The sequence below is a fragment of the Williamsia sp. Y712 genome (genome assembly GCF_059445525.1).
Genome location: NZ_JCAIUN010000004.1, coordinates 287,244 through 514,915, shown reverse-complemented (window position 1 = coordinate 514,915; position 227,672 = coordinate 287,244). Strand labels below are relative to the sequence as shown.

At 63.8% G+C, this 227,672-nt stretch carries 215 protein-coding genes, 2 tRNA genes and 4 pseudogenes (2 of these 221 cut by a window edge); 118 read left to right on the top strand and 103 right to left on the bottom strand.

The window, feature by feature from the left end; genetic code table 11:
- Both AC1D75_RS25580 and AC1D75_RS25575 read left to right on the top strand, forming a co-directional pair.
- Nucleotides 1-447: the 3' portion of an ABC transporter ATP-binding protein gene (locus AC1D75_RS25580; protein ID WP_495518125.1), read on the top strand. The gene continues 339 nt to the left of window position 1, outside the view; the window shows 447 of its 786 coding nt (coding positions 340-786); its start codon lies off the left edge, out of view; the stop codon is at nt 445-447.
- A gap of 188 nt (nt 448-635) precedes the next feature.
- Nucleotides 636-899, top strand: a complete 264-nt coding sequence (locus AC1D75_RS25575; RefSeq protein ID WP_495518124.1) for an Atu4866 domain-containing protein — start codon at nt 636-638, stop codon at nt 897-899.
- A gap of 61 nt (nt 900-960) precedes the next feature.
- Here the strand turns inward: AC1D75_RS25575 and AC1D75_RS25570 are convergent, their stop codons facing one another.
- From AC1D75_RS25570 to AC1D75_RS25560, 3 genes are all read right to left on the bottom strand, one after another.
- Entirely contained in the window at nt 961-1,239 is a 279-nt protein-coding gene (locus tag AC1D75_RS25570) for a DUF1918 domain-containing protein (protein ID WP_495518123.1), read from the bottom strand.
- Between the two features lie 412 nt (nt 1,240-1,651).
- Nucleotides 1,652-2,332: an IF2 family translation initiation factor gene (locus tag AC1D75_RS25565; RefSeq protein ID WP_495518122.1), complete on the bottom strand. Its 681-nt coding sequence runs from the start codon at nt 2,330-2,332 to the stop codon at nt 1,652-1,654.
- Nucleotides 2,333-2,364: 32 nt separating this feature from the next.
- Nucleotides 2,365-2,922: a CsbD family protein gene (locus AC1D75_RS25560; protein WP_495518121.1), complete on the bottom strand. Its 558-nt coding sequence runs from the start codon at nt 2,920-2,922 to the stop codon at nt 2,365-2,367.
- A gap of 332 nt (nt 2,923-3,254) precedes the next feature.
- On the opposite strand from AC1D75_RS25560, the gene scpC reads away from it, so the two are divergent.
- From scpC to AC1D75_RS25545, 3 genes are all read left to right on the top strand, one after another.
- Nucleotides 3,255-4,796 (top strand): succinyl-CoA:acetate CoA-transferase ScpC, encoded by a 1,542-nt coding sequence (scpC, locus tag AC1D75_RS25555; protein WP_495518120.1) that lies wholly within the window; start codon nt 3,255-3,257, stop codon nt 4,794-4,796.
- Between the two features lie 180 nt (nt 4,797-4,976).
- The gene (locus tag AC1D75_RS25550) at nt 4,977-5,618 is read left to right on the top strand and encodes a GntR family transcriptional regulator (protein WP_495518119.1); all 642 of its coding nucleotides are present in this window, start codon (nt 4,977-4,979) and stop codon (nt 5,616-5,618) included.
- On the top strand, nt 5,615-6,895 hold the full coding sequence (locus AC1D75_RS25545; RefSeq protein ID WP_495518118.1) for an MFS transporter: 1,281 nt from the start codon (nt 5,615-5,617) through the stop codon (nt 6,893-6,895). Before AC1D75_RS25550 ends, AC1D75_RS25545 begins: the two co-directional genes overlap by 4 nt.
- An 11-nt stretch (nt 6,896-6,906) precedes the next feature.
- Here the strand turns inward: AC1D75_RS25545 and AC1D75_RS25540 are convergent, their stop codons facing one another.
- Nucleotides 6,907-7,524, bottom strand: a complete 618-nt coding sequence (locus tag AC1D75_RS25540) for a TetR/AcrR family transcriptional regulator (RefSeq protein ID WP_495518117.1) — start codon at nt 7,522-7,524, stop codon at nt 6,907-6,909.
- 150 nt (nt 7,525-7,674) lie between these two features.
- On the opposite strand from AC1D75_RS25540, the gene AC1D75_RS25535 reads away from it, so the two are divergent.
- From AC1D75_RS25535 to AC1D75_RS25495, 9 genes are all read left to right on the top strand, one after another.
- Entirely contained in the window at nt 7,675-8,463 is a 789-nt protein-coding gene (locus AC1D75_RS25535; protein WP_495518116.1) for a 3'(2'),5'-bisphosphate nucleotidase CysQ, read from the top strand.
- Nucleotides 8,460-9,377 (top strand): sulfate adenylyltransferase subunit CysD, encoded by a 918-nt coding sequence (gene cysD, locus AC1D75_RS25530; RefSeq protein ID WP_495518115.1) that lies wholly within the window; start codon nt 8,460-8,462, stop codon nt 9,375-9,377. The genes AC1D75_RS25535 and cysD overlap by 4 nt, the downstream gene beginning before the upstream one ends.
- Nucleotides 9,377-11,278 (top strand): sulfate adenylyltransferase subunit CysN, encoded by a 1,902-nt coding sequence (cysN, locus tag AC1D75_RS25525; RefSeq protein WP_495518114.1) that lies wholly within the window; start codon nt 9,377-9,379, stop codon nt 11,276-11,278. The genes cysD and cysN overlap by 1 nt, the downstream gene beginning before the upstream one ends.
- Before the next feature lie 44 nt (nt 11,279-11,322).
- Entirely contained in the window at nt 11,323-11,700 is a 378-nt protein-coding gene (locus tag AC1D75_RS25520) for a nuclear transport factor 2 family protein (RefSeq protein ID WP_495518113.1), read from the top strand.
- Nucleotides 11,697-12,506 carry an SDR family oxidoreductase gene (locus AC1D75_RS25515; RefSeq protein WP_495518112.1) on the top strand — a complete coding sequence of 270 codons (810 nt, stop codon included), beginning with the start codon at nt 11,697-11,699 and terminating at the stop codon, nt 12,504-12,506. The genes AC1D75_RS25520 and AC1D75_RS25515 overlap by 4 nt, the downstream gene beginning before the upstream one ends.
- 23 nt (nt 12,507-12,529) lie before the next feature.
- Entirely contained in the window at nt 12,530-13,678 is a 1,149-nt protein-coding gene (locus tag AC1D75_RS25510; protein WP_495518111.1) for a sulfotransferase family protein, read from the top strand.
- 39 nt (nt 13,679-13,717) lie between these two features.
- The gene (locus AC1D75_RS25505; RefSeq protein ID WP_482144506.1) at nt 13,718-14,779 is read left to right on the top strand and encodes a DUF1214 domain-containing protein; all 1,062 of its coding nucleotides are present in this window, start codon (nt 13,718-13,720) and stop codon (nt 14,777-14,779) included.
- 10 nt (nt 14,780-14,789) lie between these two features.
- Nucleotides 14,790-15,683: a TIGR03619 family F420-dependent LLM class oxidoreductase gene (locus AC1D75_RS25500; protein ID WP_495518110.1), complete on the top strand. Its 894-nt coding sequence runs from the start codon at nt 14,790-14,792 to the stop codon at nt 15,681-15,683.
- A gap of 146 nt (nt 15,684-15,829) precedes the next feature.
- Nucleotides 15,830-17,305, top strand: a complete 1,476-nt coding sequence (locus tag AC1D75_RS25495; protein ID WP_495518109.1) for an FAD-dependent oxidoreductase — start codon at nt 15,830-15,832, stop codon at nt 17,303-17,305.
- A 55-nt stretch (nt 17,306-17,360) separates the two neighbouring features.
- Here AC1D75_RS25495 and AC1D75_RS25490 read toward each other — a convergent pair whose 3' ends face one another.
- From AC1D75_RS25490 to AC1D75_RS25480, 3 genes are all read right to left on the bottom strand, one after another.
- A complete protein-coding gene (locus AC1D75_RS25490; RefSeq protein ID WP_495518108.1) occupies nt 17,361-18,503 on the bottom strand; it encodes an NADH:flavin oxidoreductase in 1,143 nt (380 codons plus the stop codon).
- Between the two features lie 4 nt (nt 18,504-18,507).
- Nucleotides 18,508-19,035: a nuclear transport factor 2 family protein gene (locus tag AC1D75_RS25485; protein WP_495518107.1), complete on the bottom strand. Its 528-nt coding sequence runs from the start codon at nt 19,033-19,035 to the stop codon at nt 18,508-18,510.
- A gap of 96 nt (nt 19,036-19,131) precedes the next feature.
- Complete coding sequence (locus AC1D75_RS25480; protein WP_495518106.1) at nt 19,132-20,064, bottom strand: 3-oxoacyl-ACP reductase; 933 nt, start codon at nt 20,062-20,064, stop codon at nt 19,132-19,134.
- Between the two features lie 357 nt (nt 20,065-20,421).
- On the opposite strand from AC1D75_RS25480, the gene AC1D75_RS25475 reads away from it, so the two are divergent.
- Both AC1D75_RS25475 and AC1D75_RS25470 read left to right on the top strand, forming a co-directional pair.
- Nucleotides 20,422-21,891 (top strand): MFS transporter, encoded by a 1,470-nt coding sequence (locus tag AC1D75_RS25475; RefSeq protein ID WP_495518105.1) that lies wholly within the window; start codon nt 20,422-20,424, stop codon nt 21,889-21,891.
- A gap of 233 nt (nt 21,892-22,124) precedes the next feature.
- The gene (locus AC1D75_RS25470) at nt 22,125-23,015 is read left to right on the top strand and encodes an IclR family transcriptional regulator (protein WP_495518104.1); all 891 of its coding nucleotides are present in this window, start codon (nt 22,125-22,127) and stop codon (nt 23,013-23,015) included.
- A gap of 61 nt (nt 23,016-23,076) precedes the next feature.
- Here the strand turns inward: AC1D75_RS25470 and AC1D75_RS25465 are convergent, their stop codons facing one another.
- Nucleotides 23,077-23,580, bottom strand: coding sequence for a flavin reductase family protein (locus AC1D75_RS25465; RefSeq protein ID WP_495518103.1), 504 nt, complete (start codon nt 23,578-23,580; stop codon nt 23,077-23,079).
- 201 nt (nt 23,581-23,781) lie between these two features.
- On the opposite strand from AC1D75_RS25465, the gene AC1D75_RS25460 reads away from it, so the two are divergent.
- From AC1D75_RS25460 to bphC, 4 genes are all read left to right on the top strand, one after another.
- Nucleotides 23,782-24,657, top strand: a complete 876-nt coding sequence (locus tag AC1D75_RS25460) for an alpha/beta fold hydrolase (RefSeq protein WP_495518102.1) — start codon at nt 23,782-23,784, stop codon at nt 24,655-24,657.
- Entirely contained in the window at nt 24,654-26,369 is a 1,716-nt protein-coding gene (locus AC1D75_RS25455) for an FAD-binding protein (RefSeq protein ID WP_495518101.1), read from the top strand. The genes AC1D75_RS25460 and AC1D75_RS25455 overlap by 4 nt, the downstream gene beginning before the upstream one ends.
- A 91-nt stretch (nt 26,370-26,460) precedes the next feature.
- Entirely contained in the window at nt 26,461-27,639 is a 1,179-nt protein-coding gene (locus AC1D75_RS25450) for an acyl-CoA dehydrogenase family protein (RefSeq protein ID WP_495518100.1), read from the top strand.
- Nucleotides 27,640-27,664: 25 nt separating this feature from the next.
- Complete coding sequence (gene bphC, locus AC1D75_RS25445; RefSeq protein WP_495518099.1) at nt 27,665-28,591, top strand: biphenyl-2,3-diol 1,2-dioxygenase; 927 nt, start codon at nt 27,665-27,667, stop codon at nt 28,589-28,591.
- Between the two features lie 109 nt (nt 28,592-28,700).
- On the opposite strand, the gene AC1D75_RS25440 is transcribed toward bphC, so the two are convergent.
- The 4 genes from AC1D75_RS25440 to AC1D75_RS25425 form a co-directional block, all read right to left on the bottom strand.
- Nucleotides 28,701-29,204, bottom strand: a complete 504-nt coding sequence (locus AC1D75_RS25440; protein WP_495518098.1) for a ClbS/DfsB family four-helix bundle protein — start codon at nt 29,202-29,204, stop codon at nt 28,701-28,703.
- Between the two features lie 85 nt (nt 29,205-29,289).
- On the bottom strand, nt 29,290-30,078 hold the full coding sequence (locus AC1D75_RS25435; protein ID WP_495518097.1) for an SDR family NAD(P)-dependent oxidoreductase: 789 nt from the start codon (nt 30,076-30,078) through the stop codon (nt 29,290-29,292).
- Nucleotides 30,079-30,135: 57 nt separating this feature from the next.
- A complete protein-coding gene (locus tag AC1D75_RS25430) occupies nt 30,136-30,399 on the bottom strand; it encodes a hypothetical protein (RefSeq protein WP_495518096.1) in 264 nt (87 codons plus the stop codon).
- A complete protein-coding gene (locus AC1D75_RS25425) occupies nt 30,377-31,540 on the bottom strand; it encodes a 3-ketosteroid-9-alpha-monooxygenase, oxygenase component (RefSeq protein WP_495518095.1) in 1,164 nt (387 codons plus the stop codon). The genes AC1D75_RS25430 and AC1D75_RS25425 overlap by 23 nt, the downstream gene beginning before the upstream one ends.
- Before the next feature lie 184 nt (nt 31,541-31,724).
- Here AC1D75_RS25425 and hsaA point away from each other — a divergent pair, with 184 nt between their 5' ends.
- Nucleotides 31,725-32,891, top strand: coding sequence for a 3-hydroxy-9,10-secoandrosta-1,3,5(10)-triene-9,17-dione monooxygenase oxygenase subunit (hsaA, locus tag AC1D75_RS25420; protein ID WP_495518094.1), 1,167 nt, complete (start codon nt 31,725-31,727; stop codon nt 32,889-32,891).
- A gap of 11 nt (nt 32,892-32,902) precedes the next feature.
- Here hsaA and AC1D75_RS25415 read toward each other — a convergent pair whose 3' ends face one another.
- Nucleotides 32,903-34,441 (bottom strand): FAD-dependent oxidoreductase, encoded by a 1,539-nt coding sequence (locus AC1D75_RS25415; RefSeq protein WP_495518093.1) that lies wholly within the window; start codon nt 34,439-34,441, stop codon nt 32,903-32,905.
- 162 nt (nt 34,442-34,603) lie between these two features.
- Between AC1D75_RS25415 and AC1D75_RS25410 the strand changes: the two genes are divergently transcribed.
- The 6 genes from AC1D75_RS25410 (at nt 34,604) to AC1D75_RS25385 (ending at nt 41,295) form a co-directional block, all read left to right on the top strand.
- A complete protein-coding gene (locus AC1D75_RS25410) occupies nt 34,604-35,245 on the top strand; it encodes a TetR/AcrR family transcriptional regulator (RefSeq protein WP_495518092.1) in 642 nt (213 codons plus the stop codon).
- A 252-nt stretch (nt 35,246-35,497) separates the two neighbouring features.
- Nucleotides 35,498-36,661, top strand: coding sequence for a steroid 3-ketoacyl-CoA thiolase (locus AC1D75_RS25405; RefSeq protein ID WP_495518091.1), 1,164 nt, complete (start codon nt 35,498-35,500; stop codon nt 36,659-36,661).
- A gap of 73 nt (nt 36,662-36,734) precedes the next feature.
- The gene (locus AC1D75_RS25400; RefSeq protein WP_495518090.1) at nt 36,735-38,936 is read left to right on the top strand and encodes an acyl-CoA dehydrogenase family protein; all 2,202 of its coding nucleotides are present in this window, start codon (nt 36,735-36,737) and stop codon (nt 38,934-38,936) included.
- 22 nt (nt 38,937-38,958) lie between these two features.
- A complete protein-coding gene (locus AC1D75_RS25395) occupies nt 38,959-39,828 on the top strand; it encodes a MaoC/PaaZ C-terminal domain-containing protein (RefSeq protein ID WP_495518089.1) in 870 nt (289 codons plus the stop codon).
- The gene (locus AC1D75_RS25390) at nt 39,825-40,481 is read left to right on the top strand and encodes a PaaI family thioesterase (protein WP_495518088.1); all 657 of its coding nucleotides are present in this window, start codon (nt 39,825-39,827) and stop codon (nt 40,479-40,481) included. Before AC1D75_RS25395 ends, AC1D75_RS25390 begins: the two co-directional genes overlap by 4 nt.
- 25 nt (nt 40,482-40,506) lie before the next feature.
- The gene (locus tag AC1D75_RS25385) at nt 40,507-41,295 is read left to right on the top strand and encodes an SDR family NAD(P)-dependent oxidoreductase (RefSeq protein ID WP_495518087.1); all 789 of its coding nucleotides are present in this window, start codon (nt 40,507-40,509) and stop codon (nt 41,293-41,295) included.
- Here AC1D75_RS25385 and AC1D75_RS25380 read toward each other — a convergent pair.
- From AC1D75_RS25380 to AC1D75_RS25365, 4 genes and pseudogenes are all read right to left on the bottom strand, one after another.
- Nucleotides 41,292-42,278, bottom strand: a pseudogene (locus AC1D75_RS25380) (IS481 family transposase). The gene AC1D75_RS25385 and the pseudogene AC1D75_RS25380 sit on opposite strands and share 4 nt — an antisense overlap.
- Nucleotides 42,278-43,453 (bottom strand): chloramphenicol efflux MFS transporter Cmx, encoded by a 1,176-nt coding sequence (gene cmx / locus AC1D75_RS25375; protein WP_495518086.1) that lies wholly within the window; start codon nt 43,451-43,453, stop codon nt 42,278-42,280. Before cmx ends, AC1D75_RS25380 begins: the two are co-directional and overlap by 1 nt.
- Nucleotides 43,454-43,474: 21 nt before the next feature.
- Nucleotides 43,475-43,528 (bottom strand): chloramphenicol resistance leader peptide, encoded by a 54-nt coding sequence (locus AC1D75_RS25370; protein WP_011113070.1) that lies wholly within the window; start codon nt 43,526-43,528, stop codon nt 43,475-43,477.
- A 239-nt stretch (nt 43,529-43,767) separates the two neighbouring features.
- Nucleotides 43,768-44,145: an SdpI family protein gene (locus AC1D75_RS25365; RefSeq protein WP_495518085.1), complete on the bottom strand. Its 378-nt coding sequence runs from the start codon at nt 44,143-44,145 to the stop codon at nt 43,768-43,770.
- Between the two features lie 347 nt (nt 44,146-44,492).
- On the opposite strand from AC1D75_RS25365, the gene AC1D75_RS25360 reads away from it, so the two are divergent.
- Nucleotides 44,493-45,704, top strand: a complete 1,212-nt coding sequence (locus tag AC1D75_RS25360; RefSeq protein ID WP_495518084.1) for an HNH endonuclease — start codon at nt 44,493-44,495, stop codon at nt 45,702-45,704.
- Nucleotides 45,705-45,845: 141 nt separating this feature from the next.
- On the opposite strand, the gene casG is transcribed toward AC1D75_RS25360, so the two are convergent.
- Nucleotides 45,846-47,507: a steroid-24-oyl-CoA synthetase gene (gene casG / locus AC1D75_RS25355; RefSeq protein WP_495518083.1), complete on the bottom strand. Its 1,662-nt coding sequence runs from the start codon at nt 47,505-47,507 to the stop codon at nt 45,846-45,848.
- Between the two features lie 349 nt (nt 47,508-47,856).
- Here casG and casI point away from each other — a divergent pair, with 349 nt between their 5' ends.
- Complete coding sequence (casI, locus tag AC1D75_RS25350) at nt 47,857-49,509, top strand: steroid-22-oyl-CoA synthetase (protein WP_495518420.1); 1,653 nt, start codon at nt 47,857-47,859, stop codon at nt 49,507-49,509.
- Between the two features lie 130 nt (nt 49,510-49,639).
- On the opposite strand, the gene AC1D75_RS25345 is transcribed toward casI, so the two are convergent.
- Together AC1D75_RS25345 and AC1D75_RS25340 are read right to left on the bottom strand one after the other, a co-directional pair.
- Entirely contained in the window at nt 49,640-50,404 is a 765-nt protein-coding gene (locus tag AC1D75_RS25345; protein WP_495518082.1) for a TetR/AcrR family transcriptional regulator, read from the bottom strand.
- A 133-nt stretch (nt 50,405-50,537) separates the two neighbouring features.
- Nucleotides 50,538-51,362, bottom strand: coding sequence for an SDR family NAD(P)-dependent oxidoreductase (locus AC1D75_RS25340; protein WP_495518081.1), 825 nt, complete (start codon nt 51,360-51,362; stop codon nt 50,538-50,540).
- A 336-nt stretch (nt 51,363-51,698) separates the two neighbouring features.
- Here AC1D75_RS25340 and AC1D75_RS25335 point away from each other — a divergent pair, with 336 nt between their 5' ends.
- The 8 genes from AC1D75_RS25335 to AC1D75_RS25300 all read left to right on the top strand — a co-directional run bounded on the left by AC1D75_RS25335 (nt 51,699) and on the right by AC1D75_RS25300 (nt 59,626).
- On the top strand, nt 51,699-52,616 hold the full coding sequence (locus AC1D75_RS25335; RefSeq protein ID WP_495518080.1) for an NAD-dependent epimerase/dehydratase family protein: 918 nt from the start codon (nt 51,699-51,701) through the stop codon (nt 52,614-52,616).
- A 121-nt stretch (nt 52,617-52,737) separates the two neighbouring features.
- Complete coding sequence (locus AC1D75_RS25330; RefSeq protein ID WP_495518079.1) at nt 52,738-54,267, top strand: ABC transporter substrate-binding protein; 1,530 nt, start codon at nt 52,738-52,740, stop codon at nt 54,265-54,267.
- 24 nt (nt 54,268-54,291) lie between these two features.
- Nucleotides 54,292-55,233 carry an ABC transporter permease gene (locus tag AC1D75_RS25325; RefSeq protein ID WP_495518078.1) on the top strand — a complete coding sequence of 314 codons (942 nt, stop codon included), beginning with the start codon at nt 54,292-54,294 and terminating at the stop codon, nt 55,231-55,233.
- A complete protein-coding gene (locus tag AC1D75_RS25320) occupies nt 55,230-56,123 on the top strand; it encodes an ABC transporter permease (RefSeq protein ID WP_495518077.1) in 894 nt (297 codons plus the stop codon). Before AC1D75_RS25325 ends, AC1D75_RS25320 begins: the two co-directional genes overlap by 4 nt.
- Complete coding sequence (locus AC1D75_RS25315; protein WP_495518076.1) at nt 56,113-57,162, top strand: ABC transporter ATP-binding protein; 1,050 nt, start codon at nt 56,113-56,115, stop codon at nt 57,160-57,162. Before AC1D75_RS25320 ends, AC1D75_RS25315 begins: the two co-directional genes overlap by 11 nt.
- On the top strand, nt 57,159-57,965 hold the full coding sequence (locus tag AC1D75_RS25310; RefSeq protein WP_495518075.1) for an ATP-binding cassette domain-containing protein: 807 nt from the start codon (nt 57,159-57,161) through the stop codon (nt 57,963-57,965). Before AC1D75_RS25315 ends, AC1D75_RS25310 begins: the two co-directional genes overlap by 4 nt.
- 38 nt (nt 57,966-58,003) lie before the next feature.
- Nucleotides 58,004-58,705 carry an IclR family transcriptional regulator gene (locus AC1D75_RS25305; RefSeq protein WP_495518419.1) on the top strand — a complete coding sequence of 234 codons (702 nt, stop codon included), beginning with the start codon at nt 58,004-58,006 and terminating at the stop codon, nt 58,703-58,705.
- 48 nt (nt 58,706-58,753) lie between these two features.
- Nucleotides 58,754-59,626 carry an SDR family NAD(P)-dependent oxidoreductase gene (locus tag AC1D75_RS25300; RefSeq protein WP_495518074.1) on the top strand — a complete coding sequence of 291 codons (873 nt, stop codon included), beginning with the start codon at nt 58,754-58,756 and terminating at the stop codon, nt 59,624-59,626.
- 46 nt (nt 59,627-59,672) lie between these two features.
- Here the strand turns inward: AC1D75_RS25300 and AC1D75_RS25295 are convergent, their stop codons facing one another.
- From AC1D75_RS25295 to AC1D75_RS25280, 4 genes are read right to left on the bottom strand one after another with little or no spacing between them, the layout of a single operon-like run.
- Entirely contained in the window at nt 59,673-60,455 is a 783-nt protein-coding gene (locus AC1D75_RS25295; RefSeq protein WP_495518418.1) for an SDR family NAD(P)-dependent oxidoreductase, read from the bottom strand.
- A 43-nt stretch (nt 60,456-60,498) separates the two neighbouring features.
- The gene (locus AC1D75_RS25290; RefSeq protein WP_495518073.1) at nt 60,499-61,008 is read right to left on the bottom strand and encodes a nuclear transport factor 2 family protein; all 510 of its coding nucleotides are present in this window, start codon (nt 61,006-61,008) and stop codon (nt 60,499-60,501) included.
- Nucleotides 61,009-61,024: 16 nt separating this feature from the next.
- On the bottom strand, nt 61,025-61,924 hold the full coding sequence (locus tag AC1D75_RS25285) for a TIGR03619 family F420-dependent LLM class oxidoreductase (RefSeq protein ID WP_495518072.1): 900 nt from the start codon (nt 61,922-61,924) through the stop codon (nt 61,025-61,027).
- A gap of 7 nt (nt 61,925-61,931) precedes the next feature.
- Nucleotides 61,932-62,387 carry a nuclear transport factor 2 family protein gene (locus AC1D75_RS25280; protein ID WP_495518071.1) on the bottom strand — a complete coding sequence of 152 codons (456 nt, stop codon included), beginning with the start codon at nt 62,385-62,387 and terminating at the stop codon, nt 61,932-61,934.
- 136 nt (nt 62,388-62,523) lie between these two features.
- On the opposite strand from AC1D75_RS25280, the gene AC1D75_RS25275 reads away from it, so the two are divergent.
- The 9 genes from AC1D75_RS25275 (at nt 62,524) to AC1D75_RS25235 (ending at nt 71,066) form a co-directional block, all read left to right on the top strand.
- Nucleotides 62,524-63,690 carry an acyl-CoA dehydrogenase family protein gene (locus AC1D75_RS25275; protein WP_495518070.1) on the top strand — a complete coding sequence of 389 codons (1,167 nt, stop codon included), beginning with the start codon at nt 62,524-62,526 and terminating at the stop codon, nt 63,688-63,690.
- Nucleotides 63,687-64,625 carry a bifunctional MaoC family dehydratase N-terminal/OB-fold nucleic acid binding domain-containing protein gene (locus AC1D75_RS25270; protein WP_495518069.1) on the top strand — a complete coding sequence of 313 codons (939 nt, stop codon included), beginning with the start codon at nt 63,687-63,689 and terminating at the stop codon, nt 64,623-64,625. The genes AC1D75_RS25275 and AC1D75_RS25270 overlap by 4 nt, the downstream gene beginning before the upstream one ends.
- Nucleotides 64,625-65,728, top strand: a complete 1,104-nt coding sequence (locus AC1D75_RS25265) for an acyl-CoA dehydrogenase family protein (RefSeq protein WP_495518068.1) — start codon at nt 64,625-64,627, stop codon at nt 65,726-65,728. Before AC1D75_RS25270 ends, AC1D75_RS25265 begins: the two co-directional genes overlap by 1 nt.
- On the top strand, nt 65,725-66,144 hold the full coding sequence (locus tag AC1D75_RS25260) for a MaoC family dehydratase (protein ID WP_495518067.1): 420 nt from the start codon (nt 65,725-65,727) through the stop codon (nt 66,142-66,144). The genes AC1D75_RS25265 and AC1D75_RS25260 overlap by 4 nt, the downstream gene beginning before the upstream one ends.
- Nucleotides 66,145-67,323 (top strand): lipid-transfer protein, encoded by a 1,179-nt coding sequence (locus AC1D75_RS25255; protein WP_495518066.1) that lies wholly within the window; start codon nt 66,145-66,147, stop codon nt 67,321-67,323.
- Between the two features lie 16 nt (nt 67,324-67,339).
- Nucleotides 67,340-68,170: a MaoC/PaaZ C-terminal domain-containing protein gene (locus AC1D75_RS25250; RefSeq protein ID WP_495518065.1), complete on the top strand. Its 831-nt coding sequence runs from the start codon at nt 67,340-67,342 to the stop codon at nt 68,168-68,170.
- A gap of 109 nt (nt 68,171-68,279) precedes the next feature.
- Nucleotides 68,280-69,335 (top strand): 2Fe-2S iron-sulfur cluster-binding protein, encoded by a 1,056-nt coding sequence (locus tag AC1D75_RS25245; RefSeq protein ID WP_495518064.1) that lies wholly within the window; start codon nt 68,280-68,282, stop codon nt 69,333-69,335.
- Nucleotides 69,336-69,401: 66 nt separating this feature from the next.
- Nucleotides 69,402-70,217, top strand: coding sequence for a mycofactocin-coupled SDR family oxidoreductase (locus tag AC1D75_RS25240; RefSeq protein ID WP_495518063.1), 816 nt, complete (start codon nt 69,402-69,404; stop codon nt 70,215-70,217).
- Nucleotides 70,218-70,304: 87 nt separating this feature from the next.
- Complete coding sequence (locus AC1D75_RS25235) at nt 70,305-71,066, top strand: SDR family NAD(P)-dependent oxidoreductase (protein ID WP_495518062.1); 762 nt, start codon at nt 70,305-70,307, stop codon at nt 71,064-71,066.
- 94 nt (nt 71,067-71,160) lie between these two features.
- On the opposite strand, the gene AC1D75_RS25230 is transcribed toward AC1D75_RS25235, so the two are convergent.
- From AC1D75_RS25230 to AC1D75_RS25220, 3 genes are all read right to left on the bottom strand, one after another.
- The gene (locus tag AC1D75_RS25230; RefSeq protein WP_495518061.1) at nt 71,161-72,612 is read right to left on the bottom strand and encodes an MFS transporter; all 1,452 of its coding nucleotides are present in this window, start codon (nt 72,610-72,612) and stop codon (nt 71,161-71,163) included.
- A 349-nt stretch (nt 72,613-72,961) separates the two neighbouring features.
- A complete protein-coding gene (locus AC1D75_RS25225; RefSeq protein WP_495518060.1) occupies nt 72,962-73,801 on the bottom strand; it encodes a mycofactocin-coupled SDR family oxidoreductase in 840 nt (279 codons plus the stop codon).
- A gap of 26 nt (nt 73,802-73,827) precedes the next feature.
- Nucleotides 73,828-74,571: an SDR family NAD(P)-dependent oxidoreductase gene (locus AC1D75_RS25220; RefSeq protein WP_495518059.1), complete on the bottom strand. Its 744-nt coding sequence runs from the start codon at nt 74,569-74,571 to the stop codon at nt 73,828-73,830.
- A 296-nt stretch (nt 74,572-74,867) separates the two neighbouring features.
- Between AC1D75_RS25220 and AC1D75_RS25215 the strand changes: the two genes are divergently transcribed.
- Together AC1D75_RS25215 and AC1D75_RS25210 are read left to right on the top strand one after the other, a co-directional pair.
- Complete coding sequence (locus AC1D75_RS25215) at nt 74,868-76,298, top strand: aldehyde dehydrogenase family protein (protein WP_495518058.1); 1,431 nt, start codon at nt 74,868-74,870, stop codon at nt 76,296-76,298.
- 73 nt (nt 76,299-76,371) lie between these two features.
- Nucleotides 76,372-77,490 (top strand): NDMA-dependent alcohol dehydrogenase, encoded by a 1,119-nt coding sequence (locus AC1D75_RS25210; protein WP_495518057.1) that lies wholly within the window; start codon nt 76,372-76,374, stop codon nt 77,488-77,490.
- A gap of 45 nt (nt 77,491-77,535) precedes the next feature.
- Here the strand turns inward: AC1D75_RS25210 and AC1D75_RS25205 are convergent, their stop codons facing one another.
- The 6 genes from AC1D75_RS25205 to AC1D75_RS25180 form a co-directional block, all read right to left on the bottom strand.
- Nucleotides 77,536-78,408 carry an LLM class F420-dependent oxidoreductase gene (locus tag AC1D75_RS25205; RefSeq protein WP_495518056.1) on the bottom strand — a complete coding sequence of 291 codons (873 nt, stop codon included), beginning with the start codon at nt 78,406-78,408 and terminating at the stop codon, nt 77,536-77,538.
- 38 nt (nt 78,409-78,446) lie between these two features.
- Nucleotides 78,447-79,664 carry an acetyl-CoA C-acetyltransferase gene (locus tag AC1D75_RS25200; RefSeq protein ID WP_495518055.1) on the bottom strand — a complete coding sequence of 406 codons (1,218 nt, stop codon included), beginning with the start codon at nt 79,662-79,664 and terminating at the stop codon, nt 78,447-78,449.
- Between the two features lie 166 nt (nt 79,665-79,830).
- On the bottom strand, nt 79,831-80,196 hold the full coding sequence (locus AC1D75_RS25195; protein ID WP_495518417.1) for a nuclear transport factor 2 family protein: 366 nt from the start codon (nt 80,194-80,196) through the stop codon (nt 79,831-79,833).
- A 94-nt stretch (nt 80,197-80,290) separates the two neighbouring features.
- Nucleotides 80,291-81,262: a TIGR00341 family protein gene (locus AC1D75_RS25190; RefSeq protein WP_495518054.1), complete on the bottom strand. Its 972-nt coding sequence runs from the start codon at nt 81,260-81,262 to the stop codon at nt 80,291-80,293.
- A gap of 99 nt (nt 81,263-81,361) precedes the next feature.
- The gene (locus tag AC1D75_RS25185) at nt 81,362-82,057 is read right to left on the bottom strand and encodes a type 1 glutamine amidotransferase domain-containing protein (RefSeq protein ID WP_495518053.1); all 696 of its coding nucleotides are present in this window, start codon (nt 82,055-82,057) and stop codon (nt 81,362-81,364) included.
- Between the two features lie 38 nt (nt 82,058-82,095).
- A complete protein-coding gene (locus AC1D75_RS25180; RefSeq protein WP_495518052.1) occupies nt 82,096-83,106 on the bottom strand; it encodes an EamA family transporter in 1,011 nt (336 codons plus the stop codon).
- Between the two features lie 151 nt (nt 83,107-83,257).
- On the opposite strand from AC1D75_RS25180, the gene AC1D75_RS25175 reads away from it, so the two are divergent.
- The 5 genes from AC1D75_RS25175 to AC1D75_RS25155 all read left to right on the top strand — a co-directional run bounded on the left by AC1D75_RS25175 (nt 83,258) and on the right by AC1D75_RS25155 (nt 87,950).
- On the top strand, nt 83,258-84,445 hold the full coding sequence (locus AC1D75_RS25175) for an alpha/beta fold hydrolase (RefSeq protein WP_495518051.1): 1,188 nt from the start codon (nt 83,258-83,260) through the stop codon (nt 84,443-84,445).
- Nucleotides 84,446-84,456: 11 nt separating this feature from the next.
- Nucleotides 84,457-84,807: a DMT family transporter gene (locus tag AC1D75_RS25170; protein WP_495518050.1), complete on the top strand. Its 351-nt coding sequence runs from the start codon at nt 84,457-84,459 to the stop codon at nt 84,805-84,807.
- 5 nt (nt 84,808-84,812) lie between these two features.
- Entirely contained in the window at nt 84,813-85,136 is a 324-nt protein-coding gene (locus tag AC1D75_RS25165; RefSeq protein WP_495518049.1) for a DMT family transporter, read from the top strand.
- Between the two features lie 221 nt (nt 85,137-85,357).
- A complete protein-coding gene (locus tag AC1D75_RS25160) occupies nt 85,358-86,587 on the top strand; it encodes an MFS transporter (RefSeq protein ID WP_495518048.1) in 1,230 nt (409 codons plus the stop codon).
- 130 nt (nt 86,588-86,717) lie between these two features.
- The gene (locus tag AC1D75_RS25155; protein ID WP_495518047.1) at nt 86,718-87,950 is read left to right on the top strand and encodes an MFS transporter; all 1,233 of its coding nucleotides are present in this window, start codon (nt 86,718-86,720) and stop codon (nt 87,948-87,950) included.
- Here AC1D75_RS25155 and AC1D75_RS25150 read toward each other — a convergent pair.
- Nucleotides 87,943-89,145, bottom strand: a complete 1,203-nt coding sequence (locus AC1D75_RS25150; protein ID WP_495518046.1) for a trans-sulfuration enzyme family protein — start codon at nt 89,143-89,145, stop codon at nt 87,943-87,945. The genes AC1D75_RS25155 and AC1D75_RS25150 overlap by 8 nt on opposite strands.
- 165 nt (nt 89,146-89,310) lie before the next feature.
- Here AC1D75_RS25150 and AC1D75_RS25145 point away from each other — a divergent pair, with 165 nt between their 5' ends.
- Nucleotides 89,311-90,240 carry an NAD-dependent epimerase/dehydratase family protein gene (locus tag AC1D75_RS25145; protein WP_495518045.1) on the top strand — a complete coding sequence of 310 codons (930 nt, stop codon included), beginning with the start codon at nt 89,311-89,313 and terminating at the stop codon, nt 90,238-90,240.
- Between the two features lie 72 nt (nt 90,241-90,312).
- On the opposite strand, the gene AC1D75_RS25140 is transcribed toward AC1D75_RS25145, so the two are convergent.
- On the bottom strand, nt 90,313-91,176 hold the full coding sequence (locus AC1D75_RS25140; RefSeq protein WP_495518044.1) for a helix-turn-helix transcriptional regulator: 864 nt from the start codon (nt 91,174-91,176) through the stop codon (nt 90,313-90,315).
- A gap of 121 nt (nt 91,177-91,297) precedes the next feature.
- On the opposite strand from AC1D75_RS25140, the gene AC1D75_RS25135 reads away from it, so the two are divergent.
- Nucleotides 91,298-92,929 (top strand): AMP-binding protein, encoded by a 1,632-nt coding sequence (locus AC1D75_RS25135; RefSeq protein ID WP_495518043.1) that lies wholly within the window; start codon nt 91,298-91,300, stop codon nt 92,927-92,929.
- A gap of 121 nt (nt 92,930-93,050) precedes the next feature.
- Here AC1D75_RS25135 and AC1D75_RS25130 read toward each other — a convergent pair whose 3' ends face one another.
- On the bottom strand, nt 93,051-93,206 hold the full coding sequence (locus AC1D75_RS25130) for a hypothetical protein (protein ID WP_495518042.1): 156 nt from the start codon (nt 93,204-93,206) through the stop codon (nt 93,051-93,053).
- Nucleotides 93,207-93,618: 412 nt separating this feature from the next.
- Here AC1D75_RS25130 and AC1D75_RS25125 point away from each other — a divergent pair, with 412 nt between their 5' ends.
- Nucleotides 93,619-94,491 (top strand): universal stress protein, encoded by an 873-nt coding sequence (locus AC1D75_RS25125; RefSeq protein ID WP_495518041.1) that lies wholly within the window; start codon nt 93,619-93,621, stop codon nt 94,489-94,491.
- Between the two features lie 8 nt (nt 94,492-94,499).
- On the opposite strand, the gene AC1D75_RS25120 is transcribed toward AC1D75_RS25125, so the two are convergent.
- Both AC1D75_RS25120 and AC1D75_RS25115 read right to left on the bottom strand, forming a co-directional pair.
- Nucleotides 94,500-96,032, bottom strand: coding sequence for a DHA2 family efflux MFS transporter permease subunit (locus tag AC1D75_RS25120; RefSeq protein ID WP_495518040.1), 1,533 nt, complete (start codon nt 96,030-96,032; stop codon nt 94,500-94,502).
- 2 nt (nt 96,033-96,034) lie between these two features.
- Nucleotides 96,035-96,583: an NADPH-dependent FMN reductase gene (locus tag AC1D75_RS25115; RefSeq protein WP_495518416.1), complete on the bottom strand. Its 549-nt coding sequence runs from the start codon at nt 96,581-96,583 to the stop codon at nt 96,035-96,037.
- Between the two features lie 36 nt (nt 96,584-96,619).
- Here AC1D75_RS25115 and soxR point away from each other — a divergent pair.
- Nucleotides 96,620-97,063, top strand: a pseudogene (soxR, locus tag AC1D75_RS25110) (redox-sensitive transcriptional activator SoxR); the annotation flags it as partial.
- Between the two features lie 123 nt (nt 97,064-97,186).
- Here the strand turns inward: soxR and AC1D75_RS25105 are convergent.
- Nucleotides 97,187-97,669: a VOC family protein gene (locus tag AC1D75_RS25105; RefSeq protein ID WP_495518039.1), complete on the bottom strand. Its 483-nt coding sequence runs from the start codon at nt 97,667-97,669 to the stop codon at nt 97,187-97,189.
- A 233-nt stretch (nt 97,670-97,902) separates the two neighbouring features.
- Between AC1D75_RS25105 and AC1D75_RS25100 the strand changes: the two genes are divergently transcribed.
- A complete protein-coding gene (locus AC1D75_RS25100; RefSeq protein ID WP_495518038.1) occupies nt 97,903-98,904 on the top strand; it encodes a TauD/TfdA family dioxygenase in 1,002 nt (333 codons plus the stop codon).
- Nucleotides 98,905-98,922: 18 nt separating this feature from the next.
- Here AC1D75_RS25100 and AC1D75_RS25095 read toward each other — a convergent pair whose 3' ends face one another.
- Nucleotides 98,923-101,073, bottom strand: coding sequence for a molybdopterin-dependent oxidoreductase (locus tag AC1D75_RS25095; protein WP_495518037.1), 2,151 nt, complete (start codon nt 101,071-101,073; stop codon nt 98,923-98,925).
- 29 nt (nt 101,074-101,102) lie between these two features.
- Nucleotides 101,103-101,936, bottom strand: coding sequence for an oxygenase MpaB family protein (locus tag AC1D75_RS25090; RefSeq protein WP_495518036.1), 834 nt, complete (start codon nt 101,934-101,936; stop codon nt 101,103-101,105).
- A 153-nt stretch (nt 101,937-102,089) separates the two neighbouring features.
- Between AC1D75_RS25090 and AC1D75_RS25085 the strand changes: the two genes are divergently transcribed.
- The 4 genes from AC1D75_RS25085 (at nt 102,090) to AC1D75_RS25070 (ending at nt 106,717) form a co-directional block, all read left to right on the top strand.
- Nucleotides 102,090-103,298 (top strand): MFS transporter, encoded by a 1,209-nt coding sequence (locus AC1D75_RS25085; protein WP_495518035.1) that lies wholly within the window; start codon nt 102,090-102,092, stop codon nt 103,296-103,298.
- A gap of 28 nt (nt 103,299-103,326) precedes the next feature.
- The gene (gene arcA / locus AC1D75_RS25080) at nt 103,327-104,547 is read left to right on the top strand and encodes an arginine deiminase (RefSeq protein WP_495518415.1); all 1,221 of its coding nucleotides are present in this window, start codon (nt 103,327-103,329) and stop codon (nt 104,545-104,547) included.
- Nucleotides 104,548-104,549: 2 nt separating this feature from the next.
- The gene (locus AC1D75_RS25075) at nt 104,550-104,924 is read left to right on the top strand and encodes a GntR family transcriptional regulator (RefSeq protein WP_495518034.1); all 375 of its coding nucleotides are present in this window, start codon (nt 104,550-104,552) and stop codon (nt 104,922-104,924) included.
- A 110-nt stretch (nt 104,925-105,034) separates the two neighbouring features.
- Nucleotides 105,035-106,717 (top strand): BCCT family transporter, encoded by a 1,683-nt coding sequence (locus tag AC1D75_RS25070; RefSeq protein ID WP_495518033.1) that lies wholly within the window; start codon nt 105,035-105,037, stop codon nt 106,715-106,717.
- A gap of 29 nt (nt 106,718-106,746) precedes the next feature.
- Here the strand turns inward: AC1D75_RS25070 and AC1D75_RS25065 are convergent, their stop codons facing one another.
- Nucleotides 106,747-108,297, bottom strand: a complete 1,551-nt coding sequence (locus tag AC1D75_RS25065) for a dolichyl-phosphate-mannose--protein mannosyltransferase (protein WP_495518414.1) — start codon at nt 108,295-108,297, stop codon at nt 106,747-106,749.
- Nucleotides 108,298-108,394: 97 nt separating this feature from the next.
- On the opposite strand from AC1D75_RS25065, the gene rsmI reads away from it, so the two are divergent.
- Nucleotides 108,395-109,246 carry a 16S rRNA (cytidine(1402)-2'-O)-methyltransferase gene (gene rsmI, locus AC1D75_RS25060; protein ID WP_495518032.1) on the top strand — a complete coding sequence of 284 codons (852 nt, stop codon included), beginning with the start codon at nt 108,395-108,397 and terminating at the stop codon, nt 109,244-109,246.
- 43 nt (nt 109,247-109,289) lie between these two features.
- On the opposite strand, the gene AC1D75_RS25055 is transcribed toward rsmI, so the two are convergent.
- The 3 genes from AC1D75_RS25055 to metG are packed head-to-tail and all read right to left on the bottom strand — an operon-like array spanning nt 109,290 to nt 112,615.
- Nucleotides 109,290-110,489, bottom strand: coding sequence for an aminodeoxychorismate synthase component I (locus AC1D75_RS25055; protein WP_495518031.1), 1,200 nt, complete (start codon nt 110,487-110,489; stop codon nt 109,290-109,292).
- Nucleotides 110,476-111,048 (bottom strand): class I SAM-dependent methyltransferase, encoded by a 573-nt coding sequence (locus AC1D75_RS25050; protein WP_495518030.1) that lies wholly within the window; start codon nt 111,046-111,048, stop codon nt 110,476-110,478. The genes AC1D75_RS25055 and AC1D75_RS25050 overlap by 14 nt, the downstream gene beginning before the upstream one ends.
- A gap of 13 nt (nt 111,049-111,061) precedes the next feature.
- Nucleotides 111,062-112,615 (bottom strand): methionine--tRNA ligase, encoded by a 1,554-nt coding sequence (gene metG / locus AC1D75_RS25045; protein WP_495518029.1) that lies wholly within the window; start codon nt 112,613-112,615, stop codon nt 111,062-111,064.
- Nucleotides 112,616-112,676: 61 nt separating this feature from the next.
- Here metG and AC1D75_RS25040 point away from each other — a divergent pair, with 61 nt between their 5' ends.
- Nucleotides 112,677-113,108 carry a TIGR03668 family PPOX class F420-dependent oxidoreductase gene (locus AC1D75_RS25040; protein WP_495518028.1) on the top strand — a complete coding sequence of 144 codons (432 nt, stop codon included), beginning with the start codon at nt 112,677-112,679 and terminating at the stop codon, nt 113,106-113,108.
- 35 nt (nt 113,109-113,143) lie between these two features.
- Here AC1D75_RS25040 and AC1D75_RS25035 read toward each other — a convergent pair whose 3' ends face one another.
- On the bottom strand, nt 113,144-113,992 hold the full coding sequence (locus AC1D75_RS25035) for an alpha/beta fold hydrolase (protein WP_495518413.1): 849 nt from the start codon (nt 113,990-113,992) through the stop codon (nt 113,144-113,146).
- 148 nt (nt 113,993-114,140) lie between these two features.
- Between AC1D75_RS25035 and AC1D75_RS25030 the strand changes: the two genes are divergently transcribed.
- The 12 genes from AC1D75_RS25030 (at nt 114,141) to AC1D75_RS24975 (ending at nt 128,670) form a co-directional block, all read left to right on the top strand.
- The gene (locus tag AC1D75_RS25030) at nt 114,141-114,986 is read left to right on the top strand and encodes a PhzF family phenazine biosynthesis protein (protein WP_495518027.1); all 846 of its coding nucleotides are present in this window, start codon (nt 114,141-114,143) and stop codon (nt 114,984-114,986) included.
- Between the two features lies 1 nt (nt 114,987).
- Nucleotides 114,988-115,887, top strand: a complete 900-nt coding sequence (locus AC1D75_RS25025) for a TatD family hydrolase (protein WP_495518026.1) — start codon at nt 114,988-114,990, stop codon at nt 115,885-115,887.
- Nucleotides 115,888-115,933: 46 nt separating this feature from the next.
- Nucleotides 115,934-117,055 (top strand): resuscitation-promoting factor, encoded by a 1,122-nt coding sequence (locus tag AC1D75_RS25020; protein WP_495518025.1) that lies wholly within the window; start codon nt 115,934-115,936, stop codon nt 117,053-117,055.
- Nucleotides 117,056-117,103: 48 nt separating this feature from the next.
- Entirely contained in the window at nt 117,104-117,958 is an 855-nt protein-coding gene (rsmA, locus tag AC1D75_RS25015; RefSeq protein ID WP_495518024.1) for a 16S rRNA (adenine(1518)-N(6)/adenine(1519)-N(6))-dimethyltransferase RsmA, read from the top strand.
- A gap of 24 nt (nt 117,959-117,982) precedes the next feature.
- Nucleotides 117,983-118,921 (top strand): 4-(cytidine 5'-diphospho)-2-C-methyl-D-erythritol kinase, encoded by a 939-nt coding sequence (locus tag AC1D75_RS25010; RefSeq protein ID WP_495518023.1) that lies wholly within the window; start codon nt 117,983-117,985, stop codon nt 118,919-118,921.
- Entirely contained in the window at nt 118,918-120,735 is a 1,818-nt protein-coding gene (locus AC1D75_RS25005) for an ABC-F family ATP-binding cassette domain-containing protein (RefSeq protein WP_495518022.1), read from the top strand. Before AC1D75_RS25010 ends, AC1D75_RS25005 begins: the two co-directional genes overlap by 4 nt.
- A gap of 15 nt (nt 120,736-120,750) precedes the next feature.
- Nucleotides 120,751-121,752: an enoyl-CoA hydratase/isomerase family protein gene (locus AC1D75_RS25000; protein ID WP_495518021.1), complete on the top strand. Its 1,002-nt coding sequence runs from the start codon at nt 120,751-120,753 to the stop codon at nt 121,750-121,752.
- Nucleotides 121,753-122,516: 764 nt separating this feature from the next.
- Nucleotides 122,517-123,161, top strand: coding sequence for a transglycosylase SLT domain-containing protein (locus AC1D75_RS24995; protein ID WP_495518020.1), 645 nt, complete (start codon nt 122,517-122,519; stop codon nt 123,159-123,161).
- A 210-nt stretch (nt 123,162-123,371) separates the two neighbouring features.
- On the top strand, nt 123,372-124,010 hold the full coding sequence (locus AC1D75_RS24990; RefSeq protein ID WP_495518412.1) for a TetR/AcrR family transcriptional regulator: 639 nt from the start codon (nt 123,372-123,374) through the stop codon (nt 124,008-124,010).
- A 44-nt stretch (nt 124,011-124,054) separates the two neighbouring features.
- Nucleotides 124,055-125,299 carry an alanine racemase gene (locus AC1D75_RS24985; RefSeq protein ID WP_495518411.1) on the top strand — a complete coding sequence of 415 codons (1,245 nt, stop codon included), beginning with the start codon at nt 124,055-124,057 and terminating at the stop codon, nt 125,297-125,299.
- Complete coding sequence (locus AC1D75_RS24980) at nt 125,296-126,603, top strand: D-arabinono-1,4-lactone oxidase (protein WP_495518019.1); 1,308 nt, start codon at nt 125,296-125,298, stop codon at nt 126,601-126,603. Before AC1D75_RS24985 ends, AC1D75_RS24980 begins: the two co-directional genes overlap by 4 nt.
- Nucleotides 126,604-126,627: 24 nt before the next feature.
- Nucleotides 126,628-128,670 (top strand): neutral/alkaline ceramidase, encoded by a 2,043-nt coding sequence (locus tag AC1D75_RS24975; protein ID WP_495518018.1) that lies wholly within the window; start codon nt 126,628-126,630, stop codon nt 128,668-128,670.
- 29 nt (nt 128,671-128,699) lie between these two features.
- On the opposite strand, the gene AC1D75_RS24970 is transcribed toward AC1D75_RS24975, so the two are convergent.
- The 5 genes from AC1D75_RS24970 to AC1D75_RS24950 form a co-directional block, all read right to left on the bottom strand.
- On the bottom strand, nt 128,700-129,341 hold the full coding sequence (locus AC1D75_RS24970; RefSeq protein WP_495518017.1) for a hypothetical protein: 642 nt from the start codon (nt 129,339-129,341) through the stop codon (nt 128,700-128,702).
- Entirely contained in the window at nt 129,341-130,990 is a 1,650-nt protein-coding gene (locus AC1D75_RS24965; protein WP_495518016.1) for a peptide chain release factor 3, read from the bottom strand. The genes AC1D75_RS24970 and AC1D75_RS24965 overlap by 1 nt, the downstream gene beginning before the upstream one ends.
- Nucleotides 130,991-131,094: 104 nt before the next feature.
- Nucleotides 131,095-132,111, bottom strand: a complete 1,017-nt coding sequence (locus AC1D75_RS24960) for a beta-ketoacyl-ACP synthase III (protein WP_495518015.1) — start codon at nt 132,109-132,111, stop codon at nt 131,095-131,097.
- Between the two features lie 99 nt (nt 132,112-132,210).
- Nucleotides 132,211-132,786, bottom strand: coding sequence for an aminoacyl-tRNA hydrolase (gene pth, locus AC1D75_RS24955; protein WP_495518014.1), 576 nt, complete (start codon nt 132,784-132,786; stop codon nt 132,211-132,213).
- Nucleotides 132,783-133,388: a TetR/AcrR family transcriptional regulator gene (locus AC1D75_RS24950; RefSeq protein ID WP_495518013.1), complete on the bottom strand. Its 606-nt coding sequence runs from the start codon at nt 133,386-133,388 to the stop codon at nt 132,783-132,785. Before AC1D75_RS24950 ends, pth begins: the two co-directional genes overlap by 4 nt.
- Before the next feature lie 82 nt (nt 133,389-133,470).
- On the opposite strand from AC1D75_RS24950, the gene AC1D75_RS24945 reads away from it, so the two are divergent.
- Nucleotides 133,471-134,505, top strand: coding sequence for a DMT family transporter (locus AC1D75_RS24945; RefSeq protein ID WP_495518012.1), 1,035 nt, complete (start codon nt 133,471-133,473; stop codon nt 134,503-134,505).
- A 3-nt stretch (nt 134,506-134,508) separates the two neighbouring features.
- Here AC1D75_RS24945 and AC1D75_RS24940 read toward each other — a convergent pair whose 3' ends face one another.
- On the bottom strand, nt 134,509-135,132 hold the full coding sequence (locus AC1D75_RS24940) for a 50S ribosomal protein L25/general stress protein Ctc (protein ID WP_495518011.1): 624 nt from the start codon (nt 135,130-135,132) through the stop codon (nt 134,509-134,511).
- 228 nt (nt 135,133-135,360) lie between these two features.
- Here AC1D75_RS24940 and AC1D75_RS24935 point away from each other — a divergent pair, with 228 nt between their 5' ends.
- Nucleotides 135,361-135,843 carry a limonene-1,2-epoxide hydrolase family protein gene (locus AC1D75_RS24935; RefSeq protein WP_495518010.1) on the top strand — a complete coding sequence of 161 codons (483 nt, stop codon included), beginning with the start codon at nt 135,361-135,363 and terminating at the stop codon, nt 135,841-135,843.
- Nucleotides 135,844-135,928: 85 nt separating this feature from the next.
- On the opposite strand, the gene arsC is transcribed toward AC1D75_RS24935, so the two are convergent.
- The 3 genes from arsC to glmU are packed head-to-tail and all read right to left on the bottom strand — an operon-like array spanning nt 135,929 to nt 138,763.
- A complete protein-coding gene (gene arsC / locus AC1D75_RS24930; protein ID WP_495518009.1) occupies nt 135,929-136,270 on the bottom strand; it encodes an arsenate reductase (glutaredoxin) in 342 nt (113 codons plus the stop codon).
- 13 nt (nt 136,271-136,283) lie between these two features.
- Nucleotides 136,284-137,264 (bottom strand): ribose-phosphate diphosphokinase, encoded by a 981-nt coding sequence (locus AC1D75_RS24925; RefSeq protein ID WP_495518008.1) that lies wholly within the window; start codon nt 137,262-137,264, stop codon nt 136,284-136,286.
- A complete protein-coding gene (gene glmU / locus AC1D75_RS24920; RefSeq protein ID WP_495518007.1) occupies nt 137,261-138,763 on the bottom strand; it encodes a bifunctional UDP-N-acetylglucosamine diphosphorylase/glucosamine-1-phosphate N-acetyltransferase GlmU in 1,503 nt (500 codons plus the stop codon). The genes AC1D75_RS24925 and glmU overlap by 4 nt, the downstream gene beginning before the upstream one ends.
- Before the next feature lie 157 nt (nt 138,764-138,920).
- On the opposite strand from glmU, the gene fabG reads away from it, so the two are divergent.
- Both fabG and AC1D75_RS24910 read left to right on the top strand, forming a co-directional pair.
- Nucleotides 138,921-139,676 carry a 3-oxoacyl-ACP reductase FabG gene (gene fabG, locus AC1D75_RS24915; RefSeq protein ID WP_495518006.1) on the top strand — a complete coding sequence of 252 codons (756 nt, stop codon included), beginning with the start codon at nt 138,921-138,923 and terminating at the stop codon, nt 139,674-139,676.
- Nucleotides 139,677-139,823: 147 nt separating this feature from the next.
- Nucleotides 139,824-139,895: transfer RNA gene (locus AC1D75_RS24910), tRNA-Gln, on the top strand.
- Between the two features lie 19 nt (nt 139,896-139,914).
- On the opposite strand, the gene AC1D75_RS24905 is transcribed toward AC1D75_RS24910, so the two are convergent.
- Entirely contained in the window at nt 139,915-140,139 is a 225-nt protein-coding gene (locus AC1D75_RS24905) for a hypothetical protein (protein ID WP_495518005.1), read from the bottom strand.
- Nucleotides 140,140-140,258: 119 nt separating this feature from the next.
- Here AC1D75_RS24905 and AC1D75_RS24900 point away from each other — a divergent pair, with 119 nt between their 5' ends.
- Complete coding sequence (locus tag AC1D75_RS24900) at nt 140,259-140,930, top strand: TetR/AcrR family transcriptional regulator (protein ID WP_495518004.1); 672 nt, start codon at nt 140,259-140,261, stop codon at nt 140,928-140,930.
- Between the two features lie 11 nt (nt 140,931-140,941).
- Here the strand turns inward: AC1D75_RS24900 and AC1D75_RS24895 are convergent, their stop codons facing one another.
- The 4 genes from AC1D75_RS24895 to AC1D75_RS24880 form a co-directional block, all read right to left on the bottom strand.
- Entirely contained in the window at nt 140,942-141,709 is a 768-nt protein-coding gene (locus AC1D75_RS24895) for a dioxygenase family protein (protein WP_495518410.1), read from the bottom strand.
- A gap of 69 nt (nt 141,710-141,778) precedes the next feature.
- A complete protein-coding gene (locus AC1D75_RS24890; RefSeq protein ID WP_495518003.1) occupies nt 141,779-142,303 on the bottom strand; it encodes a GNAT family N-acetyltransferase in 525 nt (174 codons plus the stop codon).
- Nucleotides 142,300-143,193: an oxidoreductase gene (locus tag AC1D75_RS24885; RefSeq protein WP_495518002.1), complete on the bottom strand. Its 894-nt coding sequence runs from the start codon at nt 143,191-143,193 to the stop codon at nt 142,300-142,302. Before AC1D75_RS24885 ends, AC1D75_RS24890 begins: the two co-directional genes overlap by 4 nt.
- 57 nt (nt 143,194-143,250) lie before the next feature.
- Nucleotides 143,251-144,789, bottom strand: coding sequence for a phospholipase C (locus AC1D75_RS24880; RefSeq protein ID WP_495518001.1), 1,539 nt, complete (start codon nt 144,787-144,789; stop codon nt 143,251-143,253).
- Nucleotides 144,790-144,909: 120 nt separating this feature from the next.
- On the opposite strand from AC1D75_RS24880, the gene mfd reads away from it, so the two are divergent.
- Both mfd and AC1D75_RS24870 read left to right on the top strand, forming a co-directional pair.
- Nucleotides 144,910-148,530: a transcription-repair coupling factor gene (gene mfd / locus AC1D75_RS24875; RefSeq protein ID WP_495518000.1), complete on the top strand. Its 3,621-nt coding sequence runs from the start codon at nt 144,910-144,912 to the stop codon at nt 148,528-148,530.
- Nucleotides 148,531-148,564: 34 nt separating this feature from the next.
- Nucleotides 148,565-149,197: pseudogene (locus AC1D75_RS24870) on the top strand (nucleoside triphosphate pyrophosphohydrolase); the annotation flags it as partial.
- Nucleotides 149,198-149,275: 78 nt separating this feature from the next.
- Here AC1D75_RS24870 and efeB read toward each other — a convergent pair.
- From efeB to efeU, 3 genes are read right to left on the bottom strand one after another with little or no spacing between them, the layout of a single operon-like run.
- Nucleotides 149,276-150,601: an iron uptake transporter deferrochelatase/peroxidase subunit gene (gene efeB, locus AC1D75_RS24865; RefSeq protein WP_495517999.1), complete on the bottom strand. Its 1,326-nt coding sequence runs from the start codon at nt 150,599-150,601 to the stop codon at nt 149,276-149,278.
- Nucleotides 150,601-151,818: an iron uptake system protein EfeO gene (efeO, locus tag AC1D75_RS24860; protein WP_495517998.1), complete on the bottom strand. Its 1,218-nt coding sequence runs from the start codon at nt 151,816-151,818 to the stop codon at nt 150,601-150,603. Before efeO ends, efeB begins: the two co-directional genes overlap by 1 nt.
- Nucleotides 151,819-151,850: 32 nt before the next feature.
- Complete coding sequence (gene efeU, locus AC1D75_RS24855; protein ID WP_495517997.1) at nt 151,851-152,732, bottom strand: iron uptake transporter permease EfeU; 882 nt, start codon at nt 152,730-152,732, stop codon at nt 151,851-151,853.
- A gap of 371 nt (nt 152,733-153,103) precedes the next feature.
- Here efeU and AC1D75_RS24850 point away from each other — a divergent pair, with 371 nt between their 5' ends.
- The 5 genes from AC1D75_RS24850 to AC1D75_RS24830 all read left to right on the top strand — a co-directional run bounded on the left by AC1D75_RS24850 (nt 153,104) and on the right by AC1D75_RS24830 (nt 157,327).
- Nucleotides 153,104-153,793, top strand: a complete 690-nt coding sequence (locus AC1D75_RS24850) for a lytic transglycosylase domain-containing protein (RefSeq protein WP_495518409.1) — start codon at nt 153,104-153,106, stop codon at nt 153,791-153,793.
- A gap of 145 nt (nt 153,794-153,938) precedes the next feature.
- Nucleotides 153,939-155,225, top strand: coding sequence for a phosphopyruvate hydratase (gene eno, locus AC1D75_RS24845; protein ID WP_495517996.1), 1,287 nt, complete (start codon nt 153,939-153,941; stop codon nt 155,223-155,225).
- Nucleotides 155,226-155,256: 31 nt separating this feature from the next.
- Complete coding sequence (locus AC1D75_RS24840; protein WP_495517995.1) at nt 155,257-155,841, top strand: FtsB family cell division protein; 585 nt, start codon at nt 155,257-155,259, stop codon at nt 155,839-155,841.
- On the top strand, nt 155,838-156,377 hold the full coding sequence (locus tag AC1D75_RS24835) for a DUF501 domain-containing protein (protein ID WP_495517994.1): 540 nt from the start codon (nt 155,838-155,840) through the stop codon (nt 156,375-156,377). The genes AC1D75_RS24840 and AC1D75_RS24835 overlap by 4 nt, the downstream gene beginning before the upstream one ends.
- The gene (locus tag AC1D75_RS24830; RefSeq protein ID WP_495517993.1) at nt 156,374-157,327 is read left to right on the top strand and encodes a Ppx/GppA phosphatase family protein; all 954 of its coding nucleotides are present in this window, start codon (nt 156,374-156,376) and stop codon (nt 157,325-157,327) included. Before AC1D75_RS24835 ends, AC1D75_RS24830 begins: the two co-directional genes overlap by 4 nt.
- 73 nt (nt 157,328-157,400) lie before the next feature.
- Here the strand turns inward: AC1D75_RS24830 and AC1D75_RS24825 are convergent, their stop codons facing one another.
- Entirely contained in the window at nt 157,401-157,997 is a 597-nt protein-coding gene (locus tag AC1D75_RS24825) for a TIGR03086 family metal-binding protein (protein WP_495517992.1), read from the bottom strand.
- A 61-nt stretch (nt 157,998-158,058) separates the two neighbouring features.
- Here AC1D75_RS24825 and AC1D75_RS24820 point away from each other — a divergent pair, with 61 nt between their 5' ends.
- A complete protein-coding gene (locus AC1D75_RS24820; protein WP_495517991.1) occupies nt 158,059-158,508 on the top strand; it encodes a MarR family winged helix-turn-helix transcriptional regulator in 450 nt (149 codons plus the stop codon).
- 5 nt (nt 158,509-158,513) lie between these two features.
- Here AC1D75_RS24820 and AC1D75_RS24815 read toward each other — a convergent pair whose 3' ends face one another.
- The 5 genes from AC1D75_RS24815 to AC1D75_RS24795 all read right to left on the bottom strand — a co-directional run bounded on the left by AC1D75_RS24815 (nt 158,514) and on the right by AC1D75_RS24795 (nt 163,125).
- Complete coding sequence (locus AC1D75_RS24815; RefSeq protein ID WP_495517990.1) at nt 158,514-158,996, bottom strand: DUF4395 domain-containing protein; 483 nt, start codon at nt 158,994-158,996, stop codon at nt 158,514-158,516.
- Between the two features lie 120 nt (nt 158,997-159,116).
- Nucleotides 159,117-160,586, bottom strand: a complete 1,470-nt coding sequence (locus AC1D75_RS24810; protein ID WP_495517989.1) for a DHA2 family efflux MFS transporter permease subunit — start codon at nt 160,584-160,586, stop codon at nt 159,117-159,119.
- Complete coding sequence (locus AC1D75_RS24805; RefSeq protein ID WP_495517988.1) at nt 160,587-160,802, bottom strand: hypothetical protein; 216 nt, start codon at nt 160,800-160,802, stop codon at nt 160,587-160,589.
- Nucleotides 160,803-160,856: 54 nt separating this feature from the next.
- Entirely contained in the window at nt 160,857-161,972 is a 1,116-nt protein-coding gene (locus AC1D75_RS24800; RefSeq protein ID WP_495517987.1) for a fatty acid desaturase family protein, read from the bottom strand.
- A 70-nt stretch (nt 161,973-162,042) separates the two neighbouring features.
- Complete coding sequence (locus tag AC1D75_RS24795; protein ID WP_495517986.1) at nt 162,043-163,125, bottom strand: ferredoxin reductase; 1,083 nt, start codon at nt 163,123-163,125, stop codon at nt 162,043-162,045.
- Between the two features lie 149 nt (nt 163,126-163,274).
- Here AC1D75_RS24795 and AC1D75_RS24790 point away from each other — a divergent pair, with 149 nt between their 5' ends.
- A complete protein-coding gene (locus tag AC1D75_RS24790) occupies nt 163,275-163,991 on the top strand; it encodes a TetR family transcriptional regulator (protein WP_495517985.1) in 717 nt (238 codons plus the stop codon).
- A gap of 182 nt (nt 163,992-164,173) precedes the next feature.
- Nucleotides 164,174-164,875: an SIMPL domain-containing protein gene (locus AC1D75_RS24785; protein WP_495517984.1), complete on the top strand. Its 702-nt coding sequence runs from the start codon at nt 164,174-164,176 to the stop codon at nt 164,873-164,875.
- Nucleotides 164,876-164,900: 25 nt separating this feature from the next.
- On the opposite strand, the gene AC1D75_RS24780 is transcribed toward AC1D75_RS24785, so the two are convergent.
- Genes AC1D75_RS24780 through AC1D75_RS24760 form a run of 5 tightly spaced genes read right to left on the bottom strand, consistent with a single transcriptional unit; the run spans nt 164,901 to nt 169,207 of the window.
- Entirely contained in the window at nt 164,901-166,865 is a 1,965-nt protein-coding gene (locus AC1D75_RS24780) for a signal peptidase I (RefSeq protein WP_495517983.1), read from the bottom strand.
- Nucleotides 166,862-167,476, bottom strand: coding sequence for a SipW-dependent-type signal peptide-containing protein (locus AC1D75_RS24775; RefSeq protein WP_495518408.1), 615 nt, complete (start codon nt 167,474-167,476; stop codon nt 166,862-166,864). The genes AC1D75_RS24780 and AC1D75_RS24775 overlap by 4 nt, the downstream gene beginning before the upstream one ends.
- 19 nt (nt 167,477-167,495) lie before the next feature.
- Entirely contained in the window at nt 167,496-168,092 is a 597-nt protein-coding gene (locus AC1D75_RS24770; protein WP_495517982.1) for a signal peptidase I, read from the bottom strand.
- On the bottom strand, nt 168,089-168,631 hold the full coding sequence (locus AC1D75_RS24765; protein WP_495517981.1) for a hypothetical protein: 543 nt from the start codon (nt 168,629-168,631) through the stop codon (nt 168,089-168,091). Before AC1D75_RS24765 ends, AC1D75_RS24770 begins: the two co-directional genes overlap by 4 nt.
- Nucleotides 168,632-168,634: 3 nt before the next feature.
- Complete coding sequence (locus AC1D75_RS24760) at nt 168,635-169,207, bottom strand: alternate-type signal peptide domain-containing protein (RefSeq protein ID WP_495517980.1); 573 nt, start codon at nt 169,205-169,207, stop codon at nt 168,635-168,637.
- 800 nt (nt 169,208-170,007) lie between these two features.
- Here AC1D75_RS24760 and AC1D75_RS24755 point away from each other — a divergent pair.
- On the top strand, nt 170,008-171,690 hold the full coding sequence (locus AC1D75_RS24755) for a DUF7800 domain-containing protein (RefSeq protein ID WP_495517979.1): 1,683 nt from the start codon (nt 170,008-170,010) through the stop codon (nt 171,688-171,690).
- A 164-nt stretch (nt 171,691-171,854) separates the two neighbouring features.
- Here the strand turns inward: AC1D75_RS24755 and AC1D75_RS24750 are convergent, their stop codons facing one another.
- From AC1D75_RS24750 to AC1D75_RS24720, 7 genes are all read right to left on the bottom strand, one after another.
- Nucleotides 171,855-172,058 carry a cold-shock protein gene (locus AC1D75_RS24750; protein WP_020108824.1) on the bottom strand — a complete coding sequence of 68 codons (204 nt, stop codon included), beginning with the start codon at nt 172,056-172,058 and terminating at the stop codon, nt 171,855-171,857.
- Between the two features lie 385 nt (nt 172,059-172,443).
- Nucleotides 172,444-174,045 carry a GMC oxidoreductase gene (locus tag AC1D75_RS24745; RefSeq protein ID WP_495518407.1) on the bottom strand — a complete coding sequence of 534 codons (1,602 nt, stop codon included), beginning with the start codon at nt 174,043-174,045 and terminating at the stop codon, nt 172,444-172,446.
- Nucleotides 174,046-174,140: 95 nt separating this feature from the next.
- Nucleotides 174,141-174,710: a TetR/AcrR family transcriptional regulator gene (locus tag AC1D75_RS24740; RefSeq protein WP_495517978.1), complete on the bottom strand. Its 570-nt coding sequence runs from the start codon at nt 174,708-174,710 to the stop codon at nt 174,141-174,143.
- A 137-nt stretch (nt 174,711-174,847) separates the two neighbouring features.
- A complete protein-coding gene (locus tag AC1D75_RS24735) occupies nt 174,848-175,270 on the bottom strand; it encodes an organic hydroperoxide resistance protein (RefSeq protein ID WP_495517977.1) in 423 nt (140 codons plus the stop codon).
- A 26-nt stretch (nt 175,271-175,296) separates the two neighbouring features.
- Complete coding sequence (locus AC1D75_RS24730) at nt 175,297-175,743, bottom strand: MarR family winged helix-turn-helix transcriptional regulator (RefSeq protein ID WP_495517976.1); 447 nt, start codon at nt 175,741-175,743, stop codon at nt 175,297-175,299.
- Between the two features lie 78 nt (nt 175,744-175,821).
- Nucleotides 175,822-176,334, bottom strand: a complete 513-nt coding sequence (locus tag AC1D75_RS24725; RefSeq protein ID WP_495517975.1) for a mycothiol transferase — start codon at nt 176,332-176,334, stop codon at nt 175,822-175,824.
- A 47-nt stretch (nt 176,335-176,381) separates the two neighbouring features.
- Nucleotides 176,382-176,507: a hypothetical protein gene (locus AC1D75_RS24720; protein WP_495517974.1), complete on the bottom strand. Its 126-nt coding sequence runs from the start codon at nt 176,505-176,507 to the stop codon at nt 176,382-176,384.
- Between the two features lie 113 nt (nt 176,508-176,620).
- Between AC1D75_RS24720 and AC1D75_RS24715 the strand changes: the two genes are divergently transcribed.
- Nucleotides 176,621-177,094: a hypothetical protein gene (locus tag AC1D75_RS24715; protein WP_495517973.1), complete on the top strand. Its 474-nt coding sequence runs from the start codon at nt 176,621-176,623 to the stop codon at nt 177,092-177,094.
- Between the two features lie 23 nt (nt 177,095-177,117).
- On the opposite strand, the gene AC1D75_RS24710 is transcribed toward AC1D75_RS24715, so the two are convergent.
- Nucleotides 177,118-178,215 carry an esterase/lipase family protein gene (locus AC1D75_RS24710; protein WP_495517972.1) on the bottom strand — a complete coding sequence of 366 codons (1,098 nt, stop codon included), beginning with the start codon at nt 178,213-178,215 and terminating at the stop codon, nt 177,118-177,120.
- Nucleotides 178,216-178,353: 138 nt separating this feature from the next.
- A tRNA-Leu gene (locus AC1D75_RS24705) sits at nt 178,354-178,427 on the bottom strand.
- Nucleotides 178,428-178,580: 153 nt separating this feature from the next.
- On the opposite strand from AC1D75_RS24705, the gene AC1D75_RS24700 reads away from it, so the two are divergent.
- The 7 genes from AC1D75_RS24700 to AC1D75_RS24670 all read left to right on the top strand — a co-directional run bounded on the left by AC1D75_RS24700 (nt 178,581) and on the right by AC1D75_RS24670 (nt 186,674).
- Nucleotides 178,581-179,237, top strand: coding sequence for a TetR/AcrR family transcriptional regulator (locus tag AC1D75_RS24700; RefSeq protein WP_495517971.1), 657 nt, complete (start codon nt 178,581-178,583; stop codon nt 179,235-179,237).
- 33 nt (nt 179,238-179,270) lie between these two features.
- On the top strand, nt 179,271-180,449 hold the full coding sequence (locus AC1D75_RS24695; RefSeq protein WP_495517970.1) for an oxygenase MpaB family protein: 1,179 nt from the start codon (nt 179,271-179,273) through the stop codon (nt 180,447-180,449).
- A 159-nt stretch (nt 180,450-180,608) separates the two neighbouring features.
- Entirely contained in the window at nt 180,609-182,933 is a 2,325-nt protein-coding gene (locus AC1D75_RS24690) for an MMPL family transporter (RefSeq protein WP_495517969.1), read from the top strand.
- A complete protein-coding gene (locus tag AC1D75_RS24685) occupies nt 182,902-183,543 on the top strand; it encodes a TetR/AcrR family transcriptional regulator (protein ID WP_495517968.1) in 642 nt (213 codons plus the stop codon). The genes AC1D75_RS24690 and AC1D75_RS24685 overlap by 32 nt, the downstream gene beginning before the upstream one ends.
- Before the next feature lie 70 nt (nt 183,544-183,613).
- Entirely contained in the window at nt 183,614-184,843 is a 1,230-nt protein-coding gene (locus AC1D75_RS24680; protein WP_495517967.1) for an MFS transporter, read from the top strand.
- Nucleotides 184,844-184,889: 46 nt separating this feature from the next.
- Nucleotides 184,890-185,651: an SDR family NAD(P)-dependent oxidoreductase gene (locus AC1D75_RS24675; RefSeq protein ID WP_495517966.1), complete on the top strand. Its 762-nt coding sequence runs from the start codon at nt 184,890-184,892 to the stop codon at nt 185,649-185,651.
- 150 nt (nt 185,652-185,801) lie between these two features.
- Entirely contained in the window at nt 185,802-186,674 is an 873-nt protein-coding gene (locus AC1D75_RS24670) for a Bax inhibitor-1/YccA family protein (RefSeq protein WP_495517965.1), read from the top strand.
- An 83-nt stretch (nt 186,675-186,757) separates the two neighbouring features.
- Here AC1D75_RS24670 and AC1D75_RS24665 read toward each other — a convergent pair whose 3' ends face one another.
- Together AC1D75_RS24665 and AC1D75_RS24660 are read right to left on the bottom strand one after the other, a co-directional pair.
- On the bottom strand, nt 186,758-187,978 hold the full coding sequence (locus AC1D75_RS24665) for an acetyl-CoA C-acetyltransferase (protein ID WP_495517964.1): 1,221 nt from the start codon (nt 187,976-187,978) through the stop codon (nt 186,758-186,760).
- Between the two features lie 71 nt (nt 187,979-188,049).
- Entirely contained in the window at nt 188,050-188,988 is a 939-nt protein-coding gene (locus AC1D75_RS24660; RefSeq protein ID WP_495517963.1) for an SGNH/GDSL hydrolase family protein, read from the bottom strand.
- A gap of 39 nt (nt 188,989-189,027) precedes the next feature.
- Between AC1D75_RS24660 and AC1D75_RS24655 the strand changes: the two genes are divergently transcribed.
- The 6 genes from AC1D75_RS24655 (at nt 189,028) to AC1D75_RS24630 (ending at nt 196,443) form a co-directional block, all read left to right on the top strand.
- On the top strand, nt 189,028-190,431 hold the full coding sequence (locus AC1D75_RS24655) for a cystathionine beta-synthase (protein ID WP_495517962.1): 1,404 nt from the start codon (nt 189,028-189,030) through the stop codon (nt 190,429-190,431).
- A 78-nt stretch (nt 190,432-190,509) separates the two neighbouring features.
- Nucleotides 190,510-191,682 (top strand): cystathionine gamma-synthase, encoded by a 1,173-nt coding sequence (locus AC1D75_RS24650; RefSeq protein WP_495517961.1) that lies wholly within the window; start codon nt 190,510-190,512, stop codon nt 191,680-191,682.
- Between the two features lie 165 nt (nt 191,683-191,847).
- Nucleotides 191,848-192,996 carry a threonine ammonia-lyase gene (gene ilvA, locus AC1D75_RS24645; RefSeq protein ID WP_495518406.1) on the top strand — a complete coding sequence of 383 codons (1,149 nt, stop codon included), beginning with the start codon at nt 191,848-191,850 and terminating at the stop codon, nt 192,994-192,996.
- 51 nt (nt 192,997-193,047) lie between these two features.
- Complete coding sequence (locus AC1D75_RS24640; protein ID WP_495517960.1) at nt 193,048-193,749, top strand: Tellurium resistance; 702 nt, start codon at nt 193,048-193,050, stop codon at nt 193,747-193,749.
- Nucleotides 193,750-193,886: 137 nt separating this feature from the next.
- Complete coding sequence (locus AC1D75_RS24635) at nt 193,887-194,888, top strand: AurF N-oxygenase family protein (RefSeq protein WP_495517959.1); 1,002 nt, start codon at nt 193,887-193,889, stop codon at nt 194,886-194,888.
- 4 nt (nt 194,889-194,892) lie between these two features.
- Nucleotides 194,893-196,443 (top strand): FAD-dependent oxidoreductase, encoded by a 1,551-nt coding sequence (locus AC1D75_RS24630; protein ID WP_495517958.1) that lies wholly within the window; start codon nt 194,893-194,895, stop codon nt 196,441-196,443.
- 66 nt (nt 196,444-196,509) lie between these two features.
- Here the strand turns inward: AC1D75_RS24630 and greA are convergent, their stop codons facing one another.
- From greA to AC1D75_RS24610, 4 genes are all read right to left on the bottom strand, one after another.
- Entirely contained in the window at nt 196,510-197,004 is a 495-nt protein-coding gene (greA, locus tag AC1D75_RS24625; protein WP_495517957.1) for a transcription elongation factor GreA, read from the bottom strand.
- A 105-nt stretch (nt 197,005-197,109) separates the two neighbouring features.
- Nucleotides 197,110-197,874, bottom strand: coding sequence for a queuosine precursor transporter (locus AC1D75_RS24620; protein WP_495517956.1), 765 nt, complete (start codon nt 197,872-197,874; stop codon nt 197,110-197,112).
- Between the two features lie 19 nt (nt 197,875-197,893).
- Nucleotides 197,894-198,586 (bottom strand): LppP/LprE family lipoprotein, encoded by a 693-nt coding sequence (locus tag AC1D75_RS24615; protein ID WP_495517955.1) that lies wholly within the window; start codon nt 198,584-198,586, stop codon nt 197,894-197,896.
- 170 nt (nt 198,587-198,756) lie between these two features.
- The gene (locus AC1D75_RS24610) at nt 198,757-199,185 is read right to left on the bottom strand and encodes a DUF4307 domain-containing protein (protein WP_495517954.1); all 429 of its coding nucleotides are present in this window, start codon (nt 199,183-199,185) and stop codon (nt 198,757-198,759) included.
- A 129-nt stretch (nt 199,186-199,314) separates the two neighbouring features.
- Here AC1D75_RS24610 and mca point away from each other — a divergent pair, with 129 nt between their 5' ends.
- From mca to AC1D75_RS24595, 3 genes and pseudogenes are all read left to right on the top strand, one after another.
- Nucleotides 199,315-200,181 carry a mycothiol conjugate amidase Mca gene (mca, locus tag AC1D75_RS24605; protein ID WP_495518405.1) on the top strand — a complete coding sequence of 289 codons (867 nt, stop codon included), beginning with the start codon at nt 199,315-199,317 and terminating at the stop codon, nt 200,179-200,181.
- Nucleotides 200,178-200,399, top strand: a pseudogene (locus tag AC1D75_RS24600) (hypothetical protein); the annotation flags it as partial. The gene mca and the pseudogene AC1D75_RS24600, both read left to right, overlap by 4 nt.
- Nucleotides 200,386-202,425 (top strand): thioredoxin domain-containing protein, encoded by a 2,040-nt coding sequence (locus AC1D75_RS24595; protein ID WP_495517953.1) that lies wholly within the window; start codon nt 200,386-200,388, stop codon nt 202,423-202,425. The pseudogene AC1D75_RS24600 and the gene AC1D75_RS24595, both read left to right, overlap by 14 nt.
- Before the next feature lie 20 nt (nt 202,426-202,445).
- Here the strand turns inward: AC1D75_RS24595 and rocD are convergent, their stop codons facing one another.
- Both rocD and ddaH read right to left on the bottom strand, forming a co-directional pair.
- On the bottom strand, nt 202,446-203,681 hold the full coding sequence (gene rocD / locus AC1D75_RS24590; protein WP_495517952.1) for an ornithine--oxo-acid transaminase: 1,236 nt from the start codon (nt 203,679-203,681) through the stop codon (nt 202,446-202,448).
- Complete coding sequence (ddaH, locus tag AC1D75_RS24585; RefSeq protein WP_495517951.1) at nt 203,678-204,535, bottom strand: dimethylargininase; 858 nt, start codon at nt 204,533-204,535, stop codon at nt 203,678-203,680. The genes rocD and ddaH overlap by 4 nt, the downstream gene beginning before the upstream one ends.
- A 124-nt stretch (nt 204,536-204,659) precedes the next feature.
- Between ddaH and AC1D75_RS24580 the strand changes: the two genes are divergently transcribed.
- A complete protein-coding gene (locus AC1D75_RS24580; protein WP_482138247.1) occupies nt 204,660-205,106 on the top strand; it encodes an Lrp/AsnC family transcriptional regulator in 447 nt (148 codons plus the stop codon).
- A 273-nt stretch (nt 205,107-205,379) separates the two neighbouring features.
- Nucleotides 205,380-206,480, top strand: a complete 1,101-nt coding sequence (locus AC1D75_RS24575; protein WP_495517950.1) for a 3-deoxy-7-phosphoheptulonate synthase — start codon at nt 205,380-205,382, stop codon at nt 206,478-206,480.
- On the opposite strand, the gene trhA is transcribed toward AC1D75_RS24575, so the two are convergent.
- Complete coding sequence (gene trhA / locus AC1D75_RS24570; protein ID WP_495518404.1) at nt 206,473-207,099, bottom strand: PAQR family membrane homeostasis protein TrhA; 627 nt, start codon at nt 207,097-207,099, stop codon at nt 206,473-206,475. The genes AC1D75_RS24575 and trhA overlap by 8 nt on opposite strands.
- Before the next feature lie 103 nt (nt 207,100-207,202).
- Between trhA and AC1D75_RS24565 the strand changes: the two genes are divergently transcribed.
- Complete coding sequence (locus AC1D75_RS24565; protein WP_482138251.1) at nt 207,203-207,985, top strand: isoprenyl transferase; 783 nt, start codon at nt 207,203-207,205, stop codon at nt 207,983-207,985.
- Nucleotides 207,986-208,016: 31 nt separating this feature from the next.
- On the opposite strand, the gene coaA is transcribed toward AC1D75_RS24565, so the two are convergent.
- On the bottom strand, nt 208,017-208,949 hold the full coding sequence (gene coaA / locus AC1D75_RS24560) for a type I pantothenate kinase (protein WP_482138252.1): 933 nt from the start codon (nt 208,947-208,949) through the stop codon (nt 208,017-208,019).
- 97 nt (nt 208,950-209,046) lie between these two features.
- Between coaA and AC1D75_RS24555 the strand changes: the two genes are divergently transcribed.
- From AC1D75_RS24555 to phoH2, 4 genes are all read left to right on the top strand, one after another.
- Entirely contained in the window at nt 209,047-210,255 is a 1,209-nt protein-coding gene (locus AC1D75_RS24555; protein WP_495517949.1) for a DUF885 domain-containing protein, read from the top strand.
- A gap of 122 nt (nt 210,256-210,377) precedes the next feature.
- On the top strand, nt 210,378-211,676 hold the full coding sequence (gene glyA, locus AC1D75_RS24550; protein WP_495517948.1) for a serine hydroxymethyltransferase: 1,299 nt from the start codon (nt 210,378-210,380) through the stop codon (nt 211,674-211,676).
- Between the two features lie 130 nt (nt 211,677-211,806).
- Nucleotides 211,807-212,670: an acyl-ACP desaturase gene (locus tag AC1D75_RS24545; RefSeq protein WP_495517947.1), complete on the top strand. Its 864-nt coding sequence runs from the start codon at nt 211,807-211,809 to the stop codon at nt 212,668-212,670.
- A gap of 382 nt (nt 212,671-213,052) precedes the next feature.
- Nucleotides 213,053-214,360 (top strand): RNA 5'-3' helicase PhoH2, encoded by a 1,308-nt coding sequence (phoH2, locus tag AC1D75_RS24540; protein WP_495517946.1) that lies wholly within the window; start codon nt 213,053-213,055, stop codon nt 214,358-214,360.
- A 178-nt stretch (nt 214,361-214,538) separates the two neighbouring features.
- Here the strand turns inward: phoH2 and AC1D75_RS24535 are convergent, their stop codons facing one another.
- Nucleotides 214,539-216,122, bottom strand: coding sequence for a serine/threonine-protein kinase (locus AC1D75_RS24535; protein ID WP_495517945.1), 1,584 nt, complete (start codon nt 216,120-216,122; stop codon nt 214,539-214,541).
- Between the two features lie 206 nt (nt 216,123-216,328).
- Here AC1D75_RS24535 and AC1D75_RS24530 point away from each other — a divergent pair, with 206 nt between their 5' ends.
- Nucleotides 216,329-216,937, top strand: a complete 609-nt coding sequence (locus tag AC1D75_RS24530) for a L,D-transpeptidase family protein (protein ID WP_495518403.1) — start codon at nt 216,329-216,331, stop codon at nt 216,935-216,937.
- 64 nt (nt 216,938-217,001) lie between these two features.
- Here the strand turns inward: AC1D75_RS24530 and AC1D75_RS24525 are convergent, their stop codons facing one another.
- From AC1D75_RS24525 to AC1D75_RS24485, 9 genes are all read right to left on the bottom strand, one after another.
- Entirely contained in the window at nt 217,002-217,682 is a 681-nt protein-coding gene (locus AC1D75_RS24525) for a PIG-L deacetylase family protein (protein ID WP_495517944.1), read from the bottom strand.
- An 84-nt stretch (nt 217,683-217,766) separates the two neighbouring features.
- A complete protein-coding gene (locus tag AC1D75_RS24520; RefSeq protein ID WP_495517943.1) occupies nt 217,767-219,167 on the bottom strand; it encodes a class II fumarate hydratase in 1,401 nt (466 codons plus the stop codon).
- Between the two features lie 2 nt (nt 219,168-219,169).
- Entirely contained in the window at nt 219,170-220,879 is a 1,710-nt protein-coding gene (locus AC1D75_RS24515) for a fumarate hydratase (RefSeq protein ID WP_495518402.1), read from the bottom strand.
- 132 nt (nt 220,880-221,011) lie between these two features.
- Nucleotides 221,012-221,971 (bottom strand): class II fructose-bisphosphatase, encoded by a 960-nt coding sequence (gene glpX / locus AC1D75_RS24510; protein WP_495517942.1) that lies wholly within the window; start codon nt 221,969-221,971, stop codon nt 221,012-221,014.
- Nucleotides 221,972-222,261: 290 nt separating this feature from the next.
- The gene (locus AC1D75_RS24505; RefSeq protein ID WP_495517941.1) at nt 222,262-224,514 is read right to left on the bottom strand and encodes an MMPL family transporter; all 2,253 of its coding nucleotides are present in this window, start codon (nt 224,512-224,514) and stop codon (nt 222,262-222,264) included.
- Nucleotides 224,515-224,605: 91 nt separating this feature from the next.
- On the bottom strand, nt 224,606-225,208 hold the full coding sequence (locus AC1D75_RS24500; protein WP_495517940.1) for a DUF4245 domain-containing protein: 603 nt from the start codon (nt 225,206-225,208) through the stop codon (nt 224,606-224,608).
- A gap of 81 nt (nt 225,209-225,289) precedes the next feature.
- Entirely contained in the window at nt 225,290-225,568 is a 279-nt protein-coding gene (locus tag AC1D75_RS24495; protein ID WP_495517939.1) for an exodeoxyribonuclease VII small subunit, read from the bottom strand.
- Nucleotides 225,569-225,685: 117 nt separating this feature from the next.
- On the bottom strand, nt 225,686-226,936 hold the full coding sequence (gene xseA / locus AC1D75_RS24490; protein WP_495517938.1) for an exodeoxyribonuclease VII large subunit: 1,251 nt from the start codon (nt 226,934-226,936) through the stop codon (nt 225,686-225,688).
- Between the two features lie 9 nt (nt 226,937-226,945).
- Nucleotides 226,946-227,578 (bottom strand): lipid droplet-associated protein, encoded by a 633-nt coding sequence (locus tag AC1D75_RS24485; protein WP_495517937.1) that lies wholly within the window; start codon nt 227,576-227,578, stop codon nt 226,946-226,948.
- A gap of 69 nt (nt 227,579-227,647) precedes the next feature.
- On the opposite strand from AC1D75_RS24485, the gene AC1D75_RS24480 reads away from it, so the two are divergent.
- On the top strand, nt 227,648-227,672 hold the beginning of the coding sequence (locus tag AC1D75_RS24480; protein ID WP_495517936.1) for a 4-hydroxy-3-methylbut-2-enyl diphosphate reductase. The gene runs 944 nt beyond the window's last position; 25 of the gene's 969 nt are visible here — the first part of the coding sequence; the start codon lies at nt 227,648-227,650; the stop codon falls past the right edge of the window.

Sequence of the window (227,672 nt, the reverse complement as noted above, 5' to 3'; positions counted from 1 at the left end):
GCGGACGAGCGGGCTGTCGCGTTGGCGCTCGAGCGCACCGCAATGACGTCGAAGTCGAAACGTCTGTGGCACAGCCTTTCCGGCGGTGAACGGCAGCGTGCTCAGATTGCGCGGGCCCTCGCGCAGGAGCCGGACGAATTGTTGCTGGACGAGCCCACCAATCATCTCGACATCCGGCATCAGCTCGACATCCTGGCCCTGGTCGCCGAACTCCCGCTCACCAGTTACATCGCGTTGCACGATCTCAATCTGGCGGCGATGTTCTGCGATCGGGTGATCGTCCTCGACCGCGGGAGAGTCGTCGCGGTCGGTACTCCGACCGAGGTGATCACCGCTGAGCTGGTGGAGCAGGTGTACCAGGTCCGGGCGAATGTCACCGTGGACCCCGTCATCGGATACCCCGCGGTCACGTATCGACCGCAATCTACGGGCGTTCCCGCGGGCTGATCGCATCGTGTGGTGATGTCTGAGGTCTGAGCAAGGGTGCGATGCACCCATGTTCAATTGCCCGATTCGCCATATCCTCGAACCATGTCAACTGGACGATGCAAGTTGAGGAGGAATCGGAAGGAGCTATGGGCTTGAAGAATACTCAGAACGTCTCCGTCGCAGGTGGATTCACGGATGGGAATGGCATGAACAACGCTTCGGCGGCAGACCTTGACGTCGTCGGAATGTGGGTTACGGCAGACGGATACATACGTCAGGAATTGTTACCGAACGGGCGCTACGACGAGGCGCGAGGCAACACTTCCAGCGCTTACACCGGTACGTATACCGTGTCCGGCGCGCACCTGGACTATCGCGACGACACCGGGTTCACCGCGACCGGGGATATTCGCGATGGGGTGTTGTACCACGAGCACTTGGTGCTCTACCGCGAGGAACAGGCTTCATGAATCTGTCCGGTCATGTCCGGGGCGATCGCTCCGGCCTGTCTCTGGTCCCCTGGTCGAGTCCTCAGGGCCGGTGGTCGCCTGATGCTCGGTCGGAAATGGTCCGTTGGACGGCATCGATGTGGTCTTCCCGGCGCTGAACTTCGTGCTCGTGCTCCTCGGGTGTCAGCACTCGCGCGTCCGGCCCCGGTACGACCAACGCTTCGACATCGTTGTGTGTCCAGCGGACAACGTAGGGCGGTTCACCCGTCGATGAATGCACTTCCGTGATCAGTCCGAACAGATCGGGGTCGTCGAGTACGGTGCCCTTGACCACCAACCAGTCACCCGTTTTTGCGTGCATGTCACTGTCCTTTCCCCGGGCGAGGAGCCTTACAGCGGCCACGTCGCCGCCAGTGGACGATCGTTTGCCGTCCAATAACGTTATCCCACCGTTCGGTGCGGCTCGGTAGGGCAAGTGGTCACAACCCTGTTGACACGGACGCGTTTCCAGGGACGGCGAGCACGGTGACAGCGACCGGGCACCGTGCGGACGGCCGTGGTCGGGGCCACACCGGTCCATCAGGAACTGCGCGTGGACGCGACGATAGACAGAATCGAAGGCCGGAAAACGTTCGTCACCGGAACCCTCTCCCACGGCGCCGTGGTGTGTGCGGTGGCTGACGCGCTCTTCGTCCAGCCGCTGCCCGTTCGGTCGTAGACGAGGTCAGCGCGACAGCGCGCTGGGTGTAGCTGAACCGAAAACCGCTGTGCCGTCAGCTTTTGTTGTCCGCCCGATCTTTCCGACGCTTGTCTTTCTCGGCGTCGGCGAGTTTCTCGATGTGATCGGCCTGGTCGCGCTTGGTCGCCGCGGCGTCCCGCTTGGCTGCTGCTTCCTTTGCTTTTGCTGCAGCGGCAGCGGTCGCTTTCAGTTCAGCCGCATTGATCTTGGCCTGCTCATCCCGCTTGGCGGCTTCGGCCTCTTGTTTGCGCTTGGCAGCGAGTTCGTCGGCCTGTCGCTCGGCCTCAGCGGTCCGTTGCCGAGCTTTCTCGGCGGCGGCTCGTTTGTCTTCCTCCGCCTGCCGTGCCGCCTCATTGATCTCTGCCTGCTTGGTTTCGCGTGCCACCTTCCGGTCTTCGACGGCGTGGTCGGCCTTGGCCTTCAATGTCGCGGCGGCCTGTTGACGCTTGCGCTCGGCTTCGGCCTCCAATTGCGCTGCGCGACCGAGGGCTTCGCTCCGTTTGGTGAGCGCCGATCCACGTTTTTCGATCAATGGGTCCCCCAGGAGACTCCCAACCGTTGAGTCGAGAACACCCAACGAACGTTCGAACAGGAGCCGAGCGGCCGCCTCCGAATCCAGTCGGGAGACGACTCTATCCTCGATGAGCTGCAACGGGATTCGGGCGATCCGATATTGCGTTCGTAGTACAACCAACGGTAGTTCGGTAATGTTCATGTGCACTCTCCTCAACTTTGGGTGTGGTCGCTTTACGGAAGGTCGGCTTGATCGGTGAGGCCGTCCGCCTGGCGTCGCAACTGCTCGGCCTGCGCTCGGGCGCGGTTCGCCTCAGCCACCGATTCCTGATGTTCGTCGACTGCGTCGACAACATCGTTCGTGGTCTCGGCGACCTCGACCTGCTCCTCGGCTCGCGCTTGCTGTTGTTTGGCCTTGGCGTCGAGTTCGGCCTGTGTCTGTTCGACCGCGAGCTTGTGCTCGGCCTGCTGCGCAGCCGCCGCCTTCTGGGTCTGCTTCACAGTCTCGACCACCCGCTCAGTGGTCGCAGTCTCGGCTGCCACCTCAGTCCGTTCCTGCGCGCCCTCAACTCGGGCTTCGGCGGCCTCGCGCTGAGCCTTCTCGGCTTCCGCTTTGGCAACAGCCTCCTCGGCGTTTGCTTCTTTGCGCTTTTGGGCCTGGGTTTGCTCGAGTTGCCCCTCGGCTGTCAGCGAATCGTTGCCGGTCACAGCGCCGGCCACTTCCTTTGCTTTGCCTTTGACCGAGTCGAAAAGGCCCTTGCGGGCTTGCTCAGCTCTGCTGTCGTCAGTCATGCTCACTCCCTCCATGGCATCGATAGGATGCTCACACGTTGAACCCCGGGTCAGGTGTCCATTGATTGGTGGGGTTCCCCAAGCTGCGGGGTTCGAACCGGAAACTCATCCAGTGTGTGACCACGGGCACATTCGGCGGAGGTGTATGGGGTGCCCCCGCGTCCAAAATCCGCTCCACTTCTTCGCGTTCGCTGTGGTTGCAACCGGCGCGAACGCAGGCAGGTGGAGCAGATTTTCAATCGCGGATAGCCGGTTACCTATATCACGCCGCATTGGTCCTGCAGCAGGAATCTCGGCAGATCGTCGTGAAGTGTGGTGCCTATCCTGTTGCCGTGACCACATCAGGTGAGCCCACGACCTCCGGTCGTATACGAAGCGCTGCGTTCGCTCCGAAAGTGATGTCCGCAGCTGACGCCGTGAAGTTCATTCACCCGGGTGACACCGTCGCCATCAGTGGTTTTGGCAGTGCCGGCACGCCCAAGGTCACCATCCCTGCCCTGGCGGAGCGCATCGAGCACACCCGCGGGCAGGGATCGACATTCACGATCAACCTCCTGACCGGCGCCTCTGTGTCCTCCGAGGCCGAGAAGATTCTCTGCGAAATCGACGGAATCGCGCTGCGCATGCCCTACCAGGCGGAGCCGACTGCCCGGGGCCGGATCAACGATGGCCGCATGGACTACGTCGACATCCACCTCTCGCACGTCGCGCAGCAGGTGTGGGAGGGCTACTACGGCAACGTTGATGTGGCCATCGTCGAGATCGCAGGCATCACCGAGTCGGGTGAATTGATCCCCGCCGCCTCGATCGGCAACAACAAGACCTGGCTTGACGTCGCAGACAAGATCATCCTCGAGGTCAACTCCTGGGTGCCTGAGGCGATGGAAGGCATGCACGACGTGTACTACGGCACCGCGCTGCCGCCGAATCGCAAGCCTCTCGAGATCACCCATGTCGAGCACCGCATTGGCCAGACAACATTTCGGGTCGATCCGGCCAAGGTTGTTGCGGTCGTCGAAACCAACTGCCGCGACAGCGCCAGTCCGGTGAGCGCGCCCGACGCCGTGAGTGAGGCCATCGCCGGCCACGTCCTGGATTTTCTCGATTACGAGGTGCGTGCAGGCCGCTTGCCTGCCGACACCCTCCTCCCGCTGCAGGCCGGTATCGGAAACGTTGCCAACGCAGTGCTCGGTGGCTTGGACCGCGGGCCGTACAAAGGTCTGAATTGTTACTCCGAGGTCCTTCAGGACGGCATGCTTCGCCTGATCAAGGACGGAACCGTCGCCCATGCGTCATCGACGGCCCTGGTCCTGAGTGAAGCCGGCATGGAAGAGCTGACCGCGAACGTCGACTTCTATCGCACTCGCATCACGTTGCGTTCGCAGGAGATCAGCAACCATCCTGAGGTGATCCGTCGTCTCGGCATCATCGCGATGAACGGCATGCTCGAAGCCGACATCTACGGCAACGTGAACTCGACGCACATCATGGGCACGAAGATCATGAACGGCATCGGCGGCTCGGGCGACTTCACCCGCAACGGCTACGTCTCCATGTTCCTGAGCCCGTCGACGGCTCGCGGCGGTGCCATCTCCGCAATCGTCCCGATGGTCCCGCACGTCGACCACACCGAACACGACACGCAGGTGGTTGTCACCGAGCAGGGTTTGGCAGATCTGCGCGGCCTCTCGCCGCGACGTCGGGCACGCCTGATCATCGACAACTGTGCGCACCCCGACTTCCGCCCGTTGCTGCACGACTATCTGTCCCGCGCCGAGGCGATGCCCGATGCGGGGCAAACGCCACACCTACTCGGCGAGGCCTTCGCGTTCCATCAGCGCTACCTCGACACCGGTTCGATGCGGCGGTCGTGAGGTAGCGATGCGTCAGCCGTGCGATAGGCGGCACCGCGACGTGCGCTCGATTGGTCGGCACCGAACAGACTTGGTGCACAGTCCGCCTGCGTAGCGCCCTGGTCCAGACGTTGCTCGACTGGTCCCAGCCGAACTCACTCCTTGCATGCAAGCATGCATGCAAGGAGTAGGATCGCTCGTATGGCGTCATTACAGCCCCCGATCGCAGCAGAGCTCGCCTATACGCACACCAAAGAACGGATACTTCGCGGCGAACTCGCGGGCGGGCAACTCATCAGCGAAGGAGCGATCGGAGCCGAGCTCGGAATCAGCCGGACGCCGGTGCACGAGGCATTTCTGCGCTTGAGCACAGAACAGCTGCTCGACCTCGTGTCTCGTAAAGGTGCGATCGTGCGGCCGATGACTCCCACTGAGGCTGCAGACGTCCTGGCCATGCGAAGAGGTATCGAGAATGCTTCTGCGGGACAGGTATTTTCGGCAGGTGGGCCCAGTGTTCGGATCGTTGCGTTGCTTGGCGAGAACCTGGGGCAACAGGCGGCGCTGGTCGAGTCGGGGGATGTGTCGGGCTTTGTTGCCTGTGATGACGACTTTCATGCGCTGATGGTCGAGGCGTCGGGCAACCCGGTGGCATGCCACTTCTATGATCACCTGCGCAGTCGCCAACAACGATTGCGAAACCTATTGTTGCGCGTCGACCCCGCCAACCTCGCGTCCTCGTTTGCGGACCATCGGGTCCTGGCGGCCTGTTTCATCGGAGGTGACGAGGCCGGTTTCGGAACCGCGTTGACTGCCCATCTCGATCGCTATCAGGGTGCGTTGTGAGTTTACAGACCGAGCGGAGAGACTCGGCCGTCGCTGACGTAGGCCACCGGCGCGCATGGCCTTTTGTGTTCGGAGCGTTGTTCGTTTGCGCGTGGTCGGGAAACCAGTTCAGCCCAATGCTGTTGTTGTACAAGAACGTCGAGCACTACTCGTCGGCAACGGTGACGTTCTTCCTGGGAATCTACGTCCTGGGATTGGTGCCGGCTCTGTTGATCGCGGGAGCGTTGTCTGACAAATTCGGTCAACGGCCGTTGATGTTCGCCGGCGTGTGGTTCGGGCTGATTGCCAGTCTTCTCCTTGGCGCCGGTGAACTCGGTGCATCCGCAATATATGTCGGTCGTTTTCTGGCCGGAATGTCGGTGGGGACGGCGATGGCTGTCGGAACCAGCTGGCTCAAGGAGCTGTCGCAAGCTCCGTACGACCCGGCGGCGGACCGGGGTTCGGGGGCGCGGCGTGCGTCACTTGCCTTCACTCTGGGTTCTGGTCTGGGTGCGTTGATCGCAGGAAGCCTCGCGCAATGGGGGCCGTTGCCCGAGGTCCTTCCGTACCTGGTCCATATCGCGGTGATCGCTCCGTTCGTGTGGTTGATCAGGAAGGCGCCGGAGACGATCGAACGCACCGATGGGCATCGCAGTCTGCGGACCAGGTTCGGGGTGCCCTCGGCCCGGCACCGGCGCTTCATCCGGGTGGTGGCGATCTGCGGGCCGTGGCTGTTCATCGCCTGTGGTCTGTCGTACGGCTATCTCCCTGTTCTACTCGAAGGTGCCACCGGGGGAATGGGTTTGGCATACGCAACCGCGATGAGCGTGGTCGCTCTGGGATCGGGTGCACTGATCCAGCCGATCGCGAAGCGGATCGATTCAGCATCCAGCGCGCGTGGCATGGTTGTTTCTCTGACCACGATGATTGTCGGCCTGGTGGTGATGATCGTTGCGGTCGAGATGAATTCCCCTGTTGTGGGGATTCTCGTGAGCGTGATATTCGGCGTGGGCTTCGGGATCGGGCTCGTCTCGGGTCTGCTGGAAGTGCAGCGGATCGCGCCACCGGAAGATCTGGCGAAGTTGACAGGCGTCTTTTATGCATTGTCGTACACCGGTTTTCTGATGCCAACGATCCTTGCCGCTCTGACACCTCCCTTCACGACCGTTGTGTTGCTGATGGTTCTGACGGTTCTCGCCGTGGCGTCGACGCTGATCGTGATCGTCGGATATCGAAAGCATCTGCCGTCTGACAGTGGAGCGGATATCGGGGTCGTTCGATCCAGATCAGCTCCGTGAACGGTCGATCATCAGTCCGATGATGTGATGGCTTGGGCCATCGACGTCGCGGCGAAGTGGGCGAACTCGGTCGGATCGAGATCGGGGGCCCAACTGTTGACGATGGTGTCTGCCACGCCCCGCAGGCCGGAGAGTACAAACGGCAGCAGTGCCGGATCGTCTTTCAGGCGTAGGCCCTCGACTGATGCCGCCTCCCGGAGTGCGCTGTAGAGCGCGTCGTTGTACTGCTGCGCCGTCTTGCGCACCTCACGGATCGACTCGCGTTCGGCGTGATTGTCACCTTCGATGTCTCGCCAAGTCCCGGCGAAGCGGCCCACCCTGGCCCACTGCCGCGCGGCTTCGGGAATGATGCTCTCAAGCATTGCCGCGACTCCCTGGTCGCGGGGGAGGGCGGTCACAAATATGCGCGATTCGACTTGGCTCTCGCTCAGCAGCGCGACGAAGATGTCTGGCTTGTCCACGAAATACTGATAGATCAGGCCGGTGCTGGTACCTGACAGCTTTGCCACAGACCGAATGGTCAGTGCCGTGTATCCGCCCTCGTCCAACAAGGCTGCTGCCGCATCCAGCGTCCGGCGTCGCCTGGCTTCGGCGTCGCCGTAGATCGACTTTTTTTCCGTTTCACCCACCGGCCAACCGTAGTCGTTTCCACGCACTTTTCAATTGAATGCCGTTGAGGCAGACCCTGATGCGTACTTCCGCAGGCGTTTCGAAGCAGAGAATGAACAATGTTCGAAGTAGGATTGAACAGTGTTCATTCTCGTGTTACGGTTCGATCTATGACCCACGCCACAACGAGTGAGCCGAACCCACCATCGGCGATAACCCAGGGCGAAGACCAGCTTGCAGCAGTCGAGTTCGCCACTGCGGCAGGCCAACTACTCGTCGAGATTCGACGAGATCTCGATACCGCGACTCGCGAATTAAGCGAGATTCGGGACGAAGGGGATCGGCGTAGCCACGAGTTCCTTGTCGATGCGATCGCCCGCAGATTCCCTGGCGACTCGGTCCTGTCCGAGGAAGGCGCCGATGACAAGCGTCGCCTGACTGCCGAGCGGGTGTGGATTGTCGACCCCCTCGACGGAACCCGCGAGTTCGGAGAATTAGGGCGGGCCGACTGGGCCGTCCACGTCGCGCTCGTCGAGCATGGTCAGTTGATTGTCGGCGCAGTGGCGATGCCGGCGCTGGGGACAACGTATTCGACACGCGATGTGGCGGTCACGACACAGACGATTCCCCGCCGCCCTCGGGTCGTTGTCAGCCGCACCCGGCGGCCTGAGCCGGTCATGGCGATGGCCGCGGGTCTCGACGCCGAGCTCATCGAGATGGGGTCGGCCGGAGCGAAGGCGATGTCGGTGGTTCGTGGCGAAGCGGATGTCTACGCCCACGCCGGCGGACAGTACGAGTGGGATTCGGCTGCGCCCGTTGCGGTCGCCCGTGCCGCGGGCCTTCACGTCTCGCGAATCGATGGTTCTGCACTGCGATACAACCAGGTCAACCCCTGGCTGCCCGATCTGCTGATCTGTCGGCCCGAGCTGGCCGCCGATGCATTGGAGCTATTGAAATGACCCAAACATTCACTCGCACACTCACTCACCTCGAACGACTCGAGGCCGAGAGCATCCACATCATGCGCGAAGCCGTTGCCGAGAGCGAAAACCCGGTGATGCTGTACTCGGTCGGCAAGGACAGCGCGGTGATGCTCCATCTGGCTCGCAAGGCGTTTTACCCGTCGCGGCTGCCGTTCCCGCTGCTTCACGTGGACACCACGTGGAAGTTCCGCGAGATGTACAAGCTTCGCGACGAGTCAGCTGCCACAGGTGATTTCGATCTGATCGTCCACAAGAATCCGGAGTGCGTCGAGAAGGGGATCAACCCATTCACGCACGGCTCTGCGACCCACACCGACATGTGGAAGACCGAAGGGCTCAAGCAGGCGCTCGATCTTCACAAGTTCGACGCCGCTTTCGGTGGAGCCCGGCGCGACGAGGAGAAGTCCCGCGCCAAGGAGAGGATCTTTTCGATCCGATCGGCCGAGCACCGGTGGGATCCCAAGCAGCAGCGGCCCGAGCTGTGGCACATGTACAACGTCCGCAAATCCCCTGGCGAGAGCCTGCGCGTGTTCCCGCTGTCGAACTGGACCGAACTCGATGTCTGGGAGTACATCCGGCAGGAGAACATTCCCATCGTGCCGCTCTACTTCGCCGACAAGCGTCCCGTCGTCGAACGCGACGGCACGTTGATCATGGTCGACGACGACCGGATGCCGTTGCGGCCCGGTGAAGTTCCCGAACTCAAGAGCGTGCGTTTCCGGACCCTCGGTTGCTACCCGCTCACCGGTGCGGTCGAGTCGAACGCCACATCGCTGACAGACATCATCCAGGAGATGCTGCTGACCACCACCTCCGAGCGCCAGGGCCGCGTGATCGATCACGACAGCAGCGCGTCGATGGAGAAGAAGAAGCAGGAAGGTTACTTCTGATGACCCACCCATCTGCACTGATCGCCGACGACATCGAGCAGTATCTCGAGCGTCATGCCAACAAGTCCATGCTTCGCTTCATCACCTGCGGCAGTGTCGACGACGGCAAGAGCACGCTGATCGGCCGGTTGCTCTACGAATCTAAACTGGTCTTTGAGGACCAGCTTTCGGCACTTGAAGCCGATTCCAAAAAGGTCGGCACCCAGGGTGAGGGACTCGACTTCGCGCTCCTGGTCGACGGCTTGGCCGCCGAACGCGAGCAAGGCATCACGATCGACGTCGCCTACCGGTATTTCAACACCGAGCGCCGCAAGTTCGTCGTCGCCGACACCCCCGGCCACGAGCAGTACACCCGAAACATGGTCACCGGTGCCTCGACCGCAGATCTCGCGGTGATTCTCATCGATGCCCGCAAAGGCGTGCTCACCCAGACACGTCGGCACTCTTATCTGGTGTCGTTGCTCGGCATCCGCCACGTGGTGCTCGCTGTCAACAAGCTTGATCTCGTGGACTATTCGCAGGACGTCTTCGACAAGATCACCAAAGACTACCGGGCGTTCGCCGCGGAAATCGGGCTCGAGGGCATCGTCGCGATCCCGCTGTCCGCTTACCACGGCGACAATCTCACTGAACGCAGCGCCAACACGCCGTGGTATCAGGGGCCCACACTGATCGAACATCTCGAGACCGTGGAGATCTCCAACGAGCTCCACCAGAGCCCCTTTCGCATGCCCGTCCAGTGGGTCAATCGACCCGACTTGGACTTTCGGGGATTTTCGGGGCAGATCGTCGGGGGTATGGTGCGGCCGGGTGATCGGCTGAGAGTTCTTCCGAGCGGCAAGGAATCGGCCGTGGCACGCATCGTCACGATGGGAGCTGACCTCGACGAGGCGATAGCTGGGCAGTCTGTGACCATCACTCTCGACGATGAGATCGATATCAGCCGGGGCGATGTGTTGGCGGCGGTGGACGCGCTGCCGGGTCTGGCAGACCAGTTCGAGACGCACGTGGTGTGGATGGGCGAAGACGCGATGTTGCCCGAACGTCCGTACCTGTGCCAGATCGGGACGATGACGGTGCAGGCGCGCATCACCAAGCCGAAATACAAGGTGAATGTCAACACGCTCGAACAGACGGCGACAAACACCTTGGCGCTCAACGAGATCGGCGTGTGCAACATCAGCTTCGACCGGCCGGTGCCGTTCGATGTCTATACCGCGAACCGGGACACCGGCGGTTTCATCCTGATCGACCGGTTGACCAACACCACCGTTGGCGCCGGAATGATCACGCACTCGCTGCGCCGATCGGACAACATTCACTGGCAAGCCGTGGATGTCAACGAACAGGCACGATCAAAGCTCAAAAACCATGAGCCCCACGTGGTGTGGTTTACCGGGCTCTCCGGTTCGGGTAAGTCGACCATCGCCAACGAACTCGAAAGGCAGCTGTACGGACTGGGCTGCCACACCTACCTGCTCGATGGCGACAACGTACGGCACGGCCTGGGTCGTGACCTCGGGTTCACCGAAGCCGACAGGGTGGAGAACATCCGGCGGGTGACCGAGGTCGCCAGGCTGATGGTGGACGCCGGCCTGATCGTATTGGCTTCGTTCATCTCACCGTTCGGAGCCGAGCGGCAAGCTGCCCGCGAGGTGATCGGGTCCGAGAAATTCTGCGAAGTCTTCATCGACACCCCGATGGAACTTGCCGAGAGTCGAGACCCGAAGGGCCTCTACAAGAAGGCGCGTCGAGGAGAGCTGGCCAACTTCACCGGCATCGACTCTCCGTACGAGGCGCCCGAGAATCCAGATCTTCACATCGACACCACCACAACGTCTTCGAAAGAATCCGTCAGGCAGATCATCGATCACCTGCGCAGCCGTGGTGCGATCGCCTGAAGACGCTTCCCGAGTTCACCCACCCATCACAGAAGGAGTGTCTCTTGCCCACAAGAAACGAAATCTGTTCGGCACTCGAGTCGTACGTAAAGTATCTGGGTAACCATGACGTGGATCAACTGGTGTCGCTCTTCGCGGACGACGCGGTGCAGCATGAGCCGCTCGGTGTGCAGACCTACCGCGGCGTAGAGGAGATCCGGGGATTCGGCACCGAGAATGCGAAGGTCGACTTCACGGTCAGCCGCTACTCGCCGATCACCGTCACCGGCCGCTACGCGGCCATGCAGATCTGCGTGCAGCGTACGGGCATGCCCGACTTCTTGGCCACTGATCTATTCGAGTTCGACGAGCACGGCAAGATCGCCTCGCTCAGCGTCGTTCTGGACCCGCAGGCGCACGTCACTGCGCCCGGACAACCATGACTGTGTCGCCACCGCTGCCTGGCTCGACGCAACTGCTCGAGGACAAGGTCGTGGTGATCTCGGGTGTGGGGCCTGGTCTGGGCCGTGCGATCGCACTCCGCAGTGCCGAAGCAGGCGCTGCTGTGGTGCTCGCCGCACGGACCGCTGGACGGATCGAGGAGATCGCCGAGGAGATTCGCAGCGCCGGTGGTGACGCTGAAGCGGTACCGACCGACCTGACCGACTCCGCGTCGATCATCGAGCTGGCCGCGCGCGCCCAGTCGAGGTACGGCCGAGTTGATGTGCTGATTCACAACGGGTTTGTGATGCCTGCGCACGGGCGACTGCTTGATGCGGAGGTCGGCGCGTTACGCGCAGGTATGGACATCAACCTGCTTGCGGCGCTCGATCTCGCCCAAGCCTTCGCGCCCGGGCTGATCGCGTCGAGAGGTTCGGTGGTGATGATCAACTCGATGGTGCTCCGAAACCAATTGCCCGATCTGGGGGCATACCGGGTCATGAAGACCGGACTACTGGCTCTGGCCCGCAGTCTGTCCGTCGAGTTGGGGCCGCAGGGTGTCCGCGTCAATTCTGTTGCACCGGGATATATCTGGGCGGACTCGGTCCAGGCCATGTTCGAGGATCAGGCGCAGAAGCGGGGCGTCACGCCGCAGCAGATCTACGACGAAACGGCCTCGGGTACCGATCTGCGTCGCCTGCCTGAGCCCGGCGACATCGCGAACGCAGTGGTGTTCCTGGCCTCTGACTCTGCGCGAGCCATCACGGGCCAGTGCCTGGACGTCAACTGCGGACAAACCCACCACTGATCAACTCAGACAAGGAAGTACTGATGACAAACGATTACGACGGTATTGGTTCGATCGAGAACCTGCATCAGAGCGCAATCGATGCCACCGGCTACGACGACTTCGGTGGCGGCGAGTACCGCGCCGGTCTGGAGGTTCTTCTCGGTTCATTCGCGACCGAGGCCGATCTCACCCCGCACGGCCGGTTGATTGCACGCAAGATGATCATCAGTGCGCTTTCGGGCCGACTGATCAGTGAGGCGGGATTCGCCCGTCACCCCGAGCACGCCGATGTTGCAGTTGAACGACCCATCTTTGTTTCCGGCATCACGCGAACCGGTAGCACAGCGCTTCATCGCCTGCTCAGCGCCGACCCATCACATCAAGGCGTCGAGATGTGGTTGGCCGAGTCTCCGCAGCCCAGACCCGCCCGTGGCCGGTGGGCACAGAACAAGGACTTCCTGCGATCGGATGCCCTCTATCGCTCACGCCAGGCAAAGGAAACCGACCTGATGAAGGTGCACTTCATGGGAGCCGAAGAAGTCGAAGAATGCTGGCGACTGCTGCAACAGACGATGTTGTCGATCTCTTTTGAATGTGTCGCGTACGTGCCGTCCTACTCGCGGTGGCTGGCCGAACAGGACTGGACCGCGACCTATGAACGGCACAAGAAGAATCTGCAGCTGATCGGTGTGAACGACACCGATCGGCGGTGGGTGCTCAAGAGTCCGAGTCACGTCTTCGCGATCGATGAGATCATGAACGTCTATCCGGATGCGTTGATAGTGCGAACTTTCCGTGATCCGACGACGTCGATGGCGTCGACGTTCAGTCTCGCGGAGCAGGGTAAGCACGACATGTCGGATGCGTTCGACCGGGCGACAATCGGCCGTACCCAGCTCGACCTGTGGGCCCGCGGCAATGCAGACTTCAACCGGGCTCGAGCTCGTTACAACCCGGAACAATTCATAGACGTGGACTTCAAGGACTTCGTGGCCGACCCGATTGGCACGATCGAGACCATTTACACGCAATTTTCGTTGCCGTTCACAGATGAAGCGCGCACCGCCGTCGCCGCCTCGCATCAAGCCAGCCTCGCCGAACATCGGCGCCCGGCGCATCAGTATTCCCTCGAAGACTTCGGTGTCACCGTCGCCGACGTCGAGGCCAAGTTTGCGGTCACCACCGTGTGACGCTCCTGCCGTGACCATTTCGACAACAAGAGGACTTTCATGAATGACGTTTGGGAAAAGTACTGCGCAGACCTGCTCGATCTCGGCAAAATGTTCGACGACGAGATCGTCCCGCAGGATTCGCTCACGCAGGCCGAGGGCGCACGCTACCTGACCCGGCTGCTGCGCTACGCGACAATCAATTGTGTCGAGTACACGGATCCGCGGTGGCCTCAGTTCACATCTGCGCCCAACCCGAACATGATGACCAAGATCGGCGCCGACAACCCCGACAACATCTATATGCGGGCCAACATATCCGGGAAGTACCGCTACCGGATCACGGGCACCCGCGGCACGGTTCCGCTGGTGACGTTCGGATCGCGCGTCAACCGCTACCATATCGACGGCACCATGATGCAAACCGGTGATCTACATGTGCACGACCTGGAAGTCGATGAGAGCGGTCGGTTCTCGTTCATTGCCAGCGTCGACAAGCCTGCCGAGGGCGCATGGCTGCCGATGGCACCGGACAGCAACCTCATCTCGGTCCGGCAGACTTATCGGGATCGTCGCAGCGAGTTCCCCGCGGAGCTGGCCATCGAATGCCTGGACCCCGACGGCGTTTTCGAGCCGCTGAGCACCGAAGAAATGGGGCAGCGCCTCGACAAGGCGGTCGCCATGGTCCGGGGCACGGCGGGTACCTTCCTCGAATGGGCCCGTACGTTCCAGCCGGAGCCCAACGAGATTTTCGACCGAGGGCAGGAGACCTTTCAGAACGCCGGTGGCGATCCGACGATCTTCTACTTGCACGGCTACTGGAAGCTCGCCGAGGACGAAGCGTGGGTCATCGAGACCGAGGTTCCGAACTGCGAGTACTTCAACTTTGTGCTGCAGAACTTCTGGGTCGAATCCCTCGACTACAACCGGACGAACATCTACATCAACAACCACACCGCGAAACTGAACGACGACGGCACACTGACCATCGTGGTGGCGGCGAAGGATCCCGGCTATGGCAACTGGATCAACACCGATTCTCATGCGGAGGGGACGTGGGCCATGCGTTGGATCAAGGCCGATTCGCATCCGATCCCGACATCGAAGGTAGTGAAGCTGTGAGGTCACACTTGTGAGATGGGCACTACCTGCGGCGATGATGGCGGCCGAAGATCTTCCGGCGTTGGCACGCGTCGCCGACGAATGTGGCTATGACGCGATCGCGATGCCGGACTCGGTGTTCTACCCGGAGACGATCTCGGCGGGCTATCCGTATTCCGCCGACGGCAAACGCATGTGGACCGGCCAGACCCCGATGCCTGATCCCTTGATCGCGATGACGGCGATGGCGGCGATCACGCAGCGGTTGCGCTTCTACACCAACGTGCTGAAGTTGCCGTTGCGGGAACCGCTGGTGCTGGCGAAACAGATCGCGACCATGGCGGTGATGTCGAACAACAGGATCGGTGTCGGTGTTGGTCTGTCGTGGATTCCTGAGGAGTTCCGGTTTACCGGCACCGAGATGCGAACCCGCGGAGCCCGTACCGATGAGGCACTCGAGATCCTGAAGGCCGTCTGTGGCGGCGGCGGTCCCGAGTGGGTCGAGTACCATGGTAAGCACTACGATTTCGATCGTTTGATGATGAGTCCAGCTCCGGACCAACCGGTTCCAATCTATGTCGGTGGGCACAGTGAGCCGGCTTTGCGTCGCGCCGCACGGCTTGCAGATGGATGGATCTCAGTCAACACCGACGTGGCAAAACTGCGGGTCGCCATCGATCGATTGACAGAATTGCGTACCGAATATGGTCGTGAAGAAGTGACTTTCGAAATCGATGCCTCACCGACTGATGTCCACGACATCGATGGATACCGGGCTCTCGCCGACATCGGCGTCACCCGGTGTCGGGTGATGCCATGGCGGCTTTATGATGCCGACCCGACCGACCGCCAGGCAAAACTTGACGCAGTTCGCCGATTTGCCGACGACTGTATGGACAAGTCCACATCTGCAGACCGCCCGTGAAATCGGTGACCGGACGGTCGCGGTCACATCGGACGGGTGGGACGGTCCGATGGTCGTCGCTCCCGTTGGCCGGGATCGCCCGTGTCTGAAACTCGGAAAGTGCGTAATACATAGGTGTTACAGCGTTTTTCGTGAGGAGACAACATATGGCCGACAGTTCATCCATCATGCCCATCCCGTCGGGGGAGATCACCGAGTGGGCTTTTGAGGCCGACGTGGTCATCGCCGGTTTCGGAGTTGCCGGCGCAGCGGCTGCGGTGGGCGCGGCGCAGGCCGGTGCCGAGGTTCTGGTGCTCGAACGCACCGGGGGATGGGGCGGGGCCGCGGCCATGGCAGGCGGCTTCATCTACATGGGTGGCGGCACTCCGCTACAGAAGGCCTGCGGGTTCGACGACACCGTCGAGGCCATGAAGGCCTTCATGAAAGCCGCGTTGGGACCCGGTGTCGATGAAGCGAAGATCGACATCTACTGCGAGGGCAGTGTGGATCATTACCACTGGCTCGTCGACGAGTGTGGCGTTCCGTTCAAGGAGAGCTTCTGGGGCGAACCCGGTTGGGAACCACCGGGAGACGACGGCCTGCAATACACCGGCGGTGAGAATGCAGCACCGTTCAATGCGACGATCCCGCCGGCGCCCCGCGGCCATGTGCCGCAGATGAAAGACAAACACGTCAGCGCCGAGAAGGGTGGCGGCTACATGTTGATGAAGCCGCTCACGGACAAAGCCACCGACCTGGGTGTGAAAGCCGAATACGACATGCGCGTACAGGCTTTGATCGTCGACGAAACGGGACGTGTGGTCGGTGTGCAGGCCAAGCAGTACGGCCACAGCGTCGCGGTGCGGGCGCGCAAAGGCGTGGTACTCGCCACCGGCAGCTTTGCCTACAACACCACGATGGTCGAGTCCTTCGCGCCTCGACTGATCAATCGACCGGCCGCCTCGATCGAGGAGCACGACGGCCGGGCGATCCGCATGTCGCAGTCGATCGGTGCCGACCTGGCGCACATGGATGCCACCGAGGTCGCCTTCTTCTGCGACCCGCAACTGTTCATCCGGGGCATCCTGGTCAACGGGCGTGGTCAGAGATTCATCAACGAGGACACCTACCCCGGACGCGTCGGGCAGGCTGTGCTCATCGAGAACCAGAACCAGGCATATCTGGTCCTCGACGAGGCAGCGTATGAGGAAGCGCTGACGCGGCCGACGTCGAGCCCGCAGCTGCGTCGTCAACCGACGTGGGTTGCCGAGACGGTCGAAGAGCTCGAGTCCGAGATGGGTTTGCCCGCAGGGGCTTTGCAGTCGACTGTCGAGCTCTACAACCGACATGCGGTGGTCGGCGAGGATCCGCTGTTCGGCAAGAAAGCCGAGTGGGTCAAGCCGATCGGATCGCCGATTGCGGCCATCGATCTGCGCGGCATGACAGGTGGATTCACGTTGGGCGGTCTGCGCACGAGCCTCGACTCCGAGGTGTTGCACGTATCCGGTGATCCGATCCCGGGCCTGTACGCAGCGGGTCGATCGACTGCGGGCGTGTGTGCCGGCGGGTACGCCAGCGGAGCCTCACTCGGCGACGGTAGCTACTTCGGTCGGCGTGCGGGTATCGCGGCTGCCGCGAACTGATCGATTGGAATTGCCGCCGATCCCGGGAACGACACGGGATCGGCGGCAAAGCTTTTCAGCGCAGGCTGCCTTCGTGGACTGCCCGGTCGAACGCGGTCAACGGTGCGCCCGAGCGCAGGGTGCTCGCCAAAGCCGGGTCGGCCAGATGTAGACGTCCGATGGCGATCAGGTCGAACTCACCGGAACTGATCCGCTGCTCTACGTCACCGATGTTGTCGACCACCGGGGCGGCACCCTCAATACGACTGTCCCGCAGTGACTTACCGAGTCCTACGCTGCCGACGGCCATCGAGTGGGCACCGGTGAGTTTTTTGGCCCACCCGGCAAGAGACACACCACTTCCGGCGAAAACCGGTGCATCGAAGCGGCGGTTGCTGGCGTCGAACACATCGACTCCGGCATCGGAGAGTGCGCCGAGAACGACGCCGAGTTCGTCAGGGGTCTCGGCGATGCGTGCGGTGTAGTCCTGCTGTTTGTGCTGGGAGAACCGGTAGAAGATCGGAAGATCGTCGCCGATGGCCACCCGGATTGCTGCGACGACCTCGACCGGGAAGCGGGTGCGGGCCAACAGATCTCCGCCCCATGCGTCGTCGCGGGTGTTGGTCCCATGCCACACGAATGAGTCGAGCAGGTAGCCGTGGCCGCCGTGCAAGGCGATGCCGTCGAAACCGGCTGCGACGGCGTTGCGTGCCGCTTGAACATAGGCCGCGATGACGTCAGCGATGTCTTCTTCGGTCATCGGTTCGGTCGGCTGCGCTGCGCTCGCGACGTATTCGTCCGAGTAGGACGTCGTGCCGACGGGACCCCACAGGCCGGACGGACGCATGGGCTTGATCGCCGGGTCGACCTTGCTCATGGCGCCCCAGAGCGGTCCGACGTGCCAGAGCTGCGGAATGATCTTGCCCCCGGCGGCGTGTACACCGTCGACCACCGCGCGCCATCCGGCCAGGGCGTCGTCGCCGTACATGTGTGGCACGTTGGCATTGTCGACGGCGGAAGGATGCTCGATGGCAACGCCCTCGGTCACGATCAACCCGGTGCCGCCCTCGGCGCGACGCGTGTAGTACTGCGCCACATCGGGTCCGGGAACACCTGCGGGCGAGGATGATCGGGTCATCGGCGACATCGCGATGCGGTTGGCGAGTTCGAGCGAGCGAATCTTCAGCGGCTCGAAGAGTACGGAGTCATTGTTGTTCATACGTTCACAGCGCTTTCATGAAGCGGAAGAATCCGGGTGACGAGTCGACGCGCAAGCGGGTGAGGGTTCGGTAGCTGATCAGCCACCGTCCGTCTACTTTTCGGTATTCCTCGTGGTAGTGGCCGTAACCGTGAAGGTGGAGCTCTTCGTCACCGTCGTGCCACCACAGCATGTCTTCCATCGCCCAGATTCCCCGCGCGGTGGTGTCGGAGGTCAGTTCGATTTCGGGAGTGTGTCCGTGATGGGCGGTCGTGACGCTGACGGGTCCGTCGAGCAGGTTGCGGATCGCCTCGGCCAACTTCTCCTTGCCGACAATGCGGTTCGCAGTGTCGCCGGTGCGGGGTTGTTTGTCTTCCGGCAGCCCGCCCCACGTCTCGCTCACGACATCATCGGTGTGTAGCGGCGCGTACTCGTGCCACTGTTTGGTGTCCATGCACCGGAGTCGGGCCGCGAAGAGCTGCTTGATCTCCTCTATGGCGAGAACAGCTTCGGCAGCCGACAACGAGTGCGATGGGGGAGAAGCCTGCGACATGAACTAGAGCTTGCGGCCGGTGGCGGGCGAGGGTCAATCGCCGTCCCGCTCAGTGGCAACGCCGCATACCGGCCGCAAGTACTACGGTTCGTCGGCTCAGACGCTTGCCGGCTCGGTCGCCAGCGCGACCTCCTCGAGTGCGGCGACGCTGTAGGCGGCGTACGTCTCGTACGGTCCGCGTCCCGAGAAGTACGGGGTGAGCTGATCGTTGAGTTCTTCCACGGAGAACGCCGAGCCTGCGGCGTCGAAACGGTTCTCCACCTTGGGTGCTTCCATCAACGCGACCATCTTGCCGTAGACCACGAATACCTGTCCGTTGATCTCATCGGACGCAGGAGAGGCGAGGTAGCAGACCAGCGTTGCCACGCGTTCGGGTGCGAGCGGATCGAGTTCGGCGGTACCGGTGTTCTCGCCGAAGGCCTGGGCGGTCATCGCGGTGCGCGCCCGCGGGCAGATGGCGTTCGCACGGATTCCGTAGCGGGACAGGCCCTGCGCCGTTGAGAGTGTCAGCGCGGTGATCCCGGCCTTGGCTGCCGAGTAGTTGGGCTGACCGGCCGCTCCGAACAGGAATGCCTCCGAGGAGGTGTTGATGACCCGACCGAAAACCGGAGCGCCCGCGGCCTTGCTGGCAGCGCGCCAGTGGACGGCCGCCGCACGGGAGGTGGCGGCGTGGCCTTTGAGGTGGACGCGGATCACGTCGTCCCAGTCGGACTCGGACAGGTTGAAGATCATCTTGTCGCGGACGATCCCGGCATTGTTGACCAGGATGTCGAACGATCCGAATGTGGAAACTGCCGTGTCGACGAGACGCTCACCGAGCGACCAGTCGGAGACGTCGCCGGTCAGAGCCACTGCCTGCCCGCCGGCGGCGATGATCTCCTCGGCAACGGTGTGCGCGTTCTCGCCCATGTCGTTGACGACAACAGCAGCACCCGCCGCGGCGAGGGCGAGCGCCTCTGCACGCCCGAGGCCGGCCCCCGCGCCGGTGACGACGGCTGTGCGGCCGGACAGATCGAGTGTTTCCACCATGTTGAGCTCCTCATAGATTGCGTGTCGCGCCAAAACTAGTATTCATTCTAGTTTCTACCAAGTGGGACATAGGGTTCCGCGGTCTCGCTCACTGGGACGAGGGCGAATTGGCAACTCCGACCTGCATTCCCCTTCGGTCACCGGGACCAGCGGTGCGAAGGCGTGTTCACCTGGTCTTTTGGCCGTGGCTGCCGCAGTTTTACCGATGGTGAAGTGCGGTTTGGGGTGGTACGGGGGGAGCGATCAGGGCGCGGGGCGACCGGTATCCCGGTCAACGGGAATGTGTGGCCGACATCACGTGATCGCTGTCACCTTTTGGATTGCTTGTCTGTCCTTCTAACTCGGAGTCGAACACATATGAACCTGCTGCCCCTCTCGTCTGGAGAGGCCGAGCGCGCGCCCCTCACGCGCCAGAAATCGCTGGGACTTCTGGCGATCATCATCCTGCTGGTCGAGGTCATCCCGCTCGCCTACAACTTCGTCACCCCGGCATTGCCGGAAATCGGCCAACACTTCGCCACGACGGAGGTGGGCTGGGTCATCACGATCGTGACCCTGCTCTTGGGCGCTGCCACACCGATTGTCGGCAAGCTCGGCGACATCTACGGCAAGAAGCGGGTGATGCTCGTTTGTTCCGTCATCTTCGGTGCCGGCGCGCTGGTGGCCGCTGTCGCGCCGAACTTCGCGCTGTTCCTCGTCGGTCGCGGCATGCAGGGTGTCGGCATGGCGATCCTGGTACTTGCGTACGGATTGATCCGGGACATCATGCCCCGCAGCATGATTCCGGTCGCAGTGGGTTTTGTTGCCACCGGAATGGGCGCCAGCACGATTCTCGGCCCGATCATCGGTGGCTATCTGATCGACCACTTCGGTTACACCGGAGTGTTCTGGGCGCAGCTGATCCACGTTGCCGTGGCCGGCATCGCGTTTGCGATCCTGGTGCCCGAATCCACGCTGCGCACGAAGTCGCGACTGGACGTGATCGGTGCTGCCATTCTCGCCGTCGGCGCGTTCGTGGTGCTGTTCGGCCTGGGCAAGATGAACGCCTGGGGATACACCTCCCCGAAGACCTTGCTGTGCATCGGTGTCGGCGCCGTGATCCTCGCGGGCTGGTTGTACTACGAGCGCAAGCCGCAGGAGCCACTGATCGATCTGGATCTGCTGTTGCACGCGCCAGTTGCGAAGGCGTTGGCCGGCAGTGCATTTGTACAGTTCGTCCTGATCAGCCACTCGATGCTCATCCCGATGATGGTGATGACCAAGGCCGACCTCGGGCTCGGCTACGGGTTCGGTGCGACCGCTCTGGGTGTGGCGTTCTACACCGTGCCGACCGGTGTCGCCTCGATGATCGCCGGCCCCGTCAGCGGGCACCTCAGTAAGCGTTTCGGACCGGCGCCGATGCTCGCGTTCGGCGGGTTCTTCCTCGCGGTGGGTTCGATACTCATTGCGGTGATGCATGATACGACGCCGCAGTTGCTCGTCGGCCAGTTCGTGATGGGCCTGGGCCTCGGTTCTGCGTCGGCATCGCTGCCCAACCTGATCATGCGCACGGTGCCCGCCGAGGACCAGGGGATCGGCGGCGGCATGCTCAACCTCGCCGGTTCGATGGGCAGCGCGGTCGGCAGTCAGGTGATGCTCAGCATCCTGGCGATCCCCGGCCTGATCCTCATGGGTTCGTACGGGCTGTACCCGGAAAAGGGCTTCGTCTATGCCTTCTTGGCACTGGCGGTGGCCGGAGCTCTCGCCGGCGTCATGGGTGTGTTGCTCCTCCGCAACGCCGGTGCCAAGTTGCAGCCGCCGGTGAAGGCTTCGGGCGCACTCGCCTGACCCTGGTAGTCACTGTGAAGGAAGGGCCCGCTCCCGAGAGGAGCGGGCCCTTCGTGCGTCGCGCAGTGTTCGCGCAATGTTCGCGCAGCGACCGTAAGATGCATTCTTTAGGATCGCGAAGTACCCCGGAGCGGCGATTACCTCCCGGTCACCGGGACTGCTGCTACGATAATGAGAATTCATTTCAGTTTTGGCGCTAGGCCTAGAACTGGCCAGGTTTGTTTGGAGGCCCGATGACAGTTGACACGGCTACAACCGCTTCTGCAGGAACCCCACGGCGCGATCTGCCGCCGTCGATGGTCGAGCGCATGACACTCATCCTCGACGCGTTCGACGGTCCGACAACTCGACTGACACTCGAGGAAGTCGCCTGCCGTACGCAGCTGCCGCGCTCCACGGTGCATCGGATCCTGGATCAGCTGGTCCGTTTGAACTGGGTGGAACATGCCTCGTTCGGCTACAGCCTGGGACGCCGGGCCATCGGACTCGGTGGTGGCGACGGTGGACATGCCCAACTTCGTGAAGCGGCGGCACCGTTGCTGCACGACCTGCACATGCAGACCGGAATGGTGGTGCACCTGTCTGTGCTCGACGGCAGCGAGAGTGTCTACCTGGACAAGGTCGGCGGACGATTTGCGTCCATGCTGCCTTCCCGGGTCGGGGGCCGTGCTCCGGCGTACTCCACTGCAGGCGGTAAAGCGATGCTGGCCTGGATGGACCCGGAGAGAATCGACGCGCTGTACCCGCATCTGCTGAAGCGGTGCACCGAACGGACCATCACCGATCTCCCGACACTGCATCAGGAACTCAACCGCATTCGGCAAAGCAGCGGTCTGGCGTTCGAACGCGGGGAGTCGGTGCGCGACGTGGCGTGTGTCGGTGTGGCGATCCGCAGCTACGACGGTCCGGTCGCCGCGATCTCGCTCTGTGGTGATGCGCGCACGTCACAGCTCAAAAGGGTTGCACCGCTGGTTGTGCACGCCGCCCGAGAGGTGTCGAAAATCCTGTACCCGGAAGCAGACAGTCCGCGACGCACCCGCAAAACCGTGGCCGCGCCTGAAAAGACTTGGTCGTCTGAGGCGCTCGACCGCCTTCTGACGGTCGAGTCGGGGCAATGGCTCTAGTGCAGCAGCGGCTCTGGCGTACCAATGGCTCTGGTGCAGCAACGGGTTCAGCGCGGGCAGACTAGGCGCGTAGCAGCGTCGGGGGTGCCTCGATCCCGAACTTGCCCCGGAAGAAGATCAGGGGACGTTCCTCGGTCACCGACTCGAACTCGAGGACGCGGCCGATGACCACGTCATGATCGCCTGCGGTGTGGACGTCATGAATCTCGGCGTGCACCCGCATCAGCACGTTCGGCAGGGATGGGGTTGTCCACTTTGACATCTCCCACTCGAGCTCTTCGTATTTGCGGCCGGCGCTACCGCCGAACCGCGCACAGAGGTCGGTCTGTTCCTCGTGCAGCACGTTGATGCTGAACCGTCCGGAGTTGCGGATCCGGGGCCAGGACCGTCCGCGGTGGTCGGCGCAGAAGAGGATCAGCGGCGGGTCGAGCGACACCGACGCGAACGACTGGCACGCGAACCCGATCGGGCCCTCGTCGTCCATACCCGTCACGACGGTCACGCCACTTGCGAACTGGCCCAGTGCGCTTCGCATCTCAGCCTGTGACATCGTTTCGATCGACATCTGATCCACCTCCGATTCCGTTGTGTGGTCGAGGATTCGACTCCAGTTGACATTGCGAGCGTATGACCGGCCTCTGGGCGGGCCGTAGCTTCGTCTCGCTGAGTGGAAGAAGGCAAAGATGGTCAGTTCGCCGCCGATGACCGATCTCGCTCAACGGGACGATTTCTGTGAGCGGCGTTACGTCCTGGCAACGTCTCCTTCATGACCACAGACGTGAGTTACGAGGGCACCCGGAGGGAGCTCCAGTCCAGTCTCGGGGTGCTGCGGTATCACGAGGCCGGCGACGGTCCTTCGCTGTTGCTGCTCCATGGATCCGGCCCCGGTGTCACGGGGTGGCGCAACTATCGTGGTGTGCTCGCCGATCTGGCCGAGCACTTCCGTTGCCTGGTACTGGAATTCCCTGGCTTCGGCGTGAGTGACCCGGGCGACGGCCATCCGATGGTGATGGCGCAGTCAGCGGTCGGCCAGTTTCTCGATGGCCTCGGACTCGGTGCGGTCGACATGATCGGCAACTCGATGGGCGGCATCATCGCGACCAAGGTCGCGATCGACGAGCCGCAACGGGTCAACAAACTCGTCACGATCGGCGGCATGGGGAAGAACGTCTTCTCGTCGGGTCCCAGTGAAGGCATCAAGCTGCTGATGGAGTTCACCGACAACCCCACTCGCGACGGTCTCGTCCGCTGGTTGCTGTCGATGGTCCATGACCCGGCTCTGGTGACTCCCGAACTGATCGACGAACGGTGGGCCCTCGCGACCGAACCGACCACCCTCGAGATCGCGCGACGGATGTACAGCAGCAAGGCATTCGGTGCGAGCATGGCCGCTGCCGCCGCCTCTGATGCGACGCCGTACTGGGCACGGTTGGCCAAGATCACCGCGCCGACGCTGCTCACCTGGGGTCGCGACGACCGGGTCAGCCCCGTCGACATGGCCATGCTGCCGATGCGCGACATCCCCAATGCCGAGCTCCACGTATTCCCCAAGTGTGGGCACTGGACGATGATCGAGGCCCGCGAGGCCTGGCTCAACGCAGTGCTGGCATTTCTCACCCGTACAGACAGGACACCACGATGACGGACAACCGGATGACGGACAACCACAACACAGCCGGGGATTTCGACCATTTCGTGGATTTCCTCATCGTCGGCAGCGGCGGCGGTGGCATGGCCGCAGGCATCACCGCAGCCCACCGCGGCCTGGACACCCTGATCATCGACAAGGGCTCCAAGTACGGCGGCTCGACCGCGATCTCCGGTGGCGGGATCTGGATCCCCAATGCCCCGACACTGCGCGCCAAAGGTGCGGTGGACAGCCGTAGTTCGATCCGTCGCTATCTCGATGTGATCACCGAGGGCAAGGTTCCCGCGGACCGGCTCGACGCCTACGTCGACAACGGCCCGGAGCTGATGGACCTGCTCGAGGCGAGCCCGCACATGAAGATGTACTGGGTCAAGGGCTACTCCGATTACCATCCCGAGCTCGAAGGCGGAAGTGCGCTGGGACGCACCATCGAATGCAAGCCGTTCGACACCCGGGCACTGAAAGAGGACGAGAAGTATCAGCGTCCCAACAGCATGAAGGGCCCGATGGGTCTGTGGGTGACCTCGAAGGACTACCACGACCTGGCCATGGTCAAGCGGACATGGGCCGGACGTAGGGCGTCTCTGGTCGCTGCCTGGCGGGTGTCGTCCAACGTGATCCGGCGCCGGCACATGGCAACCGGTGGCCGCGCTCTGGTCGCCCGGATGCGCATGGTGCTCAAGGACGCCGGGGTTCCGTTGTGGCTCAAGACCTCCATGACCGACCTGATCACCGACGATCGCGGCACCGTCATCGGCGTGGTCGCCGAGCGTGATGGCAAGACCATCCGCATCGGGGCACGCAAGGGTGTGCTGCTGGCCACCGGTGGGTTCGACCACAACAAAGAGATGCGTGCGAAATACCTTCCGGAGCAGGGTGCCCCGGACATCAGCGCAGGTGCCAGGGAAAACGTGGGCGACGGCATCGTCGCCGGCCAGCGACTCGGTGCCGCCGTCGACCTGATGGACGACGCCTGGTGGATGCCGTCGGTGTTCCACCCGATGGGCGCGGTGATCCCGCTGGTGTCGGAGCGCTGCATCCCGGCCTCGGTCATCGTCGACAGCACCGGACGCCGGTTCACCAACGAATCGGGACCGTACGTGAACTTCGTCCACGATCAGCTCGACGGCGGCCACGTTCCGGCCTGGTTCATCATGGACACCAAGGCCAAGAATCGGTACCCGTTCGCACAGGTGCTCCCGAATGTGCCTTTCCCGCAGGGTTTCTATGACTCCGGTGTCATCCACAAGGCAGATACGCTGGCGGAACTTGCGCAGGCAGTCGGGATTCCGGCTGAGGAGCTGACAAAGACCATCGAGCGGTTCAATGGATTTGCCCGCACCGGTAAGGACGAGGACTTCGGCCGCGGCGACAGCGCCTACGACCGCTACTACGGTGACCCGACCATGAAGAACCCGAACCTCGACGAGATCGTCAAGGGACCGTTCTACGCAATCCGTTGCGAAGCCGGAGATCTGGGTACGAAGGGCGGACTGGTCTGCGACGCCGACAGCCGAGTGCTTCGTGAAGACGGCAGCGTCATCGACGGCCTGTACGCCACCGGCAACACCACCGCCTCGGTGATGGGCAACGAGTACGCAGGCGCCGGAGCGACCATCGGCCCGTCGATGGTGTTCGGATACATCGCGGCCCTGCGTGTGGCCGAGGCAGAGCGCAACAGCGCCGTAGACGTGGCGGCCGGCTGATACGCGATTTCCGCGTATCGACGAAAACCCCACTGACACAACCTTTACCCAGGCGTCTGTCCGGGTACTGAACAAGAAAGCCGAGAAGATCATGGGCCAGGTCCTGGACAACATTCAGCAGTTCGCCGAGGAGATCCGCGCCGAGGGCGCCGAGGGCGACAGGCTGATGCAGCTGTCGGATACCGCGGCGAAGCGCTTGCGCGACTCCGGTGTGATCCGCATGCTGCAGCCGAAGGAATATGGCGGCTTCGAGTCGCATCCCCGTGAGTTCGCCGAGACCGCAATGGGTATCGGTGCCATGGACGGCGCAACCGGCTGGGTGAGCGGCATCGTCGGCGTACATCCCTGGGAGCTGGCCTTTTTCGATCGCAAGGCCCAGGACGAGGTCTGGGGCGAGGATCCCGACATGTGGATGGCCTCGCCGTACGCCCCGATGGGTGTGGCGAAGCCGGTCGACGGTGGCTACATCCTCAATGGTCGCTGGTCGTTCTCCTCGGGAACCGATCACTGCGGCTGGGTCATGATCGGTGCGACAGTCGGGGATCAGGACGGCAAGCCGTTGATGCCACCGCAGCACCTGCACGTCCTGCTGCCGCGGGCTGACTACGACATCGATCAGGACAGCTGGAATGTGGTCGGGTTGCGTGGCACCGGCAGCAAGGACCTGATCGTCAAGGATGCGTACATCCCCACGTACCGCACCCTTTCGGCCAAGAAGGTCTTCGACGGTTCGGCGCCCAAGGAGTTCGGACGCACCCAGTCGCTGTACAACTTCCCGTTCTCGTGCATCTTCCCGCTCGGCATCACCTCGTCGCTGATCGGTATCGCCGAAGGTGCGCTGGCCTGCCACATCAACGCTCAGCGTGAGCGGGTCACGGTGTCGGGCACCGCGATCAAGGAAGACCCCTACGTGCTCTTCGCCATCGGTGAGGCAGCGGCGGAGATCGCGGCATCGCGGGCAGCGATTCTCGACACGGTCGACCGGTTCTGGGACATGACCGAAAAGGGTCAGGAGATCTCATTCGAATTGCGTGCCATCGGCCGTCGGAGCCAGGTCAGTGCGGCCTGGCGTGCGGTGCGAGCCGTCGACGAGATCTTCGCGCGCTCCGGCGGCGGAGCGTTGCAGCTCGGGACCCCGATGCAGCGGTTCTGGCGCGATGCCCATGCCGGTCTGGCGCACGCCATCCACGTGCCGGGCTCGATCTACCACGCCTCGGCGTTGACCCAGATGGGCGGCGAACCCCAGGGCGCCCAACGTTCGATGATCTAGTGCCGCACCACCGAAAGGTTCTTCCATGACTGACATCCGTGCACTCGGATACCTCCGGGTCCAGACCTGCGACATCGACCGCTGGCGCGAACTCACCGTCGATGGTCTGGGCATGTCGATCGGTTCGGGTCCCGAACCAGACGGCCTCTATCTGCGGCTCGATGAACGGCGCGCCCGCATCATCGTGTTGCCGGGCGAGAGCGACAAAGCTCTGGCCATCGGCTGGGAGGTACGTGACCAGTTCGCACTGCAGCGTGTGCGCGAAGCGGTCGAGAAGTCCGGAATCGCGGTCGAGACCCTCTCAGAGGAGGAGTCGCGGTACCGCGATGCCGAGCAGGTCATCGCATTCGACGACCCGAGCGGAACGCGGACGGAGATCTTCTTCGGCGCCGTGCTCGACCACAGCCCGGTCGTCACGCCACACGGCGGCCGATTCGTGACGGGTACAGAGGGTCTCGGACATGCGGTGCTTCCCACACCGGCGTTTGACGAGACCTATGCTTTCTACACCGAGGTTCTCGGATTTCTGCCGCGGGGCGCCATCCGGCTCGGTGGCCCCGACGCACCCGGCCCGGCCCGTCGCGTGCGGTTCCTCGGCGTCAACCAGCGTCACCACAGCCTCGCGCTGTGCCCGGCGCCGGCGAGCCAGGATCCCGGCATGGTGCACCTGATGGTCGAGGTCGACACCCTCGATGCGGTCGGTCAGGCCCTCGATCGGATCAACAAGCTCGGCTTCAGCCTGTCCTCGACGCTCGGCCGCCACACGAACGACAAGATGGTCTCGTTCTACGTGCGCGCACCCGGCGGCTGGGACATCGAGTTCGGCACCGAGGGCATGCTCGTCGACGAAAGTTATTACACGGCAGAAGAAATCACTGCCGACAGCTACTGGGGCCACGACTGGTCCGGATCCGAACCGCTGGCAGCATTCATGCCACCGGCGAAGGGCTGATCGGCGCACGGACAGACACAGGTGGCCGGAGATCGCGGGTGAACAACCTTGCGATCTCCGGCCACTTTTGCGTATCAAGGGAACTCAGCTTCTGAGGTCTGTTGGTACCTCAGACCGGACCGGCCACCTTCCGTGCCCTACGGATCATCGCCGAAAGCGTGCGGTATTGCGTGATGCTGTTGACCGAGATCCAGCGCGAAATCGGCCACGTTCGTGTCCATGAGAACTGGCCAGGTTCGACGAGTGCAGGCTCGCCCAGATCATCGATCGTCGAATGCAGGCCGTCGACGGCCGTGTTCAGTCGAGCGACGAGCACGTTGGGGGCGGTACTTCGCTCTGCCTCGACTGTCTGGGCGTTCAGCGCGGGTGTTTGATTCCACGTGAACCCTGGCGCCGGTGTCGTCGGATGTTCGTGTGCGACGCCGGCCCTGATCCACTCCAAGACTGATTCGGTCCACCAGGTACGGACGGCCAGAACGTCTTTCACAGTCCACTGGTCGATCGCCACCATCGACCACAACGGATCGTCGTCGGCGGCCGTGAGCTCGGCCAGCAACTCGCCGTGCGCCTGGTTCAGACCGGAGACGAGTTCCTCGCGTGTTGGTGTCCGCATGCATCCATCATGCTCCAGAAACAGGTCTGCCCGACTCGTCGTCAGACGAGCCGGGCAGGACCACGTGATGTACGGGCCGAAAGTGTCAGCGACCGAGCAGCTTACGCATACTCTCAGCGGCGCCCTTGACAAGCTTGGCGCGAGGGAAGCCGTTGCGTTTCTGAGCGGCCTCGTAGTTGCCGCCTGCAACCCACAGGGGACCGTCGGTGAGGTGTTCGAGTCCTTCACGCGCAACATCTTCAGGCTCGGCGACGTTCATGCCGGGGATGTCGAAGTTGAGTCCGGCCCGAACCATGGCAGGGGTCCGGGTGACACCCAGGACGAGTTCGACCACGTGCACGCCGAACGGTTCGAGTTCGAGCCACAGACTCTCGGCGAAGATGCGGCCGAAGGCCTTCGAGGCAGCGTAGATGCTCTGATGTTCGGCACCCATGTAGCCCGACAGCGAACCCAGCAGCATGATGCCGCCGCGCCCACGGTCTTTCATCTTGGCGCCGAAATGATGCGACAGGGTCAGCTGCGAGGTGACGTTCAGGTCGATCACGCCCTGGAAGCCGGCCAGATCACCGGTGACGAACTCGTGGCCGTAGCTGTTGGCTCCGGCGTTGAAGATCAACAGCCCGACCTCGACGTCATCGGTTGCCGCACGGATCTGATCGAAGGCGTCGGGGGCCAGGAGATCGAGGGCCAGGGTACGGACCTCGACCCCATTGGAACGCGCGTGCTGAGCGGTTTCCTCGAGGGGACCGGGCTTCCGGGCGATCAGCACCAGATTGATACCCGCCTTGCTCAGTTCGTCGGCGAACGATGCGCCGACACCTTCGGAACCGCCGGCGATCACCGCCCACGGACCGTAATAGCTCTTGTCGATCAAGACATGCTCCTTCAAAATCTGCGTTGCCGGGCAAACTCTCGCGTCCCGGCGAATTGTTCAGTGCAACGAACCGAGTGGCCGAACCGGTGTGGTGTCGAGAATCGAAACCGAACCTGCGCGCGCGCCGGCTTCGATCGCCTCGGTCAGGAAGCGGCACCGTTCGCGCGGAGCGCCGGACCGGCGGGCTGCGCCGGTCTGTTCACCGGAGAAATCCCGGCATGCACTGCGGGCGGCGGGGTTCCACTGCACCGAGGTGTGTTCCCAACTGTTCTTCTCGACCAGGACCTCGGCTGCGCACTCAGTGCACTGCAACGGCTGCATCGGTGCCTGCTGCGTTTCGTTCGAGGTTTGCTGCCACTTCCTTCTTCCACGACTCGACCGCACGGGTCGTGTCGAGTTCGAACTCGAAGCGTTCGGTCATCTCGGGTGTCACGTCGGCGATATCGACGTAGAACTGGTCGTACCACCGGCGGAGCTGGTAGACGGGTCCGTCTTCTTCACAGAGCAACGGGTTCTCGATGCGCGTCTTGTTCTTCCAGATCTCGATGTCCTGCTCGAAACCCTTGGCGATGAAGACGCCGAAGTTCTTGGCCATCTCGTCGGCGGCGTCGCCCTCGAGGTGGCTCGACTTCTTGACGATCATGCCGTACTGCAACACGAACTTGTCGGCGCTGACCGGGTAGTGGCAGTTGATCAGGACCGACTCGACGTCGTGATCCTCGTACTGGTACACCAGGTCATCGACCATGAAGGAGGGTCCGAAGTATGTTGCCTCCGAGCGGCTTCCCAGCATGCGGGGCTGACCGGTGGCGTGCGGGCGCATGTCCTCACGGGCCTGGCCGCGCATGAACTGGCTGGCGACGTGACCCTCGAAGACGTTCTTGAAGAACGTCGGGAACGAGTAGTGCACGTAGAAGAAGTGCGCCATGTCGACGATGTTGTCGACGACCTCGCGGCAGTTGGTGTCGACCTCGATCCGGTACCAGACCCAGTCCGACCACTCGTCGCTGAGCGCACCCTCGATGCGGGGGATGGTGACATCAGCGGGCGGGGGATTGCCCTCGGGATCGTGCCAGACGAACAGCATGCCGTCCTGGTCGAGCACCTTCCACGACCGTGTCTTCGCCACGGGAGGGACCCGGCGCGCGTACGGGATGTTCTTGCAGCGGCCGTTGGCGCCCCAACGCCAATCGTGGAACGGGCAGGCCACCTCGTCACCCTTGATGGTGCCCTGGCTCAGGTCACCGCCCATGTGGCGGCAGAACGCGTCGAGGATCGCCAGCTCTCCGTCGCTGTTGGCGAACACCACCAACTTGGTGTCGAAGGCGTGGACCGGATGCGGCTTGCCGTCCCGGAAAGAATCGGAGAGGCCGAGGCAGTGCCAGCCTCGGGCGAAACGTGCGGGCGGGGTCCCGGTCTCGATTTCGCGGATCTCGACTGATTCGGACTGCGGTGTGGTCACGATGCGTCCGTCCTTTCCATGGAGAGTGTGGCTGCAGAGCTGCTGTCCAGAACGCTAGGTGATCGCGCACACATCCAAAGGTCATGTCCCACTAACCGAGACCTACCGCGCCGACCATTCGGTGGACGACACCGGCCTACCATCACCAGAACGGCCCGCAACGCACTGATGGAGTTTTTTGACGATGACCAACGAGGTTCTGCATACAGTTCGTAACTTGCTGCCCACGATCGCCGATCGGGCGCGTGAGGTCGACGAATCGCGACATGTGCCGGCCGAGGTGATCGCCGACCTGCAGCAGGCCGGAGTGTTGAAGATGTTGCAACCCAAACGCTATGGCGGGGCAGAAGGTGATCCCGTCGAGTTCTACGAGGTCGTCCGAGCCATCGCGGGGGCCTGCGGATCCACCGGATGGGTGGCGTCGGTGCTGGGGGTTCATCCGTGGCACCTGGCGCTGTTCGATCAGCGGGCCCAGGACGACGTGTGGGGCGAGAACCAATCGGAGCTGCTGTCGTCGGCCTATGCGCCGGTGGGCAAACTCGCGCCGGTCGACGGTGGATTCGAACTCACCGGGAATTGGAGGTTCTCCTCTGGCTGTGAACACGCATCGTGGGCGCTGCTCGGTGCGCTGGTGTTCGGAGCCGACGGCAGGCCGGTCGATTTCATGACCGTGCTGGTGCCGCGGAGCGACTACAGCATCCAGGACGTGTGGGACGTGGTCGGGATGCGCGGTACGGCCAGCAACGAAATCACCGTCACGAAGGCGTTTGTGCCCGAACACCGCACCATCAGGAACTATGAGACCGCTCAGCTTCGCGGTCGCGGGCAGAAGATCAACACCGGGCCGCTGTACCGACTGCCTTTTGCGACGATCTTCACCTCCGCCGTCGCAGCACCGATCGTGGGTGTGGTGGCCGGATGTCATGAGTCATATCTGACGACGATGCGTGAGCGGGTGCGGCTCAGCCTCGGTGGTGGCCGGTTCGCTGAGGATCAGTCCGCACAGGTGGCCGTGGCCCGGGCGGCGTCGGAGATCGATGCCGCGATCCTGCAGATGGATCGCAACGTCCGGGATATGTGGAATCTGGCCCGGGCCGGCGAAGATCTGCCGATGTGGATGCGGTTGCGGGCCCGCCGGGATCAGGTCCGGGCCGCGGAACGGTCAGTCGAAGCCATCGACCTGTTGTTCAAGACGGCCGGCGGCAACTCTCTGACCCGGGGAAATCCGATCGAACGGGCGTGGCGTGATGCCCACGCGGGCAGTGTTCACGTCGCGAACGAACCCGAACGCGCCCTGGCCTTGTACGGCCGGGGAGCGTTCGGGTTGACGGTCGAGGACAACCTCGTCTGACCCCTGGGGAGTCAGCCCATCATGTGCTGGACGGCGCGGTAGGAGAACGCCATCGCGGTCCCGAGCGGCACCCCGGGACCCGGGTAGAACTTGCCGCTGAGCGACGCGCTCGTGTTGCCTGCCGCGTAGAGACCATCGATCACGGTGTCGTCTTTGCGCAGCACCCGGGCGTCGACGTCGGTGCGGACACCGCCCTTGGTGCCCAGATCGCTGAGGATGATGCGGGCCGCGTAGTACGGACCGGTGGTTACCGGTCGCAGTGCGGCGTTCGGCCGGTCGTCGCTCGGGCGGCAGAAGAATGCGTCGTAAGGGTCTTCGCCGCGGTGGAAATCGTCGTCGATTCCGCGCTTGGCTGCGTCGTTGAATCCGTCAACGGTGTGTCGCAGCGCCTCGGCGGGCACGCCGATCTTCTCGGCGAGTTCCTCGATGGAGTCCGCACGCACCCACGTTCCGGCGTCGAGATGTTCTTGCGCCGAGACCTCGGGGATCACGATCGCGGGCAGGACCGGGCCGCCTTCGACCGAGTCGAAGACCAGGTACGACGGAATGGCGGAGTCGGCACCGCGAGCGATCATCGCCCGGCCGAACTGGTCGTAGGGCAGCGACTCGTTGAGGTACCGGTTGCCGGACGAGTCGACCAGGAGGCCGCCGCGGACACCAACCATGAACGCGCCGGAACCATCGGGCAACTCGACACCCGGGCACCACCAGGCCTCGTCGAGCAGCGCGGTGTCCGCGCCGATCTCGACTGCTGCGCGGATCAGGTCGCCGGTGTTGGCACCCTTCGGGCCCATGCTCCAGTCCGCGCGGCCGGGAGTGTGGTTCACCGAGCGCAGTTCGGTGCTGCCCTCGATACCGCCCGCAGCCAGCAGAACACCACGCTTGGCGTGGATGCGCAGGATCTCGCCGTCGGCTGTCACGGCCTCGACACCCACGACCCGGTCACCCTCGGTCAGGATCCACCGAGCGGACGTATTGGTGCGCAGATCCGCGTGGCCGGTGCCCTGCAACGCCAGCAGCAGGCGGCCGATGAGGGCGCGTCCGGCGATGAGGGTCGTGTCCGGATGCTTCTGTCCGGCGCGGTCGATGTGCGGTTCGGGCCGGACCAGTTCGCGAAGGTCGCCGATCTCGTCGCTGGGCAGGGCGACGGGATTGATCGAGCGGCCCGTATCCATCCGTCCCGGTGCCTTGTAGTAGTCGGGAAATGCCTGGTAAACGAACTCGATGTGCGGATCACGTTCGAGGAACTCGACCACCGCCGGGGCGGTCGTCACGTATGCCTCTTGGCGGTCGATTTCGTTGTCACCGACAACGGCCCGCAGATAGGTTCGCGCCTTTTCCGTCGAATCATCGAGGCCGGCGCGTTCCTGCGCGGCGGTCCCTGGCAACCAGATCGACGCACCCGAATACGACGACGTACCGCCGAACAGACCGGTCTTTTCCAACACGATGGTGTCCAAGCCATTGGCTGCCGCTGTATACGCGCCGGTCAGGGCGCCACCGCCAGATCCCACAACTAGCACGTCGCATTGAATGGTCCAGTCCTGCATCGTCATTCCTCCATCTGGTCGAGTCGGAGTCCCACGCAAGCGCATTCCGGCTTTGGACACGCCGGATATCCCACTGAGTGGGCAGAATACGATCGTTTCCTAGGCTGGTGAGACAGTCAGATATCCAGATCGCAGGACAGCGCATGAACAGGAGGTTGGACGGTGCCCAGAATCGCCGAGGCGCGAGACGCTGCGGAACCCAGTTCCGACCATCAGCGGGCCCGCCATGTCCGGATACTCGAGGCCGCAGCGGAGTTGGCGAACGAGAAAGAGTTCGCGCGGGTCCAGATGCAGGAAGTGGCCAGACGCGCGGGCGTGGCGATCGGTACGTTGTACCGGTATTTCCCCTCGAAAACGCACCTTTTCGTGGCCGTCATGGTCGAGCAGATCGAGCAGATCAACGAGAATCTGGAGCAGCGGCCCCCGGCGGCGAACGGCGGCAAGGACGCCATCTACGAGGTACTCGTCCGGGCGACGCGGGGTCTTCTTCGCAGGCCGGCGCTGTCGACGGCGATCATCCAATCGAGCAGCACCGCCAACGCGGCGACAGTGCCCGACGCGGGCAAAGTCGACCGTCTGTTCCACGAGATCGTGATGTCGGCGGCCGGGATCGAGGATCCCACCGAGGACGACCACACCGCCGTCCGGCTGTTGATGCAGCTGTGGCTGGGAGTGATCCAGTCGTGCCTGAACGGACGCATCTCCATCCCCGACGCGGAATCAGATATCCGCTCCGCGTGTGACCTCCTGTTGGCGCGGATGTCACCCAGCGATCAGGCGCGGATGTCGCACAATCATTTCTGACTGAAATACGTTCTCTTCGCTGGCCCTGCGATTTCTGTCGAGCGTGCCGAAACGGCCGTCGACTGGACCCAGAAAAGCCCCTGAGCGTGTCCAAATTGCGGTTATGCGTGTGGAAGTCGTCGACCGTACGGTCTGATTCTTTCTGATACACCGAAACCCGCTGCGGAACATTGCTCGGCGTCAATAAATAGAATACATTCTAAAAATACCCCCTGGGCGCCTGAACTTCTCGCGCCATTCGAAGGAGCGAACATGAACAATGTCGTCATCGTGGAAGCAGCGCGCACACCGATCGGTCGTCGCCGCGGAGCATTGTCCGGCCTGCACCCGGCCGTCTTGCTGGGTGCTGCCCAGCAGGCCGTGCTCGACCGCACGGGTCTGCCGGCATCCGACGTCGGACAGCTGGTCGGTGGCTGTGTCACCCAGGCAGGCGAGCAGTCCAACAACGTCACGCGGCAGGCCTGGCTGCATGCCGGACTGCCCTACACCACGGCCGCGACCACGATCGACTGCGCATGTAGCTCCTCGCAGCAGGCCGTGCACATGGTTGCCGGCCTGATCGCGTCCGGCCAGATCGACGCCGGCATCGGTTGTGGCGTCGAGGTGATGAGCCGGGTGTTCCTCGGTCAGGCCAACGCCCCCGGTACCGGGAATCCGTATCCGGATGACTGGACCATCGACATGCGTGATCAGTTCACCTCGGCCGAACGCATCGCAGAGCGTCGCGGCATCAAGCGTGGCGACGTCGACGCGCTTGGTCTGCAATCGCAGCTCCGCGCGGCTGCGGCCTGGGCCGAGGGTCGTTTCGACCGCGAGATCGTGCCCGTGCAGGCACCCGTTGTCGACAAGGAAGGCACGCCCAGTGGCGAGATCGCCACGGTGACGCGCGACGGCGGCCTGCGCGACACCACGGCCGAAGGGTTGGCCGCGCTGAAGCCGGTCATCGAGGACGGCATGCACACCGCAGGCAACTCATCGCAGGTCAGCGACGGCGCAGCCGCGGTGTTGCTGATGAGCGAGGAGAAGGCGGCTCAGGCAGGCCTGCGTCCCCGCGCGCGCATCGTCTCATCGGCAATGGTCGGCTCCGACCCGTACTACCACCTCGACGGACCGGTCGACTCGACCCGGATGGTGCTCGAGCGCAGCGGAATGTCGTTGGGCGACATCGACATCGTCGAGATCAATGAGGCATTCGCCTCTGTTGTCCTTTCGTGGGCGCAGGTCTACGAGGCCGACATGTCGAAGGTCAACGTCAACGGTGGAGCCATCGCGCTCGGCCACCCGGTCGGTTCGACCGGATCGCGACTGATCACCACCGCGCTGCACGAACTCGAACGCAGCGACAAGTCGACCGCGCTGATCACGATGTGCGCCGGCGGTGCGTTGTCGACCGCGACCATCATCGAACGCATCTGACACCCCGTCCGAAACCACGAGTCCGACAGCGGCCTGAACAACAGCGGCCTGAACAACATGGGAATTGAACGACATGGGAATTGAACTCACTGACGACGACCGCGAACTGCGCGATTCCGTGCGGGGATGGGCCGCGCGCCACGCGACCCCGACCGTGATCCGGGATGCGGTGGAAGCCAAAACCGAACTGCGCCCGAGCTATTGGTCGTCGTTGGCCGAACTCGGCATGCTCGGACTTCACCTGCCTGAGGAATTCGGTGGTGCCGGTGTCGGACTGGTCGAGCTCGCCATCGTCACCGAGGAACTCGGGCGCTCGATGGTGCCCGGACCGTTCCTGCCGACCGCTGTCGTCTCGACGGTTCTGCACGAGGCCGGCCGGACCGCCGAACTCGCCGGGCTCGCCGACGGCTCGCTGTTCGGAGCGGTTGCGCTGCAACCCGGTTCGCTGCGGTTGACACGTGACAACGGCACGGTGACGTTGTCCGGGACTTCCAGTCACATCCTCGGGGGCCAGGTGGGTGACCTGTTCCTGCTGGCCGTCGAGGACAACGGTGCCCTCGCCTATGTCGTGGTATCCCGCGAGCGTCTCGACCTCACCGACCTGCCGGGCCACGATCTCGTTCGGCGCAACGCCGAGGCCACGGTCGACGGCCTCGAGTTGTCCGACGCGGATGTCCTCGGACTGAATTCGCAGCGGGTCCTCGACATCGCGGCCACGCTGTTCTCCGCCGAAGCCGCTGGTCTGGCCGACTGGGCCACCACCACCGCGGCCGAATATGCCCGTGTCCGGCAGCAATTCGGCCGGGTCATCGGCCAGTTCCAGGGTGTCAAGCACAAGGCCGCGCGCATGCTCGGGCTGACCGAACAGGCGCGGGTGACGGCCTGGGACGCCGCGCGCGCGATGGGACCGGACACCGATCTTGTCGAGGCTTCCCTGGCCGCGGCTGTCGCCGGCTCGGTTGCGCCTGAGGCCGCGTTCACCGTCACCAAGGACTGCATCCAGATTCTCGGTGGTATCGGCTACACGTGGGAACACGACGCACATCTGTATCTGCGTCGCGCGCAGACGCTTCGAATCATGCTGGGTTCGACTGCCACCTGGCGTCGTCGGGTCGCCGCCCTCACCATCGATGGTGCGCGTCGTGTCCTTGGCATCGACCTCCCGCCGGAGGCCGAACAGATTCGCGCCGAGATCCGGGCCGAACTCGCCGGTGCGGTAGCGCTCGACGATGCCGAACGCAAGGCGTTCTTGGCGGACAACGGTTATACGGCACCACATCTGGCCGCCCCGTGGGGCAAGGGTGCCGATGCCATCACCCAGTTGGTCATCGCCGACGAACTGCGGGCCGCCGAGCTCGAGCCGCACGACATGATCATCGGCAACTGGGTGGTTCCCACCTTGATCGCCCACGGCAGTGACGAGCAACTGCAGCGGTTCCTTCCGCCGTCACTCCGCGGCGACATCGTCTGGTGCCAGCTGTTCTCCGAACCCGGTGCGGGGTCGGATCTGGCCGGACTGAGCACCAAGGCCACCAAGGTCGACGGTGGCTGGAAGCTGCAGGGCCAGAAGGTGTGGACCTCGATGGCTCGCGATGCGCACTGGGGCATCTGCCTGGCACGCACCGACGGTGACGTCGCCAAACACAAAGGCCTGTCGTACTTCCTGATCGACATCAGGAACAGTGAAGGCCTCGATATCCGGCCGCTGCGGGAGATCACCGGCGAATCACTGTTCAACGAGGTCTTTTTCGACGACGTGTTCGTGCCCGATGAGTTCCTGGTCGGGCAGCCCGGTGACGGGTGGAAGCTGGCCCGCACCACCCTGGCCAACGAACGTGTCTCCCTGTCCAACGACTCGTCACTGGGCTCCGGTGGCGAAGCGCTGCTCGATCTGGCGGCAACGGTGCCCGGTGGCCTCGACGCCGAGCAGATGACCGTCCTGGGAAAGGTGTTGTGCGACGCGCAGACCGGTGGGTTGATGGGCTTGCGGACCACGCTGCGGTCGCTCACCGGCGGTCAACCGGGCGCCGAGTCGTCGATCGCAAAGCTGCTCGGTGTCGAGCACATCCAGCAGGTGTGGGAGGTCGCGATGGAGTGGTCCGGCCCGTCCTCGCTCCTGGGTGAGCAGGATCGGTGGTCACACACCCAACAGTTCCTCAACTCCCAGTGCCTCTCGATCGCCGGCGGTACCACCAATGTCCAGCTGAACATCATCGGTGAGCGGATCCTGGGCCTGCCCCGCGACCCGGAACCGGTGAAGTCGGCGCGGGCATGACCACTACGAAGGAGTCCTAGCCGTGGGTATCGACCTGAACGTGGCATTGTCCGCCGAGCCGACCGTCCGCGACGTGTCCTGGACCGAGCGAGACGTCCTGCTTTATCACCTGGGCCTCGGTGCGGGTGTGAACAATCTGGATCCGGCCGAGTTGGCCTGGGCGTACGAAAAGAAGCTGCGGGTGGTCCCGACCTTCGCAATGGTTGCCGGACAGGGTATTTCGGCCGGTGCGATCGCAGCGCCGGGGATGAACCTGCCGGGCATCGACATCGACCTGCGCAAGATCCTGCACGGCGGACAGTCGCTGCAACTGCATGCACCCATCCCGGTGTCCGGTACCGCGCAGATCGCATCGCGCGTTTCCGATGTGTGGGACAAGGGCAAGGCGGCGGTGATCGTCCTCGAACAGGCGGCCACCGATGTCGACGGGAATCCGCTGTGGACCAGTTCGATGCAGATCTGGGCCCGCGGCGAAGGCGGATTCGGGGGACCGGCCGGTCCTGATGCGGTGACAGTGATCCCGGATCGGGAGCCGGACAAGGTCCTCGTTTCCCCGACCACCGCGCAGCAGGCGTTGGTGTACCGGCTCAGTGGCGACATGAATCCGTTGCATGCCGATCCGGCGTTTGCGAAGATGGCCGGTTTCGAACAACCGATCCTGCACGGACTGGCGTCGTACGGCGTCGTCTGCAAGGCCGTGATCGATGGTGTCCTCGACGGTGATCCCGCAGTGGTGCAGTCCTATTCGGTGCGATTCGCCGGATCGCTGTGCCCGGGGGAGACCATCGAGACCTCCGTCTGGCGCGAAGACAACCAGTTGATCTTGCAGGCCGTCTGCGTTGAACGCGATCAGCAGCCGATCCTCACCCACGCCACGATGGAGATTCGATGACCCTGGATTCAAACGAGCATCCGACTGTCGGGAACGCGCCGGATGGCATCGTCCTCACATCCATGCCGGGCGAGGAGCCTGTGGATCGGGCCACCGCTGCGGCGCGGCGCGTGGTGGACGCGCTGCTGCGTACCGATCGGACAAACGCCAACCTCGACCGCGTCACCGAGGAATTGAACAGCATCGCCGAGCACCTCGAAGAACACGCACCCGAGGTCGCCGTCCGGCTGATCGACATGTGGCGTGGAGAGGGTGTCACCGGCCACGACCCGGTCACCGGCCCCAAGAACGCCATCGCACCACCGCTGACGTTGGTCGGCCGAGATGAAGGCCATGTCGAGGGTGTCGTGAGTTTGACGTTCCCCTACCAGGGCCCACCCGGCCATGTCCACGGTGGCGTGTCGGCGATGTTGCTCGATCACACACTCGGTGTGGCCAACGCCTGGGCCGGTCGCAGTGGTGCCACCGCACAACTCAATGTGCGGTATCACGCGCCGACACCGTTGTTCGAGCCGCTGACCATACGCGGACAGTTGATGACGGAAGACGGCAAGAAGATCACCACCGTTGGCGACATCCGCACCGCGGACGGAACGGTCTGTGTCTCGGTTGAGGCATTGTTCATCGACAAGACGGTGCCCCGCCCGCGCTAGGCGGGAACCGGGCGAAGGAGACTTCATGGCCAAGTTGGACGGCAGGGTGGCTGTGGTCACCGGAGCCGGTATGGGTATCGGTCGAGGCATGGCCGGGGCGTTTGCCCGCGAGGGCGCCTCGGTTGTCGTCGCCGAGATCGACACTGCTGCAGGCGAACAGACCGCCGCATGGTTGCGCGACGACTGGGGTGTTGCCGCGGAGTTCGTCCGCACCGACGTCACCGACAAGGCTCAGGTCCTGGCCATGGTGGACGTGGCGGTGGAGCGTTTCGGCAGGCTCGACATCTTGGTCAACAACGCCTGGCGCGGCTCCGGCTATGCGCGCCTGGAGAACATGACCGATGAGCAGCTGCGTGGCGGTTTCGACATGGCGGTGATGGCGGCGTTCTGGGCGATGCAAAGGGCCCTGCCGGAATTGCAGAAGAACGGCACCGGACGCGTCATCAACCTGTGCTCGCTCAACGGTGTCAACGCGCACATGTACTCGGTGCAGTACAACGCTGCCAAAGAGGCCCTGCGCAGCCTGACCCGGACCGCGGCCCGGGAGTGGGCGCCACATCAGGTGTGCTGCAACGTGATCTGTCCCGGCGCACAGAGCGAGGCCTACAAGCGGGTGGTCGAGGCCAACCCCCAGATGGCCGCAGGCATGGCTGCGGAGAATCCGATGGGCCGGATCGGTGATCCGCTCGACGACATCGGTCCCGTTGCTGTCTTCCTGGCGAGCGACGACAGCCGGTATCTGACCGGCAACACCCTCTTCGTCGACGGTGGTGCCCACATCAACGGCGTCCAATGGGCGCCTGCTGTCGACTAGGTGTGATGTCCAGGGACGTTGTTGAGTCGGTCGAAGGGTGCGCCGCCAACCGCAGAGTGGTGTCGGTGGTGGTTGTAGACGTGGAGCCAGCCGGGCAGTGCCAGGCGTCGTTCGGCTTCTGAACCGTAAAACCTGGGATAGGCCCATCCGTCCCCGAGCGTGCGGTGGAATCGCTCGATCTTCCCGTTCGTCTGCGGCCGGTAGGGCGTGTCCGCTTGTGTCGGATGCCGAGCCGAGCGCAGAAGTCCCTCCATACGTGGGATCTGTAGGCCGACCCGTTGTCGGATAGGACTCGCTCGACGGTCACGCCTCGTTCGGCGAACCAGGCCACGGCGCGTTCGAGAACTCCCACCGCGGTGCTCGCCTGCTCGTCCGACCAGATTTCTGCGTATGCGACGCGGGAGTGGTCGTCGATGACTGTGTGAACGAACGCCGTTCCGGTGCGCGGCTTGTGGTCTTTTCCTCGTGGTAATCCCGGAGTCGCGAGCTTGTTCCGTGCGCCTTGCTGCCGACCTACGTAACGATGTCCACCGCCGTCGGGGATGTTGTCGAACTTCGTGACATCGACATGAATCAACGATCCCGGATAAGGATGCTCATATCGCCGCAAGGGCTCGCCAGTGACACGATCGATATGCGAGAGGCGGTTCACGCGGCAACGGACGAGGACCGCGTGAACAGTGGACGTCGAGAGACCAAGTCGCGCAGCGATCTGGGCCGGCCCCTGTCGAAGCCGCCAGCGCAGGTGATGATCTTCTTCTTGACATGCTCGGGCGTCCTGCTTGGGATCCGGTGCGGCTTGCTGGAGCGATCCTGCATCCCAAATTCGCCTTCTTCCCTGTAGCGACCGGCCCATTTCCGGGCAGTGATCGGGGAGACCATGAACATCTTGCGGCGATCGTGGCCGGATAGCCGTCTTCGACAATCAGACGAGCTAACCGGAGACGGGTACGAGGAGTGAGAAGCGCGTTCGGATGAGTCATCAATTGGTCTCCGCCGCGGTCTTCGTGAGCGCGCGCCCTGTGAGAAGCATGATGACGAGAGCGATCGCTGTCAGCACCGAGGCGACCCAAACCGGCGCGAGCAACCCCAGCCCGGTCGCGAGTCCGAAGGCACCAAGCACCGGCCCCGCGGCAGCTCCGATGTTCAGCGCCGCAGTGGCGTACGAACCGCCCATCGTTGGCGCACCCGACGCTGCATACAGCACCCGCGTGATCAGAGTGCTGCCGACGCCGAACGACAGGAAGCCCTGAATGAGGACGAGGACGATAAACGCAACGGGATGGGATGCGACCACTGCCAACACGATCCAGCCTGTCAGCAATAGCGGTCCGCCGACTGCGAGCACGAGGCCAGGTCGTTGATCTGATAGGCGTCCTGCGATTGTGACGCCAAGGAATGATCCGATGCCGAACATCACCAGCGCGACGGACACCCACCCATCAGTCAAGCCCGCGGTCTTGGTCACGACGGGTGCCAGGAAGGTGAATGCCGCAAAGGTCCCTCCGTTGATCAGCGCTCCGAGTGCCATGGCCAAGATGAGCCGCGGTGTCGCCAACTGGCTGAGCTCGGCACGGAGCCTTGGTGAGGTCGCGCTAGTCGCGCTCCGACCAACGTTGTTCGTGACTCCACGAATGACTCCAACGGCCGCGGGAATACAGAGGATGGCGATCGCCCAGAACGTCGTCCGCCAGCCCAGCGCTGTGCCGAGCAGTGCCCCGGAGGGGACGCCCACTACGGTTGCGATCGTCGTGCCGGAGAGCAGGATCGACAGTGCACGTCCCTTCTGGTTCGCTGGCACGAGGGTAGTGGCCGTGCTCAGTGCTACGGCGAGGAATCCTGCGTTTGCGAGAGCGCTGAGCACCCGGGTGACGAGCAGGAGAGAGAACACGGGTGTCATCGCTCCGATGACGTGGCTTCCCGCGAACACGAGAAAGCAGACGATCAATGTGGGCCGCGGTGGCCAACGGCGAGCGAATGCCGCCATAACTGGCGCGCCGATGACCATACCGACCGCGAATGCGGAGGTCAGCAGGCCCGCAGTGCCGACCGAGACGTCAAGTTCGGTCGCGATCGCGGGGAGCAATCCCGCGAGCATGAATTCTGAAGTGCCCATGACGAAGACCGCCAGGGCAAGCGTGTAGAGAGCAAAAGGCATCGAGTACTCCGAGGTGTGAGATCAAGAAATTGTTCTTCTTGTCACCACGGCCAGCGCCCCGGGTACGCCAGAGATACGCCCACACAGATCGTGGGCGTCGTAACTAGTGGTTCAAGGGGCTGGCGGTGTGACCAACAACCCCTGACCTGTCTGATTCGGGACTCGACATGCCCCAAAATCTACACGCCTTCAATGGTGAGCGGTCTGGACAGATACGTCTTGAATCGGCACGGTGTCATTTCGCGCGGGGGCAGAACAACGTCCATGGACATCACTACTAGGGCACGTCTGGCAATTGTCCTTTCACGCGGTTGCTACATGCACGAACGCAGCGATTTCGCCGCGTTGTTGCCCTTCAACGCTGCGTACAGCAGGACGACGAGCACTACCAGAAACACGGCGAGTGCAGCGACAGCTGACACCACGGACCCGAAACCTGTCACGACACCGATCGCGACCTGCATGCATAATCCTGCAACGGCTGTCCACACAGTCCGGCGCAGAAGCGGCCGCGCTATCTGATGGGCCAACTGCCACGCTTCGGGGCTCGCCATGGTGGCCTTCGTGCGTATGCCCATAACGGGATTCGGTTCATTGCCGACGAGCCGCGGCATGAGTCCGGCAACGAACGCGACGATAAGCGTCGACGACGTCAGCGATGCCGTCAGACCCAGCAAGTCAGATGAAGCCACCGCCCAGACCCCTTCGTCAGATTGTTGACACCAACGCAGTGTCCCGGGTGGGTTCCCGATGGGACACGCGTGACTGTATGCGAATCGATGCCTATGGCGGCCGTCCGGGGTGGTTCCTGCACCCCTCGACAGTTCGGCCCTTCATCGGGGAAGACACGAGATATTTTGCCTGGCTATCGAAATATATTGTGCCAGAACGGTATTGATTCACGAATCCATTGCGAACATCTGTTCGAGCAGGTAGTCTGGAGTCAGTCGCCCACAAGCATCACGTATCTGACGCCTTCCCCGCAGAGACACTCCGGTCGACGCCCCCGGTTTGCTCTCTCCTTGGAAGGTGCTGTGCTATGCGACTTCTCGAGATGGTCGACGATCTGGTCGACCTGGTCATACCCGATGATCCAACTGCCACGTTGGGCATGGCGAAGGATCTGATCACCCTACGCAACGCCACCGAGCATCAGCTCGCGGTGTGCGCCGCGGTGATCGACGAGTCGGGTATCGCCCGTAAGGAGGGGTCTACCACGTCAAAGTTGTTGCAGGCCAATGGTTCGGCACCAGCATCGGCGTATCGGTGGTTGCGCATCGGACCGGGCCTCGCAGGCCTGGATCGTACCGCCGGCTATTCACGGGACGGGTTCCTGTCCTCCGAACACGTCGACGCGGTGGTCAAGGGCGTCGCGCATGTCGTCGGGCGGTCCGAGGATCCGATCACCGCTGAGCAACAGATCAAGTTCGAACGGAAATTGTTGAACCACGCCATCTCCGGAGCGCCACCCGCAGAGATCAGCGCGTCAGCCCGAGCGCTGGGGAACGAGGTGGCGAAAGACACGGGTGGTCCGCCGCCGGCGGAGGACCGGTCGCTGAACAGTCTCGAATACAAAGTTCACGAGGGCCGCTGTGTCGGCACATTCGATCTTGATGCGGTGATCGGGGAAAAGCTGTTCTCCGCGTTGGACTTCTGGTCAAGGGCGCGTCCTGAACCCGATGGCTCCGATGATCCGCGTTCTCCGACCCAGCGCCGCGCTGATGCGTTACATCAACTGTTGGATTGCGGCGGCGGCGGTCAAACACTGGTGTCGGCGCCGCGAACCGAGGTAATGGTGACCGTTCCCGCCGATCATCCCGAGGCTGCCACGCTGCCGTGGATGGGTCCGGTCACCGAAACGACCGCTGCGATGTTGGCCTGTGATTCGTCGATCACCTCGATCACCCTCGACGGGCAGGACGTACCGATCGATCTGAGACCGCCGAAACGATTGTTCACCGGCCTGGTCCGTAAGGCGATCATCATCCGCGATTCCTGCTGTGTGAAGTGCGGGGGGCATGCCAGCTGGTCGGACTGCCACCACATCGTGCACTTCGTCGACGGCGGCCCGACCACGTTGGAGAACGGTTGTCTGTTGTGCCGCACCTGCCATATGGCGGTTCACAACACTGATTGGGACGTGATGATGGGCTCCGACGGACATCCGTGGCTGATCCCACCGGCCGACGTCGACCCGCAGCGAAAACCTTTACCGGCCTACAACCGGCGAACCCTCACCCTCGCCGCCTGATTGAACCAACTCGCCACCACAGCGCACCCGAGATCAAGTCGGGACCGCGCACGCACCTTTGACAACTTCACAGTGTGATCGACCGTGGGTCGGCGCCCGGACATGCCAGGCGCCGACGCCACGGTGGCCGGTCTTGGTTCGTCAGACCGTGATCGAGCGGCGCATCATCTTGCCGGTCGCGTTGCGGGGCAACGGGTGCTCGGTGATCCGCCACTGCGTCGGGACCTTGTAGTACGAGAGTCGCTCGGTCGCGAAGGCGCGGAGTTCGTCTTCGGTCACTGATGATCCGGGCCGGGTGACGATGACGGCAGCAACTTCCTGACCGAGGTCGGGGTGCGGCACGCCGACCACGGCACATTCGGCCACATCCGGATGCTCGTCGAGGCACTGCTCGATCTCGGTGGGGTAGACATTCTCGCCACCGCGCAGGATCAGATCGGAGCGTCGTCCGGTGAGCTGCAACCGTCCGCCGTCCACGCGGCCGAAGTCGCCGGTTCGCAACCATCGTCCGGGCGCGATCGCGGCTGCGGTGGCGGCCTCGTCCTCCCAGTAACCGATCATCACGAACGGGCTGCGCACGCAGATCTCACCCTCGGTGCCTTCGGGGAGCGGTTCACCGAACGGATCGCGGATCTCCAGGCTGACGGTGACGACGGGACGGCCCAGTGTGCCGGGGAACTGCTCGATGTCCGCAGGGGTCGCCAGGGCGATGGCCGTGCTGCATTCGGTGAGACCGTAGCTGTCGACCAGAGCGTTACGCGCGAACGCGAACTTGGCCTGCAGTTTCTCTTTGAACGCAACGGAGGAGGGTGCAGAGGCGAGCGCGAAGGACTTCAGGGACGACAAGTCGTACTTCTCGACGTTGTCGTGCTCGAGGAGCCGGGTGGCCATGGTCGGCACCGCGCCCCAGTTGGTGACCCGTTCCCGCTCTATGAGACCCAGGATGGTGTCGGCGTCGAACGCGCCCTGGTTCATGATCACCGCGCCGCCGGTTGCCAGACGCGGCACCACCAGATTGTGCAGGCTCGCGATATGGAACAGCGGCGAGGTCAGCAGATGGCGTGCCGGGCTTGGCGCGGTGGGATCGTAAGTCTGGCCGCTGAGTTCGGCCATGAATGCGTCACCGTAACGCTGGTAGTCGACCACCGCCAGTAGATTGCGCTGTGAGTGCAATGCACCCTTGGGGCGACCACTGGTGCCGCTTGTGTAGAGGATGACTGACGGGTCGTCTTCATCGACATCCGGGAGTGGCAGATCGGCGCCGTCGTATTCGGCGATGAGTGCGGGAAGGTCTTCTTCCATGGTCAACACGGTGACCGTGCTGGGGACCTCGGGGAGTGAGGCGGCGCGCTTCGCGTCGACCACGAGGACTGTGGGCCGACTGTGCTCGAGGCCGTAGGTGACCTCACGCGGCACCCACCAGCCGTTGAGGCCGACGGTGATCGCACCCAGAGCCTGGGTGGCCCAGAACGTCATGACCCATTCGGGGGTGTTGGCGGCGAGGATGCCCACACGATCGCCCTTGCCGACCCCGTATTTGTCGCGCAGAGCCGTGGCAAGCGCAGCGACGGACCGAGCATGCTCGGCGTACGAGATGCGGCGGTCAGTGGTGACGAGATAGTCGGCATCGCCCCAGTTCAGGGAGTTCGGAAGGTGCTCGGCCACAGCGCGCAGGCGATTCTTCATCACCTGCATGGATGCACCGAGTACATCCTCTTCGACCAGCTCGAACGGTCCGCCGGGGCCGGTCAGGCGGGTCATCACCGCAGCGATGTGTAACTGCGGATCGGTGGAGGCAGACATCAAAAGCCTTTCGTTACGTACTGCGATGTACACCACAAAATCTCACGGCCCGCGGTATCCATGGTGACGGTTACCACTCAGCGAGACTGGGCTCTTGTGCACACGTTGGCGACGATACCGTTCGGCCAAGAATTGCAGTGGGAGGAAATTTCAAGATGACGCCAGATCTCGGCAGGCCGCGACTTTCACCGTCGGCCGGTTCGTGGAATCACGGCGACGAATGTACGTGCGCCATATACGGAGGCACCCAATGCCTGCTTGACCGAACGCCCCCGAACCCACCGGTGCCGGCGTCGTGACCAGATGTGATTTCGATACGAGGACAGGAGTTGAGTTGGAACGCGCAACCATGGCGGAGGCATTGCTCGATCGCCTAGGAGACACACACTTGGGTGTGCGCACCCGTGAACGGGATTGGACATGGGATGAGACGGTGCGCGAGAGCGCGGCCCGCGGGTCTCTGGCCGCCTCGCTGCGGGTCGACGGTCCGTACCATATCGGCGTATTGCTCGAGAACACCCCAGAGTTCCTGTTCTGGCTCGGCGGCGCGGCATTGGACGGCGCAACGATCGTAGGAATCAATCCGACGCGTCGCGGCTCCGAACTCGAAGCAGAGATCCGTTATGTCGACTGCCAGATGATCGTCACCGACGCTGCAGGCATGGACAAATTGCGTGACCTCGACCTCGGGTTGGATGAAGATCGTTTCATCCTTGTCGACGCACCGTCCTATCCCGATCGGGTGGAAGCGCACCGGGTTGAACATCCTGTCGCAGCGCCTTCGGTGGACGAATCGACTCTGTTCTTGCTGTTGTTCACATCGGGTACCACCGGTATGTCGAAGGCAGTGCGCTGCAGCCAGGGTCGACTCGTCAGGCTCGCCTACACGAACTCGAAAAAGTACGGTCACGTTCGCGAGGATGTGGACTACTGCTGCATGCCACTGTTCCACGGCAATGCACTGATGGCGTTGTGGGCGCCGGCCCTGGTCAACGGGGCCACCGTCTGCTTGCCCCGCAAGTTCTCGGCCTCCGGGTTCATGCCGGACGTGAGGTTCTTCGGAGCAACCTTCTTCACGTATGTCGGTAAGGCGCTGAGCTACCTGATGGCGACCCCGGAGCAACCGGACGACATCGACAACACACTTGTCCGCGGGTTCGGCACAGAGGCCTCGCCGGAGGACAGGACGGAGTTCGTCCGCCGATTCGGAGCCGAGCTACTCGAAGGCTACGGTTCGTCCGAGGGCGCCGGGTCGGTGGCGATCGATCCGAACGCACCCGAGGGTGCACTGGGACGGCCCGCGCACAACGAGATCGCTGTCGTCAATCCGGAGACGAAAGATGTTTGCCTTCCGGCGAAACTCGACCGGCACGGCCGGGTTCTCAACCCGGACGAGGCGATCGGTGAGATGGTCGACATGGGTGGCGCGAAGCGTTTCGAGGGCTACTACAAAAACGAGTCGGCAGTGGCCGAGAAGATCCGAGATGGCTGGTATTGGACCGGCGATCTGGGATACATCGACGAGGACGGCTTCATCTATTTCGCCGGCCGCAAGGGTGATTGGATTCGAGTAGACGGGGAGAACACGTCGGCTCTGATGATCGAGCGGATCGTGCGCCGGCACCCGAAGGTCATCGCCACCGGCGTGTACGCGGTCCCCGATCCGCGCTCGGGCGATCAGGTGATGGCTGCAATCGAGGTGGCGGCCCTGACCGACTTCGATCCGATCGAGTTCGCAGGATTTCTCGGTGAGCAGGATGATCTCGGTACCAAGTCGGCGCCGCGGTTTGTGCGCGTCTCGACCAATTTGCCGGTCACCGGATCGAACAAGGTACTCAAACGGGATCTGCAGGCGCAGCTGTGGCGTTGCGATGACCCGGTGTATCACTGGGTTGGTCGAGGGGCGCCGAACTACGAATTGCTGACCGAAGCAGGCAAGGAAGCGCTGGAACAAGACTTCCATGCTCATGGTCGCGCGAGGTTTCTTCCAGAATTCGTGTGAGCGTTGTGGCTTTCGTATTCGACGCGATGGCCATCTGACTGACGATCACCTACGAACGGCCTCGGGGTTTTCGGCCCCGGGGCCGTTTTGCATCAGGGGCGCGGGCGCCCATTGAGTCTGTCCGCAGCGATCAGTCGCGCGGCGAACGGAGTTCGCGGACCATCTCTTTGAGTTCTCGCACATCGCGCTGCAGGTCGGTGAGCACTGCATGGTTCACCGTGCGAAGGTCTGCAGGTGCAGCCTGGGCCGGGTCGGCTTGTGGTGGCTGGGCCGGGTCGGCTTCCGATGGCCGGGCCGGGCCGGCTTGCGGCGGCTGGGCCGGGCGGAGCGTGAAACCATCAAGGAATATCGCGATCAGGTTCTGTTGGTACTCTGCGGACTTCTCCACGAGGGTTGCGCGATGGAAACGCACTGTGAACCACACGGATTCACGCAGCAGCTGGTGGAAGTGGAACGGATCCACGTCGGTTCGGAACTCACCGGCCTCGATGCCCCGGGCGATCGCGTCCGCCCAGTAACTGTTCGCCACGCGCACCGTGGTGGCGATACGACTATCTGCCGGCGCCGACGACAGGGCACGCTCGTTGTGGTAGATCTCTGTCGCGAACGGATGATCCTTCGCGGCTTCGAAAGAGACGGCGACCATTCGGTCGAGTCGTTCGCGACTCGTCTCGCCCGGGACGACCGCGTTTTTGTATCTCTCGTTCAAGTCGTCGACGAATGCGACGACGATCTCGCAAACGATCGCTTCCTTGGACTCGAAGTAATGGTAGAGGCTGCCGGGGAGGATCCCGACTTCTTCGGCGATGTCCCGGACAGTTGTGCGCGCTACACCGCGTTTGCTGAACAACCGGGCCGCATGAAACAGGATGCTCGCTCGCCGAGTCGATGACATCTGACGTCGCCCCCCGAGGTACCGCGTTTGTCCTGGGTGATCAAGCGCTGCTCGAAAACGGATGCTACACGACCCGACGATGTATCGACCTCGACGACCGGCAGCACAATACGCCGCTGCCGGCCGGTGGGGGTCAAGCGTTGGCAGGCCGGTTGGTCCACGAACCGTCGGCGCGGGCGAACCACCCGCCGGCCGCGTGCGAGCCCCCGTCGACGTGAATTGTCGTCCCGGTCACGTAGCGCGACATCTCCGAAGCGAGAAACAGTGCGGGGCCGGCAATGTCGTCGGCGCGCCCGGGACCTCCCAGTGGTGCCCACTGCGGCCAACGATGGCGGTCGGCGTCGGGTACGAGGCGGTCGTAGGGCACCTGGGGCGTCTCGATGAGGTCGGGGGCAACCGCGTTCACCCGAATACTGTGGCGCCCCACTTCGAGCGCGAGGCTGCGGGTGAAATGGCGTAAAGCGGCCTTGTACGTCGAATATGCGACGTGCCCGGGTATTCCGCGGTGTGCTTCGACAGTGGTCAGATTGATGATCGATCCGCCGCGGCCGCGCTCGATCATTCCCGGCAATACCGCGTGGGTGACCAGCATGGCGTGATGGAGGTTGATGTCGGCCATTGCAGCCCATTCACTGGTGTCCGCGTCGACGAATGATGTGGGCGGGCGGATGAAGTCGCCAACGTTGTTCACCAGGACATCCGGACAGAACTCAGACAATTGCTGGGCCACAACAGGATCGGTGACATCGGCCATCACGGATCTGACCCCGGTCAGTTCGTCTGCCAGGCGGATGCAGGCTTCGCCGTCGATGTCGACCGCGACAACGTCGGCACCGTGCGTTGCGAACAGTCGGGTGATGGCGGCACCGATACCTTTTGCCGCGCCGGTCACCACGGCGGTTTTGCCGGTGAGTAATGGGCCCGGCACGGATGGACTTGGATGCGTTTGCGCGGACATGAATGTCCTTTCGATGAATGTGGAGTGAATCCGGATGTCAATGACCATCTGGACTGAAGTGACGAGCAAAGTGTTTTGCCTTCAAGGTGGCTATTTCGGTGTCGGCACGAGTGGACTTTCTCCATCAAAGGGTCCGACCCAACCAGCGTTAGATTGCTGTTCGGCTCCGGGACTGCGCCATTGTGGCATGTCAGGCGCTTGGTTGACAGCTCGGTTGTGATCCATCTAACGTACCAAGCAAGCAGTTGCTTGCGTAGACCAAACGGCGTTTGGTTCGTTGCGAATGCGGCATCTCGACGGTGCCCTGTATCTGGCATTTCCCATAAGAGGAGAAGAATGAAGACGCTAATTGTTGGTGGAACCGGCATGATCGGCACGCACATCGCAAACCATTTGCGCGAGCAGGGCAGCGAAGTTTCTCTCGCGGCACGTACGGCGCCGGCTGCGGGTACTTTCGCAAGCGAGTTCCCGACCATTCTTCGCGACTACAGCAACGATGAGTTCTCCGCTGCCGACCTGGCCCCTTTCGAAGCCATCGTCTTCTCGGCCGGCAACGACATCCGCCACGTTCCCAAGGGCGCCGACATGGCCGAGTTCTGGGACAAGAACCAGAGTGGCGGAGTGCCCGGGTTCGTCGCCCGCGCAAAAGAGGCCGGTGTCGCCCGTGTGGTGCAGATCGGCAGTTACTACCACCAGTTGATGCCCGATCTGATCGAGACAAACGAGTACGTTCGCGCCCGCCACCTTGCGGACGAAGGTGCGCGTGCGCTGGCCGATGCCGATTTCAACGTCTCAACCTTGAACCCTCCGTCGATCGTGGGGGTCAAGTTGGGTGCGCCCGCGCGGACTTTCACGAAACTGCTTGCCTGGGCCGACGGCGACATGCCGAAGATCCCGAACTTCGCACCGGCCGGTGGCACCAACTACATGTCCGTCCAGTCGCTGTCCGAGGCGGTCTGGGGAGCATTGCAGAATGCGGAATCAGGCAAGGCGTACTTGGTCGGAGACGCCAATCTCACTTATCGCCAGTACTTTCAGACGATCTTCGACGCTGCCGGAAGTTCGATCCAGCTCGAAGAGCGCGACGAAGAGCACCCGTTTCTTCCGGACCCGTTCATCGTGCAGGGGCGCGGAAACGTCATCTCCTATGAACCCGATGCCGCGGAGACTGCAGCACTCGGATACGCCCGTGGTGTCGCCGAGGAGGCGATCCGCGACGTGGTGGCGCTGACCAGAGAGCACGCCTCTGCCTGAGTTCGACCCCGTAGCTGATCGACCTCGGGCTGATCGACGGCCAGGCCCGATGGTTTTTGCACGCGCGAAAGGAAATATGTTGAAGCGCACTGGTTTTCGTGTTCCGAAAATATTTGTGGTGATGGCTGCAGCGGCTCTGGGTATGACGGGCTGTGGCGGGGGATCCATGGGTGGTGGATTCGGTGGCGCGGGCGGTGACCTGGACCGCGACGCGGTGCTTCGGGTCACCACGAGCTCGCCGACCAGAAATCTGGATCCATACCTGCAGACGAGCTACGGGGGCTGGGGCTACCTGACCACCGTGTTCGATCGCCTCACCACCGTCGACACCGAGGGGAATCTCGTTCCGGCACTGGCGACATCGTGGGAGTTCGCGCCCGACGGTTCTTACCTGGAATTGGAGCTGCGCGACGACGTCGCATTCCACGACGGTACGAGGTTCGACGCCGCCACAGTGGTTGCGAACATCGGTAGAGGTCAGACATTGGAGGGCAGCACGGTCAAGGCCGCCCTGCAGAACGTGGCGGCAGTCGACGTGATCGACGACTTCACCGTTCGCCTGCAGTTGGTTCCTGGTACCGGCGTGGACCTTCCCGGCGTGTTCAGTACCAACGCCGGAATGATGATCAGTCCGAAGACCATTGCGGCAGGTACGGACATTCGCAATCAACCGGGCGCGAGCGGCTCGGGAGCTTACGAGGTCAGTGCATACGTGCCGCAGGAACGCCTGTCGCTCGTGCGGTCGGACGCTGTCAACTGGGATCCGGACGCCGGCCGGTTGGCTGGGATCGAATTCGAGGCGATTCCGGACGCCAGTACCCGACTGAACGGCTTGAAGACGGGTATGACCGACCTGAGTTGGGTGAGTTCGGCAAACGAGGTGATGGAGGCGCAGTCACTCGCGCAGAAACGTGCCCTGGGTGTCGACGAAGTGGTCTTCCGCAATGTTCTGGGCCTTTACATGCGGCCCGAAGGAGACCTCACGAAGCCGGAGGTTCGCCAGGCAGTGGCCTCGGCGATCGATCCCGAGGCTGTCAGTGCGCTGTTTTCCGGAACATGCACCCCGAGCCGGTCGATCTACCCAGCCGGAAGCTGGGCTGTGGACGAAACATACGAGTACCCATATCCATACGATGTGGACAAGGCTCGGAGCCTCGTGCAATCGGCCGGCGGCGCGAAGATCACCTTGACCTTCGGGGCGGGTACCAACACCGAAAAGACCGCGAACGTCATCCAGTCGACGCTCTCGGATGCCGGAATCGATGCCGAACTCAATCCGGTGCCGAATACGCAGAACGAACCCCGTTATACCGCAGGCGATTTCCAGTCGATGGTGGCCAACAGCTTCAGCCCGAAGGTTGATCCCGCGGAGACGGTGAATACGTTTCTACTCGGTTCATACGATCTCGCGAACGGTGATCAGCAGATCAAGGACCTCGCGAAGGTCGCCGCTGATCCGACGCTGCCGCAGGAGGAGCGGGCCGAGCTGTACCAGCAGATCTGGAAACTCACCCTCGAGGAAGCCATGTTCGTCCCGATCTGCAACCAGACCAACGCTGCAGTGTTCACCGACAAGGTCGTCGGCGCGGACGAGGTCCCCTGGACCGATCTCGGAATCTTCGACCTTCGACACATCGGTATGACCAAGTAGCTCGCTCGAAGGAGAGGCACTCTTATGCTGCGTTACGGTGGTCAGCGGTTGTTGGCAGCGATTCCGTTGCTGTTGCTCGTTCCGTTGATGATATTTCTGTTGATGGATTTGGCTCCGGGTGATCCTGCAGTCGTTCTCGCGGGGGAGAACTCGACCCCCGAGCGTCTGAGCGAACTACGCACGAGCTTGAACCTGGACCAGAATGTCTTCCTGCGATACCTCGACTGGGTGAGCTCGGCCGTGCGCGGAGATCTCGGCATGTCGTTGCTGTCCGATCAATCCGTGGCAGAACTTCTGCTACGGCGGATGGCGACGACCCTGTCCCTGGTGGCGTTCGCGATGGTGTTGGCAGTCGTGGTCGGTGTTGTCCTCGGTGTGCTGGGTTCACTGCGACCGGGTGGCGTGATCGACCGGGGCATCAACGTTCTGGCGTCGGTGGCGATCGCCATACCGGCCTTCTGGTTCGGGTTGGTACTGGTGTCGCTCTTTGCCGTGTCGAACCAGATCTTTCCGGCGTTCGGTTACGTGCCGATGTCTGAAGGGCTTGTTCCGTGGTTCCAGCACCTGGTTTTGCCCGGTGTGGCCTTGGCGTTGCTGCCCGCGGCCGAGGTGACATTGCAACTGCGGACTTCACTCGGAAACGTCATGGACAGTGATTACATACTCAACGCCAATGCGCGTGGGTTGTCTCCGGCCCGGGTGATCTTGAAACACGGTCTCAAGAACGCATGCATCCCGGTGGTGACAGTGCTCGGGTTCCGGGTCTCTGAGGTTCTCGGTGGCGCCGTCACCATCGAGATCATCTACAACATGCCGGGATTGGGGAGTTTGGCAGTCGACAGCGTCCAAAACCATGATGTGCCGGTACTTCTCGGATTCGTTCTGTTCACCACGGTGGTTGTTGTCCTCGTCAATCTCCTCGTCGACGTCTCGTACGGTTACTTCAACCCGAAGGTGCGCTCATGATCTCGACCAAGAATGCCGGCACGAGGGAGGTCGGCGATCACATCGGTGTGGGCCGCAAGGTGCTGGGGTTCATACGCCGCAGGCCCGTCACCGCGATCGCCGGACTGTTCGTTGTCCTACTCGTGCTGATGGCGGTGTTCGCCTCCTGGATCGCACCCTACGATCCGTACACTCAGGACCTTTTGAACCGACTGCGGCCACCGAGTACTCAGCACTTGCTGGGAACCGACGACTACGGACGGGATGTGCTCAGTCGCTTGATATTCGGCTCACGCATATCGTTGACAGCGTCGCTGCAGGCGGTGGCGCTGGCCCTGGCACTCGGCCTGCCGCTGGGTGTGATCGCCGGTTACCGCGGCGGCTGGACCGGTACTTTGCTCACTCGAATCATGGACGCACTGATGAGTGCACCGTCGCTGGTGCTGGCGATCACGATCGTCGCTGTACTCGGTTCCGGTATCACCAATGCAATGTTGGCTGTGGGACTGGTGATGGCACCGCGGTTCTTCAGGGTGGCGCGCGCCTCGACCATGGATGTCCGAGGCGACACGTATATCGAGGCGTCGGTCGCGTTGGGCTGTAAGACGTCTCGGACGATCGTCCGGCACATCCTGCCGAACGTGATGCCCCCGATCATCCTGGTGATCTCGGTGTCGCTGGGTACGGCCGTCGCGGCGGAGGCGAGTCTGAGTTTCTTGGGACTCGGCGCAAAGGCCCCCACGGCGAGCTGGGGCTCGATGCTCAGCACGGCCGCCTCGAACATGGAACTCGCGCCGCATCTCGTCTGGCCACCCGGTGTGATGATCTTCCTGACCGTGCTCGCCTTCACCTACCTCGGCGACGGTGTTCGCCGAGCTCTGACCAGGAGTCGCAATGGTAGTGACAACTGAACCACTGCGGTCGCAGGCGACCGCAGATGCCGATGCCTCGCAGCTGTTGCGGGTGCGGGATCTCACTGTCCAGTTTCGTGCAGGCCGACGTGATTGGGTGACCGTCGTCGACGGCGCCTCGTTCGATGTGGGCGCAGGCGAATCCGTTGCCTTGGTTGGCGAATCCGGTTCGGGGAAGACTGTGTCCTCACTCGCGGTGATGGGTCTGACCGGGAATACCGGCGGGCGGATCTCCGGTGGTTCGGTCGAGTTCGAGGGCCGTGACCTGACGTCGCTGCATCCGCGAGAATGGCGGAAACTCCGCGGGACTGGGATGGGCATGATCTTCCAGCAGCCCATTCGTAGCCTGAACCCGGCGTTCACGGTCGGGGACCAGATCGCCGAGACGGTCCGCAAACACCTCGGACTCGATCGGCGCGCGGCGATGGCGCGCGCGATCGAGATGCTCGAGTTGGTCCAGGTACCCCGCGCTGCCGAACGGGTCCGAGAGTATCCACATGCCTTCAGCGGAGGAATGTGCCAGCGAGTGATGATCGCGATGGTCATGGCCTGCAATCCCAGGTTGTTGATCGCAGACGAACCGACCACCGCGCTGGACGTCACGGTGCAGGAGACAATTCTTCAACTGCTGCGGGATCTGCAGGAGCAAACCGGAATCGGACTTCTGTTCATCACCCACGACCTCGCCGTCGTTGCGGAGTTGTGTCAACGCGTGGTGGTCATGTACGCGGGCGAGGTCATCGAACAGGGGAGCGCGGAGAAGCTGTTCTACACACCGGAACATCCCTATACGGCAGGGCTTCTCGCGTCGATACCTCAGCCGGGTCGCAGCGAGAACCGGCGCCTGAGCGCGATCGAGGGCCGAGTGCCTGCGGCAGGCGAGTGGCCGGCCGGGTGCCGGTTCCGGGAGCGGTGCCCGCACGCTCGCGAAGGGTTGTGCGACGCCACTCATCCGGCGATGATCTCGACCGGGGAAGGCGGCAGTGCCCGGTGTCTGCGTACTGCCGAGCTCGAACTACAGGGAGTGAGCGGCCGATGAGTCTGCTGGAGGTGTCGAACATTTCGAAGTCTTTCTCGACAAGGCGGAGCCTCATCGGCAGGCGTTCGGGGTGGACGCATGCCGTGCACGATGTCTCGTTCACGCTCGAGGCCGGCGAATGTCTTGCCGTGGTGGGTGAATCCGGGGCAGGAAAATCTACGGTGGGCCGAATCGTGTTGCGGTTGATTGAACCCGACTCCGGTGACATCGTGTTCGACGGCCAGGACGTCCGGGCCGCCAAACCTGCCCGGTTGCGCGCGATGCGCCGAGGGATGCAGATGATCTTCCAAGACCCACACAGCTCCTTGGATCCACGGATGAACATCCTCGACGCGGTCACCGAACCGTTGATCGTGCATACGGATCTGGATCGCAAGGCGCGTGATGAACGGGTTCGCACGTTGCTCGACAAGGTTGGTATCGGTCCGCGTCACCTATCCCGATATCCAGGCGAATTGTCCGGAGGTCAGTTGCAGCGGGTGGCAATCGCACGAGCGCTCACCTTGGAACCGAAGATGATCGTCTGCGACGAACCCGTTGCAGCCCTAGATGTGTCGGTGCGTTCGCAGGTCCTCAACCTGCTCCGTGACCTGCAGGAAGAATTGGGTCTGGCCTATCTCTTCGTTTGTCACGACCTCGCTTTGATCGAGGTGATCGCCGACCGGGTGATGGTCATGGCGGGTGGAAAGGTCGTCGAGACGGGGACGGTGGAGTCGATCTACCGGGACCCACAGCAGGACTACACCCGAAAGTTGTTGGATTCCATACCTGTTCCCATCCCACGCGGTACGCGGATTCGGTGACGGTGGGTAGCACAACAACCACGGGCCTGATAGAACGAATGTCCCTGATTCTCGACGCATTCGATGGTGGAACCTCACGCTTGACCCTCGAGGAGTTGGCCGCTCGTACGCAGTTGCCGCGCTCGACGGTTCATCGAATTTTGAACCAGCTGCTCGGGTTGAACTGGGTGGACCACAACTCGTCCGGATACGGTGTTGGGCAACGCGCTCTGGCATTGGGCGGCTTCGGCGGAGATCACAGCGAGATCCGTTTTGCTGCAGCACCCTTTCTGCAGGAGTTGCATGTGCGAACCGGGATGGTCGTTCATCTGGCGGTCCTTGACGTGGGCGAAACCATCTACCTCGACAAGGTGGGTGGGCGATATGCGTCGGCACTGCCATCTCGGGTCGGTGGACGTGGGCCGGCCTATTCGACGGCATGTGGCAAATCCATACTCGCCTGGCTCGATCCGGAGAGGGTGGACAGTCTGTATGAGCAACGGCTGCGCCGGTGCACCGACCGCACGATCGGTGATGTCTCGCTGTTGCACAGGGAACTGAACACCATCCGCCAGCGCCGCGGGCTCGCCTTCGAAAGCGGTGAATCCTTTCGCGGCGTCGGATGTGTCGGAGCGGCCATCCGGGGCAAGGGCGGACCGGTCGCCGGCATCTCGGTGTGTGCAGATGCAAGTACCGCCCAACTCGAACGGGCCGCACCGCTGGTGGCCTCTGCGGCCAGGCAAGTCGCGATGGCTCTGTAGTGAACGCACCGCCTGCGCGCGGAGCCTCGCGAATGAAAGATGAGGGAGATGGCAACCATGGAGTACTCACCGCTGGCCGGTTTCGGTGCGTTGATCACAGGTGGCGGAGGTGGCTTCGGCGCAGCTGCGGCGCAAAGGCTCGCTCAGGACGGAGCGTCGGTCACGCTGATGGGGCGTACGGAATCTTCCCTGATCGCGGCGGCCGAGTCAGTCGCTCGGGCGGTGCCGAAAGCCCCTGCGGTGAACTGGATCGTGGGCGATTCCATTGACGAGGACGATGTCGCCCGCGCAGTTGAAACGGCCGACCGGACACCCCTGCGGATCTGCGTGTGCACCGTCGGTGGGGGCACGATGGCCCCCACAATGGCATTGGGCCGCGACGTTGTCACCGGTGACTTCGAGCGCAATGTGGTCAGTGCGCTGCTCGCGATCCGGCACAGTGCCGCCGCCATGGTCACCCACGGCGGAGGTTCCATCGTCTGTACGTCGTCCACTGCCGGCGGATTCTCCTTTCCCTACATGGGTTCTTACTCCATTGCCAAGGCAGCGCTCGAGGCGTTGGTCCGGGTGGCGGCCGATGAACTCGGCGCACTCGACGTTCGGGTGAACGCGATACGGCCGGGTCTCGTCCCGACCAAGGCGGAGAAGCCTGGGATCCTTGCCACCGACAAGACGCAGCGGGAGCAGGTACTTCGCGAAAAGCCGCTGGCCCGAATGGGCACGGTCGACGATATTGCGGAGGCCGTGCGATACCTTGCCGGCCCGGAATCCTCGTGGGTCACGGGCACCGTGCTACCGGTCGAGGGTGGCAATCATCTGCGCCGGGCGGCCGACCTCGAGATCCTGGCGAGGTCGGTGTGCGGCGACGACACCATCGATCGTGCTTTGCGGGGACAACTCCCGAGCAGTGAGGTCCGATGAGTATCAATCGGATCAGATCGTGGCACACGATATCCGAATCCCGCAGTCAGATACCGTACCCACCGTCGACGTCGAGTTTCTGACCGCTGATATACCCGGCCCGGGGGGAGGCGAGGAAGAGCACCGCCTCCGCGATGTCGGCCGCTGTTCCGAAGCGTCCCAAGGGAATGTTTGCGCGGGTGATGTCGAGTGCGGCCTGGTCGAGCTGTCCGTCCGCGATCAGACGTGTCGCCATTCCGTCACTGAGCATGCCGGGTCCTACGCAGTTCAGGCGCACTCCGAAGCGCCCCTCCTCGCCGGCGAGTGCCCTGACCAGGGACTCCACGGCGGCCTTCGGCCCAGAGGAGAGCCCGTCGCGTTTCGGGAATCTCGTGGTGGCGGCTGTTGTGACCGCCACGACCGATCCCTGAGACCGTCGGAGGTGAGGTAACGCCGGATGAACGAGATTGAAGAACCCGGTGACCTCTTGGTCGACCTGTTCGGCCATCATCGCCGGCGTCACATTCGACAGGTACGTCATGGGGACGTGCGGGCCCGCGGCATGGACCACGGTGTGAATCGAACCATAGGTATCGACGACGCGTTCCACGAACTCGGCGGTTGCGGCGGCATCGACGAGGTCGAGACGGGTTGCCGTACAGGGTTGTTGGACTGCGGGTTGATGGTTCGCGGGTTGATGGTGCTCGGAGAGTTCGCCGCTGAGCTGTTCGGCCGCGGCGGAGTTCGACCGGTAGGTGAACGCGACCGGTGAACCCGCCTGAGCCAGTGCGAGACAAACCGCTCGACCTATTCCTCCGGTTCCGCCGGTGACTATCGTGGCCCCGGACATGGCTGAAAAGTCAGACACCCCAATCCTTTCCTGGGAGAGTGACTCAGACGATCCGAGACCGCAACTGGACCAGCGGGTCGGAGGCATCGCGCTGACCGCGTGGGCCCGCCCCCATGGGATCGATCAGCCGACCGGCTTCGGAACGCGTCCACTCTCGCACCGCCCAACGCTCGGTGATGGCCCACCGTCCTTCGCGGAGCTCCATGAGATCGATGTAGCGGGTGCCACTGGTGAAGTTGATCATCCCGGCCGACTCTGGTCCGCCCCAATGCATTGCCATCAAATAGGATTCGCTGATCGCCTGATGACCGTACAGCTCCACGAGGTGGTTGCCGACGTGATGCTGGGTGCCTCCGATGAGGGATAGCTTCGGGCGGACCCAATCAATGAACTCGTCGACGGTGCCATCGAATCCGGTGTGGTGATCGATTCCGTCGCTGTGGTAAGACCTGCGCACCAGGTCGAAGTCGAGCCGGTCGATGCCACGGCAATACCGCATCACCACTTCGTAGATGGCCTGTTTGTGTAGAATTTCCTGCATTGCTTCATCCATTTTCGCGTTCCATTCTCTACGTTCGGTCTGCAAGATCGGTCATCCAATCGAGCAGCCCGGGAAGCTGTGTCGCGTCGATGCCGAATGCCGCGGGACGGAAGACGACCACGGTTGCACCCTGTCGGTACCATCGCTGCGCCGACCGGGCGGTGGCATCGAGATCGACGTTACCGTCGACGCCCATCTCCGGTGAGACGGAAACCTGGATGCGGACAGAGTGGGGATCACGACCGTGCGCGGCAAATGTCTTGCGGAGAAGAGCGACGCTGTCTGCGAACAACGACAGGTCGGTCGGATTGACGGTCCAGCCATCTGCGACGCGGGCGATCCGGTCGAAGTTGCGTTGACTCGGGCCGAATCCGAGCAGGATCGGGACACGATCCTGAACCGGAAACGGAAGGCTGTGGAAGTCCGTGAAGGAGAAGTCCCGTCCGGTGAAACTGGCCGGAGCATTCGTCCATAGCTCTCGACAGGCCTGCACAGCCTCTTCCATCCGTCCGAAGCGGGCGTCGAACGGCATGCCGGTCGCGGTGTACTCCGCCTCTTGCCATCCCACACCGAATCCCATCACGACGCGTCCCTGCGACAGGGCATCGAGAGTCGCAAGCTGTTTGGCCAGCAGAGCCGCCGGCCGAATATTGGCGATCAGTACCGATACCCCCAGTTGCACGCGAGTGGTGACGGCCGCAATACCCGAAAGCAGCGAGATCGGCTCGTACCAGGGGTGTTCAAGGGGAAACAGAAAGTTGTGATCCCGCACTCGCTGTCCGTGGGCATCTCCGGTGAAGCCGAGATGATCACCGGTCGAGATCAGATCGACACCGGCACGGTCCGCCCGAGCCGCAAGGTCGAGGACCATACGTACGTCGCCGTCGAAAAGGGCTTCGGCTCCGAGTAGGTTGATTCCGACTTTCATGCGCTGATCAGGCTGTTGTTGCACGTCTCACCTCGACGTCCTCGGTGAAGTCGACAACGAGTTCGCGACGTGCGAACAACCAGTGGCCTTCGGCGCGCGCAAACGTGTCCTGGTACCGGATGGCGAACCGATTGTCCCGGTATCCCTTTGCGCGCGAATAGATATGGTGCGCGGTGCAATAGGTTTCACCGTGGACGATGTCGGACGAGCCGGTCTCGAGGACCTGTTGGTCGACGACGTGCCGGGTGGCAACCAGGTGTGATAGCGAATCGATCACCGACTGGGCCACCGCCTGCCTGCCCTTCACTTCGCTGGGCGCGTCAGTTCCGTTCATCTGGGCCGGCAGCACAAGTGTCATCTGGGGAGTGAACAGCGAGGCCAGTACCTGCATGTTTCGGCGGTCGACAGCTTGCGCATATCGCGCCGCCAGACCGGCCACCGCAAGGCGATCAGAAGGTTCCATGATCGCATTCCAGCGTGGTCGAGACCTCGACATCGCGGGCCTCCCGCTGGGTGGGACTTCGGTACCGCGCTCGGTGGCGCGCAGTTAGCGTCCAGAACATTGCAGCGATAGCCATAAACGTCATAGGAGAACCACGATGGATTTGACTGAATCGCCCGAGCAGCAGGAGCTCAGGAGGGAACTGCGCGCGTATTTCTCCACGCTGCTGCCCGAGGACGAGCGCCGCGCCGCCGGCGAGCAGGGAGTAGGTGGTCCCCGCTTCCGCGAGATCGTCAAGATGCTCGGCAAGGACGGTTGGCTGGGCATCGGTTGGCCGGTCGAGTTCGGTGGGCAGGGACGCTCGATCGAGGATCAATTCGTTTTCTTCGACGAGGTTCAGCGTGCTGGTCTGCCATTCCCGTTCGTCACGGTGAACACCGTCGGGCCGACGCTGCAGAAGTACGGCACCGAGGAGCAGAAGGCCCGGTTCCTACCCGGAATCCTCTCCGGTGACATCGTTTTCGCGATCGGATACACCGAACCCGATGCCGGTACCGATCTGGCATCGCTCAAGACCCGGGCGGTACGCGACGGTGACGAGTGGGTGGTCGACGGCAACAAGATCTTCACTTCGGGTGCCAACACCGCCGACTACGTCTGGCTGGCCTGCCGCACCGATCCGGAAGCGCCCAAGCACAAGGGCATTTCAATCCTGATCGTCCCCACCGACGATCCCGGCTTCTCGTGGTCGCCGATCCCCACCGTGGGCGGACTGATGGTCACCTCCACCTACTACACCGACATCCGGGTCGGGCCAGAAGCCCTGGTCGGTGAGGCCAACGGCGGCTGGCGCCTGATCACCGCGCAGCTCAATCACGAGCGCATCGGGCTGGCCGCACTCGGTGGCCGCACCGAGGGCCTGTGGAATCAGGTGCTGGAGTGGGCCAAAGAGACCGGGGCCATCGACATCCCTTGGGTCCAACAGGATTTCGCTCGTACGCACGCGAAGCTGGTCGCCATGCGACTGATGAACTGGAAGATGACCGCCGCGGTCGCCGCCGACACGCTCTCGGGTGCAGATGCCGGTGCCACCAAGGTGTTCGGCACCGAGACCCACGTCGACGTCTACCGGACCTTGCTCGGAATCCTCGGCGCCGCAGGACGCATCCGTCCCGACAACCCGGGTGCGATCCTGGCCGGTCAGATCGAGCAGATCTCCCGGCAGGGCGTGGTCAACACCTTCGGTGGTGGCGTCAATGAGGTGCTGCGGGACATGGTCGCGACCATCGGCCTGGGCACCGCCCGCATGGGACGCACAAAATGAGCGGGATAGACGCGGCGCTCGCCGATCTGGTCGGCCAGGAGCTGGTGCCCACCACATGGGCGCAGGATCCGGTGAACACACCGATGATCCGGCACTGGGTGGAGGCAATGGCCGACGAGAACCCCATCTACCTCGACGACGATGCGGCCCGCAGTGCCGGACGCGAGGGTGCGATTGCCCCTCCGACGATGGTGCAGGCTTGGACCATGCGGGGCTACGCGGCAACCGCCGCGGGCAGCAAGGGTTCCGACGTGGCGACCGAACTCTTCGGACTGCTGGCCGATGCCGGCTTCACGTCGGTGGTTGCCACCGACTCAGAACAGGAATACTTCACCGAGCTGCGTGCCGGTGACCTGATCAACGTCACCGAGGTCATCGAATCGATCTCTCCCGAGAAGAAGACCGGCCTGGGTACCGGGCATTTTGTGACGACACTCAAGACGTACCGCAATGCCGACGGTGACGTCGTCGCCACTCAGCGCTGGCGCACACTGCGTTTCCGTCCCGCAGAGAAGTCTGCGCCCCGGGCCCTGCGTCCCCGGCCGGCACTCAACCAGGACAACGCCTTCTGGTTCGACGCTGCCAAGGAACACCGCCTGGTCATCCAACGGTGCACCGCGTGCGGAACGCTGCGGCATCCGACAGGACCGATGTGCGGACACTGCCGGTCACTGGACTGGGACACCGTGGACGCTTCGGGCAAGGGGTTCGTCTACAGCTTTGTCGTCAACCACCATCCCAAAATCGACGCGTTCGACTACCCGCTGATCGTCGCCGTCATCGAACTCGAAGAGGGCACCCGACTGATCGCCAACATGGTCGGTGTCGAACCGGATCAGGTGAAGGTCGACATGCCGGTGGTACTGGACTGGATCGACGCCGACCCGGATCTGACGCTTCCCGCGTTCCGGCCGGCCGCACCCGAGGAGAACTGATGGATTTCACCTTCAACGAAGAGCAGACCGCGATCGGTGACCTGGCCGCGGATATCTTCGCCGGTAAGTCGGGCATCGACCGCGTCAAGGTCGTCGAGTCCACCGATGAACGTATCGACCGGGAGCTGTGGCGTGAGCTCGCCCAGGCCGGACTCGTCGGGATCGCACTGCCCGAGGAGTTCGACGGCGGCGCAATGGGTTTGACCGAGCTGTGTGTGCTGCTCGAACAGCAGGGCCGCAATGTCGCCCCGGTGCCACTGTGGGAGACCGCGCTGGCCGCGATGGCGATCGCGGAGTTCGGTTCGCCGGAACAGAAGCAGGCCTACGTGCCTCCCGTCGCTGCCGGCGAGATGTTCCTGACCGTCGGTCTCGAAGAGTTCGGCCCCGCCGACCCCACCGCACCGACAACGGCTGCGCACGCCGGAGCCGACGGAACCTGGACGCTCACCGGTGCCAAGGCCGTTGTCCCGGCCGCACACATTGCCACGCGCGTCGTGGTCTCGGCCGCGACACCGTCGGGTACCGGCCTTTTCCTGGTCGACCCGGCAGGTACCGGCGTGGCCTCGGAGAACAACGAGACGACAACCCGCGCCATCGCATCGAACCTGACGTTCGACGCGGCACCGGCCGAGTTGCTCGCCGAAGGACAGTCGGTGCAGTGGCTCGTCGACCGCGTCGAGGTTGCCATGGCCGCCTTGCAGGTCGGCGTCGGCACCGGTGCGGTCTCGCAGGCCGTGACCTACCTCAACGGTCGCCAGCAATTCGGGCGCCCGCTGTCGACGTTCCAGGCGGTCAGCCACCAGTTGGCCGACTGCTACATCGATCTCGAGGCCATGCGGGTCACCCTGTGGCAGGCAGCCTGGCTGCTCGCGAACGATCATGATCCGAAAACCGCAGTGCTGGTGGCCAAGTGGTGGGCCACCGACGGCGGTCAGCGTGTGGTGCACCGCACCCAGCACGTACACGGCGGTATCGGCGTGGACACCGACTACCCGGTGCACCGGCACCTGTTGTGGGGCAAGCAGATCGCGGCGACCCTCGGCGGTTCGAGTGCCGACCTCACCCGCCTCGGCGCGCAGCTCGCCTCCGGGGTCGCGTCATGACCGTCGAAAATGCCGTGGATCACGTCGCGGTGGGGCAGGTCCTGCCCGAGCTCGCCATCCCGTTGACCCGCACGATGATCGTGGCCACGGCCATCGCGAGCCGTGACTACCAGGACGTGCACCACGATCCTGATCTCGCGGAGCAGCGCGGATCCAAAGACGTGTTCATGAACATCCTCACCACCAACGGGCTCGTCGGCCGTTTTGTCACCGATTGGGCCGGTCCACGCGCATCGCTGCGCAAGGTCGCGATCCGGCTCGGGGCGCCCAACTATCCCGGGGACACCATGACGCTGACCGGCACCGTGACAGGTGTCGAGGATGGACTTGTGTCCGTACAGATTCGAGGCAGCAACAGCCTCGGTGACCACGTCAAGGGCACCGTCACGTTCACATACCTGGAAGGAAGTCTGTAGATGGCGATCAGCCCACTGTCCGGCGCCGCCGCCATCGTCGGCATCGGTGCCACCGAGTTCTCCAAGAACTCCGGACGCACCGAACTCCAGTTGGCGTGTGAAGCGATCATCGCCGCGCTGGCCGATGCCGGTATCGATCCGTCCGAGGTCGATGGACTCTCGACCTACACCGCCGAGACGAACGGCGAAGTGCTGGTGGCTCGCAACTGCGGGCTCGGCGAGCTGAAGTTCTTCTCCCGCATCGGATATGGCGGCGGTGCCGCCTGCGGGACCGTGCAGCAGGCTGCGATGGCGGTGGCCACCGGCGTCGCGGATGTTGTGGTCTGTTACCGCGCCTTCAACGAGCGTTCGGGCGTGCGTTACGGCCTCGGTCAGCACGACCGGCCGATGGACAGCACCGCCGACCGGGCCGCATACGCCTGGATGACGCCGCAGGGTCTGTCGACACCCGCACAGTGGGTGGCGATGTTCGCCCGGCGGTACATGCACCAATATGGCGCCACGAGTGAGGATTTCGGCCGAGTGGCCGTGGTGGCCCGCAAGCATGCCGCGAACAATCCCGCCGCCTGGTTCTACGAGCGGCCGATCACGCTGGAAGACCACCAGAACTCGCGGTGGATCGCAGAGCCGCTGCATCTGCTCGATTGCTGCCAGGAGACCGACGGCGGTCAGGCGCTCGTGATCGTCTCGGCCGAACGTGCCAAGACCCTCACCGGCACCGCGGCTTTGATCAAGGGCGCCGCGCAGGGCAGTGGCAAAGACCAGCACATGATGACCAGCTACTACCGGCCCGACATCGCGGGCATCCCGGAGATGGGATTGGTCGGCCGTCAGCTCTACGGTCAGAGTGGTCTGTCGCCTGCCGACATCAACGCCGCGATCCTCTACGACCACTTCACCCCACTTGTGTTGCCGCAGCTCGAAGAACTCGGCTTCTGCGGCACGGGTGAGGCCAAAGACTTCATCCGCGACGGCAACCTGGAGATCGGTGGACGGCTTCCGTCGAACACCCATGGTGGTCAGATCGGTGAGGCGTACCTGCACGGCGTGAACGGCATTGCCGAAGCAGTCCGCCTGCTGCGGGGTACCTCGACGAATCAGCTCGATGGTGTGGAGAATGTGCTCGTCACTGCAGGGACCGCGGTGCCCACCAGTGGCCTCATCCTCGGCGCCGCGTGAGACAAGGAACTTCTCTGTGACCTCTGACCGCATTGCCGGAACAACCACCAAGACCGCGGGGCAGTGGCGCGGTGAGGATCTTGGCACCCGCACCGTCTCCTATGACGAGCGCGACGCCATCCTCTACGCATTGGCCGTAGGCGCCGAGGCAACCGAACTCGACCTCGTGTTCGAGGACCGGTTGCGGGTGCTGCCGACGTTTGCGCTGACGTTGGCACAGTGGGCGCCAGACGAACTGGGTGCACGTGGCGCATTCGACATGACCACGGCGTTGCACGGTTCGCAGCAGCTGACCGTCCTGGCGCCGCTGCCGCGTAGTGGCGAGGTGACCTTGTCGGCCTCGGTCGGCGAGGTCTGGGACAAGGGCGCCGCCGCAGTGTTCGAGGTGGTGGTCCGCAGTGAATACTTCGTGGCCACGTGGTCGATTTTCGCCCCGGGCGCAGGCGGCTTCGGGGGAGATCGCGGCCCGGCACGCCCCGCCGGACCGCAGGGCGATCCGGCTCTCGAAGGCGTGGTGCACACCACAGAGAATCAGGCAGCGCTGTACCGCCTCACCGGCGATCGCCATCACATCCACATCGATCCCGAGGCTGCGGCCAAGATCAACCAGCCGCGTCCGATCATGCACGGACTGTGCACGCTGGGTGTCGCAGCGGTGGAGCTGGCACGCCTGACCGGTGCGCATCCGGCCGACCTGACAACGCTCGAGGGACGTTTCGCAGCGGCGATCCACCCGGGTGAGACGGCAGGTCTACGCGTGTGGGGCGACACGTCGGATCTGGCATTCGAGCTCGTCAAGGATGGCAGTCCGACGATCTCCGGGGGCCGTGCCGGCTACGCGCGATGACCATCGCGCGACCTGCCAATCCCGTTCAGCGAGAAGTCAGTGTGCCCGGACACAGTCGGTGCCCTAGTGTCGTCGAGTCCGGTACACGTATGGAGAGGCAGCGCCCGCGATGACAACTGCTGAAATGTCGAACAGCTCGCGTTCTGCAAAGGTGACCGTCGCGGCGGTCGTCGAAGAGACCAGCGATGCAAAGTCACTGGTCTTCGAGGTACCCGGCGACCGGGTGGACGAGTTCACCTACAAGCCCGGACAGTTTCTGACCCTGCGTGTGCCGAGTGATCAGACCGGTTCGGTCGCCCGGTGCTACTCGCTGGCCAGTTCGCCGTTCACCGACGATCTGCCGAAGGTGACCATCAAGCGGACTGCGGACGGCTATGCCTCCAACTGGCTGTGCGACAACGTCGTGGTCGGCGACGTGATCGAGGTGTTGCCACCCGCAGGTGTTTTTACCCCCGCGCACTTCGACGACGACCTGCTGCTGTTCGCCGCCGGTAGTGGTGTCACCCCGGTGATCTCGATTCTGAAGTCGGCGCTGAGCCAGGGCACCCGCAAGGTAGTTCTCGTGTACGCCAATCGCGACGAGAAGTCGGTGATCTTCGCGCGCGAGTTGTTGGAGATCACCGCATTGCACGGTGACCGGTTGTCGGTGATCCACTGGCTCGAGAGCGTCCAGGGTCTGCCGTCTGCGGATCAACTCGCCGGCCTCGCCTCCGCGTTCAACGGCCACCGGGTGTTCATGTGTGGGCCGAAGCCGTTCATGGACACAGTGCATGATGCAGCGGCACGTGCGGGCATCCCACGCAACCGCGTGCATGCAGAAGTGTTCACCTCGCTCTCCGGTGATCCGTTCGCCGACGTGGTCCTGCCTGACATCTCCGAGGAAGAAGCCGGAGACGCGGCAACAGTGTCGGTCACACTCGACGGAGAAGCGCACGAGTACAGCTGGCCGCGCTCGGCCACGCTGGTCGATGTATTGCTTTCCAAGGGCATCGACGTACCGTTCTCCTGTCGCGAAGGCGAATGTGGTTCGTGCGCATGCACATTGGTCGATGGAAAAGTTGACATGGGCAACGCCTCGATCCTCGACGACGACGACATCGCGGACGGCTACATCCTGGCCTGCCAGGCACGTCCGCTCAGTGACCACCTGAACGTGGAGTTCTGAAGGCTCGAATCTCGTTGAACGGGAACAACTGTGTGATCTCGATGACACTTGGGTACCGTGCGGGAGATGACAGATCTGCTGGCAGGGAAAGTTGTTCTGATCACGGGTGCGGCGCGGGGTCAGGGCCGTAACCACGCGCTGCGTCTGGCGCGTGAAGGCGCAGACGTGATCGCAATCGATGTGTGTGCACCGATTTCTGACGATGTCGGGTACGCGGCCGCCACTGTGGAAGACCTCGACGAAACCGCTCGGCTGGTCCGGGCCGAAGGGCGCGACATCGTCACCGTGGTGGCCGACGTCCGCGATCTTGACGCTCTCCGCGCCGCCGTCGCAGCCGGTGTCGAGAAGTTCGGGCGACTCGATGTCGTGATTGCCAACGCCGGGATCGCGACCTGGAACCGCTTCTGGGAGATGTCGGAAGAACAGTGGACGACACTGGTGGACATCAACCTCAACGGTGTGTGGCGCACCCTGGCCGCGGCGGTTCCGGCCATGCTCGACGGTGGTCGCGGGGGTTCGATCGTGCTCGTCAGCAGTGCTGCCGGTGTCGCCGCCGCCCCCGGTTGCGCACACTATTCGGCTGCCAAGCACGGACTGGTCGGTTTGGCCCGGACCGCGGCAACCGAGTTGGGCGCCCACAACATTCGCGTCAACAGCATTCATCCGGGCGCTGTGGACACGGAAATGGGCAATGACCCCAATGTTGCGCGCATACTCTCGAAGTACCCGGCCTACATGGATTCTTACCGGTGGCCGCTGACCGGGGTGAAGCGCACCAGCGTCGACGACATCTCGGACGCCGTGGTGTACCTCGCGTCCGATCTGTCGCGCGCGGTGACCGGGTCGAAGATCGTCATCGACATGGGCCAGACGATGGCGTGAAATGCCCGTGCATGGGCCCGGTCCTCACCGGCCAGATGCACTGCGGCGCACTGATGTTGGAAATTCCCCCAATGAGAGGACGCAATCATGGGAACAGTTGATGGCAAGGTGGCCCTGGTGACCGGCGCGGGTCAAGGAATCGGTCGCGGTATATCGGTGGCGCTGGCGAAGGAGGGTGCGGCGATCGCGGTCGCGGGACGAACCGAGTCCAAGCTGCTCGACACCTGCGCGATTCTGTCGGACCTGGGTGCGGTCGCCGAGCCCGTCGTGTGCGATGTCAGTGATCGCGCCAATGTCGCAGCCGCCGTGGAGAAGACGGTGTCGGTGCTGGGCTCGGTGGACATCCTGGTCAACAACGCGAATGACTGCAAGCCCGGACCGATCCTGTCGATCGACGACGACGAGTACATGAAGTCGTTCGCCACCGGCCCGTTGGCAACGTTGCGCTTGATGCAGCTCTGCCATCCACACATGAAAGCCCGTGGTGGCGGGGTGATCATCAATCTGGTGACTTCGGCCGCGGTGCGTTGGGACGCGAGCAACTATGGCGCCTACGGGTCGATCAAAGAAGGTATGCGATCGCTGACGCGAGCGGCCGCGTGTGAGTGGGGCGCAGACAAGATCCGCGTGCTGTCGGTTGCGCCGCATGCCGCGACGCCGGCCCTCGAAGGCTGGATGGAGCGGAACCCGGAGGAGTCGGCCGCATTCGTTGCCGGTATCCCACTTGGCCGAGTCGGCGATCCCGAGACCGACATCGGTCGTGCGGTTGTCTTCCTGGTCGGCGACGACGCCGGGTATCTCACCGGTGCGACGATTCCCCTCGATGGTGGGCAGTCGCGCTGGGGGTGAGGTTCCACAGCGTTCCGTGACAACAAACAATCGAGGTTGCATCGCCGCAGCGATGCAACCTCGATTTGTTTTGCGTTACAGAGTTTTCCGAAGGTCAGTGCGCGTATACGCTGCCACGACGGAGCATCAGCGCCAGTCCGACGGTGAGTACGGCGCCGGCAAGGATGATGCCGGCGATGGCGTTGAGTCCCGACACGGTGGGAGCAACACTGCCTGCCACGGCCGAAGCGGCCAGCACGGTCGTGGCGACCGAGGTGCCGATACCCTGTCCTGCCGTGCGCAGAACCGTCTGCAATCCGGTTGCCTCGCTGGTGTTGTGGACGGGGACGGCCTCCACGATGAGGTTCGGAAGGGCGGTGTACGCGAATGCGGTCGCAATTGATGCCGTGGTGATCATGGCGAACATCCCACCCTTGGAATCATGCGCCGTGACCAGCAGGATCGCCACCCCGACGTAGAGCAGACCACCGACGATCAACGATGCTCGTGAACCCACGGTGCGCGTCAGGCGGCCGCTGAGCGGCGTGAATGCGAAACCGATCAACGCGCCGATCAGGGCCATCAAGCCGGCATCGGTTGGCGACATTCCGAGGCCATACGGCGCGGAGGTGGGGGACTGAAGCACCAAGGGCGTGACCATGTTACCGACTCCGAAGGGGCCGATAGCTGCGGCCAGAGTCGCGAGCATCGTCAGCGCCACCTTGCGGTTGGTGAACAGCCGCACGTTGGCGATCGGGTCGGTCACCCGAAGTTCCCAGACCACCCACAGCCCCAGGGCCACCACGCCGGCAACGATCAGGCCGCTGGTCTTCGGGTCAGACCAACCCCAGGTGCTGGATTTGTTGATACCCAGCAAGATTGCTGCGATCGCGGGCGCAAATACGATGGTGCCGATGTAGTCGACCTTCTGGGTGGTACCGACCGGCGGGCGCCACGGAAGTACGAACAGCACCAGCAACAGTGCGAACGCTGCGTAGACGGCCGCGACGATGAAGATCATGTGCCAGCTGTAGTTGTCGATCATCAGGCCCGCGATGTACGCAGACGCAGCGCCTGCGGCCACTGCCGAGCCCGAGATGATCGCGATCGCAACGGGAACCTTCTCTTTGGCGAGGTGTTCACGGGCGAGGCCGAGGCACAACGGGAGAATCGCGCCCGCCACGCCCTGGATCGCGCGTCCGACGATGATCGCAGTGATGCTGTCTCCGAGCGCGCTGACCAGCGAACCGATCGTGGCCATGGCGAGGATGACCACCAGGACCCGTTCACGTCCGAACATGTCACCGAGGCGGCCACAGACCGCAGCCGAGGCGGCGGCGACCAGAAGGAATGCCGTCACTGCCCATCCGACTGTGGCTGCGTCGCTGCCGAAGTCGGCGATGATGGTCGGGATCGCGGCGAACACCATCGAGGTCTCGAATGCGCTGATGATCTCGACCAGCACCAGGATGGTGATGATGATCCCGGCTGAGCGACGCCGGTTGTAGCGCCCGCTCGTGGGTAGCGGAGGCCTGGGGGGAGCAACCGGATCGGGAATGGTGGTCATCGAATTCCTCCAAGAAGGTGCCCTGCGATGGGCGTGGTCGTCGCGCTGCAACACCGTGGGAGCAGAAGCCCTTGGGCCATTGCTGTGCCGTTCAGCATTGTGTGTCCTTACCTGTATCGGAAGCGGAAAGTGACCGCCGAGTGAATAAACAAATACAGTGACGCACAGCACATACGGGGTTCAGTCCCGGTGAGTGGAAACTAGGTGCGAGCCCCAGACCGTTTGTCGCGGTACGCAGTTAGTGCGCAACATCTTGATGGAGGCATCATGGCGCTGGGACAACGAACCCGCTGTGGCCAACGGTGATCGGATCACCAGGGGCCACAGCGGGATGAAGGGGATGAGGGTGTCAGCCGGTGACGCGTGCGGCGTTGCCCGCGTCGACGGGGATGACCGTTCCGCTGATGTGTGCGCTGGCCTTGTCGGCGAGGAACAGCACCACCCTGGTGATCTCCTCGGCGTCGAGCCACGGCACCGGCTGGGCGTGCAGCGAAGTGAAGATGGGTGCCACATCATCGATCGTCGGCGATTCGAGGTCGGGCCGCATCATCGCGTAGAGCTGGGCGTTGTGGATCATCGGGGTCGAGATGTTGCCCGGCGCAATCGCATTGACGGTGATGCCATGGCCGGCAAGGTCGAGTGCTGCGCTCTTGGTCAGTCCGATGACACCCCACTTGGCCGCCGCATAACCGACCATGTTGGTGTTGCCTGCCCGGCCGAGCATGGACGAGATGGTGACGATGCGACCGAATCCGCGCTCGATCATGCCTGGGGAAACTGCGCCGACGGTGTTGAAGACCCCGGTCAGATTCGATGCGATGACCTCGGACCACTGCGCCTGCGTCATCGCCTGGACCGGTGCGGCGACGGATACGCCGGCATTGGCAACGGCGATGTCAATCCGGCCGAATTCGGATTCTGCTTGTGCCACAAGTGCATCCATCGCAGCCCGATCGGCGGTGTTGGCCTTGACGGCAATACACCTGCGACCGGTTTCCGTGACCAGTCGAACGGTCTCGGCGAGATCGGCTTCTGTCGCTAGTGGATAGCCAACCGCCGGGCTGTCTTCGCATCTGTCGCAGATGACCACATCGGCGCCACGCTTGGCGAATGCGAGGGCGTGGCTGCGACCCTGTCCGCGGGCAGCCCCGGTGATCAGTGCGACCTGTCCGTCAAAACCGTCTGTCATGGTCTACTCCTGGATTCTGTTCGGATCTAGCGAAGTTTGATGATGCCGCCGTCGGCCATCACGGTCTGACCGGTCATGTACTTGGAGTCCTCGGACGCGAGGAAGACCACGACGGGCGCGATATCGGTCTCCGGATCTCCGATCCGCTGCAGCGGAACCTTCGCCACGGACTCGGCCGCACGCTCGGGAAAGGCCTTCTGCCATGCGAGAACACCCTCGGTGGCAGCGAACGGGCATATGATGTTCACCCGGATACCATCAGCGGCCCATTCGTTGGCGGCCACTCGGCTCATTCCCCGGATGGCTTCTTTGGCAGCTGCATAGGAGGTCTGGGTCGGCATACCCTCGAGACCTGAACCGGAAGCGAAGTTGATCACCGAACCCGACGATGCCTTCAGCTGTTCGTAACAGGCCTGCATGAGATGCACGGTCGGATAGAAGCCGGTGTTGAAGGACAATTCGAACATTTCGGCCGTGTGATCGACGAGTAGGGCTTGGCGAGATGCGTGGGCGTTGTTGACCAGGATGTCCACTGATCCGAATGCCGCAACCGCGGCGTCACGTATCTTCTCTGCCGCACCGGATTCCGAGATGTTGATGTTGAGAAACTTTGATGCGCTGCCGAGTTCGCTCTCCAGCGCGACTCCGCGTTCGTCGTCGATGTCGACGAACAGGACGTTGGCTCCCTGCGCGACGAAGACGCGGGTGATCGCCCCGCCGATTCCACCGGCTCCGCCGGTGATGATTGCTGTCTTACCTTGCAGTCTCATTGCACTCCTCGTGCTCGATGCCTCCGCGCTGAGCCCGTCGGATCGGTGAAACCTCGGTGACCGCGTCGGAGACGTGTGGCTACCTGGTCTCCAGAATAGAATCAATTCTATTCGTATGCGGCACAACGCCAATTTTGCAATCAATCCCGGTCAGCGGGACTTCGCCGGTGTGGAGCCGAGCCGCTGGAAGCGGCGAATTATGCGCCGGTGGGCGCGGGCCGGCCGGTCTGATCAGCGTGGTCCCGCTCACCGAGACTGTGGGGTCCGGCCATTGGGAGTGATCTTAGTCTCGTGCGATGACCGCGAACAGCACAGCCACGATCACTTTTGACGAAGCCCTTCACCTGCAGCAACGGGCGCATCGCGCAAGTGGACCCGCCACGGCTGCCGAGCGCCGGGACAACCTTCAGGCCGTCATCGACCTCGTGGTTCGGCACCACGAAGAGTTCGCGGAGGCGATGGATGCCGACTTCGGTGGTCGCCATCCCGGGTTCTCTCTCATGAACGACGTTGTCGGTTCACTCGGAGTGCTCAAACACGCCCGTGATCACCTAGAGCAGTGGATGCAGCCCGAGGAGCGTCCGGCGTTCGCGCCATACGACGCGCTCGGAGCCCGCGCCGAGGTGCAGTTCCAGGCCAAGGGATCGATTCTGATCATCGGCACGTGGAACGCGCCCCTGTTCACGCTGTTGAGTCCGTTGGCCGGTGTGCTCGCCGCAGGCAACCGTGCGGTCCTCAAGCCGTCGGAGATCACCGGGCGCACCGCCGAGGCGTTCGCGCTGGCGGTCGAAGCAGAGCTGGACCCCGCAGTGGTCACCGCGTTCACCGGGGGAGTCGAGGTTGCCGAGGCGCTGACGTCGCTGCCCTTCGATCACATCGTGGTCACCGGTAGCGGAGCTGTCGGCCGGGCTGTGATGGCCAACGCGGCGCGCAATCTGGTTCCGGTCACACTCGAACTCGGTGGAAAATCGCCGGTCGTCGTGGGCCGGTCGGCGGATCTGAAGGACGCGGCGACGAAGATCGCAATTGCCAAGGCCACCAACGGCGGGCAGATCTGCGTCAGCCCAGACACCGTCTATGTCCCGCGTGAGAATGTGGACGTGTTCATCGATGCTGCGGCAGGCGCTTTCGCGGAACTACACCCGACAATTTCCGGCAATGCGGACGTTGTGGCCGCGGTGAACGAACGCCACCTCGAACGGGTCGACGGATACGTGCAGGAGGCCGCCGAACTAGGGGCCCGCGTCGTCACCGCACCCGACGAGGAATTGTCCGGGGCGGACCGTCGCCGGCCGCTTCGCATTGTGGTCGACCCGCCGGTGAACTCGCGTATCCGCACCGAGGAGATCTTCGGGTCGGCGATGGTGGTGTTGCCCTACGACGATGTCGACGACGTCGTCGAAGGGATCAATGACGGACCGAAACCGTTGGCGCTCTACTACTTCGGCGCAGATGACGACGAGCGTCGGACAGTCCTCGATCGCACCAGCTCCGGTGGGGTCACCGTCGACAACGTCATGATGCACCCGGCAATGATGGACGCCCCGTTCGGCGGGGTAGGTGCCTCGGGTATCGGCCACTACAACGGCCGCGAGGGTTTTCTCGAATTCAGCCACACCCGAACGGTATTCATCGCACCGGCCGCCGATCCCCGCGGCGAGTGGGGGATGTTGCCGCCCTACGGCGACCATTTTGTCGCCGCGATGACCGCTCAGATCACGCCCTGAACATTCACACCACCTGACCTCCCGCGGCGTCGTTTCGAACGTCGCCGCAGCACCCCCGAAGGGAAACAACCGAATGAAGACACGCGGCGCGATCATCCGCCAGGCGCCCGGCACTTACGAGATCGCCGAACTCGATCTCGACGAACCACGGCGGGGTGAGATCACCGTCCGGATGGTCGCCTCGGGTTTATGCCACTCCGACGACCACATCGCCTGCGGTGACCATGCGGTGGCCTCCTATCCGATCTGCGGTGGCCACGAGGGTGCCGGTGTCGTGGTGGCTGTGGGTCCGGAGACCCACGGCTGGGCCGAAGGCGACCACGTCGTGTTCTCTTTCGTCGCCGCCTGTGGCCGATGCCGTTGGTGTGCAAAGGGTTTGCAAAATCTCTGCGACCGTGGCGCGGCGATCATGGCAGGCACTCGGCCGGACGATCCGACCAGCTTCCGGCTCAGCCTCGACGGTGCGCCGGTGGCGCAGACCTGCGGGCTCTCCACCTTCAGTGAATACACCACCGTCAGTACGGACTCGGCTGTCAAGATCGTCGACAAGGACCTGCCGTTGGAAGTGCTGTGCCTGCTCGGTTGCGGTGTGGTGACCGGTTGGGGTGCCGCGGTCAATTCTGCTCAGGTCTACCCCGGGCAGACGGTCATCATCGAGGGCATCGGCGGTATCGGGATCAACGCCGTCCAAGGTGCCGCCCATGCCGGCGCCGCGCACATCATCGCGGTGGATCCTGTCGAGTTCAAACGACAGAGTGCGTTGGAGTTCGGTGCCACCCACGCTGTTTCGGGTATGGAAGAGGCCACCGAGATCGCCAGGTCGTTCACCAATGGACAGGGCGCTGACGCGGCGATCGTCACCGTCGGCGTCACCACCGGTGAACACATCGCGGCCGCGTTCTCGGCGATCCGTAAGGCCGGAACCTGTGTGGTCACCGGACTCGGAAAGATGACGGACGTCGGTATTCCGATCAGCCCGATGGAACTGACCCTGTACCAAAAGCGTTTGCAGGGTTCGTTGTTCGGTTCCTGCGCGCCCACAGCCGATATTCCGTGGATGATCGATCTCTACACCTCGGGCAAACTCGAACTCGACAAGCTGGTGACCAACACCTACAAGCTCGACGACATCGCCCAGGGTTTCGCGGATATGCACGCAGGCAAGAACCTGCGCGGAGTTGTCCACTTCTGACACCCGCGACAATTCAGGCTCGACGAGGGTGTCGAGTTCATCAGATCAGATGGTGAACTCGACACCCTCGGCGGCCGCGAGTCGATGAAGCTCTTCGACCTGTTCGCAGTAGTGTTCGGCGGCTCGTGCCGCGAGTGAGGTACTGGCGATTGTCGCCCCTGCATCGCGCAGGCGCGCCAGTGTCCGGACGGTCTTGTCAGGATCACCCAGCGGATCGAGTGGAAAGCCTGCCGACAGGACGACGTCGAAGGGCGTTGGGCAGGTGGCCGTTTCGAGCATCGACTTCAGCTCGGACATACTGAGCCCGAACGGAACCCATCCATCGCCGTGCTCACACGCCCGGCGCAGCGACCGCTTGGTGCGGCCGCCGATCCAGATCGGGACCCGCTGCGCCGCGGCGTGTGGCTCGACCACAAAACCTTCGTAGTCGTAGAACTGGCCGTGGTACTCCGGTTGCGATGTCGACAGAGACGTCCGAATTGCGGCAAGCGCGTCATCGGCGCGAGCCCCGCGGTCATCGAACGGCGCGCCGATCAGCTCGAACTCCTCTTTGAGGGTTCCCACACCCAGGCCAAGGATCAGGCGGCCGCCACTGATGCGGTCGAGCGTGCCGTACCGCTTCGCGATTTCGAGCGGATGATGGTAACCGAGCACCAAAACCTGTGTGGCCAACCGTATTTGCCGGGTGCGCGCCGCCAGGTAGCCGAACGTCGCCAGTGGATCCCAGTACGTCCCACCACGCTCGGTCGCCACATCGATCGGCACCGCCACATGTTCACTGCAGGTGAGATGGTGGAATCCCAGACGATCAGCGCATTGCGCAATTTCCGCAACGTCGTCGATGGTTGCGGTGGCTTCCCACTCCGAACGGGTGCTCGGGTGCTGGACAAGGACCGGTGTTGAAATGCCAAGGCGCATATCTCTGCAGCTTCCCTGTGGTGGTGGCGACCGATGGCTCAGCTGAGGCGTTCGAGGACCATCGCCATGCCCTGTCCGCCGCCGACGCACATGGTTTCGACGCCGAAGGTCTTGTCGTAGGTCTTGAGGTTGTTGATCAGGGTGGTGGTGATCCGGGCACCGGTCATGCCGAACGGGTGACCCAGTGCGATCGCGCCACCGGAGACGTTGAGCTTGTCGTGGTCGATGCCGAGTTCGTTGGCCGATCCGAGGACCTGTGCGGCGAAGGCTTCGTTGATCTCGAACAGGTCGATGTCGTCGATGCCCATACCGGCAAAGCGCAGGGCTTTGCGGACCGCTTCGATGGGGCCCAGGCCCATGATCTCGGGGGAGAGGCCGGTTGCTGCGGTGGCGACGATCCGGGCCAACGGGGTCAGGCCGAGGGCCTTGGCCTTGGTGTCGCTCATGATGACCAGGGCGGCGGCGCCGTCGTTGAGGGGGCAGGCGTTGCCGGCGGTGACGGTGCCGTCGGGACGGAACACCGGCTTGAGCTGGCTGAGTTTTTCGTAGGTGGTGCCGGCGCGGGGGCCGTCGTCGGTGGTGACGAGGGAGCCGTCGGCCAGGGTGATCGGGTCGATCTCACGGGCGAAGAACCCGGAGTTGATGGCTTCTTCGGCGCGGTTCTGGCTGAGAACTGCCCAGTGGTCCTGGTCTTCGCGGGAGACCTTCGAGAAGGAGGCGACGTTCTCGGCGGTCTCACCCATGGGGATGTAGATGTCGGGCAGCAGTCCCTGCTCGCGGGGATCGCTCCAGGTGGTGCCACCCTCTGCGGCCTTGGCGGTGCGCTCCATGGCCACGGCGAACTCGGGGTTCTTGGTGTCGGGCCACCGGTCGGCACTACCGAAAGCAAAGTTGGAGACGCTTTCGACGCCGCCGGAGATGAAGACATCGCCTTCGCCTGCGCGGATCGCGTGCAGCGCCATGCGGGTGGTCTGCAAGGACGAGGAGCAGTAGCGGTTGACCGTGACGCCGGGGACCTGATCGAGTCCGGCGAGGACGGCCACGACGCGGGCCATGTTGAATCCGGCCTTGCCCGCGGGCTGTCCGGATCCCAGGTGCAGGTCGTCGATGTCGGCGCGGTCGAGTTCGGGGACCTTGTTCAGCACGGTCTCGACCATCTGGCGGGCCAGTTCGTCGGGGCGGACGTCTTTGAGTGAACCTTTGACGGCCCGGCCGATCGGTGAACGGGCGGTGGCGACGATAACTGCTTCTGGCATGGGGAGTCCCTTCGGAAACTTAAGCGCGTAGAGCATCGTGGGCGTGCCGGTGGTCACTTGCTGACATGGCCGCCAGACTTCTGCTCAGACCAACCTAGCAAGTGCTTGGTTGGGTACTGAAGTGAGCCTGGTCAGCGAAGAGCGATCGGGCCGGATCCGGCGGTGGTCACAGTGGAACCGTGTGGACGTCGTTCGGTGACCAGAAGGCACGCATGCTGGTGATGAGTCCCTCGTCGTCGAATGTCATGACGTCGATCGGTTCGATGGTGATCACCGCATCTGCCGTTGTGGTGGCGACGCGAAAGTGAAACGCCGCCGAGTTGCCTGCGACCCGCACGGTGATCAGCTCTGCCGTACTGCTCGTGCTGTCCATCCTCGAGTAGAACGCCCGGATGTTGTCGACGCCGCGGCGAGGCTCGGAACCCACCGGGTCTTCGAGCGTTGCGTCCGGTGCGTACAGACCTGCGATCGCGTCCGATGTTCCGGTTCCCAGGAGTGAAACATACTGGGAGACAGTGTGAAGGATCTTCATTCGCAGGTCAGCGGGACCGCTGTTCGTTGTCGTCACCGGGAGAGATCACCAGATTCTGTCGAGTTCTGCTACCAGGTTCCCACTGGGCGGGAGATCACCCGCCGGCGCTGACCGTGGAACCGACATCGTGGACCACCTTCACGGTGGGATTCCAGGGCACCAGATCAGACACCGACTGCTGCAATTCGGATACCGGCGGCAGCGGTGGTGGCGCCAATACCGTGATGGTGGCGGTCTTTCCGTGCCAGGTCACGCTCGACACCTGCGCCCCGGGGTTCCCTTCGAGCCAGTCTTCGGTGGCGGTGAAGATCTGGCGGGCCCACAACGCGGAGAGCGAGTTGACGACCATGGGCACCGCCACGACGATCAACGCCGCCGTCAGGAGGACGTAGACGCGTCTGTGCCTGCGCCGACGTTCGTCGACGACCGTGTTGTATCCGGCAACGACGAAGACGACAGAGGCCGTGATGATCATCGCGATGACGTTGGAGGCGAAGAGGATGAATGCTCCGCCGGCAAGTGCGGGCGCGTGTGAGCCCAGACAGACACCGGTGACCGCGAGCGGGGGTACCAGCGAGATGGCGATTGCGACACCCGGCAGCACATCGCCCACGTCGCGACGGGTGATCGCGATTGCGCCGACCAATCCGGTGGCGAGGGCGGCGAGCAGGTCCATCAATGTCGGTGACGTGCGGCCGAGGACCTGGGAGTTGCTCAGTACGTTTGTCGGATTGGGCAGTAGTTGGGCGACGAAGAAGCCTATTGCGACCACCAGGCATATTCCGGCGAGTATGTAGAGCAGACTGCGGGTCACCAGACCGCCTCTGCCGGTGACGATTCCCAGCCCGACACCCAGGATCGGGGTGGACAGCGGAGCGACGATCATCGCGCCGATGACGGTCGCGGTCGAGTCCGAGGCGACACCTGCGGTCGCGATCACGCCCGACAGCACGAGCATCGCCCAGAACGCTGATTGCTTGGCGCGGCTGTCACCGACGGAAAGGTCCAGGCGTTCGTCGAGTTCGTCGGTTCTGCGTCGTTGGTTGTCCGGAATCAGCATCGACATCGGTGTCGTCCTCTCGCCGACCTCGCAAACCAGCCGGGAAATGCGAAGACGAGCCACATGCTAGTGGCTCGTCTTCGTATGGGTGGCTCGTTTGCGCAGTCAGGGGAGGGCGGAGAGGATCTCCTTCGCCAGCGGTCCGGAGGAGGCCGGGTTCTGGCCGGTGTAGAGATTTCGGTCGACGACCACCTTCGGCGCCCAGGGTGGCCCCTCCTGGTAATCGATACCCAGTTCGATGAGGCGGTCCTGCAGTAGCCATTTGGCCTTGGACGCCAGACCGACCTGCTCTTCTTCGGTGTTGGAGAATCCGGTGGCCCGGTAGCCGGCGAAGGTGGCGGTGCCGTCCGGCCGACGTGCGGCCAGGAATGCGGCCGGAGCGTGGCAGACAACACCGAGTGGACGGCCTGAATCGATTGCCTCTGTGAGGAGTTGGCCTGACACCTTGTCTACCGCGAGGTCTTCCATCGGTCCGTGTCCACCTGGGTAGAACACGGCCGCGTAGTCGTCCAGCTTCACTGTGTCGAGTGGGATCGGTTGTTGCAGCGCGGGATTCGATCGCACCTTGGCTGTGACGGCGTCGGCGCCATCTTGGCCACCGTTCATATCAGGGCTCAGGCTGGCTTCGTCGACGACCGGAACCACACCGCCGGGCGTGGCGACAACCACATGGTGGCCGGCGTTGGTGAACTCCTCATAGGGCGCAACGAACTCTTCGGCCCAGAAGCCGGTTGGATGCTTGGTCCCGTCGGCGAGTGTCCAATATTTGGCTCCGGTCAGGACGAACAGTATGTCTGCCACGGTGTGCTCCTTCGCGCGTAGATTGCGGCGTCGGTGTTTCACCCCGGTGTCTGCAGGGCACTTCCTGGTTCAAGGTCTATAGGGCCGCTTGGTATTCCTCGACGACCGCCGGCGTTGACAGCCACCAGCCCGGTCAACAATACGCCCGCCCCGATGAGCTGGGCGAACGCCATGGTCTGGCCGAGCAGCCACCACGAGAACAGGGCCGAGGCGACGACCTCGACCAAGGCGATGAACGACGCCGGGGTGGCGCCGAGCAGGCGAACCGCCTGCACACCCGTGACGTACGCCAGACTTGTCGAGATGCCTGCCACCGCCAGCGCCACCAGCCACCAGGGAATCTCTGTGTGGGCCAGGATCGGGGAGTTGGTGGCCGCGGACATCGGAAGCACACCGATCGCGCCGGAGATCGCGATCACCACGGTTCCCACCATCAGACCGCCTGCCGCCAAGGCCAGCGGGTCGACGCTGTTGCCGGACTTCGTGAAGTCGTCGGTCGCCAGGATGAAGTAGGCGGCGAGTCCAACCGCCGCACCGATCGCCCACAGCAGACCGACGGGGTCGACGTCTCCGATGCCTTCGCCGCCGAGGATGACCAGGAACAGGCCGCCGAGCGCGACCACGCAGCCGAGCCCGGTGAGCAGGCTCTGGCGCCGCCTGCGGATGAGCCAGTCGTAGACGACGACCAGGATGATGCCCGAGTATTCACAGAGCAGGGCGATCGGGACGTCGAGATACCGGACGGCATTGAAGAAGCTCAGCTGCACGACGGCCACACCAAGAATCCCGTAGGCGACCACGAGCACCGGGGCACGGCGCAGATTCGCGAACAGTCGGCGGCGCAACACAATCAGTGGAATGGCCAGTAGCAACGAGCCGAGTCCGAGGCGTACGACCGTGACTGCGGCCGACGACCAACCACTGTCGATGAGCGACTTGGCCAGTGGACCCGACGTCCCGAAGCAGATCGCCGACGTCAGCGCGACCATTACGCCATACGCCGGACGGGTTCTGCTATCCGCGGGTATCGCTTTTCCTCGACCGGTCATGTCAGTAGTAAAGCCCACACGGCGACTCTGGTACGGGTGGATCCGGCGGTGTGCAGGGCCAGAATCGGTCTGCGGCAGGTGTATCGGTGAACATTCGCCGGTCGGAGCCAACCTGGCTGTCACCGGTGGCGATCGCTGGTAAATTGCGGCAGTGGGATTTCCGAGGCGAGGTGTGGCTGCCATCTGCGCCGTATTTGTTCTGGCCGGCTGTGGCGATGCGGTTTCGGCATCGATGGCCGACCAGGCACAACCGGTGCCACAGACCCATTCCAAGGTGAAGCTTCCCATGCCCGGTGAGGTGGTCCAGACCGAGGACTGGACCTCGTCGGCCAACGCCGCTTGGCAGATCTCGGGCAGCAAGATCCTCTACCGCTCAACCGATGTCGACGATCAGGCCGTGATCGTCTCGGGGACGGTGTTCAAACCGGAGGGCGTCGCTCCGGCGGGCGGGTGGCCTGTCCTGGCGGTCGGACACGGTTCAACGGGGATCAACGCCAACTGCGCACCGTCACTGACCGACAATCTGTACGGTCTTTCCGGACTGGTGAGGCGCTACCTGGATGCCGGATTCGCGGTGACCTTTCCAGACTTCTCGGGGCTGGGCACCAACAGTGGCCCGCATCCCTATCTCGACTCGTACGCGGCAGCGCGAACGATGATCGATTCGGTGCGTGCCATCGGCGATGTCTATCCCGACGTATCGGAAACCTGGGTGTCGTACGGGGTTTCGCAGGGCGGTGGCGTGACATGGGCTGCCGACGAGATCGCCGGGCAATACGCACCGGAGCTCGACCTGGTCGGCGCGGTTGCCCACGTGCCGTCGACAACCAAGGTTCCGCTGGTCGACCTTGCGGTCGCCGGCGCCCTGACCGTCGAGCAGCAGGGAATTCTCCAGTGGTTGGAGGAGTCGCTGGCGCGCCGTCATCCCGCCCTGAACCTGAACGAGCTGCGCAGCCCGGCACTGGCGGCGCAATGGAATGCGCTGAGCGACTGCGGGCGGTCGCCGGGACGTGGCCAGGCGCTCAGTCGCGTCTCGGCCCAGGACTTCCGGCCGACAACTCCGGCGGCCACCGACACATTGCGTTCTCTGCTGCAGGAGATGGCTTTGCCCAGAGCAGGTCTGAGCGCCCCGCTCTACGTTCTCTACGGCGGCAGGGATCGATTCAACGATCCGAGGTGGACCGGCGATGCAATCGGCCGGGCCTGCGAGCTCGGTGGACCGATCACCGTCAACTTTCAACCCGCTGCCGGTCATGTCGACGTGAACACCAGCGATGTCGAGGAATATCTCAAGGATCGGATCGCCGGGCTCCCGGTGAGAAATGACTGCCGAAGGTGACCAGATCACCGATGAAGCAGTGGGCGCTGTTGGCCGGTGCCATCGTTGCCGAGGTCAGTGCGACGCTGGCGCTGCGGGCGGCAGTGGATCACGCGGCCTGGGTGACGCTGGTCGTGGCCGGATACGTCGTGGCATTCGCGTGCCTGGCACAGGTTCTGCGTGAGGGCATGCCCATTGGCGTGGCATACGGCGTTTGGGCTGCCTGCGGTGTGGCCTTGACTGCGGTCTTGGCCGCCGTGCTGTTCGACGAGCCGTTCACCTGGGTGATCGGCCTGGGCATCGTGATTGTGATCGCGGGTGTTCTGCTGGTGGAGCTCGGTTCCCATCCTGCCGAGCAGTCGCCCCGATCCGGTTCGGAGTAGCGCGGATGCAATGGGTTTATCTGGCCATCGCGATCGGAGCCGAACTGATCGGGACGATGTCGCTGCGCGCGTCGGACGGCTTTCGGAAGATGCTCTGGCTCATCCCGACCGTGCTCGGATACCTCACCGCATTCGGTGCGCTGGCGTTGGCACTTGCCGAGGGCATGCCCGTGGGAATCGCGTACGGGATCTGGGCAGCGGTCGGGGTGGCACTGACCGCGGTGGTGGCCTGGATCCTGTTCAACGACCCACTCACGTGGCTGATGGGTGCCGGCATCGCCTTGATAGCCGGGGGAGTACTGATCATCGAAATCGGTGCCGCACACTGACGCCGAGCCCGAAGTTGGTGGGTTCTGGCGAGCAAACCCGCTGGTCGGCCTCACCCGAACCCACCACTTCCGGGTCGGGTCCAGGTGAGAAAGCAGGCAGCACACCGGGAGTCGAACGGACCTCGCGGGCACACGGAAGTTGTGACGGTGCCGCGGTGTTGACTGATTGACGCAGCGGCCGCTGCGTCGAGGTGAACCCGGATCGAGGATTTGTGACTGCCGTGAACCGCGCTCAATTGCGCGCCGATGCCATAGAGGTCGACGAGGAGCGGCGCCGTCCGCTACAGGTGATCGCATTTCCCGCGGTGGTGTTCGCCTTCACGGTTGTGATGATGGGGACCACCCTGCCCACCCCGCTGTACCCCGAATACTCGCGGGAACTGGGGTTCGGCAATGCGATGACCACGGTCATCTTCGCGACGTACGCGCTGGGTGTGATGGCGGCACTGGTTGGCGTCGGCCGGTTCTCGGACACCATCGGTCGTCGTCCGATGCTCTATGCCGGACTCGCATTGTCGTTGCTCAGCGCGGTCTTGTTCATCATCGGTGGCAGTCTGGCGATCCTCTTTGTCGGCAGGGTCATCTCGGGATTCTCGGCGGGCATCTTCACCAGTACCGCCACAGCTGCGGTCATAGAATCAGCGCCCAAAGGTCGCCGGACAATGGCAACGGCGGTCGCCACCGCGGCCAACATCGGTGGTCTCGGACTCGGAACGCTGCTGGCGGGTCTTGTCGCAGAGTTCGCACCTGATCCGACACGCACGGTGTTCGTGGTCCATGCGGTGCTCCTGGTGATCGCCGGACTCGGACTTCTCACCGTTCCGGAAACGGTGAAGGTGCTCGCCGGCGCGCGGCCAAGGCTGCAACGTGTCAGCGTCCCAGCGTCGGTCCGCGGTGTTTTTGCCCTGGCTGCAGTCGGGGCCATGGCCGGCTTTGCGGTGTCGGGTCTGTTCAGCGCCGTCGGACCCAACTTCCTGGCCCACGTCCTCGACGAATCATCGCCGGCGATCGCCGGACTCGTTGTGTTCGTGACCTTCGGATCCTCGGCCGTGGCCCAGATCGTCTTCATGAAGGCGTCCGTGCGTCCGGCACTGCTGTGCGGCTACCTCGCGTTGGCGGTCAGCATGGTGATTCTGATCGTGAGCCTGGTTACCGAGTCGCTGCCGGGGTTGCTTGTCGCCTCGGCCATCTCAGGTGCCAGTCAGGGTGTGTTGTTCGCCAAGGGCATTGCGGCTATCGCCGCCAAGGTGGAGCCCGACCGTAAGGCCGAAGCGACATCTGCCTACTTCGTCGTTGCCTACCTGGCGATCTCGGTTCCGATCATCGCGGTGGGCATTGCTTCCCAGGCGTGGGGTCTGACCACCGCCAGCGTGGTCTTCTCCGGTGTGATCGCGGTGATCGCGGTCGGGACGTTGATCGGCTTGCTCCTGCGGCCGCGTAGCGCCATCTGATCAGGCAAATGGTGCGCCGCCGAGCATCATTGCCGAACGCACGAATGCGGGTTCTCGTTAGAGCTATCGTGACTCATTGGATGCTGATCGACCTTAGCCACCGTTTCTCTACCGGGACCGGATCGAGGATGTGACTTCCGTGGACCCCTCCGAATCACCGGAGGAAGCAACCGCCCCAGCGCGGAACCGAACGCAGATGATCGCGTTCGCGGCGGTGGTCTATGCGTTCACGGTGGTGATGATGGGGACCACACTGCCGACGCCGCTGTACCCCGAGTTCGCCAAGGAGTTCGGGTTCGGCACCTTGATGACCACGGTGATCTTCGCCGTCTACGCACTTGGCGTGCTCGCTGCGCTGCTCGGCGTCGGTAGGTTCTCCGACACCATCGGGCGCCGGCCGATGCTCTATGCCGGCGTCGCGCTGTCGTTGCTGAGCGCCGTGTTCTTCATCATCGGCGGCAGCTTGGAGATGCTCTTCATAGGCCGGGTGATCTCGGGGTTCTCGGCTGGAATCTTCACAAGCACGGCCACGGTCGCGGTGATCGAAGCGGCGCCGAAGAGTCGCCGGGGGATGGCGCAGTCGGTCGCCACGGGTGCCAACATCGGTGGCCTCGGCCTCGGAACTCTGCTGGCCGGTGTTGTCGCCGATCTGGCCTCCGACCCGACCCACACGGTGTTTGTGGTTCAAGCGGTGCTGGTGGCGATTGCGGGCTTGGGTCTGCTCACGGTTCCGGAAACGGTCGACGTACGCAAGGGCGCTCGCCCGAAATTGCAGCGGGTCAGTGTTCCGCCTTCTGTGCGTGGCGTTTTCACACAGGCTGCTGTGGGTGCGATTGCCGGATTTGCGGTCTTTGGTCTCTTCAGTGCGGTGGCGCCGGACTTCCTTGCTGATGTTCTGAACGAGAAGTCGCCGATAGTTTCCGGTGTGGTGGTGTTCGTGCTGTTCGCTTCGTCGGCGATCACCCAGATCGTGTTGTCCAAAGCGCCCATTCGGCCGTCCTTGCTGTACGGATATGTGGCTTTGACGGTGAGCATGGGTGTGCTGATCGTCAGCCTGCTCATGGAATCGCTGATCGCGTTGATCGTCGCGGCAGTGATCTCGGGTGCGAGCCAGGGTGTTTTGTTCGCCAAGGGCATCGCGGCGATTGCCGCACGCATCGAACCCGACCGTAAGGCGGACGCGACGTCGGCATACTTTGTGGTCGCCTATGTGGCGATTTCGGTGCCGATCATCGCCACCGGGTTTGCCGAACAGGCCTGGGGCCTGAGGACCGCGAGTGTGGTGTTCTCCATCGTGATCATAGTTCTGGCGGTAGGTGCGTTTATCAGTTTGCTGCTGCGGCCCCGCGAGTCGATCAGCTGAACGTGGCGTCCAGCGCCGCTGCGAGATCGGCGATGATGTCGGAGGGGTCTTCGAGTCCGATGGAGAACCGGAGATGTCCCCAGGTACGGAACTCTTCCGGATAGTGCTGCACCCGTGGCCCATTCGTGCCGACGTGGACGATCAGTGTCTCGTCGTGACCGAGCGATACGGCCGAGGTGATCATCCGCAGATTCGAGACGAACCGGTTCTGGGTGTCGGGATCACCTCTGACCGCAAACGCCATCATCGCACCGTAGCCGCGTCCACCGAATTGGGTCGTCGCCAGTGCGTGCTGAGGATGTGACTGCAGGCCCGGGTAGGCGACATAGGCCACGCGCGCATCGCTTTCGAGGAACTCGGCGACCTGCGCGGCGGACTCGAGGTGGCGCGCCATTCGCAGCGGCAGAGTGACGGACCCCCGACTGATGAGCCAGGCATTGAACGGCGAGATCACGCCGCCGACATCAACCATGGCGTCGGTCTTGATGGGGTCGATCAGTGCCTTGGCGCCGAGGACCACGCCGCCCATGGCGTCGCCGTGGCCGTTGTAGTACTTCGTCAGAGAGTGCACCACCAGATCTGCACCGTCGGCGAGTGGTCGGTACAGCGGTGGTGGGGTGAAGGTCGAGTCGACCACCACCAGCGCGCCTGCCGCGTGCGCGATCTCGGCGACGGCACCGATATCGGTGACCTTGGTGGTCGGGTTGGCGATCGCTTCGATGTGAACCAGGCGGGTGTTGGGCCGCAGTGCGGCCCGGATGGAATCGAGGTCCGATGCATCGACGAACGTTGCCTCGATACCGTATTTGCGCGGCAGGAGTTCGGTGAACAACCGAAACGTCGCCTCGTAGGTGACGTCGGCGATCAGCACATGGTCCCCGGATTCGAGATGGGTGAAGAACACCGCATGCAGCGCTGCGACCCCCGAAGCCAATACGACTGCGTCCTCGGCACCTTCGAGTGAGGCCAATTTGTGCTGCAACGCAATCTGATTGGCCCCGGAGTTGCGGGTGTAGAGCGGAATCTCCGTGCCCGACCAGCTGACCTGCGACGGATCATCGGGTAGCGCATACGAATTGGCCATCACGATCGGTGTTCGGATCGCTCCGGATCCCTTGTCGATGCTGTTGCCTGCATGAACCGCGCGGCTGTCGAAGGCGAGGGTGGCTGGATCGTGATTGTCGGGGCGGGACATGTCATCAGGGTAGGAGGACTGCAACCGCACTCGCAGTCGCGACGCGCCAACGCCGCCCGCCGAATTAACCCGGAACAGATGACGACCGAAGACATGTTGTAGCCGAAAATCGGGTGGGAGAATGTTTGTGAACTGTCACGAACGCAAACGGGGCGGAGATGTCATATGAATATCGCGGTGCTCGGTGCCAATGGCGAGGTCGGGACGAGGGTCGTCCGCAAATTGCACGACGACGGCCACCACGTGGTCCGGGTCGGTCGCAGAGCAGAGGCAAGCGACGTGGTCGTCGACCTTGCGGCGTCCGGTGGGGAAGCGTATCGCGCGGCGGTTGATGGCATGGATGTGGTCGTCAACGCCTCCGGCATCGAGGATCCCGCCCTCGCGAAAGAAGCCGGGGCAGCGAGATTCGTCGACATCAGCGCCACCCCCAGGTATCTCGAGGCGATCATGGCCGCCCCGGCCGCAGGTGGGGTGCTCACCTGCGTGGGGTTGGCGCCCGGCCTGACGACCATCATGGCCACCGCGCTTGCCGCCGATTCATCCGACGGCGTCGACATCGGGTTGATGCTCGGGGCGGGTGAGCGTCATGGCAAGGCCGCTGTCGAATGGACGGTCGATCTTCTCGGTACATCGTTCACCGACTATGTCTCGGGGGAGGCGATTCGGAACATGGTCCGGTCACGGATTCTCGAAGGCCCCCACGACACCCGAAAGCGGTATGTGCGAGCAGACTTTCCCGACTATCTGGCGATCGGGTCGGATGGACCTCACGTGGCGAACTACCTGACCCTGAGTTCGGTCACGGCGACGCTGGCGTTGCGGGCTGCGGCGCTGATGCCGGTTCTGGGCCGGCCCATGCTGAGGAAGATCCACATGCCCGGAAGCGAAGAGTGGTCGGTGCTGGTCCGTAACCGGAACACCGGTCGATGGCTGTACACCGAGGGCCGCAACCAGTCCGAGATCACGGCCACCATGACCGTTGCTGCCATCGAAGCCGCGCAAGGACGCATCGATCCGGTGTTGCTCAGCTGCGATGTCCTCGACACCAACGCTCTACATGCTCACTGGGACATCATGATTCGAGCTGGTCGCTAGATCCTTCCGATGGTGTGCCCCTTTGGCGACTAAAAGCCCAGGTGGGTACCGCCAGAAGGCCACATCATCGGGCTAGGGGAGCAGGTTCATTCGCCGAGCCGTGACCACGGCTTCGTGCCGGTTGTGGACGCCCAGCTTGTGCATCGCGCTGCGCAGATAACTCTTCACGGTCTCTGGCTTCACCGAGAGTGTCTTGGCGACTTCGGAATTGGAGCAACCGAGCGCCACCACGGCGAGGACGTCGATTTCCCGCCGGGACAGATCCACCTCGGGTGCCGGTTCGGCAGGCTCGCCGCCGACGACGCGGGCGAGCCGGTCGGACAGTTCACGGGCCCGACGACCGTGCGCCGGGTCGATCCGTCCGGCAAGGTCCCGGAGCCCGGCGTGAATGCTGCGCAACTCCTCGAGCGTCGCCGAGTCGGGGCGCTCTGCGGTGTCCCCGGACGTGGAGGCAAGCATTCGGGTTCGCCGGTCCACCTCATCGCGTATCGCGATCTCCGTTGCCAACCGCCGGCACGCCGCGATCACCGACTCGGAGGTACGACTGCCGATCGGGGCCGCGTCACGGCGGGCCGCGTAGATCACTGCCCGGGTGCTCGAGTCGACCACGACGGGTACCGCCAGGACCGACCGCAGGCCCTCGCCCAGGACCGGCCCGTCGTAGTCGTGGGTGATCGCGGACGCGGTGCGGTAGTCGGACACCGACGCCGGTTGCCGGCGCTGCACCACGCGGCCACCGAGACCGGCCGCGGGATTCACATTCAGTCCACGCAGGCCGTTGGTGCGCACGCCGACGAATTCGGTGAGCAGCAAGGTGCCTGCATGAACCTCGCCGCCGAACACGACAGGGGTCTGTGACGCCATCGCCAGTGCCCGCATCTCGTCTCGGAGAGCGTCAGTATCGCGCGGTCGCAGCAGTGGATGCCGGCCTGTCATCGGTCAGTCAGCCCTTTTCGGGGGTAGCGGGTGGGTTACTGTGACGTGGATCCTACTCCCGAGTAGACGTGGATCCTACTCCCGAGTAGAAGTGTCCTGATCAGTGAGGATTCAAGCGAATATGTTTGCCACAACCGAGCGGGTCAGTGAGATGCTGGCTCAGTACGATCGTCCCGATGCGTGTGCCGCTGACCTGCTGTGTGATCGACACCCAGCCGATGCAGTGGCGTTCACGGTGATCGAGACCGACGACACCGGGGAACTGGTTTCCGTCGATCTGACCTACGGGGAGCTACGGGAGAAATCGTCGAAGTTCGCGGCTGCCCTTGCCGCGCTCGGCGTCGAGCCGGGCGACCGTGTCGCGAGCCTGATGAGCAAATCGGCCGAACTGGTGGTCGCGGCGTTGGGCGTCTGGCGGCGCGGAGCCGTGTACGTTCCACTCTTCACGGCGTTCGCGCCCCCGGCCATCGCGTTCCGCCTGACCAACAGCGGCGCCAAATTCGTGATCTCCGACCTCGATCAGCTGCACAAGCTGGCCCCCGGCGAGGACATCCCGGCCGATGCGACGTGGCAGGTCATCGCGGCCGGTGAGTCTGCGGATCACGAACTGCAACTGGCTGATTTGATCGAGGCCCACGACGCCGACGAACCGGGCGGCCAACCTGTTGCGGTCGGAGGCGACGGGTTGCTCGTCGAGCTGTTCACCAGCGGAACGACGGGCAGACCCAAGGGTGTCCCGGTTCCGGTTCGGGCGCTGGCATCGTTCCACGCGTACCAGGAGTTCGGGCTCGACGTGCGCCCCGAGGACGTGTTCTGGAATGCGGCCGATCCCGGCTGGGCCTACGGCCTCTACTATTCGCTGCTCGGCCCGCTGGCGACCGGCACGCGGAGCCTGCTGCTGCACGCCGGATTCTCGCCCGCGTTGACGTGGAAGGTGCTCGAGCAGTTCGGCGTCACCAACTTCGCTGCGGCACCGACCGTGTACCGCGCACTGCGGGCCGACGACGGACCGGTTCCGGAGTCGATCAATCTGCGCCGCGCGTCGTCCGCGGGTGAACCGCTGACGCCCGACGTCGTCGGCTGGTCGAAGGATGTCCTCGGGGTGTCTGTGCGCGACCAGTACGGCCAGACCGAGCACGGCATGTTCATCGTCAACGCCTGGCACGACGATCTGCGCGCCGACGTGCCCGCGGGCTCGATGGGACGGCCGTTGCCGGGCTGGTCCTGCGCGGTGCTCGAAGAGGAGTCCGACTCGGTGGCCCCGGTCGGCACCGTCGGCAGGGTTGCGATCGACACCACCGCCAGCGACCTGCTCTGGTTCACCGGATACGTGAACGCGCCGGAGAAGACCGCAGGCCGGTACACCGAAGACGGCCGCTGGTACGTCACCGGAGACTCCGGATCGGTGGACGAGAACGGCTTCTTCACCTTCTCGTCCCGCGATGACGATGTGATCATCATGGCCGGCTACCGCATCGGCCCTTTCGACGTCGAAAGCGTGCTGGTCATGCACGAGGCCGTGGTCGAGGCCGCGGTGGTGGGCAAGGCCGATGAGCTGCGTGGTGAGGTGCTCGAAGCGTATGTGGTGCTCCGGGATCCGTCGGACGCGTCGCCAGAACTCGAAACCGAACTCCAGCAGCTGGTCAAGATGAAGTTCGCGGCTCACGCCTACCCCCGCAAGGTTCACTTCATCGACTCGCTACCGAAGACGCCCAGCGGCAAGGTTCAACGCTTCCTGCTCCGTAAGCGCTGATCGACCCGGGGTAACCGTCAACGACGCACGCGACTGTGACCGATCACACACAACAATGGCCCGCCGATCATCGGCGGGCCATTGTCGTATCCGGAGATTTACCTGCGGCGAGCTGGGTCGCTCAGCGCGGTGCGCGTTGTTGTGCGCGTTGTACCGCGGGATCGACCACCTGGTCGGAGAAGACCGGCTGCGGGATCCGCGGCGCGTCCTTGGAGCTCTGTGCGGTGGGTTCTGAACGGATCGACTCGCGGTGCGAGAACAGTTCGGTTTCGGGCATGTGTGGCTACTTTCTTCGATGTGGTGCGGCTCTTGTGTTGTCGTGCACTGCACGGGATCTGCGCAAGAGCTGCCGGGTGTCGCCGACGACCGCGGTCTGGAAAGGACTCACTCGAGAACCTCTTCAAGGTTTCCCACGGTGCCAGGAAAATTGGTGATCAAACGTCAACCGGCTATCGGCGATTCGCAAGGTTCCGGGATATCGGATTCGAGGAAGTTCGACGAAGGTTGCCGGTGGTGGATGTATCCGACAAGACCTAGTGTACGGGCAATTCGGTGGAACCGGTTGCATTGGGCACAAGTGCCCTACGTCGGCGCGGTGAATTGTGGTGCAGTAGACCGGGCCCTGCGCGTTGACTGCGCAGGCCCGGCGCGATTGTATTGAACACGACGAATAGCAAGGAGGTTCACACATGAGCACCACGATTGTTGTTGGAGTCGACGGTTCGGACTCATCCCTGGAAGCTGTGGAGTGGGCGGCGAAAGCCGCTGAGCGGCAAGGCAAATCTTTGTCGATACTGGGTGCGTACGAAACCCAGGGGGCGCTGTACGCGCCGGCGCTGGTCATTCCGCAGGATGTCATCGACATCATCCGGCAAGAAGCGCATGCCAACGTCGACAAGGCCGCCGCACGGGTCCGGGACATCACTCCCGGGGTCGAGGTGAAATCCAAAGTCGCCGAAGGGCGCGCCGGGACGCTGCTGATCGAAGAATCGCACCACGCGTCGCTGGTCGTGGTCGGCAGCCGCGGACTCGGTGGTGTCAAGGGGATGTTCCTCGGCTCGGTGGGCGTGGACGTCGCCGCACATGCCTCCTGCCCGGTGCTTGTCTACGCGGGTCCGGGCGGAACAGGACCGGTTGTTGTCGGCCTCGACGGTTCAGCGTTGAGCGAGGGCGCGGTTGCTGCTGCATTCGAACAGGCGTCACTGCTGAAAACCGGGTTGCTCGTGGTCCACACCTGGACCGACCTGGCCGCCGATGCGCTTCACGGTTACGGCCTCGAGCCCGATCAGCTTCAGCAACTGTCCGATGACGCCCATGAGGTCGTCGCCGAGCGGATAGCCGGTTTCGGTGCCGACTATCCCGATGTCGAGGTCAAGCGTGTGATCGTTCCCGACGGTCCGGCGCATCAGCTTCTCGAACATGCCAAGGATGCCCAACTTCTGGTCGTCGGCAGCCGTGGTCGTGGTGGATTCCGGGGTCTGCTGCTCGGCTCCACCAGCCAGGCGGTCCTGCACAGGGCGCGGTGCCCGGTCCTGGTGGTGAAGCCGTCAGCCGAGAGCTGACACGACTTTCAGCTGGGCTCAGCTGAAAGTTCCTGTTCCTGCACTACTTTTTCGTCCACACTGCGCGCCGGTGTCCGCTCAGCGGGCGCCGGCGTTGTTGATTCTGGTGGCGGCGACGACTTCGGCAGGAATGCGGCGATCACCAGGGCGGCGATCAGTAGACCGAGTGTCAACAGGTAGGTGTCTGCCACGGCGCTCGCCAGATCCGGTGCCGCCACGGACTGTTCGTCGGCGCTGAGCCGAAGGGCCCCGGCCATGCCGGTGTCGCCGAGCAACTCGGCGCGGTTGTTGAACAGGGTGGTCAGGACAGTGGCACTGAGCGCGGCGCCGACAGCAGCCGCAAATTGGTTGCCGGTGGTGAGAATGGTTGTACCCGAAGAGATCGCCGGCCCCTGTATTCCGCGCAGTGACGCCGCCATCAGCGGCATCAGCGTGGCGCCGATGCCCATACCCATGACCACTCCGATGCCTACGAGCGTTGGGTACGAGGTGTTCTCGTCGAGTGTCGTGGTCATCAGGATCATCGCGACCACGGTGGCACTGATGCCGAACCAGACCACCCGGCGAGGATCGACACGGTCGGTGAGACGGCTGGCGATCTGGACCACCAGGCCGGTGGTCACGGCCTGCCCGATCACGATCAGTCCGGCGGTGGTGGCGCTGTCACCCCGGACTGCCTGGATGTAGATGGGCCCGAGCATCATCGACCCGAAATAGGCCCCCGCGACCAGGAACAGGCTGCCTGATCCGACGGCCAGCGACCGTTGTTTGAGCAGTCGTAGATCGAGCAGGGGGTGCGGCGACCGAAGGGTGCGGGCGATGAACAGGGCCAGTAGTGTGAGGCCGCAGCCCGCCGGAATCAGAACTCGGGCCGACATCGGCTCACCGCTATCGCCGGCCTGCGCCAATCCGAAGACGAGCAATGCGCCGCCGGGAGCCAGTGTGGCCAGGGCGATCCAGTCGAGTCGACCGCGATCGGTGCCCGCCTGTTGCGGAAAGATCCTGGTGGCCAACGTGATGGCCGCGATCCCGATCGGGACGTTGATCAGGAACAGCGCCCGCCATCCGATGCCATCGACCAGCAGTCCGCCGGTAACCGGCCCGAGAACGGGCCCGATCAACAGGGGAAGTCCGAGCCAGCCCATCAGTTTGCCGCGATGACGTTCGTCGACCATCTGCAACGCGATGGTCATCCCGACAGGCTGCAGGTACCCGCCGCCGAGGCCTTGGACGGCTCGAAACGCGATGAGACTCTCGATGTTCCAGGCCAGACCGGCCAGTGCCGAGCCGCCGACGAACAGGACGAGGGCGGTGAGGTAGACTCGCTTGGCGCCGAACCGGCGTATTGCCCATGCCGCGGTGGGCATCACCGCGACCAATGCGAGGGCGTAGGCGGTGGTCACCCACTGGACCGTGGCGAGGTTGGTGTCGAATGATTCGGCCAGTCGCGGGATCGCGACCACGGTGACGGTGACGTCGAGCATCACCATCAGCGTGCCCAGCGCCAGTACGGCCGCGACTTTCTTCGTACGCAGGTCCATGGTCAGGCTGCGCCTCGATCTCGGTGCTTGCGTTCGGGTTTGAGCAGTTCGGCCCACCAGACCAATTCGTCCATGGCGCTGCGGGCCGAGATGATCGCGGTCTCGTCGAGTGTGAGTCGGTCGTCGGTGAGGTGCTCCCAGGGCGCGTGGAGGACCACCCCGTTTCGGGTGCCGACCGAATACAGCTCGGCAAACACCGCGCGCAGATGTTCCACCGCGCGTAGTCCTCCCGACATGCCGCCATAGGACACAAACGTCACCGGCTTGTGTTTCCACTCGGACCGGTGGGCATCGATGAGGATCTTCAGCTCCCCCGGGTAGGAGTGGTTGTATTCCGGTGTGACAACGATGAATCCGTCGGCTGCCGCCAGCAGATCTGTGGTGTCAGGTCCAAAGGGCTCGGCGAGGTCGATGACCGCGATGTCGAGCCCATACGGATTGACTTGGTCGACAAACCAATCGGCCACACTGGGGCCGATGCGACCGGGGCGCACGCTGGCGATGATCAGGGCGAACTCGAGGTGTGTTGGTTGCATGGTCCCAGTCTTCAAGTTCAAGCGCGCTTGAAGTCAAGGTACGATGCGAAAATGGCAGTCAAAAAGTTGGAATTGACGGTAGGGGAGTTGGCCATCCGGGCCGGCGTGGCGCCGTCGGCCGTGCGGTATTACGAAGATCGCGGACTGATCTTCAGCCGCCGTACCTCCGGCAATCAGCGGCGCTATCACCGGGCGATGTTGCGGCGGGTCGCGTTCATCAGAGCCTCGCAGGCCGTCGGGATCCCACTGGCGACCATCGGGTCGGTCCTGGCGGTCCTCGGCGAACACGAGTCGCCTACCAAGGCGATGTGGCACAAGGCATCGGTGCAGTGGATGGAGGATCTGGATGAACGGATCGCGCTGCTGCAGCGGATGAGAGACCTGATGGACGGCTGCGTCGGCTGCGGCTGTTTGTCGATGAAGGCCTGTCTGCTCCTCAATCCCGGTGACGTGTTCGCACAGCAGGGCGTCGGAACCAACCGGTTGCTCACGCAGGAGTGCGAGGAGAAGCTCGAAGGTCACGAGTCCGCGGGGTGCGCCAAACCCACACGGAGTCCGGCCGGTCGAGGCGGTCCGGCCGGACCCGGCGGCTCGATCGACTCAGTCGGCTCGATCGATTCAGCCGGCTGAGTCGGCGCCCGCCTCCAGGTCGGCGATCACCAGCTTGCCGTGGGTTTTCATCATCGCCTCGGTGGCACCCCGGGCACGGGCCCGATCCGGATCGGTCAATAGTTCATACAATCGGGTCGGCACGATCTGCCAGCTGAGACCGAACGGATCCTTCAGCCAGCCACATTCCGATTCGGTGCCACCGTTGGCCGTCAGTGCATTCCAGTAATAGTCGATCTCCTCCTGTGACTCGCAGCGGACCACAAACGACACCGCTTCGCTGAAATGGAATTCCGGGCCGGCATTGATACCTTCGAACGTGTTGCCGGACAGGGTGAATGTGGCGGCAAGGATGCTTCCTTCCGGTCCCGGCCCGTCTTCGCCGACGTACAAGATCTGGTCGACGGTCGAGTCGGGAAAAGTCGCGGTGTAGAGCTTCATGGCTTCTTCGATGTTCTGGTTGAACCAGAGCGAGGGGACGATGGCGGGCATGTGGAAGTCCTTTCGGTTTCGACAGGCGAGCAGACGTGACTGCCTACACAGATATCGACTGCACGGCGACCGGAAACTCACCGCACATGCCGCCGCTGGTGCGAGCCGGGCCGCGATGAGGTCCGAATCGTGATCGCGTTGCCATCGTTTCGCGGCACTTCTCGCACTGTGAGATCCGGTGGCGCGGATTACCCTGTTGATACCGCCTCGGCATGGATCGGAGGGTGAGCAAAATGAGTGCACAATCGCTTCCCGGGCCGCATGGGTCGCTCTGGCCGACAGTTCAGACGGCAGACATCAGCGAGTATGCGCAGGTCATCAGCATGCTCGCTCAAAACGTGTCAGCAGATTCGTTGACGGATCCGCAAGATTTCAGCAGGCAGGCCCGACTTGCTGCTGCGCTGCTGCCCGCGCCGATTCGGGAACTGCTGCTCGATTTCCTCGTCGAGGGTGACGGCGGATTGCTGCTGCGAGGGCTCGACGTCGGTGAGATCGGTGAAACCCCGCCCGCCGCGGTCGGTGCACCCACTCGCCACACCAGCATCGCCGGGCAATCTGCGTTGCTGCTCTCGAGCATCGTGCACCTGGTCGGCTACCGCCCGGAATGCCGCGGCGAACTCGTTCAGACATTGGTGCCGATCCGCAGCCATCAGCGGCGGCAGATGTCGACAGGCAGTGCGGTGAACCTCGAAAGCCATACCGAGCAGTGCCACAATCTGCGGACGCGCCCCGATTTCATCGCTCTCGGATGTCTGCGAGGGGACCCGACGGCGGCGACCTACCTGCTCTCGGCCCGGAAGTTGCAGAATCTGCTTCCCGCCGAGACCGCCGTCCTGCTTCGTGATCCGGTGTTCCACACGCGGGTGGACGGATCATTTGTCGACGGTGGAGTTCCCGACGAGACCCGTGGGCCCATCCCGGTGCTCAGCGGTTCGTGGGATGACCCGGTGATCACCTACGACGAAGACCTGATGTCCGCGGATGACGACGAACACGCCGCCGCCCTGGCCGCGGTGAAGTCGGTGTGGCAGGCGCACCATGACGAAATCGTCCTGCGCCCAGGCGATTTGTTCATCATCGACAACAGTCGGGCCATCCACGGTCGTAGTTCATTCGCGCCGCGGTGGGACGGAGCCGACCGATGGTTGTGTCGGCTGCAGGGGTTGTGCAATCTGGCGGTGTCGCGGTTTGCCCGCGAAGACCGGTCGCCGATCATCGAGATCGAGGGCTGCTGAGGGCTCGATGTACGGGGGTCAGCCGGGCACGGCCGCACTCACCGTCACCGGCACTCCGTTCAGCACCGCATTCCCGGAGATCTCGTCGAGGCGAAGGGGATCGGTGACGTCGTTGACACTCGGGGCATCGATGAGCGCGGCCACCGACAGCTGAACGCCATCCTGATTCTGGCCGAAACCATGGGGCAAACTCACCACACCGGGCATGACGCTGTCGCTTTCGGCAACGGTCACCTCCACGCTGCCTGCCGCTGACCGCACCAACGCCCGGTCTCCGGAACACAGCCCGCCGGAGGCCAGATCTTCTGGATGCATCAACAGGTGATGGCGCGGGTGACCTTTGGACAAGCGGGGTGAATTGTTCATCCAGGAGTTGTTCGACCGCAGGTGTCGTCGGCCGATCAGCAACAGCTCATTCTCGGCGGTCGCCACCAGGTCTGTGTGCATCCGGTCCAGGTCCGCGGTGATCAGCGGCGGTGCCAGGTCGACCACACCCGATGCGGCCACGAGTTTGCGTTTCAGCCCGGGACGCAGTACCCCGAGATCGTGACCGGATGGGGTGGCGAGGAGTTTGCGCACCGTCAGAGAACCCGGACCGGTGTGCAGTAGCAGATTCAGCAACAGTCGTGGACTGGCCAGCGAGCGTACGGTCGGAACCAGTTGTTTCGGCAACCGCCGGAGGCGATCGAGCGCTCCCCGGTCTGCGGAGCGGGTACGTGTCAGACCCCGGGTGAGCTCTCCGAAGATCTCCCAGTCATGTTTGGCATCGGGTGATTTGGCGACGATGGCCGGTGAGAATCGGGCGGTGTTGCGAACCGCGAGTTGGTGGAAGACGAGATCGTAGTGATCGCGTTCGAAGATCATCGTCGGCGGCAGGATCACATCGGCGTGGCGGGTGGTCTCGTTGACGTAGAAGTCGACCGACACCATGAAGTCGAGTCCGTCGAGGGCCGGCCCCAGATGACCACCTCCGGGCGCCGAGGAGACCGGATTGCCTGCGACCGTGATCAAGGTCCGGATCTGGCCGGTGCCCGCGGTGACGATCTCGTCGATGAGCGTGGCGACGGGCAGTTCCCCCGCGAATTCCGGCAGCTCCCGGACCCGGCTGCGCCACTTGTCGAAATGGCCTCGACCACTGAGTTTCCGGCCCACCAGATCGATCTCGGGGTCTGGCAAGATCGCGCCCCCGACCCGGTCGAGGTTGCCGGTCACCGCATTGATCACCTGGATCGCCCACTGGCACAACGTCCCGAAACGTTGGGTCGACACACCCGTGCGCCCATAGATCACCGCGCGCGGGGCCGCGCCGAAATAGGTTGCGATCGAACGGATGTCGGTGATGTCCATTCCGGTGATCGGCGCGGCCCATTCCGGGGTCGTCGTCGTGGACACGGCCCGGACCTCATCGAGGCCGGACAGCGGGAGGTGCCCGATGCGTTCGGGCGAGATCCCACGCTCGTGAACGAGCACGTGCAGCACGGCCATCAGTAGTGCCGCATCGGTGCCGGGCCGGATGAAATGGTGTTTGTCCGCGATTGCGGCGGTCTCGGTGCGGCGGGGGTCGATCACCACGAGTTGTCCACCGCGACGGCGTAGTTCGCGCATCCGGTTGCGAAAGTCCGGGGAGGTCATCATCGATCCGTTGGACACCACGGGGTTGGCGCCGATGATCACCAGATGGTCGGTGTGGTCGAGATCGGGGACCGGGATCTGTAGCTGGTGCCCGTACATCAGGTGCGCCGCGAGTTGTATCGGAAGTTGATCCGCGGAGGTTGCCGAGAAGACATTGCGGGTACCGATCGCCTTCACAAACGGCAGACCATGTGTGAAAAATCCGAGACTGTGCGCATTGGGATTGCCCAGATAGAGTCCAACTGCGTTGCGGCCGTGTCGTTGTTGCGTCTCCACGATCTTGGCGGTGACCAATTCGATCGCCGCCTGCCAGCTGATGGACTCCCATCCGCCTCCGGGTGTCTTGCGCAGCGGCGTCCGCAACCGGTCCGGATCGGCGTGCAGGTCGGCAAGGGCCGTGCCCTTGGGGCAGATGTGGCCACGGGACAGGGGATCGTTGCGGTCACCGCGGATGTCGACGACGCGGTTGTCCTCGAGGGTCACCTGCAGACCGCAGATGGCCTCACATAGGTTGCAGACGCTATGGCTGGACGGCATACGTGGTGAGTGTAGGCCTGGTCGCGGTGTCAGAAAACAGCAATTCCGAACCTCCGACGGATTCTCAGGTCGGCGAGCATGACGTCGTTGAGGCCCTTGATCAGGCGTGCCACCGCCCAGTCGGTCTGGCGGTATGCCGTGAGCACCCGGTGGTACCGCCGGTCGTCCGCGGCAGTCCAGGACCAGCCCATCGCCTCACGGAACGGCTCGGGCAGCGCACCTTTGGTCATGAACAGCTGTGATTCGCCGAATGCCTTGTGCAGGACTTTTCCGCCGACCCCCAGCGGCTCGGTGAGGAAGCTGAGATCGGCCAGTGAGGTCAGCATCTCCCGGACCGGTGGATCGATGTGGATGTCTGCGACCTGTTTGTCCCAGTAGATCTCGAACGCGGCGCGATCGACCGGCCACATCGTCGGGCGCACGTTCAGGGTGGTACCCAGCCGGGCGGCGTCGGCGTAGATGGCGTCGGCGGTATCGGAGTCGAGTGGACCATAGAGGAACTCGTACTGGTCGAGGTAGAAGCGGTACAGGCAGGCAGCCACCCACAGCTGCAGATCGGGACTGTTGGCGCTGTAGGCGACTTCGGCACCAGGTCTCGACGTGACCTGACTGTGGACCTGTCGTAGCTGCTCTCGGACGTAGGCGACGTCGTCGTCGGTGCCACTGATCGCCACGGCCAGATATTGGCCGGTGGTGCGCGCTCGCTTGATCGGGTGTTTGAACGTATTGCCGCGTTCGACGGGGCTCTCGAGGACACCATGGCCGACACCGGGCGCGGCGAGCTGCATGATCACGTTGGCTGCAGCCATCGTGCTGCCCAACGAGGTGATGAGATCCAGGGTTCTACGGGGTTTTCTCGGCATCACGCACTCCTGGGCCGGGTGCACCGCAATGTGCACACATCGGTTTCCAGATGATAACTCCATTCAGCGTCGGCCGGTGGACTCCGTCGATCGCACCGACTGATCCGTGGGTCCGATGTGACCGGTCTGCGGGCGCGACGGTAGTTTTATCCCGTGAAGCAGATACCCCGCGAGATATGGGTTCTGCTCATAGCCAATGTCGTGATCGCGCTCGGTTTCGGCCTGATCGCCCCGGCGCTGCCGATGTTCGCGCGCAGTTTCAACGTGGGCATCACCGCGGCATCCGTGGTCATCTCGGCCTTCTCGGTGATGCGGCTGCTGTTCGCCCCCGTCGGCGGACGGCTCGTGCGATTGCTTGGCGAACGCCGGATCTACCTGACCGGTTTGCTGATCGTGGCGGCCTCGACCCTGGCATGCGCTTTTGCGCAGAACTATTGGCAGCTGTTGATCTTCCGCGGACTCGGTGGCATCGGGTCGACGATGTTCTCGATCTCGGCGACAGCGTTGATGATCCGCTTGGCCCCGCCCGATCTCCGCGGACGGGTTTCGGGCTTCTTCAGCGCCGGATTCCTCGTCGGCAACATCACCGGCCCATTGCTCGGCAGTGCGCTGATCGGATTCGGGCTGCGGATGCCGTTCGTGGTGTATTCCATCGCTCTCATCGTGGCCTCCATAGTTGTTGCCACGCAGCTTCGATCGGTGGGCGGGCGCCCGTTGCCCGGCGGCGGCGACGACGACCACGTCTCGATGCCCATGAAGGACGCCCTACGCGACAGCGCATACCGCGCAATCCTGGCATCGAGTTTCACGCAGGGCTGGGCGTCGATGGGCGTCCGCGTCGCACTGGTCCCGCTGTTCATCGTGGAGGATCTCGATCAGTCGGACGCCATGACCGGCGTGGTGCTGGCGGTGTACGCCGCGGGCAACGTGCTCGCGATCATCGTCGCGGGCCGGCTTTCGGACACTCTCGGGCGACGCCCGATCATGCTCCCCGGGCTGTTGCTGATGGGGACGTCGACCGCATTTCTCGGGTACAGCGGCAACATCTGGATCGCGGCCGCACTGACCTTTGTGGCGGGTATCGGTTCGGGACTTTTCGCCCCGACGCATCAAGCTGCACTTGCCGACGTCCTCGCCGGTCGGGGGCAGGGCGGCCCGGCTCTGGCGACCTATCAGATGACCGCGGACGTCGGAGCCATCAGCGGGCCGATCGTTGCCGGTTTCATCGCACAGCAATGGGGTTTCGGTCCGGCATTCCTGGTCACGGCCGCGGTGGCGTTTATCGCGACGATCTTCTGGATCGCGGCGCGGGAGACCTTGCCCAAGCGCATCGCCGACAACCTACAGGCGAACGAGGCCTGACCGCATTACCGTTGACTGCATGTCACACATGGCAAGTGCTGAGCAACCGGTTCTGGGTTCGGACTCCGAGGTCGGCCGATTGCGCACGGTGATGCTGCATCGGCCGGGTGACGAACTGCGCAGGCTCACGCCACGGAACAGTGACCAGTTGTTGTTCGACGGCCTGCCCTGGGTGGACCGGGCGCAGGAGGAGCACGACGCGTTTGCGGACGTGCTGCGTGACCGTGGGGTCGAGGTGCTGTTGCTCGGCGATCTGCTGACCGAAACCGTTCAGACCAGCGGTGCGGCGCGGATGCAGGGGATCGCGGCCGCGGTCAGTCCACGTCGGCTCGGGCACCATCTGGCCCAAGATCTGTCCGCCGAACTGCGGCGTCTGCCTGCCGGTGACCTGGCACGGGTCCTGATGGCCGGTATGACATTCGACGAATTGCCCGAATCGGCGGCGACAGTGCGGTCCTCGCTGGTGTGGCGGATGCACCATGGTTCCGAGTTCGCGATCGAGCCGTTACCGAACCTGTTGTTCACCCGTGACAGTTCGTTCTGGATCGGTGACAGGTTCGCGATCACGTCCCTGGCATTGCCTGCCCGGGTCCGCGAGACGTCCCTCACAGATCTCATCTACGCGCACCATCCGCGGTTCCTTGGGGTCCGCCGGGCATACGAATCGCACACGGCCCCGGTCGAGGGCGGCGACGTGCTGCTGCTCGCTCCGGGCGTGGTGGCGGTCGGGGTGGGGGAGCGCACCACACCGGCAGGCGCGGAAGCTCTGGCGCGCAGCCTGTTCGATGACGATCTCGCGCATACGGTCCTGGCGGTGCCGATCGAGCAACGTCGAGCCTCGATGCACCTCGATACCGTCTGCACCATGGTCGACACCGATGCGGTGGTGATGTACGCGGCCATCCAGGATTCGCTGTCCGCGTTCACTATTCGCAGCGGCGAGACCGTGTCGATCACCGGGCCGGAACCGTTCGTCGATGCGGCTGCCACGGCGATGGGCATCGACAAGCTCCGGGTGATCGACACCGGACTCGATGCGGTCACCGCCGAACGCGAGCAATGGGACGACGGGAACAACACCCTGGCCCTGTCGCCCGGAGTCGTGGTCGCGTACGACCGTAACGTCGAAACCAATCGGCGGCTTGAGGATTCGGGCATCGAAGTGCTCAGGATCGCCGGGAGCGAGCTGGGGTCGGGCCGCGGTGGACCTCGCTGTATGTCGTGCCCGGTCTCACGGGATCGGTTGTAGTCATGTCTTTCGACATCAGCTTGGGCATCGTGATCGACCCGGATTCCGACGTGGCGCCGTATGAACAGGTGCGCCGTGGCGTCATCGAACTGGTCAACTCCGGTGAGCTGCTGGCCGGTAGCCGGATCCCCACCGTCCGGGCACTGGCATCGGAACTCGATCTCGCACCGAACACAGTTGCCCGTTCGTATCGCGAGCTCGAGACCGAAGACATCATCGAAACCCGCGGCCGCAAGGGCTCTTTTGTGAAGGCGCATGCAGATTCCACACTGCAGCGCGCGGGAGAACTGACCGTGGAGCATGTTTCGGCTCTGCGTCAGCTCGGCATCGACGATGACCGTATCAAACTGCTGCTGGACAAGGCTTTGCGCAGGTGAATCGCGTGAGTCGACGCGTCCAGTTCGATGTCAGCTGCATGCTTACCCGTAGATAGCAAATTGGTCGCGTAAGTTGATCAATCAGGGTTGATGCTGCTTTGGTGGACTACATGGTACTGACGACTGAACGTTCTGACGCAGTTCCGCCACCTGACTCCGGAAACGGAAAGCCTCGACTCGATCTGGTGGTTTTCGGTGTGACCGCGGCGGCTGTGATCGCGTTCGTGGTGTGGGGTCTGGTCGACGGATCGCAACTGCGGTCGATCACCGACGACATGCTCGCCTGGATAACCGACAACCTGGGTTGGATTTACCTCCTGTCCGCCACCTTCTTTGTGCTTTTTGCGCTGTATCTTGCGATCAGCAAGTACGGCAAGATCCCGCTCGGGCGCGACGGTGAGAAGCCGGAGTATCGGACGATCAGCTGGATCGCGATGATGTTCAGCGCAGGTATGGGTATCGGCCTGATGTTCTTCGGCGCCGCGGAACCGTTGGCCCACTACGTCGATGCCCCGCCCGGGACCGACAGTGAAGATCTCGGCGTTGCGATGGCAACAACTATGTTCCACTGGGGATTTCACCCGTGGGCGATGTATGCCGTTGTGGGACTTGCGATTGCGTACAGTACCTATCGCTGCGGCCGCGGTCAGTTGGTCAGCGCGGTATTCGCTCCGATCCTCGGGCACCGCGCCAACGGCTGGGGCGGAAAGCTCATCGACATCCTCGCCATCTTCGCCACACTGTTCGGCACCGTCGCCTCACTCGGGCTCGGTGCGGCACAGATCGGCTCGGGCATGGTCGAGATCGGATGGCTCAACGAGCCGTCAAAGCTGTTGCTGGTGGCGATCATCGCAGTGTTGACCGCCGCGTTTGTCGCCTCGGCGGTTTCAGGCGTGGCCAAGGGGATCCAATGGCTGTCGAACACGAACATGGTGCTTGCCCTGATCCTCGCGGTGTTCGTGTTTGTTGTGGGTCCGACCGTGTTCATCCTCAACGTGCTGCCGACAACTATCGGCACATATCTCAACGACCTCACCGCGTTCTCGGCGCGATCGGGTGCCACGGTGGACAGTGCCGGTGAAGAATGGCTCGCCGGCTGGACGATCTTCTACTGGGCATGGTGGGTCTCGTGGACACCGTTTGTCGGCATGTTCCTGGCCAAGATCAGCCGCGGCAGGACAATTCGGGAGTTCGTCATCGGTGTGATGCTGGTACCCACGATCGTGTCGCTGGTGTGGTTCGCGATCTTCGGCGGTACCGCGATCCGGCAGCAGATGCAGGGCAAGAACCTCGACGAGGCCGGTTCGGAGGAGAGCCTGCTCTTCGACATGCTCGGGAACCTGCCATTGACCGGTATCGCGTCGGTGCTGGTGATGGTCCTGGTGGCGATCTTCTTCGTGTCGGGAGCCGATGCCGCGTCGCTGGTGATGGGGACGCTGTCGGAGAAGGGCGCGCAGAACCCGAGCAAAGCCGTCACGATCTTCTGGGGAACACTGACCGGTGCGGTCGCTGCGCTGCTGTTGTGGCTCAGTGGCGACGATGCACTCGAAGGCATCAAGACGATGGCCATCATCGCAGCACTGCCGTTCGTGATCGTGATGCTCGGGATGTGTGTGTCGCTCTATCTGGACCTGCGACGAGACCCGTTGATCGTGGCGCAGCGCACCTACAAGGGCGAAATCGATCGGAAACTGCGCGTCAAGGCGAACATCATTGCCGCCGAGGACGATTCCAGCGATGTCATGCCGTCCGACAAGTTTCCCGCAATCACTCCGGACAAATTCGACGACTGACCACCGCCCGCCCGACCGGGTGGCGGGGGTCAGGCCCAGCTCGGTAGCCAGATCTGTAGGTTCCACAGCTCACGGCTGATCGGGGATCCGGTGAGGATCGGCCACATCCACATGAAGTTGAGGACCACGAGCCCGATGTAGACGCTGACCCCGACCGCACCGACGAGCCGCCACTCGTAGGCGTTCTTACGTTTTCTTCGGCTGGCCGACAGGATGTCGCCGACACAGAGGGCCAACCCCATGATCAGGAACGGCGCCATCGCGGTTCCGTAGAAGAAGTACATCTGCCGGTCGAGGTTGGCGAACCAGGGCAGGTATGCCGCGCCGTAGCCGACCAGGACCACCGCGTACCGCCAGTCGCGCCGGATGAACATCCGCCACAGGGCCCACGCGAGCATGGGCAGTGCCAGCCACCACAGGATCGGCGTTCCGATGAACATCATGGCGCGCACGCATTCGGACTCGCCACACTTATCGGGCCCGTATTCGATGTAGTAGAGCATCGGGCGCAGGCTCATCGGCCACGTCCAGGGTTTGGATTCCCAGGGATGGTGGTTGCCTGCGGAGTTGGTCAGGGTCGAGTGGAAATCGAGCACACCGGACTCGTAGTACCAGAGCGAGCGCAGGGCGTCGGGCACCCAGGCGAACGGCCCATCGGTGCCGATCTGCTTGCCGACCTCGTATCGGTACACCGCCGTCTCAGATGCGAACCACGGCGCAAAAGTCGCGAGGTACACCAGGATCGGTGTGACGCCCAGTGAGAATCCGGTGGGGATCAGATCGCGAACCAGGACTCCGCGCCACGGCCGCCGCACCTTGTATGCGCGCCGGGTGGCGACGTCGAAACCGAGCGACAGCACCACGAAGAAGGCGACGAAGTAGATACCGGACCACTTGGTGCCGCAGGCCAGGCCCAGGAGGATGGCCGCGCCGAATCGCCACCACCGGAAGCCGAGGCGGGGGCCGTAGACGGAATCGGCCATCCGCCCTTCGAGGTGGACCCTGTGCATGCGGGCGCGCATCTGATCGCGGTCGCAGACGATGCAGGAGAGCGCGGCGACCACGAAGAAGATCTGGAAGATGTCGAGCAGTCCGGTGCGGGAGGCGACAAAACTCACCCCGTCGCAGATCAGCAACACCCCGGCGATCGCGCCGACCAGAGTTGACCGGGTCAACCGCCGGACCAGCCGGATGACTATGAGGATCATCAGGGTCCCGCAGACCGCGGACATGAAACGCCAGCCCCACGCGTCGTAGCCGAAGATCCACTCGCCGATGGCGATCATCCATTTGCCGACCGGGGGATGCACCACGAGGCCGTAGGCGGGGTTGTCCTCGAGCCAGTTGTCACCGGTGAGGACCTGCCAGGCCTGGGGGACGTAGTGCTTCTCGTCGAAGACCGGGGTGCCCTTGTCGGTGGGTGAGCCGAGGTTGATGAAGCGGGTCGCCGCCCCGATGGCGGTCAGGATCAGAGTGACGATCCAACCGCGCCTGCGGTCGGTGGCACCGAAGATCGGTGCGGGTACATCGCGGGCATCATTCGGGGTGTTGCCGAGGTCTTCGGCATGTGTGCCGGGCAGTTCTCCCGGGAGCCTGCGGGTGTTGATCGAGTCCTCCGGCGTGGAGATCTCGAGCGGCGGGGAGAACGTCACGGGGCCAATCGTAGGCTGTGCAGTGATGAACTCTCCGGAACCGCACGGCCAACTCGTACTCGCAGCGACCCCGATGGGTCACCTCGACGACGCTTCACCCCGACTGCGGCAGGCGATGGCCAGCGCCGATGTGGTCGCGGCCGAAGACACCCGCCGCGCGCGGGCCCTGGCCGCGGGGCTCGGTGTGACCATCACCGGGCGGGTCGTGAGCTACTACGACCAGGTGGAGGCGCAGCGGACGCCGGCTCTGGTCGAGGAGGTACGGTCCGGCGCGACTGTGTTGCTGATCACCGACGCAGGGATGCCGTCGGTGTCCGACCCCGGTTACCGACTCGTGGTGGCCTGCGTGGAGGCTGCGCTGCCCATCACCTGCCTGCCGGGTCCGTCCGCGGTCACCACCGCGCTCGCGGTCTCGGGGCTACCGGTCGAGCGGTTCTGCTTCGACGGATTCGCTCCGCGTAAGCCGGGACAGCGCAAGAAGTGGTTGTCGGCCTATGTGGCGGAGCCGCGTACCGCCGTGTTCTTCGAGGCGCCACATCGTCTTGCCGAATGCCTGCGCGATGCGGTGGAGGTGCTCGGACCCGACCGCCGCGCAGCGGTGTGCCGGGAACTGACGAAGACGTACGAGGAGGTGCGCCGCGGGACGCTGTCGGAGTTGTCGCTGTGGGCCGCCGACGGTGTGCGCGGTGAGATCACGGTGGTGCTCGAGGGTGCCGTCGCCGGGGAACCCGACATCGACGATCTGGTGGCGCAGGCCGAAGAGCTCGTGGCGTCGGGTATCCGTCTGAAAGAAGCCTGCGCGCAGTTGGCGACGTCGTCGGGTGCGTCGAAACGTGAGCTCTACGAAGCGGTACTGGCTGCCCGCGCAGAGGAGTAGTGACCCGGGCCGGAGTTCGGCCCCGGTCAGTCGCCTGCGTTGGTCAGCTGCTGCGTCGGTCTTGATGGGGTCCGTGTCTCAGGCCGATGATCGCGGCAGCCTTGGCGAGGCACTCCTGCCACTCGCTTGCCGGGTCGGAGTCGATGGTGATGCCACCGCCGACACCGAGGTGGGCCGACCCGTCGGGTGAGACCTCGACCGTCCGGATCGCGACGTTGAGGTCGAGATCGCCACCGGGGGAGGCCACCCCGATGGCGCCGCAGTAGAGCCCGCGGGGATGCTGCTCCCAGTTCGTGAGTAGTTCGCGCGCACGGATTTTGGGGGTTCCGGTGACCGAAGCCGGTGGGAATGTTGCGTCGATGAGGTCGCCGTTGGTGACCGTCTGGCCGAGCGTGGCCTGCACCGTCGACACCAGATGCCAGACGCCGGGGGCGGGATGGACCTGCAGCAACTCGGTGACCGTGACCGTACCCGGGACGGCGACGCGGCCCAGGTCGTTGCGGACCAGGTCGACGATCATGATGTTCTCGGCGACGTCCTTGGCGGAGTCGAGCAGTTGTTGCGGGTCGAGGTCGATCGGGAGTGTTCCCTTGATGGGACTCGAACAGACCACCGAACCGTGGCGCCGCAGATAGGTTTCGGGGGAGAACGACACCACCGAACCCCAATCGCCTTGCAGGAATGCTGATTTCCTGGGGCGGGTGAGCGCGACTCCATCGGAGAAGTAGTTTGCCACCGACCCGTCGACCTGTCCGGTGAACTGCGTGCAGATGCAGGCCTGGTACACCTCGCCGGCTGCGATGGCGTCGAGGCAGTGCTCGATTGCCGTCACATGCGGCTGCTTCGGGGGCAGAGACCACTGCACGGACCAGTTGTCCCGGTGCTGCTCGGTGAGGGCGGTGAGAACCCAATCGGGACATGGCTGATCGGTGACCGACGTCCACCACCAGGTGCCCAGGCGGTCCTGAGTCAAGATCGCGTCCGTCGACCCACCCGCCGTTGCCGGCAGCGGGCCGTCGTCGGCGCGATCCGGAAAACCCAGATACCCGAACCAGAATCGATCCGGGTGGTCCGGAACCGTGGTGCCCTCGGTCAGCGTGATCGACGGCGCGATGACGGCATCGAACCCCAGCCAATCCCCGATCAGTGCCGCCGGACCTGGTAGGCCCAGCCGTCGGGTGTGAAAATCGAGTGCCCGCACCACATCCGGGGCGCCGGCGCTGCCCAGTTCAACGCTGCGCAATGAATCGCATGCCTTGCCCGAGGATTGCCGGCGAGACGGTCACCTGGCTCAGACCGGCATCGGTGAATCCGTCTCGGAGTTCGTCAACGGTGATCAATCGGTGGGGCGATCCGTCGTAGCGGTGGATGAACGACGTCACCGGTGCGCGTACCAGGTCGTAGCCGAGGAGGCTGCCGCCGGGACGCAATACGCGTGCGATTTCGCTCAGGGCCGCAGGCCATTCGATGACATGATGCAGCATCAGGAAACTGAGCACGGTGTCGAAACTGTTGTCGTCGAAGGGTAATGCTGTGACGTCGGCGATCTGCGTGTGGGCGCGTTCGCCGAACTCGGAGAGCCGGGTTCGGGCGTCGTCGACCATGATCGGATCGATGTCGGTCGCCGTCACCGTGATGTCCGGATGTTCGGTCAGTAGCCGGGCGGCCATTTCGCCGCTGCCCGAGCCGATTTCCAAAACGTTGTCACCCAGGGGCTGATCAGAACTGCTCCAGCCCACCAGTGCCGTTGCCACCGGTCGCCATATCGCGCTCTGGCAGAAGATCCGCTCGATTCGCGACATGACCGGCATGAGGTCAGTTCTTCGGTGCTTCGTAACGGGGGAAGATCGGTGTGGGCTTCGGGAGGGAGGTCCCGGCGGTGAGCCGCTGCGCGATGGCATCGAAGTCGCGTGAATCAGGCTTGACCACAAGTTGATCCAGCAGGCGCGCCGACGAATCCGGCATGGCCGGCTGGGTGAGCAATGCCGCGATCCGGACCACCTCGGCACAGATGTAGAGCACGGTGCCGGTGCGTTCGAGATCGGTCTTCGCGAGCTTCCACGGCTCCGCGACCGTGATGTACTTGTTCGTGTCGCCGAGAACTTCCCAGATCGCCTCGAGTGCGGTATGGATTGCCTGCTGGTCGAATTCGATGCGAACGCGGTCCAATAGTCCGTCGGCCTTGGCCAGCAGCGCATTGTCGGCGTCGGTGAGATTCACCGGGGCCGGGAGCACACCGTCGAAGTATTTGCCGACCATCGACAGCGTCCGCTGGGCGAGGTTGCCGAGTTCGTTGGACAGGTCGGCATTGACCCGGGCGACGATCGCCTCGTGGCTGTACGAGCCGTCCTGACCGAACGGCACCTCGCGCAGACAGAAGAACCGGATCGGATCGAGACCGAACTCGCCGATCAGCGTGGCGGGGTCGACAACATTGCCGACCGACTTGCTCATCTTCTCGCCGCTGTTGAGCAGGAAACCGTGTGCGAACACCCGTTTCGGCAGCTCGATCCCGGCGCTCATGAGGAACGCGGGCCAGTACACACAGTGGAACCGGATGATGTCTTTGCCGATGATGTGCAGATCGGCGGGCCAGAACTTCTTCCAGGACTCCGACTCGGTGTCGGGGAAGCCCGCGGCGGTGATGTAGTTCGTCAGTGCGTCGACCCACACGTACATGACGTGGTCGTCGTCGCCCGGCACCTTCACACCCCAGTCGAAGGTGGTGCGGGAGATCGACAGGTCCCGGAGGCCGCCGCGGACGAAGCTGGCCACCTCGTTGCGGCGCGTGGTGGGTCCGACGAACTCGGGATGCTCGTCGTAGAGCGCGAGCAGCTTGTCCTGATATGCCGAGAGCCGGAAGAAGTACGAGGCCTCTTCGGTCCACTCGACAGGGGTTCCCGACTCGGTGGCGATGCGGCTGCCGTCCTCGAGCACGGTCAGTTCGGAATCGCTATAGAAGGCTTCGTCGCGGACGGAGTACCAGCCGGAGAACTTGTCCAGGTAGATGTCGCCGTTGGCGTTCATCCGCTCCCAGATGGCGCGCGATGCGACATGGTGGTCGGCGTCGGTGGTGCGGATGAACCGGTCGAAGCTGCTACCCAGCATCTCCTGGAGCTCACGGAACGCGGCCGAGTTGCGATCGGCCAGCGCACGGGTCTGCACGCCCTCGTTCTCGGCGGTCTGCTGCATCTTCTGGCCGTGCTCGTCGGTGCCGGTGACGAACAGCACCTCGTGGCCGTCGAGCCGCTTGAATCGTGCCAGCGTGTCGGCGGCGATGTACTCGTAGGCGTGCCCGATATGCGGTGCCCCGTTGGGGTATGCGATGGCCGTTGTCAGGTAGAACGGCGGTTTTGTTGCAGAAGCCATGGTGACGACAGCTTATCGGCAGGCCGAGCCTGCGCGGATTCGGCCACTACAGTTACGCGGTATGGGTGACCCCACCGGCACGCGAGTGCATGTCGAGCGATTTGCCGCCGCCCGGTCGGCGCGGCTGGCGACCGTCTCGGCCACCGGTGGTCCGCACCTGGTCCCGGTCGTCTTCGCCGTCGCCGAGCAGACGATCCACATGGCCGTCGACGGCAAACCGAAATCGACCCAGCGACTGCGGCGGCTGGCGAACATCGAGCGCAATCCCCAGGTCTGCCTCCTGGTCGACGAGTACTCCGAGACCTGGGAACAGTTGTGGTGGGTGCGGGCCGACGGTCACGCCTCGATCCACACCGAAGGCCCCGAGGTGGACCGGGCGTATGCGCTCTTGCGTGCCAAATATCCCCAGTACGCGACCGTGCCACTCGACGGCCCGGTCATCGCAGTGGACGTGACCCGGTGGTCGGGGTGGAGCGCATCGGACCGGGCCTGACCAGGCAGCGCCAGACCAGGAACCCGGGCGCGAGACTAGGCGGCGCGAGCGAAGTTCTGGGTCAGTTCCAGGATGATCCGCGGCCACAGGGGTTCGGGGATGTCGTGGGCCATGTCCTTGAGCAGCACGAACTTCGACCCCTTGACCGCCTTGGCGATCGCCTTGCCGCCCGACGGGCGCATCAGACCATCCGCGGTGCCGTGGATGACGACGGTCGGTGCGGAGATCGCGCGGGTGTAGGGGAGCAGACTGCCGCTGCCCATCACCGCGGCGGACTGTCGCACGATGCCCGCGGGGTCGTGGGCGCGGTCATAGGCGAGGGTCGCACGGCGCAGGGACTCCTCCCACGGCAGTGCATATTTCGCACTGCCGATGGTGCGGGTGGCCGCAGCGGCGTTCTCGATGTACTGCTCGCGGGTGGCATTCTTACCCGGCCCCACCAGCAAAGCCTTGAGTTTGCGGGGATCCGGCGGCGGCAGGAACGCCTGGTTGGTGCTGGAGAACATGATGCCAACCGACAACACGCGGTCGGCGTATTTGCCCGCAACGATCTGCGCGATCATGCCGCCCATCGAGCCGCCGACGACGTGCGCCTGCCGAATCTCGAGGGCGTCGAGGAGACCGATCGCGTCCGCGGCCATATCGACCAGGGTGTACGGAACCTCGCTGGACTTGCCGAGTTCGTAGTTGGCGAGCCGTTTGAGCAGTGAACCGCCGACCCTCACGCCGTCGAGGTGGGTCGAAAGACCGATGTCGCGGTTGTCGAAGCGGATGACGCGGTAGCCCTGATCGGCGATCTTCATGCAGAACTCGGTCTGCCAGAACGTCAGCTGGGCGCTCAGGCCCATGATCAGCAGCACGGCCGGGTCGTTGGGATTGCCCATGTCTTCGTAGGCGATCGTGATGTCGCCGACCTGCTTGGTGCCCACCCGGTGGTTGATGTCGGTCACATCGCGCACTTTAGTGCACCTGCCGACGACACTCGGCGAATTCCATTCGCCAACCGCAGGGACGGACAGGCACAATCCACACATGTCATTGCGCCGCTTCCAGCAAGTCGACGTGTTCGTGTCCGGACCTCTGACCGGCAACCCCGTAGCCGTGGTGTTCGACGCCGACGACCTCACCGACGACCAGATGCGCAGGTTTGCGCAGTGGACGAATCTGTCAGAGACGACGTTCCTGTGCACGCCGCGGGATCCGGCGGCGGACTACCTTCTACGGATCTTCACGCCGGCTGGGGAATTGCCTTTCGCCGGCCACCCGACACTCGGTTCAGCACATGCCTGGCTGCAGGCAGGTGGTGAACCCAAGGGCGAGAAGATCATTCAGGAGTGCGGTGTCGGACTGGTCAAGATCCGGACCGTCGGCGATGCGCTCGCTTTTGCGGCCCCGCCGCTGATTCGATCCGGCACTGTCGACGCCGCCGACCTCGATGTGATCCGGCAAGCTCTTGGCCTGCGCCCCTCGGATGTCGTCGCCGCGAACTGGGTGGACAACGGACCGGGGTGGATCGGCCTGTTGCTGATCTCGGCCCAACAGGTACTCGAGGTCGAGCCGGATTTTGCCGCGCTCGGGTCATTCGACGTCGGCCTCATCGGCCCCTACCTCGGCGATACGGGACCACAGGATCGCCCGGATTACGAGGTTCGCGCCTTTGCTCCCGGAAGCGGCGTGCCGGAGGACCCGGTGACCGGCAGTCTCAACGCCGGTCTCGCGTGCTGGTTGCGCGGGCTGGAGATCGCGCCCGCGTCCTATGTCGCGGCGCAGGGGGCGGCGCTGGGCCGGTCCGGACGTGTCGTGATCAACGACGACGACACCGACATCTGGGTCGGTGGCCGCAGTGTGACGGTCATCGCCGGCGAGGTCGATCTCTGACATGACCGATCAGGTGACCCAGGGGCCCCTGGGCCAGGAGAAGAGCAACAAGGAGCTCAAGAAGGAGCGTCGGCGGACTCCGCCACCGGATCCGCAGCCGTTGACACCACTGATCGACTCCCACACCCATCTGGCCGCCTGTGGTGGGCGTGATGCCGAGTCGGTGCGGCAGATCCTCGACCATGCCGAGTCGGTGGGCGTCCTGGCAGTGGTGACCGTCGCCGACGACATCGTCGACGCGCGCTGGGCCGTGGATGCGGCGCGGTGGGATTCTCGGGCGTATGCCGCCGTGGCGCTGCACCCAACGCACGCGCATCAACTCGACGACGCCACAAAGGCCGAACTCGAAGAGATGCTGACCGATCCGCGGGTGGTGTCGGTCGGGGAGACCGGCCTGGACTACTACTGGCCCGGCAAGTCGGACGACTGCGCGACCGTCCCGCAGCAGCATGAGGCGTTTGCCTGGCATATCGATCTCGCCAAGCGGGTCGGTAAACCGTTGATGATCCACAACCGTGAGGCCGACCGCGACCTCCTCGACGTCCTCGAACGGGAAGGTGCGCCACAGACGGTGATCATGCACTGCTTCTCCGGCGACGAACGCGTCGCCGCGGAGTGTGTCGAGCGCGGGTATCTGCTCAGTTTTGCCGGGACGGTGAGCTTCAAGAACTCCACCACCTTGCAGGCCGCGGCCGCCCTGGTGCCCGACGATCAGCTCTTGATCGAGACGGATGCGCCCTTCCTGACACCGCACCCGTATCGCGGCCAGCCGAACCAGTCGTACGTCCTGCCGTACACGGCCCGGGCGCTTGCCGAGGTGCGGGGGCAGGATCCGGCGCGCCTCGCCCAAGCTGTTACCGAAAACGCGATCCGCGCTTACGGCTTGGACCTGCACGTTTAGCGATAGCTTTGCACAATCCACACCATGTCGTTACTTTGTTGTGATCATGTCTGTGCTTGCTCGTATCAACGAATCGACCTCCCGTACCCCACGCATCGCAATTGCGTTACTGCTCGCAGTACTCGTCGCCGGTGGTGTGATGGGGATCGTCGCCCACAAAAACGTCACGATCGACGTCGATGGCGAGGTGGTCAACGTCGCCACCATGCGTAGCTCGGTCGACGCCATCCTCGAGGAACAGGGTTACGACCCGGCCGACGGCGACCTGGTGTCACCGTCACCCGATGATCGGGTCGGCGAGGGCGAGACCATCACGCTGCATCGGCTCAAGACCCTGACGGTCAACGTCGACGGAGAACCCCGTGAGGTCAAGACCACCGCGACCACCGTCCAGCAGGCGCTGGCGCAGATCGATCTCGACTCGGCGGCCAACGACATCGAGGGTCCCACCACCGAGGCGCTGCCGGTTTCCGGCGGCACCGTGAACGTGGTGCTCCCGAAGAAGGTCAAACTCACCGACGGTCCACACACGTCCACGCCGCAGATCGCCGCGAAGACGGTCGCCGAACTGCTCGACGAGACAGGTAACCCGCTGGCGCCGACCGATCAGGTCACCCCTGCCGCCGACGCCAAGGTGACCAACGACATGGACATCACCGTCACCCGGATCCGTACCGAGACCGTGACGTTGACCGAACCGGTCGCACCACCGGAGAACAGGGTCGACGACCCGGCACTGACCACCGGTCGCACCGAGGTCAAGAACCCCGGGCAGCCGGGCTCCGCCGAGGTCACCTATGAGGTGACAACCGTCAACGGCGAGGAAACCGAGAAGAAGAAACTCGATTCCGTGGTGAAGGTCGAACCGAAACCGGCGACCGTTTCGGTCGGTACCAAGCCGGGTGCACCGTATGTGGCGCCGGGCTCGGTCTGGGACCAGCTCGCGCAGTGTGAGGCAACCGGCAACTGGGCCATCAACAACGGCAACGGTTTCTACGGTGGCGTGCAGTTCGATCAGAACACCTGGAATCGCTGGGGTGGCCAGGAATACGCGCCTCGCGCCGACCTCGCGACCCGCGAGGAACAGATCGCAATTGCAACCAAGACCCAGGCCGCGCAAGGATGGGGCGCATGGCCTTCTTGCTCGTCCAAACTCGGACTTCGTTGATCGACCGCAGCACGCCTGCACTCGTGGGCGGATGCTGCGCTGAGTAACGTGCCTGCACTCCTCGGTCCGGCGGAGATCCGTGAGCTCGCCGCCGAACTCGACATCCGTCCCACCAAGACCCTCGGCCAGAACTTCGTGCACGACGCCAACACGGTGCGGCGCATCGTCACGGCCTCCGGTATCGGTCCGGACGATGTGGTGGTCGAGGTCGGGCCCGGACTCGGCTCACTGACCCTGGGACTGCTCGCGGTTGCCAAAGAGGTGATCGCCGTCGAGATCGATCCCCGACTTGCCGGACGGCTGCCCACGACCGTCGCGGAGCGTGCTCCCGACCAGGCCGATGCACTGACCGTGGTCACCAAGGACGCGTTGCGCGTCACCGTGGAAGATCTGCCTGCCGCGCCGACGGCACTGGTGGCAAATCTGCCGTACAACGTCGCGGTGCCGGTGTTGCTGCACCTGATGTCGCAGTTCCCCACCATTCGCACGGCGTTGGTGATGGTGCAGCTGGAGGTCGCCCAGAGGCTCGCGGCCGGACCCGGCGGACGCATCTACGGGGTTCCCAGCGTCAAGGCGCGGTTCTTCGGCGAGGTTTCCCAGGCAGGCTCGGTGGGGCGTCATGTGTTCTGGCCCGAACCCAAGGTCGAATCCGGGCTCGTCCGGATCAATCGGTACCCACAGCCACGCTGGCCGATCGACGAAACCCATCGTCGCCGAGTCTTCTCGGTGATCGATGCGGCTTTTGCCCAGCGCCGCAAGACGTTACGAGCGGCTCTGTCCGGCCTGGCCGGTTCGGCTCCGGCGGCCGAAGAACTGCTCACCGCCGCAGGCATCGACCCCAAACTCCGGGGTGAGCGCCTGGCCATCGAGGACTACGTGGCGCTGGCCGCGCAGCTCGATTAGTCGGTCCGCATAGAATTGGCGATCGTGCTGTCTGTTGTCCCACGTCCCGTCACGGTTCGGGTACCCGCCAAGGTGAACTTGCACCTGGGCGTCGGTCTGCCCCGCCGTGACGGCTATCACGAATTGACGACCGTGTTCCAGGCGCTTTCATTGTCCGACACCGTCTCGGTGGCCCCGGCCGACAACCTGTCGATCGTCGTCACCGGCGACAACGCAGGCGAGGTCCCGCTCGACTCCACCAACCTGGCGTGGCGGGCAGCCGAAGTGATATCGCGGGCGGCGGGCCGCCCGCCCGAGGTGGCGATCACCATCAACAAGGGCATCCCGGTCGCAGGCGGTATGGCAGGCGGTTCGGCCGATGCCGCCGGTACCCTGCTGGCGCTGTCACGACTGTGGCGCCTCGAGATCGACCGCGCCACCATGCTCGCCCTCGCCGCCGAATTGGGAAGCGACGTACCGTTTTCGCTGCGCGGAGGCACCGCGCTCGGCACCGGTCGCGGTGAGAAGCTCAACACAGTCCTGTCCCGCGGCGAGTACCACTGGGTGCTGGCCGTTGCCAAAGAAGGTCTCAGTACCGCGCAGGTGTATCGCGAACTGGACCGGTTGCGCGAGACGAACGCGTCCGCGGACGACACCGGCACCTACACCGAATCTCCCGACGAGCTCCTGCAGGCGCTTGCATCGGGTGACCCACAGAGAGTTGCAACATTGCTACACAACGACATGCAACCGGCAGCGCTGTCCATGCGCCCGGCCCTGCGCCGAACACTGCGCGCCGGAGTCGACGCCGGCGCCCTGTCCGGAATCATTTCCGGGTCGGGACCGACGTGCGCATTCCTATGCGCCGATGAGGCCGCCGCGGTGGCTACCGCTGCCGAGTTGTCGGGCGCGGGTGTGTGCCGCGCCGTCCGGACCGCTTCCGGTCCGGTGGGCGGCGCACGCGTGATCGAGGCAGCGCTGTGACCGCACCGGGAAAGCGTCAGGGCAACAACCTCATCTCCGTCGAGAAGATCAGCAAGTCGTTCGGCATCAAGCCGCTGCTCGAATCGGTCAGTCTCGGTGTCCAAGAGGGCGACCGCATCGGAGTCGTCGGGCTCAACGGCGGCGGCAAGACGACGATGCTCGAGATCCTGGCCGGGATCGAGCCACCCGACGAAGGCCGTGTGGCCCGCGCCACCGGGATGCGGATGGCAGTGGTGACCCAGCGTGGCCACCTGCCTCCCGAGCAGACCATCGGTCAGATCGTCCTGGGACCGCTCGGTGTGGCCGAACACGAATGGGCGGGCGACGCCCGGATCCGGTCGGTGCTGGCCGGTATCGGTATCGGGGAGCTCGGTCTGGACACCCCGGTCACGTCGTTGTCCGGTGGACAGAGGCGCCGGGTGGCACTGGCTGCGGCGCTCGTGCAGGACCTGGATCTGTTGATCCTCGACGAGCCGACCAACCATCTTGACCTCGAAGGCATCGCCTGGCTCGGCAATCATCTGGTCAACCGGCGCAGCGCCCTGGTCGTGGTCACACACGATCGCTGGTTCCTCGACACGGTCGCGACCACCACCTGGGAAGTGCAGAACGGCAAGGTCGAGACCTACGAGGGCGGCTACAACGACTGGGTTTACGCTCGCGCGGAGCGGACCCGGTTGTCCGACGCCGCCGAGGAACGCCGACAGAACCTGGCACGTAAAGAACTCGCCTGGCTGCGGCGTGGCCCGCCGGCACGGACCTCGAAGCCGAAGTATCGGATTCAGGCTGCGGAAAAGCTCATCGCCGACGTGCCGCCGCCGCGAGATTCGGTGGCACTGGCCAGTTTTGCCAAGCGTCGCCTCGGCAAGGTGGTCATCGAACTCGAAGACGCCAAGCTCACCACCCCCGATGGCCGCGTGCTGATCGACGATCTGACCTGGCGTCTGGCCCCCGGTGAGCGCATCGGCCTCGTCGGTGTCAACGGCTCGGGCAAGTCGACGTTGTTGCGGACGCTGGCCGGCGAATTGCCGCCCGCGGCGGGCCGGCGCATCGAAGGCAAGACGGTCTCCATCGGCTGGCTGCGTCAGGAACTCGACGACCTGCCGGTCGACATGCGGGTGATCGAGGCCGTCGAAGACGTTGCCGGACATATCGAACTGGGTGGCAAGGACGTGTCGGCCGGACAGCTGGCCGAGCGTCTCGGATTCAGCCCGGCCCGGCAGCGCACACCGGTCGGTGATCTCTCCGGTGGTGAGCGTCGCCGGCTGCAGCTGACGCGTGTACTGATGGCGCAACCGAACGTGCTGTTGCTCGACGAGCCAACCAACGACCTCGACATCGACACGCTCCAACAGCTCGAGGATCTCCTCGACAACTGGGCCGGCACCCTGGTGGTGATCAGTCACGACAGGTTCTTGATCGAGCGGATCTGTGAGAGCACCTGGGCGCTGTTCGGCGACGGCAAGCTCACCAATCTGCCCGGTGGCATCGAGCAGTATCTGACGAAGCTGGCCAACGGACCCGCCGCGGCGTCGGCCGTCCAGTCGTCGGGTCCGGCGAAGGCTGCCGGTGCGGCAGGTGGCGGACCCGCCAAAGGCTCTGGCGCCGAGCGTGACATGGAAAAGGCCCTGAAGAAGGTCGAACGTCAGGTGCAGCGTCTGGTCAAACAGGAGACCGAGTTGCACAGCAAGCTCGCTGACGCGGCCACCACACCGGATCAGCTCATTGCTCTGGGTACCGAACTTAAATCGGTTGTGGCGCAACGTGAAGCGGCTGAAGAGTCGTGGATGGAACTCGCCGAAGCGATCGGCTGACGAGGGGAATATTCGGTGTCGTTCATCCGTACACAGGTCGGCAACGGTGTCGGCGAGATCATCTTGGATCGCGGGCGGGCCCTCAATGCGCTCGACCAGACCATGGTCGACGACATGTTCGTGGCCCTTTCGGACTGGGCTGACAATCCCGAGGTCGAGACGGTGCTGGTCACCTCGTCGAGTGATCGCGCGTTCTGTGCAGGCGGTGACATTCGGGCCATCCGTGATGCGGTGCTGGCAGGCGACTTCGCCGGCGTGACAAGATATTTCAGCGCAGAGTACGAACTCGATCAGCTGGTTGCGGACTTTCCGAAGCCGTACGTGGCACTGATCGACGGGCCTGCGCTCGGCGGCGGTCTGGGCATCAGCGTGCACGGCGAGGTCCGGGTGGTCAGCGAGAAAGCGATGATCGCGATGCCGGAAACGGCAATCGGATTCATGCCGGATGTCGGCTCGACATATTTTCTGCCGAGGTTGCCGTCAGGTGTCGGCCTGTGGATGGGCTTGACCGGCGCCCGCGTACATGGTGCGGATGCGGTGGCCGTCGGTCTCGCGACCCACTACGTGCCCAGCGCCAAGTTCGGCGAGCTCGCCGATGATATCCGGTCGGGAATGCCACTGGCACAGGCGTTGTCGGGACGGACCGAGAAGGTTTCTTCGACGGACCTGCCGCTGGCGAAGATCGCCGAATACTTCAGTGACGATCCGGTGGCGGCCATCGTCGGCGGCCTGCGGGGTGCGGTCGGTGACGACTGGGCGGCCGAGACGGTCGCTGCGCTCGATGCGGCATCACCGACGAGCCTGGTGGTGACCGCTGCACTGCTCGAACTCGGTGCGCGTTCGACACTCGACGAGTGCCTCGAGCGCGAGCTGCACGCGGCCGAGCAGATCACGCGGACCCCCGACTTCGCCGAAGGCGTTCGGGCGGTGTTGGTGGACAAGGACCGCAATCCCACGTTCAGTCCGGCCGCATTGGCCGATGTGGATCTGGAGCTCATCACCCGCATCATCGGGTGATGTGGCGCCGACCGGCTCGATAACCCCGAACCGGGCCGCGATGGACTCCGATCGGACCGAATCGCCTGGCAGTATCGTGATATTTGCCATATCTACACGTGGTATTGACGGTGGCAAGGACTTCGGTCCCCGTTCCAGCGGCGCCATTCTCGCTGTGGTATGAACCAACGCCCTGTGGTGTGAACCAACGCCCGGCGCGGCGATCATCGTCCGAAACGATGCTCTCGACTGACGCCGGCTTCGTACCCAAGTACCCACTTCGTAACATTTTGGCGTCTTCGGGCGCGTTTTTGTCAACGAACCTTGTGAAACCGGTCACGGTAGCGTAGGGGAGCAAATCTGCAGCGCATAGCACGTTTTGGATAGTTGGACAGCCGCAAAAAGTGCTTTGCTAGCCTCACTAGGCCCGGTTTCTGCTGGACATTCTCAGGTTTGTATATCAATCTGTTATCAACCAGTAACGCAGATGCAACGTCTGCAGCACGAGAAGGTTGGTAGTTCATGCGGATTCTTCCCGCATGCGCAATCCGTGGTCTCGCTGCGGTTACCGGGGGCTGATACCGCCACCTGGGGCCGCCTGAGCGGATCTCGCCTGGACCCTGAGCCAAACGGGTCGGTTGCGGCATGCGCCGGGGCGGCAACGTCCCTTGTTTCACAAATCCATCGACAGCGATGACCCCACATCGCCAGGAGTGCCACGGCACCTGGCGAGGTTGTCTGCTGCCTGCCGTCAGTCGGCCGAATCACATCTAGGAATCAGTTACATGTCCGTTTTCTCGAAGTTGCTCCAGGACGCCCGGAGCGGCGCATCACACACGCACGCCCGCTACGTCGGGGGTGCCGCCACACTGGCGATCGCCGCGACGCTGACCGCCGGGGCGTTCATCACGAATGAGCCCGCCGGTGCCGATACGGCCGCGGTCACAAAGTCTGCAACCCACTCGGCTGTTGTCGAGTCGTCGCCCGAGACCGAAGCTCCGGCCCCGGCTCCCGAGACGCCGGTGGAGGTCGAAGCAGCACCCGCACCCGTGGTCGAGGAAGTCGCGCCCGAGCCGGTCGTGGCCCCGCCGCCGCCTGCCCCGGTCTACGAAAACAACCTCGACGGCTGGATTCGTCAGTCACTCGACATCCTGGCCGCGAACAACATCCCGGCGAGCTATGACGGGATCATGCGCAACATCATGCGGGAGTCGACCGGCAATCCGCAGGCCATCAACCTGTACGACTCGAATGCCGCAGCCGGCATCCCGTCCAAGGGCCTGCTCCAGGTGATCGACCCGACCTACGCGGCCTACCACGTCGAAGGCACCTCTTACGACATCTGGGATCCGGTCTCCAACATCGTCGCCGCCTGCAACTATGCCGCGCACAAGTACGGCTCGATGGACAACGTCAACTCCGCTTACTGAGAACCACCGGCGGTCGGCTGACCGTCTGAGCAGTGGACGACCACAAACGCTCCGCCTGTACGAATACGCTCCGCATGCACGTGGAGCAACTTCGAACAGGCGGAGCGTTTGTGGTTCCGCAGTAGCGGGTTCGGTCGTATTCGCCTACCCTCGCACGAAACAGTGGGTCGTTTGACCCACATGAGGCAGGCGGGGGACTGCGTGGCACGGATGTCTGTGGAGGTGCGGCGGGACCTGCTGGTGCGCGCTGCGTTCCGGGTCATCGCCGATCATGGTGTGGAGGCGGCGACCACCCGCCGGATCAGTGCCGAGGCGGGTATGTCGCTGGCCAGCTTCCACTACGCCTTCGATTCCAGGGACGAACTGCTGGCCGAGCTGGTCGCCAGGGGTACATCCGACGAACTGGCATCGATCACCGCACCCCTGGCGCCACCGGAAACGTCCGCGGCCGTCGACTCCGGTGAATGGAAACTCCCGGACGATATCGGCGCGTTGATCAAGGCCGGTCTGATGTCGTATCTGGAGAGTGTGGTCTCCGACCCGGGTCGGGAGGCGGCAATGATCACGCTCGCCCAGTACGCACGCCGCACCGAAGGCCTCGAGCACTTCGCCACCCGCCTGTACACCCGGTACTACGAAATCGCTCAGGTCTCGCTGGAGGCGGCGGCTGCCGCGATGGGTGCCACCTGGACCACCGATCCGGAGTATCTGGCACCGCTGGTGGTGGCGGCGACCGACGGCTTGACGTTGGCCTATCTCAACACCGGCGACCGTGAGGTCGCCGAGCGCATCATCGACGCCACCGTGGCCTCACTACTGGGGCACCTGGCAGATTCGCCTGCGTCATGAGTATCGATCTGGGCGTGCCTGATCTCGATCTGGCCTCGTCGACCATGCGCCCCGATTGGCCATGGGCGGCCGACCCCGAATCATATTGGGGTGCAATCGATACGGCGGTCCGAGACTACGGCGACCCGGATGGCCCGGTCGCGGTGCTGGAGCTGACGGCGCTGCGGCACAACCTGGCTGATCTGCGGTCGCGGGCCGGCGGTGTGCCGATTCGGGTGGCCTCCAAATCACTGCGGATCAGGTCGGTCATCGAGCAGGTCCTGGCGGCGGACGGATTTTCCGGTGTGCTGGCCTACGATGTGGCAGAAGCGCATCGGCTGGCAACGGCCGGTGACGTCGGTGATGTTCTCGTCGGATATCCCAGTAGCAGTCGGCATGCGATCTCGCGCCTGGCGGCCGATCCGGTCGCCGCGGAGCGGGTCACGCTGCTGGTCGATTCGGTGGCGCAGCTCGACCTCATCGAAGCGGCCAGAACCCGATCGGGTCTGCCCGGGGCCGCCGGCCCACTGCGGATCGCCATCGACCTCGACGCCTCGTACAAAGCACCCTTGATCGGGCACGTCGGCGTTCGCAGGTCTCCGGTCCGGACCGTCACCGAGGCGGTCGACCTGGCCACCGAAGTCGTCAACCGCGCCGGGATGAGGCTTGTCGGCCTGATGTCCTATGAGGCGCAGGTGGCAGGCATCGGCGATGAGATCGCCGGAAAGCGACTGCGTAACAACCTCATCAGCGATCTTCAGCGTCGTTCGATGGAAGAGCTGATCGGCCGCCGATGCCAGGTGGTCGCAGCGGTCAGGCAGATCGCCGACCTCGAGTTCGTGAACGCCGGGGGCACAGGCTCGATCGAAGCCACCGCTGCCGATCCCTCGGTGACGGATATCGCTGCCGGTAGCGGCTTCTTCGGTGGGCATCTCTTCGACACCTATTCGCATTTCAAACCGGCACCGGCGATGGCGTTCGGTCTGGCGGTGGTCCGGATGCCCACCCGCGGCATGGTGACCTGCCTCGGCGGCGGATGGATCGCCTCGGGACCGCCGGGAAGCGATCGGCTTCCGCTGCCCACGTGGCCACCGGGACTGAGCTACCTCGGCCAGGAGGCGGCCGGTGAGGTGCAGACACCGTTACGCGGAAAAGCTGCGCATTCCTTGTCGGTAGGAGATCGGGTGTGGTTGCGGCACACGAAGTCCGGTGAACTCTGTGAACATGTGAACACCATTCTGGTGGTCGACCACGGGGTGGTCGTCGGCGAACTGCCGAGCTATCGCGGCGAAGGGAAAGCGTTTCTGTGAGCGGCCCCCGGGTCTGGCGCAATTGGGGCGGTACGGAATCGGTGATTCCCGAACAGGTTGTCCGGCCTCGCGGCCCGGAGGAGATCGCCGCGGTGATCGCGAAGGCGCGCGCGAGCGGATCGACGGTCAAACCGGTCGGGTCGGGTCACAGCTTCAGCGCGGTCGCGGTGGCACCGGGCATTCAGCTGGACATGTCGGCGATGAGTGGCCTGGTCGACGTGGACACCGATGCGATGCAGGTGTCGCTGCGGGCCGGGACAACACTGCAGCAGATCCCGGCTCTGCTTGCGCCGCATGGGTTGGCAATGCCGAATCTCGGGGATGTCGATGCCCAGACGATCTCTGGGGCCACCTCCACCGGAACGCACGGAACCGGACTGGGATTCGGCGGGATCAGCACCCAGATCGTCGGGCTGACGCTGGTGACCGGCACCGGCGACGTGCGCACGGTGGGCTCCGATGATCCCCGACTTCTTCAGGCGGCAGCACTGGGCCTCGGTGCGCTGGGGGTGATCACCGAGATCACACTGCAGTGCGTTCCAGCGTTTGCATTGCGGGCGACCGAACGGCCCGAGTCGGTGGACAAGGTCATCGACTCGTTCCTCGACAACGTCGAAACATATGACCACCACGAGTTCTTCTGGTTTCCGCACACCGGATTCGCGCTGACCAAGACCAACACCAGGGTACCGATCGACACCCCGCGGTCAGGTCCGGGAAAGCTGCGGCGTCACATCGACGACGACCTGGTCAGCAATCAACTGTTCCGGGGCATGTGTGCGCTCGGCGCCAGGTACCCGGCGGTGGTGCCGAAACTCAACTCACTGGCGGGCAACGTCCTGTCGTCCCGTACATACACCGACATCTCGACAAAGGTGTTCGTCTCCGCGCGTACTGTTCGGTTCCGGGAGATGGAGTATGCGATACCGCTCGAGCGGGTTCCGCAGTCACTGTGCGAGATTCGCCGGCTGATCGACGCCCGCCGCTATCGGGTCAGCTTCCCGCTCGAGGTCCGCGCGGCAGCCGCAGACGATCTGATGCTGTCCACCGCGTCCGGGCGAAAGAGCGGCTACATTGCCGTCCACCGCTATCACGGTGACCCGCAGGACGAATACTTCGACGACGTCGAACAGATCATGGTCGCCCATGGCGGTCGGCCGCATTGGGGAAAGATGCACACGCAGAGCAGTGCATATCTCCGCTCGGTGTATCCGAGATTTGGTGAGTTCCGGTCGGTACGAAGAGAACTCGACCCAGATGGAGTCTTTGTGAATCCGTATCTGGAGTCGGTACTCGACGGGTGATCAACAGCGAATAGGGGTGGATGTATGAACGGTGTTGGACCACGACTGTCGAGGCGTCAGATGCTCGGCACCATGGCCGCGGGCACGGTGGTCGCGGGGGCGAGCGGTTCGTTCGGCGCAAGTATGGCCGGAGCCGATCCGGCAGGCGGATATCTGGTCGGGGCCGGTCGCGCCGACATGACCGGTGCCGTTGCCGGGCAAGGGATGATGGGCTATTCGCAACCGGCGCAGGTCGCCGAAGGCCTGCACATGCGGTACTGGGCGCGGGCCTACATCATCGTCGACAACGCGACGGGTAACCGGATCGTTTTTGTCACCGCGGATTCGGCGTGCCTGTTCGAATCGATCCACTTCGGTGTATTGGCGAAGCTGAAGTCGCGGTTCGGTTCGCTCTACACCGAGACGAACGTCAACCTCAATGCCACACACAACCACAACTCGTGTGGCGGCACGGCGTGGGACTATGCCTACTCTCTCGCGGCTTTCGGATTCAAGAAGAACTCGTACCAGGCCGAGGTCGACGGTATCTACGATTCGATCTGCCGAGCCCACGATTCGTTGGCACCGGGGACGATCCGGCTCGGTCGCGGTGAACTCCACAACGCCAGCGCGCAGCGGTCCAGACCTGCCTTCGACCTGAACCCCGACCCCGACAAACGGGTGTTCCCGGAGGGGATCGATCCGGCGGTCACCGTGCTGCGTCTGGCCCAGGGCGGCAACGATATCGGTGTCATCACGTGGTTCTCCACCCATGGCACATCGATGGCCGATCACAACAAGTTGATCACCGTCGACAACAAGGGTTACGCCAGCCATCGGTGGGAGTCGGACGATCCTGGTGTGGTGGCAGCATTTCCCCAGACCAACGCCGGGGACATGACGCCCAACCTGAATCTGGTGCCGTTTTCGCCGTCGGGACCGACCAAGGACAATCGGGCCAACTGCGCGATCATCGGCGAACGTCAGTATCAAGCCGGACGGCAGGCCCACGCGGGCGCCTCCGGAATGACCAGGACCGGTGTTGATTCGGTGATCCAGTACGTCGACTTCTCCGATGTCGCCATCGACGGTTCGTACACACCGGACGGCAGGTCCGCCCGGACCTCGCCTGCGATGATGGGTGCCGGAGCGGTGGCCACCAGCACCGAGGACAACTACGAGCAACCGCTGCCGTTCTTCTTCGAGGGGCAGGTCAATCCGCTGGTCGCGGCAGTCGGTGGCCTCGATGCCCCGATCTCGCCGTGGATTCGGGATGTTCAGGCGCCCAAGCTGATCGCTGCACCCCTGGGGTTACTCCCGCCCGCGCCGTGGATTCCGCAGGTGATGCCGATCCAGATCATGCGCATCGGTGATCTGGTGCTGGCCGCAGCGCCCGCCGAGTTCACGATCGTCTCGGGGCTGCGAGTCCGGCAGATCGTTGCCGGTGCGCTGCGGGTCTCGATCGACAATGTTCTGCTGCAGGGCTATGCCAATGGATACAGCCAATACGTGACAACACCCGAAGAGTATGTGGCGCAACAGTATGAGGGTGGTGAAACGCAGTTCGGCCGGTGGACGTTGCCGGCATACATGCAGAGTTTCGACAAGCTGGCCGGTGCGCTTGCCGCCGGCAGGCGACCGCCGGGTGGTCCGGCGCCGCTGAACAAGTCGGGATTCCAGCCGGACCTGGTACCGACGCCCCCACCGGATGTACCAATCGCAGGCCGCAGATACGGGGACGTGCTCACAGCGCCGAAGTCGGGATACCGTGCGGGTGAGACGGTCTCGGTCGAGTTTGTCGGGGCGCACCCGAACAACAACCTGCGCCGCACCGACACCTATCTGGCGGTGGAAGAGTGGGTCGACGGGCAGTGGCAACGAACACTCGACGACAACGCGTGGTCGACGGAATTACATTGGTCGCGGCCACCGGGAAGTCTGGATGCCTCGGTGATCACCATCTTGTGGAACACCGATGGGGGAACGTCGGGTCGGTACCGGATCCGGTACTACGGCGATCATCGCACCGGCGCCGGAAAGATCCACGGCTTCACGGGTACATCCACCGCGTTCGACGTAGGTGTCTGAGTCGCAACGTCTTTTCCGGGTCGGCAACTCTATGGTTCGACGGTGAACCATCCCGAGACCGCGGCGGTGGGCAGGGGGGCCGACGTCGACGGTTCGGGTTCGGGGTCATCGAGTGGGGCAAGGGGATTGCCGAACACCGCGGTGACTGTGGGACAGGAGAACGAGCCGGCGACCCCGGCACTCGTCAGCGCGGTGAGGTCCATGGAGCAGTTGTCACCCTGGTAGGTGGTGCCGTCGATCGCCACCGCCACCTTGGCGACGACCTTGGTCCGCTGGGTGAGGTCACCGACGAGCATGTCGATGGTCACGCCGTCCGAACCGGGACCTTTGAAGAGGAACAGCAGACTGTCGATGGGGACAGCCGGATCGGCGTTGCCCCATCGGGGATAGCTGTAGCAACGGGCGCTTTGCCCCGGCACGGTCAGTGACACCGTGGCCGAGCCCGAATCGAAGGCAAAGCCCTCCAGCGTGTGATCGACAGGTCCGCTTGGCGACGTCTCCTGACACCGAGCAGGCGCCACTTCGGCGTCAGCATGTGACGACGCGATCATCGAAGTGGTCGATGACGACGTCGCGGTGGCGTCGGAGGGTTTGGACCCGTCACTGCAGCCGGTCAGGATCGCCGCGCCGGTGACAACCCAGGCGGCCAGGACAGAAGCCGACCGTCGCATCAGTCTGCCGCCGCCACCAACGGTTCCAGGGTGAGGTCGGCGTGCTCTTTCTCGATGTACTGCAGACGCCACTTGTCGCTGACCAGAGCGAGTAGGGCGCCGTCGCTACGGGTGAAGACCTCGAGGCCGCGCTGGCGGTTCAGTTCGTCGACGCTGGCCTCGTCGGTGCGGCGGGCCAGCGTATACGGCAGTGGCTCGAAGCGTGCCTCGATACCGAACTCGGTCTTCATCCGGGCAGCGACGACCTCGAACTGCATGGGTCCGACGGCCGCGAGTACCGGAGCCGCGTCGCCGCGAATCTCGTTGCGCAGCACCTGGACCACACCTTCGGAATCGAGCTGGTCGATCGCCTTGCGGAACTGCTTGTACTTGCCTGCCGACTCGGCCCGGCAGATCGAGAAGTGTTCCGGAGCAAACGACGGGATCGGCGGGTACTGCACCTTCGCGTCGGTGTACAGGGTGTCGCCGGGTGCCAGCGCCATGGCGTTGACCAATCCGACCACATCGCCCGGGTATGCGGTGTCGACCGTCGAGCGGTCGCGGCCGAACACGGCCTGGGCGTACTTGGTGGCAAAGGGTTTACCGGTCTGCGCGTGGGTGACAACCATCCCGCGTTCGAACACGCCGGACACGATTCGCATGTAGGCCAGGCGATCTCGGTGCGACGAGTCCATGCCGGCCTGCACCTTGAAGACAACGGCGCTGAACGGATCGGTGACCTCGCGGACGGTGCCGTCGATCGCGGCCCGGCCCTCGGGTGGGGGAGCGAGCTCGACCAAGGTCTGAAGTAGCTGCCGCACACCGAAGTTGAGCATCGCGGAGGAAAAGATCATCGGTGAGGTCTGTCCGGCCAGGAACAGTTCCTGGTCGTGGTCCTGACCCATCGCGGTGAGCAGTTCGCTCTCCTCGACGGCGGCGGTCCAATCGTCGCCCTCTTTGGCCAACGCGGCGTCGGCGTCCAGATGCTCCTCGGGGGCGATGGTGGCGCCGCCTGCGGTCCGGGTGAAACGGATGTACTCGCCGGTGCGCCGGTCGAGCAGGCCACGGAAATCTCCGGCGATACCCACCGGGAAATACAGCGGTGTGGGAGTCAGGCCGATGCGCTCGGTGATCTCGTCGATGAGTTCGAGTGGCGTCTGGCCCGGACGGTCCCACTTGTTGATGATCGTGATGATGGGGATGCCACGGTGGCGACAGACCTGGAACAGTTTGAGGGTCTGCGGCTCGAGGCCCTTGGCGGCGTCGATCAACATGACCGCGGCGTCGACGGCGGTCAGTACGCGGTAGGTGTCCTCGGAGAAGTCGGCGTGACCGGGGGTGTCGACCAGGTTGATGACGTTGACCTCGTCGACGTCGGCACCTTCGAGGCGATAGTTGAACTGCAATGCAGTCGAACTGACCGAGATGCCGCGCTGTTTTTCCATCTCCATCCAGTCGGAGACCGTGGAACGGCGGCCGGCCTTGCCGTGGACAGCACCGGCCTCGCTGATCATCCGGGCATGCAGCGCCAACGCCTCGGTCATCGTCGACTTACCGGCGTCGGGGTGGGAGATGATGGCGAAAGTGCGGCGACGCGCCACCTCGCGGGCCACTGCGGCCCGACTGGGTGCAGAACCGGTACCGGACGACGTGCTGACTTCAGAACTCACGAGGAAAGGCTACAGACCTCGCCCTATGCAGGACCAATCGCCACATCCGGCAAACCCCTCGTCGACCGTGCTGAAACGCGCCGCGGTCGACGAGGCGTTCGCGGTTATTCGAAGGGGACGGGCGGGAGTTTGACCACCTGGGCGGCGTAGCTCAGGCCGGCGCCGTAACCGAGGAGCAGTGCGGTGTCGCCGGGCTTGGCCTTGCCGGTGGACAGCAGATCTTCCATCGCCAGCGGGATCGAGGCTGCCGAGGTGTTGCCGGTGTGCTCGATGTCGTTGGCGACCACAGCGCCCTCGCGCAGCTTGAGGCCGCGGGCGAGCAGGTCGTTGATCCGGGAGTTGGCCTGGTGCGGGACGAACACGTCGAGATCCTGCGCGTCGATCTTGGCGGCCTCGAGGGCGCGCTGGGCGACCTTGCCCATTTCGAACGCGGCCCAGCGGAAGACGCTGGTGCCCTCCATGCGCAGGTACGGACGCTGCACGCGGTCGCCTTCGAGGAAGGTCAGCCAGTCGATGTCCTGACGGATGGCGTCGTACTGCGAACCGTCGCTACCCCAGATCACCGGGCCGACGCCCTGTTCCTTGGTGGCACCGAGGACAACGGCACCGGCGCCATCGCCGAAGATGAAGCAGTTGCCGCGGTCGGTCATGTCGAGAGCGACCGAGAGTTGCTCCGAGCCGATGACGAGAACGCTCGTGGCACTACCGGCACGGATCATGTCGGCGCCGATGCCCATGGCGTACCCGAAGCCGGCACAGCCGACGGTCACGTCGAAGGCCGGGACGCCGTTGGCGCCCAGAGCGGTGGCGACGGCAGTGGCCGCGCCCGGGGTCAGCAGCAGGTGGGTGTTGGTCGCAACGATCACGGCGTCGATGTCGGACCCGCTGAGCAGTGCGTTGGCGATGGCCTTGCGACCGGAGTCGATGGCCATCGTGGTCGCGGATTCGCCGGGAGCGCAGAAACGTCGGGTTTTGATGCCGGTGCGGGTGTAGATCCACTCATCGCTGGAATCGATGTGTTCGCAGATCTCCTCGTTGGTGACCACACGATCAGGTCGATAGGCGCCGATACCGAGAATCCCGACGTTGTTGATTCCGGTCTGGTCAGCGATGACTGGCATACGTTTCCTTCTTTTCGTTGCGGGCCCGATCTGTGTCTCGGCCGGCGCATGCTGCTTGTAACAGGCTAGATCAGGTTCATGTCGATGATCGAGGCCGCCTCACCACGCGTGGACGCGGTTCTGTGCGTCTTCCAGGCTGTACTCAATCAGCAACTCGATCGCGTCGGCGGCATTTTCCAGCAGGAGGGGCACTTCGGCGCGTTCTGTGGTGGAGAACGGTTTGAGAACAAAGTCGGCGGGATCCTGCCGGCCCGGTGGACGACCGACACCCAGACGTACCCGCAGGTAATCTTTGGTTCCCAGGACCTGCGAGATCGATCGCAAGCCGTTGTGGCCACCCTCGCCACCGCCACGTTTGAGGCGGACCGCACCGAAGTCGATGTCGAGTTCGTCGTGCACCACGATCAGTGATTGTGGTGGGGCCGAATAGAAGGCTGCCAGCGGTCCGACCTGACGCCCGGATTCGTTCATGAAGCAGGTGGGTTTGGCCAGCACCACTTGTTGCCCGGCCAGCCGGCCCACAGCCACGGCGGCACCGGACTTCTTGTGGACCTTGAACTTCTCGCCGAGCTTGCCTGCCAGATGGTCGATGGCCATCGCGCCCACATTGTGCCGCGTCTTCTCATAGCGGCTGCCGGGATTGCCCAGACCGACAATCACGATGGGATCTGTCACCGGCTCATTCTGTCATCCGGTGTCAGAAGGACCTCGGCGGTCCGGCGTGCGAGCTCGCAGGCATCACTCTGGGCCCCGGCGGTGCGAGAGACGATGCTGCCCTCATGGAGCAGTGTCAGTTGGCCGGCGAGGACGGCTGGCTCGGCGTATCCGCCTGCAGTGCAGGTGTATTCGAACAGATCGCGCACCCACGTCTTCTCCTCGACGATCACCGCGACGCCGGGATGTTCGGTGCCGCCGAGTTCCGCGTAGGCGTTGATGAAACCGCAGCCGCGGACCCAGGTGCCCATCCACTGGTCGGTGGCGTCGAACACCGCGAGCGCCTGGTCGCGACCGGGAGACTGTTCGGCGATGACATCGAGCACCAGGGACCGCCAGTGCAGGCTCCGGCGACGCAGGTACGCGACGATCAGCCCGTCCTTGGACCCGAACCGGTCGTAGATCGTCTTCTTGGTGGTGCCGGCGGCCTCCGCGATCGATTCGACCCCCACCGCGTGGATTCCGCGGCTGTAGAACAGGGTCCCGGCGGCGGTCAGGATCCGGTCGGCGGCCGGTGTCATCGGCGCCTCGGTCGGCAGTTGCAGTGCGGCGAGGGTGGTCATCGGGTTCCTCCGAACCGAGCGGGACGAGATGTGGCTCACATATCCACTGCAAGTATACCGACCGGTGTGTTTACCTGCCTGCATGGTCAAAGCATCCATCCTGCTCGTGCTCATGTGGAGTTCTGGATATCTCGGCGCTGAACTCGGTGCCAGGTACTCGTCGTGGCATATGTTGCTCGCCTGCCGTTTCGTACTCGCCGCGGTGCTGCTGATCGGGTTCTGCGTCGTTCGGGACTTACGGAGACGAAGCGGAGCGGAGCTCGACCCGTTGCGGAGACGAAGCGCAGCGGAGCTCGACCCGTGGCGGGTGACTCGAAGGGGAGTGGCCCGGCAGGTGGCGCTGGGTGTGGTCATGCAGGGGATGTATCTCAGCGCGATCGGTGCTGCCGTCCAGGCCGGGCTCAGCGCCGGGATCACCGCCCTGATCTGTTCGCTGCAACCTCTGGTGGTCGCGGCCTGTGCCTTCCCGGTTCTCGGGGTGCGGATCGGGCGGCGGGATTGGTTCGGCCTTGTGGTCGGCATCGTCGGCGTCGGTCTGGTTGTCGGCGGAAAGCTGAACACCGGCGGAGCGCCGTGGTGGGCATTCCTGCTCTGTGTTCTCGGGATGTTGGCGCTGACCGGTGGCACGCTGGTGCAACGAGTGTTGAACGCGCCTGAGCCGATGGCGGTGGCACTGGCCGTTCAGTGCACGGTTGGCGCGGTTTTGTTCTGGTCGGTGAATGTGGTTGTGGGCGACGTGATTCCGCCGGTCACCATAGAGTTCGCCGGGTCGGTGGTCTGGGTTGTCGCATTGTCGACGTTCGGCGGTTGGGGCGCCTACCTGTGGGTCACCCGCGAGGCCGGCCCGGTGCTCTCGAGCACCCTGCTGTTGCTGGTTCCGCCCGCGACGATGTTGATCGCCTGGCCGATGTTCGGTGATGCGCTCGGGCAATGGGAGATCGTCGGAGTGGTGGTCAGCGTGGTCGGGGTGGCGATCAAACTGCTCGGTACATCGGGCAAGAAGGCATCAGGCCAGAAGCGGGCAGGAGAAAAAACTCCGGCCCGCAACACCGAAGTGTGCGGGCCGGAGAAGTTGCAGAGCGCGCCGGAGCTGTCGCAGACCGGGCGGCGGGAGTGATCCCTACTCGGCGGCGGGAGCTACCTCGGCGGCTGCTTCAGCGGCATCCTCGGCGTCCGTCGTGGTGTCGGCGGTCTGTGCCTCGTTGACGGCAACGATCAGCGTCTCGGGATCGGAGACCAGGGTGACACCCTCGGGCAGCTCGATGTCGGCGGCGGTGATGGTGCTGCCGGCGCCCAGGCCCTCGACCGAGATGACGAGGTGCTCGGGGATCGACAGTGCGTCGGCCTCGATCTCGATGCTGCTGGCGTCGTTGGTGACGAGGCTGCCGGGGATGGCGTCGCCCTCGACGAGGATCGCGACCTCGACGGTGACCTTCTCGCCCTTGCGGATGACGACGAAGTCGGTGTGCTCGATGTAGTTACGGATCGGGTGAACGTCGACCTGCTTGGGCAGAGCCAGCTGCAGCTCGCCCTCGATGTCGAGTTCGATGATGGCGTTGAGGCCGTTGTTACGCAGGATGGCTGCGAAGTCGCGGGCCGGGACGGTCAGGTGCTTGGGGTCGGTGCCGTGGCCGTACAGGACGGCGGGGACGTTACCGGCGCGACGTGCGCGGCGAGCGGCGCCCTTGCCCTTTTCGGTGCGAAGGGTGACGGCGAGCTTGCTGGCGGTATTGGCGGTTGCCATGAGATGACTCCTCGATCGGGTGCTGGATTCGGGCCCGACAAGAAATCGATGACAGCCACAGTGCACCCTGGAGGGAGAACCACGCCGCGCCGATTACGGTGACCATGGATCACCCTCGCCGAGACAACGGCGCAAACTATACCGGTAGCTCCCCCCAAATCCCACTTCGCCTCATCTACCTGCGGTTTCCCCGGCGCTCTCACGGCTGTTGGCGTAGTCTCGGGCGGCATGACGGGGAACACAGAATCAGAGATCACGCAGGCGGGGAGCGTTCCGGTGGCAACCACACCGTCGGACACGGCCCGGAGGTTTCTCGACGCGCTTGCGCTGGGCGACCACGTGTCGACGTTGGCGCTGGTCGATCCGGAGATCGAATACGCGAATGTCGGCTACAGCTTCATGCGCGGCAAGAAGCGACTGGCCAGACTTTTTCAGGTGATGCACAAAACGCGCATGGGATTCAGCGTCAAGTGGGTCAACATCACGGCCAACGGATCGGTTGTGATCACCGAGCGGGTCGACGAAATCGCGTTCGGCAGACTCCGGATGCAGTTCTGGGTCTGTGGCCGATTCGAGGTCGAGAACGGCCTGATCACGGTGTGGCGTGACTACTTCGACCTGGTCGACTTCATCAAGGGGTCGGTGCGCGGACTGGTGGCGATCGCGTTTCCGCGGATCCAGAAGCCGCTGCCGAAGCCGACGGAAACCTAGGCTGCACAGACAAAAGCACACCGTCCGGTCAAAGGCACACGTTGCAACGTGTGCCTTTGACCGGACGGTGTGCTTTTTGTTGTGACTAGAGGATCTCGTCGACGGATTCGACCGGACGGGTCAGCCGGGTGCCCTTGTCGGTCACCACGAACGGCCGCTCGATCAGGATCGGATTGGCGGCCATCGCATCGAGAAGCTGATCGTCGGTGGCCCCGGCGAGGTCGAGTTCCTTGTACAGCGACTCGCGCTTGCGCACCGCTGCGGAAACCTCGATACCGGCGTCGGAGATCATCTTCTCGAGTTCGGACCGCGTCGGCGGCTCCTCGAGGTACTTCACGATGGTTGGTTCAACCCCGGCATCACGCAAGTGCTGCAACGTCTTTCGTGACGTCGAACATTTGGGATTGTGATAGATCGTAGCCGCCATCGCGTCTGTACTCCTATGCGCTTCCGTTGAAAAGACTTGTCACCGATCCGTTTTCGAAGACCTCGCGGATTGTACGGCCAAGTAGCGGTGCGATGGAGAGCACGGTGAGGTTGTCGAACCGCTTCTCCGGTCCGATCGGGAGGGTATCGGTGGCGATGACCTCGCGGGCGCCACAGTTGGCCAGCCGCTCGGCTGCCGGATCTGAGAAGACGCCATGGGTGGTGGCGATGACAACGTCGCCCGCACCGGCATCCCGCAGGACCTGCACCGCGCCTGCGATGGTGCCGCCGGTGTCGATCATGTCGTCGATCAGCACGCAGGTGCGGCCGGCGACGTCACCGACAACCCGGTTCGACTTCACCTGGTTCGGCACCAGCGGATCGCGGGTCTTGTGGATGAACGCCAACGGTGCGCCGTCAAATGAGTCGGCCCACTTCTCTGCAACACGCACGCGGCCGGAGTCCGGCGAGACGATGGTGATGTTGGCGGTGCCGTACTTGCCCTTGACGTACTCGGACAGCTGGCCCTGGGCGTGCATATGGTCGACGGGTCCGTCGAAGAAGCCCTGGATCTGATCGGTGTGCAGGTCGACGGTGATGATGCGGTCGGCGCCTGCGGTCTTGAGGAGGTCGGCCACCAGGCGGGCGGAGATGGGCTCGCGTCCGCGGTGCTTCTTGTCCTGGCGGGCGTAGGGGTAGAACGGCAGGACAGCCGTGATGCGCTTGGCCGATCCGCGCTTGAGCGCGTCGATCATGATCAGCTGTTCCATCAGGTGCTGGTTGAGCGGGAACGGGCAGCTCTGCAGCACGAAAGCGTCCGAGCCGCGGACCGACTCCTCGAAGCGTACGAAGATCTCCCCGTTGGCGAAGTCGCGGGCGGTTTGGGGGGTCACCTCGATGTCGAGCTCTTTTGCGACCGCTTCGGCCAGCTCGGGATGTGCACGACCAGAGAACAGCATGAGGTTCTTCTGATTGTGGGTGGTGGTCCAGGTCACAGCGGGTCACTTTCTTGTTGCACGTTCTCGGTGTCGGAGAGTGCATCGGCAGCAGCTTGTGCCGATGGCGTTCCAGGCCGCTTGGCCTGCACCCAACCGTCGATATTTCTCTGTTTCCCACCAGAGACCGCGAGGGCTCCGGGGGGCACATCCTGCGTCAAGACGGTACCTGCTCCGGTGTAGACGCCATCACCGACATTGAGGGGTGCAACAAACATGGTGTCCGAACCGGTTCGGCAATGTGCCCCAATTGTGGTACGGCTCTTGTTCACGCCGTCGTAGTTCACGAAAACGCTCGAGGCGCCGATGTTGGTGCCCTCGCCGATGGTGGCGTCGCCGACGTACGTCAGATGAGGCACCTTGGCGCCCTTGCCGATGTTCGCGTTCTTCGTTTCGACGAACGTCCCGATCTTGCCCGCCTCACCGAGAACTGAGCCCGGACGCAAGTACGCGAAAGGTCCGACCTGCGTGTTTGCGCCGATGATCGATTCCGATCCGTGGGTCCGGATGATCGATGCGCCTGCGCCGACGGTGACGTCGGACAGGGTGGTGTCGGGGCCGATCTCGGCGCCGGTGGCAACACTGGTCCGCCCCAACAGCTGGGTCCCGGGCGCGATGGTGACGTCGGGGCCGATCGTGACGTCGACATCAACCCAGGTGGTGGCCGGATCGATGATCGTGACACCGCCGAGCATGTGGCCCGCCAGGATTCGCCGGTTCAGCTCGGCTCCAAGGGTGGCCAACTGCAGTCGGTCGTTGCACCCGGCAACGAGGGCGGCATCGTCGATGTGCTTGGCGCGCACCACTTCTGAATGCCGGTTGGCGATCTCTATGACGTCGGTCAGGTACAGCTCGTGCTGCGCATTGTCGGGGGACAGTTCTGCCAGTGCACTCCGCAATGTGGTGGCGTCGAAGGCGTAGACGCCGGAGTTGACCTCGGTGATGCGGCGCTGCTCCGGCGTCGCGTCCTTCTGCTCGACGATCGCCGTGACGGCTCCGTCCTGGGTACGCAAAACGCGCCCATATCCCGTCGGATCGGGCGCGGTTGACGTGAGAACTGTCACTGATGCGGCGGGGGCGCTGGTGTGGTCTGCGATGAGATCACTCAGCGTCGGGCCGTCGAGAAGTGGGACGTCGGCGGCGGTGACGAGAACGGTGCCGTCGAAGTCGTCGGGCAGTGCCGCCAGCCCGGCCCGGACGGCGTCGCCGGTGCCGTTCTGCTGCTCCTGAACCGCGGTGTGGACGTCGCGGCCGAGGGTGGCGGCGATGTCATCGCAGGCGCTGCTGACCTTCTCGCGATCGTGACCGACCACGACAACCAGGTGATCAGGCGCGATGCCGGCTGCGGCGTGCAGAGCATGGGACAGCAGCGAGCGCCCACCGATCGCGTGTAGGACCTTCGGGGTGGCCGACTTCATGCGGGTGCCTGCGCCCGCGGCGAGGATCAGGACGGCGGTTGGCCCGGGGGCCGAGCGCGCGGATTCAGGTGCCACGGACATAGGACTCCCTTGGCGGTTGGAGGCGGGGAACGGCCCGATCCTACGCACCTTTCGGGGGCACTTGATACAACTGGTGGACCATCGGCAGGCCGCTCGGACCGTTGTTGACCGGTCACCTGGCGATCGTCATCCGTAGTTCTTCGACAAGGGAGTTGTTGTGAGCGAGCAGAGAACAGCGATCGTCACCGGCGCGGCACGTGGGATCGGGGCAGCGGTTGCGAAACGCCTGTCGGCCGATGGATATGCCGTGGCGGTCCTGGATCTCGACGAGACGAGTTGCGGCGACACCGTCAAAGCGATCACCGACGCAGGCGGCAAAGCGATCGCCGTCGGCGCCAACGTCGCCGACGAGGCTGCCGTCGCCGCGGCCGTCGAGAAAGTCGCCGCCGAGCTGGGCGCGCCGACCATCCTCGTCAACAACGCCGGTATCACCCGCGACAACATGTTGTTCAAAATGTCGGTCGACGACTGGGATTCGGTCATGAACGTCCACCTGCGTGGTGCGTTCCTGATGTCGCGGGCTGTGCAGCAGCACATGGTCGCGGCCAAGTTCGGCCGGGTCGTCAACCTGTCGAGTGTGTCGGCGCTCGGTAACCGTGGTCAGGCGAACTACTCCGCGGCCAAGGCCGGGATGCAGGGATTCACCAAGACCCTTTCGATCGAGCTCGGCAAGTTCGGCGTGACGGCCAATGCCATCGGACCGGGTTTCATCGAGACCGAGATGACCGCCGCGACCGCCGAACGCGTCGGTGTTCCATTCGAGGATTACAAGGCCGCAGCGGCATCCCAGATCCCGGTTGCCCGGGTCGGCCAACCCGAGGACATCGCACACACCGTGTCATTCCTGGCCAGCGAGGGTGCCGGATTTGTCACCGGCCAGGTCATCTACGTCGCAGGCGGTCCCCGCGACTGATCGACCGCCAGACGCTCCACCTCTACGAAGACGCTCCACAAATATGTGGAGCGTCTTCGTAAACCCGGAGCGTCTGCGAGGTGGTTGTCGGGCACCGCGAGCCGGTTGTGGGTTCCGGTGAGTCTCATGGCACAATCGTGAGCGCAATCCGCCATGGTGTAATCGGCAACACTCCTGATTTTGGTTCAGGTATTCCAGGTTCGAGTCCTGGTGGCGGAGCAACGTATTGACCGGGTGACTACCGCGCGCGGAACAGTGGGTAGGCCTCGATCGAGGCGATCGTTCCGGTTGGTCCCACCGCCCAGTGTTCGAGTTTCCAGCCCTCGGACTCGATTGCTGTGATCAGCTCGGCCCACTTCTTCGCGTTCCCGCCGAGTTCTGGCGTGAAGATCACTTCGTTGTTGTGCCGTGCTTCGCGTGCAGCGGTACGAATCTTGTCGTTCTTGTTCTGCCCAAATGCCATCGCACGAATCTATCCGTCCGGTCGGCGAGGCAGGCCCGACCGCGCCGGGATCTAACTGATTTGAAACGTGGCCGCATATAGTTGGACTCGATGTCCATTTTTGTGAGGGGAAGGCGACGATGACAGTCGATCGCCCGACCACCAAGGCAGATCAGGTCCAACGGGTACCGCGAGCGCGGATGACCGGTCCACAGCGGCGTCATCAGCTGATCGAGGTCGCCAGGGGACTGTTCGCCGAACGGGGCTTCGAGGCAACCGCTGTCGAGGAGATCGCACAGCGCGCAGGTGTCTCCAAACCTGTTGTGTATGAACACTTCGGTGGCAAAGAGGGTCTGTATGCGGTGATCGTCGACCGCGAGATGGAAACCCTGCTCGAGATGATCACGTCGTCGCTCAGCAAAAACCGGTCACGGTACCGCGTGCAACAGGTGGCGCTGGCGTTGCTGACCTATATGGAAGACCGCACCGACGGCTTTCAGATCTTGATGCGCGGTTCGTCGACGGCAGGCGACTCCGGCAAGTATTCGAGTCTGCTGAACGACGCCATCAGCCAGGTCGAGCACATTCTCGGTGAGGATTTCGAACGAGGTGGCCGTGATCCGGCGCTGGCGCCCCTGTATGCGCAGGCGCTGGTCGGGATGGTCACGTCCACTGCTCAGTGGTGGCTCGGTGTGCGGGAGCCCTCCAAGGAGGTCGTTGCCGCGCATCTGGTCAATCTGTGCTGGAACGGCCTGGTCAATCTGGAGGCCGAGCCACACCTGGTCACACCGAACGACCCGCCCTCGACGTGACCGTTGTCGCCTCAGGCCAGCTGTAGGCTCCGCTTGCTCAGGCCCATCCAGAAACCGTCGACCACCTGATCGCCTTTCTGTTCCGGGTTGTCACTGGCACCGAGCGCAACAAACAGCGGTGACCAGTGCTCGACCGTCGGATGCGCATACGGCATACCGGGTGCCAGCTCGCGGAATCGAACCAGTGACTCCACATCGCCGGCGGCAAAACGTTCGCCGGCCCAGGCGTCGAACTCTTTGGACCACGTCGGCGCGATGGCCTCGGGTCGCATGTCGCGCAGGAACGGCAGACCGTGGGTGGTGAAACCGGAACCGATGATCAGCACGCCCTCATCGCGCAGCGGCTTGAGCCGCCGTCCGAGGTCGAGGAGCTGTTGCGGATCGAGGGTCGGCAGGGAGATCTGTAAGACCGGGATCTGTGCTTCCGGGTACATCACGGTCAGCGGGACATAGGCACCGTGATCGAGGCGACGACCCCGATCGTGGCGTACGGCCTGCTTGTCGGGCATCAACGCCTCGATTCGGGCGGCGAGGTCGACGGCACCCGGGGCGTCGTAGCGCACGCGGTAGTAATGCTCGGGGAAGCCCCCGAAGTCGTAGGTCAGCGGCACCGTGGAATCGGTGGCGCCGATGGTCAGTGGCGCCGACTCCCAGTGGGCGGACACCATCAAGATCGCGGTGGGCGTGGGCAGGTCCGCCGACCACTGCTCGAGCTCCCCGACCCAGCGGGCATCGTCCACCAGTGGGGGAGCGCCATGGCTCAGAAACAGGGAAGGCATGCGGGTCACGGACATGATACTACCAAACGGACCTCGGTCCGTTTTGTTCCTGGGCGGACTCGTCGCAGCTCAGGCGGGTGGCTGGTCCGAATCTACGACGTCGTATTGCATCACGATGCAGTCCACCCACGAGCCGTGTTTGAAGCCGATCCGCATCAGGCGTCCGACTTCGTAGAACCCGGCTTTGGCGTGCAGTGGTACCGAACCCGAACCGGGGATGTCCGCGATCACCGACACGATCCGATGGGCCGGTGAGTCTTTCACCGCGTCGAGGAGTCCGGTCAGCAATGTTGCCCCGTAGCCCTGGCCGGTATATGCCGGGCTCAGGTAGATGGTGTTCTCGACGGTCCACGCGTATGCCTGCTTGGGCCGGTAGTGGGCCACGTAGGCGAACCCGACCACCACGCTGTTCTCGTCCTCGGCCACCAGAAAGGGAAAGCGCTCGGAGATCAGGTTGGCGCGCTTGATCTTCCACTCGGCAGCGGTCGGTGCGACGTAGTCGAAGGTGACGACCGTGTGGTCGACGTAGTGCTTGTAGATGGCGGCGACATCTACGCAGTCGGGCGCGGTGGCCGGCCGCAGGGTGATGGTCACAGCGGGTACCTCGTGTCGGTTGCGAACTCCGCGAGTTCCCACAGCAATCCCGCCGTGCGGGTGTCGCAGGCCGCCGTGGATCGACCGACCAGCACCGGGGCGCCGCGCAATCCGAACGGTCCATCCGGCCCGACGTATGACCCTGACGGGATGTCCGGGGTCAGCGCCCGCAGCGTGATCGCGGCGCCTTCGGCCGGTGTGTTGGCCAGGAGCCTGCCCGCGCCGGCGATCACACTGTCGATCGCCCGCAAACCGGTGACACCGAGGATCCCGGTGGTGGCCCATCCCGGGTGCGAGATCGCGGTGCTCGTCAGCGACCCCGACTTGCGCAGACGGCGGTCGAGCTCGAGTCCCCAGAGCATGTCCGCGAGTTTGGACTGCGCATACGCCGCCGGACGACTCCAGGCGCGCCGCTCGAAATGCGGATCGTCGAGATGGATCTGCCCGGTTTTGTGTGAACTCGAGCCGACGATCACCACCCGGTCGCGGATCTGCGGCAGGAGCAGGTTGGTCAACGCGAACGGGCCGAGAAAGTTTGTGCCGAAGGATGTTTCGAATCCATCGACCGTGAAGCCGTGTTCCCGGGCCATGACGCCTGCGTTGTTGACGAGGATCTCGATGTCACCGAGGCTGTCTGCGCAACGCCGAACCGACGACAGGTCGGCCACATCGAGTTCGATGACCTCGGCATGTGCACCGGCGGTGTCGGCAGCGATCTCGGCGGCACGTTCTTTACCGCGATCGATGTCCCGAACGGCAAGGACCACGTGGGCGCCGACACGCGCCAGACCCCGTGCGGTCTCCCAGCCCAGACCGTTTGTCGCACCGGTGACCACGATTCGCTTGCCGTCCAAGTGCGGTAGTTTGGCTGCCGACCAGCGTGACTTCATGCAGTCACAATAATGGGCCGACGGGGCGCCGGTTCACACGTTCCGATGATCAACAGGTCACACCAACCCGCTCGGGGCCGGGCGCGAACCCGGTTCCTGCGTGGGCATGCGATTGGGCGGCACCGGGTAAGGGGTGCCCAGATTGACGAATCCGGCGGCCACGTTGGGCCCGCACTGTGCCGCCGCCAATTGGACCCGCGGTATCGGGTCCATCAGTTGGGGCTTGGTCGGATCGGGCCTGGCACCGAAGTTGAAGGCCGAGGTCATGTCGCCGGTGACGCTGCGGCGCCACGGCGTCAGGTTGGGAACTTCGACACCGAACCGGGTCTCGAGCAGGCGTAGCTGGGAGGTGTGGTCAAAGGTCTCCGACGCCACCAGGCCACCACGGCTGTACGGCGAGATGACAAGCGCCGGAACGCGATACCCGAGCCCGATCGGGCCGCGGATGCCTTGCGACGAGGAGACCGCATTGATGTCGGGGACGGTGACGTACTCGCCGGGAGTGCCCGGGGGAGCGGTCGGCGGTGTGACGTGGTCGAAGAAGCCGCCGTTCTCGTCGTAGCTGATGATGAGGGCGGTCTTTTCCCAGACCGCGGGGTTGGACGTCAGGATGTCGAGTACCTGCACGATGCCCACTGCACCGAGCGCGGCGGGTAGCGCGGGATGTTCGCACTCGAGCAGGTTGGGGACCACCCACGACACGGCGGGCAGCCTGTTGGCCGCGACGTCGGCGGCGAAGTCTGCGGGGTAGGCCGGCTGGATCCCGCGACGGTTGAGCTCGGAATCGACATCGGCCGCCTGGGTGAAACACCCCATCATGCCGTCGAGCAACACCGACGAGATGGGACCGAAGTCTTTGCTGTTGTAGATCTTCCAGCTGACACCGGCATCGCCGAGGTTCTCCGGCATCGTCCGCCACGAATAGACGAACTTCGGGAGCAGTGTGGGTGTCTCCAGGAGCGGGCCGCCGTGGGTACCGTCCGGATCGATCGACGCGCTCATCCAATAGAGCCTGTTCGGGTCGGTCGGGCCGATCACCGAGGCGTGATAGTTGTCGCAGATGGTGAAGGCGTCTGCCATCTGAAAATGGACCGGGATGTCTTCGCGCAAATAGTGACCCATCAACGCGGGTGCATTTCCCGGGCCCACCGAATTGATGGACATGGGCAGCCAGCCGTCGTTGCGTCCACCGTTCCAGGCCGCGTGCAGGCCCGCCCAGGAATGGTCCGGGTCGTTGATGCACTCGCCGTCCAGGCTCGCGCCGCTGTTGGTGTCGAGTCGGAACGGCATCGTGTAGCCGGTATTTGTCGGTCCGACGCCCGGGGCCCAGCCGCGCTGTTTCCAGGCATCCGACGGGTCGTCGAAGCCGCGGACACCCTGGAGTGTTCCGAAGTAGTGGTCGAACGAACGGTTCTCCTGCATGAAGAAGACAAAGTGTTCGATGTCGCCAAGCGATCCGCTCCCGCCGGGATCGGCCGCGTACGCGCGATCGATGATCGGGTTGGCCCATGATGCGAGGAAGGTGGCGCCGCCGACCGCGGCGACTCGGGCGAAGAACTCGCGCCGGTTCATGCCGGCGAACGGGCTGGTCGACATCGGAATCTCCTTGTGGGGGCCCGCTCACTCTAGGTCTGATCGACCGGTCGCACCCGATGTTCAGTTGAACATCGGGTGCTCGTGGTCATCGCTGGTTCCGCGCACCCGTAAACTGTTCGTGTGACTGGGCCCTCTGCTGCAATTTTCACCGGACAGCTATCTGGTTTGGCCCAGATCGCGGCCTCTGACGCTGCGCTCACGGGGGTGAGCGGGCAACTCGGAACCCCCGAACTCGAACTGGTGGGACCGCCGGCGGCGCGACCATTCCTCGTCTCTGCGCTGGCTGCTGCCGCGTCGAAGCCGCTGTTGGTGGTGACCGCGACCGGACGCGAATCGGACGAACTGACCGCACAGTTGCGCGACATCATCGGCAAGCGGGTGACGCAGTTCCCGTCGTGGGAGACGTTGCCGCACGAGCGGTTGTCGCCGTCGGTGGACACCGTCGGTCAGCGGTTGCGGGTGCTGCACCGGCTGCGTCACCCCGACGAGGAGAGTTTCGGTCCGCCGCTGAAGGTGGTGGTGACGACAGTTCGCTCACTGGTGCAACCGTTGGCGCCCGGATTGGGTGACCTGGACTCCATCACCTTGCGTGAGGGTGCCGAGATCGACTTCGACGGGGTGATCGCGAAGCTGGTCGAGTTGGCTTACACCCGCGTCGACATGGTCGGAAAACGTGGCGAGTTCGCGGTCCGCGGCGGCATCCTCGACGTCTTCCCGACCACCACCGACTACCCGGTTCGCGTGGAGTTCTGGGGCGACGAGATCACCGAGCAGCGGGCCTTCTCGGTGGCCGATCAGCGGAGTCAACCCGAAGTCGACATGAAGCTCGTCCACATCCATCCCTGCCGCGAACTGTTGTTGACCGACGGTGTGCGCGCCAGGGCCGCCGACCTCGCGGTCGACATGGCCGCCGATTCGTCGGTGGTCGAGATGCTGACAAAACTCTCCGAAGGTGTCTCCACCGAGGGGATGGAAGCGCTCATTCCTGCGCTGGTCCCGGGTCAGATGCAACTGCTCACCGAGGTGATGCCGGTGGGTACCCACGTGGTCATCCTCGATCCCGAGAAGGTCCGGACGCGGGCCTCTGATCTCGCTCGGACCGGTGCGGAGTTCCTCGAGGCATCGTGGACCGCAGCCGGTGGCGGCGGACTGGCGCCGATCGACCTCGGTCTGTTGCACCTCGAGGACAGCTCCTACCGCTCGCTGGACGAGGTACACGAACAAACCCTTGCCGCGCAGCGCACTTGGTGGACGTACAGCTCGATCGGCATCGGTACCGAGCTGCCATTGACGCCGGGCCCGGCGCCCCGCGGCGACGAGAAGGAAATCGCCAAGACCTTCGCCGGGCTGCGGGCGCACGTCGCCACCGGCGGCCGGGCAGCAGTGGTCTCGGCCGGTGCCGGTACTGCCGACCGCATCGTCGAACGGCTCGGAGATGCCGAAGTCCCGGTGCGCCATGCTGATTCGGGTGCCACTCCGGAGCCCGGGGTGGTCACCGTCCTGCGGGGCTCGCTGTCGTCGGGTTTGGTGCTGCCCGATGCGCAACTGGTGATCATCACCGAATCCGACCTGACCGGTGCCAGGATCACCGGGGCCCGGGACGGTCGCAGACTCCCGGCGAAACGTCGCAACCAGGTCGACCCACTGGCACTGAGTGCCGGTGACATGGTGGTCCACGATCAGCACGGCATCGGCAAGTTCGTCGAGATGATCGAGCGGACCATCGGCGGTGCGCGGCGTGAATACCTGGTCATCGAATACGCACCGAGCAAGCGTGGTCACCCCGGCGACCGATTGTTCGTCCCGATGGACTCGCTCGATCAGCTGTCCCGGTATGTCGGTGGCGAGACGCCGTCACTGTCGAAACTCGGCGGCTCCGATTGGCAGAACACAAAACGTAAGGCGCGCAAGGCTGTTCGCGAGATCGCCGGCGAGCTCGTGCAGTTGTACGCGGCCAGGCACGCCGCACCGGGTTATGCGTTCGAGCCCGACACCCCGTGGCAGCGGGAGATGGAAGACGCGTTCGGGTTCACCGAGACGATCGACCAGCTCACCGTCATCGGTGAGGTCAAGGCGGATATGGAACGCCCGGTCCCGATGGACCGTGTCGTGGTCGGCGACGTCGGCTACGGCAAGACCGAGATCGCGGTCCGGGCGGCGTTCAAGGCCGTGCAGAGCGGTAAACAGGTCGCGGTTCTGGTACCCACAACCATTCTGGCGCAACAACATCTGCAAACCTTCACCGATCGCATGCGGGAGTTCCCGGTGACGATCGCCGGTCTGTCCCGGTTCACCGACGTGGGTGATTCTCGCAAGGTCGTCGAGGGCATGGCCGATGGCACGGTCGACATCGTCATCGGAACCCATCGCCTGCTGGCAACCGGAATCCGCTGGAAAGACCTCGGATTGGTGGTGGTCGACGAAGAGCAACGCTTTGGTGTCGAGCACAAGGAGCACATCAAATCGTTGCGGACGCACGTCGATGTGCTGACCATGTCGGCGACACCGATCCCGCGAACCCTCGAGATGTCGATGGCCGGTATCCGCGAGATGTCGACCATCTTGACGCCCCCCGAGGAGCGGCATCCGGTGCTCACCTATGTGGGTGCCTACCAGGAAAAGCAGGTCGCGGCGTCGATCCGGCGTGAGCTGTTGCGTGACGGACAGGTCTTCTTCGTTCACAACCGGGTCAGCACCATCGACAAGACGGCGGCCGCGATCCGCGAAATGGTCCCCGAGGCCCGGGTGATCGTCGCCCATGGACAGATGGGGGAGGACCTCCTCGAACGCACCGTCACCGGATTCTGGGACCGTGAGTACGACGTCTTGGTGTGTACCACCATCATCGAAACCGGTCTCGACATCTCCAACGCCAACACCCTGATCGTCGACCGGTCCGAGGTCCTGGGCCTGTCGCAACTACATCAGCTGCGCGGACGCGTCGGTCGAAGCCGGGAACGTGGCTACGCCTACTTCCTCTACAACGGCGAAAAGCCACTGACCGAAACGGCGCACGAGCGGCTGGCGACCATCGCACAGAACAACGACCTCGGCGCGGGTATGGCCGTGGCGCTCAAGGACCTTGAATTGCGTGGTGCCGGTAACGTGCTCGGTGCCGAACAGTCCGGGCACGTCGCAGGCGTCGGCTTCGACCTGTACGTGCGGTTGGTCGGTGAAGCCGTCGAGGCCTACCGCGCGGCGGCCGATGGCAGGCCGATCGCCATGGAGGAAGAGAAAGAGGTGCGGGTCGATCTGCCGGTCGATGCGCACATCCCGCCCGACTACGTCGATTCCGATCGTCTGCGGCTCGAGGCCTACCGCAAGTTCGCGTCGGCGGCCACCGACGAAGAGCTCACCGGTGTTGTCGAGGAACTGCTCGACCGCTACGGCCCGCTGCCCGAAGAGGTCCTGCGCCTGGTGTCGGTCGCCAAGTTGCGTTTGCTGGCACGTCAGCTCGGTGTCACCGAGGTCGGGATCGCGGGCAACCAGTTCAAGGTCTCGCCGCTGAAACTGCTCGACTCGCAACAAGTTCGGCTCAAGCGGCTGTATCCGTCGGCGACGTACCGCGGCACCACCGGGGTCGTCGGGATCCCGATTCCGCGGACCGGTGGAGTGGGCAGCGATCGGGTGCGCGACGTCGAACTGGTTCAGGTGGTCGCGGATCTGCTGCTGGTCATCGACGGCCGCAATCCGGGCAGCGTCAACATGCGTGTCGATGCCGGGCAGGGTGCCGATGTCTGATCAGGCCAAGGACGTCGACGCGTCCGGCAGGCAACCGAGCGGCTGGGAGTTACTGGCGTCGGTCGAGTTGATGGACCGACTTCGCCTCGACGGTCCGTGGGAGCGTGATCAGACCCACGAGTCGTTGCGTCGCTATCTGGTGGAGGAGACCTACGAACTCCTCGATGCGATCGACTCCGGCGACCGTGATCATCTGCTCGAAGAACTCGGCGACATCCTGTTGCAGGTGCTGTTCCATGCACGGATCGCCGCTGACCGCGCCGAAGACCCGTTCGACATCGACGATGTGGCAAGGGCTTTCACCAACAAGGTGTCTGCGCGCACCCAGGGTGTACTCAGTGGCGAGCGCATCGATCTGCAGGCCCAGCTCGACGAGTGGGAGTCGCGGAAGGCCGCCGAAAAGGCGCGGGGATCGGTGCTCGACGGTATCGCCACCAATCAGCCATCACTCGCCCTGACCCAGAAGGTTCTCGAAAGGCTTGCCGCGGCGGACTTTCCAGCAGATCTGATCCCGACCGAAGTCACCGAAGTGCGAATCACCGCCGACGGACCCAGCGTCGAAGATCAGTTGCGCCGCAACGTTCTGGCATTCATGGCCGACATCCGCATCGCCGAGGCCACCGCCCCGAAGACCGCTGACGACTGGCGCACACACTTCCCTCGCTGACCCAGTAGTGTGCCCTTTTGGCGGCGCTCACCTGGGGAAATGCTCGCCACAAGGGCGCACAATCGGGGTGTGAGGGCGTTATTCGAACAGGTGCTGGCCCCAGTATTCACCCTCGGACAGGCCTGGGGGACAGGCGAACAGAGCCGTGCCGGTGTGCATGAGATATTCCATCATCGCGTCCTTGGACGCCAGCGCTCGTTGCATCGGGACGAACTGGGTATGGGCGTCGCGGCAGTAGGCGATGAAGAACAGACCCGCGTCGAGGTGCCCGAACCCGTCGGAACCGTCGGTGAAGTTGTAACCGCGACGCAGGATCCGGACACCCCCGAGATTGTCCGGATGAGCAAGGCGCACGTGGGCATTGCGAGGCACGAGTGGGCCTGCGCCGTCGCCGATGTTGAAGTCCATCTCGTCGAACTCGTCGACCTTGCCCAGCGGGGCCCCGTTGCCCTTGAAACGTCCGACGATCTGTTCTTGTTCGAGCAGCATCGCCCGGTCCCAGGGTTCGATGTCCATCCGGATCCGCCGGGCAACCAGGTACGAACCACCGGTCATCCACTGGGCGGCCGGAGGGTTGTCGCGCTCGGCAACCCAGACGTGAGCGTCGAGCGCCTCGGTGTCATCGGATTTGATGTTCGCGGTTCCGTCCTTGAACCCGAACATGTTTCGCGGTGTGGCCTGCGTCGTGGTGGTGGACGACGTACGTCCGAAACCCAGCTGGGACCAGCGCACACTGACCACCCCGAACCCCATCCGGGCCAGGTTTCGGATGGCGTGGACGGCGACCTGGGGGTCGTCGGAGCAGGCCTGCACACCGATGTCCCCGAAGCTGCGAGAACGCTCGATGGCATCGGCCACAAACGCCGGGAGGTCGGTGAGCGCGGCCGGCTTGCGGTCGGCGATGCCGAATCTGTCTGTACCGGTGGGGTTTGCGGCACTGGGGCCGAACAGCCCCGGTCCGAACCCGATGGTGATCGTCAGTGATGACGCCGACAAACCCAGGGCCTCGCCGGTGTCGGCAGGCGGCGTGTAGTCGCCCATCCCGAGCGCGCCGCCTTCGACGGTGTCCAGACCCCTGGTCATGCGCTCTGCGGCCGCCGTCCACCGTTTGAGCATGTCGATCAGCTCGTCGCGGTTGTCGGTGATGACGTCAAACGACGCGAAATGCAGTCGGTCCTGGGCCTCGGTGACGATGCCGGCCTGGCGTGGTCCGTAGAACGGGACGATGTGATCGGCCGGATCGGCGCTCGGTTCGGCCGCGGTGGCGCGGCCGACGGCCACACCCCCGACCGCGGCGACGGCGGCCGCACCCACACCGGCAGCGCCGAGCAACGCGCGTCGGCTGACGCCGGTGCGCTCGGTCTGCTGATCAGGGGTGGGTGCGGTGCCCTCTGGTTCGGTCACTATTGCGTCATCACCAGCCCGGGTACCAGCGACAGCGACTGCGAGAGTGCATCGATCTGATCGGAGAACGCCTTGCGGGCCTCTTCCGGGACCTGGTCGTAGGACTCATAACCGTCCGCCGTCTGATACTCCTCGATGGAGGCGCGCACGGCCGCGAACTGCGCGGTGATCTTGTCCATCAGCTCGGGGTTCTTGGCCGCGATGATGGGTTGCATTGCCGCGATGAGGGTTTCGGATCCGTCGACGTTGGCTGCGAAGTCCCAGAGGTCGGTGTGGCTGTAGCGGTCTTCCTCGCCACCGACCTTGGTGGCCGCGACCTCGTCGATCAATGCCTGCGGGCCCTTCACGAACGAGCCGGTCTCGAAGACGAAGTCTGGCTTGTCGACCTCGGCCTTGAGTGCGTTGACGTTGGCCAGCAATTCATCGGCCGCCTTGTCGGCTTCGGCCTTGTTGTCGGTCGCCAGGGCGTTGTCGTAGTCGGCCTGGGTCACATCGCCCGGATTCTCGCCGATGTCGCTTGTCTGCGGTGCCCACAGGAAGCGCTCGATGCGGTGGAATCCGGTGAACGGCTGTGCGCCGTCTTCGGTGTCGTCCCAGCGCATGTCGATCGCGGGATCGAGATCGGGGAACGACTCGGCAACCGGCTCGATGCGTTCGTAGAAGGTACGCGTCTGACCGAACTGCGCCTTCGCGGCCTCGAGGTCGCCGGCCTTGATCGCCGCGACGAACACGGCGGTTTGAGCGGCAAAACCGTTGACCTGCCCGCGGACGTAGTCGAGATAGGAGGCCTTGGCCTGCTCGACATCGGCCGGAACCTTCGCCTTCTCCTTGGTCTCGCCGGTCACGTTCAGCTCTTCACGGATACCGGCTCCGACCATGCCCGGCTTGCAGGCGGTCTCGTAGGTGCCCGGCTCCACGATCTCGACGGTCAGTTTGCCGGTCAGTCCCGGTCCGATGTTCTCGACCTCACCGAGCACGCGATTGTTGTTGCCGTACACGTAGAACTCGGTGATCTTGTTGCCGTTGTTCGTGACGTTGAACGACACGTTCCCTGTCTCGGCATCCGTGGTGGCGAGATCACAGCTCGAATCCGTCGAGGTGACGGCGATATCGCCGTCAGAGGCCTCGGCCTTCTCTGTACAGGCCGCCAAGACGAGGGGGCCGACGACGGCTGCGCACAGGAACGCCACGGCCTTCGCGGATCGGGTTGGGTTCATGTGGGGTGGAGCCTTTCTTCAAAGGTGGTGGATCAGACGGTGACAGGAGCCTGTTGTGGTCTGGTCGCGGCCGGTTTACGGGGCCAGAGGAAGTAGGTCATCACGATCAGCAGGTACGCGGCCCATCCGATCACCTGAAGCACCGTCGGGTCGGGCCGGAAGTTGAAGATGCCGGCGAGAACCGTTCCATACCAGGATGACTGGTCATAGTGCGCGGTGATGTCGAAGGCCGTGTTCGACAATCCAGGGAGCCAGCCGACGGTCTGCAGTGCCCGGATCGCGTACGCCAGCATGCCCGCGGCGACAACGACCAGAAATGCACCGGTGTAGGTGAAGAATTTCTGGAAGTTGATCCGGACGGTGCCCTGGTACAACAACACGGTGACAACGACGGCGGCGACCACTCCGAGGACCAATCCCACCAGTGGCCAGTTGCTGCCCGATGTGTTCTCGGCGTACCCGACCATCAACAACGCGGTCTCGACCCCTTCGCGTCCCACGGCCAGAAACGACAACAGCACCACCGCACCCGCGCCGACCTCGAGCGCGCGCGCCATCGAGTCCTTGAGTTCGCCGGAGATGGATGCGGCGGCGCTGCGCATCCACAGCACCATGAAGGTCACGATGGCCACAGCTGCCAATGAGGTGACGCCTGCGATGGCTTCTGCGGTCAGTCCGGTCACTGTCGACGTGCCGTAATGGATGACGGTGAAGATGGTCAGCACCATCACGATCGCGGCACCCACGCCGAGCCAGACCCACTTGAGGGCGTCCCGCCGGCCCGACTTCACCAAGAACGCGACCAGGATCATGACGACGATCCCGGCCTCGAGTCCCTCGCGAAGACCGATCAGTCCGCTCCCGAACAACTGGGTCGCCACCGAGGGTGCCGAACTGCCGTCAGCGACGTACAACTGTGCTCCCTCTGTGCTTGGGTCCGGTTAGGGTCGGATTGCCTAAGACGCGACTGTACAACGGAATCCGGGGAACTCAGAGCGGTAATTCTGGAGTTGGGACATGTTGGGGACTTTATGCCCCACCCCTGCGACCTGCGTATTCGGGCAAATCGGACAAAGCTGATCGAAGGTCGGCGTGTCGTTCGGCGATTCGATACCGAGCAAGCGCGGCCCGGTCGGGCACAGTGGAATGGTGGTCCCGCACAACGTGGCGGGTCGATGGTGACGAAGTGAGGATGACGGTGGTGTGTGGGCGTCGGCGAGAGCCGCGAAGTGGTCGGCGAGCGATTGCCCGACGGGTTGCGGTCGTGGGCGCCATCGTCGGCGTGATGGCGGCGAGTGCCGGATGCCTCGATCTACCGTCCAAGCCAGAGGTGGTGATCCCGGACGGCATCCCACCCAACCCCGGTGCGCCGGTGCCCTACTTCGACATCAACGCGCCCGGCCGCACCGCTGAACTGGTGCGTGAGTGGGCGACCCCGATCTCCGAGCAGAGCCGGATCCCGCTGGTCGCTCTGGAGGCCTACGGCAATGCAGCGGAGATCCAACGTCAGCAACACCCCGAATGCGGCATCACCTGGACAACACTCGCCGGGATCGCCGGCGTGGAGAGCAAACACGGTCAATATCGCGGTGCGCAGATCGCCGCCAGTGGCGACGTCTCGCCGGAGATCCGCGGGGTACCGCTCGACGGGACGGCAGGCAACGCCAAGATCGCCGACACCGATGGCGGTGTGCTCGACGGTGACGATCGGCTCGACCGGGCGATGGGCCCGTTCCAGTTCATCCCGGCAACCTGGGAACGCTTCGGCGTCGACGCCAACGGCGATGGTGTGGTCGACGTCGACAACATCGACGACGCAGCCCTGTCCGCGGCGCGCTACCTCTGCGTCTCCGGCGGCGATCTGACCACGCCCGAAGGCTGGGAGAAAGCGGTCAAGGTCTACAACAACTCGATGCAGTACGTCCTCGACGTCCGAGATCACGCAAACGCCTATTCGGTGAACGTCGCGTACTGAGGCTTTTCGGGCAGATCGCATCTGCATCGGCGTCGGTGCGTCAATCGTTATCTGGCTGCGTTGGGCATTAGGCTCTAAGGCGATACGCGCCACCTCTCGGTGCGGGCGTGAACGTGCAGTGATCAACATCTGAAGGAGATGAGCCGTGGCCAGCATCGATCAGGTCGGAGCCCGCGAAATTCTGGACTCGCGGGGTAACCCGACAGTCGAGGTCGAAGTTGTTCTGGACGACGGAACATTCACCCGCGCGGCGGTACCCTCGGGCGCCTCGACCGGTGAGCACGAAGCAGTGGAACTCCGCGACGGTGGCGATCGCTACGGCGGCAAGGGTGTTCTGAAGGCCGTGGAGGCCGTGCTCGGTGAGATCGCACCCGCCGTGATCGGCATCGAAGCCGACGATCAGCGACTGGTCGACCAGGCGCTGCTCGACCTCGACGGAACCCCCGACAAGTCCCGCCTGGGTGCCAACGCGCTGCTGGGTGTCTCCCTGGCCGTTGCCAAGGGTGCCGCCGAGTCGGCCGGACTGCCGCTGTTCCGTTACGTGGGCGGACCCAACGCGCACATCCTTCCCGTCCCGATGATGAACATCGTCAACGGTGGCGCGCACGCCGACACCGGTGTCGATGTCCAGGAGTTCATGGTCGCGCCCATCGGAGCGCCGACGTTCAAGGAGTCCCTGCGCTGGGGCGCCGAGGTGTACCACTCGCTGCGGTCCGTCCTCAAGGCCAAGGGCCTGTCGACCGGTCTCGGTGACGAGGGTGGCTTCGCTCCGGACATCGCCGGAACCCGTGCAGCGCTGGAGCTGATCAGCGAGGCCATCGGCAACACCGGTCTGAAGCTGGGCACCGACGTCGCGCTCGCGCTCGACGTTGCCGCCACCGAATTCCACACCGAGGGCAAGGGTTACGCCTTCGAGGGCAGCATCCGCACCGCTGCACAGATGGCCGAGTTCTACGCCGAGCTGCTCACCGAGTTCCCGCTGGTCTCGATCGAGGATCCGCTGTCCGAGGATGACTGGGACGGCTGGATCGCGCTCACCGAGGCCATCGGCGACAAGGTCCAGCTGGTCGGCGACGACCTGTTCGTCACCAACCCCGAGCGCCTCGAAGACGGCATCAACCGCGGTGCCGCCAACGCACTGCTGGTGAAGGTCAACCAGATCGGCACACTCACCGAAACCCTCGACGCCGTGGCGCTGGCACACAACAGCGGCTACAAGACGATGATGAGCCACCGTTCGGGTGAAACCGAAGACACGACCATCGCCGACCTGGCAGTGGCATGTGGTTGTGGACAGATCAAGACCGGTGCACCGGCTCGTAGCGAGCGCGTTGCCAAGTACAACCAGCTACTCCGCATCGAAGAGGGCCTGGGTGACGCAGCCCGGTACGCAGGCGATCTTGCCTTCCCGCGGTTTTCCTTCGAGGGCTGAGAAGCACGATAAGTTGACGGACGCGTAAGCCATGGCCGAAAGACGTAGTCGCCGAACGGGATCGCAAGACGGATCCCGTCGTGAGCGCGGCCGTGGGCAGGCCGACGGCGGAGCCCGGCCGGCACGGTCGGGGTCGCGCAGTCGCGGTGGCCCCGGCCCCACCCGGGCCCGGGCCACATCGCGGACCGCCATGTCGCCGACGATGACGTTGCCGCGGACCGCGGCGGCGTTGTCGTCGCGGTGGGAGGCGATCAATCCGAAGCGGGCCGTGGTGCTCGCCGCCGTGCTCAGTCTGTTGGCGTTGTCGCTGGCGGTACCGATGCGGACGTACTTCTCGCAGCAGACCGAGTTCGACGAATTGCGGGCAGGCAATTCGCAACTCGAGCAAGAGGTTCGCGATTACGAAGAGAAGGTCGCCGAGCAGAGCGACCCGGCCTACATCGAGGCGCAGGCGCGCGAAAGATTGCAGTTTGTGATGCCAGGGGAGAAGCCTCTGGTGATGCAGTACCCGGTACCTCCGGGCAAGACGGACGAAGAGCGTGAGGCGGAGAAGCAGGCACAGAACCCCTGGTACACCAACCTGTGGGAATCGGTATCTGTGCCCGAGAAAAAATGAGTAATTCAGAATCCAATCAATCAGTCTCCCAAGATGATCTCGACGTCATCGCAAAGCAGCTGGGACGTTTGCCCCGCGGAGTGCTCGAGGTCAGCTATCGCACGCCCGACGGTCGGCCCGCGGTCGTCAAGACCGCTCCGCGGCTGCCCGACGGCACACCGTTTCCCACGCTCTACTACCTGACCGATCCGCGCCTGACCGCCGAGGCGAGTCGACAGGAATCGGCAGGGGTGATGCGGGAGATGACGGCCCGCCTGGCCGAAGATCCAGAGCTGGCCGCGCAATATCGTCGGGCCCACGAGTCGTATCTCGCCGAACGCGATGCGATCGAGTCGTTGGGGACCGACTTCACCGGCGGCGGCATGCCGGACCGGGTCAAATGCCTGCACGTCTTGATCGCGCATTCGCTGGCAAAGGGTCCGGGTCTGAATCCGTTTGGTGACGAGGCCGTGTCGTTGGCTGCCGCAGCCGGACTGCGTGGCAGCGCGATACCGGCCGACTGGCCCGAACTGCCTGCACGCGAAGAGGATTCATGAGCGACGTTGTCGCAGCGGTTGATTGTGGCACCAATTCGATCCGCCTGCTGGTGGCTGCCGCCGGAGAAGACGGACTGATCGATCTTCATCGCGAGATGCGGGTTGTCCGGCTCGGACAGGGTGTTGATGCCACCGGTGCGTTCGCCGATGAGGCGATAGAACGTACCCGCGTCGCACTGGCCGACTATGTGACGGTCATGCAATCCCACGGTGTCAGCGCAGTCCGGATGGTGGCCACCTCGGCCACCCGGGACGCCGCCAACCGTGACGAGTTCTTTGCGATGACCCGTGAACTGCTCGGTGCGGTGTCACCCGGCGCGGTCGCCGAGGTGATCTCCGGCGATGAGGAAGCGCGGTTGAGCTTTGCCGGTGCGGTGGGTGACCTCGACCCCGCGCAGGGTCCGTTTGTGGTTGTCGATCTCGGTGGCGGGTCCACCGAGGTGGTGATGGGTGACGGCGACGGTGTCCACGCCGCGTATTCGGCCAACATCGGCTGTGTCCGGCTGACCGAACGCTGCCTGCACAGCGATCCGCCCACCGACGCCGAGATCGCCGATGCCATTTCGGTGATCAAAACGCTTCTGGGTGAGGCTTTTTCGCACGTCGACGTCGATGGGGCGAAAACGTTTGTGGGTGTGGCCGGAACGATGACCACCCTGGCGGCCCTGGCTGCAGACCTCCCGGAGTACGACTCGGAGCGAATCCATCTCTCGCGGATCGGGTTCGAGCGGCTGTCGCAGGTGTGTTGGGACCTGGTACGGATGCCACGGGCGCAGCGGGCCGTGCTCGGGCCGATGCATCCGGGCCGCGTCGACGTCATCGGTGGCGGATCGCTGGTGACACTCGAACTCGCGGAGATGATCGGGGAGCGAACCGGAATCACCGATCTTGTTGTCTCCGAACACGACATCCTCGACGGAATCGCGCTTTCGCTGCTGAACGTCGACTGACCTCGTTCTGCGGACTGATGGCTGTCACCCGGTGGCGGAACCACTGGTGGATGCTGACAGGTGAGTGGCAGGCTCAGATCGCTGGCCACTGCGGTGAGCGCCCGAGCAGTGCCAGCGTCCGGTCCAGTCCGGTCGAATTGGCCGGGGGTGCGGTTCGTGGCCCGAACGGGGAACCGGTCCGGCTGCGGTTTTCGGCATCAGGAATCTGCTCAGCGATTTGTAGCACCAGCTCTGTCAGCATCTGATCGGGGTCGATGCGACGACCGATGGCACGCGCGACGTCCCAGGCGTGGACGAAGGAGTCGACCAGGTGCATGGTGATCGCTTGTGAGCCGATGAATGTCTGATCGCGCGAGAGTTCCGGCAGTGAGAAGTGTCGATCGGCGACGCCGGGCTGCGCGAATGCCGTGGTCACCGCGGTGGCCGATTCCAAGTAGTCGCTGACCGGATCGTCGCGCTGCGTTCCGGTGATCCAGAGTGCGTCGTCGCGACCGTTGCCGGCGGCTGCTGCGGCGAAACCATTGTTTTGCACGGTCATGTGGTCCAGGAGCTCGACCAGATTCCACTCGGCACATGGGGTCTGACTCATCAGCTGGTCGGGCGAGATCAATTGCACTGAATCGATGGTGAGTTGCACGGCTTGGGCGTGAGAAGCTTGCAAAATATTCATAAGCAGCAGCATATCGTATGCAACCTGCTTATTGATAGCCCGAACGCGATAGTTTGATGACATGAACGAGCAACCGCGACCAGATCTGGCAGCGATGTTGTTGCCGCTGGTCCGAGCCCTGGTCGAGATCGAGGAACCCATCTTGGCCGAAAATGACCTGACCATGTGGGCGTATTCCGTGCTGCTGGAACTCAGAGAAGGGCCGGTCCGGACCCAACAGGCGTTGGCGGCGGCAATCGGTGCGGACAAATCGCGTCTGATCCCGATTTTGGACAACCTGCAAGGGCGGGGGATGATCACGCGCCGACCTGACCCGTCCGACCGCCGCGTCCGGCTGGTGGCGCTGACGGCGGAGGGGCAGCAGATTCGCGATCGGACCCAGGCCGCGATTCAACGCGCGGAAGGAAAAATACTCGGGCCTCTGACCCCGGCAGAACGGCAGGACTTCATCCGGTTGGTACGTGCCCTGCACCAATCCGTTCTGGCCGCCGCGGACCCGATCCCTGAGTGACCTGGTCAGTGGGTGACGGATGTGCGCAGCGAAATGTTGTTGCAGGCCTCGCATACGCTCTCCGGGATCACACCGGCGCGCTGCAGGAAGCCAAAGATGGTGCAGCCCATGCAAAAACCGAGGACCGACTCCAGAAGTGCGGCCACCACAAGCAGTCCGGTCAGGATCTGGGCGGCCAGTCCGAGGCCGAACAGCGACAGGATCAGCGCAGAACCGCTGAAGACCAGTCCGATCGTCTGAGCGAACCGCTTCGGCGGTCCGGGAACCAGCTTTGTCCTCTTGATGAAGTGCGGAACGATGACCCGCACGGAAAGTTGTCCGAACGGTGAGAGCGTGGGTCCCGACGCCACCCGCAGTGCAAACCCGATCGCGAGTACCGCGTACACGACGGGATTGTTGATCACGATCGCCACTACGGCGAGCAGGACCACCAGGCCGGCAGTCGATCGCGCGGCATAGTCGTTGACGGGATTCGGAAAAGTCAGCACCGGCCCAGGCTACCGATCGGACCCGTACCACCCAACATTTGCGCCCACCGCGCCTCCATCTCCCGATGGTGTGCTGTTTTGGTGCAGCTCACCTGCGCTTTTGTTCGCCAAAACACCACATCATCGGGGCTGGGCGGGGCTGGATTCTTCCAGTTCGGCGAGGCGTTCCTGCTCTTCGGCGTGCTTTTTGACGGCATTGAGCCCGGGCAACAGGAAGCTGGCCGCAGCACATAGGGCGTATCCGCAGATCGGCACCCAGGCGGCGATCGTGAATGCATGAAGCAGTTCTGGCTGGGTGTAGCGACCGGCCTCACCGAAGAACAGCACGCCGGTGACGGCCACACCGACCGCGCCGCCGATCTGGGCGAACGTGTTCAACGTGCCCGACGCCGCACCGGAATCGGACACGTCCACCGTGGACAGCGCGATATCGAGCAATGGCACCAACATAATGGTCAGACCGAGACCGGCCAGTGCCATCGGGAAGACCGTGTCCCAGCTAGAGAACGCCGCGTCTGCGTCTCGGATCACCACAATGGTCCAGGCGGTGCCTGCGCTCATCATGAGGCCACCGATCAACGGCAGGTTGCGTCCGAGTCGAGTGGTCAACGCGGCTCCGATACCGGCGGCGATCGTGGCACCGATACTGAACGGCAGCGTCATCGCGCCGGCCGTGATGGCCTCGAAGCCGAGACCTACCTGGACGTAGAGCGCCAGTATCAGGAAGAACGACGTGATCGAGCCCTGGAACAGGAACTGGATGGCCGAACCACCGACGAACCCGCGGTTACCGAACAGACGGAGGGGGATCAGCGCGCTGCCCTCGGTCGTGCGTCGCCGTTGCTGGAACACGAATGCGGCCAACGCCACCGGCGACAGCGCCATCATCACGAATGACCAGGTGGGCCAGCCCAGTTGTCGTCCCTCCACCAGGGGATAGACGAGCAACAGGACGCCACCCACGGCGAGCACCACGCCGAGTAGATCGAGATTGGTGACCTTCTCGGACTTGGTGTCGGGGATCAGGAACCAGCCGGCAACCGCAATGATGATGCCGATCGGGACATTGATGAAGAAGATCGCCCGCCACTCGCCACCCAACGGGTTGTCGGTGACCAACCAGCCGCCGAGAACCGGACCGATCACCGCGGCCATCGCGGTGATGGTGCCGAGGATCGCAAAGACCGGCGCGCGTTCCTTGGGACGGTAGAGGACCTGCACGTTGGCCAGAACCTGCGGAACCATCAGCCCGGCAAAGAAGCCCTGCAGCACCCGCGAAGCCACCAGAATGCTGCCGGTCTGCGCGGTCGACGCGAGGACCGAAGCCAGGGTGAAACCGACGATTCCGATGAGGAAGACCTTTTGGCGTCCATAACGGTCCCCGAGACGTCCGGCCGTGATGAGGACACTGGCGAACGCCAACACGTAGCCGCCGACCAACCATTCGATCTGTGCCGGGGAGGCGTCGAGATCACCGCGGATGGAAGGGATCGCCACGTTGACGATCGTCACGTCCATGAGATCCATGAACATTGCGAAGGCAAGGATCGCCATCGCGAGGTTGCGCCGCTCGTAGATCGGCGCGGTCATCTAAATGCTCGGACCGTCTGTGCGTTCGGTCTCGTCGATACGTGCGCGCTTGGACGCCTCACGCATCTCGATGCCGTCGGTGATCAGATCACCGATTTCCCTGGTGACGTCGACGACTGCTCCGGTGATGATCGACGCGATCCGCCCGACCCGATGAGTGGTCTGTTCGATCAGTTCCTGGGCGATGTCCTTGTTGCGTTCGAATTGCGAGACCATGCGGGCCTTCCGTGTCGATGCCGGAATCGTCCCATTTCGTCAGAAGATTCGGCGTTAGGCAGCAACTTTGGACTCGACCTTAACACTGAACTGTGCATCATCGGCCAGCCACGAGTTGGGCAATGACAGCCGGGCGATCTTCCGCCAGGTCGATCCGATCTGATGGCTGAAACTGCCGGTGTTGTAAGGCAATCCGTAGCGCTCGCAGAGTTCGCGGACCTCGCCGGCGATCTGCGGGTAACGGTTGGCCGGGATGTCGGGGAAGATATGGTGCTCGATCTGGTGCGAGAGGTTGCCGCTCATGATGTGGAACAACGGCGTGCCGCTGATGTTGGCCGACCCGAGCATCTGACGCAGGTACCACTGGCCACGGGTTTCGTCTTTGGTCTCTTCCTGGCTGAAAGTCTGTACACCGGAAGGGAAGTGGCCGCAGAAGATGATGGAGAACGTCCACAGGTTGCGAGCCAGGTTGGCGCTCGCGTTACCCACCAGCGTGCTGACAAAAAACGGACCGGTGAGCGCGGGGTAGATGACGTAGTCCTTGACGACCTGTCGGCTGGCCTTGCGCCACATGCCCTTCACCAGACCCTTGACATCGGTCCACTTACGTTTGCCTGCCAGGATGTTCTCGGTCTCGAGGTCGTGCAGCATCACACCCCATTCGAACAGCACCATCAGTGCGCTCGCCCAGGCGAGGTTGCCCAGGTAGTAGGGGTTCCACTTCTGGTCGCGGTCCATGCGCAGGATGCCGTAGCCGATGTCGCGGTCCTGGCCCACGATGTTGGTGAAGGTGTGGTGCATGTAGTTGTGGCTGTGTCGCCACTGATCTGCCGGACAGACTGTGTCCCATTCGAACTCGCGTGAGTTCAGGCCGGGTTCACGCATCCAGTCGTACTGGCCGTGCATGACGTTGTGCCCGATCTCCATGTTGTCGAGGATCTTCGAGACACTCAATGCCCCGACGCCGGCAAGCCAGGCCGGTGGGATGAACGGGAAATACATCAGGGCGCGTCCGGCAACCTCAAGGGCGCGCTGCGTCTTGATGATGGAGTAGATGTACTCACGATCGGCGTCGCCGAGGTCGGCGACGACCCGGGCGCGCAGTGCGTCGAGTTCGTGGCCGAGTTCTTCGACCTTTTCGTGTGTCAGGACGAGTTCTGTGGTGGTCATGGTGACTCCTATAGAGGTGTCGGAAATGGGGATGTCAGGGCAGGCGGGGGGGGGGGCTTTCGCCGACGTGTCAGATGTCGATGACGCAGTCGCCGACCGGCTTGCTGATGCAGAGTTGGATGTGCTGATCGGATTCGGTGTCGGTGTCGCCGGTGAGGATGTTCTTGGTCAGCCCAGAGCGCTTGATCGCGCTGCACGAGAAACAAATGCCCATCCGGCAGCCGAATTCTGGTTGCAATCCGGCGCTCTCGGCCTGTTCGAGGATCGACGCGCCGTTGTTGGGTGCGTTCTTGCCACTGGCGGCGAAGCTGATCTGCCCATGTGCAGGGGCATCGTCATCGTCGGCCGGTGTGGTGAGCACAAATTGCTCGATGTGCAGATTGTCGATCGCACCGATGTCCGTCAGGTGGTCACGCACGCTGTAGTGGAGCGCGGACGGGCCACAGAGAAAGACCGGCGTATCCACTGCATGGGCGCTGGGCAGGTGCTCGGGGCGAAAGTGCTCCGCCAACGACCTGTCGCCGGTTGGGCGGGTGAAATGCGTGTCGATGTTCCACTCGGGGTGATCGGCGGCGATTGCGCCGAGCTCACGAGCGTACGGGTGATCGTCGGCGCTGCGCGCATAGTGGATGAAGTCGACGCGACCACGATAGTTCTCGGCTACAAGTGTTCTCAACATTGAGAGCACAGGTGTAACACCGCTGCCGCCGCTGATGAAGATCATCCGGTCGGGTCGCGCGGCGGGCAGCGTGAAGGTCCCGGCCGCAGGCGAGAGTCCCAGGACCTGTCCGGGTGCGGCGTGGTCGCGCAGGTGCCGGGAGACGACTCCGTCGTCGTGCGCGGTCACTGTCAGCTCGATGTGGTCCCGCGTGGTGGCACTGTTGGCCGGCGAGTAACAGCGCGTATGCCGAACACCGTTGACTACAGTGCTGACCTGGATGAATTGACCGGCTTCGAATCCGGTCCACTGGCGGGTCGGACGCAGTTGCAGCGTCACCGACCGTGGGGAGCGGTGTTGCACGTCGACGATCTCGGCGCGCATCTCGTTCCAGGTGATGCGGGGATCGATCAGCTCCAGGTAGCGATCGACCGCGTGGGGGGTGAGGGCAGCTTCGAGTACTGGGCCGAGGAATCTGGAAATGGTTCTCGACATGGTCGAGTCCTTTCGTTCAGTGCACGACTGTTCACTAGCAGTGTCGCATCATCGGCCCCCTTGTCGTCAAGGGTTCTTTGTGTAACGGCCGGCACATTTTGAATGCGGGGTTGCGGAAATCGCTGGTGTACAGACGTACACTCAGCTGCGTGTCGCGGATTTCGAAACATCACAGCTCGAGCACCCACAGTGGTTCTCGGCGTGATTCTGCGTCGTCTGAGCGTGTTGCCGAGGTGTCGCGGACCCGGGCCGAGCAGAAAAGCCGGACCCGCCAGGCGCTACTCGACGAGACACTCGAATTGGTCGGTGAACGCAGCTTCTCGTCGATCAGTCTGCGCGAGGTGACCAAGCGGGCCGGGATCGTACCGACAGCCTTCTACCGGCACTTCGCCTCGATGGAAGAGGTGGGTGTCACCCTGGTCGAGGATGCGATGCGGACCCTGCGTCGCATGTTGCGCGATGGGCGACGCGATCTCGCTGCCCGCACGGCGATGCCCACTGCAAAGGACTCTCTGGCCGTGGTGGTCCGGCAGGCCCGCGCCAACGAATCGCAGTTCCGGTTTCTCGTACGAGAGCAATACGGCGGCAGCACCGAGGTCCGTCGCGCCATCGACACCGAGCTCAAGCTGCTCTCCCGGGAGCTGGCCATCGATCTGTCCCGGATTCCCGAGTTGGCACACTGGCCCGCGGATGATCTCGAGGTGGCCGGCGATCTGATCGTCACCGTGATGCTCCACGCGGTCGCCGAATTGGTCGAGCTGGATCCGCGGAACACCCGTGAAGAAGAAGAGTTGATCCGGCGGACCGAGAAGCAGATCGTCATCACATTCCTGGGAATGGCTGCGTGGCGTCCATCTGAGCACTGACAACTGCGCCGCGGTCACGCGGTGAAACGTCGCACTGCATGAGCGGTGGTCGTGGGATCTGTTGTCAGCATTGTCGGTGACGGCGCTGCGATCCTCGATACAGTCCTGACGTGGAGAACAGAGAACCTTCGAAAAATGCCCGCGCACAAGCGCTGAACGCACCGAAACCCCGCAGGACTGCCATGGCAGTTGCCGGCTCCGCGGTGCTGATGCTCGCATTGGTCGCATGCGGCGACGACAATCCGTCGGATCCGGGGAACCAGCGATCGGTGACGGTGGTCGGCAGCGGTGAGGTCAAGGGTGCGCCGGACACGCTGCGGGTCGACATCGGGGTCGAGACGACCGGCGACGACGTGTCCACTGCGATCAATGCCGCCAACGCGCAGATCACCGCAGTGACCGATGCGGTGGTGAATGCCGGTGTGCCCCGCGAAGATGTGCAGACCCAGCAGGTCACTGTCTCTCCCGACTACACGAGTCCGGCTCCAGGGGGTTCGAGCCAGATCTCGGGTTACCGGGCGACCAACTCGATCCGGGTGGACATCCGCGATCTCGCCAAGGGGTCGGACGTGCTCAAGGTCGCCGCCGAGGCCGGGGGTAACGACGTCCGGATCAGCAATGTGTCGTTTGTCATCGACGACGATTCCGCGTTGGTGGACAACGCCAGGGAAGAAGCCTTCAACGACGCACGGAGTCGCGCTGAGCAATACGCGAATCTGTCAGGTGATGATCTCGGCGCCGTGCTGACGATCGACGAGACGACATCAGGGCAGGCGGCTCCGGTATCTGAACAACGGAGCGCGATGCTGGACAGTTCGGTTCCGCTCGAACCAGGTCAGCAGACGGTCGGTTTCAGCGTGACCGTGAAATGGCAACTGAAATAAGCCAGAACTGACGTGTGGTGGCGAACTAACCTTCGGCGGGGACCTCTTCGCTTGCTGATGGCGGCTGCTCCGCCGGCGGCGGAATTGGACCGTCGGAGGTCGGTGTCTCGAGAACCGTTGTTACATACGGAGATTTCACCCATCTCCCAGACGTGCGAGCGAGGGTCCAGGCTCCGGACGAGTCTGTAACCTTCAACTCGTCTGAACCGTCGACCCATTCGGCAACGGTGTTGTTTGATGCCGGTGTGCGATATTCCTCCACATCCGACGCGTCGCGGATGATGACGACCGGTCCCGTGGCTGCCTGCACCAGTTGGGCTGAATAGTCTCCCGAGGCTGAGCGCGTGGCCGGCGAAAGTGGTTGTTCCACAGGGATATCAGGAGTGGGCGTCGTTGTGATGGGCGGCGCGGTCGTACTCGTGTCGCTGGGCGGAGTGTTCGACGGCACCGGTTCGGTGTCCGTCGTTGACGGTGTGGTCGTTGACGGTGTGGTCGTTGGCGCGGGCGTTGTCGTCGGGGTGGTAGACGAAGTGGTGCTGGGTGGAACTCGCGCTGCGGATGGCCCGGCACCAGCGCAGACGACGCCGTTCGAGAAATCGGCTGTGAGGTTATACGACGCGTACCCGGTAGAGAAGTTTCCGCTCACTGTCCGCGTACGAATCTCCGCTCGTGCGGTGGTGCCGGTGAGGCCGCTCAGGTTCGCGTAGAGAATCGTGACGGACGGGGCGGCGACGATGGCCGAGTAGACTACGTTGCCAGTCAACGGATCACGAATGCTGACCTGGTAGGTGCTTCCTGGGATCGCGGCCCAGGCGATGGTGGCTGATTTCACGTTGTTCGCGCAGCTGATAGATGATGGCGGCGCGATGTATCCGCCCGTTTGATCTGCCTGATACGGAGCAACCACGGCGCATCTCATGTTCTCGCGAGCCAAGGTGGTCGGGTCTCTGGTGACCCGGTAGCCCCGCCAATCTGGTGAGACAGCCCCGCCCGGAAGCATCGTGTGGATCTCAGCGTCGTATGAGGTCGTGGAAAGGCTCGAGGGAAAGCCGAAGGCGTTCAGGGTCGCGGAGAGCGTTGTACCGGCGGCGACCGTGTTCGCCGGCGTGATATCCCATGTTCGCCAGATGGCGCCGCTGATCGACTCGCGGAGTATGACGCGGTACTGGTAGGGCGGGCCGATGTGTCGCCAGCTGATGGTGGGCGTACTCCGGGGATATCCTGGTAAATCGTCCTGGCAGGTCACATAATTCAAACCGCTCACGATGCTGTCGATACGTGGCACAAACTGACTTTTCGCGGTGAACGAACCTGTTGTGCCGCTGGCCGAATTGGAGTATGCGGCCATGGTGCCTTGAAAGTGTCCGGCACCGATCACTATGACCGTTGCCAGTCCGAGGGCTACTAGGCAGACCCCGCCCGCCGTGCGACCGGAGGTCGCTGATCCGGAGACTTCGGTGGTATCGGATGACGGGCGCCGACCGTTGGGGAATACGACGAGCCACAGCAGGCCAAGTGCGACACCTCCACCGAGGATTTTTGCAGCAGGAGTATCGAGCCATGCTGCGAGGTAACCGAGACCGTCGACATGGAAGACGATGCGTTCCGCCGAATCGACCACGTAACTCTCGGCATCGGGCACACCGTTCGCGTCACCCCGAAGTGTCATCGAGACGGCTCCGTCCGCGGACGAGTCAACTGATGCGACGCGGTGTGTGATGCGAATGCCCTGTTGATTTTCAACGCTGACGACATCGCCGACCTTGATGTCTGCTGCCGGCACATTCTGTGCGAATGCCAGTGCACCGGTGGAGATGGTGGGCTCCATTGAGCCCGAACGAAACACCAGGGGAGTGATACCGAAGAAGATCGCCGCGAGCATCGCGATCAAACAGAACAGGCCGGCTAGGGCGGAGACGGTCAGCGCGATCTCACGGATAAGGCGCTTGTGCCGTGGTCGCTCGGGGACAGGAACTACGAGTTCACTCATGTCGACGTCGCACTGAAGTTCAGCGTGATGCTCGCTACCGCCTGGGCCTGCACTGTGATGGGAGCTTCTTGAGCCAGCGCAACGATGATGCATAGAGCTTGCGTGCTGGTGCTTGGAGTACCACCGACTCCTGCGCTCAGAGGTCGGGGTTGGGTCACCACCGGGGTTGAGCTACCTGCATGCAGTAGCGAAGTGCCCAACACGGTACCGCTGCAAGTCCCGTTCCTCAGACCACCTGAGGTTCCATTCGTGGGGGTTCCCGTGCTGTGGACAGTCATTCGTAGATAGTTGCCGAGGACGGGACTCCCGGACGGTGTACTGGCGGCCATCGTGTACGTGATCGGGAGCGTCGACAACGTATTCTGCACTGTCAACGTCACCGCCTGGCTTTCTCCGGGCAACATGCCCGCCATGCTGGACCCTGGTGAACCAGCGAATGGGTGCTGCTTCACGCCATTGACACGTAGATCGACAACACCTGTCTTGAACTCGCCCGACGTTGCAGTCGCGGAGTTGCTCCACAGGGCGAGGGTGCCCACGGCGCCGAAGCCAAAAATCATGCAAAGGGCAAGTAGCGCACGTATTCTCACTCCGAGCGGGCCGCTGATCATCTCTTTGAGTGCTGCTCGATCAATGCGAATCGGCATGGCTTGCATCCTCTGTCACCGACTTCTCGCGTCGGGCCCTTCGCCCGTCTTGCACGGCGCTGATCATCAGGACTGCCGCGTATGTGAACAGTCCGACCACGAGCACCCCGATGGTCCACGCACGTTGCTGACCCGTGAGCCAGTTGTTCACGTACCCCAGGTAGGGGATGCTGTACCACACCTTGCCCTTGATCTGTTCCTCAACTACGGGCTTCTCGTCCGGAATGTCGTTGGCGTCACCCTGTGTGGTGAAAGTTCGTTCACCGCGGGCGCTCAGGGTTGTGCCAACTATTCTGTGGGTCACCACCGCGGACTTACCACTTTTCAACTGGTAGGTGACGGGAGTGCCGATGCGGAGTTCGTCGATGTCAACTGGTTTGACGATTATCAAAGTCCCTGGCGGATATGTCGGCCGCATCGATCCTGTCAACACCGTGAATCTCTCGGCACCGGCCACGAACGGAATCAGAATGGTGATCGTCAAGACCGCGAGCATCGCGAAAAGCAGGCACCAGCTCACGATGCTGCGGAACCACCACAGTGCGCCCGTCCGATCGTCTGTGGAAATGGTGCTTGTCATGCTGTTTGGTCCGTCCGGAAGCCGAGAATAACGGTGCTGCTTTTATTTTGTGGAGCCGCTTGCCCGACGGAGGCTCGAAGACACCACACCTCGGAGTTGCCGGTATCCAATGAACGAGCCGGAGTGGGGGCTGGAAAACTTGTCCAGGGACCGCCGACAACGTTGTTCGGGTCACCCGACACCGGGCAGCTACCCGCATTGCTGACAATCCACGCGGTAAAAGCCAGCGGTACATCCGTTGAACTCGTTGCCAGGGACTGCAGTCGGTATACCGTTTTCATCGGGCGATTCGTATCGCCCGCGACAGTGATCGTCAATGGTTTTTGCACAACCGACCCGGGTGAGAGGTTCTGCCCACCGAAATCTGCCCAAAGGTAGTTGTTCACTCCACCGGCGAGAATTTTCAACTCGCCTGATCGGATGGTGGCACTGGGCGTGGAATCCTGATCACGCCACAATGCTCCGGTCTGTTGCGTGGACAACAGCGTCAGCACAAGCACGGCTACAGAAACCAGTGCCCACCACCGATATTTCCTCACGAACTAGGGTGCTGGGTTGGGGAGCTGGTCGAGCTTGAGCTTGGTGTTGGCCAGATTGACCGTCTGGTTCTGCGCGATTGTCCCGGACGTGGCTGGATCGAACTCGATGGCCACCTCGACAACGATGTCTACGGACCCACTGGTCTGGGGGGCGATCTCTACTGCCGTTCCCGTGGGCAGGTCGACTCCGTCCAGTTCTACAGTCACCTCCGGCGTGCCGAGAGCAGCCACCAGTTCAGCGTTCCCGGTTGCGGCTCCGATGGTTGCCGTGAGCTCTGCGGCCAAGTTGTTGCCGGTGGCAGTCAGGGTTGTGGTGCACGTGTAGGAGACTTTGTCGCCGGGGACGATCAGGAATGCTTCGATATCCGTGATCGGGACCGGCAATGCTGGAGAAGGCTTCGTTATATCGGTCCATGCGCCGCCGTCCGCGCAATCGCCAAGCGAGAGTTGACCGGAGTTGATGTCGCTGTCGAGGACATCGCTCTCGTCGCCCCAAAAAGCTAAACTGCCGGCGCCGCCGAGCAACAGGATCGCGCCTGCGCCGGCTGCCATTGCTGCTTTGGTCTGCTTGTTCATCTTGACTCATTCCGCTGGTTTGTTTCGAACTCAGAACTAGTATCTCGCGTTACCAGTTGATCGTTACAGAATCAAACTTTTTGTGATGTAACCATGTATCGGATGGAATGACTGCCATTTAAAGGTCCTGGTGATAGCTGAAAAGCGTTGTCCGCGAGGTGGTTGACTCCACGAGATAGTTCGCATTGCTTTCTATCTGTGCGGGACAGTATGGACCTCGCACAGATATTAGATGTCTTTGATTCCTTCGATAACTGGCAAATTAATCTGGATGTTCCTGCGATTTTGACTCAACGTCATTCAGGATAAGTGGGTCGAGATCGCGCTATTCAATGTTCTAAGCGTGCCTAACAATGCACGGGATAATGTACCGCGACAATGCGCCGGGCGCCCGGGGGCGGATCGGATGGAGACGTCGACCCTGCCGTGGGAGGTGATACCGCCCCTGGCGTCGCGTAGTCGTCGTCGCGCCGCCCCGGTCGCGGCTGTCTGTTGTGTCATGCTCGGTCAATCCCGTTGTTGCAAAAAGCTTTTCGGATCCACACTGCGCATCGTCCTCGGGTTGGCGGCAGTGAGCACTCAACCGGTCCTCTGCGGGGCGATTGTCGGGGCCGAGCGTTGGTGGGTATCAATCTGCCGGCCGCGAGTCGCATCGGTCAGGGGGAGTGTTCCTGCGTGGTCCCCCGGGCCGCCATCGACGCGCCGTGAAGGCAGGGCCCGAACAGGCTGCCGATTGGCGCAAAGCCGACTGTGACCAGGAAATGGTGCGGAACCGGTGGATCGATGAAACCGTATGAGGGATGAGCACAACAACGCCGACGCTCGTTCTCGGTCCGATCCTCCGTTACGTCGACACCACGAGAGCCACGGTCTGGGTGGAAACCGAGGACGAGTGCAACGCCGAGGTCCGGACGTCAACCGGCCAGATCGGCGCCGAGAACACATGGTCCGTGCACGGACATCACTTTGCGATCGTGCAGTTGGTCGGTCTTCCCTCCGGCAGCGTCATCGACTACACGGTGACGCTGACGCCGTCGGGCAATCCGGGTTCGGAAGCGACTCCGGTGATCTGTGCCGAAGGACAGCTGCGGACGGCGGCACACGACGACGCACTGACTGTCGCGTTCGGTTCCTGTCGTCGAGGCGATACCTACGACGACGATCGGCTCAAGGCGATCGGTGCCGACGGACTCGCCGGGTTGGCGGCACAGGTGAAAGACCAGGACGCCGAGCTGTGGCCGCAATTGCTGCTGTTGCTCGGAGACCAGGTGTATGCCGATGATCCTTCGCCCGAGATCAAGGCACTGCTCCGTGAGCGCCGCGAAGCACAGAACGATCCAGAACTGGGTGACGAGGTCTTCGAAGAGATCTGCGACTTCGAGGAGTACACGTGGCTCTACCGCGAATCCTGGGGAGCGCCGCAGGTGACCGGGTTGATGGCCACCATTCCGAGCTGCATGATCCTTGATGACCACGACCTGCGCGACGACTGGAACTCGTCGTCGGACTGGCGGGCGGAGATGGAGCAGAAACCTTGGTGGCACCGACGGGTGGTGGGGGCGTTCTCCTCGTACTGGGTCTACCAGCATCTGGGTAACCTCTCGCCGAATGAACTGGCGAAGGACGAACTCTACCTCGCGGTTCGGTCGGCAGGCAGTGCAGAGGAACGAGAAAAGCTCCTGTCGGACTTTGCACTTCGCGCCGACAGTGATCCGGCGTCGGCCCGCTGGAGTTACGTCCGGGATCTGGGCAACACCCGGATCATCATGATCGACTCGAGGTGCTCACGGGACCTCACACCGGACGGGCGAGCAATGCTCGACGAGCTCGAATGGAAATGGCTCTGTGAGCAGGCATTGACCACCGACGCCCGGCATATCGTGTTCGGTACGTCGCTGCCGTATCTGATGCTGCCTGCGCTTCACCAGCTCGAACAGTGGAATGAAGCTGTCGCACAAGGTGCCTGGGGTCGCCGGTGGGCCAAGGTAGGGGAGAAGTTGCGCCTGGCCCTCGATCTCGAGCATTGGGCTGCGTTCGGCAATTCCTTCGAGCAGATGGTGACCCTCGTCGGGGAGCTGGTGAGCCGCCCGCAACCGCCTGCGAGCATTCTATGGCTGTCCGGCGACGTGCACTGTTCTTACGTCGCACAGGCGGAACTGACCGACACCCCGCCGAACAACACAATGCTGTACCAGCTGACGATGTCGCCGTTCCGCAACCCGCTCGACCTGCCGATTCGGGTGGTGAATCGGCTTGCGATCCGGCGGCCCGTGGTCAAATTCATGCACTTCCTCGCACGCCGGGCGGGCCTCGGTGATCATGCGATCACCTGGCAGGTCGACGCCGGACCGTGGTTCGACAACGGGGTGATGGTGCTGAGGCTGAAGGGCGAGACCGCGTCGGTGCTCATCGAGCACGCGAAGACGGGCCCAGGCGGTTCGCAGGATCTCGTGCAGACACACGAGATGGTCCTCACGCACTGACTGGTCTGACCACGACATGTGGTCGGGGTGGTGAACAGGTGTGGTCAGCAAAGACGGTTGACCACCGTTGATCGGTAGTGTCACTACCGAAAGGACTGGACGCAAAAAAGTGGGCGACCCGCGATTTCTCGCTGGTCAACCCACTTTTTTGAAGTCTGACGATCTTAGATCGCGGTCACTCCGGTAGCCTGGGGGCCTTTGGCGCCCTGGCCGATTTCGAACTCGACTCGCTGGTTCTCCTCGAGGGTGCGGAAGCCGCCGCCCTGGATCTCGGAGTAATGAACGAAGACGTCATCTGAACCGCCGTCGGGGGCGATGAAGCCGAAGCCTTTTTCGCCGTTGAACCATTTCACAGTTCCCTGTGCCATATTAAAGTACTTCTCTCTTTTTTCCTGCAGAACGCATTAACACGTCCCTGGTACATAGTGTTGCACGGATTCGCCGAAACCGATAGTGCTGGGAGCAAGTTGGGTGTGTCGGTTTTTCTGTGAGCCTTTGACCTGCGGTTATGTCGCGGCGCGCCGTGCGTTGAGACTGGCACGAATGTGCAGATCTGCTGGAACGGGGCAACGCGAGTTGGTCCGCCGACGCCGAATCGGGCCCTTCCGGGTCGATTGCGCCCCTGTGGTGGCCGCCCCGGGTATCTGCCCGTGGCGGCCGGCGTCGCTGATGCGTAAACGGCATTTCTGTTACACAGCAACGGATTTGGGCTACTGGTTGAGCGTTGCCGGTCCGCCGGGGCTGGCGGACCCCTCAGATGATGGTTCCGACGTCCTCGCGGACGAGGTGGTCCATCGCGCGTTCGGCGACTGCGGCGATGGTCATCGACGGGTTGCACGCTGCGGAGTTGCCCGGCATCAGCGCGCCGTCGAGGACATAGAGACCCTTCTGTCCCTGGACGCGTCCCTGGAGGTCGCAGACCGAACCCATGCTCGCGCCACCGAGTGGATGCCAGGTGGACGGGAACGTCAGATTCGTGTCGGTGGTCAGGGTCGAGGATCCGGCGATCTTCTGGACAGCGGGACCGATGTGGCCCTTCTGGATGTCGGAGTCGCCGTCGATGGGCCAGTGCAGCGTCGCGTTGTCGGTCGCCGAGTCGTAGGCGAAACGGCCGCGGTCGGCGCTGACCCCGAATCCGACCATCATCGTGCTGCGGGCGTCGACACCCAGGCTCGGGATGGACGCCTGGATGATCGTGAACGCAGACTTCGGGTCGTTCCAATTGCGACTGCCGTAGACCACGGGACCGCCCTGTGGCGTGCCGAACCCGGTCGCCGGGTTGGTCCACAGGTAGATGCGGTCGGCGTTGGTGCCCCAGTTGCCGCCGAGTCCGTCGGGCATGTCTCCGATGGCACCCTTGCCGGCCGCCCGCATCAGCAGGTTCGTGGTGTTCATGCTGCCCGCCGCCATCACCAGCGCGTTGGTGGTGAGAATTTTGTTCTCCAGGACGGTGCCGCTGGTGTCGGTGCGCTCGACGTGGACCCGCCAGCGGCCGTCGTCCGTCCGTTCGACATCGGTGACCTCGTGCAGGGTGTGGACGGTGGCGAGGCCGGTCGCCTCGGCGGCGGCGATGTAGGTGACGTCGACCGAGTGTTTGCCGCCGTTGTTGACGCCGAGGGCGCCGTCGCCGTTCGTATACGAGGGCTTCATCTTGCCTCGCAGCTCGTCGAGTGCGTAGTTCCAGTCGATGGGCATCGGGATCTTCGACACCGGTAGACCCACGCGTTTGGCGCTCTCGGCAAACATTCTGGGGGCTTGGTAATTGGGGGTTGCGATCAGTTCGTCGGGTGCGACCTGGAGCTTGAGCATCTGCGCCACTCGCGGGTAGTGCACCCGGTTCATGGTCTTCCAGTCGAGTGCTTCCGGGAAGTTGGCATTGAAGACGGACTCGTCCGGTTGCAACGTCATCCCTTGGTAGACAAGGGATCCGCCGCCGACCCCGGCCGCGCACAGGGCGGTCATGTTCTGGCCGATGATCGCTTCGATCAGTCCGGTGTACGGCTCGAAGACGGCAGGCCTGCCAAACAGCTGCGGGGCGCCCTTGTGCCAGAGAATCCGCTTGTCCGGGGCTGTGGCGAGGGGAAATGTATTGGAGTTCGGCCCGGTTGCCCACCGGCGGCCACGCTCGAGGATGGTCACCGGCACGCCGGCTTCGGTCAAACGCAGCGCGGCCACACCACCACCGAAGCCGGAGCCGATCACGATGACCCGGTGGTCCTCGCGAGTGACTGGTGTCCGTGCGGCAGGTGTACGCGCGATCGGTGTCGACTTTGCGTGTGCCACTGTTGAACTCGCCGCGGCCACTCCGACTGCTGCTGCTCCGGCCAAAAATGCACGGCGCTTTATTTCAGACAACATTGCCCCCCGGTTTGCTGTTCATCGTCGACCGAAGAAACGCCGCGGACGCGGGTTGGTCGCCCGGTAAAGTTAGACAGTGCCACCCAAAAGTGTCAAGAGATGTTGGGCGATTCGATCCAGGACTGCATCGCTGGAGCCAGCCAGCGGGTCAGGAAGTTTCGTAGATCCTCGTCCTCGGCGACATCTTCATCTTCGAAGAGCACTGTCGACAGACCCAACCGCAGACCCATCGCGACGATATCGTCGATATGGTCTTTGACCTCGGCATATCGTTCCGTGAGCGGCGCGAGCAATTCCTGGGCAATCGGTTTTGCGCGGGAGATCATGTCGGTGTCGAAGATCGGGTTGCCGACTTCCGCATGGAGCAGGGCCGCGAGTGCCGGGTGGCTTCTGACCGTTGCCCGACCGGCGACGATGAGTTCGACGATGTAGCCCACCGGTGTCTCCACGGCCTCCAGGTGGCTGCGGATGTCGCCGAGAATCTCTATGGTCAGCCCCGAGATGGCCTGAGAGACGAGGTCTTCTCGAGTGCCGAAGATCGAGTAGACGGTTTGGCGGGAAACGCCGGCGGCGGTGGCCACAGCGGCGATGTTGACCCCGTCGAAACCCTCGGTGGCGATCAGGCCGAGTGTGGCGTCCAGGATCTTGTTCCGCGATCTCATCCCGGCATTATCAACCACATGGGCGGTGCCGCGGCACGGTTGGCGCTGCGAAACGGCGGAGTAGTGACGGAAAAACGGCAGCTGGCGGGCCATTTGACCCGCCGACTGCCGTCGTCTGTTCGGTTGAGTGAGTCCGCTCAGTCGTCGGTCACCACGAGCTTGACGTCGATGTTCCCGCGGGTGGCGTTGGAGTAGGGGCAGACCTGGTGCGCTTTGTCGGCCAGTGCGGTTGCGGTGTTGTGATCGAGGTTCGGGAGCGCCACTTCCAACTCGACGGCCAGGCCGAAGCCGCCGTTGTCGAGACTTCCGATCGAGACACGAGCGCCCACGGTGGAGTCTGTGACGTCAGCCTTTTCCTGCCCGGCGACCAAGCGTAGTGCCGAATGGAAGCAGGCTGCGTACCCGGCCGCGAAGAGCTGCTCCGGGTTGGTTCCGATGCCGTTGCCGCCCATCTCTTTTGGAATCGAAAGATCGACATCGACCTTGCCGTCGGTGGTGCGGGCGTGACCGTTTCGGCCGTCACCGGTGGCGAGTGCTTCTGCGGTGTAGAGAGCTTTCATGGTGTTGCCTTTCGAAAAGTGGCTGTTCACGAACCGGCCGGATTGCCGGAATCGCGTAGTGCGACGGTGAGCCGCTGGATAGTTTCGCGCAGCTCTGTGACCTGGTCCAAGTCCAAACCCGTTGCAGCAAAGAGCTGTTCGGGCACACACTGGGCTTTCGATTCGAGTGCACGACCGGCGTCGGTGAGCGTGACCTCGACCGACCGCTCGTCGGTCGGGGAGCGGTCACGCCGGACGTAACCGGTTGCCTCCAGCCTCTTCAGCAGCGGTGAGAGGGTGCCCGAATCCAGTTGTAGCCGTTGCCCAAGTCGGCGGACCGTGATCGACTTCTCCTCCCACAACACCAGCAGAACCAGGTATTGCGGGTATGTCAGCCCGATCTCGTCGAGCATCGGGCGATACGCGGCGGTGGTCGCCCGCGATGCCGAATACAGGGCGAAGCAGAGTTGGCTGTCCAAACGAAGTGCGGTCACATGTCTGAACCTAGTGCACAATTCAGTTGTGCACAACCATTCTTGGCGAGTTCTCAGACTCCCAACGTTCGGATTGGATCAGGACGCTGTGCGGGCGAAGACGCCGGCGATGAATGCGGCTTGGCCGACGTGCTGGAGATCGTCGGCAATGACGCTGACCAGGCGGACGCCAAGGGTGACGGGCGGATCCCAGTTCCGGTCGACCACGGTGTCGAGGTCTTCTGACCTCAGGTTTTCGACGAATGCGGCGGTTCTTTCCTGGACGGCGTCGTGATACCCGAGCAGGAGGCCGATGGTGGGCTGAACCTGCTCGACGTCGTCGCTCGACTGTCCATAGCCGATGGCCCCGACATCGAAGGGCAGCGCGAACCGGCCGTACCAGTCCTGCGCTGTCCAGATCTGCTCGGAGTTCGCGACTCCCGCGACATGGTCGTCCTGGACGCGGGTCAGGTGCCAGATCAGCCATGCGATCGTGTTGGCGTCGGGGTCGAGCCGGTAGGTGAGCGCGGCCTCGGGAAGGTCGGAGAGCGTTGCGTGAACCTCCTCGGAAATCCGGCTGAATGCGTCGCGGATCAGTTCGGCCTCGTTCATGATCAAGTCCTTTCGCTGTCGGGGGACACGCGATCCTGTCTACCTCTCTACTCCGGCACGGCGACATCGGCGGGCGATCGGGCGACTTCGATGGCAGGCGCGGGCTGCCCGGTCGGCTGCCGGCGCTTGACCGCCTGCGTCGAGTTGAAGGGCTGGGGTGGACGCGGGATCATCTGTGTACCAAAGGATTTGGGTTCTGTATTGAGCTCGTGCTGCGCGTCGGTGGCGCGCGGCGTAGGGTTCGACCCACATCGCGGCCCAGTGGTACCTGCCTCAGGAGTCTCACATGTCACGACGCGCCTGGTTCTCTGGATTCTTTGCTGCAGCGTTCTTGGCGCTGCTGACACCTTTTGTGGCGGCAGGTCCGGCCGGCGCGATCACGGCTCCGCCGTCGCGGTTCACGGTGCTGCCGTTTCCCAGCCCGGGCTGCCCTCAGGGCCATGCTCTGGCGGGTCCGACGAGCACCGATGACAGCCTGGTGGTGGTGCTCATCGAGCCGATCGGTGCGAAGCCGATATACGCCCAGAACACGCTGACCGTGGCGTGGCTGAATCTTGCGACGTGGCAGAGCGGAACGTTCAAGATGGCGAACTGGGATGCTCAGGCGCCCATCTACGGCTATCCGGGCCACCCGGCCTGGACTGGTGGCGTCCTTCACGTCGGTGCCGGAAAGGTGCTGGTGACGGTCAGCGGAACCGCCTCGAATACCGTGCAGACCTGCCATTACCTGTTCGGGACGACCACACTCACCTATGCGTGAGAGCTGGTCGTCGCTCGAGCCGTCTAGCCGAAGAGCCAGGCGTTCGGTTCGCACACGATCGCTACCGGGCGTCCGTCATCGTTTGTTCCGCCGACGGCCCGCGCAGTGATCGACGCTGCACGCGGCGAATAGCTCATCGAGAGATGATCGGATGTGTCGACCTCGCAACCGTCTTGCAGGGTGACGTTGTTGACGGTCGCTCCCGGGCCAGAGGTGAGGAATGTCGAGTCATACGGCGTGGTGACCTCGTCATACCTCGTGCCGATCACCGTGTACTTGACGCCGGGGACGGTGTCGCCGTCGGCATTGAGGGTTTTGAGGAACTCCGAGTCATAGACCTGCTGGATCCCGGCTACCCCGACCACAAGCGCAACCGGGCCGAGGATGTCGATCCCGAGGTTGTTGATGGTCCGGCCCAATGTGCCGATACCCAGCAGGCTGGTCCCGTGGTTGGTGGCACCGAGTGTGACGAGGCTGTCGACTTTGTCCGCGCCACCGTTGAACTTGAGGTACTGCCGCGCCATCAGGCCGCCTTGTGAATGGCCGACGATGTTGACCTTTGTCGCGCCGGTCGAGGCGAGAACGCGATCGACGAATGTGGCCAGTTGACCGGCCGACTGCGCGATATCGCCATTGCCGTTGGCGCCGGGAACGACGTTTCCGAGTCCGCCGCCGTCCTGAATCGGCAACGTGCCGTAGTTCAACGCGTACACACACAGGCCGGCCGCCTTCAGGGCCGGCGACATGAAAGCCCAATTGTCATAGGCGTTTTCCCAGGTGCCGTGGACGAGAACGACGGGTTCTTGACCGTCCTGCGGTATGCAACCCCAGTCATTCGCGCCGGGAGGTGCCACGTCCGGATTGAACAGTCCGTATGCGAACGCCGGCAAGAAAGAGCTACTTTCCGGACCGTTGCCAACCGGTGTCGACGACGTGCTGGTGCCGTTGAGGATGACGTCGCTCGCGGGTTGCTTGAGACCGGACTCGATGACCTCGGCAAGGTCCTCGGTGGTTGCCGCCGCTGCCGTACCGGGGCCACAGATTCCGATGGTCAGGGCCGCCGCAAGGGCAGTTGCGACCATTCCGATCTTGGTGGCCCGTGAACTCGATGAAGTCTTCATGCTCGTTCCCCCGACTGGCCGTTGACAGTGTTGTGGGTCAGGTAAGAGGTTAGGACGAAATCTCGAATGCTCAACAGAAAACTCCAATTTCGGCCGGGGGTTGCGGTGCGTCGTGCAGGACGAAATTACCTGGATAGGTGCCCCCAGTGGGATTCGAACCCACACTTGACGGATTTTAAGTCCGTTGCCTCTGCCAGTTGGGCTATAGGGGCGTGCTGTGAAGCCTGATCAGAATCTCATGGACGGTCGGGACTCGTGTGACAAGGGTTCCCGGTGCAGGCCAGTCCCGGATAGTGCTGCAACATCTGTTGAGAGGTCGATGCCGAGACATAGGGACTTTGTACCCTGGTGGCAATATGCCACCCATGTCTGAATCATCCGCGCGACGCAGCCGCGGGCGACCACCGGGACCCGGTGTCGACCTCGACTCGCGTCGTGAAGAACTGCTCGACGCCGCCGAGTTGGAGATCGCGGGGCATCGCTCGGAGTTCGGGCTGGCGGGTGTGGCAAAGCGTGCGGGATTGACCCGATCGGCGGTGTATGCGGCATTCACCGATCGTGATGACCTGTTGACCGCGCTCACTCGCCGTCATGCGGCTCGGCTCACCGCCGACATGGCTGCGGTTCTCAACGAGGTCAAGGATCCGCGAGTGCAGACCCGGGCGACGGTCGACGTGCTCGCGCGTTGGATGGAGGACAACCCGGAGCTGTCTGCCGTACTCGCCCCGAGGATGCAGGCCGGCGTCGGTGATTCGCAGGTCACCGGATTCCTGGAGCATGTCCTCGACATCGGTTTCACTCAGATCGACGGGAACCGCCGAGCGGCCGCCCCGTGGGCACGCGCTGTCATCGGCGCCATCTGGACGGCGGTGCAGTGGTGGAGTGAAACGCGCACGATGGATCGCACCGAACTCGTCGATCACGTGACCGACCTGATCTGGGAGGGTTTCTCCGGCGTCGGTGGCGCAGCGGTCTCGCTGCCCGACGTACATGCCCCGAAACGTGACCAAGCGAGTTCTTGACGACCCGCACGTACAAAGATCACGATGTTCTTTATGAGGGCATCAGAGATCACCGGTGCGGCCAACTGGGATTCTGTCCGGTCTCGCCACCCCGAACTGGTCGACCAACTCGACAACGGCCTGCGCGAAGGAGATCCACTCGCGCAGGCGGTCATCGGTGAGATGCACGAGCTGACCGACTACGGCTGGGCGGACATCCAGGCGATCCTCGACGATTCCGTCGCCCGGCGGAACGATGCCCCACCCCACTTGCGTGCACTGCTCGACGCGGCTTCCGAGCTCCCGCCGTGGTTCGACCCGGCACTCGCGCACGCCGGTGCGCGCGCGTGGTGGAAATTTGGAACCCTGCAGTCGAGCACCCTCTACCAGTCCCTGATCTACGGCTATCAGGCTCCCGGCTTTGTTCGGCCACTGGTCGCCACCGGGCAGCTGGCCGAGAACACCTACGACCGGGTGCTCAGCACCGGCCGATGGGTCGCACTGGCGACGGCGCCCGGGCAGATGGTCCCTGGCAACGAAGGCTGGTCGAAGACGTTGCGCATCCGTCTGATCCACGCGATGGTGCGAGACCGGATCGCATCGTCGGGGGAGTGGGATGAGATCAGTTGGGGTGTGCCGATCAATCAGACGTATACCGCGTTGACGATCGGTGCGGGCTTTCTCGCGTTGCCGATGACGATCGCAGGTGACTTCGGTATCCAGTACTCGGCCGCCGAACACGAGGCGATAACGCACCTGTGGCGGTGGATCGGGCACGTCATCGGCGTGGACGAGGCGCTGTTGCCCACGAATTTTGCTGCAGCCCAAGATATGTTTGCGGTCGGTGCCGAGTTTGATCTCGAACCCGACGAATGGTCGAAGACCTTGACCCGGGCGTTGTTGCGCGAGGGATATCGCCTCGATCTCCCGTTTGTCCCTGGAATGGTCACCGCGATGATGACCGTGATGCTGCGGCCCATGTTGTCGATGTCGTTCTCATCCATCTCGACTCGGTGGGTGGAACAACCCGTGGCAGGCAAGATGGGCCTGCGTCGAACGCCGCTACATCATCTTGTCGAACTCGTCCGTCCTGCCGTCCGCCTACGCGAAGTCTTTCGGGTGATCGGATTCCTTGGCGACGAAGAGCGGGTGGTGAATCGCGAGATGCGCACTGTCATGCGAGGTCTGGGCATGAGCGCCGACGAGATTCGGTTGGTCGAGTCGGCGGCTTGAGTCGGCCGCTGTGATCGCGGACCTGGGTCGTCGTGATGGGTCTGCAGCCCGTCCGGGAATCCGCCCACATGGTTTGCAAGGCTAGAAACCATTGACCTCCCTAAAATAGGGCTGTTAACTTAACGACGATCACTTGAGAATCCCCGGAAGGATGTCCCGGTGTTGTCGTCACTCGCTCGCGGCGTTATTGCCGCACCAAAACGTGTCCTGGGTGGCGCGCTGCTCATCTTGATCGTCTGCGGGGTCCTCGGATCGTCCGTTGCCGGGGAACTCGCGGCCGGTGGATTTCAGGATCCGAGTTCAGAATCCGCCAATGCGATTTCGATACTGGACGACGAGTTCGGTCGCGGCGGACTGCAGGTGGTGGTGCGGCTGCATGACGCTGACACCACGAACATCGCGGACAGTGACGACGCGAGGGCAGCAGCCGATGCGATCATCGCCGACCTGGAGGAGATGGAATTCGTTCAGCGCCCGATCATTTCGGCCTGGACGAACCCGGAGGCGGCCACGGCACTGATTTCGGCCGACCGGACGTCGGGACTCATCGTCAGCACGGTGTCGGGTGGCGATCGCGATGCTGCGGCCAATGGTCAGAAAATCGACGACCGATTCACCGGCACCGCGTTCGCCGATCAGTTCCCGGGTATCGACGTACTCGTCGGTGGACAGGCGCTCGTGTACTCGCAGGTCAACGAACAGACCAGCCGCGACCTGTTCATTGCTGAAGCCGTGGCGATCCCCATCAGCTTCGTCCTGCTCATCTGGGTGTTCGGCGGACTGGTTGCGGCGGTATTGCCTTTGGCCATCGGCATTTTCGCGATCATCGGAACGACCGCGGTACTCCGCGGGTTCACGTTGTTCGCCGATGTGTCGGTCTTTGCCCTCAACCTCACCACGGCGCTGGGGCTGGCGTTGGCCATCGACTACACACTGCTGATCATCAATCGGTATCGCGAAGAAGTACATGCCGGCCGCGACCGCGATGAGGCGTTGGCGATCACGGTGAAGACTGCCGGGCGTACCGTGCTGTTCTCTGCGGTGACAGTTGCCTTGTCGTTGGCTGCGATGGGCATCTTCCCGATGTATTTCTTGCGATCGTTCGCCTATGCGGGGCTGGCGGTTGTCGCTCTTGCGGCCGCGGCGGCACTCATCGTGGCACCGGCGCTGATTGCGTTGCTTGGCGACCGAATCGACTCTCTCGACGTGCGTAAACCCATCCGTCGAATGCTCCGCAGGCCCGAACCCAGGGTTCTCGAACCCGAGGAATCGATGTGGTATCGCAGCACGCGATTCGTGCTGCGCCATGCGATTCCGGTGGGGTTGGCGGTGGTCGCGTTGCTGCTGGTCCTGGGTGCACCGTTCCTCGGTATCAAGTTCGGGTACCCCGACGATCGGGTGCTGCCGTCCTCGGCATCGTCCCGGATACTGGGCGATGAACTCCGAAACGAGTACTCGCAGAATGCTTCTGCGGCGGTGAACATCGTCATCCCGGACGCGGTGCAGATGGGTGATGACGAAGTGGCCGGCTATGGTCAAGAGCTCTCCCGGGTTTCTGATGTCACCGCGGTGCTCACCCCGGTCGGCACGTTTGTCGACGGCCAACGTGCGGGTCCCGGAAGCGCGGATATGGCGGCAGGCGACGATGCGTTTGTCACCGTGTCCTCGACCGTCGATCCGTTCTCGACCCAGGGATCCGATCAGCTCGACGCCCTGCGAGCGGTGCCGACGCCCGAGGGGATAGACCCGCTGTTCAGTGGTCTGGCCCAGTCGAATCGTGACAACGTCGACAGCATTATCGATCACCTACCAGCGGTGTTCGCCGTCATCGGCGTCACCACGTTTGTGCTGCTGTTCATGCTGACCGGATCATTGCTTCTCCCGCTGAAGGCATTGGTGCTCAACGTGTTCTCGCTGACCGCCACCTTCGGCGCCATGGTCTGGATCTTCCAGGAGGGCAATCTGGGCGGGCTGGGAAGCACCACTACCGGAACCCTGATCGCCAACATGCCGGTGCTGATGTTCTGCATCGCCTTCGGGTTGTCGATGGACTACGAGGTCTTCCTGCTGTCGCGGATACGGGAGGAATGGCTCAAGTCGGGCAAAACCCGGGCCGACAGCGATCGTGCGGTTGCCCTCGGTATCGCCCGTACCGGCCGGGTGGTGACGGCCGCTGCATTGCTGATGGCTGTGGTCTTCGCCGGCATCGCGTTCTCACAGGTGTCGTTCATGCGGATGTTCGGCGTGGGGCTGGCCTTGGCGGTGCTGATGGATGCCACGTTGATCCGGATGTTCTTGGTTCCTGCCTTCATGAAGGTCGCGGGTCGGGCAAACTGGTGGGCGCCGGCACCCCTACGTAAGTTCCATGACCGCTTCGGTCTGAGTGAGGAAGGTGGACATGACAACCGAGCGACTTCGGAGGCAGAGGTCTCCGCGCGGCTCGGGGGAACAGTTGCGAGCGGAGATCCTCGCAGCGGCAACTGATTTGCTGTTGGAGACCGGTGACGAATCGGCGGTATCCATCAGGGCGGTGTCCAACCGGGTGGGGGTTTCACCGCCGTCGATCTACATCCACTTCGCAGACAAAGACGCGTTGATCAGCGAGGTCGTGGCGCACTACTTCACCAGGCTCGACGAGGTCATGCGCCTGGCCGGTGCCCGATACGAGGACAGCTGGCAGGCGGCGCACGCGCAGGGGCTGGCGTATGTGCGCTTTGCGGTGGAGAACGCCGAGCTCTACCGGGTCGCGACGATGAAGCAGTGTCCTGAGGGAACCGATACGGACACCGTGCTGGGGGACTCGGCATTTGTGCACTTTGCCGAGACCATCGAGCGGTTGATGGACGAAGGGATCATCGACAAAGGGGACCCGACACCGGTGGTGCTCGAATTCTGGACCGCCGCACACGGTGTCGCCGCGCTGATGATCGCCAAGCCGTATCTTTTCGTCGACGACAACTACGACTTGGCCGAGCGGGTACTGACGGCGGTGTCCCTCGGACGCGTCACCAAAGACCTGATCGGTGCCGACGTCGGACCGGAGGCGATCCGAGCGTTCGTTGCCGAACAGCGCGCGACGAGGGCCGGCGAATGACAACCACATCCTCCCGCCGGGAGGCGGTGTCTGCCGAGGACGCGGTCGGCACAGCAGGTGGCTGGGCCCCATGACCGTGCGCGCCGTCCAGATGCTCCGACCGTGGTTTCTCGGTTATGCGCTGGTCGGCGTCGTCGTGAGCGGCATCGTCCCCATTCTGCTTCCGCTCAGTGCCGACCCCCACGGGCCTTTTGCGGTCGGACTCGTTGTCGCGGCGTTCTATCTGGGAATGCTGACCGCCCCGATCTCCGGATCCCTCGCCGACCGGACGAACACCGAGCGCGTGGTCTTCCTCGCCAGCTTCCCGCTGATGGCGATCAGCGCCATCACCTTCGGTCTCGTCGACAACGTCGCGGTGTGGTCCGTGTGCATGCTGGTCGCCGGGGCTGCCGCCGGCGCTGCGCAGACCATGGCAAGCGTGTTCATCGTCGAAGGTCGTCCGAAATCGGAGTGGGACGATCGAATCGGTTGGATGCGTTTGGCTTTCGGCGCGGGTCAAGTACTCGGACTCGGGGTCGCCACCTGGTTCACCCATCGCATCGACATCGGCTGGATCGTGACCGGTGCAGTCGTGTTGGCCGGTACCGCGCTCGGTGCGCTGCGCCTGCCGCATATCGCGCCGCACCCGCCCGATGCCGCTGCCGCTGCAACCGATGGTGCCCGGAAGAAAGGAAAAGCAGCCGAAGTCGCAGCGGTTCTCAGAAGCCGATTCGGGATCTTCCTCGGGTGCTGGCTCTTCGCCATGATCGGTCTGATGACCTTCTACAACGTCGTCCCGTTGGTGCTGCGCGATGCCTTCGGGATCGAACCGTCCACAACGTCAGCGGTGTTCATGGCCGGCTCGGCGATCGGGGCGGTTCTCTATCCGGTGTCCGGAAAGTTCGCCGATTGGTGGGGGCCGGGGATGGTCTTGGCCATCGGAATCGCGGTCACCCTCACCGTATTCGTCGTCATGTCGGTCGCGGCCCTGACCAAGCCCTCGTTCGGGGCGATCGTTGGCGGCGTGGGCCTGGCGGTCATCGCCAGCGCTTACCCGCTCCAGTACATCGGCGCGACCCTCCTCGCCGCGAATCTGACGATCGAGAGCGAGGGATCGGCAATGGGTTTGTTCAACGCCGGTGTCGCGGCAGGCGCGATCGTCGGCGCGTTGATTCCATCGGTCTTGGCAAACGCGCTCGGATACGACTCCCTGTTGGTGTTCTCGACGGGAGCATTGGTGGTGGCAGTTGCCCTCGGGCTCCTCCTGTACCGACGGTCGGAACCGAGAGGCCGATCGCGGTCGACCCTTGTTGCCGAATGACGATCAAACCCGGGTGAACGTGTTCTAGTTTCGCTAGTGTCGCGGCATGGGAGTTCTGGACGGCAAAGTGGCACTGATCACCGGCGGCGGCAAGGGCGTGGGGCTGGGTATCGCCTCCGCGCTGAGCAAGGAAGGCGCCGACATCTTCATCTGCGGGCGGCATCGGCGACCTCTGGCAGAGGCGGCCGAGAAACTCGCAGGCAACGGTGTGCGCGCGGAGTACCTGGTCGGGAACGTCAGCGAAGCGGCCGACTGCGCCGCGATCGTCCAGGCCTGTGCCGATCGGCTCGGCGGTGTCGACATCCTGGTCAACAACGCCAACGACGCGATGCCGATCCCATTGCTCGATGTGACAGATGAGGACTTCACCCGCTTCTTTCAGACCGGCCCGCTGGCCGTGCTGCGCCTGATGAAGGCTTGCCATCCGCTGATGACGGCGCGGGGCGGGGGATCGGTGATCAATCTCGTCACCTCGGCGGCCGTGCGGTGGGACATGGCGACGTACGGCCCGTATGCCGCCGTGAAAGAAGCGACGCGGTCGCTGACCCGAGCGGCCGGATGTGAATGGGGTAAAGACAACATCCGCGTGAATGCGATTGCGCCCCATGCAATGACCCCGTCGCTGCAGTGGTGGACAGAAACATATCCCGAAGAGGCCGACGCGTTTGTGAAGAGCATTCCGCTGGGACGGATCGGCGATGCCGAGGCAGACATCGGTCGGATCGCGGTGTTCCTCGCCAGTCAAGACGCGCGTTACCTCAGCGGGGTCACGATCCCGGCCGACGGTGGTCACAGTCGTTGGGGCTGATGCCTGATCATTTCCCGCTCTGCCGGACACGGACTCGTTTGAGAAGGACAGCTGCCTGCGCGCAAGTTCAAGAGAAGGTAAAGTCGGAACTCGAACGTCACTGTGCTCGTTGAGTGGACATCAGCTTTGCAATGAGAAGGGACCAAAACGGTGCGTGAAAGCAGCAATCCGGTGATGCGCGGAGTCGTGCGCAGCAACCAAGGCCCAGGCGGATACGCCGGCTTTGGCGCTGGTGCGGCCGGCGCCGGCCAGGCCGCAACATGGAATCAGCAAGGGGGAGCGCCATCGGCCGACCCGTATGCGCGGCCGGGACAGCAGGTCGGTGCCCGGAACCTGACCATCGACGACGTGGTGACCAAGACGGCCGCCACGTTGGGCGTGCTGATCCTGTCGGCCGCCCTCTCCTATTTCTTCACCAGCCAGAACGAATCCCTCGCGACGCCGCTGATGCTGGTCGGCGCGCTGGGAGGCCTGGCGCTGGTGCTCGTCGCGACGTTCGGGCGCAAGCAGGACAACCCGGCCATCGTGCTCGCCTACGCGGTGCTCGAAGGCATGTTCGTCGGCACGATCTCGTACGTCTTCGCCAATTGGGTTGTCGCTGACGACGTCAGTGCAGGCGCGCTCATCGGCCAGGCCGTACTCGGAACATTCGGCGTGTTCGCCGGCATGCTCATCGTCTACAAGACGGGCGCCATCCGCGTCACCCCGCGATTCACCCGCATGATCTTCGCCGGCCTCGTCGGTGTGCTGGTGCTGATCCTTGGCAACCTGATCATCGGTTTCTTCAACGGTGGTTCGGGCCTGGGCCTGCGAGACGGCGGACCGATCGCCATCATCTTCTCGCTCGTCTGCATCGCGCTCGCAGCGTTCAGCTTCCTGATCGACTTCGACGCCGCCGATCAGCTGATCCGGTCGGGCGCTCCGTCGAAGGCCGCCTGGGGCATCGCACTGGGCCTGACCGTCACCCTGGTCTGGCTGTACGTCGAGATCCTGCGACTGCTGAGTTACTTCAACTCGGATTAGTTCTTCGAACCCCGTTCCAACAAGCGAAGCCCGCGACCGATCCGGTCGCGGGCTTCGCTGTCTTCAGAGGTGGTTGAAGCGGCTCAGCTGAGGCGCTCGAGAACCATCGCCATGCCCTGTCCGCCGCCGACGCACATGGTTTCGACGCCGAAGGTCTTGTCGTAGGTCTTGAGGTTGTTGATCAGGGTGGTGGTGATCCGGGCACCGGTCATACCGAACGGGTGACCCAGCGCGATCGCGCCACCGGAAACATTGAGCTTGTCGTGGTCGATGCCGAGTTCATTGGCCGAACCCAGGACCTGCACCGCGAAGGCTTCGTTGATCTCGAACAGGTCGATGTCGTCGATGCCCATACCGGCGAAACGCAGGGCTTTGCGGACCGCTTCGATCGGGCCCAGGCCCATGATCTCGGGCGAGAGACCGGTCGCTGCGGTGGCAACGATCCGGGCCAACGGGGTCAGGCCGAGGGCCTTGGCCTTGGTGTCGCTCATGATGACCAGGGCGGCGGCGCCGTCGTTGAGGGGACAGGCGTTGCCGGCAGTGACGGTGCCGTCAGGACGGAACACCGGCTTGAGCTGGCTGATCTTCTCGTAAGTCGTGCCCGCGCGAGGCCCGTCGTCGGTGGTGACGAGAGTGCCGTCGGCCAGCGTGATCGGGTCGATCTCACGGGCGAAGAACCCGGAGTTGATGGCTTCTTCGGCGCGGTTCTGGCTGCGCACACCCCAATGGTCCTGATCCTCGCGAGAAATGCCGGTGAACGAGGCGACGTTCTCGGCGGTCTCGCCCATGGGGATGTAGATGTCCGGCAGCAGCCCCTGTCCACGGGGGTCACTCCACTTGGGACCGCCACCAAGTGCGGCCTGCGCAGTCCGCTCCATCGCCACCGCGAACTCGGGGTTCTTGGTGTCGGGCCAGCCATCGGCGTTGCCCGTGGCGAAGCTCGAGACGCTCTCGACGCCGCCGGAGATGAAGACATCGCCTTCTCCTGCGCGGATCGCGTGCAGCGCCATGCGGGTGGTCTGCAAGGACGAGGAGCAGTAGCGGTTGACCGTGACGCCGGGGACCTGATCGAGTCCGGCGAGGACGGCCACGACGCGGGCCATGTTGAATCCGGCCTTGCCCGCGGGCTGTCCGGATCCCAGGTGCAGGTCGTCGATGTCGGCGCGGTCGAGTTCGGGGACCTTGTTCAGCACGGTCTCGACCATCTGGCGGGCCAGTTCGTCGGGGCGGACGTCTTTGAGTGAACCTTTGACGGCCCGGCCGATCGGTGAACGGGCGGTGGCGACGATAACTGCTTCTGGCATAAGAACTCCCTACGGTGCGCGTGGTTCTGCAGGTCAGTGTGATGCTGATCAAGTATTGACGTTACGCGTGGTCAACCCGACCATCGCTGGGCGGTCCGGTGCATCACAGCGCGGGCGCGGGTCGACCATTTGTTGTCTTCTGCGACGGCTGACACGACGGGTGGATCGGGCAAGGGGCCGGTGCCCCATTCGCCCAAGCGGGCCAGGACCGCAGGCAGCAGGATCTTCGCGGCAAGTTCGTAGCCGGCCGCCGACGGGTGGTAGTTGTCGGCTGAGAGCATTCGTTCGGGTGCCGCCAGGAACTCACGGACCAGCAGGTCTGCCAACGGCACCGCGGTACCACCGGCGGCGCGGGTCTCCGCCGCCTGAGCAGCCGCCAGCCGCAGACCCCACTGCCGGATGACCATTCGTAGCGGCTGCGGGATGGCGGCGACGACACCGAGGTCCGGGCAGGTACCGACCACCACGCGAGCCCCGGAATCCTCCAACCGCCGGACGGCTGCGCCCAGTCGCTTGGCCGAAGCGCGGATCCCGCTGGAGCTCGTCACGTCGTTGGCGCCGATGAAGATGATCGCGACGTCGGGTGGGGGACCGGCGATCAGCATCGCATCCACCTGACCGGTCAGGCTGCGAGACGTCGCACCGACGATCGCCTTGGTACTGAGGCGGATTCGGTGGCCGGTCTCGTTTGCCAGTTTCCGGGTGAGCTGCACGCCGGGTGTTTCGTCGGCGATCTCGGCGCCGAGTCCGGCAGCGGTGGAATCACCGAACACCATCAGATGCAGGTCGAAGTCGTCGCCGCGGCGATACCGGACCGGACCGAGGTCGTCCGGCCCGTAGATCCCGTCGCCGCCGGGCGGGTTGTCGGTGCGATGGGGGATGACGGTGCGGGCGTGCGCGGCCTGCCCGTTGAGGAAGGTGATGGCCCACCATCCGGCACCGGCTGTACCTGCGGTGGCGACGGTGGCAGCGGCGAGATCACGGGCCACTCGGCGCCTGGATGCGGACACAGCTCCAACATAATCGAAGCGGTCTGGGACGATAGAGACATGCGCATCGCAAGTCACGTCACCGACCTCATCGGCAACACCCCGCTCGTCCAGCTCAACTCGGTTGTCCCGGCAGGGTCGGGCCTGGTCGCGGCGAAGGTGGAATACCTCAATCCCGGCGGTAGCTCCAAAGACCGCATCGCCATCAAGATGATCGATGCGGCCGAGGCATCGGGCGAACTCAAGCCCGGCGGCACCATCGTCGAACCGACGTCGGGCAACACCGGCATCGGTCTGGCCCTGGTCGCCCAGCAGCGCGGTTACAAGTGCGTTTTTGTGGTCCCCGACAAGGTCGGCGAGGACAAGCGGAACGTCCTGAAGGCCTACGGTGCCGAAGTTGTGGTGTGCCCCACAGCAGTGGCACCGGAGCATCCCGACAGCTACTACAACGTCTCTGATCGGTTGACCCGCGAGATCGAGGGCGCCTGGAAGCCCAACCAATACGCGAACCCGGCAGGCCCCGAGTCCCATTACGAGACCACCGGACCCGAGATCTGGAACGACACCGACGGCAAGATCACCCACTTCGTCGCGGGTGTCGGCACTGGCGGCACCATCACCGGCACCGGCCGCTACCTCAAAGAGGTCTCCGGCGGCAAGGTGAAGGTCGTGGGCGCCGATCCAGAGGGTTCGGTGTACTCCGGCGGCACCGGGCGCCCGTACCTGGTCGAAGGTGTGGGTGAGGATTTCTGGCCCAGCGCTTACGACCCGTCGATCCCGGACGAGATCATCGCGGTCTCGGATGCTGATTCGTTCGAGATGACCCGTCGGCTGGCCCGAGAAGAGGGTCTGCTGGTCGGTGGCTCCTGCGGTATGGCCGTCGTGGCGGCACTGCGGGTCGCCGAACGCGAGGGTCCGGATGCGCTGGTCGTGGTGTTGCTGCCCGACGGTGGCCGCGGCTACATGGGCAAGATCTTCAACGACAAGTGGATGAGCAGCTACGGATTCCTGCGCACCCCGCTCGACGGCAAGGGCCAGTCCGAGCCGTTGGTCGGCGACGTGCTGCGCGGCAAGTCCGGTGCGCTGCCCGACCTGGTGCACACCCATCCGCAAGAAACCCTGCGCGATGCGATCGAGATCCTGCGTGAGTACGAGGTGTCTCAGATGCCCGTGGTCGGGGCCGAACCGCCCATCATGGCCGGTGAGGTCGCCGGTGCTGTGAGCGAGCGTGAGCTGCTCAGCGCGGTGTTCGAGGGCCGGGCCAGCCTGGCCGACCCGGTCAGTGCGCACATGGGAAAGCCCTTCCCGTTGATCGGCTCCGGCGAGCCGGTGTCGACAGCAACCAAAGCACTCGGTGACACCGATGCGCTGATGGTGGTCGAGGACGGCAAGCCGATCGGTGTCATCACCCGCCACGATCTGCTGGCGTTCGTCAGCGCGGTCGGTGCGTCGGCCATCGGCTGACGCGCGTGATCGTCGGGGCCACTGGCTGACCGTCAGGGCGATCGGGGCAACGATTTTCGGGGCACTAGGCTGGTTGCCATGAGTGAGCAGCGCAGTAAGACCGACTCGCACAACTGGCAGGGATTTGCCACCAAGGCGATTCATGCCGGATACGAACCGGATCCGCTGACCGGTGCGGTCAACGTGCCGATCTACGCGAGTTCCACCTTCGCCCAGGACGGCGTCGGCGGAATGCGCGGCGGATTCGAGTACGCCCGTACCGGAAATCCGACCCGTCAGGCGCTCGAGGCCAACCTCGCGGCCCTCGAAGAGGGAAGTTTCGGTCGGGCGTTCGCATCCGGCATGGCTGCCACCGATGCGTTGCTGCGGGCCACCCTGCGTCCGGGCGACCACCTGGTGATCCCCAACGACGCCTACGGCGGCACGTTCCGGTTGATCGACAAGGTCTTCTCGCAGTGGGGGATCGAATACTCGGTGGCACCGGTCACCGACGTCGACGCGGTGCGGGCGGCCATCCGACCCAACACGAAGCTGGTCTGGATCGAGACCCCGACCAACCCGTTGCTCAACATCGGCGACATCGAGGCACTTGCCGGTGTTGCGCACGAGGCCGGCACAAAGCTCGTGGTGGACAACACCTTTGCCTCGCCGTACCTGCAGCGTCCGCTGACCCTCGGTGCCGATGTGGTGCTGCACTCGACCACCAAGTACCTCGGTGGTCATTCGGATGTGGTCGGTGGCGCGCTGATCACCGACAACGAGCAGCTCGACACCGATCTGGCGTTCCTGCAGAACGGTGCCGGTGCGGTGCCCGGACCGTTCGACGCGTACCTGACCATGCGTGGCATCAAGACGCTCGCCGTCCGGATGGACCGGCACAGCGACAACGCCGAGCGGATCGTCGACTTCCTGCTCTCGCACCCGAAGATCGATTCGGTGCTCTACCCGGGATTGGCGAATCACCCGGGCCACGCCGCAGCGGCGAAGCAGATGAGTCGCTTCGGCGGCATGATCTCCGTGCGGGTGGCAGGCGGACTCGAAGCCGCCCAACAGTTCTGCGACCGCACCGAGGTGTTCACCCTGGCCGAGTCGCTCGGAGGTATCGAGTCGTTGATCGAACATCCCGCCGCGATGACCCATGCGTCGACCGCAGGGTCGCTGCTAGAGGTCCCCGATGACCTGGTCCGGCTGTCCGTCGGCATCGAAGACATCGGCGATCTGCTCGGGGATATCGAAAACGCCCTGGGCTGATACCGATCAGCTTTCGTATTCGCTCCGCTCACCTGCGTTCGCTCCGGTTGCCCCGGAGCCCACGCGGGCGAGCGGAGCGTTTTCTGTGTCGAGGGGTGGCAAGCTGAGCCTGTGAGCATTGATCAGGCGTCCATCGATCGGGCGGTGCAGTTGCTGGCACCGGTGATGCGTCGGACGCCGGTGGTGGCATCGCGGGCGTTGTCTGAGCGTTGTGGCCACGATGTGTGGCTCAAGTGTGAAAACCTGCAGCGCACAGGATCTTTCAAACCTCGTGGCGCGTATCTGCGCATCTATGGACTCAGTGAGACCGAGCGTGCCAGGGGCGTGGTCGCGGCCAGTGCGGGCAACCACGCGCAGGGTGTGGCCTGGTCGGCCGGGACCCTGGGTATCGCATCGCGTGTGTACATGCCCACCGGTGCCTCGCTGCCGAAGATCGCCGCGACCCGTGCCTACGGCGCCGAGGTGATCCTCGAAGGCGAGACCGTCGACGAGAGCCTGGAGGCTGCGGCCCGCTATGCCGCAGAGACCGGCGCCATCATGATCCACCCGTTCGACCACCCCGACATCGTGGCCGGACAGGCGACGGTTGGAATCGAGATCCTCGAGCAGTTGCCCGACGTCGGCACCGTGCTGGTACCCCTCGGCGGCGGCGGACTGCTCGCCGGTGTGGCCGCCGCGGTCAAACTGCATCGCCGGGAAATACGCGTGATCGGCGTCCAGGCGACGTCCGCCGCGGCCTGGCCCGATTCGCTTGCCGCAGGTGAACCGGTCAAGGCTCAGTCGATGAACACCATGGCCGACGGCATCTCGGTGGCCATGCCGGGGGCGGTGCCGTTCGCGCATGTGAGGGACCTGGTGGACGAGGTTGTCACGGTCGGCGAGGAATCGATCTCCCAGGCGCTGCTGCTGGTGCTGGAGCGGGCGAAGTTGGTTGTCGAACCGGCCGGGGCGACGGCGGTCGCGGCGCTGACGAGCCTGGACGATCTCGAACTCGACGGACAGGTCTGCGTGGTGCTGTCCGGCGGCAACATCGACCCGCTGCTGTTGACCCAGGTGACCACACATGGCCTCCACGCTGCGGGAAGGTATCTGACGATCACGGTGACCGTGTCGGACCGCCCCGGCGGCCTGGTGTCGTTGCTCGAATTGTTGCGCGACCTGAACGTCAGTGTGGTCGACGTGATCCACTCGCGGGTCAGCGGCGAACTCAGCCTCGGGGAGGTCTCGGTGACGGTCAGTCTGGAGACGAAGGGGCCCGATCACCAGACGAGGGTGCGGGCTGCGCTCGCCAATGCCGGCTATTCGGTGGCCTGATCTACCACGCTTCTGTCCGATTCTCCCTCCAGTCGCACTAGGCTTCCGGGTATGGGAATCGACTACACGAAGCGCGCGAAACCGACACAGCAGCCCGCTCCGGCCGCACCACCGCCGTCGACTCCACCCGCTCCGGTGCCTGCAGCACCGCCCGTCCAACTGAGCAAGATCACGTTGACCAAGGCGCAGCCGACCGTGAACCTTGCGAAGTCGGGCGCTTCCGGCGGCACCATCCGCGTAAACCTGAATTGGGCGCAGTCGGCACCCACCGGCGGATTCTTCAAACGCAAGAGCTCCGTCGACCTCGACCTTCGATGCCTGTATGAGCTGGCCGATGGGACCCGCGGCGGCATCGGGGCACTCGACCGCAACTTCGGCTCGCTGGAGAAGCCGCCGTACATCAAGCTCGACCAGGACGACCGCTCCGGTAGTTCTGCAGGCGGCGAGAACATGTTTGTGAACCTGGCCGACCCGTCGGTCTTCCGGCGCATCCTGATCTTCGCCGACATCTACGAGGGCAGCCCGAACTGGGCGGCGGTCGACGGTGTGGTGACGGTCGAATCCCAGTTCGGTCCGCCGATCGAGGTGCGGATGGACTCGGCCAAGAACAGTCTGCGGACGGCGTCCATCGTTCTCATCGAGGTCGGCGGCAGCGGTGTGACTGTGACTCGTGCGGTCGAGTATTTCTCCGGCGGCGACAAGATGGACAAACACTTCCGGTGGGGCCTCAACTGGGGACGCGGTAGCAAATAAACCCAGGTCGAAGCCCGGTCTGCTCGTCAAATCGCCGGGATCCGGCGTGACAACGCTCGTTGATTTAACAACGGACGTTGACAAGTTCGCGTCGGCCTTCTAGCGTCATGTGAACATGTTGCAGCGAGGAGGCGCAGATGACTGAAGCGTTGAAGTATGTCCCAGAGCACGCCAAGGTGGCCACCGGCGACAACTACGACCAGGTTCTCGATGATCTGTCCAGCGCATCGGTGCACCGCAACTTCGATCCGTACATCGACATCGACTGGGACGCGCCGCACATGGCGGTCGTCGACAACGACCCCCGGTGGGTGCTGTCCAGGGACGTCGACCCGATCGGCCGGCACCCCTGGTACCAGAATCTCCCGCTCGACAAGCAGATCAAGATCGGCATGTGGCGGCAGGCGAACGTTGCCAAGGTTGGTCTGCAATTCGAGTCGATCCTCATCCGTGGACTGATGCAGTACAGCTTCAAGCTGCCCAATGGTGCGCGCGAGTTCCGGTACACCACGCATGAGTCCAAAGAAGAGTGCAACCACACCCTGATGTTTCAGGAGTTCGTGAATCGCACCGGCGTCGATGTGCCCGGCGCGAAACTCGGATACCGGATGATCTCCCCGCTGGTGCCGCTCGCGTCCACGATCTTCCCGAGCCTGTTCTTCTTCGGTGTGCTCGGCGGCGAAGAGCCGATCGACCATATCCAGAAAGACTTCCTGCGCAACCGGGATGAGATGCACCCGACCATGATGGCCGTGATGCAGCTGCACGTCGCCGAAGAGGCACGGCACATCTCCTTTGCCCATCACCTGCTGCGCGAGACGGTTCCGAAGAAGAACTTTTTCCAGCGGTTCCTGCTGTCGCTGATGTTCCCGATCATCATGCGTGTGCTCTGTGGTGCGATCGTGGTGCCGCCCAAGGCTTTCCAGAAGGACTTCGATGTTCCCGATGAGGTCATGAAGGAACTGTTCTGGAAGTCGGACACCTCGAAGGAGTTCCTGCACAACGTCTTCGGTGACGTCCGCATGTTGGGGCAGCAGTGTGGTCTGATGAATCCTTTCTCGCGATTCCTGTGGAAGATCCTGGGTATCGGCGGACGTCCGTCGCGGTTCCGTAGCGAACCCGCCTACTCGGTAGCGTAAGTCCGTGCCGCACGTTGTCACCCAGGCGTGTTGTGCCGACGCCTCCTGCGTCTACGCCTGCCCGGTCAATTGCATCCATCCCACGCCGGACGAGCCCGATTTCCTGACCTCGGAGATGCTGTACATCGATCCGGCGACCTGTGTCGATTGTGGAGCCTGCGTCAGCGCCTGCCCGGTCGGGGCGATCGTCCCCGGCCATCGCATCGAACCACAGGACGAGCGTTACCTCGAGATCAACGCCGCACACTACGACGCCGTGTCGCCGGCCCCGGTCCGATTCCCGGTCGACGAAAAGCTGCGCTTGCCCTTGGCGCCCATCAAGAAGCCCAAGCCGATCGACGTACCGGGCGGCGGTGACATCCGGGTGGCGATCGTGGGGTCGGGACCGTCTGCGATGTACGCGGCCGATGAGTTGCTGCGGTATCCGGGCGTTCACGTCACGATGTACGAACGCCTCGACAAGCCCTTCGGTTTGGCCCGCTATGGCGTTGCGCCCGATCACCTTTCGACCCGCAAGGTGATGTCGCTGTTCGACGAGATGGCTCGTAACGATCGCCTCGACATCATGCTCAACTGTGAGGTCGGCCGTGATGTCGCGCTCGACGATCTGCGCCGTGATTTCCATGGCGTGATCTATGCCGGTGGCGCGAAAACCGATCGACGACTACACATTCCTGGCATCGGCCTGGAGAACGTGACCAGCGCAACCGAATTCGTCGGTTGGTACAACGGTCATCCGGACTTCGCCGATCGCGTTTTCGATCTCTCGCATCGGCGGGTGGTCGTCATCGGCAACGGCAACGTGGCACTCGATGTCGCGCGGATCCTGACCACTGATCCCGAAGCGCTTGCGTCGACCTCGATTTCGCCGACGGCGTTGTCCGCCCTGCGGAACTCGAAGGTCGAAGAGGTGCTTGTCGTTGCGCGCCGCGGTGCGGCCGACGCCGCGTTCACGCTGCCGGAACTGGTCGGGCTGGCCGACCGCGGGGCCAACGTGACGGTCGATCCCGAACTTCTGACGTCCTTCGGTTCACCTGATGACCACACCGTCGCGGCCAAACTCGACCTCCTGGCCGAATTGTCGCGGCGCACACCACGATCGGGACCTGTGATCAGGTTCGCTTTCTTGCGGTCACCGCAGGAGATCATTGCAGATGCGGACGGATCGGCCGCGGGCGTCACATTCGGGATCAATCGACTCGATCCCCGTGAGGATTTGTCACCGAGGGGTGGGATCGAGCCGACAGGGGAGAGTGAGACGGTCGAAGCCGGCCTGGTGCTGACCTCGATCGGCTACAAGGGTGTCGAGGTGGCCGGTTTACCCTTCGACAGCGAACGCGGTGTCATCCCCAATGATCAGGGACGCGTGATCGAGAACGGCATGCCGATGACCGGCGTCTACGTCACCGGTTGGATCAAACGTGGCCCGTCGGGCTTCATCGGTACGAACAAGTCCGATTCGGCGGAGACGGTCGCGCAGCTGCGGGCCGATCTGGAGGCAGGACTGTTGTCGGTGCCGGTCACGCCGAAGCGTCGGCGCCTGTTGTCGCGCTGATACGAACACAAAAATGAGCCCTCAACGGTGAGCGTATAGCTCGCCGTGAGGGCTCATTTTGTTTGTTCAGTTGTGGTACGGCTCCGCGCTGACGAGCGTCACCGAAACGGTGGCGCCGCTGGGCACGGTGTACTTGCGGGTATCGCCGACCTTGGCGTCGATGAGCGAGCCGCCCAGCGGCGACTTCGGTGAGTACACCTCGAGCTTGTCCTCCGACGATCCCTGCTCGCGCGTGGCGATCAGGAAGGTCTCGGTATCGGACTCGTCGCCGTTGTAGTACACCTTGACGACGGAACCCGGCAGAGCCACACCGGACTGCGTGGGTGTCTCGCCGACCTTGGCGGTGTTGAGTAGCTCCTGGAGCTGCCGGATGCGGGCCTCTTGCTGGCCCTGCTCGTCACGGGCAGCGTGGTAGCCACCGTTCTCCTTGAGGTCTCCCTCTTCGCGACGCTCGTTGATCTCGGCGGCAATCACCGGACGGTTCGCGATGAGCGCGTCGAGCTCCTCTTTGAGCCGATCATGGGACTCCTGGGTAAGCCAGGTCACCTCGGTGTCGGTCATGCTCGATCACTCCCTCTCGTTAAATGCAGCAACACGGCCCCTCTCGGAACCGTGTATCAGCCAAGAGTAGCAGGTCACATGTACGGATCTCGAACTCCTAGGAAATTATGCCCCTTGGGCAAGGTTGGATCGGTAGGTTGGTTCGCGGTTCTTGAGCCAGCGGATGGCCGCGTAGGTCAGCGGCATGATTGCGATCTCGACCAGGGTCTTCCAGATGAAGCCGATGAGCGCGTAATTCAAGAAGTCGGACCACGTCGAGATGCCCAGTGCGGTGGCCGCGATCGCGCAAAAAACCAGCGTGTCGAAGAACTCACCCACCACGGTGGAACCGAGGAGCCGGGCCCACAGGTGTTTCTCACCGGACCGCGCTTTCATCTTCACCAGGACCCAGGAGTTGAGGAACTCGCCGACGACATAACCGGCCAGGCCGGCTGCCAGGAACTGGGGGATCACGCCGGCGACGGTCTCGAAGGATTCCTGACCGTCGTAGAAGTCGGCGGCAGGCAGCTTGATGGTCAGCCAGAAGCAGAAGGACGCGATCAGCAGGACAAAGAAGCCGGCGAGAATGGTGCGTCGCATCGCGCGAAAGCCGTAGACCTCGCTGATCACGTCGCCGAGGACGTAGGCGAGGGGAAAGAGGTAGAAGGCGCCGTCGGTGACCAGGCCGTCCATGGACAGCGGGCCGAGGTCGAAGTGGAGATCGGAGAACAGCACCACAGCTTTGGTGCCGGTGATGTTGCTGATCATCATCACGCCGACGAAGAGGGCGACGAGCATCGGGTAATACGGACTTGCGATGGTGGCAAACGCCGGACTCGTTCCCTTGGCGGTGAGCGAGTCCGGCTGCCCAGACCTATGTGTGGATGTCATGGGTGCCGATTATGGGCGATCAGCATCCATTCGGTGTCAACGCCCCGGGGAGTTCGCCGATTCTCTCCACTCCGGAACCGGTCCAGCGGTAGCTGACGGCGACCTGTCCCTGCGGGTCGGCGTTGGGTTCGTCGCCGACGATGTAGCGGTAGGTGACGTACACCTCGTTGTCGTCGGAGCTGGTGACGGTCTGGTACGAGAGGTTGCAGGCAGAGCCGACGGAGACGCCGTCGTAGAAAAATGCCAGCTGGTAGGGCGACGACACGGTGCCACCATCTGTTTCCAGGGCCACGTACGTGAATCCCGAGCAGCTGAAGTCGGACTCCGCGGCCACCCAACGGCCACCGGGTACCGGCGGGGCGATCTGGTCGATCGCCGAGTCGATGATCGCGGCGGTATCAGCCGGATCGCACGAGTTGTCCGGACCGGGGTTGCCGCCCGGATCGTTCGGATCGGTGATGTCGGCAGGCGGCGCGGTGATGGTTGCGCCCTGCCCGGCCGGCTCCGTCGTTCCGGGCGTCTCCGTGACGGTCGATGTCGAAAACGCCGATGAGGCCGACCTGCCGTCGCCGGCGTTGCTGTCAGAGTTCGAGTCGTCGGAGTTCGAGCACCCGGAGATGCCGGCAATCAGTACCGCAGCCGCACACCCGGCCATCCACGTGCGGGCCGACGACCTGGTTGCCGAAACAGGGTTGTCCACAGTCTTTTTCATCGATTGATCCTTTGGTTGCCGACCCACTTGCTCCGTCGTGACAGGCGGCGAAAAAGTTAGTCACAGGAAGGCATCGAATTTCCGACGTCGAGAGTGTGCGCAGGTGAACCGGCCCGAGGGACCATCGGTGATGTCGGTCGACTGAACGACCCGTGGCCGGGTGGTTCAGGTCAGGGTGCGACCAGATACTCCGGGACCGTCGTGCTGCATCCGTAGACCTCGCCGACCACGGGGGCTGCCGAGGTGTTGACGACCTCGGACGTCGAGTATCGGGATTCGGTGGACGCCGGGATGTAGACCTCACGGCGGCCGGTCTCACTGCCGTCCAGGGATCGGGCACGCAAGATGCAGGTGGCCGGAACGCCGGGATCCTTGCGGGTAACTGTGAACTTCACCTCAACACTGGTGTCGTTCAGGATCTCGTAGCCGGCGGCTTCTCCGGAGATGTCGGGGTCGGAAAAGTTGTTGTAGCCAACCCACGCGATGAGCACGCCGAGGGCGATGACCAGGGCAGTCAGGCCTATCGACCACACGCGGCGAGAGCGTGGTGAGCGGTCGGTGGGGTAGCGCCCCGGCGGTGGTGTGCGAGGGCTTGTCATGTGTTCATACCTACCATGGAGGTGAAACCGGGTCCCGGTGCGCCATGGCCGGTGCCGACGGTGGGAGTATTGAACCCGAATATCGGGCTGTTGTGAAGGTGAGGAAATCGCGTGGTTGGACTACGACTGATGGCGGTGCACGCGCACCCCGACGACGAGTCCAGTAAAGGCGCGGCCACGATGGCCAAATACGCCGCCGAAGGACACGACGTTCTGGTGGTCACCCTGACCGGCGGTGAACGCGGCGACATCCTCAATCCCGCGATGGATCTGCCGGGCATCGTCGAGCGCCTGCCGGAGGTTCGTCGAGAAGAGATGGCCAAGGCAGCGGCCGCGCTCGGTGTCCGCCAGCAATGGTTGGGCTTCGTCGACTCGGGTCTGCCCGAGGGCGATCCGAAACCGCCGGTTCCCGAGGGTTCGTTCGCGGCCATCCCGCTGGAGATCCCCACCGAGGCGCTGGTCAAGGTGATCCGCGAGTTCAAGCCACACGTGATGATCACCTACGACGAGCACGGTGGCTATCCGCATCCCGACCACATCCGCGACCATGAGGTGTCGATGGCCGCCTACGAGGCCGCTGCCGATCCCGAACAGTTCCCCGACGCCGGAGAGCCCTGGGCGGTGTCGAAGATCTACTACACCCACGGATTCATTCGCGATCGGATGATCCTGTTCTCCGACGAGTACGAGAAGATCGGCAAAGAGAGTCCCTTCGCCGAGTGGTTGTCGAATTGGGATCCCGAACGCGGGAACACGATGGGCCGGGTCACCACGCAGGTGACCTGTGGCGACTACTTCCCGAAGCGCGATGAGGCGCTGCTGGCCCACGCCACGCAGATCGATCCCAACGGAATCTTCTTCGCGGTCCCGATGGACTGGCAGCAACGACTCTGGCCCACCGAAGAGTTCGAGCTGGCCAAGACCCGCGTCAAGACCGCGATTCCCGAGACCGATTTGTTTGCCGGAATCACCGCTGATGAGGAGGTTGTGGGATGAACATGACCTATGCCGCAGCGCAGTTGACCGACGTACTCGCCGCCCCCGAAGGCCCCGAGTTCGGCAAGGCATCCCCGCTGGGTTTGCTGGTGGTCGTTCTGCTGCTGGTGGGAACAGTTTTCTTGATCTGGTCGATGAACCGGCACCTCAAGAAACTGCCGAAGAAGTTCGACTGGGACCATCCTGAAGACGATCAGGCCGCCGATGACGGGACCGATGGTGACCCGAGGCAGCAACAGTCTCGCTGAGGCGACAAGCCCCTATCTGCGCCAGCACGCCGACAATCCGGTGCACTGGCAGCAGTGGAGCGCCGACGCCCTGGACTGGGCGCGCGAGCGCGACGTGCCGATCCTGTTGTCGGTCGGCTACGCGGCATGCCATTGGTGCCACGTCATGGCGCACGAGTCGTTCGAGGACCAGACCACCGCAACGGTGATGAACCGCCACTTCGTGTGCATCAAAGTCGACCGCGAAGAGCGGCCCGACATCGACGCCATCTACATGAATGCCACGGTCGCGATGACCGGCCAGGGCGGGTGGCCGATGACCTGTTTCCTGACGCCGGATGGTGAACCCTTCTACTGCGGCACCTACTTCCCGTCGGTACCGCGGCACGGTCTGCCGTCGTTTGTGCAACTCCTCGACGCGATCACCGAGACCTGGAACTCCAAACGGGACGAGGTCCACCGGGTGGGGGCCGCTGTCGCCGAGCAACTCGCGGCAAACGCTGCCGGCCTGCCGGATCCGGAACTCGCCCTCGACAATCAACTACTCGCATACGCCGTGACCAAGGTCCTCGAGGACGAGGATCGCGACTACGGCGGATTCGGTGGCGCCCCGAAGTTTCCGCCGTCGGCGTTACTCGAAGGACTGATCCGCGAATCAGAACGCACCGGCGACCCGAGAGGTCTCGAGACGGCGGACCGCACCGCGTCGGTGATGGCCCGCGGGGGTATCTACGATCAGCTCGCCGGTGGTTTCGCCCGGTACGCGGTGGACCAGGACTGGGTGGTCCCGCATTTCGAGAAGATGCTCTACGACAATGCCCAACTCCTGCGGGTGTACGCGCACCTGGCACGCGTCACCTCAGATCCGTTGGCGCAGAAGGTCACCGAGGAGACAATCGGTTTTCTGGAACGCGACCTCAAGGTGATCGGCGGATTCGCCTCAGCTCTCGATGCCGACACCGACGGTCGTGAAGGCCTGACATATGTGTGGACGCCGCAGGAATTGGTCGATGTACTCGGGGACGCAGACGGGAAGTGGGCAGCGCAGCTGTTCACCGTGACCGCGGCGGGCACCTTCGAAGAAGGTGCGTCGACGTTGCAACTACGCGCGGACCCCGACGACATCGGCCGGTTCGAGTCTGTGCGGGCGCGGTTGTCGGTTGCTCGGGCGTTGCGACCGCAACCGGGGATCGATGGCAAGGTGGTGACCGGCTGGAATGCCATGGCCATCACCGCACTTGCCGAAGCCGGCGCCGGACTCGAACGTCCGGAGTGGATCGATCTGGCCACCTGGTGCGCCGGGGAGCTGCTCGCACGTCATCAGCCTGATGGACGGCTGCGGCGGTCCTCACTCGATGGTGTGGCCGGTGCGCCACTGGCGATGCTCGACGATCACGCCGCACTGGTCACCGCGCTGCTGGCGCTCTATCAGGTGACCGGAGAACAGGATTGGCGAGATCGTGGACTCGATCTCCTCGATCGCACGATTGATCTTTTTGCAGACCCGGAGGTGTCCGGGTCGTGGTACGACGCCGGATCGGACGCCGACGCGTTGCTGACACGGCCGCGGGATCCGATCGACGGGGCAACACCGGCGGGCACCTCGTTGGTGGCCGAGGCGCTGCTGACCGCCGCGCCGCTGGCACCGATCGATCGCGTCCCGCGTAGTGCCGATGCCTACATGGCACTTGCGGACGACACCCTGGCCCGGGGGTCCGTGCTGCTGGCGAAGCTGCCGCGGTCGGCGGGGCATTGGCTGGCCATCGCGTCCGCTCGTCTGGCCGGGCCACTTCAGATCGCGGTGTCGCAGCCCGACGTCGACTCCACCGGACTGCTCACCCAGGCGCGTGCGCGAGCGCCTGGCGGAGCCATCGTGGTCGGTGGCGTCGTCGATTCTCAGCCGCTACTGGCCGGACGGCCCCCGGTGAACGGTGAAGCAGCCGCCTATGTCTGCCGTGGATCGGTGTGTGGGCTCCCGGTCACCACCGCCGAAGGACTTGCAGCGCAACTGGCCTGACCCCGACGAGTGGGCGGGGATCAGGCGTGTAGAACCGCTGCGAACTGATCCATCGCCCAATCGATTTCGTCGATCGTGATGACAATCGGTGGCGCAAATCGCAGGGTGCTGCCGTGGGTGTCCTTCGCCAGCACACCGCGCTCGGCCAGTTTCTTGCAGAGATCCTTGCCCGTGCCCAGTTCCGGATCGACATCGACGCCTGCCCACAGGCCGAGCCCCCGGACCGCGATGACACCGCCTGGGATCATCGCCCGTAGCCGGTCGTGCAGATGTACGCCGAGCGTGGCCGCACGATCCTGCCAGTAGCCGGTACCCAGCATGTGCACCACCGTCGAACCGACCGCGGCAGCAAGGGGATTGCCGCCGAAGGTCGAGCCGTGCTCGCCGGGACGAAGTACCCCGAGGACGTTGCTGTCGCCGACCACGGCCGACACCGGAAGTACGCCGCCGCCCAGGGCCTTGCCCAGCGTGTAGAGGTCGGGGACCACGCCCCAATGGTCACAGGCGAAGGTGGTTCCGGTTCTGCCGAGACCGGATTGGATCTCATCGCAGATCATCAAAATATTTGCGGTGGTGCAGAGTTCACGAACATCGGCGAGGTAGCCGTCCGGTGGGACGATGATGCCGGCCTCACCCTGGATCGGTTCGATCAGTACCGCAACGGTGGTGTCGTCGACGGCGGCGGCCATAGCCGCGGCGTCACCGAATGGAACAATGCGGAATCCGGGTGTGAACGGACCGAAACCGGTGCGGGCGATCTCGTCGTCCGAGAAACTCACGATGGTGGTGGTCCGGCCGTGAAAATTGCCCTCCGCCACCACAATCGACGCCTGACCTGTCTGCACACCCTTGACCTCGGTACCCCACTTGCGGGCCACCTTGATGGCCGATTCCACCGCTTCGGCACCGGTGTTCATCGGCAGCACCATCTCCTTGCCACAGAGTGCGGCCAGATCCCGGCAGAAAGGGCCGAGACGATCGGAGTGAAAAGCCCTGCTGGTCAACGTGAGACGGCCGAGTTGGTCAGTGGCGGCGGCGATGATCTCCCGATTGCGATGGCCGAAGTTGATCGCCGAATACCCGGCCAGGCAATCGAGGTAGCGGCGGCCTTCGACATCGGTGATCCAGGCGCCCTCGGCGGTGGCCGCGACAACGGGGAGCGGTGAATAGTTGTGTGCGGCAAAGTCGTCGACCAGGGTGATGTGTTCGGCTGAGGAGATGATCGGATCGAGGGAATGGGTGATGTCGATGGTCATGGCTCGACCCCGTCTCTTCGTAGCTCGAGTGTGCAGCATTTGACGCCGCCGCCGCCCTTGAGCAATTCGGACAGGTCCACCCCGATCGGATTGAACCCGGCTGCGGTCAGGAGTGCTGCCAGATGTGGTGCGTCGTCGGTCATCACAACATTGAGACCGTCGGAGACCAGGTTCAGTCCCAGCACTGCGGCGTCGGCGGCGTCCGCCGCGATCGCGGTGGGGTAGAGATCTGTGAGGAGGCGCTGTGCGCTCTCGGAGAACGCGGCGGGGTAATACGTGATGGTGTCGGCATCGAGCACACCGAGTGCGGTGTCGAGGTGGTAGTACCTCGGATCCACGAGTTCGAGGCTGATCACCGGGAGTCCGGTGAGGTGCTGCACCTGCTGGTGGGTGGTGCGGTCCGTCCGAAAACCGGTGCCCGCCAGGATGCGATCGCCGACCACCAGGAAATCGCCTTCGCCCTCGTTGATTCCGGAGACCGTCCGTACCGGCCCCAGGCCGGATTCGTTCATCCAGGCCGCATAGGCGGCAGCCTCGGGTTTGCGCTGTGGATGGCGGAACTCGGCCGCGATCGCGACGCCGCCTGCGATCAGTCCTCCGTTGGCCGCGTAGACCATGTCGGGTAGCCCCGGAACCGGGGGTATTTCTGAAACAGAATGTCCCAGTTGGATATACGTCTGGCGGAGCTTGTCCCACTGTTGGTAGGCCCGTGCGGTGTCGACGGCCACGTTCGGGTCCATCCACGGGTTGATCTGGTAGGTGACCTCGAAGTGGACCGGCGAGGTCATCGCGTACCTGCGCGGTGAGGCGACTCGATCGGTTCTGGTGGCATGCGCGAACTCGGTGATGGTCACTCATTGATCGTAGGAAGCCCCTGTGACGCAATCAATCTGCGTGCGTTGTGTTGAGGCCAACTATCTATTGCGCAATCTGGCACAATGGAAAGATCTGTTGCGTGAAGCGAAAGAGGGGTGGCCGGTGGCTGAGCTGGACGAGATCGACGAGGCGATTTTGGGCGCTCTGACTCGTGATGCACGGCAAACCTATGCGCAGATCGGGGAGTGCGTGCGGCTGTCGGCCCCGGCTGTGAAGCGGCGGGTGGATCGTCTCGTGTCGTCGGGTGTGATCCGCGGATTCACCGTCGTCACCGATCCGGCGGCGCTCCAATGGACCACGGAGGCGTACGTCCAGGTGTTCTGCCGGGGCACCATCGCCCCGGACATCCTCGCCAAATCGTGGGAACACATCTCCGAAGTGGTCAGCGCTGCCACGGTCACCGGTCCGGCCGACGCGATCCTGCGGGTGGTCGCGCGCGATGTCCAGCACCTGGAGGTGGCCCTCGAACGGATCCGGGCCGCCGAGACCGTCGATCACTCCGAGAGCATCATCGTGCTGTCCAGGGTGATCGATCGAGGTCACCCCTGAGGGAGTCATCGGGCCGGAGCATTCCTGCGGTGGACAGGCGTTTTGGGTGGCAGGTGAGCGCCGTGCTACGTTGGCCGGCGTGAACATCATTTGTGCTGGTGCCTATTGGCGCTTTATCGAGGCTCCGGGTGGAGCCGCCGATACTGCGCTGTACTAAACGCGCGCCAACACCCGGAGCCCCGAGCAGTGACCACCATGGTCGCTGCTTTTTTCTTTGTCAGGGCACCGGTTACATGAGTGCAGGTGCTCGCCGAAATCAGGAAGGCACGCATCATGAGTAGCGAAACCACCACCCCGCAGGCCGAGCAGGCGACCTTGGTCGGACCTGAGACGTCCGACCGTCGTATCCGCGCCTTCCGCGAGATCCCGTCACCGAACACCGTGCGGGCCGAACTGCCGTTGACCGATCGCCGCGCCGCCGTCGTGCAGCGCGATCGCGATGAGATCGCCGACATCCTTGCCGGACGCGACGACCGCCTGCTCGTCATCGTCGGACCGTGTTCGGTTCATGACACCGTTGCCGCGCTGGACTACGCACGTCGCCTCGCGTCGCTGGCCGTCGAGCACGCCGACCGGCTCAAGATCGTGATGCGGGTGTACTTCGAAAAGCCTCGCACCACCGTCGGATGGAAGGGCCTGATCAACGACCCGGGCATGGATGGTTCGTTCGACGTCGAGCGCGGTCTGCGTACCGCCCGCGCGTTGCTCCTCGACATCATCGACCTCGGTCTGCCCGTCGGCTGCGAGTTCCTCGAGCCGACGAGTCCGCAGTACATCGCCGACGCTGTCGCATGGGGCGCGATCGGCGCCCGGACCACCGAGTCGCAGGTGCACCGCCAGCTCGCGTCGGGTCTGTCGATGCCGATCGGCTTCAAGAACGGAACGGACGGCAACATCCAGGTTGCCGTCGACGGAGTGAAAGCTGCTGCCGCCGAGCACGTCTTCTTCGGTGTCGATGACTTCGGCCGGGGCGCGATCGTCGAGACCGCGGGCAACGAGGACTGCCACGTCATCCTGCGAGGCGGTACATCGGGACCGAACTTCGCCGTCGACTCGATCACCGCCACGCTCGCTGCACTGGCCAAGGCCGGACTGCCGGAACTGGTCATGGTCGACTGCTCGCACGCCAACTCGGGCAAGGACCACATCCAGCAGGCCGTGGTCGCCACCGACATCGCAGAGATGATCGTCGGTGGTCAGCACGGTATCAGCGGCGTGATGTTGGAGAGCTTCCTTGTCGCGGGTGCGCAGTCGCCGGACGCCGAGGTGCTGACCTACGGCCAGTCGGTCACCGACAAGTGCATGGACTGGGATGCCACGGTTGCTGTGGTGCAGACACTTTCGGCAGCCAAGGCCCCGACCGCCGCTATCTGAACAGCACCACCCACACCGCGACGTAGTGGACCAGCGCCGCAATGACGGTGCAGGCGTGGAAGAACTCGTGGTGGCCGAAGGTGCTCGGCCACGGGTTGGGCCACTGCGTCGCGTAGAGGACACCACCGACGGTGTAGAAGAATCCGCCGACGGCCAGGAGTACCAGCACGGTGACACCCACCGAGTCGATGAGCGTCGGTGCGACGGCAATGATCGTCCAGCCAAGGATGATGTAAAGCGTCACACCGAGCCAGCGCGGTGAGCTGGGCCAGAGCATTTTGAGGGTGACCCCGGCCAGTGCCCCGGCCCACACGATGATCAACACCACCGTCTGGGTGGGCGGCTCCAGCCCGATCACGCAGAACGGTGTGTAGCTGCCCGCGATGAAGATGAAAATCATCGAATGGTCGGCCCGCTTCATCCACATCTTGGCGGCGTCGGTGGTCCAGTTCACCCGGTGGTAGGTGGCGCTGACCCCGAAGACCCCGCAGACCGTCAGTGCGTAGATACCGCAGGCCAAGGCGGCCATCGGGCCCACCATCGCCCACGCGACGGCGACGAGCACGATCCCGGTGACGATGGCGGTGAAGCCGGCGTACAGGTGAATCCAACCCCGCATGCGGGGCTGCAATTCGGCGAGTCGTGCGAGTTCGGAGGAGACCACAATCTACGGTAGCCCAGGTAAGCATCGACCGATCTCCACGCCGCGTAAGGTGTACCCAGTGAAGCTGATTCCCGACGCCATGCGTGGACCCATGTACCGGGTCTACGAGCGTCGGCTCACCCACTATCTCGATCCGGAACGTATACCTCGTCACATCGCGATCATCTGTGATGGCAACCGTCGATGGGCACGTGAGGCCGGGTTCGAGAACGTCAATCATGGGCATCGGGTCGGTGCGCAGAAGATCGCCGAAGTTCTCACCTGGTGCAGTGAGCTCGACATCTCGACGGTCACCATCTACCTGCTCTCGACCGAGAACCTCAGTCGCGACACCGAAGAACTCGGCGCGCTGATGCAGATCGTCCCGGACATCGTGGAGGAGATCTCCGCGCCCGGTCAGCCGTGGCGCGTGAAAGTGGTTGGCGCGCTTGATCAACTGCCGGTCGAGGTGTCGAGTCGGCTGAAGGCCGCCGAACAGCAGACCGCAAGCCGGGTCGGCCCGACCGTGAACGTGGCGGTGGGCTATGGGGGTCGCCAGGAGATCGTGGACTCGGTGCGTTCGCTGCTCACCGACCGGATCGCGGCCGGCGATACCCCTGAAGAGTTGGTCGATGCGGTCACCGTGGACGCCATCGACCAGAATCTCTACACCCGCGGCCAGCCTGATCCCGACCTGGTGATCAGAACATCTGGTGAACAACGCCTTTCGGGCTTTCTGCTCTGGCAGAGCGCGTACTCCGAGATCTGGTTCACCGACGCCTATTGGCCGGCGTTCCGTCGCGTCGACTTCCTGCGTGCGCTCCGTGACTACGGTGCCCGCAGCCGCCGATTCGGTAAGTGAGCGCCGGGGTTCCGACAGAACCCCGTTGTCCTCAGATCTTGCGTAGACGCACCCGATTGATCGCGTGATTGGCGTCCTTGCGAAGCACCAACGTCGCCCGGGGACGCGTCGGCAGGATGTTCTCCACCAGATTCGGCCGGTTGATGCCGTTCCAGATGTCGCGGGCCGCCAGTGTCGCCTGATCATCGGTCAGTGACGAGTAGTGGTGAAAGTGTGAGTTCGGATCGGCGAAGGCCGTGGTCCGCATGGCCAGGAACCGCGTGATGTACCAGTCCTCGATGTCTTCGATCCTGGCGTCGACATAGATCGAGAAGTCGAAGAGGTCCGACACCATCAGCCGGGCTCCGGTCTGCAGCACGTTGAGTCCCTCGACGATGAGGATATCGGGTTGGCGCACATGGTGTTTGGTGCCGCGGACAATGTCGTAGGAAACGTGCGAATACACCGGAGCCGAGACATCGCGGGCACCGGACTTCACCTCGGTCACGAATCGCAGCAGGGCCCGGCGGTCATAGGACTCGGGGAAACCCTTGCGGTGCATGATTCCGCGGCGCTCCAACTCCGCGGTGGGGTAGAGGAATCCGTCCGTGGTGATCAGGTCGACGGTGGGGTGGGATTCCCAGCGGGCGAGTAGCGCCTGCAACACGCGGGCGGTGGTCGACTTTCCCACCGCCACGCTGCCTGCGACACCGATGATGAACGGCACCTGTCGCTCGGGTTTGCGTTCGCCGAGGAAGGTGGCCGTCGCGGCGAACAGGCGTTGCCGGGCAGCAACCTGCAGGTGGATCAGACGAGAGAGCGGCAGGTAGACATCCGCGACCTCGGTGAGGTCGATCTGTTCGCCGAGGCCGCGCAATTCGCGCAGCTCACTCTCGGTCAGCACCATCGGCATCGATTGGCGCAGATCTCGCCACTGGCGGCGATCGAGTTCGATATACGGACTCGGCTCGGTTATCCGTGACATGTCAACTTTCGATCCGTGGGACCCGCGGCATGGAGTCATCCTTGCGAATGCATCCGAGGGCAACAACTCCGGGGTCACTTCGGTAGCGTTTGACCCCATGCACAACGAAGCGATCACGTCGCGGTATCTGCGGCTGGGCCTGGCATTTGATCGTCTCGAAGAGGGTTTCGTCGACGCGTTCACCGGTGATTCGGCATTGCGACGAGAGGTCGAGAACGCCCCGGCACCCGATCCGAGAGACCTTGCCCATCAGGCGGCTTCGCTGCGCGATGAACTCCCTGGCGCCGGATTGGGTGAGATACGCACCGAGTTCGTCGATTCGGCGCTGCGGGCACTCGAATGTTCGGCGCGAAAGTTCGCAGGCGATGACATCGGGTTCGTCGAGGAAGTCCGCAACTATTTCGACGTCGACATCACGATGGGTGATCCGGACACCTATCGCCGCGCCCACACCGAACTGGATGAGTTGCTGCCCGGCACCGGTGATCTCGCAGAGCGCTACGCCGCGCACAAACGGGCCGAGGAGATCCCGCAGGACCGGGTCGCCGAGGTGGTGTCGGCGTTCAGCGGCGCACTGCGGGAACGGGTGCGGGGTACCTACGCGCTGCCAGAGTCGGAGTTCGTCGACTTCGAGGTGGTCAGCGACAAGCCGTGGTCCGGCTTCAACTACTACCTGGGCGACTACCGGTCCAAGGTTGCGATCAATGGTGATCTCACCCAGCACATGTCGTCGCTGCCGCACCTCATCGCACATGAGGCGTATCCGGGTCACCACACCGAACACTGCCGAAAAGAGCAATTGCTGGTCGGTTCCGGTCAGGTCGAGCAGTCGATCTTCCTGGTGAACACCCCGCAATGCCTGATGGCAGAAGGTCTCGCCGACCATGCGCTGAGCGCCGCGATCGGGCCCGAGTGGGGCCTGTGGGCGCAGGACATCTACGCCGACCTCGGATTGCGGTTCGACGGTGAGCGCGCCAATGCCATCGGCAGGGCCACCGCTGGATTGCTCGGCGTGCGCCAGGACGCGGCACTGCTACTGCACGACCGCGGCGCCGATCAGGACACCGTTGCGACGTATCTGCAGACCTGGCTACTCGCCACCGACGAACGGGCCCGGCAGATGCTGCGTTTTCTGTCGTCACCGTTGTGGCGGGCGTACATCAGCACCTACGTCGAGGGGTACCGCCTGCTGCAGGAGTGGTTGGACGTCGCGCCTGCGGCGGATCGGCTGGTGCGCTTCGGCCGGCTGCTCGACGAGCCGCTGACACCGGGGCGACTGCGGGCGGAGTTGGCTACCGGGGTGTAGCCAAGTTGGCGCGGAAAAGCAGCACGGAGGGCGGCGAATAATAGGGCATGTAATCGGTGTCCGCCCGGTCTCTTACACTGAACGTGCCGATTCGCCCGCGCAGCAGCGTCTGAAGGAGACAAATGACCGACGTCAACACCGCATCCCTGGCTGAGCTAGACCCGGATGTGGCGGCCGCGATGAACGGCGAGCTGACCCGTCAGCGCGACACGCTGGAGATGATCGCGTCGGAGAACTTCGTCCCGCGCGCGGTGCTGCAGGCCCAGGGCAGTGTGCTGACCAACAAATACGCCGAGGGCTACCCCGGACGCCGCTATTACGGTGGCTGCGAATACGTCGACGTCATCGAGGACATCGCCCGCAACCGGGCGAAAGAGCTGTTCGGTGCGGAGTTCGCCAATGTGCAGCCCCATGCCGGTGCGCAGGCCAACGCTGCGGTCCTGGCCGCGCTGATGGAGCCCGGCGAGACCTTGCTCGGCCTCGACCTGGCCCACGGTGGTCACCTGACGCACGGCATGCGCCTGAACTTCTCCGGAAAGCTCTACGAGAACGCGTTCTACGGCGTGAGCAAAGAAGACTTCCGCATCGACATGGACGAGGTGCGCAAGGTCGCCCTCGACACCAAGCCGAAGGTGATCGTCGCCGGCTGGTCGGCGTATCCGCGGACCCTGGATTTCGCGGCCTTCCGATCCATCGCCGACGAGGTCGGTGCGCACCTCTGGGTCGATATGGCCCACTTCGCCGGACTCGTCGCCGCCGGACTGCATCCGTCGCCGGTTCCGTACGCAGATGTTGTGTCGTCGACGGTCCACAAGACCCTTGGTGGTCCGCGTTCGGGCATCATCCTGGCCAAGAAGGAGTGGGCCAAGAAGCTCAACTCCGCAGTGTTCCCCGGCCAGCAGGGTGGCCCGCTGATGCACGTCATCGCAGCCAAGGCCGTGGCGCTCAAGATCGCAGGCACCGAGGAGTTCAAGGAGCGCCAGCAGCGCACCCTCGACGGTTCCCGCATCTTGGCCGAGCGCCTGAACGGTGAGGACGTCGCCAAGGCCGGTGTGTCGGTCCTGACCGGCGGCACCGACGTGCACCTGGTGTTGGTCGACTTGCGTAACAGCAACCTCGACGGCCAGCAGGGCGAAGACCTGCTCCATCAGGTCGGCATCACCGTCAACCGCAATGCGGTGCCGTTCGACCCGCGTCCGCCGATGGTGACCTCCGGCCTCCGGATCGGTACGCCCGCGTTGGCCACCCGCGGCTTCGGTGAAGAGCAGTTCCGTGAGGTTGCCGACATCATCGGCACCGCACTGGCTGCCGGCCAGGGCGCGGATGTCTCTGCGCTGCGGGCCCGCGTCTCGCAGCTCGCACTCGACTTCCCCCTGTATGAGGGACTCGAGGACTGGGGCCTGCTCAGCACCCACCGCTGAGCCCCCGCCCGACAGCACAACCGAACCCACCTCTTCCGGTCGAACCACAGTTGGTTTCGACCGAAATTGGTGGGTTCGGTGTTCGGGCGATTGGTTTCGCATATCGCGGGTCGACCTCTAGGCTGTCTGGGTGAATGATTTGACCCAGGACGAACTGCTCTACGCCTTGGAAAAGGCGATTCCGGAAATCATGGAAGAGCACAACGCAGCGGCAGTGGCATGGAACCCGCACGATTTCGTGCCGTGGGCCGAGGGCAAGAACTTCGCGTTCTTGGGTGGCGAGGACTTCGATCCCAACCAGCCGTCCCCGCTGCCTGCCGATGTGGTCAAAGCGGTGCTGGCTTTGCTTCTCACCAAGGACAACATGCCGTCCTACCACCGTTTGATGGCGCAGAAGGCGTCCATCTTCGGTGCGTGGCAGCAGGTCATCGGAACCTGGACCGCCGAAGACAATCGTCATGCGATCGCGCTGCGCGACTACCTCGTGGTGTCGCGGCTGATGGATCCGGAAGCTGCCGAGACCCTGCGGCTGCACCACATGACCAAGGGCAAGTTGCAGACGCCCGCGTCGGTGACCGATTACGAGATCCTCGACGTGTTGGCACTGCTCGCGGTGCATGAGCTGCAGTGTGTGTCGTTCGGCGAGAAGCTCCTCGAGGCGTCCGACAGTGACGTGCTGAAGGGGATCGTCGAGAAGATCGTGCATGACGACCGCGTTCAGGCGAAGACCTTCACCAACTTCCTCAACGCCGGCGTCGATGCCAATGTGACCGAACTGATCAAGTCGGTTGACCGTGCGCTGACCGAGCTCGAACTGATCGGTGCCGACATCAACGACTTCGGTGACCTCGAGCCCATCGCACCGTTCAACGCCGATGCCGTGAAGTTCGTCGCCACCGCTCTGGTCGACGATCTCAAGCTGCAGTCTCTCGACGGTCTCGACGAGACCAGCGAGGTCGCACGTCAGCGTGTCCTGGCCGCCGCCGGCCGGTAAGTACGCGGTTCATCTGGTTTCACCAAACCCCGCTCTGCACGCAGCCACAGCTGCGGTGGAGCGGGGTTTTTGGGTTCTCGGGCGGTGGTGCCCGGGGTGGGCGAGGCGCAGAATCTCGACTGATCCGCCAGCGGAACAGTTAACCGATTATTCACGGACACGGGGTGCCTCCACCGCGCCGACACGCCGGGTTGGGCGTACTTTGACGTTTGACGGGCCGCGGGGAAGCGGTTCGTCCGGGAGGTTCGATCGTTGACTTGCTTATGTGAGTACGAGGGGACCGGCCCCGGTCCTCGTGACAGCTGCACCTAGCCGCTGAAACCAGAACCGGACCGGCCGCAACACACGTCTGAGTGGTGCCACCCAGACCGAGGAGCCCTTCGTGACCGCACGCGACGCCCGTACGTATGTCATCGATACTTCCGTGCTGTTGTCCGACCCCTGGGCGGCAACACGTTTCGCTGAGAACCATGTGATTCTTCCGCTGGTTGTCATCAGTGAATTGGAAGGCAAACGCCACCACCACGAACTGGGCTGGTTCGCTCGCGAAGCATTGCGCATGCTCGACGATCTGCGGCTGGAGTTCGGGCGCCTCGATCAACCGATCCCCATCGGCACTGTCGGTGGCACCATGCAGGTCGAGCTCAACCACACCGATCCGGCGGTCCTGCCTGCCGGGTTCCGCACGGACAGCAACGATTCCCGAATCCTGGCCTGCGCCTTGAATCTGCGGGCCGAGGGCAGAGACGTTGTCCTGGTGTCCAAGGACACCCCACTGCGTGTCAAGGCCGGCGCGGTGGGCCTGGCCGCCGACGAATACCACGCTCAGGATGTGGTGGCCTCGGGCTGGAACGGGATGACCGAGGTCGACGTCGATTCGTCAGTGATCGACACGTTGTTCGCCGAAGGTGTGGTCGACCTCGACACCGCACGGGATCTGCCCTGCCACACCGGGATCCGATTGCTCGGCAACAACTCCAGCGCGCTGGGACGGGTGAACCCGCAGAAGCAGGTGCAGTTGGTGCGCGGTGATCGCGAGGTGTTCGGGTTGCGTGGGCGCAGCGCCGAACAACGGGTGGCGCTGGATCTTCTCCTCGACGACAGTGTCGGTATCGTCTCGATGGGTGGCAAAGCGGGTACCGGCAAGTCCGCGTTGGCCTTGTGTGCCGGCCTCGAAGCGGTGCTCGAACGGCGTACCCAGCGCAAGGTTGTCGTGTTCCGCCCCCTCTATGCCGTCGGCGGACAAAACCTCGGCTATCTGCCCGGCAGTGAGTCGGAGAAGATGGGACCGTGGGCGCAAGCGGTGTTCGACACTCTCGAAGGGCTGGCATCCACCGAGGTGATCGAAGAGGTTCTCAGCCGCGGCATGCTCGAAGTGCTTCCCCTGACCCATATTCGGGGTCGCTCACTCCATGATTCGTTTGTCATCGTCGACGAGGCGCAGTCGTTGGAGCGCAACGTGTTGCTGACGGTGCTGTCCCGCCTCGGATCGGGTTCGCGGGTGGTGCTCACCCACGACGTCGCACAGCGCGACAATCTGCGGGTCGGCAGGCATGACGGTGTCGCTGCGGTGATCGAAAAGCTCAAGGGCCACCCGCTTTTCGCGCATGTGACGTTGACCCGCAGTGAGCGGTCGCCGATTGCGGCGCTGGTCACCGAGATGCTGGAGGAATTCGCGCCGGGAGCGTAGCGAGCGGGCGAAGTCAGGCGCAGCGCGCCGGGAGCGTAGCGAGCGGGCGAAGTCAGGCGCAGCGCCGGGAGCGTAGCGAGCGGGCCGTGTCGTCTATCTGTTTCGCGCTGTCCACCGGTGGTAGTTGGTGGGCAGCGCGAAAACGGTTGGGGTGTAGGGCCTTACAGGCCGGTGAGGCTCAGCAATCGTTCCGCTTGACGTTGGTATCCGGGTCGCTCACGGTGTCGAGGAGTTTGCCGTACCGGTTGGCGGGGTAGTCGGGCAATGCGTTGCATAGTGCCGATTTACCTTGCCCGACAACAACATAGGCGGCATAGATGGCCTTGCCGTTGTCATCATTGGGGCGCAGGGACGGGCACGACTGATCGGTGCGCAGGTACTGCGCGCCGGGATTGTTGTCGAGAGCTCGCGCGATCTCGTCTCGGTATGTCCTGGGGTTGGTGGCGTTGGCGACCACAATGATCGCGGTGCCGTCGCACGCGGGTGTGCTGATCGGCACCGAGAGTCCGAGATCGGCGGAGTTGGTCGGGGTCACCGTCTCGGCGGTCGCCGAGACATCGGTCGGCGGGGTCTGCTGTGTCGGCGGGACCTGCGCGGTGGCCGTGACGGTCTCGGTTGTGGTGTTCGCGGTGGCTGCGGCGGTGCCTGCCGCATCGGTGTTGTCGTCGGGCCAGAACACGGCTGTGGCAATCACTGCCAGGGCGAGTACGACGATGGCTGCGATGCCGCCGACGATCCAGGGTGTCCGGGTACGGGAACCACTGGGCGGCGGCGGATGGTGCGGTGGTTGCGGGGCAGGCGGCGCGGCCGTGTAGTGCTGCGTGGGTGGGGGAGTGCGAGAGCTGGAGGCCTGCCGTTCGGGTTCCTGTGGTGGTCCGGTCTGCGTGCGCGGTGCGACCGAGGGCAACCCCAGGAGCGTAGGCGCCTGGTGTGAGGCGTGTGGGTCGGGTGCAGACGTCTCGACGGGCGGCGCATCCGGCAGGTTCAGTGCGGCCGCCAGTTCGTGGGCGAACTGCCCGCAGCTGGGATAGCGGTCCGCGGGCGCAGGGGCCAGGGCCCGGTCGATGACCGGCGCGACACCGGCCGGGAGCTCGCGGCCGGATCCGGGAGGAGCGCCGGTGAGCAACGCGACCGCGGTACATCCGAGGGCGTAGACGTCGGCGCGTGCGTCCACCGGTAGACCACGGAGTTGTTCGGGCGCGGAGTAGGCGACTGTGCCGACCGATACCCCGGTGGTGGTCAGGTCGCCGACATCTGCCAGTGAACGGGCGATGCCGAAGTCGGTGAGCATGACCCGGTGCGGTGTTGCGTCGGTGAGCATGATGTTGCCGGGTTTGACGTCGCGGTGCAGCAGCCCTTGGCCGTGGGCGTAGTCGAGTGCCGCGGACACCTCGGTGATGATCTGCAGGCAAAGCGTCGGGCGGACGCCGGTCGGGTAGATGGCCAGGAGTTCGGCACCGTCGGTGCCCGGAACGTAGTCCTGGCTGATCCACAGTTGACCCATGTACTCGCCACGGTCGTGTACTGCCACGATGTTCGGATGCCAGAGCTTTGCCGACAGATCGGCCTCGCGCACGAACCTGCGCCGGTAGTTCTCGTCGGACGCGGCACTGGATCCGGGCAGGGAGGCGGGCAGGATCTTGAGGGCATCCGACCGTGGCAGCCGGGGATGCTTGGCCAGATACACCTCACCCATGCCACCGGCGCCCAGTAGGCGCTCGATTGTGTAACCGGCAAAAATGGTGCCCACGGCAAGCGGCATGAATACCCTCGAACTCTCTTCATCGGTGCCGGCCCCGGGAGCGGAGTGCGCGTCGGGTCGGCAGTGACCAGATTAGTGCAGTCCCGTGATCGCACCGATACGTGCTTTGGCTTACGAGTTGGCATAATCAGCAGGTGCTGAAGTTGTCAAAGAGGTTGATGGGGTCAGTGGTGTCACTGGCTGCCGTGTGTGTAGTTGTCTCCGCAATGGTGGTGCCCTCATCGGCACAGGCCGATGAGGTGTACACCCCGGAGTCGTTCCCGCTGTCGACCCAGATGATCAAGGTGACCTCGGAATCCATCTACGACACCGTCGCCACGCTGACCGCCTGGGAACGGGACGAAGCCGGTATGTGGATCCAGGTCGTCGAACCGACCCGGGCCGATCTCGGCGCCGAAGGCATCGGCATCCCTCGTGACAGCGTGTGGCGGACGCCCATGGGTGTTTTCGCCCTGGACCAGGCCTTCGGTAACCAACCCGATCCCGGCACCAAGATGCCGTACTTCCAGGCAGATGAGCAGGATTGGTGGGACGCCCTTCCCGGATCACCCACCTACAACACGCACGTTCGGCAGGTCGAGAATCCCGGCGGTGACAGCGAGAACATCCTCGCCACCGGAGAGGTCTACGACTACGTCGTCAACATCGCCCACAATCCGCAGCGGGTCGATGGTTACGCGTCCGGGATCTTTCTGCACGTCACCAACGAAGAGCCCACGTGGGGCTGCGTTGCGATCGATCGTGACGTGATGAAGCAGATCGTCCAGTGGCTCGACCCGGCCCGTCAGCCGATCATCGATATCGGCCTGGCCTGACCCACCCCGATGATGTGCCCTTATGGCGAACGGTTCCCCAGGTGGGGGCCGCCAAAAGGGCACATCATCGGGTTCTGCGTTTGAGTTCGAAGGTGACCGCGTGGCGCTCGTCGAAGTCTTCGCGGGCGGCGGTGGCCATTTCGGTCTGGGCCCGGGCCTGGTTGATCACCGGAGTGACCGGGTCGAGGGTCGCGAGGTAGGCCTCATGTGCGGCCAGTGACCTCACCGCGGTCTCGATCGCTTCGCTGTCGACCTCTTCGGCGTGGGTGGCATCGGGGCTCCCCTCGAACAGCCACCGCGGTTTGGTACCCAGACTGTCGTAGGTCTGCAAGACTGCGGCAGCAAATTCCCGGTGGTCGCGTTGGTTGGGCATCCCCGGCCCCCACTGCGGGCCGCCGTACATCGACACGATGACCTCGGGTCCCACCCGGGTGATCACTTCGGCGATTCGAAGGCGCAGATCGGGATCGTTGGTGATGGCGGAGTCGGGGAAGTCCCAGAACTCGATCGCCTGAGCACCGACGATCTGGGCAGATTCTCGTTGCTCGGCCTCGCGGACCGGGCCGGCCTGCTGCGGTGGCATGCCCTCGATTCCGGCCTCGCCACGGGAAGCGAGCGCGTAGAAAACGCTCTTACCCGCACTGGTCCACTTGGCGACCGCCGCCGCGACCCCGTACTCGGGATCATCCGGATGCGGCACGAGCACCAACGCGGTATGCCAGTCGGTGGGAAACGGAATCAGCACAACCGACCGTAACCGAAGATGTGCCCTTTTGGCGAGCAAAAGCCCAGGTCAGCCTCGCCAAAAGGGCACAACATCGGGGTGGGGTCAGCGTTCGCGATCCAGGTTGGCCATCTTGAGGACATCGAGACGTTCGTCGAGCTCGGCCTCGGAGAGCTTGTCGCCGATCAGGCCGCGGTCGATCACGGTCTGCCGGATCGTCTTCTTCTCCTTGAGTGCCGCCTTGGCCACCGCGGCGGCCTCCTCGTAGCCGATCGCGCTGTTGAGCGGGGTCACGATCGACGGCGACGACTCGGCCAGTTCCTTGAGACGGTCCTCGTTGGCGACCAGTCCGGCGATGCAGCGATCGGCGAACAACCGCGACACGTTGGCCAGCAGCTTGAGCGACTCGAGGACGTTGCGGGCCATCATCGGGATGTAGACGTTCAGCTCGAACGCGCCATTGCCGCCACCCCAGGTGACGGCGGCGTCGTTGCCGATGACCTGCGCGGCGACCTGGGTGACCGCCTCCGGCAGCACCGGGTTGACCTTGCCGGGCATGATCGAGCTGCCGGGCTGCAGATCGGGGAGCCGGAGTTCGCCGAGACCGGTGAGCGGGCCCGAACCCATCCACCGGACATCGTTGGCGATCTTGGTGAGCGAGACCGCCACCGTCTTCAAGGCGCCCGACAGTTCGACGAGTCCATCGCGGGCGGCCTGCGCCTCGAAGTTGTCCTTGGCCAGGGCCAGTTCGTCCACGCCGGTGAGCTTGACCAGCTCGGCGACGACCTTGGTGCCGAATCCGGCAGGTGCGTTGAGGCCGGTGCCGACAGCGGTGCCGCCGATGGGCAATTCACCGACGCGAGGCAGGGTCGCGGTGACCCGCTCGACACCGGCCTCGATCTGGCGGGCATACCCGCCGAACTCTTGACCGAGGGTGACCGGCACCGCGTCCATCAGATGGGTGCGGCCGGACTTGACCACGGTGCGCCACTGGGTTGCCTTCTCCGCCAACGATTTCTGCAGATGCTGCAGGGCCGGGATGAGATCGGTGACAGCAGCCTCGGTGGCGGCGACGTGCGTCGCGGTGGGGAAGGTGTCATTCGACGACTGCGACATGTTGACGTGGTCGTTCGGGTGGACCTCGACTCCGGCCGCCTTGGCGATTGACGCGATGACCTCGTTGGCGTTCATGTTCGAGCTCGTGCCCGAACCGGTCTGGAACACATCGATCGGGAACTGGTCGTCGTGGCGACCGTCGGCGATTTCCTTGGCGGCGGCCACAATCGCGTCGGCCTTTTCCGCGTCGAGGAGACCGAGATCTTTGTTGACCTGTGCGCAGGCGGCCTTGAGCAGGCCCATCGCACGGATCTGAGTCCGTTCCAACGGACGGTGGCTGATCGGGAAGTTCTCCACCGCGCGCTGGGTTTGCGCACGCCAGAGTGCGTCGGCCGGAACCCGGACCTCACCCATGGTGTCGTGCTCGATGCGATAGGCCTGCTCAGTCATGTTCAGCGCTCCTTGGATCGGATCCTGACGCCACCCAGTGGAACGGTGATGGCGCCGCCCGGATCGGTGAAAAAGTCGTTGCCCTTGTCGTCGACGACGATGAAGGCCGGAAAGTTCTCTACCTCGATCTTCCACACAGCTTCCATGCCGAGTTCAGGGTATTCGATGACCTCCTGGCTCTTGATGCAGTCGAGTGCCAGACGTGCGGCCGGACCGCCGATCGAACCGAGGTAGAAACCACCGTGGGTGTCACACGCGCTGGTGACCTGTTTGGAACGATTTCCCTTGGCCAGCATGACCATTGACCCACCGGCGGCCTGGAACTGCTCCACGTAGCTGTCCATGCGGCCGGCCGTGGTCGGGCCGAATGACCCCGACGCCATGCCCTCGGGGGTTTTGGCCGGTCCGGCGTAGTAGACCGGATGGTTGCGCAGGTAGTCGGGCATCGGATCGCCTGCGTCCAGGCGTTCCTTGATCTTGGCGTGGGCGATGTCGCGGGCCACCACAAGTGGACCGGTCAGCGACAGGCGGGTCTTCACCGGATACTGCGAGAGTTGCGCGAGGATCTCGGTCATCGGGCGGTTGAGGTCGACCTCGACCACCTCGCCACTGGAGATGTCTTCGGCCACACCGGCGGCCGGCATGTACTTCGCCGGGTCGGTCTCGAGTTGCTCGAGGAACACCCCGTCGGCGGTGATCTTGCCGAGCGCCTGCCGGTCTGCCGAGCACGAGACCGCGATCGCCACGGGACACGACGCACCGTGCCGGGGGAGACGGACCACGCGGACGTCATGGCAGAAGTACTTGCCACCGAACTGTGCGCCGATCCCGAAGGACTGGGTCAGTTTGAAGACTTCTTCCTCGAGTTCGAGGTCCCGGAACCCATGCGCCGACATCGACCCCGACGTCGGGAGATTGTCCAGGTAGTGCGCCGAGGCGTACTTCGCGGTCTTGAGCGCGAACTCACCCGAGGTACCGCCGATGACGACGGCCAAGTGGTACGGCGGGCAGGCCGCGGTGCCCAGCGAGCGGATCTTCTCGTCGAGGAACTTGAGCATTCCCTCGGGGTTCAGGATGGCCTTGGTCTCCTGGAACAGGAACGACTTGTTCGCGCTGCCACCGCCTTTGGCCATGAACAGGAACTTGTATTCGGGGCCCTTGGGGCCTTGCTCGGTCGCGTAGATCTCGACCTGGGCAGGCAGATTGGAGCCGGTGTTCTTCTCTTCGTACGTGGTCAGCGGTGCCAGCTGCGAATACCGCAGGTTGAGCTGGGTGTAGGCGTCGTACACACCGCGGGAGATTGCCTGGGCGTCGTCGGCGCCGGTCAGCACACCCTCGCTCTTCTTGCCCATCACGATCGCGGTGCCGGTGTCCTGGCACATCGGCAGCACGCCGCCTGCAGAGATGTTGACGTTCTTGAGCAGGTCCAGTGCGACGAAACGGTCGTTTCCGGAGGACTCGGGGTCGTCGATGATCTTGCGTAGCTGCGCAAGGTGAGCCGGACGCAGGTAGTGGCTGATGTCGTGCATCGCCTCGGCTGTCAGTTTCCTGATGGCTTCCGGGTCGACCTTGAGGAAGGTCTGACCGTCGACCTCTAGCGTCGACACCCCCTCCGTGGTGATCCGTCGGTACGGGGTGTCATCGCCGTCGATCGGGAGCAGATCGGAGTAGAGAAACTCTGGGGCGGAGGCTGGTTTACTCACGCACAGCATCGTATAGCTGCGACCCACCGCGCCTCGTCAGAGGTTGTGCGGATTGAAGATCCGAAGTTGTTCGAACACAAAAAATCCGGCGACCACACCGCGGGGTGTGGTCGCCGGACAGACACGATTGGAGCGGAAGGGTCAGGCCCTGGAGGTGTTGGTGGAGATCTCACCGACCTTGGCGCGGGTGTGGCGGCCTTCGATGGTGCGGATGGTGCCCGACTTCGAGCGCATCACCAGCGAGCGGGTGGTGGCACCGTTGGCGCGGTAGCTCACGCCACGGAGCATGTCGCCGTTGGTGACGCCGGTGGCACAGAAGAACATGTTCTCGCCGCTGACGAGGTCTTCTGTCTTGAGTACCCGGTCGAGGTCGTGCCCGGCGTCGAGTGCCTTCTGCCGCTCGGCAGCATTGCGCGGCCACAGCTTGCCCTGGATCTCGCCGCCCATGCACTTCATCGCAACCGCGGTGATGATGCCCTCGGGGGTGCCACCGATGCCCATGAGCATGTCGACAGAACTCTCGGCCTGTGCGGCCGAGATGGCACCGGCAACGTCGCCGTCGGAGATCAGCCGCACCTTGGCGCCTGCGGCCCGGATCTCACCGATCAGTCCTTCGTGGCGTTCACGATCGAGCACAACGACGGTGAGGTCGGCGATCTCGATGCCCTTGGCCTTGGCCACGGCCTGCACGTTGAACTCCACCGATGCGGTGATGTCGATGACACCGGCAGCTTCCGGGCCGACAGCGATCTTCTCCATGTAGAAGACGGCCGACGGGTCGTACATTGTGCCGCGCTCGGACACCGCGAGCACGGCGATCGAGTTGGGCCGGCCCTCGGCCATCAGGGTGGTGCCGTCGATGGGATCGACTGCGACGTCGACCTCGGGGCCTTCGCCGTTGCCGACCTCTTCGCCGTTGTAGAGCATCGGTGCTTCGTCTTTTTCGCCCTCGCCGATGACAACCACGCCGCGCATCGAGACGGTGGACAGCAGCTGACGCATCGCGTCGACCGCAGCCTTGTCGCCACCGTTCTTGTCGCCCTTGCCAACCCAGCGTCCGGCCGCCAGTGCGGCGGCCTCGGTTACGCGCACGAGTTCCATCGCCAAGTTCCGGTCCGGAGCCTCAAAGTTAGGGTTAGCGGCTGACATAGTGATGGCCTCCTGAATCGCGGCGATTGGTGTTGAAACCCATCCTTTCATGCCCGTTACTGCAGGTGGTGCACCGGTGCCTGTCCGCAGACGGTGACATTCATCCCAGCCGCACGCGCGGCGGTTCGGACGTCGGTCGGTCTCCGAGCGCACCGATTGCCGTGACGGCGGTGGGGATCCGACCCTCGAACGCACTCACCCCCGGCGACCGGTGGTCGACGGGGGTGAGTGGGTGCCTGATATCAGTTGGTTGTACTGGCGGTGGGCCGCAAGGGTTTACCGTCCGCCGATATCGACGAGTCGATCGGGATCTCGCGGATGGCGGTGCCCTCGATGTCGACATTCGGCAGGATCTTCTCGAGCCAACCCGGCATCCACCAGGCCTTGTCGCCCATGATCGTGATGAGTGCCGGAACGATCAGCATTCGCACCACGAACGCGTCGAAGAACACCGCGGCGGCCAGAGAGAAGCCCATCATCTTGGCGGTGGTGTCCGGTGCGAGCATGAACGCCGCGAACACCGAGATCATGATCACCGCGGCCGACGACACCACGCGCGCGCCGTGTTTGTAGCCGACGATCACCGCTTCCTTGGCCGGTAGCCCGTGGACGTACTCCTCGCGCATTCGGGTCACGAGGAACACCTGATAGTCCATGGCCAGACCGAAGACCACGCCGATCATGAAGATGGGCAGGAACGAGATGATCGGTTGGGTGTGGGTGATGATCCCGAAATGGCCGAGTTGGAAGATCGCCACCGTGGCACCGAAGGTGGCGCACACAGAGAACAGGAATCCGATGGTGGCGGTCAGCGGGACCAGGATGGACCGGAACACGATCATCAGGATGATGAACGCCAAACCGACAACCAGGAGCAGATACGGGATCAACGCCGTGTTCAACTTGGCCGAGATGTCCGACATGATGGCCGTCTGGCCGCCGACGTTGAGCGTGACCCCTTCGGCGTCAGTGGTTTTCGAATAGTCGCGGATCTGTTCCATCAGTTCGTGCGTCTGCGGGCCGCTGGGCGACTGTTGTGGGGTCACGAAGATCAGCGCTGATGTCGCGCCGGTCTGGGAGTTGGCCGCGTCCGGACCGTTGCCGCGCCAGGTGAGCTGGTCGGGCGTGGCGACATTGGACAACGTTTTGATGTACGCGACCGTCTGCTCGGCGGCAGGGCTGACGTCGCCGTCCTTGGTGTCATTCAGCACCACCAGGAGGGGGCCGTTGATGCCCTCACCGAAGCCGCGTTGCAGCAACGTGGTCGCCGCGACCTCAGAGTCGGTGGTTGTCGACAAGCCCAGTTCCAGCTTGGTCATCGGCAACGCCACCACAACCAGGGCCAGCAGCGAGATGACTGCGATCGGCCACGGGTATCTGGTCACGAACTTGGCAAAACGGTGCCCGTTGGTCTCCTGCGATTCGGGTTCGTCGCCATGGCGCAGTTTCGGAATGGGCGGCGAGAACGCGAAGCGGCCAAAGGCGCCAAGCAAGCCGGGAATCAATGTGATGGCACCGAGGACCGCGACGATCACGGCCAACGCCGCAGCCAGGCCCATCTGCGAGATGAACGGGATTCCGACCACCGACAGCGCCGCCACCGCGATCACGACCGTCAGGCCGGCGAACACGACCGCAGATCCTGCCGTCCCGACCGCTCGGCCCACCGCCGCCTCACGCGAACCACCAAGATTGAGTTCACTGCGATACCTGGAGACGATGAACAGCGCGTAGTCGATGGACACCGCGATCCCGAGCATCGTGATGATGGCGGTTGCGCTCTGGTTGATGCTGAGGAACTCGGCACCCAGCGTGACCAGCATGATGGTGATGATCACACTGACGATGCCGGTGATGAGGGGGATGAACGCAGCGACCACTGCGCCGAAAGCCACGATCATCACAAAGAAGGCGATGACGAAACCGAGCATCTCGGCTGCGCCGCCCGCTTCCTGGACCTGCATCAGGGACCCGGTGCCCTGGACGTCGAGGCCGCCGACCCGGAACTCGGAGAGGATGTCTTCGAACTGCTTCATGTTGTCGGCAGTCAGATCTTGCGGGTTGATGGTCTGGGGAACCTGGATCAGACCGATGGTGTTGTTGTCGCCCAGCACGGACGCCGCCAGCGCCGGGTCCAGATCTGCGACGGTCAGCGGGTTGGCCACCTCATCGGGCGTGGTGATATCTGGCAGCGTCTTGAGCTTGGCGACCAGCTGATCGATGGTGTCGGTGTGGGCCGCCAGGCCGTCGTTCGCGGCGACGAGCACACTGGTCGACGACTCGGATTGCTCTGCGTTGATCGCGGGGAAGTTCTTTTCCATCAACGACATCGCTTTGTCCGAGTCGGTGCCCGGTAGCTCAAAATCTTTGGAGAACTTCGGATTCAATGCGCTGACCAGCGTGACCACCAATGCGGCCAGCACGATCCAGCTGATGATCACCCACCATTTGTGCCGAAAAGAGAACCGCCCGAGTCGATACAGGAACATTGCCATGGGCAGAGCTTATAGTCTGCGGGTGACATCGCTCTCAGCGGCAAGACGAATGTAAGATCCCTAACAATCGTTATCCGACAATGGCTTCCGCTTATTTCGTGGGCAGAACCTGTGCGCCGGCGCTCGAGGCCGGTAGTGGTGAAACCGCGAGGACCGCTTCGGCCAGGGTGGTGAAATCAGGTTCCTTGGCCTTGTTCGCCATCAGACCGATCCGTACGTCACCGAGGTCGGTCACCCATACCGACCGTCCGCCCTCGGGCTTGCTGTAGACCGCCCACTGCGATCCACCGATGTCGCGGGTGCCCGCGCCGAGCAGTGTTTCGTCGCCGGACAGCTGCCCGACCAGGGCGTCTTTGGTGGCGCCGGTCTGGCTCAGCTGGATGTAGACGCCGTTGGACGTGATGTATCCGGCGTTGGAGACGGTGGTGTCTTCGAGGGCGACTGTGCTGCCGCTGTTGGGCTTCCAGTCCGCGGGTGTCTGCGGCAACCGGATCGGGAACGTCGAAGTGCGGGCGTCTGCCTTCAATCCGCTGTCCACGTCGTAGGCGGGGACCTTGTCGTCGCCCGCGCCGCCGGTCAGGCCGACAGAACAATTCCCGGAGACCCCCGCGACGAACAGGCAGAGCAACAACAAAGGGATCAAAGACCAGATCATGTCTTTGTTGTTGGTCAGAATCCGGGGTTTTGCGGCCACCACCCGAGTATTGCAGGGCGCCCCCGATGGTCATAAACGGGCGAGGGCCACCGGTGGACGCCTGCGCCTCGATTTCAGATCTCAGGCCTCATCGTCGAGGTCGTCGTCGGTATCGTCCTCGAATTCACTGTCGTCGTCGGTTCCGAGGACCGCTTCGATGCGCTTTCGGGCGCCTTCGAGATGTTCCTCACATCGCCGGGACAAGGCCTCGCCGCGTTCCCACAGTTCCAGCGATTCGTCGAGATCGAGGCCGCCCTGTTCCAGGGTGCGGACCACCACGATCAGCTCGTCCCGGGCCTGTTCGTAACCCAGTTCGCTGATCGGCCGCTCATTGCTGTCGGCGTCGTTCGTCGTTGCCACTGTCTTCCTTCTTGTCCGTGCCGGGACGCCGGGGTCGGGTATCCGGCGGGTGCTGGTGCGTGGAGGTGTTGGGTTGGTCTGGGGTACTCGCGTCCGGTCGGGTCCCGTTGTCGGTCTTCAGCCGCGTCGTGGTTTTTCGACGCCCATCACCGCGGCGCGGGTGGCACCGTCGGCGACCCGTACCCGCAGTTGGGTACCGATCGGCATGTCGTCCACCGATGTGACCACGTGGGGATTCTCGTCCGAACTGCTGGCGGCCCCGGGTACGCGTTGCACGACGGCGTATCCGCGGGCCAGCGTCTGTGCGGGGCCGAGGGTGGACAGGCGCGCCGTGAGGTGTTCGATCCGCTGTTCCTCTCCGGCGACGAGTCGACCGACGTCGCGGCGGATGTCGCGGGCCGCGCGTTCGATCTCGTCGATCCGGTCGTCGACGATGCGGTAGGGCTGGGCCAGCACCGGGCGGCCGCGCAACGAGTCGAGCCCGCGAACTTGGGTGGTGACCCAGTTGCGCAGTGCCCCGGCGCTTCTCGCGCGCAGATCGCGAACGGTCGCGAGTTCGACGGCGACGTCGGGGACCACGCGCTTGGCGGCGTCGGTGGGCGTTGCCGCCCGCAGGTCTGCCACCAGGTCGAGAACGGGGGAGTCGGGCTCGTGCCCGATCGCGCTGACCACCGCGGTGGTGACCTGGGCGACGGCACGGCACAGAGCCTCGTCGGAGAAGGGCAGCAGATCTTCGACGCTGCCGCCGCCGCGGGCCAGGATGATGACGTCGACGTCGGGATCGGCGTCGAGTTCGGCCAGGTGTCGCAGAATTGCCGGGACCGCTGTCGGACCCTGCACGGGGGCGTTGCGGATCTCGAAACGTACTGCAGGCCAACGTTTTTGTGCGACCGAGATGATGTCGCGTTCTGCCGCGCTTGCGCGTCCGGTGATGAGCCCGATGGTGCCGGGCAAAAAGGGCAGCGGTCGTTTGCGCGCGACGTCGAACAGTCCTTCGGCGGCCAGCAGCCGGCGAAGCCGTTCGATTCGGGCGAGGAGTTCGCCGATGCCGATCGGCCGGATCTCGGTGACCCGCAACGACACCGTGCCCCGCCCGGTGTAGAACATCGGCTTGCCGAGGACCACGACGCGGGCCCCTTCGGTCAGGGGGACCGGTGCGCGGGTCAGCAGATCGGGGCTACAGGTGACCTGGATGGAGATGTCCGCTGCGGGATCACGCAGCGTCAGGAAAGCGGTGCGGGTACCGGGGCGGCGGTTGATCTGGGTCAGCTGACCTTCGACCCAGACCTGTCCCAGTTTGTGTAGCCAGTCGGCGATCTTGGTGTTGATCGTCCGTACCGGCCACGCCGATTCGGGCGTATTGCTCACGTGGGAAGGCTACTTGCTCGCCGCGGTCACACGGTTGTCGAGCATGGTGACGAACGGTGCCCGGGCCCGTGTGGACTTCTCGTACGCGGCCAGTTCCTTGAGTTCATCGAGGCCGACGGTGCGGAGCTTGGCCCGCAACTGGGCCAGCGTCAGCGAGTCGTAATCGAGGGCCTCGACGATCTCGGGCGCGTCACCGTTCGCGCTCGTCGTCGTCGGCGCCGGATCCTCGGAATCGAGGTCGGGAGCCGAGCTGTACAACGCGAACCGGCCCGACCCCGACGGCGCCGCTGCGGACTCCGTGTCGTTTTTGTCGGCTTCGACGGGATCCGGGGAGCCGGATTCGGTGGTTGTGGCCGGAGTCACCGGACGACTTGTGGTGGGCAGGACGAAGTCGTCCTCGTCTTCATCGAAGGTGGCCCATTCCGGCTCGTCTTCGGCGTGACCGAGCAGGGACTCGAAGACCTCATCGCCCTTGATGGCCATTTCGGCGATGCCCTGCTGAAAGCGCATCACCGCCTGCAACGTCTCACTCAGAGCGGTCATCGGAAGAGTGATCGCTGTGGTCGGCAATTTGCGTGTCTCTTCGAGCACAGTGACAACTACCCCGGCAGCGACCCTTGCGGCATAAGGTGGTCGGATCATGTCCATACTCTGCCTCATGCTGCAGGCCGTGACCACTAGTAGGGTCGGATTACCCGTACGCTGAACGTCATGAGTTCGGCCGAAAACACCCCGT

Bases quoted from the DNA above. Each gene is read 5' to 3' on its own strand.
- AC1D75_RS25575 (WP_495518124.1), top strand. From the start codon at position 636: ATGAACAACGCTTCGGCGGCAGACCTTGACGTCGTCGGAATGTGGGTT.
- AC1D75_RS25570 (WP_495518123.1), bottom strand. From the start codon at position 1,239: ATGCACGCAAAAACGGGTGACTGGTTGGTGGTCAAGGGCACCGTACTC.
- AC1D75_RS25565 (WP_495518122.1), bottom strand. From the start codon at position 2,332: ATGAACATTACCGAACTACCGTTGGTTGTACTACGAACGCAATATCGG.
- AC1D75_RS25560 (WP_495518121.1), bottom strand. From the start codon at position 2,922: ATGACTGACGACAGCAGAGCTGAGCAAGCCCGCAAGGGCCTTTTCGAC.
- AC1D75_RS25550 (WP_495518119.1), top strand. From the start codon at position 4,977: ATGGCGTCATTACAGCCCCCGATCGCAGCAGAGCTCGCCTATACGCAC.
- AC1D75_RS25535 (WP_495518116.1), top strand. From the start codon at position 7,675: ATGACCCACGCCACAACGAGTGAGCCGAACCCACCATCGGCGATAACC.
- cysD (WP_495518115.1), top strand. From the start codon at position 8,460: ATGACCCAAACATTCACTCGCACACTCACTCACCTCGAACGACTCGAG.
- cysN (WP_495518114.1), top strand. From the start codon at position 9,377: ATGACCCACCCATCTGCACTGATCGCCGACGACATCGAGCAGTATCTC.
- AC1D75_RS25515 (WP_495518112.1), top strand. From the start codon at position 11,697: ATGACTGTGTCGCCACCGCTGCCTGGCTCGACGCAACTGCTCGAGGAC.
- AC1D75_RS25510 (WP_495518111.1), top strand. From the start codon at position 12,530: ATGACAAACGATTACGACGGTATTGGTTCGATCGAGAACCTGCATCAG.
- AC1D75_RS25505 (WP_482144506.1), top strand. From the start codon at position 13,718: ATGAATGACGTTTGGGAAAAGTACTGCGCAGACCTGCTCGATCTCGGC.
- AC1D75_RS25495 (WP_495518109.1), top strand. From the start codon at position 15,830: ATGGCCGACAGTTCATCCATCATGCCCATCCCGTCGGGGGAGATCACC.
- AC1D75_RS25490 (WP_495518108.1), bottom strand. From the start codon at position 18,503: ATGAACAACAATGACTCCGTACTCTTCGAGCCGCTGAAGATTCGCTCG.
- AC1D75_RS25485 (WP_495518107.1), bottom strand. From the start codon at position 19,035: ATGTCGCAGGCTTCTCCCCCATCGCACTCGTTGTCGGCTGCCGAAGCT.
- AC1D75_RS25480 (WP_495518106.1), bottom strand. From the start codon at position 20,064: ATGGTGGAAACACTCGATCTGTCCGGCCGCACAGCCGTCGTCACCGGC.
- AC1D75_RS25475 (WP_495518105.1), top strand. From the start codon at position 20,422: ATGAACCTGCTGCCCCTCTCGTCTGGAGAGGCCGAGCGCGCGCCCCTC.
- AC1D75_RS25470 (WP_495518104.1), top strand. From the start codon at position 22,125: ATGACAGTTGACACGGCTACAACCGCTTCTGCAGGAACCCCACGGCGC.
- AC1D75_RS25465 (WP_495518103.1), bottom strand. From the start codon at position 23,580: ATGTCGATCGAAACGATGTCACAGGCTGAGATGCGAAGCGCACTGGGC.
- AC1D75_RS25460 (WP_495518102.1), top strand. From the start codon at position 23,782: ATGACCACAGACGTGAGTTACGAGGGCACCCGGAGGGAGCTCCAGTCC.
- AC1D75_RS25455 (WP_495518101.1), top strand. From the start codon at position 24,654: ATGACGGACAACCGGATGACGGACAACCACAACACAGCCGGGGATTTC.
- AC1D75_RS25450 (WP_495518100.1), top strand. From the start codon at position 26,461: ATGGGCCAGGTCCTGGACAACATTCAGCAGTTCGCCGAGGAGATCCGC.
- bphC (WP_495518099.1), top strand. From the start codon at position 27,665: ATGACTGACATCCGTGCACTCGGATACCTCCGGGTCCAGACCTGCGAC.
- AC1D75_RS25440 (WP_495518098.1), bottom strand. From the start codon at position 29,204: ATGCGGACACCAACACGCGAGGAACTCGTCTCCGGTCTGAACCAGGCG.
- AC1D75_RS25430 (WP_495518096.1), bottom strand. From the start codon at position 30,399: ATGCAGCCGTTGCAGTGCACTGAGTGCGCAGCCGAGGTCCTGGTCGAG.
- hsaA (WP_495518094.1), top strand. From the start codon at position 31,725: ATGACCAACGAGGTTCTGCATACAGTTCGTAACTTGCTGCCCACGATC.
- AC1D75_RS25415 (WP_495518093.1), bottom strand. From the start codon at position 34,441: ATGCAGGACTGGACCATTCAATGCGACGTGCTAGTTGTGGGATCTGGC.
- AC1D75_RS25405 (WP_495518091.1), top strand. From the start codon at position 35,498: ATGAACAATGTCGTCATCGTGGAAGCAGCGCGCACACCGATCGGTCGT.
- AC1D75_RS25400 (WP_495518090.1), top strand. From the start codon at position 36,735: ATGGGAATTGAACTCACTGACGACGACCGCGAACTGCGCGATTCCGTG.
- AC1D75_RS25390 (WP_495518088.1), top strand. From the start codon at position 39,825: ATGACCCTGGATTCAAACGAGCATCCGACTGTCGGGAACGCGCCGGAT.
- AC1D75_RS25385 (WP_495518087.1), top strand. From the start codon at position 40,507: ATGGCCAAGTTGGACGGCAGGGTGGCTGTGGTCACCGGAGCCGGTATG.
- cmx (WP_495518086.1), bottom strand. From the start codon at position 43,453: ATGCCTTTTGCTCTCTACACGCTTGCCCTGGCGGTCTTCGTCATGGGC.
- AC1D75_RS25360 (WP_495518084.1), top strand. From the start codon at position 44,493: ATGCGACTTCTCGAGATGGTCGACGATCTGGTCGACCTGGTCATACCC.
- casG (WP_495518083.1), bottom strand. From the start codon at position 47,507: ATGTCTGCCTCCACCGATCCGCAGTTACACATCGCTGCGGTGATGACC.
- casI (WP_495518420.1), top strand. From the start codon at position 47,857: ATGGCGGAGGCATTGCTCGATCGCCTAGGAGACACACACTTGGGTGTG.
- AC1D75_RS25345 (WP_495518082.1), bottom strand. From the start codon at position 50,404: ATGTCATCGACTCGGCGAGCGAGCATCCTGTTTCATGCGGCCCGGTTG.
- AC1D75_RS25340 (WP_495518081.1), bottom strand. From the start codon at position 51,362: ATGTCCGCGCAAACGCATCCAAGTCCATCCGTGCCGGGCCCATTACTC.
- AC1D75_RS25335 (WP_495518080.1), top strand. From the start codon at position 51,699: ATGAAGACGCTAATTGTTGGTGGAACCGGCATGATCGGCACGCACATC.
- AC1D75_RS25330 (WP_495518079.1), top strand. From the start codon at position 52,738: ATGGCTGCAGCGGCTCTGGGTATGACGGGCTGTGGCGGGGGATCCATG.
- AC1D75_RS25325 (WP_495518078.1), top strand. From the start codon at position 54,292: ATGCTGCGTTACGGTGGTCAGCGGTTGTTGGCAGCGATTCCGTTGCTG.
- AC1D75_RS25320 (WP_495518077.1), top strand. From the start codon at position 55,230: ATGATCTCGACCAAGAATGCCGGCACGAGGGAGGTCGGCGATCACATC.
- AC1D75_RS25310 (WP_495518075.1), top strand. From the start codon at position 57,159: ATGAGTCTGCTGGAGGTGTCGAACATTTCGAAGTCTTTCTCGACAAGG.
- AC1D75_RS25305 (WP_495518419.1), top strand. From the start codon at position 58,004: ATGTCCCTGATTCTCGACGCATTCGATGGTGGAACCTCACGCTTGACC.
- AC1D75_RS25300 (WP_495518074.1), top strand. From the start codon at position 58,754: ATGGCAACCATGGAGTACTCACCGCTGGCCGGTTTCGGTGCGTTGATC.
- AC1D75_RS25295 (WP_495518418.1), bottom strand. From the start codon at position 60,455: ATGTCCGGGGCCACGATAGTCACCGGCGGAACCGGAGGAATAGGTCGA.
- AC1D75_RS25290 (WP_495518073.1), bottom strand. From the start codon at position 61,008: ATGGATGAAGCAATGCAGGAAATTCTACACAAACAGGCCATCTACGAA.
- AC1D75_RS25285 (WP_495518072.1), bottom strand. From the start codon at position 61,924: ATGAAAGTCGGAATCAACCTACTCGGAGCCGAAGCCCTTTTCGACGGC.
- AC1D75_RS25280 (WP_495518071.1), bottom strand. From the start codon at position 62,387: ATGGAACCTTCTGATCGCCTTGCGGTGGCCGGTCTGGCGGCGCGATAT.
- AC1D75_RS25275 (WP_495518070.1), top strand. From the start codon at position 62,524: ATGGATTTGACTGAATCGCCCGAGCAGCAGGAGCTCAGGAGGGAACTG.
- AC1D75_RS25270 (WP_495518069.1), top strand. From the start codon at position 63,687: ATGAGCGGGATAGACGCGGCGCTCGCCGATCTGGTCGGCCAGGAGCTG.
- AC1D75_RS25265 (WP_495518068.1), top strand. From the start codon at position 64,625: ATGGATTTCACCTTCAACGAAGAGCAGACCGCGATCGGTGACCTGGCC.
- AC1D75_RS25260 (WP_495518067.1), top strand. From the start codon at position 65,725: ATGACCGTCGAAAATGCCGTGGATCACGTCGCGGTGGGGCAGGTCCTG.
- AC1D75_RS25255 (WP_495518066.1), top strand. From the start codon at position 66,145: ATGGCGATCAGCCCACTGTCCGGCGCCGCCGCCATCGTCGGCATCGGT.
- AC1D75_RS25245 (WP_495518064.1), top strand. From the start codon at position 68,280: ATGACAACTGCTGAAATGTCGAACAGCTCGCGTTCTGCAAAGGTGACC.
- AC1D75_RS25240 (WP_495518063.1), top strand. From the start codon at position 69,402: ATGACAGATCTGCTGGCAGGGAAAGTTGTTCTGATCACGGGTGCGGCG.
- AC1D75_RS25235 (WP_495518062.1), top strand. From the start codon at position 70,305: ATGGGAACAGTTGATGGCAAGGTGGCCCTGGTGACCGGCGCGGGTCAA.
- AC1D75_RS25230 (WP_495518061.1), bottom strand. From the start codon at position 72,612: ATGACCACCATTCCCGATCCGGTTGCTCCCCCCAGGCCTCCGCTACCC.
- AC1D75_RS25225 (WP_495518060.1), bottom strand. From the start codon at position 73,801: ATGACAGACGGTTTTGACGGACAGGTCGCACTGATCACCGGGGCTGCC.
- AC1D75_RS25220 (WP_495518059.1), bottom strand. From the start codon at position 74,571: ATGAGACTGCAAGGTAAGACAGCAATCATCACCGGCGGAGCCGGTGGA.
- AC1D75_RS25215 (WP_495518058.1), top strand. From the start codon at position 74,868: ATGACCGCGAACAGCACAGCCACGATCACTTTTGACGAAGCCCTTCAC.
- AC1D75_RS25210 (WP_495518057.1), top strand. From the start codon at position 76,372: ATGAAGACACGCGGCGCGATCATCCGCCAGGCGCCCGGCACTTACGAG.
- AC1D75_RS25205 (WP_495518056.1), bottom strand. From the start codon at position 78,408: ATGCGCCTTGGCATTTCAACACCGGTCCTTGTCCAGCACCCGAGCACC.
- AC1D75_RS25200 (WP_495518055.1), bottom strand. From the start codon at position 79,664: ATGCCAGAAGCAGTTATCGTCGCCACCGCCCGTTCACCGATCGGCCGG.
- AC1D75_RS25195 (WP_495518417.1), bottom strand. From the start codon at position 80,196: ATGAAGATCCTTCACACTGTCTCCCAGTATGTTTCACTCCTGGGAACC.
- AC1D75_RS25190 (WP_495518054.1), bottom strand. From the start codon at position 81,262: ATGTCGATGCTGATTCCGGACAACCAACGACGCAGAACCGACGAACTC.
- AC1D75_RS25180 (WP_495518052.1), bottom strand. From the start codon at position 83,106: ATGACCGGTCGAGGAAAAGCGATACCCGCGGATAGCAGAACCCGTCCG.
- AC1D75_RS25170 (WP_495518050.1), top strand. From the start codon at position 84,457: ATGAAGCAGTGGGCGCTGTTGGCCGGTGCCATCGTTGCCGAGGTCAGT.
- AC1D75_RS25165 (WP_495518049.1), top strand. From the start codon at position 84,813: ATGCAATGGGTTTATCTGGCCATCGCGATCGGAGCCGAACTGATCGGG.
- AC1D75_RS25150 (WP_495518046.1), bottom strand. From the start codon at position 89,145: ATGTCCCGCCCCGACAATCACGATCCAGCCACCCTCGCCTTCGACAGC.
- AC1D75_RS25145 (WP_495518045.1), top strand. From the start codon at position 89,311: ATGAATATCGCGGTGCTCGGTGCCAATGGCGAGGTCGGGACGAGGGTC.
- AC1D75_RS25140 (WP_495518044.1), bottom strand. From the start codon at position 91,176: ATGACAGGCCGGCATCCACTGCTGCGACCGCGCGATACTGACGCTCTC.
- AC1D75_RS25135 (WP_495518043.1), top strand. From the start codon at position 91,298: ATGTTTGCCACAACCGAGCGGGTCAGTGAGATGCTGGCTCAGTACGAT.
- AC1D75_RS25130 (WP_495518042.1), bottom strand. From the start codon at position 93,206: ATGCCCGAAACCGAACTGTTCTCGCACCGCGAGTCGATCCGTTCAGAA.
- AC1D75_RS25125 (WP_495518041.1), top strand. From the start codon at position 93,619: ATGAGCACCACGATTGTTGTTGGAGTCGACGGTTCGGACTCATCCCTG.
- AC1D75_RS25120 (WP_495518040.1), bottom strand. From the start codon at position 96,032: ATGGACCTGCGTACGAAGAAAGTCGCGGCCGTACTGGCGCTGGGCACG.
- AC1D75_RS25105 (WP_495518039.1), bottom strand. From the start codon at position 97,669: ATGCCCGCCATCGTCCCCTCGCTCTGGTTCAACCAGAACATCGAAGAA.
- AC1D75_RS25100 (WP_495518038.1), top strand. From the start codon at position 97,903: ATGAGTGCACAATCGCTTCCCGGGCCGCATGGGTCGCTCTGGCCGACA.
- AC1D75_RS25095 (WP_495518037.1), bottom strand. From the start codon at position 101,073: ATGCCGTCCAGCCATAGCGTCTGCAACCTATGTGAGGCCATCTGCGGT.
- AC1D75_RS25090 (WP_495518036.1), bottom strand. From the start codon at position 101,936: ATGCCGAGAAAACCCCGTAGAACCCTGGATCTCATCACCTCGTTGGGC.
- arcA (WP_495518415.1), top strand. From the start codon at position 103,327: ATGGCAAGTGCTGAGCAACCGGTTCTGGGTTCGGACTCCGAGGTCGGC.
- AC1D75_RS25075 (WP_495518034.1), top strand. From the start codon at position 104,550: ATGTCTTTCGACATCAGCTTGGGCATCGTGATCGACCCGGATTCCGAC.
- AC1D75_RS25070 (WP_495518033.1), top strand. From the start codon at position 105,035: ATGGTACTGACGACTGAACGTTCTGACGCAGTTCCGCCACCTGACTCC.
- rsmI (WP_495518032.1), top strand. From the start codon at position 108,395: ATGAACTCTCCGGAACCGCACGGCCAACTCGTACTCGCAGCGACCCCG.
- AC1D75_RS25050 (WP_495518030.1), bottom strand. From the start codon at position 111,048: ATGTCGCGAATCGAGCGGATCTTCTGCCAGAGCGCGATATGGCGACCG.
- metG (WP_495518029.1), bottom strand. From the start codon at position 112,615: ATGGCTTCTGCAACAAAACCGCCGTTCTACCTGACAACGGCCATCGCA.
- AC1D75_RS25040 (WP_495518028.1), top strand. From the start codon at position 112,677: ATGGGTGACCCCACCGGCACGCGAGTGCATGTCGAGCGATTTGCCGCC.
- AC1D75_RS25035 (WP_495518413.1), bottom strand. From the start codon at position 113,992: ATGGGCAATCCCAACGACCCGGCCGTGCTGCTGATCATGGGCCTGAGC.
- AC1D75_RS25030 (WP_495518027.1), top strand. From the start codon at position 114,141: ATGTCATTGCGCCGCTTCCAGCAAGTCGACGTGTTCGTGTCCGGACCT.
- AC1D75_RS25025 (WP_495518026.1), top strand. From the start codon at position 114,988: ATGACCGATCAGGTGACCCAGGGGCCCCTGGGCCAGGAGAAGAGCAAC.
- AC1D75_RS25020 (WP_495518025.1), top strand. From the start codon at position 115,934: ATGTCTGTGCTTGCTCGTATCAACGAATCGACCTCCCGTACCCCACGC.
- AC1D75_RS24995 (WP_495518020.1), top strand. From the start codon at position 122,517: ATGTCCGTTTTCTCGAAGTTGCTCCAGGACGCCCGGAGCGGCGCATCA.
- AC1D75_RS24990 (WP_495518412.1), top strand. From the start codon at position 123,372: ATGTCTGTGGAGGTGCGGCGGGACCTGCTGGTGCGCGCTGCGTTCCGG.
- AC1D75_RS24985 (WP_495518411.1), top strand. From the start codon at position 124,055: ATGCGCCCCGATTGGCCATGGGCGGCCGACCCCGAATCATATTGGGGT.
- AC1D75_RS24975 (WP_495518018.1), top strand. From the start codon at position 126,628: ATGAACGGTGTTGGACCACGACTGTCGAGGCGTCAGATGCTCGGCACC.
- AC1D75_RS24970 (WP_495518017.1), bottom strand. From the start codon at position 129,341: ATGCGACGGTCGGCTTCTGTCCTGGCCGCCTGGGTTGTCACCGGCGCG.
- AC1D75_RS24960 (WP_495518015.1), bottom strand. From the start codon at position 132,111: ATGCCAGTCATCGCTGACCAGACCGGAATCAACAACGTCGGGATTCTC.
- AC1D75_RS24950 (WP_495518013.1), bottom strand. From the start codon at position 133,388: ATGACCACCCTCGCCGCACTGCAACTGCCGACCGAGGCGCCGATGACA.
- AC1D75_RS24945 (WP_495518012.1), top strand. From the start codon at position 133,471: ATGGTCAAAGCATCCATCCTGCTCGTGCTCATGTGGAGTTCTGGATAT.
- AC1D75_RS24940 (WP_495518011.1), bottom strand. From the start codon at position 135,132: ATGGCAACCGCCAATACCGCCAGCAAGCTCGCCGTCACCCTTCGCACC.
- AC1D75_RS24935 (WP_495518010.1), top strand. From the start codon at position 135,361: ATGACGGGGAACACAGAATCAGAGATCACGCAGGCGGGGAGCGTTCCG.
- arsC (WP_495518009.1), bottom strand. From the start codon at position 136,270: ATGGCGGCTACGATCTATCACAATCCCAAATGTTCGACGTCACGAAAG.
- glmU (WP_495518007.1), bottom strand. From the start codon at position 138,763: ATGTCCGTGGCACCTGAATCCGCGCGCTCGGCCCCCGGGCCAACCGCC.
- AC1D75_RS24905 (WP_495518005.1), bottom strand. From the start codon at position 140,139: ATGGCATTTGGGCAGAACAAGAACGACAAGATTCGTACCGCTGCACGC.
- AC1D75_RS24900 (WP_495518004.1), top strand. From the start codon at position 140,259: ATGACAGTCGATCGCCCGACCACCAAGGCAGATCAGGTCCAACGGGTA.
- AC1D75_RS24895 (WP_495518410.1), bottom strand. From the start codon at position 141,709: ATGCCTTCCCTGTTTCTGAGCCATGGCGCTCCCCCACTGGTGGACGAT.
- AC1D75_RS24885 (WP_495518002.1), bottom strand. From the start codon at position 143,193: ATGAAGTCACGCTGGTCGGCAGCCAAACTACCGCACTTGGACGGCAAG.
- AC1D75_RS24880 (WP_495518001.1), bottom strand. From the start codon at position 144,789: ATGTCGACCAGCCCGTTCGCCGGCATGAACCGGCGCGAGTTCTTCGCC.
- efeO (WP_495517998.1), bottom strand. From the start codon at position 151,818: ATGAACCCAACCCGATCCGCGAAGGCCGTGGCGTTCCTGTGCGCAGCC.
- AC1D75_RS24850 (WP_495518409.1), top strand. From the start codon at position 153,104: ATGGCGGCGAGTGCCGGATGCCTCGATCTACCGTCCAAGCCAGAGGTG.
- AC1D75_RS24840 (WP_495517995.1), top strand. From the start codon at position 155,257: ATGGCCGAAAGACGTAGTCGCCGAACGGGATCGCAAGACGGATCCCGT.
- AC1D75_RS24835 (WP_495517994.1), top strand. From the start codon at position 155,838: ATGAGTAATTCAGAATCCAATCAATCAGTCTCCCAAGATGATCTCGAC.
- AC1D75_RS24830 (WP_495517993.1), top strand. From the start codon at position 156,374: ATGAGCGACGTTGTCGCAGCGGTTGATTGTGGCACCAATTCGATCCGC.
- AC1D75_RS24825 (WP_495517992.1), bottom strand. From the start codon at position 157,997: ATGAATATTTTGCAAGCTTCTCACGCCCAAGCCGTGCAACTCACCATC.
- AC1D75_RS24820 (WP_495517991.1), top strand. From the start codon at position 158,059: ATGAACGAGCAACCGCGACCAGATCTGGCAGCGATGTTGTTGCCGCTG.
- AC1D75_RS24810 (WP_495517989.1), bottom strand. From the start codon at position 160,586: ATGACCGCGCCGATCTACGAGCGGCGCAACCTCGCGATGGCGATCCTT.
- AC1D75_RS24805 (WP_495517988.1), bottom strand. From the start codon at position 160,802: ATGGTCTCGCAATTCGAACGCAACAAGGACATCGCCCAGGAACTGATC.
- AC1D75_RS24800 (WP_495517987.1), bottom strand. From the start codon at position 161,972: ATGACCACCACAGAACTCGTCCTGACACACGAAAAGGTCGAAGAACTC.
- AC1D75_RS24795 (WP_495517986.1), bottom strand. From the start codon at position 163,125: ATGTCGAGAACCATTTCCAGATTCCTCGGCCCAGTACTCGAAGCTGCC.
- AC1D75_RS24785 (WP_495517984.1), top strand. From the start codon at position 164,174: ATGGCAGTTGCCGGCTCCGCGGTGCTGATGCTCGCATTGGTCGCATGC.
- AC1D75_RS24780 (WP_495517983.1), bottom strand. From the start codon at position 166,865: ATGAGTGAACTCGTAGTTCCTGTCCCCGAGCGACCACGGCACAAGCGC.
- AC1D75_RS24775 (WP_495518408.1), bottom strand. From the start codon at position 167,476: ATGATCAGCGGCCCGCTCGGAGTGAGAATACGTGCGCTACTTGCCCTT.
- AC1D75_RS24770 (WP_495517982.1), bottom strand. From the start codon at position 168,092: ATGACAAGCACCATTTCCACAGACGATCGGACGGGCGCACTGTGGTGG.
- AC1D75_RS24760 (WP_495517980.1), bottom strand. From the start codon at position 169,207: ATGAACAAGCAGACCAAAGCAGCAATGGCAGCCGGCGCAGGCGCGATC.
- AC1D75_RS24755 (WP_495517979.1), top strand. From the start codon at position 170,008: ATGAGCACAACAACGCCGACGCTCGTTCTCGGTCCGATCCTCCGTTAC.
- AC1D75_RS24750 (WP_020108824.1), bottom strand. From the start codon at position 172,058: ATGGCACAGGGAACTGTGAAATGGTTCAACGGCGAAAAAGGCTTCGGC.
- AC1D75_RS24740 (WP_495517978.1), bottom strand. From the start codon at position 174,710: ATGAGATCGCGGAACAAGATCCTGGACGCCACACTCGGCCTGATCGCC.
- AC1D75_RS24735 (WP_495517977.1), bottom strand. From the start codon at position 175,270: ATGAAAGCTCTCTACACCGCAGAAGCACTCGCCACCGGTGACGGCCGA.
- AC1D75_RS24725 (WP_495517975.1), bottom strand. From the start codon at position 176,334: ATGAACGAGGCCGAACTGATCCGCGACGCATTCAGCCGGATTTCCGAG.
- AC1D75_RS24720 (WP_495517974.1), bottom strand. From the start codon at position 176,507: ATGATCCCGCGTCCACCCCAGCCCTTCAACTCGACGCAGGCGGTCAAG.
- AC1D75_RS24715 (WP_495517973.1), top strand. From the start codon at position 176,621: ATGTCACGACGCGCCTGGTTCTCTGGATTCTTTGCTGCAGCGTTCTTG.
- AC1D75_RS24710 (WP_495517972.1), bottom strand. From the start codon at position 178,215: ATGAAGACTTCATCGAGTTCACGGGCCACCAAGATCGGAATGGTCGCA.
- AC1D75_RS24700 (WP_495517971.1), top strand. From the start codon at position 178,581: ATGTCTGAATCATCCGCGCGACGCAGCCGCGGGCGACCACCGGGACCC.
- AC1D75_RS24695 (WP_495517970.1), top strand. From the start codon at position 179,271: ATGAGGGCATCAGAGATCACCGGTGCGGCCAACTGGGATTCTGTCCGG.
- AC1D75_RS24680 (WP_495517967.1), top strand. From the start codon at position 183,614: ATGACCGTGCGCGCCGTCCAGATGCTCCGACCGTGGTTTCTCGGTTAT.
- AC1D75_RS24675 (WP_495517966.1), top strand. From the start codon at position 184,890: ATGGGAGTTCTGGACGGCAAAGTGGCACTGATCACCGGCGGCGGCAAG.
- AC1D75_RS24665 (WP_495517964.1), bottom strand. From the start codon at position 187,978: ATGCCAGAAGCAGTTATCGTCGCCACCGCCCGTTCACCGATCGGCCGG.
- AC1D75_RS24655 (WP_495517962.1), top strand. From the start codon at position 189,028: ATGCGCATCGCAAGTCACGTCACCGACCTCATCGGCAACACCCCGCTC.
- AC1D75_RS24650 (WP_495517961.1), top strand. From the start codon at position 190,510: ATGAGTGAGCAGCGCAGTAAGACCGACTCGCACAACTGGCAGGGATTT.
- ilvA (WP_495518406.1), top strand. From the start codon at position 191,848: ATGCGTCGGACGCCGGTGGTGGCATCGCGGGCGTTGTCTGAGCGTTGT.
- AC1D75_RS24640 (WP_495517960.1), top strand. From the start codon at position 193,048: ATGGGAATCGACTACACGAAGCGCGCGAAACCGACACAGCAGCCCGCT.
- AC1D75_RS24635 (WP_495517959.1), top strand. From the start codon at position 193,887: ATGACTGAAGCGTTGAAGTATGTCCCAGAGCACGCCAAGGTGGCCACC.
- greA (WP_495517957.1), bottom strand. From the start codon at position 197,004: ATGACCGACACCGAGGTGACCTGGCTTACCCAGGAGTCCCATGATCGG.
- AC1D75_RS24620 (WP_495517956.1), bottom strand. From the start codon at position 197,874: ATGACATCCACACATAGGTCTGGGCAGCCGGACTCGCTCACCGCCAAG.
- AC1D75_RS24615 (WP_495517955.1), bottom strand. From the start codon at position 198,586: ATGAAAAAGACTGTGGACAACCCTGTTTCGGCAACCAGGTCGTCGGCC.
- AC1D75_RS24610 (WP_495517954.1), bottom strand. From the start codon at position 199,185: ATGACAAGCCCTCGCACACCACCGCCGGGGCGCTACCCCACCGACCGC.
- mca (WP_495518405.1), top strand. From the start codon at position 199,315: ATGGCGGTGCACGCGCACCCCGACGACGAGTCCAGTAAAGGCGCGGCC.
- AC1D75_RS24595 (WP_495517953.1), top strand. From the start codon at position 200,386: ATGACGGGACCGATGGTGACCCGAGGCAGCAACAGTCTCGCTGAGGCG.
- rocD (WP_495517952.1), bottom strand. From the start codon at position 203,681: ATGACCATCGACATCACCCATTCCCTCGATCCGATCATCTCCTCAGCC.
- AC1D75_RS24575 (WP_495517950.1), top strand. From the start codon at position 205,380: ATGAGTAGCGAAACCACCACCCCGCAGGCCGAGCAGGCGACCTTGGTC.
- trhA (WP_495518404.1), bottom strand. From the start codon at position 207,099: ATGCGGGGTTGGATTCACCTGTACGCCGGCTTCACCGCCATCGTCACC.
- coaA (WP_482138252.1), bottom strand. From the start codon at position 208,949: ATGTCACGGATAACCGAGCCGAGTCCGTATATCGAACTCGATCGCCGC.
- AC1D75_RS24555 (WP_495517949.1), top strand. From the start codon at position 209,047: ATGCACAACGAAGCGATCACGTCGCGGTATCTGCGGCTGGGCCTGGCA.
- glyA (WP_495517948.1), top strand. From the start codon at position 210,378: ATGACCGACGTCAACACCGCATCCCTGGCTGAGCTAGACCCGGATGTG.
- AC1D75_RS24535 (WP_495517945.1), bottom strand. From the start codon at position 216,122: ATGCCGCTTGCCGTGGGCACCATTTTTGCCGGTTACACAATCGAGCGC.
- AC1D75_RS24530 (WP_495518403.1), top strand. From the start codon at position 216,329: ATGGTGGTGCCCTCATCGGCACAGGCCGATGAGGTGTACACCCCGGAG.
- AC1D75_RS24520 (WP_495517943.1), bottom strand. From the start codon at position 219,167: ATGACTGAGCAGGCCTATCGCATCGAGCACGACACCATGGGTGAGGTC.
- AC1D75_RS24515 (WP_495518402.1), bottom strand. From the start codon at position 220,879: ATGCTGTGCGTGAGTAAACCAGCCTCCGCCCCAGAGTTTCTCTACTCC.
- glpX (WP_495517942.1), bottom strand. From the start codon at position 221,971: ATGGAACTCGTGCGCGTAACCGAGGCCGCCGCACTGGCGGCCGGACGC.
- AC1D75_RS24505 (WP_495517941.1), bottom strand. From the start codon at position 224,514: ATGGCAATGTTCCTGTATCGACTCGGGCGGTTCTCTTTTCGGCACAAA.
- AC1D75_RS24485 (WP_495517937.1), bottom strand. From the start codon at position 227,578: ATGATCCGACCACCTTATGCCGCAAGGGTCGCTGCCGGGGTAGTTGTC.